This window comes from Ruegeria sp. YTSC230, assembly GCF_059609665.1.
Genome location: NZ_JBXWMC010000002.1, coordinates 341161 through 567611 on the forward strand (window position 1 = coordinate 341161; position 226451 = coordinate 567611).

Sequence of the window (226451 nt, forward strand, 5' to 3'; positions counted from 1 at the left end):
TCGAGGTCAGCAGCTCATTCGTCAGGTCATTCGCATCGCGCACGGCCGCGGCCGCCTCGGCGCTACGCTGGATGGTGACGGCCTGCGCCAGTTGCGTTTCCCACAACGGCACGGTGTTGACGAGGGTTGAGTTGATCTTGGTCACCAGCGACTTGTCATTTTCCTGCACCAATCGGATCGAGGGCAGCGATTGCATCGTCACCTGTCGCGTCAACTTCAGGTCGTGAACACGCCGTTCCAGATCATCCCGCGCTGCGCGCAGGTCACGCAGCTCTTGCGCTTTCATAACTTGTTTGTCTTCGGGCGCGGCCTGAACTTCGGCTTCTTTTTCGGGGATGTTCTGGCTGTCCAGCTCGGTCAGTTTTTCTTCACCTGCTGCGATATACAGCGCAAGCTCGTCATAAAAGCCCAGCGTCTTTTCATACAACAGGTCCAGCGACTTGATGTCTTTCAGCAGCGTATGTTCGTGGCCCAGCAAATCGTCGGTGATCCTGTCGATCTGCCCCTGAACGTCTTCAAACTTGGCGGTAAACTGGGCGAAAGGTGCAGCCTTGCCCAACAGCTTTTCCCACCAGCTGCGTTCGCGCCGGACGTCCAGTTCACTGACTGAAAATCCGCGGATCGTCGTGACGATATTGCGCAGGCTATCCCCGGCGGGTCCGACATCTTTGTTGCGGACATCCGCCAACATGGCCTGGCTGATTTCCTGCAATTCCGCCTGGGCAGACGATCCGAACGCGACGATGGAATTGGTGTTATCCATGTCGATCTCATCCATCCGCTTGCGGATTTCGGCGCTGACAGGTTCGTCGGCTTCCTCAAGCAAGACGATTTCGGCGGTCGGGTCGGGCAGGGTGACAGCGGTCACTTCCTGCACCAGCGTTTCAGCCTCGACCGCCTTGTTCTTGATGTCATCGGACATGGGGTAATCCTCTCTCAAATTGTGGCCGGTCAGTCCAACCGGACGCCTTCGCGTTGCAGCCTTTCGCGCAACACATCAATTTCAACCGTCAGATCACTGCGGTCGTCCAAAAGCAACTTGCGGGTACGCGCCGCGAAATTCTGTTCAAGATCATCCAGGAGGGACGAATAATCCTCCAACGCCTGCGCATCGCGGGTGCGGGCATAAACGTCAGCAAACTTGACCGTCGCGTCACGCGCGCCCTTTAAGTAAACGGTCAGGTATTTACGCGCACCGGCCAGATCGCGGGGGTCTTCCTCGACCGTGCGGAACAGGTCGCGGGCGGTATCCTGAAAGCGTTCAACCCGGGCCTCGATCCTGCGGTCGCCAGCGCGTTTGATGGCGTCGGTCATCTCGGACAGATGTGTTTCAGCATCTTCCACGACGCGGGCAACGCGGTCTTGCTGGAAAGTGTCGATGCCTTCCATGCCTTTGTCAGTCATCGGATCAATTCCGAAAGAGACAGAGTGCAGGACGCTGGCCATCAAACCGAACAGAATCGGGGCGATCAAGCTGGCTTCAGACGCTGCGGCTGCATCCAGATATTCGGTGCGATAAGCGGCCAATCCGACGCCAAGTCCGGTCAATAGGCTGGAGAATATCTTTCTGGGAAACGCCGGGCGACGGGCTGTGCGGCGAGCGTTGTAGGCGGATTCGGCCCGCAGCCCTTCGCGCAGCAGAAATGCTGCAGCTGTCAAAAGACCCGCTGCGATCAGGCCGATCGTCAATCCGACGGCCCCATCGTTCAGCGACAGAAAAACCAAGGGAACAGCCGGAAGAAACAACAGGTTAGCGCGCGCCCCGGCCGGTTCGACCCGAGCGACGTCAAACTGTCCGCGCGAAGGTTGTTTCGGAGACGAGGAGTCGTCCTGTGGGCTGAATTTCCCGCCATACCGTTTGGCCATGTGCTTACAAGCCTCCCAACACGCCGGTGCAGACGCCGAACATCAGCATCAACAACACGACATAGGCCAGTTTTTGCACTCCGGTCCCGGACATGGCGCCCCCCAAAAATGTCCCTTGGGGAAATCTAGGCCATGAGAGGCCGTGGCGCTAGGGGGAAGGTTGCCTAACCTGCGTCACTTGCGAGGTTTCTTGCCGATTGGGGGCCGATTTCGCTGTGGGCGAGCGGGTCGTTTGGCCGGTGCTTCGGGCTCGGCTTCCAACCCCAGTTGATCGCGCATGACCCGTCGGCGGATCTCTTCGACTTCGCCGGGTTTCAGGCTTCCCAGCTGGAAGGGGCCGTAGGACACTCGCAGCAGCCGGTTCACCGCAAAACCGATATCTTCTATCGCACGCCGAATTTCACGGTTCTTGCCTTCGCGCAGACCGATGGTCAGCCAGGCATTTGCGCCTTGTTGACGGTCCAGCGTGACGTCCATCGGCAAAAAGCGTTCCCCGTCGATCACAAGCCCCTTACGAAGCGGTGCAAAATCCTCGTCCTTGGGGCGGCCATTCACCCGCACGCGGTATTTGCGTAGCCATCCGGTCGAGGGCAGTTCCAACTTGCGCTTGATGCCGCCATCATTGGTCAACAGCAGCAACCCTTCCGAGTTCAGGTCCAACCGCCCGACACTCATGACCCGGGGCATATCCTCGGGCAGTTTGTCAAAAATTGTCGCGCGTCCTTTTTCGTCACGTGTCGTTGTCACCAGACCCGAAGGCTTGTGATACAGCCACAGGCGCGAAGGTTCCGGTTCCGACACCGGTTTGCCGTCGACAAAGATCTTGGCCTTGGCGGTGACGTTCAGTGCGGGGCTGTCGATGGTCTTGCCGTTTACACTCACACGACCTGCTTCGATCATGCGTTCAGCTTCACGGCGCGAGGCAACGCCAGCGCGGGCAAGGACTTTGGCGATCCGGTCGCCGGGAGGAGGGGTTTTGGTCATCCGCAGCCCATAGCGCATCCCGGCCGCTTGCGAAAGACAGGTTTCTGTTGCAGTCAGAGGCATGGTGTTCAGATCGCACATGGATAAGGCGCTGGTTGAAGCGCGCGCTGCGGCGGATCGTGGTGAAGTACCTGTGGGCGCTGTTATTGCCGGCCCCGATGGCGTGATCGTGGCCTCTGCGGGTAACCGAACACGAGAGCTGAACGATCCCACCGCCCATGCCGAGATACTGGCCCTGCGTGCTGCATGCGCCGCAGCCGGATCCGAACGTCTGCCCGATCACGATCTCTATGTGACGTTAGAGCCTTGCGCGATGTGTGCGGCGGCTCTGGCAGCGGCGCGTATCCGGCGCATCTATTACGGGGCCGCCGATCCCAAATCAGGCGGCGTTGCTCATGGCGCGCGGGTTTTCACCCATACACAAGCACACCACGTGCCAGAGGTTTACGATGGCATCCGAGGGCAGGAGGCCGCCGAGCTTTTGAAAGAGTTCTTCGCCGCGCGGCGTTAACCTCAAAGAGTAATGGCCTTCATCACCTCGGGTTCGATGACATCGACCCCCGGCAACCCGTCGACCAGCGCCTGAGCTGATTGTTCGAGGATTGGGAAGGTCTTGTAGTGGCAGGGAATCACGGTCTTGAAGTTGAAGTACCGCTTGGATGCATATGCGGCGCCCTTCATGTCCATCGTGAAATGACCGCCTGCCGACAGGATCCCGATATCGGGTTTGTAGTAATCCCCCATCCAATCCATATCGGCCATGATGTCGGTATCGCCCGAGACATACAGCATGTGCCCTTCCGAGGCGATCATGAACCCGACCTCGCTGCCGCCGGTACGCAGCCCGTCAGGTGTAGAAAAGGTCGAGCTGTGCGAGGCTGGCACCATCGACACTTTGACGCCGTTCAGGTTCACGGTGCCGCCCTTGTTGTAGCCAATAGTTTCCAGCCCCTCGGACTCACTCCAATACCCCATCAGGTCGTATTGTCCGACCACGGGGACGTTCAGGTGCTTGGCCAGCGATACGACATCGGCGACGTGATCGAAATGTGTATGCGTCAGAAGGATATGAGTCGCACCGTTTAGAGCGTCATCATGCTGTTCCTCGGACAAGACTGGGTTACCCGTCAGCCAGGGGTCGACCAGCAGAACCTGTCCGCCGGTTTCGATGCGGAAACTGCCGTGTCCCAGCCAAATGATGTTCATGAATTCATCCTCCCAAAACAAACTGTTGGCATTAACTTAGCATCGGCTATGTAAAAGTTCATGGACTGGTTTCAGGAAATTGATGGCTATTGCGAGCGCCTGTCGCCCGCCTATTGGGCTGAACCGATAAACGCGGTGACAAACGCGGCGTTTCTGATTGCAGCATTTGTCATGTGGCTGCGTGTGCGCGGGCAGGGGATGCCGTTGGCGATGGTGCTGGTCGTCATTCTCGCCGCTATCGGGGTCGGCAGTTACCTGTTCCATACCCACGCGCAGGCCTGGGCCGCGATGGCGGACGTTCTGCCGATCCTGCTGTACATTCTGGTCTACATCTTCGCGATCAACCGGGATGTCTGGCACATGCAGCCGCGTACGGCCGGGATCGCGACAGCCCTGTTCATTCCCTATGCCGCAGCGACGGTGCCCTTGTTCCAGCTTGTGCCGGGATTGGGTGGTTCAGCAGCCTATGCCCCGGTGCCGCTGCTGATCTTGATCTATGCGTTTCTTTTGCGCCACCGGGTGCCGGACACCGCCCGAGGTCTGGCCATCGGGGCGATGATCCTGATCGCCTCGATCACCTTTCGTGCGCTGGACGAACCCATATGTGGGCAGATCCCGTTTGGCACGCATTTCATGTGGCACATCCTGAATGCCCTCATGCTGGGCTGGATGATCGAGGTGTATCGTGCTACAGTCGAACGAAACCGGGCTGCGGGGTAAGTCTCTTAAACTGCGGTCATTTCATAAACAGCTAAGGCATTGAAAGGTCGTTAAAAGGTGACCAAAACAATGTAATGTGGGCCCTTGGCTCTGTAACCTTATGGCAAATTTTCACAAATACGGCTTCGGCCCTAACGACTTGCAAGGGCTGGCGAATGGTTGTTAGACGGCCATTAGCAACCAGAATGGACAGAACGTGAAACTTGCCGCCTCGTCACCCGTCAAGCTATGCCCACCACCGGGCAAGTCGCAACTGGTCGTCGCTGATGACGACACGCGGAACCTGTTTTTGATCGTCGGCAAAACCACGAAAACATGGCAGCTGCGGTTCCGGCTCTATGGCAAGCGCATTTCTATGAACCTCGGCAAGTATCCGGCCATGGGGCTGGGGGATGCGCGCAGGGCGGCAAACGCGGCTATGACGCTGTTCGATGGCGGCACCGATCCTCGGGGGCATGTGGAGACCGTGGCGCAAGCGTGGGATCGTTACTGGGTGCAGCGGCAGACCCAGTTGAAACACCCGGCCCAAGATCGCAGTCGATGGGACCGGTTAATTGCCCCGGTGATCGGGCATGTGCCGCTGGGCAAGCTGACCAAGGCCCATTTCGCCGACCTTCAGGACTTCTGGACGGCCAACGGGCAGAAGGGCGGGCAACACGGGCTGATCCGAATAACACGGCATTTTCAGGATTGGCTACTCGACCGGGACCTGCTGGACCGGACCTTCATTCCCCGCAAACCGATCCTGCCGAAAGGTCAGACGTGGTCGGTGCCGACGGTGGACGAGACACGGGCTTTACTGCTCTGGTGTGAGGCCCAGTGGGCGCTGTTGGTGGCCGGTGATCGGTCAGCCTACCGGGGCGGGTCGTTTCGGGCCGCACAGGGCCGCGTCATCGCCATTGCGCTGCTGATCCTGACCGGTGCCCGTCGCCAGATGATTATGGGCCTGCGTTGGGATGAGGTGGGCGAGGTGCTGTCGTGGAAAGGTGAGCGCATGAAAAACGGTAAGGCGTTCCGCCATCCGGTATCAACCCAGATGCAGGTCTGGCTCGACCGTATCCCGAAGAACAACACGCCATGGTGTTTTCCCAGCGCCGACCTGACCGGCCCGTTCCGCGTGGATATCGACCGTTGGACCAAAAAGGCCGGATTTCCCCATGTCCCTCACGCGCTGCGCAAAGCGCTTGCAACGTGGGCCGGTGGTGCAGGGTATGACGACGGACTGATCGGGCTGGCGCTGTCGCACACGCCCACGTCCGTCACGTCGATCTATGCCACCAATGACCGGCTCGACCAGCGGCGGGAAATGCTGGACGCGTGGGGCGAGGTTCTGACCAATTGATCTACCCGCGCTGCCATCACGTAGAAGTTTTACCCCAACTACTCCCGCGTCTGCCTCCCATCCCTCGGCGACGCGGTTTTTTTTGCCTGCGGTGTTGCACCACCGCGCTTGGGCCGCTTGTCGGGCTGTCTCATAAAGTCATCACTCACGGACGGCCCGCGTTGCATTTCCATTTTGGTTCCCTTGTCAGCAGCGCAGGCACTATTTGTTGTCACGCCATAAAATCACCCTTTTGGTTTGAATACGTCAGATTTTGACAAGGGATTTGAAGTGCCTGATCTTATGTCATCGTGGAGTGAAGTGTGTGATTGTAAGGGGATTTCAATGCAACGGTTTGCACCGACTGTATTAGCGACTGCTCTGGGTTTTGCTACACTTCCTGCAGCCGTCGGGGGGTGGACGTCCGAGCACATCGTCAATCCGGAAAACCTGCCAACGGTCAAGGTCAGAATATTCGATGGTGCGGAAGGCGGATGCTGGACCAACATTGGCGAGGCTCGAACTTACGCAAAGGATAAACTTGCCGGCCTTGGGTATGAAGTCCGGGAAACGGATGAACCTGCCCACTTCACCTTCGACATTTCAATCACGAGTTCTCGCGGTGGTGGCAACTGTTACGGAAGCGCCGAAGTTTCGATTTTTGCGCCTGCTGATTTGAGGTGGGCTGAAGGTGAGGCAGTGGCCTTACTGGGCGAACACGGCGGCGTTTTTCGCGGCCATGACAACGCAAACTACCTCATGCTAGATTACATAAAAGGGATGATCGACGAAATGCGGGAAGGTGCGGAAAGCAACGCGGAGAGCCTTGAAAAGCAGGTGAGCGACAAAGAAACCTGAAACCGCAAAAATAGATCGGACGACGACAACCAAGAAAGTGTGCCGAACGCATCCACCGGCAAATGCTGCTGATAGCGACGGAAAGGTAAAATGGAGAAACTCGTATTAATCGCCGCTGTATTTCTTTCGATTGCCATTGTGGCAGCGTGCACTAACGCTGATGGCACGGCTGTTGTAACAGGTCAGCCGCGTGCCGCGATAAGTGCGAGCGAGGTGCAGCTGTACTCAGCCCCACCAAAAATGCCTTTCGAAACCATCGCGATTGTGAAAGCAAACAGCGCGAGCGGTTGGTCAGACCAACAGTCGATGGACTACGCTGTTGCTGAAATAAAGGAACAGGCCGCGTCCGTTGGTGCTAATGGCGTCGTCATTGGCTCGTCAGGCTCTCAAACTGGCGGTTTTGTAATGATCGACAATGTGGCGTATCCGTATGACCAGCAAACCGTTTCCGGCACCGCGATCTACGTAAAGTAGATTTTTCTGTTTGGGGCTGCGTCCGTCATATTTGCACCCATCGTCTGGGGCAGGTGGCCGTGTATCCAATTTGGAGCAAGAAAAGAGCAACAGGCCGTTTTCGCTAAAGGTAACGGTTTAGCTGGACGGCGACGTTTAGATTATCAGTTCTGTAACGCCTGCTATTAAGCCCGCTTGCATACTGCGCTTAACCGCGTTTTTTCGCGCCTCCTCGCTCATGCTGTCGCCGTTCAAGAGTACGCTTACATTTCGTGCAAGTGAGACAAGCCCAGCGAAAGCAACGGTATCCAGTACTTCGCTTTCTGTTCCGTCAGCTAACTTTTCTGTCGTACTGTCAAAGTCGTCCGATAACTGCTGGTTGGAGATTTCCGAGGATTGCACGCCTTGTTGCGCCGCAACTTCGGACGTCGCCATAAGAGGAATTTCCTCTTACTTTTCAAAGTGATCTTCGAGATAAGCACCATAGGAGGTTGCCTTTAGTTGGAACTCTCGTATTTCACCGGTTTCCACGTTGATTAGCTGGATATCTGCGCCCAGATGATTGGTCGCTTCAAAAAGCTCTACCCGAAACTCGTCGCCATCGCTGTTTTCTTGGCGCGCAAATTTTAACTCGTGTGCGATACCTTTGACGTTGTTTTTGAAACCTTGCAATTGGGCCGGCGAAAGCGACTGAACGTGTTGAGCGATTTCTTCATTGCTCATTTCGGAAAGATCACCGGACGAGCGCCTAATTGCGTCCAGAATGTCTTGCTCTGCCGACGTGAACTCATGCTCACCATCTGACAACAGATTAAAAATGAGGGCCGACCCTACACCAACGATAACAGGTTCTGTTAGTGAAGAGGTACGTTTGGCGAACCCTCTGACAAGGTTCAATTCGGTGAAAGTATTTCGGAACCAACGGCGCTGCATAGCCGGCCAGTCCTGTGAAATCAAAAGTACTTCGGAGGCCTTTTCAACAAGCGGTGCCAGCGCGTCCTCATTCAGCGCCGTGGCTTCACGCGGAGAAAGACGCAACTCGCCTTTTTCAGCTTGGCGAAGCCCAATTGCCATTGCGCTACAGGCGTCAACCAATTGCCGCTCGGGTGTAGTTAAGTCCTCCAGTTTTCGTGTTTTGCCCAGAAGATACTTGTTTGCGAGGGGTTTTACTGCAAATGGGGCGGCTACAGCGCCAGCAACTGCTGCACCACCGACCACAAGCGTCCCCATGGCAACGGAACCGCCAATCCAAGCCAGCGCACTTGATGTGAATGCAGCGCCGCTCAAACTGCCAATCGCTGTTCCTGTGGAGGCAGTACCAGCAAGTGCCGCAACTGAAAAAAGAGACGCAGGAACCGCAGCGCCAGCAAGTTTGCTGGACGCCACTGAAACCGCTTTGTTTGTCCAGCCGCTTTCACCGATGACGCAATCTGAGAGTTGTTCACAGATGTCCGCCGTGCGCATGAACCAATTGCCTTCGTCCAAAGGCTTTTGAGCATCCATGTAATCCTCAAATCGAACTTTGGACCAATCAACCAGGGAATGAGAGTTTTCCTGAACTTTGGAAATGGCGTTAGTGGAAGCGTTGTAGGCTTTATCGGCTAACCATTGAAATCTACTGCCTGAAGACATCTTTTTTAGCTTCCATTTTGTTTCTGCTCAGAACTTGGGAGTTCCAAGCGTTTTCTACAAACACAAAGCCTATTTCAATTATTGGCCACACGACAGAATGGATTTTAGGTTCTGTTTGTTCGCGGCGTTAGTAGGCAGTAATACTCCGGGTAGTAAATCTTGCGCGCGCGATGGTCCTGTGGCACAGAACCCGACCCGTTCAGATAGGTCGTGAATTGTCCGCCAGCAATCGCTCTCACCTCAAACTCGTTTTCGAAAAGGAAACCCGCGCCGATAATCCTTTGCCCGGTTGTCAGCGTGTGCCGGTCTGGTGGGTGCCCGATGGCGGCGTACAGCACAACGGGACGACTGTGGGCGTCAAATGGCGCTGCGCCCGTTGTGGGGTCGAAGGGAAAGGCATCTTTGGGCCTGAGCGGGCACTGACCGGCACTAGCGTCGAGGCAGAACGTGTGTTCATGAATGACCCGGCGACACGAGCGCGCTGTGTTTACATGATTAACCCGGTCGGTAGTTAGCGACATACTAATTTCACCCCTGACTCCTGTAGTCCGCGTTGCTTTTGGCGTGTTCCTCTTGGTGTGTGTACCATGAGAACAGCGCGGGTTTCCCATCATCGGTGTGACAATGCACGAAGTCATAGCTCCAGCCATGATTGCTATGTCCCGGCCTGAGCCGAACAGATGTACCATCGTTTAGCCAAAGCCGTCCCTTCTTGGGCTGTTTTGCAAGCACCTTCAGCCCCTCTCGTCGCCAAAGCCGTTCAATGCGCCCATCACTGACAGACCATCCAGCCTCTCTCAGCAAAACCGCAACCCTGCGATACCCATAAGGTCGCTCTCTCAATACCGGCAAATGACCACTCCGTGGACGGAGCCGCCTAGTGCTTGCACAGCGAAAATTGCCTTGATTGCTCGGCGGTGTCGCCGGATTGCTCGCGGCAGCGCAGCAGGATTTACCGAAAGCGGACGTATAAGCCACGCAAATCGGCCGAGATCCAATCCGGATATTCGCTGCGCTACTGTTCTACGTCTCACATGCGGACGATGCTGCAGTTCACCGCATCGTTACCCAATGACCGCTTTGCGGACAAAGTTGCCTTTCGCGGCAGCGCAGCAAATGCACGCTAAGGGAGATCTACCTGCAATAAACCACTGCATTCTGAAAAGAGTTGGATCAGCAGGTGTCATTTCTGTCAAAGGCAATACAGACGTTTGGCCGCCAAAAAACAGCCCGTGTTTACAGCGATTTCTTGATTAGCGCCTCGTATCTCAGCATGATCCCGTTATGGCGATTGAAATCGACAAATGGCTGGACGATCTCGAACTGGGACAATACTCAGACGCTTTTGCACGGCATGATATCGACGCGCGTGTACTACCATTGCTGTCAAACGACGACCTTAAAGAGCTTGGGGTTAGTCTGGGCCACCGAAAAATCATCCTGGCAGCGGTTCAGGAATTGACTGGCCAAAAGCACTGGTCTCAACCGCCACAAGCCGTAGACGCGGATGCAGGCGAAGTCGGCCGGGTCCCCATTTCGGATGAATCGCAAGGCGTGACCTTATCCGCAAGGAAGCCTGCTTCATTAGCGCTCGCAGAGAGGCGTCACTTAACAGTTTTGTTTGCTGATCTCGTCGCCTCGACTGAGTTGACTAACCGGTTTGATCCCGAAGACATGCGCGAACTGCTGCAGAGCTACCAGGATGCGGTTGCAGGTGCAGTTAGCAGGTATGGCGGCTACGTCTCGAAGTATTTGGGCGACGGTCTCCTGGTGTTTTTTGGCTGGCCGACAGCATATGAAGATCATGCAGTTCGGGCTGTAAAGGCTGGTCTTGAGGCCGTTCGGCGGGTCAGAGAGCTTAAAACACCTGACGGTGAGCGTTTGTCAGCCAGGTTAGGTATCGCGAGTGGCGACGTGGTAGTTGGCGATACGATCGGTGAAAACACCTACGAAGAAGGGGCCATGACGGGGCCAATTGTCAATCTGGCAGCGCGGCTTCAGGAACACGCAGAACCGAACTCAGTTGTTTTATCTGCTGAGGAGACCGAAGAAACTTTGCATCGGCTATTTGAGTTTACGTCTCTTGGACAAACCGAGCTGAAAGGTTTCAAAGAACCACGGACCCTTTTGACTGTCGTATCAGAACACAGCGCGGAAAGCCGGTTTCGAGCGTCTTATAGGGACGAAAGTGGCAGCGTCATGATTGGTCGCGACTACGAAAAAGGTATCCTTTTACAATCATGGCTGCGTGCGCAGAACAGTCAGGGAGAGGTTGTTCTGCTTGCCGGTGAAGCTGGAATCGGTAAATCGCGATTGGCGGAAGAGTTTCTCGCTAATGCCGTAGCGGCTAGCGAAGCTGATATTATCAGGCTGAACTGCTCTCCTTACCTTTCCAGTAGCCCGTTCCACCCCGTCGCCCAGAGGATTTCTCAGGATGCTGGTGTGGGGACAGATTTTGATGACGATCAAATTCTCGATCTTGTCAAAAAAATGTTGGAAAGCCGGGAGGGCTTGGAATGGGAAAAGGTTCTGCCCGTCTTTGCCGCGCTGGTTGCGCCTCACAGTGCTCTTGCCCGAAGCGTTCTCGATATGTCACCGCAGGAGCAACGTGACCTCACGATTCAGACGTTAATCCACACGGTTCAGGTACGCGCAAGCACGCGTCCTGTTATTCTTTGTGTTGAGGACGCGCATTGGATTGATCCTTCCACCCAAGCTCTTTTGGATCGCTTCAAAGCAATTTGCGCAGATCTGCCTTTGATGATTTTGATCACCCACCGGCCCGGCTGGGAACTTGCCCATGATGACGGCGAAGCGCACGTACATACGCTCCAGCTGCGTCGGTTTGATACGACCCATGTCTCGAACCTAGTTCTCAATGTTACCGGAAAAGCACCGGACGATGCGCTAATCGCCACAATCATTGAAAAGACGGACGGCGTGCCATTGTTCGTCGAGGAGTTGGCCCGGGCGATTGTTGAGGCGGGTGAGCACGGGCAGGTCCACATACCTTCGTCTTTGAAAGGCACGCTGATGGCACGTCTTGACGCAGTCTCACCAGAGGCCAAACAAGTAGCGTTAACAGGAGCCGTCATTGGACGGGAGTTCGAGCCTAGCTTGCTGGCTTCCGCAATAGGTCTTGCCAGTGCGGAAATTCAATCTCGTATAGAAGAGCTGTCTCGAACGGGTTTGATCTTTGAAAGCGGGTACAATCGAGGGTATTTCGTTTTCCGTCATGCCCTTATTCGGGATACCGCCTATCAATCCATGTTGGGCTCAACCCGCAGGCAACAACACGCAAACGTGGCCCGTGCTTTGATGCAGTTGCGGTCAGCAGAGATTGAACGCCGGCCCGAGTTGGTTGCCCGCCATCTTTCAGAGGCCGAAGAATGGCGTGCTGCGTTCGACAAATGGCAGACGGCAACCGAAATGGCATTGGCGCGATCCGCCAGCCAAGAGGCGATGGTCAACGCTAGGGAAACACTCAAAGCGGCTGAAAATCTTGGATCTGACAACGGCGTCGAAACGATCAAAGCCAAAATCCTGATTGGTCGCAGCCATGACAGCCTGGGTCAGTTGCCAGAGGGGATAGCGGCTTTGAAAGAGGCCTCGGACGCCGCCCGTGGAATAAACGATGTGACGCTCGCCGCTGATGCTGCGAACCATTTTGCGGACTCGTGTATGATGTCGAGTAAGAGACACGGCGAGGCCATTGAGCTTTGTGTTAGAGCTCTGAACGACCTTCCCGACGATGACGAAGTTCGGCAGTGCAGATTGATGAGCCAACTTGCACGGGCACATATGTTTGTCGGCCAGTTTTCTGAAGGCGCACGCTTTGGTCAGCAATCAATGGAACTGGCCGCGAAACTGGGGGACTATAAATCCCAATTCTCAGTGATGATGATGCATTTTGGGGCACCATTCGTCGCACGCAAAGGAAGAGAGGTACGTCATTGGCGTGAAAATCTTGATGCGATGCATCGAGCGGCCGAAAACCTGGGGAGTATTGATCAGGGCCGGGACCGAACACTTAGTCTTTTTGTCGGGGCCGAAATGGCCGACCGCGACTTGATGGATCATTCACTCGAATTGCTGACGGAGATTTCGGAAAAGGACAACCATCTGCAACTCTACTGGGTACAGAAACACGCACGCGCCATGGTTGCAATTATGGATGGCAATTTTGAGCAGGCGGAGATGCATGCCAACGAAGCGGTGAAAATCGGTCGACAGACACATGGAGAACATGTTGAGGGCGTCTTCGGTGTTCAGATGTTTACCATCCGCCGCGAACAAAACCGGTTGCACGAAGTTGCACCGGTGATCAAGAAGCTGATGACGGATAGCCCGGAAGACATTTCCTGGAAACCAGGATTTGGCCTTATTGCCGCCGAGTTGGGATACAAGGAACCAGCTGAACGCATACTGAATGAAATGGCAGAGAATGGCTTCGATCTTCCCCTTGATGCTATGTTTTCAACTACTTTGTCTTATCTCGCTGACATTTGTGTCGCAGTCGAGCATCTGGGACATGCTGAGACCCTCTATGAAATGCTGACCCCATACGAAGAGCTAACGATCACCGCTGGGGCCACAACAGTTTGCGCCGGGGCGGCTGCAAGACGTCTGGGCAATCTGGCAGCGGTGCTGAAAAACTGGGACGCCGCTGAGAGGATGTTCCATAAGGCCATCGAAATAGACACGCGCATGAAGTGCCCACCGTGGATTGCGCACAGCAAGGCCGCGTATGCATCCGCGCTAAGGCAACGGGGTCGCACGAATGATTTGGAACTAGCGTTTCAACTAGAAGGGGAAGCGTTGGCAATTTCACAGCAATTGAGTATGGTTTTCCTTAGGTCAAAGCTCGAGGGAGTAGCTGTTTAAAGTCATTTAGATGCTTGGGGGAGCATTATGCCAAGGTACATAATTGAGAGAAATTTTGCCGAGCAGCTGAACGTCAGCGACGACGACAAAATTCACATCAAAGAGATCAATGACGAAGTCGGGGTCGAGTGGATTTTCTCGTTCCTCAGCGCAGACAAGCGCAAAACATACTGCCTGTATGAGGCCCCCGACGAGGAAAGTCTTAGAAAGGCGGCCGAGCGCCTTAACATCCCAGCCGATGTCATTACACCCGTGGATCAGATAGATCCCGGAATTTTCGCCTGAATATTCGCAGTTCAAAAACCTAATCCGAGGCGATTTATCTGCGGGACAACGCATCGGAAGTCACAACTACATGAGGCAGCCGCGCAAGAAGCCTGACCTGAAAACAGGGAGGCCTATGCATGTACGACATAAAAACACTCGACGGAATCACGGCAACTGTGAGTCAAGACGCTTTGGATGCGCTTAATTCCTCGCTTCGCGGCGGCGTCTACTTACAGGGCACTCCGGAATATGAAGGCGCAAGAACAACATGGAACAGCATGTTCGAACGTCACCCTGGGTTCGTGATCCGCGCGATGGGGGCGAGCGACGTACAGAAAGCTGTAAACTTTGTTAGAGACGCCAGCCTCATAATGTCAATCCGATCAGGTGGGCATCAAATTGCAGGTCACGCTGTTGCAGACGAGACGGTATTACTCGATCTGTCCCAGATGCAATCGGTACACGTAGACCCTGTCAACAAGACTGCTAGGGTTGCACCGGGTGCATTGCTTGGCGATGTAGATCGCGAAACTCAGGCTCATGGGCTTGCTGTCCCTGTCGGCATCAATTCGACAACTGGAATCGCTGGCCTGACTCTTGGTGGCGGCTTTGGGTGGACGACGCGGAAATTCGGAATGACGATCGACAATCTTCTGTCGGCAGAAGTTGTGACGGCAGATGGGACGATTGTCACCGCCTCGCCCACAAGCCATCCGGAGCTTTTCTGGGCCATCCGCGGTGGAGGCGGCAATTTCGGCGTCGTGACCTCATTCGAGTTCCAGTTGCATGATCTTGGGCCCGACGTTCTGTCCGGCCTGATCGTTCACCCGATCGAAAAGGCGCCAGAGCTGCTTGCAGAATTCGCAGCCATTGCAGATGATTCACCCGATGAGCTGACCGTCTGGAGCGTGATGCGAAAAGCTCCTCCTCTCCCGTTCCTACGAGAAGAGTGGCATGGTAGAGAGGTGCTAATCTTCGCGGCTTGCTACAGCGGCCCTATGAACGAGGGTGAAATAGCAATGTCGGCTTTGCGCGCGCTTGGAGAACCTATAGCCGACGTTATCTCACCTCACAAGTTTGTAGACTGGCAAGCAGCATTCGACCCTTTGCTTACACCGGGCGCTCGGAACTATTGGAAAAGCCATGATTTCGACGTGCTTTCCTCGGAAGCAATCACAGGACTTCTCGAGGCGGTTTCCAGCCTTCCCGACCCTGCTTGCGAAGTATTTATAGCGCATGTAGGTGGCGCAATGGCACGCATTGAACCAGACTCAACAGCTTATCCGCAACGATCAGCACACTTCATAATGAATGTTCACACACGATGGGAAGACCCAAACAAGGATGGTGAGTGTATTGCGTGGGCGCAAGGACTTTATGATCAGATGCGGCCTCATGCGACCGGTAGCGCGTATGTAAACTTTATGCCCGAAGACGAAGCGGAGCATATGGCTGGTGCATACGGCCTAAACAGCGGGAAGCTTTCGAAAATAAAGGGCAACTATGATCCAAAAAATCTGTTCAGGATCAATCACAACATAGTGCCTGAGTAGGGCCATCCGATTTAGAAAGACTGATCTGTATGGACGCATAGAGTTTATGCTTGAAATTTGACAACAAATATTTGGTTGTGCATTCAGACCACCCGATATTTTTCATGTCAAAAATGCCGATACTGTCATTGCTACTGTCAGGCGAATGCCGTGTTCCGCTGCGGCGGCAAGGGCTTTGCTGAACATTTGACCGCTTTGGGCTCCGTTCAGTCATTCGCAAAGTACTCGTGAGCGTCTGCTGTGCGGACATAGCTGCCATTCGCCCTTTCCAAAGTCCTCTTTGTGTCGCAGTCTTGCGCGTGACGTCCGCTTGACGACACGACCCCTATCAAACGATCATCTCCGAACTGTCATGTGGTACTTCGAGGGAAATCTCATGGAAGTATTCGGAAGTGAAGCACAACGACGCATGTCAACCATGGGCGAGCATCTTATGCAGCTGTTGGGTGATGACCCTCGGTTTTGTAGCCATGGGCGTGGTATACAGATTGCCAACGAATATAGCGGGGCGTTGGATGATGCCGTCGCAATGGCCCGAATTCTTGGCATCACGGCGATAGAAAGCATACCGCGTGAGGAGGTTGCGACGGCGCGCGAACGAATTGAAAGCGAAGGTTTAAAGACCGACACGATTGCTTGCTATCTTGGCGGTCTGAACTGTGTCGAAGCCGCTCGGCAAGTGGTCGCAACTCAGGCGTTGCCCGAAGATTTATCCATACGAGTGATTGATCGCAGCTCTCCGCCAGAATGGCTTGAAGCTTTCGCGGAAGTCGCGTTGAGCCACGGTGTTTTACCGCCAATAGGTCCGGTGATGCGCGGATTGTCTCGTCCCGGGTTTGCTATGGTCGTCGTTGATAAATCAGGTGCCCCAGTCGCAACTGCGGGCTCAGTTCTGTGTCATCCCTCCAGCAGTCGGCTGCATAGTCGCGCACAATGGGGGCAACTCTCGACCAAACCTGAACGCATGGGCGAGGGCATTGCAAAAGTCTTGGGGGCGATAGCTCTAATTCACTCGCATGAAAAGCTTGGGGCCACAGGGTTCAAGACAGGCATCGCTCCGGGCAACATTCCCTCTGCACGGCTTTGCGAAAGACTTGGCTTGGAGGACAGTGGAAGCGACATAGTCGCGATCATAGACCCTCTCGTATACTCAGAAGATCGGTTAACCAAGTGACCCATCCGGCTGTCTGTGGTCGCATTGTGTAATCAGTGCTACCAAGAGCCTGAGTTAGTTCCTTGAAAAAGGTAAAACGGGGTAAACTCTAGTCTCATTTGGGCTCAAAGTGGGCCTTCGCTGTATCTGCGATGAATGTCTGCCATGCGGACAGAGCCGCCATCCACTCAGCACAAGGCAATTACCGTTCTCAGCCCAAAGGCGACTTAGGTAATGGGCTTAGCATTTGTCGTTTTGGGTCGGGAAGTTGCCGTTCGCTGCGCATCGGATGAATGACCCAGGTGCGTAGTGGAGCCAACGTTCGGTGCCCCGCCGTTGGTCAGCCATCGCCCCCTCGGCTCTCGTCATCCGCTGATTATGAATACTGACCCTCGTAAGGTAAGATGGGTGCCTTTCGGTTCGCGAGATAAAAATTAATCCTTTCAGTAGGTTGGATCGATCTTGAATTGGATCTGCCAACATTTCTCGGGTACGTGGGCCGATCGCTCTACGCACTCGACCATGTCAATGGTGACTTTCGTTAGTGTATGGGTTTGACTATTCTGAAAGTGGTGAAATTGGGCGCTGAATAATTACGGTAGGTATTTAAGTGGCGAGAAGTATCACTGACGAGGAAATCGGCTTGATAAAGGCATTACTTGCTATAGGCGAGCGCAACGTAGACATACAATTCTATTTTAACCGGCCAGATAGGCCAGTCAACTCTGGGCGCATTAGTCAAATTAGTAACGGAACTTACGGGCCAAACGTCCCTGCTGCATCACAAGTTGAGCTCGCGAACTTCCTTGCGATATTTCAGGTTGCTGCGGTTGGCGTGGCCAAGGATGCGTGGCAGGTTGCGTATCGCTTCCACCCCGTGGGACAAGGCATGCTCCACTCTGGCGAATTGCGTCAGGGGAGCCGCCAGCCTTTCACTTGGGTATATGATTGCGGCAGCGTCACCGCGGCAGTACAGGTCAAGAGCGAGCTCAATGACTTATGCACCGCGCGCAACGCTATGCCAGGATCAAAACCCAGTCTCGATTTTGTCGCTCTGTCTCATTTCGACGCCGACCATATTTCCGGTCTCGTGTACCTACTTGGGCTTTTCGAGGTGAAGATGATCCTCCTGCCCTTCCTGCAGCTTTGGCAGCGGTTCTGGATAGCGGCATCATCTGATGATCTCGACGCAGACTTTCTGCGGTTTCTAGTCGATCCCGCCGGCTACCTTCGTGGCGTAGACGGAGGTGGGGAGGCGAGGATCGTTTTCGTGCCACCGAGCGCGGGCGACCCCCCGTCCGCGCCCGACGCCGGTCCGCCCGTCGGTCCGCGTGGGGAGGTCGACGACCGGCCGATGAAATTACGACTGGAAACTGAACGCGTCCTAGACGTGGTCGGCAGCGAGATCCCCGGCGTGACAGGGCAGCGCCTTTCGGGGGCGGAATTCCTGAAAATGGGATCGGTGCTCGACATCGACGGATTCTGGGAGTTCGTCCCGTATAACGATGCACACCAAGCCAAGCGTTGCCCGGCAGGTTTCCCGGCGACCGTCGAGCCGCTGATCAAGACCTTGCTAGACGCCAACCATCCGGCCGACCGGAAAAAGGCCCAGGATGCACTTAAAGCCCATTATGACACGACCTTCGGCAGCAGCGCCTATCGCCGCAATATCATATCACTGTTCCTGTACGGCGGTCCGGTGTCGACACCTGCCAAGGCCTATTTCAAGACCGGCGAGACACAACTTGGCAATATGGCCTGGCAGCACAAGCCAGATAGGTCGCGCCTATCCGCGACCCATTTCTCTATGCTGTTCACAGGAGATGGTTCGCTGAACTCAAAGCCGCGCCGAACTGGGTTCGAGAATTTCTTCACGCCCTATGGCCGCCTCGGCAAGGCCTCGGTTTTCCAAGTGATGCATCATGGCGCGTCCGGGAACTCGTCACCCGAGGTCGCAGCCCTTGTGGTGCCGCGCGCGAGCATCTTTTGTTCCGACCCCAGCAAGGGCCAAAAGCATCCCGATGCAGACGTGTTGCGGCAGTTCTGGCCCTATAACTGCATCCAAGTCGATGATGCGATCGGCTGGCAGATGCTTGGGGTGTTCGTGTTCTAGGTCGTTAAGGTCGTTCCCGACTGCTGTACGGGCGACAACGGTTCGAAACAGATGACCGGTCGTCCAACAGCGATGCCCGTATAGTCGCTCCTTGGCGCAAAGAAGTGCCATCGAGCCCCGATCGGGCCTTGGCGCATGACTCCGGCCTGTCAGTCCATGCCGCACGATGTCGTTGATGACCGGTTCAGGGAAGCTGCGCTGCAGCGAAGAGCTTTTCTGAGAACGGCCGCTCAGGGCCGGCTTATACCTCCCAACAAACTGACTTATCGGCAGCTTTGTCCGCAAAGCGCTCGTTGGCTGCAACTTGCTTGAATGTCTACTTTGCGGGACTTAGCAGACGTTCGCTTTCCGGCTTTATCGTTTTGAATCGTGATTCAGAACGTTCTGAATCATGTCTTCGGGCGAACCCCAGCCAAAACCGGTGTTGATGCGCCTCATGGTCGCAACTGCGGCTCATGCGAAACTCATCAAAGGACAAGACGATGTCGAACCCATTATCTCTTTACCAGCGCTTGGCAGTAGTTCTTATCGGCGCATCTATTGCCGGCACAGCGCAGGCCGACGGTGCGCGCGATACAGACGCCATCGCCACGCGAGAAGAAGTGTCTACCAGTGCCGGGCACAACATTCCTGCGGGAGCCTTCGGGTTTCTGTTGGTCGAAAGACCTCGCGAAGTTAGTCTTCTTGCTCTGCGCGGCTTCGCTGGAAGCGGGAAAGCAATCCTGCGCACCGATCAACCGGGGTTGTGTCTGAACATTCCCGTTAGGTTTGTTGCAGGGGATTTTGGTGGCGAGTCAATAAATGGACACGTCGCTGACCCGATCCACTTTCTGATCAGAAGCAGACAGGTCGCCAGATCGTTGGCGAAAGGCTGGGATGTCGTCAGCGACATGTACAGCGTCAGCGACCACATGGACCCAGATGCTGACATTGTGCTGCAATCCGGGCTAGACGAGCGGTCTGGTTTTGTCATCAACCCGGGTCGCAATATCCTTGAAGACATCTTTTGGGGAAAGGCAAAGCCCGTTTCCTGTCAGAGTGTCTAGCCAGGCCTATCGGGTCGCAGGCGGTCGTTATCCGTCTGCGCCCACGATCCTGAATTGCGATGGCGTCAACCCCGTCACGCGTCGGAACTCCGTGTTGAAACTGGATTTCGACAGGAAACCCGCCTCGAACATAACCTCTGTCACCGGCAGGTCGGTTTCCAGCAAGGCGCCCTGCGCATAGGCGATGCGATATCCATTGATGAAACGCGAAAAATTTTCGGCGGTAACGCGGTTGATCGCCCCAGACAGATCGCGGGCTGGAACCGACATGCGTTTCGCCGCCCGTGCCAGAGTGAGGTTGCTATCGCGAAAGAGTTCTTTGTCTTTCATGATCGCATTGAGGGTCTGCATTAATGCGTGGTCCGCGTCAGACGGCGCCACACGGTCGGGGGCTTCCCTTTGCGATACGTGCAGGATCAAGGGCACGCCTATCAACGCGACGACAAAGACGAACCCGGTGAACAGACCCGAGACCCCAGTCAAAAGTGTCACGAGATGTGGTTCACTCGCCACAAGACTGATTGCAAAGACCAAGCCATCAGCCGCAATCATCAGACCGATCAACGCAATTGTGGCGTATATCGCCGAACGCCACAGGCCGGTTGCATGCGGCGGAACGGACAGGAAATCATCGGGGCCATGGCGCAACAAACTTGCCAGACGCACGATATAGAGACAGTTGATGGCCAGGATGCACACATCGGCAGAAACCTGTTCTGGTGCGGCTAGCCACAGCGCCGCGACCCCGACAAGCCCCCCATTGCCAAGCAACATGCTGTTCCAACGCTCAGTGTTGTCCACTGTCAGGGCAGCGAATCCGAGATAGGCTGCAGGAGCCGCCAAAATGGCGACAAAGGGCTGCATGCGGGCGGGCCAAAGCCAGTCCAATGAGACCCGCATTCCTAGCAAGACGGTGACAAGCACCAGACAAATTAGAAAGGCACAGAGGAAAATCCTTGAGCGGCCAGGAACGCGCGTATTCCAGGCAAGCATATAGGCAGCGATCGTCATCAGAACGCTGACCAGCCAGGTTATAGGGAATGCACTCATCGGACGACATTAATGAGATCCGGTATCTTCTGACCAGAACTTTCGCTGTAAGTTTGATTTCTGGGATTGCAGGTTTGGGCTCAGAGCAGTCGTTCGCCGCGCAGTGCATCAGTGACCGCTGTGCGGACGGAGCAGTCATTCATCGCGCGACCGATCAAGTGCAAATAATCAGATTCTGCCTATAGTCTTGGCAATCGCAATTCAGAATCAGAAATTTGTTCCAGAAGGAGTTTCGTTATGGGCTGGGGGAAGAGTTTAGGTGCCATCAAGGCATTGGTTTTGGGGGTGATCGTCGCGACTGCGAGTCATGCCGAGGATTTTGACCCATCGAACGCTAACACTGCGGACCGCATGACCTATCATCGCGCAGTTGATGCTGCTGTCTGGGCCATGCCTTTGATGAACTTCAAATTCTACATCGATGCTCTCGCTCGGGCCGGTGTCGGGCCGAATGACATTGGTTACAATTCGAAGGTTCAAGATTGGCGCTTCCAAACCGCTACGCCCAACAATACGACGCCCTATATTCATGCATATTGGAACATCAAAGATGGGCCAGTTGTGTTCGAAATGCCTGCTTCAGTCGAAGGGATTGGCATCTTTGGCACCGTGATGGACGCTTGGCAACGCCCACTTGACGATGTGGGCTCAAAAGGGCGCGACAGAGGCCTTGGCGCAAAATACCTGTTGGTGCCGCCAAATTATGATGGTCCGCTGCTCAGGAATGCCCTGGTCTATGAGCAGGAAACCAATTTCGGCTTTGCTGTGCTCCGGCCGATTATCGCCGGAGGTCCGACCGAAGAAAACCTTGCGAGAGCCACTGCATTGACTAAACAAATCAAGGTGTATCCGCTGTCAGAGGCTGGAGAGGAGGCCGCAACAAATTATGTTGATGTCTACGGCGTGCCGCTGGAAATGACGCCTAAGATGGATGGTGGAATCTATGGTCACATCCACGAGATGATAGGCGAAGAAGTCGTGTTGGATCGCGATCTTGCCATGATGGGTGCACTTGCACGTATCGGAATCACGCGTAACGACCCTTTTGAACCCGATGCAAAATTGCAGGCTATTTATGATGTAGCTGGTCCTGAAGCACTCGAATACATGATTGACCAGTACCACCGTGTGCTCAATCCATTTGTGTTCGAAGGGAAGAAGTGGTCAGCGCTTGTTCCCGATGGATCGCGAGAAACAGAATGGAGCTATGAATACCCTTCATACTACGACTATGTGGCGCGCGGTGCACTTTACTACGCGATCATAACAAGTGTTAAGAATTACGGGACAGCAACCTACTACCTCGATCTGGCCGAGACTCCAGATGGAGAGTGGCTCGATGGCAACCGCAATTACAAAATCACCGTACCTGCCAATGTTCCGGTCCGCGATTTCTGGTCGATCACGACTTACGATCTGGAAACGGCCTCATACCTTCGAGACATTGAGCCAAGCACTATCGATTCTAACATGGCCAGCGTCGTTAAGAACGACGACGGGTCCGTTGATATTTTCTTCGGGCCAAAGGCACCAGAAGGAAAAGAAAGCAACTGGCTTCCAACCAATCCAGAACGTCGTTTTTTCCTTCTCGCGCGGTTTTATGGTCCGGAACCTAGTCTGCTGGACAGTAGGTTTGAGCTGAATGACATGGAACGAACGGATTGAAAAATTTTAGTGTTTGCTTTGGGCTCTGAGCCGACATTCGCTCAATCTTGGCGAATGTCCACTTTGCGGGAAAGAGCGGACATTGGCGGTAATAAGTCTAATTAGCGCTGTCGGCCTTATCCAGTCAATCACCGCCCTTGCCGCAAACGACCGGTTCAAGGTCAGGTGTGCTTCAAACAAACCGTTTCAGTTGATTGTCGTAAAGTAATAGGAGAACCACCGCCGGGCGGCAATTCTCCGGCATTGTCATTCGCCGTATCCCGGCTCACCCAATTCGTAGGGCAATTGGTCTAGATGCTCTATGAATTCCAACGGATCAAACGGCAAGCTATCAAAATCTGCTGGCGGGTTTGACAAGGCCAGCGTGGCGGGACGGGCATTGGACAGGTTTGCATACGCTGGTCCGCGGTTGTGTTTGCGGTCCGGATACTTCTGTTTCCACAATTCATGTCGGGCGCGCATTCGCTTGAACGGCTCCTTAAAGTGGAAGCCACCGACGACGATTGGATTGGCTTCACGGTGGTCGTTATATAGATCGTAAACAGCAGTCAGGCCGGACTTAGCCTGCCCCGGATCATCCGATGTCCAGTGGATTTTGAACTGGTTTTTGACTGTGGCCGCTAGGTCAGGCCCCTGGTAAATGAACACATGATCGCGCCGTCCGTGGGTATCGCCGTTGAGCAGCAGCGCCGTCTGATCGATGCCGTCGATGATGCGGTCGGTGGGAATATGCTGGGTGGCTCCTGCCAGCCTAGCAAATGTCGTGAACAAATCGGTTTCGTGGATCATGTCAGCCGCATAAGTACCTGGCTCGATCACGCCCGGCCAAAGTGCTGCTGCGGGAACCCGGACACCACCTTCAGTAAAGTCGCCCTTGCCACCACGAAACAGGCCTTCACCCAGACCGGCACCGGCAGGCGGATTGTGTGTCATCGGGCCATTGTCGGCCATGGCAACGATCAGTGTGTTTTCTGCAATTCCTAATTCTGCAAGAGTTTCCCGCAAAAGAGCGATGTCGGGTTCAATTACGCGATGATAGCTTTCCCCCACCATGCCGCGCTGCAAGGTCACTTTCTGAGGGTTAGGAATGAAGGACATCCAAAGCGGCCACCATGCGACGTAGAATGGCTTGTCAGCTTCTGCACTTTGACGAATGAAATTGATTGCACGCTTCCGGCTCTCGATGTCGAAATCATTGTAGTTCTGTACTTCTTGTGAGCCGTTGCGCCATTCGGCGGCTTGTTCGCCTTTCTTGCCTTCCATGTAAAAGACAAAACCTTCGTCCAGAACGAATCTATGGTCGCGCTGATAGGGGTTGTCCGCAAGCAACTCCTCTTTCATCCCGACAATCGCGTTGGCACCCTCGCCAGTTGCATTGTATAGGCTGGTGACTTGATTGTAGAGCGCCCAGAACGCGACATCAAAACCTTGGTTGATGGGATAGGATTCCTCAATATCTCCCAGATGCTGCTTTCCAAAAAAACCGGTTGCATAACCCTGAGCCGACAGAACTTCGGCCAAGGTCACATTTTCCGCCGCCAGTCCGGTATACTCAATCGGAAATCCGATTTCCCAGGTGCCTGTGCGGGTAGCATTCTGGCCTGTCAGAACCGCCGCACGGCTGGGCGTGCAGCCCGGCTCGGTATACATGCGTGAAAACTGCATTCCATCTTCGGCAAGCTGGTTCAGATTTGGTGTCGAGTAGCCGCGTATTTGTTGATAAATCGGATCGCCGAAAGCCATCGGTGGCTGGTCGTCCCACATGTAGTGGACGATATTCGGGGGAGCACCGTATTGCTCTCTCAGGGCCGCCAGTTTCTTGTCCAGTTCGTCGTCCTCAACGGCCCAGACCTTCCCGTTCTGCGTTTCCAGAATGTAGTATTCAGCGTCATGAACTATTGCGTTTTCCTGTGCGAGAGCGCTCGTTGCGAATGCCGTAAGGATCGCAATTACTCCCACAGATCGTTTTTGTTTCATGGTTTGGCATCCTTGTTTGAATTCTTTTGGTTTTTCAGGCCATCAGTGATCAGCTGATGGGTGTATGCAGACAGTGATTGAGAAGTAGCGGCAGCCTGCCGGGCCAGTTCCGAACGTTCATCCCACGTCAGAAGCGTGACGATGCGTTCTGAACGTCGTTCGCACTTTGGGAGCGGCGGGCGTCCCATTGTAGCCGGTTTGCGTTCTCTAACTACGACGCGGGTCAACTTGCTCAAACATTCATCCGGAGGTTAACATTGCCGGGAAACTAACTGAGGCAGGGAATGAACCACATCAAAAATTCGCCAAACCTGCCCAAGTCCGAACCACTGGTGGTGATGACGTTGCCGGAGCCAAACGACATAAACGGCTTCTCTCCTTGGGAAATTGATTTTCGACAAATCGAGGCCGGTGCAATGGAAACCAAGGTAACGCTTCGCGCCGGAAGCATTGTAACACTGTTGAACATTTCAATGTCACGCGCCGTGCACCAAACCGGCGTGTCACCCAAAGGGTTGCTTACCTTTGGCGTAATCCGGCGCAACGCTGTTCAGGTGTGGCAAGGTCAGGAGACATCGGAATCCGAATTGCTGTCTTTCGGCAGTTCCGATCCGTTTGACGGCGTAAGCGCCACACATTTTTGCGGCACAACAGTTTCTGTCAAAGAGCACGATGTAGAATTTCTGGCTGACGCCTTGGGCCTGAATATCCCGGAGAGCTTACGAACTTCTGCGAAACCGGCAATTTTTGGACAGCACAAACGTCTGGCAGCGATACGGCAACTCTCTGAAAGGCTTATGGGCAGTTACGCACCGCCGATGACCGACGCCATCGAAGAGGAGATTGTTGCTGACCTTCTGTTAGCGGCAAACTCATACGATCAACACGAAGACAAAAGCACGCCTTTGATCCGGTCTCGGGCCGTTTCGAAAACTACCGAGTTGATGCTAGCCCACCTTGGCGAAAATGTTCCGATCAGCCAAATATGCAGGGAGGTCGGTGTTTCATGGCGCACTTTGGATCGTGCCTTCCTCGAGAAGTTTGGTGTCGGGCCAAAGAAGTACTACCAACGAATTCGCCTAAATCGGGTTCGATCCGACCTGATCCGTAAAACCAATCACTACAGCATTTCCGACATCGCTAACCGTTGGGGTTTTTGGCACCTAGGGCAATTCGCTCAAGACTACCACAACATGTTCGGGGAGTTGCCATCACAAACCGGTGCAGGTCAGGAGTGAACACCCGTTTTATCTTTCAAGATTGCTGCGGAAACGTGTGTAGGGATGTTGACGGCCAATGAGGGAGCATTCGGTCAATCAATCAAATTGCAGCAAAGGTCCGCCGTTCGCGACAGATGCCGCGGTTTATTTCAACGGCAACCTTGGGCTCGATGCGGACGTTGGGCTAAACAATCCCGAATGACCACTATGCGGACTTTTCGGACATCCGCTTTTTCGCTCCGGAAGGCCGCTGCCAGACCAAATCAGACATGGCTGCAAGGTTGCTAGACGACGATGGCTGACTTTCATATTAGGGCACCCAACGAACAGAGAGGGCGCTAAGCCGTCGCTCGCCACTTCTACAGCCTAGGCATCAATCTGCGCATGCTTTTGCGCATAAAGTGGACTTTGCGACAAAGGATACTTCCTTGACTCTATGCCTGATAAGAACCACAAGAATGTATTGGAGAAATTTATTCGTCGTCGCAATGCTGCCGACTTCGATGATCCAATGGCCTTCCTAAAATCTGTAGCATGTGCCCCAGCTTAGGAACGGGTTCCGCTAGGGTGTTCGGAACGAACTCGTTACTCGCAAACCTTTGCAATTGTTTCCTGATCTTTGTCAGACGACGAACGACACATGAAAGCAGGCGGTACATGAACAATATATGGCTCATCAACTGCGTGTCTGATGCCCGATAGGTCCGGCCCCAGACACCACACTAACCAGACTTCAATCATATATATGCGCGATATTTCGTGTTTGATCTTGACATTAATTGTGTTGATTTCGGGAACGAAGCTCTCAGCTCAGGTAGCGCCTGAAAACACATATTTGACAGGCAGTTCCTATGGACGTGGCTGGGAATGCAATCACGGATTCCAACGTATTGGGGATATTTGTGAGGAAATAGCAATTCCTGAAAATGCCTTCCTCACGTCAACGGGAGATAGGTGGACCTGCAATCGATTGTTTCGACGTATTGGTGAAGAGTGTGAGGAAGTAATTGCACCGGAAAACGGGTTCGTTGATACCCGATTTGGTGTGCAAGAAATACATTGCAACTGGGGATTTCGCAAAGAGGGCCGGAACTGTATTGCTATCGAAGTCCCTCTGAACGGTCGCCTGACCGAAAAGAACAGCGTAGATGGTTGGGTATGCCTGAGAGGTTTCATTGCTTCAGAAAGTGGCTGCGAACCTGTGGCCATTCCTGATCACGCATACCTCACATCTGACACCTATACCGGATGGAAATGCGAGCGTGGTTTCCGCACAATCAAAGGCAAATGCATGGCAATCATCGTCCCATCAAACGCTCATATAAACCGACGAGGCGATAGTTGGGAATGCAATCAACCCTTCAATCGCCAGAACGACAAATGCGTTGAAAAATTGTCGCGACATTAGGCTGTTGTAAGCCGCCGCCCCCACGAAAGAGCCGGAAGGATCAAACTGTGACTCTAGATTCGATTGACGAAAAACTGGGCAAAAAGCTCAAAGCCGAAAGGGCTCGCCGCCTAACTTACGGAATCAAATTATTTATCGCGTCAGTGGTGCTCGTAGCGGCGGTTGTTGTGGTGGTGTTCCTCTGATGCGCAATAGAGCCCCTCAAGTCAGTCTTCAAAACGCAAAAGCGTCAGTTCTTGGTCGGGAACAGCGAGAATTTCAGGACCGAAGTGTTCGAAAATCGCGAAATGCTGACGTATCTGGAGTTATTGAAGAAGAGTTCGGAAGGTACTTAATAAAAGCGGGTATTTTGAGCGGCAACAGCGTTGCGCGGGCGTTCCCCAAGCCACCTGCCAAGACACAAGCCATGATTGCCGACGCTATTGGTGAGACTCCGGCAATGGCTATTGAGGCGTTGAAAGAAATTCTTGAAGAACGTGATAAGAAGCGCTGCGATCAACGTCGTTTGGAAGGAAATTCCGGCACGCTTGTTCCCAGCGAACGGGAATACACAGAAGCCTTGCGCCAAGTCAGGTTTACACCGGCTCAGATCACTATGCTCAGAGCACTCTCAATCGCTGGGAAGAAAGGCCTGACTGTTGGTCAACTATCTCAGGCTGCTGGTTACAAATCGCGCGAGACATCCATCAAGGCCTTCAAAAAAGCAGGGCTGTTGATCGCGGAGTATCTGGACCTCGATCTTCCCGAAACCGTATCGGAACAGAATGATAGTGCTGCACAAATCGTGGCCCTCTCTCATAACGAAAGTGACGATAAGCCAGCGACTTGGATCATGCATGAGGAACTGCACTACGCCGTTCGTTCGGTACTTTGATGTACGTACCAGCGCGCGCTTTCAAAGGGAAACCCGAACGGGACCAAATGCACGAAAGGTTGCACGGGTAGCTTATGCTGGTGAAAAGACCATACCCGCTCGAATTGATCTACGTACCTGTAAAGCGTGCAAAAACACTTGATCAAAACAAAGTTCTGACGCTTGCCAAGGATATATTGAGGAACGGCCAGAGTACTCCGATCCAATTGCGCGCCGACAACAAGAGGTTCGTGCTGATCGAAGGTCTCCACCGATTGGAGGCCATTCGCGCCCTCGGTGGTGACACAATTGAAGCCTACCTAGTACGTGCCAGGCTACACTGACAGTTCTTTGGAACCGGCAGCCTCCCGGCCCAAACCATCCGTGTGCGGTTGCAGCAATCCAATGTCTACTGAACGGCGGCTAAGGGCTCTTTGCAGACCTCGGAGGCAGCGCAGAAATCCTCTGATATGGTGCCTCGTCAACGTCGGGTTGTCGCTTTGGGAGGGCATGGCGGATCGGAGAATCAGTCATGGAAAAACCAAACTTACCGGCCATTCGCGCGCTTCGCTCAGCCTGGAACAAAGGACGTATCGTTGGCCAGAAAAGACCGCTGAAGCCAAAGCACGTCTGGGCGATCCGAGTTAGACTTGAACTGGCCGAAAACCATCGCGACCTCGCGCTGTTCAATATGGCAATCGACAGCAAACTTCGCGGCTGTGATCTTGTGAGGATGAAAGTCGTCAACGTGATGGCATCGGGACAGATCAAAGAGCGCGCCTCCGTCCTGCAAAGCAAAACTCAGAAACCAGTCCGCTTCGAGATTTCCGAGGGCACGCGTGCTTCAGTCGAAAAGTGGATGGTGGATGAACTCATGGTTGGCTCGGAGTATCTTTGGCCTGGCCGCTTCCATGAGCGCTTGCACATTTCAACACGCCAGTATGCGAGGATCGTCCGTGATTGGGTCACATCCATTGGCCTTGAGGCAAGCGCGTACGGAACGTATTCAATGCGGCGTACCAAGGTCACCCAAATTTACAAGAAGACGGGCAATCTGCGCGCTGCAACTCTTACTCGGGCATACAAAGATGGACAGTACCGTTCGGTATCTCGGTATCTCGGTGTTGAGCTTGAGGATGCACTTGCCATTGCAGAGACCATTGAAATCTGATTACTAAGGCCGCTTTCTTTGGCGGCCCTTAGCCGCCGTTGATCGGTGGGTTTCGTCGCTGCGGCGCGGCCCGTCAAAGGAGGTATTCGCTGCGCGAGCGAAGCTGGAAGACGGACGGAGGTCCTAAAAGCGGGACATGTTGCCGCTTCAACCCAAACAAATGCCGCAAGCCAGTTGCGCTCAACTTGCTCCAGGTTGTTTCTTTGCCATTGCTTTTCGTTTTAGTAGAGCCCTACGACCAAACACAAACATCAGCACCAAAGCTATAGGAACCAAGACTGCACCCATCAGTAAAACATGAAGCAGGACATCTGGTAGTAGCGAGACGCGATGTCCGAACTGGTATGCAATAGATGTCCAGAACACCACCCACAGCACAGAGCCCGCAACATTTGCCAAAAAGAACTTTACCCATGGCATATTAGCTGACCCGGCGACCAATCCGTTTAACTGCCGCAGCAATACAAAAAAGCGCGCGCAGGCAACTACATAAGCACCATACTTGTTTGTCGCGCGTTCCACGGTCTCGTACTTCGTCTCGGTAATGCCAAAACGCGATCCATACGCCAGGATGATAGCGCGGCCATACCTTCGCCCAAACAGATAAGCAACATTGTCGCCGGCTATGGCCGCAAGACTGGCAACTGCTGCAACCGCGAAAATGTTCAGAGTTCCTTTTGCTGCAAGCACCGATGTAGCCACTAAGGCGCTTTCTCCAGGAAGAGGCAGTCCAAAGGTCTCAAAGAAAATCGTAGGGAAAAGTACGAAAAGCCCGTAGTTCTCAATAAGACTTTCGAAGTTGTCTGCGATGTAATGCATCTGAAAACCCGGGCCTACCGAAACGATCCCAAAGCGGTTGGTTCGATGTACTTTTCTTAATGATTTAGAAGAGAAGAGAAAACTTTTAGGTACCAGCTAAAAGTCATGGATTCACTGCGGACCGCGGGAGGAACTAAAATGGCTTTTACAGACAAGGAAACTCGCATGAGCTTTCTGCGCGCCCTCTTCGTCTCGCCAGAAAAAAGGCTTGCGAGACGTAAAAGAAAGGAACACGCGCGTAAGAAGCAAAGGGAGGTCGATGCCCAAGTAGCAAAAGACCTTCGAGAAACCGGCCAATACGCTGACTTCCCGCAGGACCCTTTTTTCTATCGTCACTACTACTATTGACACATTGGTCTGGTTCGGACGCTCGCTACGCCATAACACGCCCTTAAGGTCCAGAGGGGCGCTTATTCCGTAGCAGTTGTTGCTTCCGTTTCTGCAGCTGGGGCGGTTTCTTCACTACCCACACCCTCCTCAACTGACGTCATCATTGTGAGGCCCAAAAAAGGCCATGCGTTAGCACGGGAAAGTAGTAGACATAATCGCGATTATGGGTTCACTCGGCTGGTAGTTGCTTCGTGTTGCCCTTGCTGTTCGTCTTGGCGGCTTTGGCCTCGGCGTCAATCTGCAGGTACGGGGCCAGCTTGGCGTCAAGTTCCTCGTTTGCGGCCCTGCGTTCTTCCTCGCGGTTCTCGTCGTCCAGCGGTGGCTCTTCGCCGTCCCGGTAACCATGAATTGCGTTGAGTTGCCAGCGCACGGCGTTGAATGCGGTTGACGGGTGGGCGTCCTGATAGCCTAGTTGGGCCATGCGACCCAGCAGGATGCCTTCGTGAAGTTCTTTGCCTTCGTCCAGTTCGACCCGGCACAACTTTCGCAGCGTCTTGGGGTCGATGCCGTGATGTCGGGCGATGAGTGCTTGGGTCATTCCGTTTGCCGCTTGCTGAACGATCAGCGCGCGGTCGCGGTCGTTCGGTTTCCACGCGTTTTGTTTGCCGCGTTTTTGTTTTGGTGGCATTGCTCAATCCTTCGGATTGGGGAAGCCCAAGGCGCGCGCGTCGGCTTCGGTAAACGGTTTTGGGCGTCATCCTGGCACCTGACTGCGTTTGAAGCACACACGGGGCTAAAATCGGGGTCACGTGGCGATTGCGGGTCATGTCTTTCCCTCTCGTTTTGTCAGGGCCGAGAAGCCCAGAAGGTGCCGTTGCAACCATGGGTGCACAGGGGTGCACAGGGGTGCAAATCGGTCGTTTTCACTTTTTTCTCGCTGCGCTGCGGCGATCATGTCTTTTCGATCCACACGTTCTGGATGCCATTAATGGGCCTTCTACTCTTTGCGCGTGTGCCGACCCTTTTCTTGCTTAGTTTCCACACGCCGTTTTCTGTCAGGGCTGGATGACCGAGTAGTGACTTAATTTTTTGGGCCAAATTCCTCGCTCCCATCCGGGTCAATGCCTGTTGATCGCTCTCGCCTTCTTCTGTCTCGACGTAAATCAGGGCGGCGAGTTCTGTTGGGCAATACTTGATCAGTTCGCTGTATGTCATGCCGTAGTTTGCGCCGACCAGTTTGACCTCTGAATTGCCCATTTGGGCCTGCGCCATGACGTCTTTCATACGCTCGCACAGGGCGATGACTTCGTCGTCCTTGTGACCTTCGCCCTCTGCGCTTTCGTGCCAGTTTTCGAACAGTGGTTCGTCATGCCCGATCTGGACAGCTGTGCCGACGTGTTTTGTCCATCCGGGAAACCGGCCTTTGACGGTGGGCACGTCCTGCTTTTGCCCCTCCTGCCAGATGCGATAGAGGGCACTGATCAAGTTTGATCGGTTGGCTTCGGCTTCGGCAAATATGTCGACATTGTATTCGCGGGTGGCTGGGCTGTCGGTCGTGGGTTCGATCCGGCATTCCACGACCCGGTTCGGCAGGTCGCCACCCGGCGAGATATTGTTTCCGGTCAGGACCGGCACGGTCGACGTGGGCGTGACCGAGACCTCATGTCGGCCCAGCGTGCGCGGCCTGTAGACACCGGCTGTGCTGTATCCCTCAAGCTGCGAGCGTTTGACCGTTTCCCCGCGTGGCACGTTGTCGAACAGAACGACGGGACACCCGGTCATGATGACCGCCGCCAGTGTTTTCTCAAATTCTTCCTCTTTCGTCGGCCAAGGTGTGATCGGAACGTCGCGGCCCGTGATCAATCTGTGAATGGCGCGGACAACCATCGTCTTTCCCGATGATGAGAGGGACGCGGTGAAAAAGAACACCGGCGACGGGTCGCCACCGAAAAGCATTTTGCGGGTCATGAGGGTGAGGGCAAAAGCGATGGCCCGTCTGAAATCGCTGTGACTGGCCCACTCTATTTCGCCTAGCCATGCGACCAGAACCACCCACGCGCTTTCGACGTGGTCAAACTCGGTCAGTTTTATACGGTCGTTGATGGCGTAGAAAATCCCGGTGGTCGGGTCGTATTCGTTTCGGCTTGTGATCAGGTCGCCGTTTTGGGCGATGACCGGGTGGTCGATCACTGTATTCAGGGCAGGAAGGGTGACGCCGCACGGTGCCGTGCCGCCAGTTGCCAGAATGTTTGCGGCGATTTCCCGTGTTGGGCGGGACGGGTGAACGTTGCCCTTTTTATCTTGTCGGACAAATTCAGCCACGCATTCTATGTCGCTTAAAATCTGGTGTGCGTCGGTGGGTCGGACGATATGGGTGGCGGTCAGGTTCCGGGTGCGCTGGACCAGTTCGCCCTCGTCGTTTCGCCGGAATTGCAAGATCGGGGGTAAGGCGCGAGTGACGACTTTGCCGATATGACCGGCGTAGGAATAGAGTTTGTTTTGCTCGGCCAGCCCACTGATGACCGTGTTTTGTATCAGACGCCACGGGTGGCTGAGGTAGACCTGCACCGTTGGGGCGTTTGGGATTTGTCGGAGTTCCCAGTTTTCCTTGCGCGCCTTTTCTTCCTCGGCGTCGGCAGCAATGTCAGCCCCGTTGGGCTTTGATCCTTTTGCCTTCATCTTTTGTTCGATGCGAGCGATTTCCTCGTCCGTCATTACACTTCCGAACACATCTTTTTTTTCATCGGCCACGTCTCGGCACTCGCGTATATTCGGGACCGCTTGAACGACTGCAGCTTATTGGGTAGACTGACGACGTTCTGAATGGCCATCTGACTACATACTTTTTTGGTGCAGGGGTTCGTGTCCAGCGGACCCCTGTTTCCTTTTTGGAGCGTCCGTTCGTGCCGTCTTGATTTTCCCCGGTCGCCTTCTGAAATCCTACCCAAAATCGAGTGATTTGGCGAGGATGAACCACCTTAACTTATTGAAATCTAACCAGACCTGACGTGGTGTCAGGGCTGGTCGTGTTTAAGCCGTTGTGATCAGTTGCTATCCTCACTCGCCCATGACCTTCGCGCGCACGGCGGCGTCCTTCGCCTCTAGCAGCTTGCGTATGACGATGGTCGTTTCCACTGTTTTGGGCAGGTCCCGGTGCAAGGCCATTGCGAGGTCGGTAAAAGCCCGACTTGTCGGTTTCAGGTCATCGTTCAGATGGGCGTAGGCAAAAAGCCGTTGCAGGTGTTCTCGGGTCATGCGTCAGCCGCGCCGGACTGCTTGGCGATGGTGTTGAGTTGGTAGGATGTATCAAGCTGCTGAGTGGCCCATGCGAGACCCAGTTCGCGCATCTTGGTTGCCATGTGGACGCCCGTCGCGTCGGACGCCCTTTTCATCAGTTCATGCTGGGCCGGGTTCAGTTTTACCCCGACTGTTCGGCCATTTATGTCACTCATGGTTGTTACCTGATTGTTAGACGGTTCCGGGTGACCCGGTTCCGTCTTTCAACCTGGGCATTTAGCCTGACGTGACGTCAGATGATCGAGGTGTATCGCAGGCACCTGACCCGCGCGACTCAGGTCTGAAACGCTGCGGCCAGTTCTGCGGGCAGGTCAAATTCAGACAGCACGCGTGCGCGGCCTTGATCCGACATCTTGCGCGCGGTTTTCTCGACGATGCTTTGGATTTTCTCGGCCGAGTGCTTTTCGGCGAACGGTGCGAAATACCATTTAAGGAAAACGAAACAGATCACATCCTCCAGCGCCTGCACCTCGTCGTCACGCTTGATGCCCTGTTTGCGCAGCATCCGACCGGCAGATTCCACATCATCGGAAGAGTAGCTGTTCTGCTCCATAAGCCCCATCACGACCTCGGCGTGGTGGACGCCCTGCGCCTTGCGCCAGGCCAGATATCCAGCGCGACCTTCGGGGAATTTACTGCGCGCCAGTTTCCACCGCTCCACATGCTGACCCCGCGCTGCAATCTGCAACGGGTCAGAGGCGTCCGGGAACAACCTGTCCAACTCGGCGCTCATGCGCTGACCATAAAGCAGTTCAGTGGGCTGGCCGTCTTCGAGGTTGGGGTCGTGTGAGTTGGCCGCATCAATTGCGTCCAGAACAGCTTGCTTGCGCGCGTCCATCTTCCGCTCCGTTGGCTTGCCGGGTCTGCAGGGCAGGCCGGCGGGTTACTTGTGGACCACCGTAGCGATACGCCGCGCGGAACGCAGCAGGCAATTGCCGGGCCGGGGCATTTGGACCCAACCCGGTTTTTGCGGGCTAAATTACTTGCCCGGTTTGTTCTGATCCTGAGTGACAGGTTCCGACACCTGATCGGGGAAAACCAGGCTGCGGGTCAGGGTGTCCATGCTTGGGCCAAAAGCGCCCGCCTGAGCTTGCGCAGCAAGAACCGTAGTGGCCAGTACAAAGGCAGTCATGAACGTTTTCATCGTTTTTCTCCATATAAGGCTGTGCCGTGCTATATGAAATGAACAGTTCAGTTCAGTATTTCAAGATGTGAAGTGAACTAATTGGTTCATTTTTTACTTAGGGGTATTCAGAAATGAATGATCGGACAGGATTTATGGACCTTTGCCATGCGCTCAAGGGTGGATCAGCGCCTTGGCGGTCTTGCGACCCGGCGACCAGACAGGTAAATGCCCCCTAACGCATATGAGGATATCCGATGTCGATTGACCAAAGCAACGCCGCCAAGGTGGCCAAACTGGCCCGGATCAAGGTCGAGGATGACGCGCTGCCTGCGCTGGCATCCGAATTCAACACCATCCTTGGCTTCATCGAACAACTCAACGAGGTTGATGTCGAAGGTGTCGAACCGATGGTTTCGGTCGAGCCGATGCGCCTGAAACGCCGCGAGGATGTGGTCACTGACGGCAACCAGCAAGACAAGGTTCTGGCCAATGCCCCTGATGCGCGCGAAGGGTTCTTCGCTGTTCCCAAAGTTGTGGAGTAAGACATGAGCGATCTGAACAAACTGGGCCTGGCCGAAGCGCGCGACGCACTGCGCGCTGGCGACGTAACCTCTGTCGAGCTGACCGAATCCTGCCTGAAGGCGATCGATGACGCCGACGCGCTGAACGCTTTTGTACATAAGACGCCCGAAATCGCGCTGGAACGCGCCAAGGCGGCGGATGAGCGGATCAAAGCAGGCGATGCGCCGTCGATGTGCGGCCTGCCAATTGGCATCAAGGATCTGTTTTGCACCAAAGGCGTACCCTCGCAGGCGGCTTCTAAAATCCTCGAAGGTTTCAAGCCCGAATACGAATCTACTGTGTCTCTGCAGCTGGCAGACGCAGGCGCGGTTATGCTGGGCAAGCTGAACATGGACGAATTCGCCATGGGCTCGTCTAACGAAACTTCCGTGTACGGCAACGCGGTCAGCCCGTGGCGCCGCGGCAATGACGATGCGCAACTGACACCCGGTGGATCGTCCGGTGGGTCGGCCTCGGCCGTCGCGGCCGATCTTTGTCTGGCCGCCACCGGCACCGATACCGGCGGCTCGATCCGCCAGCCTGCTGCATTTGTTGGCATTACTGGCATCAAGCCGACCTATGGTCGTTGCTCGCGCTGGGGCATCGTTGCGTTTGCTTCTTCATTGGATCAAGCCGGGCCGATGACCAAGAACGTGCGCGACGCTGCGATCATGCTCGAGACGATGTGTGGTCACGACCCCAAGGATTCGACCAGCACCGAACTGGCCGTGCCGAATTTTGAGACGATGCTGACCGGCGATATCAAAGGCAAGAAGATCGGTATCCCCAAAGAATACCGCATGGAAGGCATGCCTGCCGAGATCGAAAAGCTGTGGGCCGAAGGCGCCGAGATGCTGAAAGCAGCAGGCGCCGAGATCGTCGACATTTCGCTGCCGCACACCAAGTATGCGCTGCCCGCATACTACGTGATTGCACCGGCCGAGGCGTCCTCGAACCTCGCCCGCTACGACGGTGTCCGCTATGGCCGCCGCGCGCAGCTGGCACAGGGCGACGGCATCACCGAGATGTACGAAAAAACCCGCGCCGAAGGCTTTGGCCACGAAGTACAGCGCCGGGTCATGATCGGCACCTATGTTCTGTCGGCAGGGTTTTACGATGCATATTATAACCGCGCCCGTAAGGTGCGGACACTGATCAAGAAAGACTTCGAAGATGTCTTCGCCGCAGGGATCGACGCAATCCTGACGCCTGCTACCCCGTCGGCGTCCTTTGGTCTGGGCGAGATGACCGAGGCGGACCCGGTGCAGATGTACCTCAACGACGTCTTTACCGTGACAGTGAACCTTGCCGGTTTGCCCGGTATCTCAGTTCCCGCAGGTTTGGACCAACAGGGATTGCCGCTGGGTCTGCAGCTGATCGGCCGCCCGTGGGAAGAAGGCGATTTGCTGAACACAGCTTATGCGTTGGAAAGTGCCGCCGGATTTGTGGCCAAGCCGGGCAAATGGTGGTAATCCTCGGATCAGGCAAGACCAGCTAAAACGGAGCAGCTGAATGCGCTTTACGCTTCTGATCCCCGCAATCGGACTTGTGGCCGCCTGCAACACGGTGGCCCCGGTCCAGGGTACTGGATTTAACACGCCTCAATATCAGGCACAGCGCGAGGCCGCGCTGGCCGGGCCGGGCTACACCGGCAACCCATTGACCGGCCCTGCTGAAGTGTCAGAACAACAACTGGGCGCACCCGGCAGCACCCCAACCGGGGATAACGCTGATATCGCGTCGGCAACGGCGGCTGCATTGGCCAACACGTCGGGGCAAAGCACGTTGACGCAAGTCCCGCTGTCTGCCGCCAGTAACAATGCGATCTCCGACGAACAGGATTTCGCGGCTGTATCAGGACGTCGCACGATCGAAAACGACGCGGCCCTGATTCAACAGAACCGCCAGACCTACGAAGTCGTCACCCCAACTGCTGTTCCGCAGCGCGGATCGGACGGCCAGCCTAACATCGTGCAATACGCTTTAAGCACATCGAATCCAGTTGGTACACAGCTTTACAGCCGCGCTGGTTTCAATCTTGAGGCCAAGGCGCAGCGGAATTGCGCCAAGTTCCCGTCGCCTGACCAAGCTCAGATCGAGTTTCTGGCCAACGGCGGCCCGCAGCGTGATCGCAACGGTCTGGACCCGGATGGGGATGGGTACGCATGTGGCTGGGATCCAAGTGCATTCCGCAGTGCCGTCAACAACTGATCCACAAGCGCCAATCTGGCACGCTTCGCCTAACTACGGACCACGCAGGGACGGGCTGAAGCCGTCCCTGATCGTTTTGCACTATACGGCGATGAACAGCGCGCAAGAGGCGCTGGACAGGTTGTGTGACCCTGTCCACGAAGTTTCGGCGCATTACCTGATTGGGGGCGACGGGACGCTCTGGCACATGGTGCGAGAAGAGGACCGCGCGTGGCATGCCGGGGCCGGAGAATGGAGCGGTCAGAAGGATATCAACTCCCGTTCGATTGGCATCGAGCTGGACAACACTGGCAGGCACCCATTTTCAGACCTGCAAATGCGCAGGCTGGAACAGTTGTTGCCTCAGATCATGCATCGCTGGAGCATTCGACCATACGGTGTGATCGGTCATTCCGACATGGCACCCGGACGCAAATTTGATCCCGGACCGCGATTTGACTGGCTGCGGCTCGAGCGCAACAAACTGGCCGCGCCGCGCGGACAAAACGATGGCCCGCTAGATGCGCCGATGGATCAGTTTCGAATTCTGGCACAATCCGCCGGCTTCAGCGCTGACGTAGACGACGAAACTTTGCTATCCGCCGTTCGTCTGCGATATCGTCCTTGGGCTACAGGGCCGTTGCAGAGTGCTGATCTCGTACCGATGACCGCCCGATCCTGATCCGCGCTGCACTCTTGACGCAGCCTGTCACAAGGCATACCCACCGCTTGCGCGGAGGGCCGGATGGCCGCTGGGGCCGCAAGGCCCGAGAGGAAAGTCCGGACTCCACAAGACAACGGTGCCGGGTAACGCCCGGGCGGGGCAACCCGACGGAAAGCGCCACAGAAATCAGACCGCCCCGGACTTCGGTCCGAGGTAAGGGTGAAACGGTGGGGTAAGAGCCCACCGCGCCGCTGGCAACAGGGGCGGCACGGCAAGCCCCACCGGGAGCAATGCCAAATAGGGTCCCCGCGCGGGCAGGTCGGCGTAAGCCGATACCGCCGCTAGGCACGTCCTGGCCAAGAGGGACCGGGTTGGCAGCTTGAGCCGCGCAGCAATGCGCGGCCTAGAGGAATGGTCATCGAAGGGGGCAACCCCGGAACAAGATCCGGCTTACAGGCCCTCCGCGCATAACTCTGTTCACTTACCGGGCGGCGTGTAAGCCCCGGTCAGCTTGGCGGCCTTCTTTGTAATGGCGGCAAAGTCCTTCGCCTTCCAGGCGCGTACTGTTTCAACGTTTGATACTGCACCCGAGGCCGCAACGGCCATTCCAATTGCTACTGCGTCAGTGCCATCCGGAACTTCGCTTACGACCACCACGTCATTTTCGCCGGTCGTCATGTAAAAAGCCAAAAGCTTGCCGCCGACTTTTTTCAACAACGCCCGGACGGCCGCCGTGCGGTCTGCAGGCTTCTTCAGCATTCCTTTGACGCCATCCTGCGAGTAGGTCGCGTAAGTTATGAAAATAGGCATAAGTCTTCTCCTTGTTTCAATGGTTTGGAACGCTGAAATTGGCCTGTTCCGCGGCCTGAAAACGGGACTAAAAAATGCTCATAAGGGCGTCCAGGACGATCCAGAAACCCACTGCGATTAGCCCAAGACCGGTCAGGGTGGGCAACCATCGTGCACCCGGCAGAAGCTTTTCCAATGCGACGTAGACCGCGATTCCGGCAATCCAGTACAGGTTCATGATCCCGCCGACGAACAGCAGCGCCATCAAAGCCCAGCAACAGCCCAGACAGTACAGCCCATGCAAAGCACCAATTCGGAACGCACCATATGCGCCGGGTTTGTGATGATCGGCGATGAATCGGGCAGGGCTTTGACAATGCCGCAGACAGGCGGACTTGAGGTCCGACAACTGATACGCGCCTGCCGTAATCAGGACGCAGCCAGCAAATGTTTTGGACCGGATTGTCATCATTGGACCATCGGACAGCCCGATGCTTTCCAGCCCCCATTGCAACCCCGTCGCGGCAAGGCTGAATATAGCCCAGGCGATCAGGTAGCCTGCGAGAAAGCAAAAGCTGAACTGCGCGGCCTTGTCACGTTCGGGTCCCGCACGCTTTATCGCCGAATACAGCAAGACTGCAGGTGCAGCGCTGGGGGTCATCATCGCGATCATCATGACCCACCACATCAGAAAAATCAGGATTACGTATTGCACGCCCCAACTGGGCGCTTCGCCCATGTGCATGGGTTCTCCGATCGGACCCGCCATATTGGTCATTTCGCTGGCCGTCATGTTCATGCCGATCCCGGCGATGGTGTACCAGGCTGCAAACAGAACAATCAGCGACACACCGAACAGCACGATGACCCGCTCACGCCGCATAAGCCACTCTACCGCCCCAGTGCGGGGCGGTGTGGGATGGGATGTCATGATGACCCCCGGATCAGGCGCCCAGGACACCGTGGCCCGAAATGTTCAGGTGGGCCAGATGAGCGTGCGTCGCGTCAAAGGTCAGGCTAATTTCGCCGCCATGAGTCTTGGCAGAGCCCGAGGCAGCTTCGGCGTGCCGGTATTCGAACCCGTTTGGCAACTGAATTGACGCCCGGTGCGCCGCACCCGAAACGATATGCGGAATCGGGCTGACTTCGACATCGAAGATGCCGTTCACCTTTGCAAACCCGGTGCGCTCGTCGCGGTTCCAGTTCAGCTCGATCGGAACGAAAAGCGTTTCATGTTTGGTCGGAGCCATGGCGCTATAGACATACCAGAAGGTTGCCATTTCATCGGTATCTTCACCGGTCATGATGGCTTGCAGGGCCGCGCGCTGATCGGCGCTGGCGCTGGCATCTATGATCAGTTGCATCTGACCGTTGCCCTCATGGATCGGGCCAGGCCAATAGTACACCCCAGCCGCCCTTACGCCCGCCAGATCTGTGTCCCCGTAGTGACCGCTTTCGATGTCGAATACGACGACGGCCTCGCAATTGCCATGTGTCGGAAGTACGCTGAACTGGCAAGGACAACCGAAGTTGCAGTTACAGTTGGCCAGCTCTTCGCCCTTAATGGTCCATTCAGTCATGATGCCCCCTAAACAAAATCAATCGTGCAAACCCTGCTTGCACGGTTGCTTGCCTGTTCATGGAGCCTCGAAGATCGAGCCGAAAATTGGCTTCTTTGGATTGTTGATGGCGCGGTAAGTATCACATATTCGAATTTCTGACAAATTAGACATGCGCTTGTGCGGGAATACGCCTGTTACATGTTCACTTGATGAAACGAAGCCACCATTGGTCAGCTTTGCGCTAGCGTTAGGGCATCTGCTTAATCCGCGGATTTTGAGTCGCAGTTATCTGCTATATTGCAAAAACGCATTTTGAATATTGGGAGGATTGTTATGAGTTTCATGAAGGCACTGGCTTCGGTCGCAGTTGGATTTGCTGCAGCAAAAGGCATGGAAAAGTACAAGCAAATGGGCGGGATGGCCGGTCTGCAAGATATGATGCAGGGCGCCGGGGGCGGCTTGGGCATGGATCAACTGGGCAAGATGGCAGAACAGTTCGGGATGCCGGGGGGTGCCGGTGGGCTCCAAGAGATAATTGGAAAGCTTGGCATGGCCAATCCGGCCGGGGCCGCAGGTCTTGGTGGGCTGATGAATGCCATGCAGGGGGCAGCAAAATCAGGCAGCCAGCAGACCGCCGACATGATGGATACGGTATTCAAAGGCACACCCGGGGGCGCGGCGATGGAGGAGCAGGCCAAGCTGATGCTGCGCGCGATGATCCAGGCAGCCAAGGCGGACGGAGAGCTAGATGAGCAAGAGAAGGAAACCATTCTGGGCGAATTGGGTGATGACATCAGCGATGAAGAACGCGCCTTTGTCCAGGATCAGTTGAATGGCCCGATTGATGTTATCGGCCTGGCTGCTGATTCCGGTGCGCCATTAAAAGCGCAGGTCTATGCCACGTCTCTGGCGGCGATTCGTCTGGATAACCAGCGCGAGGCATCTTACCTTGTTCAACTGGCCACCGCGTTGGGTCTATCTGATGCCGAACGCGACCAGATTCACACGTATATGGGCGCGCCGACCCTTTCCACCTAGGCCTGATCCCTGATCAGCCGATCATGTGCCCAATTGCCCTTGACACGAGCCGTGCAAGGCGTAAAAGCGCACGCTCATAGGAATTCAACCGAAAGGCCCCTGCCTTTTCGGACGCAGGAGATAACCATGGCGAAGCCGACGACAATCAAGATCCGTCTGAACTCGACCGCGGGCACGGGCCACTTCTACGTGACCAAAAAGAACGCTCGCACCATGACCGAGAAAATGATCGTTCGTAAATACGATCCGGTTGCTCGGAAACATGTCGAGTACAAGGAAGGCAAGATCAAGTAATCTGCCGTCCAACTTGGACAGAATGAAAAAGGGTTTCGCTGATGCGGAACCCTTTTTCTTTGTGCATGCGGCTGGGTGAAATGCCCGGGATCAGAAACTAGCCGTTGCAGTGGCGCATCAGCGTAACGGCTATTCGGTTGGGCGGCGGGTTGCTTTTTGGAACCCCTTGGCCATACGCTTCAGCAAATCGTTCCAAAATGTTGGTCGCCATGAAAAAAATCTTGTTATCCACAATTGCCGTATTCACCCTTGCGGCTTGTGAAGACCCCTTTAATCGATCGGGCGTTGGCTTCACGGGCATCGATGGTGAGCCCCGGACCCTCTCGGATGTTCCCGGTGCGGTCTCGTTCCTTCCCGACGCCACTAATATTCCGGCGGAACTGGCTTTGTTGCCATCCATCCCGGTCGTAACGGATCAGACCGAGGCGGAAAAAATTGCCCGCGTCGCGATCGACAACGGTGGGCGCAGCGACACAAACTCAGTCGTTCTGACCGGTTCGGATATGAACCTGTTCTTAAGCACCGTCAGCGTGAACGGCACTTTGTTCGGAGTTCTTCGAACCGCAAACAACAGCACCCGCGTGGACAACGACATCGGCGCAGCCTTTGGCCAAAATGCCGAACAGTTTACCGGTTGCCTGCCTGCAGGTGACGTGTTCCGCAAGGGGTCGTCGTCGCGCAGCTCGGGTTTTGCGGTTGCTCTGAACTGCAGCTGATCGAACCACGCATTTACGAAATGAAAAGCCTCCACTGTCTCGGTGGAGGCTTTTTTTTCTTGGCGACATAAGTCTGCGCCGCCTGTTTGCCGTCCCAGGCAGGATGCCATGCAGCGAGGCAAACAAAAAAAGCGGGCCAAATCTGGCCCGCCTTTGAAGTCGAATTCCGGCTGTCTTATTCGCGGTTGCCGAACAGCTGCAGCAGGAACATGAACATGTTGATAAAGTCCAGGTACAGGCTCAGCGCGCCCATGATTGCGGCTTTACCCAACCATTCCTGGTCGCCCGAATGAGCCATCTGCAGGTAGGTGGTTTTGATCTTCTGCGTGTCATAGGCGGTCAGGCCAGCAAAGATCAGTACACCGATCACCGAGATCGCGTACATCATCGCGGGTGACTGCAGGAAGATGTTTACAACCATCGCCACGATCAGGCCGATAAGACCCATGATCAGGAAGGTACCCATTCCAGACAGGTCTTTCTTGGTCACGTAGCCATACAAGGACAGCCCAGCGAAGGCGATCGAAGTAATCAGGAACACCTGAATGATCGACATGCCTGTAAAGGCAATGAAAATCCAGCTGATCGACAGGCCCATCACCGCTGCGAATGCATAGAACACCAGCTGCGCAGCTGCGGCGGACAAGCGGTTGATGCCCGCGCTAAAGCCAAAGATGAACGCCAGCGGTGCAAACATGATCACCCAGCGCAGGGGCGACGTATAGATCGCGGCACCCAGCGAAGTCAGATAGGTGCCCGAGTTGATTTGCCCGACCGCAGCCGACGGGTCCGTTGTGGTTGCAAGGCCGGAAATGGCCCAGGCCGCCATGAATGTAATCAGCATGCCCACAGACATCGTGCCGTAGACTTTGTTCATATGGGCGCGCAGGCCCTCGTCAATCTGGGCAGCGCGCGCACCGGTCGCCGTCCGGATCGTGTCAAATTGTGCCATTAAGGGTCTCCCTTTGCATATTTCTTGTCGGGCCATGATGTTGACCCCATTCCCCGCAAATATCGGCAAGTGCGGGCTGTGTTTCAAGGGTTTAACGACCGAAACTGGCTAAAACACGCAACAAAAATGGCAGCCCGAGGGTTCGCGCTGCCATTCACTGAGAAAAGGTGCGGTGTCGAATCACTTTTGCCAGAACTCCGGCGCATCCCAAATGGATCGTGACGCCTCGGCTTCGGCCTGTTGGCGGGTGATACCGATGTCTTCCAGGGCGCGATCATCAAGTCTGGCAAGCGTTTTGCGCTGACGCAGAAGAGAGAGCGCATCCCGAAGCGAGGACAACAAAGAACGACGCTGCGGTGTGCAGTGCTGTTTGATTGCAATTTGGGTCATATTTATTGTCCTTTCTCTGTTTCATGATGGTTGATCGTGCTTCCATCAACTTCCTTGATTTATATGGCGCAACATGTCACATTTTGAAAATGAATATTTATGAAGAGATGCATAAGGATTTGTGAACATGCGAAATCTGGATATCACCACGCTCCGTTCCTTCGTTGCCGTTGCTGACCAAGGTGGCGTCACAAGGGCCGCCGGATTTCTGCATCTGACGCAATCCGCCGTGTCGATGCAGTTGAAGCGGTTGGAAGAGCTGCTGGGCCTCGAATTGTTGGACCGTAGTGGACGTACAATTGCGTTGACTGCATCCGGCGAGCAGCTGCTGGCCTATGCCCGGCGCATGATCGCGCTGAATGACGAAGTGATCTCAAAGCTCACAGATCAGGCCTACGAAGGCGAGGTCGTTCTGGGCGTTCCGCATGACATCGTCTACCCGGCCATTCCGCGGGTATTGCAGCGTTTCAACGCTGACTTCCCGCGGGTTCGGGTGCAGCTGATTTCGTCATATTCCCTTCAGCTGAAAGAAATGTTCAAACGCGGCGAGTGCGATTTGATCCTGACAACCGAAGCCTCAGCCAGTGACGGATCTGAGACCGTCGCGGAACTGCCCTTACGGTGGATTGGGGCGCCAGGCGGGTCAGCATGGCGTAAGAACCCGATTCCGCTGGCTGTTGGGCGGCGATGCGCGTTTCGGCCCCAGATGATCTCGGCCCTTGATGCGGAAGGTATCCCGTGGGAACTGTCAGTCGAAACAGAAAACGACCGCACGATCGAGGCGACTGTCAGCGCGGATCTGGCTGTTCACGCGATGCTGGACGGGACCGAACCCGCACATCTTGAACAGATTGATACCGGAGGGGCATTGCCGGAACTGCCCGCCCACATGATCAATTTGTATGGGGGCGAGACCGGGCGCGGCGCCGTCGTCGAAGCGCTGGCTGCGCTGGTGCGTCAGAATTTTCGTATGCTGGGCAGTGCACCGCTCAAGGCTGTCGTGGGTTAAGCGCCCGTCAGGGAGAAATAACCACTTTGCCGGTGGCCACGCGATCGCGCAGCAACTGCATGCCTTTGTCGGCCTCGGCCAACGGAAGTACGTGGCTGATATGCGGCTTGATCCGACCCTCGGCAAGCCAGCCGAACAGCGTGTCAAAGCTGTCCTGAACGATCTGCGGCCGGAACTTCAAATAGCCGCCGATGTAAAACCCAATCACTGTCAGGTTTTTCACCAACAGATGGTTGGCCGGAATTTGGGGGACGTCGCCGCCCGCAAACCCGATGGGTAACAGACGCCCTTCGGGGTTGGTTGCCCGGAACGCGGCTTTGAAGACATCCCCTCCGACAGCGTCATAGACGACATCCGCGCCGCCCAGTTCCTTGACGCGTGCGCGCAAGTCTTCCGAGGCGTCGATCAGGTGATCCGCACCAGCCGCGCGGGCCACATCCAGTTTTTCCTGCCCGCGCGCATGGGCAATTACCGTCGCGCCCATAAGCTTGCCGATTTCGACGGCGGTAAGTCCAACCCCACCTGCGGCCCCGGTCACCAAAAGGGTCTCGCCCGGCCGCAGATGCGCCCGGTGATCAAGGGCGATGTGGCTGGTGCCGTAAGCGATCTGAATGGCCGCTGCATTTTCAAAGCTAATTGCGTCGGGCAGGGGTATCGCACGGCTCGCATCAAAAACGCCATATTCCGCCAGCCCGCCCTGACCGGAATATACGGCCACGCGGTCCCCGACATTCAGGCGCGTAACACCGTTACCCAGCTTGTCGACAACGCCCGCAACTTCCATACCCAGCGTGAACGGAGCCTCGGGCGTGTCCTGATACGTACCCTTCTGCATTAGCAGGTCGGCAAAATTCAATCCGCAGGCCTTGATTGCGATGCGCACTTGCCCTGTGCCGGGTTCGGGAAGGTCAATATCAGCCAATTGGGCCGCGCTTCCCTGGGATTGAATCGTGAATGCCTGCATGATCGCGCTCCGTAATTTTGAGGCATAGATTCTTTTCAGCCAGGGTTTGTCAATCATTTCTCCGGGCGCATTGGTTGCATTCGGGTGTCCGACAGCGGGTGCAGTACGCATCGAAGCGTCAAAAACACACAACCTTAAATCTTTGTGACGGGAAACGGATTCAACCTTCTTGAAAAATTACCCAAATGCGGCAATATTGCGCTATGGTGCTGTTTTGGGGGTATGTTCCAAATTAGGGAGTGGTTAAGTGCGACTCGCTAGTGTTGCGATAAAAAGCAACGCGCGCCCCTAGTAGTTGTGTGTAAAAGAGGAGAATACCAATGACCCATCACGTCGATGTCCATGTGGGCAAGCGCGTCCGGCATCGCCGCTGGCTGATTGGCATGACCCAGCAGCAGTTGGCGCAGCAAGTTGGTATTAAGTTTCAACAAATTCAAAAGTATGAAACTGGGGCCAACCGGATCAGCGCGTCTCGCCTGTGGGACATTGCCGAGGCATTGGACGTTCCCGTCAGCTTTTTCTTTGAAGGTCTGGAAGAGGCCGAAAAAGAAACATCAGGCAAAAAGTCGGTTCCTGCCGATCTGATGGGGGACAAGGAAGCGCTGGACCTCGTGCGGTCCTATTACGCGATTCCCGAAAACCAACGTCGCCGCCTTTTTGAGCTGGCGCGGGTTCTTAGCGACGTCGCATAAATTAGCGGGTTGACTTCAAACCGTGCGCGCCTCACGGGTTACGCATGCAAGAGACCTCTCTAAGCGATCTGGAAGTTGCCGAAGAAATGGCCGACGCGGCGCGTGCGGCCATTCTTCCGTATTTCCGGCAAACTAATCTGGACACCACGAACAAATTGGATGATGGGTTTGACCCCGTCACGATAGCCGACCGAAACGCCGAAAAGGCGATGCGCGCGGTTCTGGCGCGCTATCGGCCCGAAGATGGCATTTTCGGCGAAGAGTTTGGTCGCGAAGAAGGCTCCAGCGGACGAACTTGGGTTCTGGACCCCATCGACGGTACCCGCGGTTTTATCAGCGGTACTCCGACTTGGGGGGTTCTGATTGCTCTCAGCACAACTGACGGCCCGATTGTGGGGGTGATCGACCAACCCTATATCGGCGAACGGTTTGTGGGTTCGGCGGATATCGCGCAGGTCACCGGCCCATCTGGAACGACACCGTTGAAGACACGCTCGACATCCGCTTTGGATCAGGCGGTTGTTTTTACGACTTTCCCAGAGGTTGGCACACCTGAGGACCGCGCAGGGTTCGAAGCGGTGGCCCGGCAAGCAAAGTTGACCCGTTATGGCATGGATTGTTATGCCTATGCGCTGGTGGCGGCGGGGCAGGTTGATCTGGTGATCGAATCCAGCCTGAACGCCTATGACATTCAGGCCCCCATTGCAGTGATCGAGGCTGCTGGTGGGGTTGTGACTGACTGGCGGGGCGGTCCGGCCCATAATGGCGGGCGGGCTCTGGCGGCGGCGAATCCCGAACTGCACGCGGTCGCACTGGAAATCCTGCGCAACTATTGAAACTGGTTGCCGCAATTTGGCCGGTCGGGTAGGTTCTACGCGGCTGGTTCTTATGCCCGTTTTCCGCCAGCCTTTGCACTTCTTGCATGAGACGGGCTGTTGCAGGAGGGCGAATTGACCGAAATCCTTATCAAAAATGCAGATACCATTCTGACGATGGATGACGCGCGGCATGAGTTGTCGGGCGCAGACATTCTGATCGTGGGGGGGCAGATCGCGCAGATCGCCCACAACTTGCAAACCGACGGTGAGATCCACGATGCTGCGGGTTGTGTTGTGACGCCCGGGCTGGTGAATACCCATCACCATCTGTACCAAACCCTGACGCGGGCTGTGCCGGGCGGGCAGGATGCATTGCTGTTCGGATGGTTGCAGACACTCTATCCGATCTGGTCCCGTTTCGGGCCTGAAGAGATGTTTGTGTCGGCTCAGATCGGTCTGGCTGAATTGGCTCTGTCGGGCTGTACGCTCAGCTCTGACCACCTGTACCTTTACCCCAACGGCGCGCGCCTAGAGGATACGATCGCTGCCGCCGCCGAAATTGGTTTGCGGTTTCATCCGACTCGTGGAGCGATGAGTATCGGGGAAGGCGACGGCGGGTTGCCGCCAGATGCATTGGTCGAGGTCGAATCCGATATCCTCGACGACATGATCCGCGTGGTTGACGCGTTTCATGATCCATCCGATGGCGCGATGTGCCGGGTAGGGTTGGCACCTTGCTCCCCGTTTTCCGTCAGCAGGGACCTGATGCGCGACACCGCAATCCTTGCGCGCGACAAAGGTGTGATGCTGCACACTCATCTGGCGGAAAATGATGAGGATATAGCGTATTCGCAGGCGCAGTTCGGGTGCCGCCCTGGTCAATATGCCGAAGATCTGGGTTGGACCGGATCAGACGTCTGGCACGCGCATTGCGTGAAACTGGACGGGGCCGAGATTGACCTGTTCGCCAGAACCCAAACGGGCGTGGCGCATTGCCCGTGCTCGAACTGCCGCTTAGGGTCCGGTATCGCACCGGTTCGAACCATGCGTGATCACGGGGTTCCGGTGGGTCTGGGCGCCGACGGTTCGGCCAGTAACGATAACGGCAGTCTGATCCTCGAGGCCCGACAGGCCATGCTGCTGCAGCGCGTTGCCAATGGCGCGGATGCGATGTCGTCACGCGAAGCGTTGGAAATCGCGACACGCGGCGGGGCAGACGTGCTGAACCGCCCTGATTGTGGTCGGCTAGAGCCCGGCAAGCGCGCTGATATCGCCATATGGGACACGCGCGGTATCGAAAGTGCAGGCAGCTGGGACCCGGCCGCATTGCTGTTGGCCGGACCGATGAAGGTGAAACACTTGTTTGTTGAAGGCCGCCAGATCGTGCGCGACGGGCATGTCACGACGTTGGACCTGCCGCGCGTGATCGAACGGCAGACCCAATTGGCCCGCGCTTTGCAGGCCTAGGAAGACACGCGGCGACCGGCGATCCAAACCTCAGCAATCGCCCGGTCGTCGCCCATCATGATCGTAGGAAAGATCGCCTCCCACAGATCATCGGCGCAAGCTTCACGCTGGGCAATTGCGGGGGTTGAAGCGAGGTCAAGAACGACCAGATCAGCCTCCATCCCCGGTGCGACATTGCCGATGCAATCATCCATCCGCAGCGTACGGGCCGAGCCAACCGTGCCCAGCCACAGCAGTTGTGCCGCGTGCAGCGGCGAGCCGCGCAGTTGCCCGATTTCATAGGCCGAGGCCATCGTGTGCAGCATTGAAAAGCTCGACCCGCCACCAGTATCTGTTGCCAGACCAACCCGGTGCCCTTCGCCCATCAGCCCGTCCATGTCGAACAAGCCGGATCCGATAAACGTGTTCGAGGTCGGGCAATGGATCAGCGAGGCGTCAACCTCGCGCAGCCGGTCACGTTCGCGCGATTCCAGATGGATGACATGGCCGTAAACGCCATGTGAGCCCAGCAGACCAAACCTTTCATAGGTATCCAAATAGTCTCGCGCATCAGGGAAAAGCTCACGAACCCATGAGATTTCGTCTGTCTGCTCGCTCAGGTGTGTTTGCATCAGGCAATGCGGGTGTTCGGCCCACAGCGCGCCCATCGCCTCAAGCTGCTCAGGCGTCGATGTGGGCGAGAACCGCGGTGTGATGGCGTAGGATATCCGGTCGACACCGTGCCATTTCTCAAGCAGCGCCTGCGATTGATCATAGGCCGTCTGCGGGGTATCCCGCAGCCCTTCCGGCGCGTTGCGATCCATGCAGGTTTTGCCTGCCACCACACGCTGCCGGCGTTGCTGGGCGGCTGTGAAGAATGCGTCGACGCTTTCGGGGTGGATGGTGCAGAAACTGCACATTGTCGTGGTACCGTGCGACGCCGTCAGATCCAAATAACGGTTGGCGATCTCGGCTGCATAGTCGGGATTCCCGAACTTCATTTCCTCGGGGAAAGTATATGTGTTCAGCCAGTCGATCAGGCGCTTGCCCCAACTGGCGATCATCGCGGTCTGTGGGTAATGGACATGCGCATCCACAAAGCCAGCCATGATCACGTGTTGACCGTGGTTTACAACTTCGGCATCGGGGTTCGCGGATATCAAACTGTAGGCATCGCCGACTGCAGATATGCGGCCGTCTTCGATCAGGACCGCTTCGCTGATTGTCACAGCCTCTGTCGGCTCACCTTCGAATGGTGATCCGTTGAAGCTCAGGACACGCCCTTTCAGCAGCGTTTTTTGCGCCATTTCCGTTCATCTCCGCCTGTATGGGACTGCGAAACAGCATAGTGGGGCGAAACTTGTCGGTAAATCGGCGCATTGTCATTGTTTTCCGGTAGCTGCTTCTTCTAATTAGGGGTCAATGCGCGAACCAACCGGGGGCAGACATGACGACAGGCTATGATGAACCCGTAATCGATTCCGCAAGCGACGATGACGCCTATGCGCTGGATCGCCGGATGGTTGCCGCGATCCTGTATGCGGTTGATGTGGAAGATCGCGACAAGCTGATCGAGCTGATGGAGCCGCTGCACCCTGCGGACATTGCCGACCTCCTTGAACAGATTAATCCCTATGACCGTGGGCGTTTGATCCGTCTTTACGACAAGGAATTTGACGGCGATATCTTATCCGAACTGGATGAGTCCGTCCGCGAAGAGGTTATCAGTGTCCTTCGCCCCGACGTTCTGGCCGACGCCGTGCGGGAAATGGAGAGCGATGACGTCGTCGACCTGCTGGAAGACCTTGAAGAGCCGCAGCAAGAAGCCATCCTGGACGCGTTGGAAGATTCCGAGCGGATCGCCGCGGAACAGGCGCTGTCCTATCCGGAAAACTCAGCCGGTCGCCTCATGCAGCGCGAGGTTGTCATGTCGCCCGAGCATTGGACCGTGGGGCAGACCATCGATTTCATGCGCGCCAATGATGACTTGCCGGAACAGTTCTATCACGTTGTTCTGGTTGATCCGCGGCTCAAACCGGTGGCACAGGTCACGTTGGGCAAGCTGATGGCAACCCGGCGCGAAGTGCCGTTGCACGACATCGCCGAAGAGGAATTTCATACCATCCCCGTCGATCAGGACGAAGAGGATGTGGCCTACGCTTTTAACCAGTACCACCTGATTTCCGCCCCGGTGGTCGATGCCGATGGGCGTTTGGTCGGCGTGATTACCATTGATGACGCCATGGTTGTTCTGGACGAAGAATACGAAGAGGACATGTTACGCCTTGCCGGCGTCAGCGACGAAAGCTCGTTGTCCGACAGTGTCGCCGCGACCAGTAGGCGGCGCCTGCCTTGGCTGGCCGTCAATCTGTGTACCGCAATATGCGCGTCACTGGTCATCTCGCAGTTCGAAGCGGCGATCAATCAGTTAGTGGCACTGGCAATCCTGATGCCAATCGTTGCCTCGATGGGGGGTAATGCCGGGACGCAGTCGCTGACGGTTGCGGTGCGGGCGCTTGCAACGCGTGACCTGACCGGATCGAACGTGGCGCGCGTTATCCGGCGAGAATTGCTTGTGGGGGTACTCAATGGTCTGTGCTTTGCGACCGTTTTGGGGACTGTCGGCATGATGTGGTTCGATTCACCCTTGTTGGGTGTCGTGATCGGCTCGGCCTTGGTCGTGAATATGGCGATCGCAGGCTTCGCAGGTACGGTAGTACCGGTTGTGCTGGATCGTCTGGGCATTGACCCGGCGCTGGCGTCAGGGACCTTCGTGACCACCACAACGGATGTCATGGGGTTCTTCATCTTTCTTGGGCTTGCCAGCGTGGTGCTTCTGTGACCGATCTGACTGAAATCAAGGCCGTCGCCCGTAAGGCGGCATTTGCGCGCCGGAAGGTTGCATTCGATGCGCGTTTGCCGGGTGCAGCCGGACGTTTGTCCGAAGTGCTTGCGGGGCATCGCGGCGTCCCGATGTCGGGGTACATGCCGATCCGCACCGAAATTGATCCTTTGCCTGCTATGGCCGAGGCCGCGGCTTATGGTCCGGTCGGTGTGCCAGTCATTCAGGCCGCCGGACAGGCGTTGCGGTTTTCGCGCTGGACGCCCGAGGGCGTGTTGAAAGACGGCCCGTTCGGCGCCAAGGTTCCCGAGATTGACGATTATTTTGACCCCGAGATTCTGGTTGTGCCGCTGGTTGCTTTTGACGCGCAAGGCGGAAGACTGGGATATGGCGGTGGCTTTTATGACCGCACGCTAGAGGGATTGCGCGCCAAGCGCCCCACACTGGCCATCGGCTTTGCCTTTGACGCACAAGAGGCCGAGGGGCTGCCGTTGGAACCCACGGATCAGACGTTGGATATGGTCATCACTGAAAGCCGAGTACTGACGTTCTCGGCCTGACCGCCTCAGGTCGGGCTGTTTTCGCGAAAGTACTCCCACGCGTCCACTTCGGTGCCGTCGGGCAGGATGCAGATGCCGATCTGGCCGCCTTCGCCATCTCGGATTTCGTAACGATTGCCGCTTTCAACGCAAAAGGTTGCTGCCGGGTTCGCCAGCTGGGTGGACGAGTCGTTTGAAGCAGGCTGGTCGCAAGCTGAAAGCGCGGTCAAACTGGCGGCGGTCAGAAGGGCAAGGCGCATGGGAAATCTCCTGCATTATGTTCTTTGGCGGTTTATTCTGCCAGCTTAACCACTTGTGCTTGAGAGATACCACACTTAGGACAGTTCGAATGAGGATACTTTTTCTGGGTGACGTGATGGGCCGCGCCGGACGCGCGGCCATTCAGCAACATTTGCCGCGTCTGCGCGACGAATGGCGGTTGGATTTTGTCGTGGTCAATGGCGAGAACGCATCAAACGGGATGGGTCTGACCGGGGATCACGCCAAGCTGCTGCTGGATGCCGGGGCCGATTGCCTGACACTGGGCGATCACGCGTTCGACCAGAAGGACATGTTGCAATTCATCGAAAGCGAACCCCGCATCGTGCGCCCGGTAAACTTTGCCAAAGGAGCGCCGGGCCGGGGGCACCGGTTGTACACTGCGCCCGGTGGGCGCAAGGTTCTGGTGGTTCAGGTGTTGGGGCAGGTCTTCATGAAACGCCCTTTCGACGATCCGTTTTCGGCGATTGAACCAATCCTGAAGTCGCACCCGCGTGGCGGGCAAGCGCAGGCGATCATCGTCGATATGCATTGTGAAGCCACATCCGAAAAGATGGCCATGGGCCACTATTGCGACAAACGCGCCAGCCTTGTTGTGGGCACGCATACGCATGTGCCGACTGCTGACGCGCAAATCCTGCCGGGTGGCACGGCCTATCTGACGGATGCGGGCATGTGTGGCGATTATGACTCGGTCATCGGCATGGACAAGCTGGAACCGATGCGCCGGTTTATCACCGGTATGCCCAAAGCCCGGTTCACTCCGGCTAATGGCGAGGCCACGCTAAGTGGCGTGTTCGTTGAAACCGACGACAGGGACGGTCAGGCGAAATCTGTTCAAATGGTGCGCGTTGGCGGGCGGCTACAGCAAGCTGGCCCACAGTAAGGGCACGTCAGGCTTGCTCTGTCGCGCGCAATGCGTGAAACTGCCTGACGGGCGCGTAAACCAGGCCAGGGTTCGGACAGAAAACCAAGAATGCAATTCCTTCAACTGACAGAAATGGGAAGCGCGATACTGGCGCTGTTGGTCGTTGCAGGCATGTTCATCATGTTCCTGCGCGAATCCTATCCGACTGAAGTGGTCGCAATTGGTGGCGTGGCCGTGATGCTGGTGACGGGCATTCTGCCCTATCAAAGCGCACTTGCCGTTCTGTCAAACCCGGCCCCTTGGACGATTGCCGCGATGTTCATCATCATGGGAGCATTGGTGCGTACCGGAGCACTGGACGCATTCACATCGACCGCACAAAAACAGGCACAGGTAAGTCCCAAAGTCGCAATCGCAACGTTGATGGCATTTGTTGTCTTTGCCTCAGCGGTGGTTTCAAACACGCCTGTTGTTGTCGTCATGATCCCCGTATTCGTTCAGATCGCGCGGACGCTGAACGTGTCGGCCTCGAAACTACTGATCCCGCTAAGTTATGCGGCCATTCTGGGTGGTACGCTGACCCTGATCGGGACCTCGACCAACCTGTTGGTTGATGGTGTTGCGCGGTCCCAGGGGATGGCCCCGTTTACGATCTTCGAAGTCACGCCACTGGGCATCGCGCTGGTCATTTACGGCATGTTCTACCTGCGGTTTGTCGCGCCGCGCCTACTGCCGGAACGGGACAGCATGGCGACAATGCTTAGCGATCGGTCGAAGATGAAGTTCTTTACCGAGGCTGTCATTCCCCCAGACAGCAACTTGATCGGGCGTGAGGTGACGGGCGTGCAGCTGTTCAAACGTCCTGGCGTGCGCCTGATCGACGTCGTGCGCGGCGACGAGTCGTTGCGGCGCAACCTCAAGGGCGTCGCTTTGAAAGTTGGCGACCGTGTCGTTCTTCGGACCGAGATGACGGAACTGCTGAGCCTGCAAACCAATAGAGAACTCAAGCGTGTCGATCAGGTCTCGGCGGTTGAGACGAAAACGGTCGAGGTGCTGATCACTCCAGGTTGCCGCATGGTGGGGCGGACGTTGGGCGCGATGCGTTTACGCCGCCGTTATGGCGTCTATGTGCTGGCGGTGCATCGGAGAAACCAGAATATCGGGCGGCAGTTGGATGATCTGGTTGTTCGGGTTGGTGACACGCTGCTGCTGGAGGGCTCACCAGCAGATATCCGGAAATTGGCGGCCGATATGGATATGGTCGATGTGACCCAACCATCGGCCCGCGCATTCCGCCGCAGCCACGCCCCGATTGCGATTGGTGCGTTGGTCATGATCGTTGTGCTGGCGGCGCTGGGTGTTGCACCGATCCTGCTACTGTCGATCCTTGCTGTTGCGATAGTTTTGATTACGCGCTGCATCGACGCGGATGAGGCATTTTCCTTTGTCGAAGGACGATTGCTGGCCCTCATCTTCTCAATGCTGGCCATAGGCGCGGCATTGGATAAATCCGGTGCAGTTTCCTTAATTGTCGAAGCCGTGGCGCCGGGTCTTGGTGCCCTGCCACCATTCCTGATCATCTGGGCGGTCTATTTGCTGACCTCTGTGCTTACAGAGCTGGTGTCGAATAACGCCGTGGCAGTTGTGGTGACGCCGATTGCCATTGGTTTGGCGCAGGCAGTGGGCGTTGATCCGCGCCCGCTGGTCGTGGCGGTCATGGTGGCGGCCTCGGCTTCATTTGCGACGCCGATCGGATATCAGACCAACATGATGGTTTACGGCCCCGGTGGGTACAGGTTCACAGATTTTCTGAAAGTTGGCGTGCCGCTGAATCTGACTGTGGGTTTGCTGGCTTCGCTGTTGATCCCTCTGATCTGGCCGCTTTGAGTTCGGCACGGAACCGCTGGTTTTCCGGCGAAGTCCTTGTAAAATCAAAACCTCATACAATGTTTTGAATAAGTGATTTTGCGAAAAGGAGCACGCCAATGCTCAAGACCGGATATACCGCGCTTACAGTTGCGGCCACGTCAGCCATGCTGAGCAGCGCGGCCATCGGCGGAACGATCGAAGGCACTGCAGCATATCGCGAACGCATCGCCGTACCACCGGATGCGACGCTTTACGTGCAATTGCAGGACGTCTCGCGCGCGGACGCACCGTCGGTGACCCTGTCGGCAAAGCGCTATGCGCTGACCGGAGTGCCAGCACAATTCGAGCTGAGCTATGACGACGCCCTTATTCAAGAGGGGATGCGCTACGTAGTGCGCGGTTCGATCTTTCAGGGCGACAAACTGTTGTTCACAACCGATACTGCCTACCCTGTTCTGACGAATGGGGCCGGGAACACGACCGATCTGATGCTGGTCAAAGTACAACCGCCCGGGGCAGCCGTGCTGGAGAACACCAACTGGACTGCAACCGGCCTGAATGGCGCAGCACTTGAGACCGAAAGGCGCCCCGCGCTTTCATTCGCCAATGATGGCGCGTTCTCAGGCAGCGGTGGATGTAACCGGTTTTCCGGCCAAGCCGAGATTGCGGGCAACAATATTGAATTCCCCGACAACATGGCCGCCACCCTGATGGCCTGCCCGCCGCCACTGGATGAAGTTGAGCGGCAGTTCTTCAAAGCCCTTCAGGGGGTGACAGCATATGCCTTCAAAGGCGATACGCTGGTATTGCTGGACAACGCCGGCCAATCCGTCGTGCAATTTGCCCGGGAACAGTAGGTTTTGAAGGGGCCGTCACGCGACGGCCCTTGACCGTCCTGCATTGCGGCCGGAGAAAATGCAGCCGCCCAGAAATGAACCTTCGAGCGCGTTGTAGCCGTGATAGCCACCGCCACCGAAACCCGCGACCTCTCCGGCTGCGAACAGGCCGGGAACGGCCTGACCGTCTGCGCCCACCATCTGACTGTCCAGATTGGTCTGAAGCCCACCCAGCGTTTTGCGCGTCAGCACGTGCAGTTTCACCGCGATCAGCGGGCCATTGGCCGGATCAAGGAACTTGTGCGGCTTGGCGGTTCGGATCAGTTTGTCACCACGGTAGTTGCGCGCGGCCAGAATGGCGGCCATCTGCGCATCCTTGGTGAACGGGTTGTCGATCTGGGAATCCCGCGCCTCGATCTGGGCACGTAGATGCGCCTCATCGATCAGCCCTCCGCCCAGATGGTTCATGCCGTTAACAAGCTCGGTCAAGGTATTGGCGACGATGAAGTCTTCGCCGTGCTCCTTGAACGCCTCGACCGGAGCGGTGGCCTTGGACCCGGTCAGAATGCGTTGGAACAGAACTTCTTTCCAACCACCGTCCGTCATGTCGGGGTTCTGTTCAGACCCGGACAGGGCGAACTCTTTTTTGATTACCTTCTGGGTCAGAACGAACCAGCTGTATTCATGGCCGGTTTTCAGGATTTCCTTTAGCGTCCGCAATGTATCAAAACCCGGCAGGCACGGCGGTTTCAACCGGTTGCCTTCAGCGTCGAACCACATTGAGCTCGGGCCGGGCAGAATGCGAATACCGTGCGATGGCCAGATCGGATTCCAGTTACGCACGCCTTCGGTGTAATGCCACATCCGGTCGCCGTTGATCACATGGCCGCCAGCCTTTTCGCTGATGCCGATCATGCGGCCATCAACGTGGAATGGCACGCCTGCGACCATGTCCTTCGGCGGCTCGCCCAGACGGTCGCGTGGCCAGCTCTTGCGGACCATTTCAAAGTTGCCTCCGATGCCACCTGACGTGACGATGACGGCTGGGGCGTAAAATTCGAACTCGCCGACCTCATCACGGTTGGTCTTGGCGCCCTGGGGTGCGGTGTCGTCTGCCAGAACTTCGCCCGAGACGCCTTTGGCCGCGCTGTTCTGCATGATGATGTGGCTGACTTGATGGCGGAATTTCAGCTCGACCAATCCGTTGCTGACATGTTCGCGTACGCGGCGTTTGAAATGTTCCAGAACACCTGGGCCGGTGCCCCAAGTGATATGAAAGCGGGGCACAGAATTGCCGTGACCATCCGCATATGATCCACCGCGTTCGGCCCAGCCGACTATCGGAAACCAGCGCAGACCCATGTCATGCAGCCAAGGGCGCATCTCTCCGGCGGCAAATTCGACATAGGCCTCGGCCCATTTCCGGGGCCATGCATCCTCGTCACGATCGAACTGCGCGCTGCCCATCCAGTCGCGTAAGGCAAGGTCGTAGCTGTCCTTGATGCCCATGCGCCGCTGTTCCGGCGTGTCGACCATGAATAGGCCGCCGAGACTCCAAAACGCCTGACCACCGAGGAAATGCGCGGGTTCCTGATCGACCACGATCACCTTTTTGCCCCGGTCGCCCAGTTCAGCTGCGGCGGCCAACCCGGCCAGCCCAGCCCCCACGACGATGGCATCGGCAGAGTTATTCGTCATGTCTTATCCTTTCAGCGGCTGCGGATCCAAAGGATGAAGGGCAAGGCCACAACATACATCGTTATTCCGTACACAGCCGAGGGCAGGGCCAGCGGGCTGAACCCGCTTTCCGTCGCCGTGATCAATGCAGCCAGTGTAATCCCAAGTGTCGAGTTTTGTATGCCGGTTTCGATGGAAACAGTCTTGCTTTCGTTCCATGACAGGTTTGCGGCACGCGCCAGCCCTAGCCCGATCAGCAAAAGTGCGATGTTCAACGTGATCAACCCAGCGCCCATGACGCCGAGGTTGTCGACAAACAGTTGCCAGTTTCCAGCCAGAGCAGCCATAACGATCAGCACGAACAATACGGTCGCAAGCTTGGACAGCGCGGGCTCGATCCGCTTTGCAAAATCTGTTGCAAAGCTGCGAAGTGTGACGCCAAGCGCCACGGGTAGCGTGGTGATCAGGAACATGGCGATTGCAAGCCCTGAGATGGACACCTCGGGTGCCGCATCGCCCATGAAATAGTTCACTGACCAGGCGGCAAGAAAGGGCACTGTGATCATCGAAAGCAGGCTGATGACGGCCGTCAAGCTGACCGAAAGGGCAACATCACCCTTTGCCAGTTTCGACAGGATGTTGCTGGTCACACCGCCGGGGCAAAAACTGAGGATCATGAAGCCGACAGCAATCTCGGGTGGCAACGCAAAAAGTGTGACTGTGACAAAAGCCGCGACCGGCAGCAGCACAACCTGACACAACGCACCGATGGCGAAAGGATAGCGCCGGCTGAGCACGCGGCGGAAATCAGCGACTTCGAGCCCAACGCCCAGAGACAGCATGATAATGGCCAGCGACAGCGGCAGGCCGACATTTATTAGAAGATCCAAGAACAACTCCTCCCAAAGCCGTTCGGGCCACCCTAAGCGAGCGGTCGTGGATCAGGCAATAACGCCGTTGGGTCACCCATAGCGTTCGGCAAATCTGCGGAGGATTTCGGCCGGTTGAGTGACGTCCGCTGCGTGACAAATGTCGATCAGGCGCTGGGCGTCTTCGGGCGGAAAATAGCCGTGGTTCTTGTAGATATTGATGCGCTGCTCAAAATCGCGCGCGTCCGCCTCGGGGTGGAATTGCGTGGCATAAACATTCTGCCCCCAGCGGATCATCTGAAACGGGCAGGGGTCCGAGGCCAGCAGGTGGATGCACCCGTTCGGCAGCGCCTGCACGGCCTCTTTGTGGCCGACGAAGGCGTCGAATGTTCCGGTCAGCCCTGCCGTTAGCGGGTCTTGCGCTCCGTCTGCAGTCAGGTGGCAAGTCGAAGGTCCGACAGGTTCACCGTACTTCTCTTTGCTGACGTCACCGCCAAGATGGGCGGCCAGAATGCCCAGCCCATAACAACAGCCCATGAAGGGATGATCCTGTGCGATGATCTGCGGCATTAATCCCATGATGGCGCCTTCAATGCGCGCGTCGGCTTCGGATTTGGTTGCGGGGTCGTCACTGACGCATCCCGGTCCACCACCAACAATCACCCCAGCATAGTCAGTGACATTCAAATCGTCGGGCAAAGCCTCACAATCCAATCGGATACGATGGGTCTGGTCGGGAGTCAGCCCCGTTTTGTCCAGGATCGAGGTATATTCGGCATCCGAGGCATCGGTTTCCGGACGTAGCTGCAGGATCAGAAAGCGTTTCATGAAAGGCCTTTATCCGTCACAGTGGCCAGAACACAAGGATGGCGGGAACAGAAACCGCAATGATCAGGATTTCCAGCGGCAGCCCCATGCGCCAATAGTCACCAAACTGATACCCTCCGGGACCCAGGACCAGCGTATTGTTCTTATGTCCAATCGGCGTCAGGAACGCGGCCGAGGCTGCGACGGCGACGGTCATCAGGAAAGGGTCGGGCGAAACCTCAAGCGTGCGGGCCATCTGGATACCGACCGGAGCCGCAACAATGGCGGTGGCTGTGTTGTTCAGCACGTCTGACAGGGTCATTGTGACCACCATCAACACGGTCAGAATGGCCCAGGCCGGCAGCCCGTCGGTCAATTGAATCAAAGCATTCGCAATCAGTTCTGTACCGCCGGAAGTCTCCAATGCGCTGCCTAGCGGGATCATTGAACCCAGCAGAACGACAACGGGCCACTCGATATGATTGTAGATATCGGCAATCGGCATGATCTTGGTCAGAACATAGGCGACAACGACCAACCCCAAAGCGATGGGCAGGTAGATCAGCCCGACACTGGCCGCCAGAACAGCTGCACCAAACAAGCCAATGGCAAGCCACGCTTTTTCGTTGGCGGTGACGTTCAGACCGCGTTCAGCAAGTGGCAAACACCCCAGCCATTCGGTCACATCGGCACTGCGGTCACGTGGGCATAGCAGCAACAGAATGTCGCCTGCCTCAATCTGAGTTTTACGAACCTGTTCGGTAATGCGACGCCCTTGACGTGAAATCCCCATCAAAACGGTGCTTTGACGCCAGGCCAATCCCAGGCCCTGCGCGGTGCGACCGGTGACGCGTGCGTTTAGCGGCACAACTACCTCAATCACTTCAAGACCGTCCCCTTCGGCGGTCAGCAACTCCTGACGGCGGGTATCCGAGAAATCGAGGTTCAGCGCGGTGCGAAATTCATCTAGCGCCTCGGGGCGGGCCTCCAGCACCAAAGCGTCGCCCGGTTTGATTGTAGCATGGGCCGACCGGCCATAGCGCCGTTTTCCATCTCGAATAAGGCCGATGATGGCCACGTCGGATTTCTCGGCGGCCTCATAAAGTTCGCTGACACGTTTTCCGATTTGCGGCGACTCTGGCGGGACCGTCAGTTCCGCGATGTATTCGGCAAGGGTTTCCGAGGCCTCTTCCTGTGTTCCGCGATTGGGAATCAACCGCCATCCGACCAGCGCGACAAATGCCAGCCCGGCAATCGCGGCCAATCCACCAACGGGGGCGAAATCGAACATTCGGAACGGTTCACCCAAGGTCTCAGCCCGGATCGATGCGATGATGATGTTAGGGGGCGTTCCAATCAACGTGGCCATGCCGCCCAGAATAGTGGCAAAACTCAGCGGCATCAGGGTCAGGCCGACCGGTCGCCCCGCCTTGCGCGCGGTTTGGATATCGACCGGCATCAGCAGCGCCAGCGCGGCCACGTTGTTCATAAAGGCTGACAGAACAGCGCCAATCCCGCCCATCAGTGCGATGTGCGCGCCAAGCCCGCGCGAGGCATCGACCAGTGTGCGGGTGATCAGGAAAACAGCGCCGGAGCGCACCAACCCGGCCGAGACAACCAATACCAAAGCGACGATGATCGTGGCGGGGTGTCCGAACCCGGCAAAGGCGTCATCGACCGGCACAACACCCAGCGTAACTCCGATCAATAGCGCGGTGAAGGCCACAAGGTCGTATCGAAACTTCCCCCAAAGCAGCATTCCAAACACAGTGGCGAAAAGGGAAAAAAGAATAATCTGGTCTGTCGTCATGCGGCCACCATACCCTTCGCGGCGACTGTCGCAAGCCGCTCTCTTGATCCTTGGCCCCGCAAACGTCTATATGAGCGCCGAATACGCAATCACGATGACGAGGACGCAACATGGCAGGCCATTCCAAATGGGCCAACATCCAGCACCGCAAGGGGCGTCAGGACGCCGCGCGGTCCAAACTGTTTTCCAAACTGTCGAAAGAGATCACCGTCGCTGCCAAGATGGGCGACCCCGATCCTGAAAAAAACCCACGGCTGCGTTTGGCCGTGAAAGAAGCCAAGTCACAGTCGGTTCCAAAAGATGTCATCGACCGCGCGATCAAGAAATCGACGGCGGGCGAAGGCGATGAATACGAAGAGATCCGGTATGAGGGCTATGGCCCGAACGGTGTGGCGGTGATCGTCGAGACGATGACCGACAACCGCAATCGCACAGCGTCGACCGTGCGTTCGACCTTTTCCAAGAACGGCGGCAACCTGGGCGAAACCGGTTCAGTTGGCTTCATGTTCGAACGCAAGGGCGAAGTGGTTTATCCGGGTTCCGTCGGCGACGCGGACACCGTGTTCGAAGCCGCAATCGAAGCCGGCGCTGAAGATGTCGAAAGCTCGGAAGAAGGGCATATCATCTGGTGTGCCGATACCGACCTGAACGAAGTGTCGAGCGCCCTTGAAGCTGCGCTGGGGGAAACCGATTCCACCAAGCTGATCTGGAAGCCTACGACGACAACCGAGCTGGGTCTGGAAGACATGCAAAAGCTGATGAAGCTGGTCGATGCGCTGGAGGACGACGATGACGTTCAACGCGTGACGACGAATTTCGAAGCCACGGACGAAGTCATGGCTCAGCTCTGATCCGCATTGCAAGAAAAGCACGAAAAACCCGGTCTTTGGCCGGGTTTTCATTTTTGACACAGGGGGTTCTTGGCCGGTTGCGTGGAACTGAGTACCATGGATTGATTAAACCCAAGTGGCGCGCCCTTTTGCGAGCCGAGGAACCCAAGCGCGCATATGACTGACAAGTCACTGGACACATCGAAAAGAAACGTTCCGGTCCTGGCTGGGCAAAGCATTCTGTCTCAGGTGGCGTGGACCCTAGGCAGCCCATCCGTGGTCTTGCCATTTCTGGCCGTGTCGCTTGAGCTTCCGATGTTCATAGCCGGCGCGCTGGTGTCGGTGCGGATGGTTGGCAGCATGATATCGGATGTTTTCCTCGCGTATCCCATCGCAGCGCGTGACCGCAAGAAACGTGCAATCGCGATGACTGAGGTCGCAATCGGTGCCTGCCTGATTTTGGCTTTGTTGGTGGCCTCAACAGGTGTCGTTCCGGTCATAGGTGTGGCTTTTGTCGCGGCATTTTTCATGATCGGTTTGATCGAAGAAATTCAGTCGCTGATGTATACCGATCTGCTGGGCGATCAGGTGCGCTCCAAATCGCGGATGATCATGCATTATCTGCAGCTGGGGGTGGGTGGATTGGGCGCAATCGGATTGGCGTTGCTGGTTCACGAGATCACCAAAGAAAACCCACCGTTTTCGCGCCATTCCGCAGTCATCGCCGTTTCGGTAACATTCTTTGTCCTGTCCGGCCTGTCGATTCTAATGATGTCCGAAACCGTCGGTCCCACCCAGGAACAGGGCGCGCAACGGGTCAAGAAGCGAAAGTTCCTGGATAACTTCACCGATATCGCCGCAATGTTCGATCAGCACTGGTTCCGCCGGTACATGATCATGCGCATGCCGCTTGTCGTCGTATCCCTGTCCGTACCGTTCTTTGCGCTGATCGCAGCCGAAGCGCACCACAATTCGGCCAGAGGGCTGACGGCGATGATCGTGTCGTCGGCGTCGGGGTATCTTGTATCTGCCCCACTGTGGCAATTGGTGAACATGAAATCGCATCGCGCCGTGATGGTCACCGGGAACCTGATGGTGGCGCTGACGGGCGGTGCGCTTTTGTCCGTGCACTTTCTGGGCATGGACCATGACGTTCACTTACACGCCATTGCCTTGTTCGTTGTCACTGTTGCGGTGACAGGGATCAGCAGTGCCCGCAAGCTGTACTTCCTGGACGTTGCCCCAAAAGATCAGAGGGTCAAAGGTGCCGCAGCGATCAAGAGCATTTGCCGGATCTCTGGCGTATTGCTCTCGGCCGCGTTGGCAGGCGTTGCGCATTTGCACGAGGTCGCCTGGGCAATCGCCTTCATCGTCGCCACAAGCGTTTTCGCGGCGGTCGCCTGTTACCGTGTTGTTATTCCCAGCGAGAAAAAAGCGGTTCAGTCCTAGTCTGCCGTGTCAGCAGGAAGCAGGGCACCATTGGCGGCGCGTTTGACTGCGCCAGTCAGCGGGGCCAACGCCGTGGATAGCACACGACCCACCTGCCAGGTCAGCCCTACGTCAAGACGCGCGCCCGGTACCAAAGGGCATAACCGGCCGTCTTCCAGCGCTGGGCGCGCAAGGTTTTCCGGGTTCATTCCCCAACCAATCCCCGCAATGGCCGCTTCTACAAATCCCTGAGAGGAGGGCAGGAAATGCGAGGGGGGTGATAGCCGTTGACCTGTCTGCCGGGTAATCCAGGCTTTTTGCAGCCCATCCTTGCGGTTGAATGTCAAACAGGTGGCGCGGGACAACGTCTCGACATTTACACCGTCCGCGAACCATTTGCGCATGAAATCGGGGCTGGCCGTGGGGATGTACCGCAGGGCGCCAAGGGCGACGGCGTCGCTGCCTGGGACTGTATCACCTCCGACCGTTATGGCGGCGCTGACCTCTCCGCGCCTCAGCCATTCAGCCGAATGATCCTGATCGTCAACGACCAGATCGAACAGCAGGCCGTCGACCTGAGACATGACATTGATGAACCACGTCGCCAGGACGTCGGCTGGCACGGCGACGCGCACGCGCGCGGGGTCGTTGGTTTGATCAAGCGTCAGTTCGCGGGCCAGATGCGTCTCAAGTAACCCGATGTCCTCGGCGTGTTGAGCGATACGCAAACCCATCGGAGTACCCGTGCAGGGCGTTCCCCGATTGATCAGGGTTGCGCCGACAAGGTCTTCCAGCGCCTTGATCCGCTGTGAAACCGCGGAAGGCGTAACCGCAAGTTCTGAGGCGGCCGCGTCAAAACTGCCATGACGCAGGATGGCAGACAGCGCAGTCAGGTGGTTTGGATCCAGTAGCATTAGACAGACTTAATTCAGGTCAGTATCTTTAATTTGATAGATGTTCGGTAAGCAAGTAGTCAACGCCTCAGACTATCGGAGGTTTCATGTCCACATCCTTGATCGCAGGCTTTGTGCTTGGTTTCAGCCTGATCCTCGCCATTGGCGCGCAAAACGCCTTTGTTCTGCGTCAGGGATTGCGGCGCGAGCACGTATTCCCACTGTGCCTGACTTGCGCGGTTTCTGATGCCATTCTCATAGCCGCCGGCGTTGCGGGTTTCGGAACATTGGCGCACGCGTTGCCCTGGTTCGAGACTGTCATGCGATATGGCGGGGCGATCTTCCTGATATGGTACGGTTTGCGCAGCCTGAGTTCGGCCTGGCGCGGCGGAGCGGTGATGGAGATCGGCGAGGGTAAGCGGGTCAGCCTGAAATCTGTTCTGCTGACCGTTCTTGCGTTCACATGGCTGAACCCGCATGTCTATCTGGATACAGTTGTGCTGATTGGTTCAATCTCGGCGCAGTATGAGGATCGGCTGGCCTTTGCGCTTGGGGCAATGACGTCCAGCTTTGTGTTCTTCTTTTCGCTGGGCTACGGGGCAGGGATGCTGTCCCCGATTTTCACAAGACCACGGGCGTGGCAGGTGCTGGATTTAATAATCGGCATGGTCATGCTGGCAATTGCTGCAAAGCTCGTATTGATGTGACGGGTTGCCTCTGCCAAGTATTCGGTGTTCAACCGTTAACATGTCAACTTTAACCGCCCAACACCGCCCCGTGGCTGGCATGCTCTGGATGTTTTCGGCAGGCTTGTCGTTTGTGGTCATGACCGCGTTGGTAAAGTCGCTGGGCTCCACGATGGACCCTACGCAGGCTGCGTTTCTGCGGTTTGCCTTCGGCTTGATCTTTCTGTTGCCGGCGTTGCGCCTGGTGTTGAAAACCCACCTTACACGCAGCCACATCGTGTTGCTGGGGACACGCGGTGTCGTCCACGCATTTGCAGTGATGCTGTGGTTCTTCTCGATGACCCAGATCCCGCTGGCCGAGGTTACGGCGATGAACTACATGACGCCGGTCTATGTCACGCTGGGGGCCGCGTTGTTTCTGGGCGAGAAGCTGGCCATCCGTCGGATCGCCGCGATTGGCGTGGCACTGGTTGGCGTTCTGATCATCCTAAGGCCGGGTTTTCGTGAGATTTCACTGGGTCATATCACCATGCTAGGCACGGCCCTGACCTTGGGCGGATCTTATCTGATCGCCAAAGTGCTTGTGCGTGATCTGCCGCCGTCGGTCGTTGTGGCGCATATGTCGATCTGGGTGACCATAGCCTTGATCCCCTTTGCGATTGCAGTTTGGACCACGCCCAGCTTGCGCGACCTTGGAGTGCTGTTTCTGGTGGCCAGTTTTGCCACGGCGGGCCACTATTTCATGACGATCGCACTTAAGGCGGCCCCGGTCGCGGTCACACAGCCGGTTACGTTCCTGCAGCTGATCTGGGCCACCCTGTTGGGCGCGCTGGTCTTCAACGAAAGCATCGACATTTGGGTTGTCGCGGGTGGTACGGTGATTCTGTTGGCGGTCAGTTTCATTGCCTGGCGCGAAGCGGTTTTGAACCGCAGCAGCTTGACGACCCCCAGTATCGCACCCAAACTCTGACCGTTGGCGGTCGCATGAAACGTTATTGATTGACGAGTCAATAAAAACCCCTTAGCGTTTTCTCAAATACGCAATGAGGGGATAGCGATGCCGAAACTCGGAATGGAGCCAATCCGCCGTGACGCGATCGTCAAGGCAACAATTGCCGAGCTCGGGTCGAAGAAATCCCTTGATGTAACGGTCAGCCAGATTGCCAAACGGGCAGGCATGTCCAGCGCGCTGGCGCATCATTATTTCGGTGGCAAAGATCAGATATTTCTGGCCGCCATGCGTCGTATCCTGTCGGACTTTGCCGACGAGGCTAGGCAAGAACTGAAGAATGCTGTCCCGCAGGAGCGCGCGCAGGCCATTATCCGGGCCTGTTTTGCACCATCATGTTTCACACCGGATGTCATTGCTGCGTGGATGACGTTCTACGTGCTGGCCCAAACCAATGATGATGCCTTGCGCCTTTGGCAAATCTATCAGGCGCGTATCCGGTCGAATCTGACCCACGCCCTGCGCCCGGTGCTGGTCGATCCGGCCGAGGCGGCCGAAAACATGATCGCCCTGATCGATGGGCTGTATATCCGCGCCGCGCTAAGCGCGCCGGAAGAACCGCAGCTGGCGGTCAATCACGCGATGCGTGTCCTCAACACTCTGCTCGAGGCTGAAAAATGACAAAACCGAACATTCTGATCCTGATGGTGGATCAGCTTAACGGGACCCTCTTTCCAGACGGTCCCGCTGACTGGCTTCACGCTCCAAACCTGAAGAAGCTGGCTGAGCGGTCGACCCGGTTTGCCAATGCTTATACGGCTTCGCCGCTTTGCGCGCCGGGGCGGGCCAGCTTCATGTCCGGTCAACTGCCTTCGCGCACGGGTGTCTACGACAACGCCGCAGAATTCCGCAGCGACATCCCGACCTATGCGCACCATCTGCGCCGTGCGGGCTACTACACCTGCCTGTCCGGCAAAATGCACTTTGTCGGCCCAGATCAGATGCACGGGTTTGAGGACCGCCTGACAACCGATATCTACCCGGCTGATTTTGGCTGGACGCCGGACTATCGCAAACCGGGTGAGCGTATTGACTGGTGGTACCACAATATGGGCTCGGTGACGGGCGCAGGCGTGGCCGAAATCTCCAACCAGATGGAGTATGACGACGAGGTCGCCTACAACGCCAAGGCCAAGCTCTATGATCTGGCGCGCGGCAAGGATGACCGCCCATGGTGCGTGACCGTCAGCTTTACCCACCCGCATGACCCTTACGTGGCGCGCCGCAAGTATTGGGATCTGTACGAAGACTGCGAGCACCTGCAGCCCGAGATTGCGGACATTGGCTATGACAATCAGGACCCGCACTCAAAGCGTATCTTTGATGCCAATGATTGGCGCAGCTTCGACATCACAGAAGAAGACATCCGCAAGTCGCGCCGCGCGTACTTTTCCAATATCTCGTATCTGGACGACAAGATCGGTGAAATCCTCGAGGTGCTGGAAACAACCCGGCAAGAGGCGATCATCATGTTTGTCTCGGATCACGGCGACATGCTGGGTGAACGGGGCCTGTGGTTCAAAATGAACTTCTACGAGGGATCGGCACGCGTGCCGTTGATGATTGCCGCGCCGGATATGCCGGCAGGCCGTATCGACACACCGGTTTCGACAATCGACGTCACGCCAACCCTTGGCGCACTGGCGGGTGTAGATATGGCCGAGATCGCGCCGTGGACCGATGGCGAAGACCTTGTACCACTGGCCAATGGCACCGAACGGACTGCTCCGGTGAAGATGGAATACGCGGCCGAAGGCTCGTATGCGCCGCTGGTTTCGCTGCGCTATGGCAAGTGGAAATACAATCGCTGCGCACTGGACCCTGATCAGTTGTACGACCTTGAGGCTGACCCGCATGAGTTGGAAAACCTCGCGGAAAATCCCGAACACGCAGGTACACTGGAAACTTTGCGCGCGAAATCTCAGGCGCGTTGGGACTTGGATCAATTCGACGCGGATGTCCGCGCCAGCCAGGCGCGCCGCTGGGTTGTTTACGAGGCGTTGCGGCAGGGCGGGTATTACCCATGGGATTACCAGCCACTGCAGAAGGCATCCGAGCGCTACATGCGCAATCACATGGATCTGAATGTCGTCGAGGAAAACGCCCGCTACCCGCGCGGCGAGTAACCTCTTCACCTTTTTGAAAATACTCCTGCCGAACGGTTCAAAACGCAGTTCGGCAGGATATGGAGACCTGAAAATGGAAGCAGATTTCGTCATCGTCGGCGCAGGATCCGCAGGTTGCGCGATGGCATATCGCCTGAGCGAGGCCGGGGCCTCGGTTCTGGTGATCGAGCATGGTGGCACCGATGCGGGCCCGTTCATCCAGATGCCAGCGGCGCTGAGCTATCCGATGAACATGCCGATGTATGACTGGGGTTACAAGTCCGAGCCCGAGCCGCACCTGAATAACCGCGAACTTGCCTGCCCGCGCGGCAAGGTGATCGGTGGATCATCCTCGATCAACGGTATGGTTTACGTTCGTGGCCACGCGCGTGATTTTGACACTTGGGCGGAGATGGGCGCCGATGGCTGGTCTTATGCGGATGTGCTGCCCTATTATAAGCGCATGGAAACTTGGCATGACGGTGGACATGGTGGTGATCCGACATGGCGCGGCACCGATGGTCCGCTGCATGTCTCGCGCGGACCGCGCGAGAACCCTCTGTTTCAGGCTTTCGTCGATGCGGGTCAGCAGGCGGGATACGAAGTTACCGGCGACTATAACGGTGAAAAGCAGGAAGGCTTTGGCCCGATGGAACAAACCGTCTGGAAAGGACGGCGTTGGTCGGCGGCAAATGCGTATCTGAAACCTGCGCTCAAGCGCGATAACTGCGATATCGTGCGCGGACTGGCCTCAAAAGTGGTCATTGAAAACGGCCGCGCAATTGGAGTGGAATTGATCCGAGGTGGCAAGACTGAGGTCATCCGCGCCCGGCGCGAGGTGGTTCTTGCCGCGTCCTCCATCAACTCTCCCAAGCTGCTGATGTTGTCAGGCATCGGTCCGGCAGCGCATCTGGCCGAGCATGGGATCGACATCGTGGCGGATCGCCCGGGTGTGGGTGCGAACCTTCAGGACCACCTGGAGCTTTATATCCAGCAGGCATCCCTACAGCCCATCACACTCTACAAACACTGGAACCTGATCAGTAAAGGCCTGATCGGAGCACAATGGTTGTTCACAAAGACCGGGTTGGGTGCATCAAACCAGTTCGAAAGTGCGGCATTCATCCGATCAAAGCCGGGCGTGGAATATCCTGACATTCAGTACCATTTTCTGCCGATCGCCGTACGCTACGACGGTCAGGCAGCAGCTGAAGGTCATGGTTTTCAGGCGCATGTCGGGCCGATGCGCTCGCCCTCGCGCGGGGCGGTCTCACTTCGGTCGGCCAATGCCGAGGACGCGCCTGTGATCCGTTTTAACTACATGAGCCACGAGCAGGATTGGGAAGATTTCCGCACCTGTATTCGCCTGACACGCGAGATTTTCGGGCAGGATGCGTTCAAACCGTATTCCGGTAAAGAAATTCAGCCGGGTGCGGACGTGCAGTCTGACGAAGCGCTCAATGCCTTTATCGCGGAACATGCCGAAAGCGCGTATCACCCTTGTGGAACCTGCCGGATGGGTCGGGCTGATGACAAAAACGCTGTGGTCGATCCCGAGGGGCGCGTTATTGGCGTGGACGGGCTGCGCGTTGCCGACAGCTCCATCTTCCCGCAGATCACCAATGGCAATCTGAACGCGCCATCTATCATGGTGGGTGAGAAGATGTCCGATCATCTGTTGGGTAAGAATGCCCTGCCAGCAGCCAATGACCAACCTTGGATTAATCCCCAATGGGCGGTTGCACAGCGATGATCGAAAGAATGATTTGATCCGCGTCAAAGATTGACGGGGACCGGACGAATAGACTTGAATCGCAACAACATGTTTTGAGGAGCGAACAGGAATGTCCCATACCCCGCACGAACTGGCTGAAGAGTTTCCGGACAAGGTTGAGCTGATGAGCCAACTCAAGCAGACGGACGCTCACTTTGCGCGGCTGGCGGATGAATACCATGAGATTAACCGCGAAGTGCATCGAGCCGAAACGAATGTTGAGCCGATGGATGATCTTGCTGAAACGGACCTGCGTAAGAAACGTGCGGGTTTGAAAGACGAGATCTGGGCTATCCTGTCGAAAGCCTGAGGCATGTCGGGGGCTCCGCCCCCGGTCGCGGCAGGCCGCGCCTCCCCCGGGATATTGTCAGGCCAGGTAAAGATCAGGTGACTTCATAGGGCAGGGTGCCGCGGGTATGGGCGTCTATCGTTAAGCGTCTTTCCAATGGCGGAACCGATCGCTGATGACAATTCTGCCGCTCGCAGATGCGGCAGGATATGCCAATTGGCTCGTAGGCGCTGGCGTTGTTGAAGTCCAGATTGTCGGCATAAACCAGCGCCTCGGCGTGACGCACTTCGCACCCAAGGGCAATGGCATAACGACGTACCGGTGCACCGTATGAGCCTCCGGATTTCGACACGTCCCGAGCCAGAGAAATATACTGAACGCCATCGGGTGTTTCTGCAAGCTGACGCAGAAAGTGGCCGGGTGTTTCGAAGGCGCGGTGCACGTTCCATAAGGGGCAGGCGCCGCCGAACCGGGCAAATTGCAGACGCGTGGCCGAGTGTCTTTTGGTGATCGTTCCGGCCTGATCAACGCGAACGAAAAAAAACGGAATGCCTTTTGCGCCAGGGCGTTGCAGGGTCGACAACCTGTGCGCCACCTGTTCGATCGATGCGCCAAACCGGTTACTAAGCAGTTCAAGGTCGTGACGATATTCCTGTGCTGTGGCCAGAAATTTGGCATAAGGCATCAGTGATGCGCCGGCGAAGTAATTTGCCAGCCCGATCTTGGCAATGGCACGGGCCTCATCGCTGTGAAATTTGGCAAAATCCAGCGTTGCTTCAAGAAGTTTGTCCTGACTGATCAGTGCAACCTGCAACAACAACTGAAACACCTGAGTTTGTGGTGCGGTTCTGGACGAAAGCTGCAGTGTTTTGTTTTCTGGGTCGTACTTTCGGGTTTCATCGATATCCGGGAATTGTACCCGGATGCCGCGCTCCGCGAGGCCGTCCAGGGCTGCGGCGCGTATGCCACCTGCATCCTCGGCGCGCCCGGCAAATCGTTCAGCCGCGCGGTCTACCGCGTCGATATAGTTGTCGCAATAGTGGAAGAAGTCCCGCACTTCCTCCCATGGGCTGGCCTGGATTTGCGCGTCTTCGCGCCCCAATGCTTCGTCAAGAGAGGCCAGGCGTTCATGCGTCTGACGATAGGTGCGGTGCAGAGCAATGAAGGCTCGTGCCAGAGCGGGTGCGTTTGAAGCCGTCAGGCGGAGATCGGCGAGTGGCGGAACGGCATCGTCAAAGACCGGATCGGCCAATGCCTCGCGCATGTCCGAGACCAGGCGTTCACTGTCGCCGGTGCTCAACTCGGTGACATCCATTCCGAATTCTTGCGCCAGCGCCAGAACGACCGTGGTCGAAATCGGACGGTTGTTGTTCTCCATCTGGTTCAGATAGGGCAGGGAAACACCCAGTTTGGCGGCAAATTCCTTTTGGGTCAGGGACAAGCGGGTACGCATTTCGCGTAGCTTTGCACCTGCATAGAGTTTCTGAGTCGCCATTTTGGGCCTTTGCAACTTTCCTAATTTGGCAAGCTAACTTTGCAAACCGTCATAGGCAAGCCATTCAAAGGCCCAGTTGCCGTTCGCGTCGAATGACGGACAATATTGCGCATACTGCCAGGACCGAGGTTGCCAGCATCAACCACAGCAGGGGCATTGCTCCAGTTTCATGGGTTAGCAAGGCTCCTGCAAGCGCGCTGAGGCCTGCACCGCCGCCCAACATAATGGCGCCACTTAGCCCAGATGCCGTCGCGGCCAGATGCGGTCGCACCGAAAGCGCGCCTGAGGTTGCGTTGGGAATCGTCATGCCGTTTCCAATGCCTACAAAGGTCATGAAGCCGAAAAAGCTGAGCGCCGTTCCGAAGCCGGCCAGAAACAGGATCGCGGACATTGCAACGCCTGCTGCGTTCAGCCAGCAGCCCCAAAGTACCATTCGATTGACGCCGAAGTGAACGGAATAGCGACCGCTGAAGAAATTGCCAAAAAAGTACCCTACGGCTGGGGCGCCAAAGTAGATGCCGACCTCGGCGGCGCTGAGGCCGAATAGTTCGGTGCCGATAAAGGGAGCGCCGCCCAGATAGGCAAAGAAGGCGCCAGACGACAGCGCGGATGATAGCGAATAGCCCCAAAATCGCGGGGAACCCAGCAGTTCGGGGTATTCCCGGAATTGTTGAACCAGTGTTTTGCCGCTCTTGGCTGAGGTTTCGCCAAAATCTAAGTAAGTTAGCACCAGCGTCATTACGCCAAGAACGAAGGGCAGCCAGAAGTTGGCTTTCCAGCCAAAGCTCTCCTCCAACAGGCCTCCGATCGCGGGTCCGATCATGGGGACAATGGCCATGCCCATCGTTACATAACCGATCATAGACGCCGCCTGGTCCTGATCATATAGGTCCCGAACCGCCGCACGGCTAAGAACCATGCCGACCACGATGATTGCCTGACACATTCTGAAAACAAGAAAAACCTGGACGTTGGGTGCATAGATGCAGCCCAACGTAGCCAATAAAAAAAGGACCAACCCCCAAAGTAGAACGGGACGGCGCCCCGCCTTGTCGGCAATTGGTCCGATCAGGATCTGAAGCACCGCATTGACCAGCAGGTACAGGGCAATCGACAGCTGCATGACCTTGTAGTCGGCCTGAAAGTGCAGTGCCATATTGGGCAGGCTCGGCAAAAACAGATTGAGGCTGAGCGCGGACAATCCGGACAGCAAAACCAGAGTGGTAATTTTAGGAGGCGAGCGATGCGCCGACGAAGAACTAAACTGCATAGTTCACGTGTATAGTCACCACGGATAAGAATGCCATCCATCACGCGTTTTGTGAGTGAAGATTAGCAAGTTTACAATATTCACCAAGATGATTGGAAAAGATTTGCAAATTTGCCGAAAGATACTTTGGTCTTGCGGCATCTACGTATAGTGTCCGGCCAGATTTTACAGGGGATCATCGTTATGAAAGACATCCTTTCCGAACTTGAAGACCGTCGCGACAACGCGCGGCTGGGTGGTGGACAAAAGCGCATCGACGCACAGCACTCGCGCGGCAAACTGACTGCGCGCGAACGGGTTGAACTGTTGCTGGATGAAGGCAGCTTTGAAGAATTTGACATGTTTGTCAGCCATCGGTGCACCGATTTCGGGATGGAGAAGCAAAGGCCAGCGGGTGACGGTGTCGTTACTGGCTGGGGTACGATCAATGGTCGCATGGTTTATGTGTTCAGCCAGGACTTTACAGTCTTTGGCGGCTCGCTTTCGGAAACCCATGCTCAGAAGATCTGCAAGATCATGGATATGGCCGTTCAGAACGGTGCACCGGTGATTGGCATTAACGACTCGGGCGGGGCGCGAATTCAGGAAGGCGTGGCGTCGCTGGCTGGTTATGCCGAGGTGTTCCAGCGCAACATCATGGCGTCAGGCGTGGTTCCGCAGATCAGCGTGATCATGGGGCCCTGTGCTGGTGGCGCAGTCTACAGCCCGGCGATGACAGACTTTATCTTCATGGTCAAAGACACCTCGTACATGTTTGTGACCGGCCCCGACGTGGTCAAGACGGTCACAAACGAAGTGGTTACCGCCGAGGAACTGGGTGGGGCGTCGACCCATACCAAGAAATCCTCGGTTGCTGACGGAGCGTTTGAGAACGACGTTGAAGCACTGGCCGAGGTGCGGCGTTTGGTTGATTTCCTGCCGCTCAACAACCGCGAAAAGCCGCCTGTGCGCCCGTTCTTTGACGAACCCGACCGTCTGGAAACCTCGCTGGATACATTGATCCCCGACAACCCTAATACGCCGTACGACATGAAGGAACTCATCACCAAAGTGGCGGATGAGGGTGATTTCTACGAAATTCAGGAGGATTTTGCCAAAAACATCATCACCGGGTTCATCCGGCTTGAAGGGCAGACAGTGGGCGTTGTAGCCAATCAGCCGATGATTTTGGCCGGTTGTCTGGACATCGACAGCTCGCGCAAGGCCGCGCGGTTTGTGCGGTTCTGTGATTGCTTCGAAATTCCGATCCTGACGCTGGTGGATGTGCCTGGCTTCCTGCCGGGGACGTCGCAGGAATATGGCGGAGTGATCAAGCACGGCGCCAAGTTGTTGTTTGCCTACGGTGAAGCCACGGTGCCAAAAGTTACCGTCATCACCCGTAAGGCTTATGGTGGTGCCTATGATGTTATGGCGTCCAAGCACCTGCGCGGTGACTTCAACTATGCCTGGCCTACAGCCGAAATCGCGGTGATGGGCGCAAAGGGCGCGACCGAGATCATTCACCGTGCCGATCTGGGCGATGCCGAGAAAATTGTGCAGCACACGCAGGATTATGAGGACAGGTTTGCGAACCCGTTTGTCGCGGCCGAGCGTGGCTTTATCGATGAGGTGATCATGCCTCAATCGACCCGCCGTCGCGTTTCGCGGGCCTTTGCCAGCTTGCGGAACAAGCACGTGAAAAACCCGTGGAAAAAGCACGACAACATCCCTCTTTGAGAGGATGTGCCAGGAAATCTGCCCGGCCAAAACGGTTTGGACAGCGTCTCGGACAAACGGTCAGGGCAGATTACTTGGGTGCAAAATTGACTTTGAGGCCACAACTGCTAATGAGTTGCCCAATTAGACATAGAACAGCGCGGGCCGAAAGCCAGGCGCGCGCGATCCCGGAGAGAGGAGCTCGCCTGTGGCGGGTCCGGGATCGCGCCTTAGCTGTTGTACTGTCGGTTTTTGCGGTCCCCGTTCTGGCTGATTCCGAAAACCTGTTGCCGGTCCCGTCCGGACAGCCAGTGCACCTGAGCGACGTTCTGCTGGACAATAACCCCGGTGAGCTTTGGGTGCGGTTTCGCTTTATTGCGCCCAAGATCGGTTCGGACATTGGCCGGATCGGGTACGATATCGCCTCGGTCGACATGGAACATCTGTGCCAGACGCTTGCGGTTACTTATGTGGCTAAATACGAACTGGACGCTGCCCGGGTGGTCATTTCCCTGTCTGACCGGCCCATCGAATTCGGCCGTACATCCCCTGATGCCACGCAGTTCTTTGAAGCCTACCGGCTGGAACAGTCCCGGTGTATCTGGGAGGGGCTTTGACCATGAATCGCGCTATTCATCCCGTCAGGGCATTTCTGAACAGCTACGCGGCTTTGGAGGTGCGCACCATGACATCATCCTGTGACGGATGTGAATATCTGATCCCCATGACCCCTTGTGCAACTGAGGTGGAACCATGCTGAAACATCGCGGATTTCCCGGGCGCCTGCCGGGAACTGACTTTCAGTTCATTATTCGTCGGGCCAATCCCAAAGGCGTGACGCCCCTGACCCGCCGCGAGCGGTTTCGAGATCGTAAACCCGCGGACAAGCGCGCGGATGCGGCTTTTATGGAAGCCCTATGGGCACATTTTGGCGACCAACCGTTTGAGAGGGGCAATTTGGATGCTGGCCGTCTTTGCTGGCTTTTCGAACGCGAAGTCATTCCGGCCGAAGATCCTTTTGATCCAGCTAGTTACGACGCGCTTTTGGTCATTGATCCGAATGTGGGCCGGATTTCCTTCCCCGAAATTTTTGACGGGGTGCGCTGATCGTGCCAACCGCTGTCGCACATAACGCGGTGAGGCCTTCCAGGCCAAAAACCCTGCCCGTGTCGGGGCAGGGTCGGTATGTGTGGTCAGAAGTTCAGTTGCGCCGCCAATTGAATTCGGTTGCTGTCAAAGGTGCGTCCGGTCGGTGCATCGTTCCGCTCACCATAGAAGTATTCGGCGCTAAGCGTCAGATTGTCTGTCGCTTTGTAAAAGGCGTTCACGTGGATCGTTTCAACTTCGGTAAAGGACAAGGTCCCGGACGAGGTCGGCAGGTCGTAATTCTCTTGCCCATAGGCGATGCCGACGTTCCATTTGGGGCTCAGTTCCTGGCGGAATTCCACGGTAAATCCATCCACGTCGTTGGCCTGTCCGTTGACGATGGCGTCACCGGCAGCGATCAGGTAGGGGCCCAAAGCCTCGCCGTCGACATAGTTGACCTGAAACAGACCGCCTTGCCAGGGCCGGATGCCAGCCGAGAGGGTATAGCCGGTCTGATCCACTTCGACCGCGCTGGATTGCGCCTTACCATACAAAGCCGAGGCGCGGGCCAGGTAGGTACCGTTGTTGTATTCGATAGAGCCGGTCAGGACGGGGTCATTCGAATCCGAGCCGCCAACGTTTTCCTCGATCGCCACCGCAAAGGTTGTGTTCGAGCCCAGCGTGTTCGTATAGCGCACCTGAGGGACGCGGGCGAAAGGAATGCCAACGGGGCCGTTGAATTCAACGGTCGTGGGATAGGTGTCCAACGGCTGGAAGTTGGTCCAGAATTGACCGATCAACCAGTTATCACCAATACGGATATTGGCGTGGCGCAGGCGCAGTTCAGCAGGCCCATCCGTCCCGCCGGAAAACAGATCCAGTTCCAGCTGGCCGGCAATATCGCCGATGGCAGACGGCGTATTGGTCCGAAGCCCGATGCGCGATTGGCGCACCGTGGCCCCAAAGGTGCCGCTGGTGGCGTTTGCTGGCTCGCCAATTCGGGTCGCATCGGCAAGGTCGCCCAGTTCAAAGTCGGTGTCGTAGAAGAAATCAGCCTTAACGTACCCATAAACATCAAGAGTGGTGTTTCCGATTCGAAGATCGCCAGTGCCAGCGCCGGGATTTGCGGCCTCGAGGGCTTCGACGCGGGCACGCAGGGCATCAAGTTCCGTTTGCGTCTGGGCGTCTTGGGCGAAAGCAGCCGCGCCGGACATGCCAAGCGCGGATACGGCAAGCAGCAACGCCGTTTTTCTCTTTGCAATCATGTGGATATTTCCTTGTGTGCGAGTGTGCACGGGCACCGTTCCACGCAAGAGAACTTGAGGGAAATCACGAGAACGGGATGGAAAGCGCCTAGTTTCTCAAGGAAACGTGCAAAACTTCCGAACCGTTTTCACCCTATGGTGAACAGATCGGTTAACCCTTTGCGTTTGAGAAGAGAATTTCTAACGACCTTTTCCGCAACCCGTGATGTTGCAGGTGCAGAAACGGATCAATTGCTGAGGAAAAGTAACAGCAACGTGACGGCATTGGCCTCGCGTTTCTCACCTAAAACTGCACCTGATCTCGGCACGAATCTGCGCGCAGGTTCGCCCAATGGGCGATTTCCAGCCGGAATCCTGACCGGAAACAATACGTTGTTTACGCATTTAATTGTGCCAAGCAACCTGACCAAGCCGTGCGGCTCTACTTTGCCTGCGTCGCACAAGCACCTACTATTCCGTACCCCTTCCTTCCGCGGGCAGGCTTGTGATGTTCACAAAGTCCTGCCCGCGTTTTTCTTTGCGCATGATCCAAGCGTAAAGCGGCACAAATTTGCGCAAATCTCCGTTCAGGACTGCCTGTTATTGAATAACAAGGTCGAAATCGGACATCTGCCCCGGAACGCATCAAGAATTCCAAAGGGGCAGATATCATGCGAATCTCGAAACTCGTTCTTGCAATGGCGACCTGCGCAGGCCTTGCCGCCTGTGGTGACACGACGGGCGAACAGGCGCTGCTTGGCGGCGGCGCAGGCGCCGTCGGGGCGGCTGTTGTCAGCGCCGACCCGCTGTTCGGCGCGGTTGTCGGCGCGGCGGGCAACGTCCTGTACTGCAAGACACAAAACAACTGTAGGTAATACCGGGTTTTTCGGGGCGCGCGTCGCCCCGACCGTAATCGCGCAAAACGCCGCCGTGGGGAACGTTCCCTGCGGCGGCGTTTTGCGTTCTCAGAACATCAAGACAAAGGACGTTCCATGTTTAACAAGATCCTGATCGCCAACCGGGGCGAGATCGCCTGCCGGGTCATCAAGACAGCCCGCAAGATGGGTATCGGCACCGTTGCCATCTATTCGGATGCAGACAAGAACGCCTTGCATGTGTCGATGGCGGATGAATCGGTGCATATCGGCCCGCCGCCTGCGAACCAGTCCTATATCGTGATCGACAAGGTCATGGATGCCATTCGCCAGAGTGGGGCCCAGGCGGTGCATCCTGGTTATGGCTTCCTGTCGGAAAACTCGAAATTCGCCGAGGCGCTTGAGGCTGAAGGCGTTGCATTTGTTGGTCCACCGGTTCGGGCAATCGAAAGCATGGGCGACAAGATCACCTCGAAGAAGATCGCGCAAGAAGCCGGTGTTTCCACTGTTCCCGGTTACATGGGGCTGATCGAAGACGCAGAAGAGGCCGTCAAGATTTCCAACGAAGTCGGCTATCCGGTCATGATCAAGGCCAGTGCCGGCGGCGGCGGAAAGGGCATGCGGATCGCGTGGAATGATGAAGAGGCACGCGAGGGCTTCCAGTCGTCCAAAAACGAGGCCGCGAATTCGTTCGGTGACGACCGGATCTTTATCGAAAAATTCGTGACCCAGCCGCGTCACATCGAGATTCAGGTTCTATGCGACAGCCACGGTAACGGCATCTATCTGGGCGAGCGTGAATGCTCGATCCAGCGTCGGAACCAGAAAGTGGTCGAAGAGGCACCGTCACCTTTCCTGGACGAAGCGACCCGTAAGGCGATGGGCGAACAGGCTGTGGCATTGGCCAAGGCCGTGGATTATGCCAGCGCTGGTACGGTTGAATTCATCGTCGATGGCGAGAAGAACTTCTATTTCCTGGAAATGAACACGCGTTTGCAGGTGGAACACCCAGTCACCGAACTGATCACCGGTGTCGATCTGGTTGAGCAGATGATCCGCGTCGCAGCGGGCGAAAAACTGTCGATCACACAGGACGACGTGACCCTGACCGGCTGGGCGATCGAAAACCGTCTGTATGCCGAAGATCCGTATCGTGGCTTCCTACCGTCGATTGGTCGTCTGACCCGCTATCGTCCGCCGCAAGAGATTGCCTCTGGTCCGTTGTTGGTGAACGATAAATGGCAAGGTGAAGCGCCCGAAGGTGAAGCTGCCGTGCGCAACGACACCGGCGTCTACGAAGGCGGCGAGATCAGCATGTACTATGACCCGATGATCGCCAAGCTGTGCACCTGGGCCCCGACCCGTGAGGCGGCGATCGAGGCGATGCGCGTTGCGCTCGACAGCTTTGAGGTCGAAGGCATTGGCCACAACCTGCCGTTCCTGTCGGCTGTGATGGACCATCCGAAATTCGTCAGCGGTGACATGACCACGGCCTTTATCGCTGAGGAATATCCCGACGGGTTCGAAGGCGTTGAACTGCCCGAGGCTGACTTGCGCCGCATAGCCGCGTCCTGTGCCGCGATGCACCGCGTGGCCGAGATTCGCCGCACCCGCGTTTCTGGTCGGATGGACAATCACGAACGCAAGGTCGGCTCTGATTGGGTCGTCACTCTGCAAGGGCAGGAATATGCAGTTGAGATTGATGCGGATCGCGATGGGTCAACCGTGACGTTCTCGGACGGTAATACCATGCGGGTCACTTCGGACTGGACGCCGGGCGATCACTTGGCGGTGCTGGACGTCGATGGCAGCCCGCTGGTTTTGAAGGTCGGAAAAATCTCGGGCGGGTTCCGTATTCGCAACCGGGGTGCAGACCTCAAAGTCCATGTCCGTACGACGCGTCAGGCCGAACTGGCCCGTATGATGCCCGAAAAGCTGCCGCCGGATACTTCGAAAATGCTGCTGTGCCCGATGCCCGGCCTGATCGTGAAGATCGATGTCGAAGTGGGGCAGGAAGTGCAGGAAGGTCAGGCACTGTGCACTGTTGAGGCGATGAAGATGGAAAACATCCTGCGCGCCGAGAAGAAGGGTGTCGTGTCCAAAGTCAACGCAGGCCCCGGCGACAACCTCGCCGTGGACGACGTGATCATAGAGTTCGAGTGATCATGATCGCGTTTTCACCATATCTCCATGGTTTCCCGGCGGTTCGCGCCGGGAGCTTTGGGCGTGGCGAAAGCGCTCAGCCGCCCTCGCGTCGTTCGCGGATTTCGCGTTCGCGCAGGGGCGTTTTGTCGATGGAACGGCCGATTTCACGTGTGCTCCACGGCGAGGGTTTGCGCAGTTTAACCACGCCGTCCTTGTCGACGAACACCATCTGGAAGCCGCGCGGGCGCAATTGTGACCGGATCGGAGAACGGGCAGACGGATCGGTATCGGTCAGCACGACCACATCCCGGTCGCGCATGGCTTCTTCGCCTTCCAGAAGCATGTCGATTTGCTGCCGGAAACGCGGGTCGGCTGGGGTATCGGCAAAGACGACGATGGGCCGGTTGACCCATAAGTATTCGCTCAGCTCGCTATCACCAGCGGGGCGGACAAAATCTTCATCGGCGGGCGCAGACCCATCTGCCGCCATCGCGACCAGCGGGAATAGTGCCGAGAAAACAAGGGCAAGCGTTCGTGTCATAGGGCCTCCTGTTCGTTTGAATATAGCCTCTGCGCCGGTGAATGCGACCGGCGAAATGCACGCAGGCTTCAAAATATCGCGTTTACACCTGCCGCGACGCGCGGCACCGAACGTTAAAACGCGCAGGCCAAGCCTGTTCGCGACCCGAATTGAGAAAAGGAATACACAATGACCGATACGAAAGACTGGCAGGCGCTGGCCGAGAAAGAGCTGCGCGGACGCCCGTTGGACGACCTGACCAAAGAGACTTTGGAAGGTATCGACGTCAAACCTCTTTACACGCAGGAAGACACCGCTGAGCTGCCGCATATGGGGTCGCTGCCTGGGTTCGGTCCTTTTACGCGCGGTGTGAAGGCGACCATGTATGCGGGCCGCCCTTGGACGATCCGCCAATATGCAGGCTTCTCGACCGCCGAAGAATCAAACGCGTTCTATCGCCGCAATCTGGCGGCCGGTCAGCAGGGTGTGTCGGTCGCTTTCGATCTGGCGACGCACCGCGGCTATGACAGTGACCATCCGCGCGTTGTCGGTGACGTGGGCAAGGCCGGTGTGGCAATCGACAGCGTCGAGGACATGAAGATCCTGTTCGACGGTATTCCGTTGGATAAGGTCTCGGTCTCGATGACCATGAACGGCGCGGTGATCCCGATCCTGGCAAGTTTCATTGTTGCAGGCGAAGAGCAGGGGCATGACAAATCCGTCCTGTCCGGCACCATTCAGAATGACATTCTGAAAGAGTTCATGGTCCGAAACACCTATATTTACCCGCCTGAGCCTTCGATGAAGATCATCTCGGACATCATTGAATTCACATCGAACGAGATGCCGAAATTCAACTCGATCTCGATCTCGGGCTATCACATGCAAGAGGCCGGGGCGAACCTGGTGCAGGAACTGGCCTATACGCTGGCCGACGGGCGTGAATACGTCCGAGCAGCGACACAGGCCGGGATGGACGTGGACAAGTTCGCAGGCCGTCTGTCGTTCTTCTTTGCCATCGGCATGAACTTCTTCATGGAGATCGCCAAACTGCGCGCCGCCCGTACGCTGTGGCACCGGGTGATGACCGATTTTGGCGCGAAATCCGAGCGGTCCAGGATGCTGCGCACCCACTGTCAGACGTCCGGCGTGTCTTTGCAGGAACAGGATCCCTATAACAACGTGATCCGTACCGCCTATGAAGCGATGAGCGCGGTTCTGGGCGGCACCCAGTCGTTGCACACCAACGCGTTGGACGAGGCGATTGCGCTGCCGACCGACTTCTCGGCCCGTATCGCGCGGAATACGCAGCTGGTTCTGCAAGAGGAAACCGGCGTGACCGATGTGGTCGATCCGCTGGCCGGTTCGTATTACATCGAAAGCCTGACCAACGAGTTGATCGAAAAAGCCTGGGCTCTGATGGAAGAGGTCGAGGAAATGGGCGGTATGACCAAGGCCGTTGCCAGCGGTATGCCCAAGCTGCGGATCGAGGAAAGCGCCGCCCGCCGTCAGGCCATGATTGACCGGGGTGACGAGGTGATCGTCGGCGTCAACAAGTACCGCAAGGAACAGGAAGACCCGATCGACATTCTGGACGTCGACAATGTGGCCGTGCGCGAAGCTCAGGTCGCGCGATTGGAACGTATCCGTGCAACCCGTGACGAAGCCGCCTGTCAAACGGCACTGGATGCTCTGACCAAGACCGCCCGCGAGGGTGGAAACCTGCTGGCTGCTGCCGTTGAGGCCGCCCGCGCCCGTGCATCCGTAGGAGAGATCAGCATGGCAATGGAAAAAGAATTCGGTCGCCACCGCGCCGAAGTGAAAACGCTGGCCGGTGTCTATGGCGCGGCATATGAAGGCGATGAAGGCTTTGCTGCGATCCAGAAATCCATCGAAGAGTTTGCCGAGGCCGAAGGCCGCCGTCCACGCCTGCTTGTGGTCAAGATGGGGCAAGACGGGCATGACCGCGGTGCAAAGGTGATCGCAACCGCCTTTGCGGATATCGGGTTTGACGTGGATGTAGGTCCGCTGTTCCAAACCCCGGCTGAGGCCGCGCAGGACGCCGTGGACAACGACGTGCACGTCATCGGTATTTCGTCGCAGGCAGCGGGGCACAAAACACTGGCACCACAGCTAGTAGAAGAGCTGAAGAAAGCCGGTGCCGAGGACATTCTTGTAATCTGCGGCGGGGTGATCCCGCAGCAGGATTATCAATTCCTCTATGATCACGGCGTCAAAGCGATCTTTGGCCCGGGCACCAACATCCCCGAAGCCGCTCAGGACATCCTGCGCCTGATCGGTGAAGCGAAAGGCTGAGGCTTTCAAAGATTTTCGTCGAAAAATCTTGTGATCCACCGCCTTTAAGGAAAACATGCGACCAGATCCGATAGGGTTTGGTCGTTTTTCATAGGAGGCGCTGCGTGTTACTGGATCATCTGGCGGTTGCGGGCGAAACGCTCGAAGAAGCGTCTGCCCATGTCGAACAGGCATTGGGAGTACCGCTGCAGGACGGCGGCAAGCATGAAAGGTTTGGCACATATAACCGCCTGTTAGGATTGCGAGACGGCTTGTATCTTGAGGCCATCGCGATTGACCCACAGGCACCGAACCCGCAAAGAACCAGATGGTTCGATCTGGACCGGTTCAAGGGCGTGCCGCGCCTTACCAACTGGATATGCCGGGTGCCGGACATTTCAGCCTCGTTGACCGTGTTTCCGGATGGGGTGGGCCACCCGATCGACCTGGCCCGCGGGGCGTTACGCTGGCAAATGGCGGTTCCGCCAAACGGGCGTCTGCCTTTCGACAATCTGTTCCCGGCGCTTATTCAGTGGCACGGAGATTTGCATCCGGCAAATATGCTGCAGGATAGCGGCTGCCGTTTGCGTCGATTGGTGGTTTTTCACCCGGACGCGCTGGAGCTAGCCAAGCTGCTAGGCGAAATGGACGCTGTGGTTTTCGACACAGGCCCGGTCGCATTGCGAGCAGAGTTCGAAACTCCGCATGGGAAACGCGTTTTGGAATGAAAATTAGACAAGCCAAAGCTGCGGATGCCAAAGAGATAGCTGCGATCACCAACGCAATCATCCGCGACACGCTGGTAACATTCACAACCGACGAACGCAGTGTAGACAGCATTGCGCGTGACATCGAAGCGCGCGGTCCGGCCTATCTTGTGGCTGAACAGGACGACCAGATTCTTGGGTTTGCCACCTATGGTCCGTTTCGATCCGGTCCGGGATACGCGCAGTGCCGAGAGCTAACGATCCAACTGGCCACTGATGCGCGTGAACAAGGTACGGGGCGCGCTTTGATGCGGTCGCTTGAGGCCGCCGCCCGGGCAGAGGGAGCTCATGCACTGGTGGCGGGGATTTCTTCGGCAAATCCGGGGGCAGTATCTTTTCACGCGGCCGTGGGCTTTGTCGAGGTCGGGCGCATGCCCGAGGTTGGGTTCAAGCGGGGGAAACGTCTGGACCTTGTGCTGATGCAGAAAATTCTTGCCGCAGACGGCTTGGTTGCACCTGACAGCCCCGATTTGGGACGCTAGGGTGCGCTCATGTCGATCTGGATCCGTATATCCGATGCGCTAAGCGCGCTTGCCCAGGGTGAAAGCCTTACCGCGGTCTTCGAAAAGCTGCGCTCGCCGCCCGAACGGTCGGTGGCTTTCACCATCGCTGTGATCGCCTTGGGTGCGAAAATGGCCAAGGCGGATGGGCAGGTGACGCGGGATGAGGTCACGGCGTTTCGTGACGTGTTCCAGATTGCCCGCGATGATGAGGAAGGCGCGGCGCGCGTATTCAACATGGCCCGTACAGATGTCGCGGGTTATCAGGACTACGCCCGCAAGATCGCGCGCATGTTTTCCGAAGACAGCACCACGTTGTGCGATTTGATGGAGGGGTTGTTCCACATCGCCATGGCGGACGGGTTCTATCACCCCAACGAAAACGAGTTTCTGGAAGAGGTCAGCCATATTTTCGGCCAGACCGATGCGCAGTTCATGGCCTTGCGTGCCCGTTTTGTGCCTGATGCGCCCAATGATCCTTACACGGTTCTTGGGGTGCCACGGGACATGCCGTTACCCGATATTCGCAAGGTTTGGCGGCAACTTGTGCGCGAAACACATCCCGATGCGATGTTGGCACGTGGAGTTCCCGAAGAGGCCGTACGTCTGGCTGAAAAGAAGATGATCGACATCAACCGCGCCTGGGACGAAATCAACGGCGCGCAGGCCTGAGGCATGCGCCTCGCGACTTATAACATCGAGTGGTTCGCCAATCTGTTTGATCGTCATGACGAACTGATCGCCGATGACAGTTGGTCAGGTCGCCATGATGTCACCAAGGCGCAGCAGATCGAGGCTATCGCCAAGGTTCTGACGGCGATCGATGCGGATGCTGTGCTGGTTGTCGAAGCACCAAACACAGGGAAATCTCAGAACACGGTCCGCGCACTACAAAACTTTGCCGAGGCTTTCGATCTGCGCACCAGCGAAGCCGTGATGGGGTTTGCCAACGATACACATCAAGAACTAGCCTTGTTGTATGACCCGCGCGTTCTGACGGTGCGACATGATCCAAAAGACGGAGGGCAACGGGCTCCGCGTTTCGATCACGTGTTTCACATCGACCTCGATATCGACGCAACTGAGGATCAGGTGCAGTTTTCCAAGCCGCCTATGGAATTGGCAGTTGAAACCAAGGCAGGCGAACGGTTCCGTCTTATTGGCGCGCATCTGAAGTCAAAGGCGCCTCATGGGGCGGAAACCCGCGATGCGGCGATCCGCATCTCGATCGCCAATCGTCGGAAACAGCTGGCTCAGGCGATCTGGCTGGGCAGGCGGATCAAGGCGCATCTGGCGGCTGATGAACAGGTGATCTTAGTGGGCGATCTGAACGATGGTCCGGGGCTGGACGAATTCGAAAACTTGTTTGGTCGCTCATCGGTTGAAATCCTGCTGCAATCGGGGGTGTTTGATCCCCACGCGGATACGGCCTTCAGGTCAGAACCGGGTGAACGCCCGTCGACCGCGCGTTTTTATCGGCCCCAAGATCGCGGGTATCTTGAGGCGTTGCTGGACTATATTATGATCAGCGATGGGTTAAAGGATCGTCGCCCGGACTGGCGCATATGGCATCCGTTTCGCGATCCGGCTTGCCGTGATGCGCAGGATCTACATGAAGCGTTGCTAACCGCGTCTGACCATTTCCCTGTCACTCTGGATATCGAGCTGTGACCTTCCAACCGACTTTTAGTTGCCCTATGTTTTGGATATGAGACGTTTCATTCCAATCTGCGCCCTGACCGTCGCTATTGCCCTTCCGGCCTCTGCCGAGGAAGAGGGGAACAAATCCCTGATGGAGCAGGGGGCAGAGCTGTTCTTTGAAGGCTTGCGCCAGGAAATGGAGCCTGCATTGGATGAACTGCTGGGACTCGCTGAACAGTTTGGCCCTGCAATGCAGTCATTTATTGCGGAAATGGGGCCCGCCTTGGCCGAGCTGGCAGATGAGATTGAGGATTGGAGCGCCTATGAAGCACCCGAGATCCTGCCTAACGGCGATATAATTATCCGCAAAAAGCCGCCGCAGGACCCAGAAATACAGCCAGAGATCCCTGAAGGCCCGCCCGAGGGCGAAACCGAGATTTGATATCTAGCCCCGGATGATGACGCGGGTTTCGGATTTCAAAGCGTTGCCGAGTGACTTTAGCCGTGCCTCGGCCACTTCGTTGAACAGAGGGCGTGCTGCAGTTGGCAAGAACAGGTCCAGTTGTTGCTTCTTGGGGTAAAATTTCAAAGTCGCCATCGGCGCATCGTTCTGCATCCACAGCATGGCACCAAACCGCATAGCCTTGCCCAAGATCTCGGCCTGTTTCTGGTCTTTCTCGTCTAGGAGTTCGTACAGTGCGGTGAACCGGTTGCCCTCGCGTTTGTTGCGATACCGGTGCTGCAGGGCCAGCCCAATATAGACTCGTTCTGAGTGCTTCAAGCCGCCCAGATTGGCACGTGTGACGTAGTCGAAACAGACCTCGGCGCGATAGTCAGGATGTGCGCGCCAGCTGACGTCGTGCAACAGACAGGCCGCCTTTATCAGGCGGATGCGCGCGGGTGGGGCCGATTTGAACAGCGGCATCACGAAATCTAGCAGATGTTTTCCGAAACCGGGCAGGCGGGCGTCCTTGGCTTCGGAAAAACGGCTCGCCTCGATCAACGGATCGCGGTCCCGCAGGTTTTGTGGCATCTGCTCGTAAAGCAGACCCTCGCGGATACCATAGCTGGAAATGGCGATATCCTTGGGTTTGAACGTGCGGATCAAGCGTGCCAGCACATCCATCGCATAGGGGATCAGCGCCATCCGTGATCCCGACACACCGGCTTTGCTGCGCAGCTTTTCCGGGTCACCTTTTTCGATGAATTTAATGGTCTCGCGCACCTGCTTGGTGGTCATGCGATATTCATGCAGCACGTTCAGGGGATAACCCCGGCGCAGCATGTCCAGACGCGCAAAGGCCCGCCAGCTTCCGCCCACTAGGAACAACCGGTCCCGTTGCGGCCCCATCTGGTCGCGCAGATCCTCCATCGTGGCTTTGATGTGCGCCTTGCGCGCACGCCGGCCACCTTTGATGTCCCGCAGTTTCAGCGGCCCCAGCACCGAGGTCAGGCGCCGGCCGACGCCGCCGTCTCCGATCTCGGCTAATTCCATTGAGGACCCGCCGATGTCGCAGATCAGGCCATATGCGCCGGGCCATCCAAGCAGGACACCCTGCGCGGACAGGCGAGCCTCTTCATCGCCGTTAATGACCGATACGGTCAGGCCGGTTTCGGCTTTGACCTCAGCACAAAACTCGGGGCCATCCTCGGCCTCGCGCACGGCGGCGGTGGCGACGACATGTAGGCCGGGCAGGCCAAGGTCATCGGAGAGTTGGGCAAACCGACCCAAAGCAGCCAGAGCGCGCTTGCGACCCGTAGGGTTGAGCCGCCCCGTGTCCGAAAGGCCCGCGCCGAGCTCGCACATCACTTTTTCGTTGTAGAAATATGCCGGTGAGCGCGCGGCGCCGTCAAAGATCACCATCCGGACTGAGTTTGATCCGACGTCAACCACGCCCACGCGTGACAGAGCTCGGGCTTGGGGGTCATCAAAGAGGGGCTTTCCGAACGGACCCCAGTCAGGGATTTCGGTAACGACAGTCTGATCCATGTCTCTTCCAGATATTCCGCGTGCAGAATGCGAGATGACCCGGCGTGGGTCAATTCCCAGATTGGATATCATCTAAATCTGCGCTCAAAACACGCACCGCCAAGGCGCGGGTAATGTCGCGCTTTTCCGATAGGGCAAGCTGGTCCAGTTGCGCCACAACACTGGCGGCAGTTTCAAAGCGCCGGTCCATATGTTTGACCAAATAGGCGATGACCTCAGGGCTGGGGTTCAATTGCCGGTCCACGAACAGCTTGGCCAGAACCGCGCCCAGCAATGCATCATCCGGAGGATCCAGTGCCACGTGATGCGCGCCCTCGATCCGGCTTTGGAGATCGGGCAGCGGAAGTTGCCAGAAATTAGGGGCCAGCCGTCCAGTCATGAGAAGGGCGTTGCCTTCGGCCAACACAAGATTGTGCAGGTGAAACAGTGTTTTCTGTTGTTCTAAGTCGTCCGCGATCATCGGGACGTCTTCAACCGCGACAGGCGCGCGTGCCAGATCCGGCACGTCTTCGTGACGCACATCCGCGGCCTGAATGATCCGACCACCGGTTTCCGCCGCCCAGACATGTGCCAGATGGGTTTTACCTGCGCCCGCAGGGCCGCTTAGAACCAGTTTGTTGCCCGGCCAGGAAGTGGCCGAGATCATTGCAACCGCCAGTGCATTCGCGGGAGAGACGAAAAAATCCTCACGCCCCAGCGCAGTTTTCGCCGGAAGATCAAAGCTTAGCTGAAGGGCCATATTACAGGTCTTCCTGATCCGCGCTTTCGAGGCCGGTATACAGGCGGCTGCCCAAATAGACCGATGTTGCATACCGCGCCAGCACTCCCAGCGCTGCGGCAACGGGCACCGCGATCAGCATCCCGACAAAGCCGAACAAGGCACCGAAAACTGACAGAGCCAGCAGCAACCATACTGGGTGCAAACCCACTGAGCTACCTACCAGTTTTGGCGTCAGGAAATTGCCTTCGGTTACCTGGCCCAGCGCAAAGATCCCGGCAACCAGACCGATATGCGCCCAATCCCCCCAGAACTGGAACAGCGCCAGACCGATGGCCAGCGTGCCGCCGATAAGCGCGCCGAGGTAGGGAATGAATGTGACCAGACCCGCGATGAAACCGACGATCAGTCCGAACTGCAGGCCGACCGCCATCAGTGCCACGGCGTAATAGGTGCCAAGGATCAGGCAGACCGTGCCCATGCCGCGCACGAATGAGGCCAGAACGGCGTCAATTTCACCGGCCAGTCGTTTGATCGTGGGGGCGTGATCGCGGGGCAGCAGATCCCCGATCCGGGCGATCATGCGGTCCCAGTCCAGCAGCATGTAGACGGCCACAACCGGCACGATAACCAACAGAACGACGACGTTGATCGCCGAACCCAATGAGGCAGCGACGGATTGCAATACATCGCCTGTTTTGGACTTCAGAGTTTCGCCCAAAGAGACAAGGAATTGATGCGAGTTGGATTCGCGGTCAAGAAGCGACGGGAACTGTTGTTCGATAAAGCTGCGCAGTTGTTGGAACAGGCTTGGCATAACTTCGACCAGTTCGATCAACTGGGTAATCAGCGCGGGAACAACCATCAGGATTGCCAAAGCAAAGCCCAGAATGCCGACAACTGTAATGATCGCCGTGGCCGCCATGCGCGACAGGCCCAGATTTTCCAAACGATCTGCGAGCGGATCAAGGAAATAGGCGATCGCACCGCCAATTACAAACGGTAGTAAAACGTCGCCAAGTGCCCATAGGCAAAGCACAAAAATGACAGCCGCGACGCCCCAGTATCTGAGTTGATCCTTTACCGGCAAGGCCATGCTCGTCCCCTTGTTCTTGGCTCTTACTGGTGTTCTTGGCGTAAGCGGCCACGTGATGCAAGCGGTTCATGTCATGGAAATTTCCAAGGATTATGAGCTGAGCGTCCCAAGCTCGGGTGTATCGACGGTGGCATTTTCATCGGGCCAGTTGGTGCGCCAGATTTCGGCGGACCAATGTCCGCAATGAACAGACGGTCGATCAAAGCCGGGCAGGGGCGGCAGTAGCGGTTCAACGACCACGTCATGACGCGGAACTGCGAAGTAAGGGAAGGAATAGCGTTCTTTGCCAGATTTATTGACCACCCGATGCGGAGTGGATTTAAGCTGGCCACCGGACCAAAGCTCAAGCATGTCGCCGATATTCACGATGAAACCGCCGGGAGGGCAATCCGGGGTGATCCATCCGCCTTCGCGGGTCTGCACCTCAAGCCCGCCGACGGGGTCGGGGGCAATGATGGTCAGGGCATCCGTGTCCTTGTGCGGATGAATGCCAAAGCCTTCCTCATCCGGGGCCTGCGGCGGGTAGTGCAACAGCGTCATGTTTGTCATTGGGGTGGCAAAGGCCGCTTTCAGGACGTTGGGCTTCAGAGCCAGACCGATTTCAAGCGCGCCAAGCAGCAGTTCGGCTACGTGGTCCAGTTGCGACCAATACTCCAATATCACATCCTGCGCGCCCGGTACCTCCGCTGGCCAAAGGTTCGGTCCATAAAGCGCACAATCATCGCGAACCGGGTGGTCCTCGGAAACTTCGAAATGAAGCTTGTAACCTTCGTATTTGTCCGCCCTGCCCGAGCCATCATTGGGCGTGAAGAAACCCATGGGGATATATCCGCGATAGTTGTCGCGGGTGATGGCCTGATCCCACTTGCTCTGTTCGTCGATGTCAAAGATCGCGCGCGTCTTGGCGCGGACCTGATTAACGGTTTCAGGCGAAACCCCAGTGCCTGTGATGGAGAGAAAGCCGATGTCGGTGCTGGCGCCCAATATCCGCTGAACGGTTGCGTCATGGTCCGGATGGGCCGTGTCCTTCAGAGGAGAGATGTCGATCGTCGGGATTGATTGCATCAGTGAATCCTCACACCTTGCCGATCCAGCTCGGTGTGAACAGGGGCGAGGTTCATCTCGTGCAGACCCTGATTGCTTTTTAGCGACAAGGCCGCGGCAATTCCTGCACCCTGACCCATGACCGCGCAACAAGCCATGTTGCGGGTTGCAGCGTGGGCAACTTTGTCCGAACCATGCGAGCGGCCCGCAACCAAGAGGCCTTTGACGCCTTTGGGCAGCATCGAACGATAGGGAACCTGCATATATCGCCCGGTAGTCGGAAGGATGAGGATGCCATAGCCATCAATGAATTCAGGGTAGATGCCGATCGTGTCCTCAAACCGGCCCTGATGGCGGGCGTCATCTTCAGTCATGTTATAGACCGCGTCGATCTTCCGCGTGTCGCGAATGCCGATGGTCATCCCAAAATTGCGCAGCCGCGCGTTCTCACACCCCGGCATAAAGCGACGAAGCGCCTCGATTGCCAGCATGGATTGGCGGCGGCCTTCAATCTCGCCCTTTGTCAGACTGTCGGGGTCGGTCCCGTCGATTTCTCCCAGATGGATGAGGTTCATATAGGTCAGCTCACCCGTGTCGTGCATTGCACCCCATGTGCCCGCGATGGTGTTCAGATGCGGCGGGATCAGGCCCTGATCGATGGCCTGCTGGAACGGCTTGTGCACGAAGGGGGAAAACATGTCGTCTTCTTTGCCCGAAGTTTCGATGTTCCACTCGCCGCCGCCGCCCCAATCCTTGTAGGTCTGCGGATCGGCTTTGACACCTTCCATGAACGCGCGCTTGTCGACACCGGCCAGATGGAACATGACCGAGGCTGCCATCATGTCTTCGCGGGCGGTTTTGTGGGTTGGCGCGCCTGCGCGGTGGGCTACATCGGCGTCGCCGGTGGCGTCGATCACCACCTTGGCCAGGATTGCTTCACGCCCAGCTTTGGATTCGGTGATGATGCCTGTGATCCGGTCTCCCTCCATGATCGGAGCGACGAATTGCCGGTGCAGCATCGGATGAACGCCTGCCTCTTCAACCAGCTTGTCGGCCACCAGCTTAAAACCTTCGCTGTCCAACTCATAGCTCAGCGACTGGCTCTCTGGTACGGCCGCACCCATGTCCTTGGCGCGGGTCTCGAACTCCATGCCGATTCCGCCAGCTTCGACCGTCTGTTCATGGCGATACCAGGCGAAGCCCTCAACGCCCACGGCGGTGATGTTGCCACCCATGCAGCCGAAGCGGTCGACCAGCGACACCTCGACCCCGGCCCGAGCGGCGGCCAGCGCGGCGGCCAGCCCTGCCGGTCCTGACCCGACCACAAGAACGTCTGTCTGATGAACAACCGGTATTTGACGCGCGGGTTCCTGAATGGTTTGCATGGGTGCCCCCTGGAATTGGTATTTCAGTCACAATTGAAAACCCTGACTGGCGGGTCAATCAAAAAACCGACCGGCCCGAGGTCGCAAAATAACCAATGCATGATTGCCCCCGGCGGGGCTTTGGCATAAGCAACTTTGAAGTCCAAATTCACCTTCAAAGGTTCACCAATGCGCCTCAGCCGTTACTTTCTGCCCGTTCTCAAGGAAAACCCCTCCGAGGCCCAGATCGTCAGCCACCGGCTGATGCTGCGCGCCGGGATGATCAAGCAAGCTGCTGCCGGAATTTATTCATGGTTGCCGCTGGGCTTCAAAGTGCTGCGCAAGCTGGAAAACATCATCCATGAAGAGCAGGCACGCGCTGGCCATATCGCGATCCAGATGCCCATCATCCAGTCGGCGGATCTGTGGCGCGAATCCGGGCGGTATGATGACTACGGTCAGGAAATGCTGCGCATGAAAGACCGGCATGACCGGGATATGCTATTCACACCGACTGCCGAAGAACTGGTCACCGACATCTTCCGCGGTCATGTGAGTAGCTACAAAGACTTGCCGCTGACGCTGTACCAAATCCAGTGGAAGTTCCGCGATGAAATCCGCCCCCGTTTCGGCGTAATGCGCGGACGTGAGTTCTATATGAAGGACGGTTACAATTTCGACCTGACCAAAGAAGACTCGCTGCACGCCTATAACCGCCATCTGGTCAGCTATCTGCGCACCTATGAGCGAATGGGCCTGCAAGCCATCCCGATGCGTGCCGATTCCGGCCCTATCGGTGGTGACAACACGCACGAGTTCCTCGTTCTGGCCGATACCGGTGAATCTGAGGTGTTCTATGACAGTGCAGTCACAGATCTGACCTTTGGTGATCGTCAGATCGACTATGACAGCCACGAGCAGTGTCAGGCCATTCTCGAAGAGTTCACCTCGAAATACGCGCGCACGGATGAAACCCATGACGAGGCGCTGTTCAACCAAGTCCCCGAAGAGCGTCGCCGTGTGGCGCGTGGGATCGAGGTTGGTCAGATCTTCTACTTTGGCACCAAGTATTCCGAAGCCATGGGCGCAACTGTTCAAGGCCCCGATGGAAAGCCGGTTCCTGTTCACATGGGCAGCCACGGTATCGGCGTCAGCCGCCTGATCGGCGCGATCATCGAGGCCAGCCATGACGACAAGGGCATCATCTGGCCCGAAGGCGTGACGCCGTTCCATTGCGGTATCGTCAACCTGAAACAGGGTGATGACGAGGCCGACGCCGCCTGTAACAAGATCTACGGCGCGCTGACTGCGCTGGGCCTCGACCCGTTGTATGATGACCGTAAGGAACGGGCAGGGGGCAAGTTTGCCACCATGGACCTGATTGGTCTGCCCTGGCGCATCACCGTTGGCCCGCGCGGTTTGAAAAACGGAGTAGTTGAACTGACCTGTCGCCGTACAGGCGAAAGCGAGGAGATGTCCCCCGAAGCCGCCGTTACCAAGATCGCCGAGATCTATGAGCGCATCGCCTGATACCTCAGACGCGCCGCTGATCTCGGTCATTACCGCGACCTATGACCTGCTGTCGCAAGGGCGGCAGGACAGTTTTCGCGAGGTGATCGAGTGCATGGCCCGTCAGAATTGCGACCGGGCTGAGCATATCATTCAGGATGGGGCGTCGAGTGATGGCTCGGTCGAGTTTCTACAGAACCTGACCGCGAACGCGGCTCGCACCCGGCTGATTAGCAAACCGGATACCGGTTTGTATGACGCGATGAACAAGGGGGCGCAGGCCGCGCGAGGGGAATATCTGTTGTTCCTGAACTCGGATGACTCGCTGGCATCCGACGACATTTTGAACATCGTCGCTGATCGGCTTGAAGCGACACAGCCGGATTTCCTGTTCGGCTCGACCCTGCGCCGGTTCGAGGATGGGTCGGAAAGCCGAGAGAAGCGGATGTCGCTGACAGCGATTCTGCAGCGGATGCCGTTCTGCCATAACTCTGTGTTGCTGAAGCGGGATGTGTTCTTGGCGCTGGGCGGACATGACACTCAATTTAGCGTCGCGGCCGATTACGATCTGATGTTACGCCTTTTGACCGAAGGGTATCAGGGCGAGCGCATTGACGACCCGATATCCATGTTCTGGGGCAGGGGCGCTACGAGCGACGATGCCGCAACAGCGGAAGACTACGCCCGTGTCTGGATGAATTACTACGGCGGGTACAGGTCGGCCGATGTCCTGACACAGTCCGATTTCGCTCGATATTACCAACGCGGTCACATGCCCGCGGCGCTGGTCCTTGAGCGCTTGTTAAAGCCCGGCACGTCGGATGCCATCAAAGCCGCCGCGCGCCATAGTCTGTGGAAGACGACGCGCCGATCCGTTCAGTTCTGGCGCAGCTTTTAGGCGCGTCAGGCTGTCGGTCGGGCGGTCAGAACATCTCCGTCTGCCTCATGGCCCCGTGCGACAACGACTGGACGGCCCAGCCGTCGCACCAAATCCCTGAACTCAAGGCCCAGGAAGCGCAGACCGCAAATCCGGTCTCCGGTAGTTTGATCGGTTAGGCACATCCGTCCATCCCGGAAGACCAGGCGATACCCCTTGTCGTTCAGGATGTCGGTCAGACCAGCCCAGCTTGCCGCGCTGGCAAAGATCGGAAGGATCGTTGCTCGCAGTAGAACTGCGGATTCACAATCCAGTTCTGTTGATGTTTGTCGGACCGAAAATGCGTCCGGTTGTTCAGTTTCAATTCGAATACTCATGAGCGACCCCCGCTCTAAAAAATGTATTCCCCCTCAAACAGGGTGACAAAGTTTCCAAAAATAAGCAAAACGCGAAATAAAGTTGCGTTTCAAATGTTGCATTTTGAGTTCAGTTTGCCTCGCCATGCTCACATTGACTTCATGCCTGAAACAATACCGGGCTGTCTGTGAAGAGCGTCACAACCGGGGGTATATTTTGGTGGCGGACGATCTCCTTAAATTCGTGTGACCGTTCGACCCGTGGCCCTACTGATTCGCATTTTCGAGGCTTTGAGAGTGAATTTGACCGCGCCGAAATTGCTGATAAACCGAGCAAAACGATGAAAGGGCCCGCGCTGTGCTGAGTTTCGCGACCGTCGTGTATTCCAAGGACTTTCCCCTGCTTGAACTTCAGGCGCTGTCTTTTGCCCGTTTTGTCGATCCGGACATGGTTTCGTCGATTCACGTGATCATGAATGACTGCGACGAAGATACGCTCAGGGCAAAAATCGAACCCCTTTTGGCTTCATACGGCCCACTGCGATCCAAGGTTCAGGTCCTGGGCGGCGATGACCTGTTGTTGCAGCCCGGTCAGTACGCGGGGCGATCCTTGTCGGATCGGATCATGATCGAAAATCGGTTTCGTATTCCCGGCATTCGCAGGCAGGGGTGGCGCGGGTCCAACGGGTATCGCAGTCAGCAAGTTCTGAAGCTGGGCGCCGCGCGCGTTGCGGCGTCCGAGAACATGGTTATCCTGGACACCAAGAACGTCTTTCTGCGCAGCTTTGATCCGACTGAGTTCTTTGCTGACAATGGTGCGGCGCGTATCGCTTTCATCGACGTCCAAAGCGATTACCACCGCAATTGGCTGGTCGAGAGCCTTGATGCACTGGGCGCGTCAGGTACCGACCTCAACGGGTTAAGGACCACGACATTTGCGACCCCTTTCGCGATGCGCCGATCCTTGGCCTTGGCGCTGTTGGACGAGATCAACGATCGGTATGGCTCGGTTCAGGCGCTGTTCGGATCGCGCAGGCGGCCGTCCGAGTTCATGTTGCTGAATGCGTTCTGCCTCAAATCGCCGGATGGCTATGCAAAGTGGTTCGAGGGCCACGCGCAATGCAATATCGGGCTCTGGCCGACCTATTCGCCCGAGGAAATGGCATCGCAGTTGGCGATGCTGGATGATCCCGCTGCATTGACGTTGGGTCTGCATAACCGTGCCTTGTCGCTGTTGCCCGGCGATCTGCGGGATCGTGTGTTTTCCGAGTTGGAAACCAGGGGTATTTGTACCCGACCGCGCGCCGAAGAGGTGCTAAACCGCGCGGCAACGCTGACCGGCTGACAACCGGCTTGACCATCCGGTGAAATGCCGAAAGGGTCGCGACAACAAAATAACCGGAGCAGGCATGGCCAGAACACCCCCGCCCTTTGCCCCATTTGAGTGGAAAATCGCGTGGCGTTACCTGCGCGCGCGCCGTGCCGAAGGTGGCGTGAGCGTCATGACGTGGATTTCTCTGATCGGGATCACGTTGGCCGTCTTTGCCCTGATTGCCACTCTGGCCGTCCGTTCTGGATTTCGGTCCGAATTCGTTGGCACGATTCTGGGCGCAAACGCCCATGTGACTGTGTACTCCGCCGGAGAGTTTGATGCGCAGGGGCGCGTTGACCGCACAATCGCGGAATATGAAGAGATGACCAGCCGGATCGCGCAGGTTCCGGGCGTGGAACGCGCGGCCCCGCTGGTCAAAGGGCAGGTCCTGATTACCAATCGCGATCGCAGCAGCGGGGTCGAGGTCTTTGGTATCCGCCCCGACGACTTGCGCGATCTGCCCGGCGTCGCGCAAAGCGAACAGGCCGTCGGTGATCTGACCCAGTTTCAAGACGGTGAGGATGTGATTGCCATTGGGTCCGGTGTGGCGCGCAGCATCGGAGCGACGGTTGGTGACACGGTCAAACTGACCTCACCCAATGGGGTGAAAACCGCCTTCGGGACGTCTCCACGCGTGAACGCTTATCAGGTGGTCTATGTGTTCTCGGCCGGGCGGTATGACATCGACCGCACCCGCGTTTATATGCCGTTCACGCAAGCTCAGAGCTTTTTCAACCGCGACGGTGTGGCCGACGAGATCGAAGTGATGGTCGAACGGCCCGAGGAAATGACCCCGGTTCTGATTCCCATCCTCGAGGCCGCAGGCGGGCGCAGCCAGATCTGGACTTGGCAGGATGCGTCGGGCGGATTTCTGCGTGCGCTTGAGGTTGAGGACAACGTGATGTTTATCATCCTGTCGATCCTCGTCCTGATCGCAGCAATGAACATCGTGTCGGGCCTGATCATGCTGGTGAAAAACAAGGGGCGCGATATCGGTATCCTGCGCACCATTGGCCTGAGCGAAGGGTCGATCCTGCGGGTCTTTTTCATCTGCGGTGCGTTCACAGGCATCATCGGCACCGTTATGGGAGTGATCCTCGGCTGCCTGTTTGCCATCTATATCGACCCGATATTCTCATTCGTGAACTACGTCATGGGTGGCGGGGTCTGGGATCCGTCCATTCGCGGCATCTACTCCTTACCCGCCGAGTTGCACCTTTCAGATGTTCTCAAGGCGATTGGGCTGTCGTTGGGGCTGTCATTCATCGTCACCTATTTCCCGGCCCGCCGCGCGGCGCGGCTGAACCCGGTTGAGGCGCTGCGCTATGAATGATCTGACGATGCGGCTGAACGGTTTGACCAAGACCTACCTCAAGGGCACTCCGGGTGAGGTGCAGGTGCTGCGCGGTGTCGATCTGGAACTGCGCGCAGGTGAGGCTGTGGCTTTGGTCGCGCCATCCGGGGCAGGCAAATCGACACTGTTGCACATTGCGGGACTACTGGACAAACCAGATGAAGGATCGGTCGAGATCGCTGGCCAGAATGTAGCGGGCAGGGGGGATCGAACCCGTACAGCGCTTAGACGACAGGACGTTGGGTTCGTGTACCAGTTCCATCATTTGTTGCCCGAGTTTACCGCGCTAGAAAACATCACCCTGCCGCAACTGGCTAACGGTGTATCCGAGAAGGCCGCACAGGACAGGGCGATGGCCTTGCTGGACCGCGTTGGAGTGGCGGCACGTGCCAAACACCGCCCCGCCGCTCTGTCAGGTGGCGAGCAGCAACGTGTTGCGTTTTGCCGGGCCCTGGCGAACAAGCCACGCGTTTTGCTGGCGGATGAACCGACCGGTAACCTGGATCCCGAAACCTCGGATCAGGTATTTGGTGCGTTGATGTCGCTGGTACGGGATGAAGGGCTTTCAGCGTTGATTGCGACGCATAACATGGATCTGGCCGCGCGGATGGACCGAAAACTGCGGCTGGAGGCGGGTGTTCTTAAGCCAGTTGAGTGATGGCGACACCGGCCGCCATCACGGCGATACCCCCGGCCCTTATCCATGTCAGCGGCGTGACCTGAGCACCAAACAGGCCAAAATGATCGATGGCCGCCGTGCTGATCAGCTGTCCCAGCAGAACAAAGAACACTGCGTTACCGACCCCGAAATGGGGGGCAACATGCGTGATCGACAAAACATAAAACGCAATCAAAACACCGGCCAACAACAGGTGTTTTGGGGCTTGGGCCACTTTGGATAGCGCTTCCATTCCTGGAAACAGCAGCATGACTAGGGCTGACGCCACGAACGCGATGGCAAACAGGACTACGCCGGCGGTTGTCGGGGACCCGATCAGCTTGCCCAGTGCGGCATTCAAAGCCGCCAGAATCGGAACGCCGATCCCGGCCGCCAGCATAATGGCTGCGTATTGTGTCATTGCCCGTATCCTCCCGCTTCGTTGATCTGGATCATTGCGCCAAGCCGCCCGGCGGGCAAGCCTGCAAATGTCAATCGTGACAGGAGGATGCGATGATCAGACCGATGTTCAGGGCCGTTTGTGCGAGTGTAGCCGCGTTGGCGTCTCCGGCCATGGCGCAGAACGTTGAAACCGGTGCCGAACTCTATCAGCATTATTGTGCGACTTGTCATGGGATCGATGCGACCGGGCATGGGCCAATGGCTGGTGTGTTGGTGATACAGCCGACTGATCTGACCCTGCTGGCATCCAGGGATGGAGTATTCCCAACAGCCCGTGTTGTGGCGCGTATCGACGGGCGTGATCCTCTGGTCAGTCATGGCAGCCCGATGCCGGTTTACGGTCCCTATTTCGACGGGCAGGATACCTCGATGAAAACACCCGATGGGCAGCCGATCCTGACCAGTCAGCCGATTGTGGATCTGGTGGCTTATCTGGAGACGCTGCAGTAAGGCTTAGCCTTCGCGGCATATCCCTTCGACCTTCGCTCCGCTCCACGGAATGACAACGGCACGCTCGCGCCGCGCGCCAGGCAGCGGTGACAAGTCGAAATGCGCGCCCAACATGTCATGCAAGCGCAGGGTCCGCGGTGCGGTAGGGTCCAATGCCCGGCAGCAGACGTATTCCTCGACGATCGCCCCCTGTTGTTCGAATCCATAGGATAGAAAATCAGGCGATGTCTGCAGGTCGAACAAGTACGGGTCCTTGCTTCCGCCATGTTCGGCGGCGGCTCGCAAGGGATGGTAACCAGTGGACTGGCGGTTCTGCCATTGCCAGACGTGGGTCAGTTCGTGTGCAAGCAACATCCCGGCAATCAGGTCCATCTGTTCTGGGAAATCGGACATATAGTCCTCAAGGTACCAGTCCTTGTTAAAATAGACCTTATTGAACAACGCAACAGCAGCGGGTTTCGCGGTTACGACCCCTTCTTCGGTTGGTGGCAGGATACGTTCCCGACAGGCCAGGCGCGGCCGGTCCTTGCGGTAAAACGTGATCGGCGTTACCGGCGCACCTTCGACAAGTCGCACGCGATCCAGATCCAGCGTGTCGCCTTGAACGGCACTTGCAAATGCGCGTTCCTGATCCGTCAAAGGGCGACCACAGGCAGCAAGCAAAATTAATAGCGTCATCAAAATACGAAAGGCCATAATCAAAGCCTAATGCGATGCGCCCGCGCTGCAACCCGTTTTCACAGGCTCATCGCCAAAACCCTGCTGATTTCGGTTAGCGACCGGCCTGATTGATCCATCCATGTATTAAAGGCCTCTTGCACCGCAGCCATTGCCTTTTTCGAAGTCGCGGGTTTATCAACCACCCCTTCGGCAACCAGCCGCGCGGTCACATCTTGCGAGAGGATAAAACTGTCACACCCTGCAAATCGCATGGCGTATTGGGCCGACGCGCCGCCCAGACGCGACCCGCGCTTGGCCAGCATCGCCAACAGACCGACGTAGTCTTCGGATGGCCATCCTCCAAGCACCTGACCCGCGCCGCCTTCATTACGCAGTTCCAGCAGAAATGCGGCATTGTCACGAACGGTCGCGATCTTGGTTCCGTTGCGCACAATGCGGGTGTCCTGCAGCAAGGCGTCGAATTTCTCATCATCCATGAAGGCGCAGCGTCCGACATCGAAACCGTCAAATGCGATTTCAAACCCGTCCCACTTGTTTTCGATGACCTTCCAGTTGAACCCCGCCTGAAAGATGGTCTTGGTGATAATCGACAGCCAGCGATCTTCCGGCATCTCAGCAAGCTCGGCCAGGCTTTTGGGTTTGCTCAATTTTTCATTCAACGCATCCGGGCCACCATGGCGATTGGCAGCCATTACAAAAATTTCATCGAAATGATGCATAAATCATGTCCTCCACCGATAAAGTTGCCTGTCGAACGCTTCGTTGCAAGGTCCCAACGAGAGTGAGTTTTTGGACATTTGGTGCGTCTGAAATCAAAATATGCAGAAAAATCGAACATCGGGAAAAGAAATACTCGACAAAACAGGGGATTCGGGTTTGTGATTGACTCGTCAATCAAAGACCTGCGCCAGATATTTGTGTTAAGCAAAAACGCGCGCGATCAGTACAACGCAGCGAGTGGGGACTTGCAGCTTAGTACAAGGCGAAAAATTCCGCCTTTGTTCAAAGTGTTCACTTCCCTTTTGCGGCCAATATTGTGCATGTTGCGACATGGTATTGTCGTCTGTCCAACCTTCCGGCGCGCACCTGTGCGCTGAGGTGGACGAAAAACAAAAAAGACAGGGAGAATGTCGATGAAAAAACTTAGTGTCAGCCTGTTGGCTATGATGGTAGCCGGTTCCGCTTACGCCGCCGATATGGGTGCCGTGGACGAGCCGATCAAACTGGCGATCAACGAATGGACCGGTCAGCACGTAACGACCCAAGTGGCGGGTGAGATGCTGAAAGCCGCGGGTTACAACGTCGAATATGTGACCGCTGGTATGATGAACCAGTTCCAAGCAATCGCGGATGGCGACATCACTGCGACGCTGGAAATCTGGTCGTCAAACGTCTCGGACGAATACGCCAAGAAAATCGACGAAGGCACCGTCGTCGAAATTGGCGATCTGGGTCTGGATGCCAAGGAAGGCATCGCTTATCCGGCGCACGTGGCCGATCTGTGCCCCGGTCTGCCGGCATGGGAAGCGCTGAAGGATTGCGCGCAGGTCTTCGCGACCGCTGAAACTCTGCCCGGTGGTCGTCTGGTCGACTATCCTGCCGATTGGGGTACGCCCGGCGCCGACCGTATGACCGGTCTTGAACTGCCGTTCAAAGCTGTGCCTGCCGGTTCCGAAGGCGCTCTGATCGCCGAATTGCGCGCCTCGACCGAGCGCAAGTCGCCGCTGCTGATCACTTTCTGGCAGCCGCATTGGGCGATGTCGGCCTATGACGTTCAGTTCGTTGAATTGCCTGCCGGTGAAGAAGCTTGCTTTAACGATCCGGCTTGGGGACCGAACCCGAACGCCGTGAACGACTGCGATTTCTCGCCCTCGCGCATCTTCAAAGCCAGCTGGAACGGGATGGAAGAAAAATGGCCCGCGGCTTATGAAATCCTGTCCAACTATCAATTGGCGGTCGAGGACCAACAGCCGATGATGGGCGCGATCGACGTTGACGGCGGTAAAGTCGAAGAAGTTGTCGCCGAATGGATGGCTGCGAACGAAGACAAATGGCGTCCGGTTGTTGACGCGGCAACGCAGTGAGTTCGCATAAGTGACTGATGCGAATACGCCAGCCATTACCTGCCAGAATCTCTGGCAGGTTTTTGGTCAAGGCGCAGACAAAGCCCTGACCGACGCGCTGTCTCGGTCAGGGAATGACGCAGACAAAGCCGCCACCGATCTGCGCGAACAAGGGTTCATCCCGGCTGTTCAGGACGCAAATTTCGAAGTCAAAGAGGGCGAGCTCTTCGTCATCATGGGGCTGTCGGGATCGGGCAAGTCCACACTGATCCGCTGTATCTCGCAATTGCTGCCGGGCACGGGCGGCGAAATCCGTGTCGACGGCGAAAACGTTATCGGCGCGTCGAAGAAAGCGCTGACCGAATTGCGGCGCAAAAAACTGGGCATGGTGTTCCAGCATTTTGGCCTGTTTCCACACATGACTGTTGCGGACAACGTGGCCTATCCACTGCGCGTATCGGGCGTCGGCAAAAAGGAACGAATGGCCCGTGCGCAAGAGGTCATCACTCTGGTCGGACTGGAGGGGCGCGAGGACAGCTACCCGCGTCAGCTTTCCGGTGGTCAGCGTCAGCGCGTGGGAATTGCACGGTCTTTGGCGGTGAACCCGGACATCTGGTTTCTGGACGAGCCGTTCTCGGCCCTCGACCCGCTGATCCGCCGACAGCTGCAGGACGAATTCCTGCGCATTCAGGCGACGCTGAAGAAATCCATCGTCTTCATTACTCATGATATCCAAGAGGCGCTGAAACTGGCCGACCGCATCGCCATCATGCGCGATGGCAAGATCGTCCAGATCGGAACGCCGACGGATATCGTATTGCGCCCCGTAGATGATTACGTGCGCGAATTCTCGAAAGACGTGGCCAAGGGTCAGCACGCCAAGGTTGCCTCGGTCATGCGGGACGAGTCTGAACGTGGCCCGGATGATCCTGGCCTGACAACCTCGATGACGCTAGACGCTGCGTTGGCGCATTGCATGGAGCTTTATGAGCCCGTTCCTGTGCGAGATGAAAACGGCAATATTGTTGGCACGGTTCATCCTTCTGATCTTGCCGCCGCGCTCCAGGTGGATGAGACATGACTGCCGTGTCAGACATCCCCAGCAACAGCGCGATCCAATTGACGGTTGGCGCGAAGGCGGCATTAATCACAGTCGTTGTCGGCGCGATTTGCCTTGCGTTGGAGGGTCTTGCGCCTTGGCTGGTCAAATGGCCTACCGCCTGGGAATTGCCCGCGACTGAATGGGTTGGCGCGTTTTTGGACTGGTTTCTGAACGGTATCAAACCAGCGATGCGGCTGTTTTCCGATCTGATGGCCTATCCCATGAACTGGGCCAATTTTCTGTTGGGCAGCACTCCTTGGCCTATCCTTATCGGCCTGGTGACAGCGCTAGGCTGGTTTCTGGGCGGATTGCCCATGGCGGCGTTGGGGTTTTTTGGCCTGTGTTTCGTGTTCGCCTCCGGCTATTGGGCCGAGAGCATGAACACGCTGGCGCTGGTCGCAGTTTCAGTACCGGTTGCGCTGATCGTGGGCGGTGCCATCGGCATCCTTGCCAACGAAGTGCCGCGTGTTAGGTCCTTTGTTCAGGCGGTTTTGGACGTGATGCAGACGGTCCCGACTTTTGCATATCTGACCCCGCTATTGCTGCTGTTTGGTTTTGGCCCGGTTGTGGGTTTGATCGCGTCGGCCATTTATGCGGCCCCGCCCATGGCGCGCAACGTGATGCTGGGTTTGGAGCGGGTCGAGCCCGAGATCAAAGAGGCCGCGATCATGTCCGGCGGCACGCGGTTTCAGCAGTTGTTTCAAGTCGAAATTCCTGCTGCGGCGACGCAGATCATGGTGGGTGTAAACCAGTGCCTGATGGCCGCCCTTTCGATGGTCATTATCGCCGCCGTTATCGGCGGGTTCAACGACATCGGCTGGGAAGTCCTTCTGACCATGCGCAAGGCTCAGTTTGGCGAGTCGCTGATGGCCGGTCTAGTCATCGTGGTTTTTGCTGTGGTGATCGACCGGATGAGCGGCACGCTGGCGACCGAGCGTAAGCGCTATGATCCACGCGTTGTCTGGGCGGTGTTGGGCTTTACGGCTCTGTTCACCGTCGCTTTCTGGGCATGGCTGCCGAACCCGTCCGAACTGACCCTGCTGGACCCGATGGCCGAGGCTGTCGATAGCGGCCTGACTGCGTTCACGCAAGCGAACGGTCCTTGGCTGGATGCGCTCAAGAACAACTCATTGTTCTATGTCCTGTTGCCACTGCGGATCGGTCTGGATCAGGCCGTTCTGCCGTTCACATGGGGTTTCCAGTGGACAGCTGGCATGAGCTTCGGCCTGTTCGCCGTCAGCGCGGTCATCGCCGCACTGATGGCATGGCGTGGTCACCTGACGGGCGGTTTGGTCGTGCTGATCCTGATCGGAATGTTGGAAACTGGTATTGCAAACCTGCCATGGCCTTTCGTTCTTACCGGCGCTGCCGCGCTCAGCTATGTCGCGGGCGGCTGGCGTCTGGCGGCGCTTTCGGTGGGGTTGCTGTGTACTATCCTTGTTTCCGGTCTTTGGGAGCGCGCCTTGCTGTCGCTTTACCTCAGCGGGGCTGCAGTGTTTTCCTGCGCCGTGGCAGGCGGCTTGATCGGACTGGCCAGCGCGGTATGGGCGCCGGTCTGGAAGGTTGTTCGTCCAATTTGCGACATGCTGCAGACGATCCCGCTATTCGTGTTCCTGATCCCCGTGCTGATGGTGTTCCAGATTGGCGAGTTCTCGGCCTTTCTGGCCATCTGTGCTTACGCCATCGTCCCGATGATCCGCTACACGCGTCACGGGCTGGTCAACACTCCAGAAGAGATGATGGAGGCCGCAATCTCGAGCGGTGCGACCGAGTGGCAGATCATGCGCGACGTGCGCGCGCCGTATGCTGCGCCGACGATCCTGCTGGGGTTGAACCAGACCATCCTTTATGCCTTTGCAATGCTGGTGATCGCGGCACTGATCGGGACCACCGGTCTGGGGCAGTCGATCTATCTTGCACTGGGGCAAGCGGATGTGGGTCTGGGCATCTCGGCCGGTGCTGCTATGGCGATTCTGGCGCTTGTTGCCGACCGTATCGTACAGGGCTTTGCCGAAGAACGGCGCAAAGCGCTGGGGCTGTAAATTGGGGCAGGGGCGGCGCGTCCGCCCCTTTTGCCCTGCACTTGATCTTAGACAAAGACCGGACAGGGTTCGGGACGTAGACCGCGCGTAACACGTTCGGAGAATACGATGACCGGTTGGGCCTTCTTCCTCGCAGCACTGATCACCTTTCTTCTCAGCCATGCCATTCCGGTAAGACCGGCCGTACGCGGTCGGCTTATCGAAACACTGGGGCGCAAGGGATATTTCGCGGCATATTCCGCATTGTCCCTGTTGGTTCTCGCATGGCTAATCGTCGCCGCAGCCCAAGCGCCATATGTTGAAGTCATACCACCGCTTGCCATCTTTCGCTGGGCGCCGCTATTGGTGATGCCAATTGTGTGCTGGCTGGCTGTCGCCGGCATATCGATCCAAAACCCATTCTCTTTTGGCGGGATGGGGCATCGCGTTTTTGACCCCAAAAAACCAGGCATCCTGCGGACCACGCGCCACCCTGTTCTTGCGGCTTTGATGCTGTGGGCGGGGGCGCATCTGCTGGCCAATGGCAGCCTGTCTCACGTGATCCTGTTCGGGCTTTTTGCAGGTTTTGCAGCTTTCGGAATGGTTCTGATCGACCGCCGCAAACAACGCGATATGGGTATGGAATGGACCCGGTTATCCCGCAATACAGCCCGCCTGTCGTTGCGCAGTCCACAGCCGTGGTCGCGCCCTTGGGTCTGGCTGGTTGCAATTGCGATCTTCATGGCGCTGCTTTATCCACACGCGCCTGTGATCGGATTATCGCCGCTGCCATGACCCAAGAGAGTGGTCGCGCAGGTCCTTGCGTGCTATCTGAAATGTCACAAATCTGTACTAAGGGGTCCTTGGATGCATCTGGCCTATGTTACTACCACCGACCGCGGCGCAACCGACCGCCTGTTAAGTGCGGTTGCCGAACACCTGCTCGCCAAAGGCGCGAGCCTTGCGGGGGTGGTGCAAACCAACACCGAATGCGCGGATAGCAGCAAGTGTGACATGGATGTTCGCGTTCTGCCCGAGGGAGAGACCATTCGAATCTCGCAATCCCTTGGTGAGCAGTCGCGCGGTTGCCGTTTGGATCCTGCTGCGTTGGAACAGGCCGTAGGATATGTGACGTCTTCGCTGGCCGATGCGCCCCAATTGCTGATCATCAACAAATTTGGCAAGCATGAGGCTGACGGGCGTGGATTCCGCCCCGTGATTGCCGAAGCTCTGGCGCTGGATGTTCCCGTCCTTGTTGGTGTGAACGGCCTGAACAAAGAAAAATTCGACGCGTTCACTGGTGGTGCTGCCGAACAGATCGCACCTGATCCAGAAAGCATCATTGCATGGTTCGACCGCGTCACTGCGCAACGTGAGGCCGCGGCCTGACAAAGCTCCCGTTGGGTAAGCTTCTGTTTTCCTGACTTGTTTCGTGTCGCATGTGCTGCAATCCTCTCTCTCGGAGGAGACAGTGCATGTGGACCAACTGGGCCGGAAACCAGCGCACGGATACGCCAATAGCGCGCCCGACGTCGATTGCTGAACTGCAAAATGAGATCGCGCGACCCCAAAGCCTGCGGGTCTTGGGTGCGGGGCATTCCTTTACGCCAATCGTGGCCGGTGGTGACCGGATCGTGGACTTGTCTGATTTGGATCTGCCAACGCTTGGTGATGCCCGGCAGGATCGGGTGTGGGTCAACGCCAATGCGCGGTTGCGGGATCTGTCACCGGCGCTGGCGGACAAAGGACTGGCATTTCGAAACCTTGGGGATATCAACACCCAATCGCTGGCGGGTGCGGCGTCGACTGCGACGCATGGGACCGGGCGGGACTTGCCGTGCCTTGCGGCAGAAATCACTGCAGCCCGGATGATCGGAGCAAGTGGAGATATTCTGACCACGGATGATATCCCGCTTGAGATGGTACAGGTCAGTTTGGGGATGCTAGGCGTTCTGACCGAAGCGCAGATTTCGGTCGTGCCAAAATACAACTTACGTCGTCAGGTTCAGCTTGCCTCGGTCGAGGAAAGTCTGGCCACGATGCACCAGAATTGGACGGAGAACCGGAATTTCGAATTCTTCTGCATCCCGTTTACCGGAAAAACTGTCGAGCTACGTCACGCCATCATCGATGCCGCCGAAAGCAAGGCACCGCGCGATTTGGATATGGTCGCTGTAAAAGTACTGAAACTTGCACGCAGCGCGGGGCGGATCAGCGAGGGTTTGCGCCGTGCGATGCTCAAGCTACTGACGCTTGCGCAGTCGGACGAGGATTATGTCGGCGAAAGCTGGCGGGTTTTGTGTAGCGACCGGCATATTCGTTTCAAGGAAATGGAATACCATCTGCCGCCAGATGTGGCTGGGGATGTTCTGCAAGAGGTTCTGACGCGCCTGCATCGCGACCATAAGGATATCTACTTTCCGATCGAGGTGCGCCAGACCGCTGGTGACACGGCCTGTCTGTCTCCGTTTCAGGGCGGGCCACGCATATCAGTCGCCATTCACACAGACGCGGCCGAAGACCATAAACGGTATTTCGAAGCTATTGAGCCGCTATTTGTCGAAGCAGGGGGCCGCCCTCATTGGGGCAAAATGCACAATCTGACTTACAAAGACCTATCCGTGATGTATCCGGATTTTGACCGGTTTTGTGCCATGCGTGAACAGCTTGATCCACAGGGTAAGTTTCTGACCCCCGCGCTTGCTCAGCTGTTTCGACCATGAACGCGGCAGCCCTGAAAGATCTGTCAGATACCTTGCGATCACACGGGGTCGACAAGCCTGTCGTCGTAGTGGACCTGGACTTGTTGGACGCCAATTGTGTTGTCGCGAACAGGGTTGCGGACGCTGGGTTGGCCCGCAGGCTGGTCGCCAAGTCTCTGCCCTGCCTTCCTTTGTTGGATTTCATTCGCGAGCGCATCTCGACCTCTGGCCTGATGACGTTTTCCGAACCGATGTTGCAGGCGCTTTTGACGGCCGAGCCCGATACGGATCATCTGATCGGGAAGCCCTTGCCTGTCAGTACGGCTGCAAGACTACTTAACACCAATCCCGATGCGGCAAGGCGGGTTCAATGGCTGATCGACACCCCAGCTCGGCTTGGCGAATATCTGGCGTTGGCTTCAGATCGCCAGACGTCACTGCGTTTGTCTTTGGAGCTGGATATCGGCCTGCACCGTGGCGGGTTAAATTCTCAGAATGTCGCAGAACTTGCCCAACAAATAATGGCGCACCCATACGGGCAGCTTGCCGGGGTCATGGGGTACGAGGCGCATTTGGCGAAACTGCCCGGCATTCCGCGCAACCGCGCGGTGCGGGCCAGTGCAGATGCGTTCAACACAGCCGTCGCCGCTTTGCCGCGTGACGAGGATGGGTTGTGTCTGAACACAGGCGGCAGCCTGACCTTTCAATCCTACCTTGCCGAGGGTTCTGCGAATGAGGTGGCATTCGGCTCGGTCCTGGTAAAGCCCGGCGATTTTGACCACGCCACGACGCAGGCGTTTGACCCAGCCGCGTTCATTGCGACACCAGTTCTAAAAGTAATGCCGGGAAACGCATTGCCGGGTCTGGAGTTCTTGCCGCGACAAAAAACGGATATTGCGATCTTTGGCGGCCACTTCCTTGCCCAGCCGGTTTTCCCAGCAGCGTTTGGCTACTCAGCGGTCTTTGGCCGTTCAAGCAATCAGGAAGTGTGGACAGGTCCACGTTCGGCAGAGGTATCGCCGGGCGACATCGCACTGCTGCGCCCTGATCAAAGCGAGGCTGTGCTGAATCAGTTCGGCACCATTCTGGCCGTCCGAGGCAGGCAGGTGGTTAGTGAATGGCCATGCCTGCCTAACTAGGCGTCGGTTAATCTGCAAACACGGCTTCGGCGGCGCGGCGCGCCTCGGGGTCGCGTTTGATTTCTTGGTTGTAAGGAAGCTCGGCCAGTTCGGGCACCGACTGACGCAAGATCGCCGCGTTCATCTCTCCGTTCCGGCGTAGGGCAGGAGTAGTGCCCATATTGCGCGAGATCAGATATCTGTCATTGAACGGATTGAGCGTAAAGTGACGCGGCATCCCGTTCAGCCAGGCACCCATTGTGTTTGGAAGGATGTTCTCAAGAAATGATAGGTCAAACGCGTTGCGGTGCGTTTCCGGTGGCAGTGTGTCAGCTAAGTCATCACCTCACGTTGCCAATGGACAGCGGGTGGAATGCCATCATGCGCCCTTAAGCGCAGGTGCCGCACCAGATCTGGAAATCGAAACGCATCCTGCCCTTTCCACTGATTTGCACGGTTCATGTCCTTGACACTTCCACGCACCGAAATCTCGGCATCACGCAGGAATTCGTGTGCCGCCAGTTCACGATACCCCATGGTCGACGTATGTCCGCCCGTTCGAAGTCCGAACAACTTTTCCTCGAGGCTCAGTTCATCCGACGGGCCGTGTTCTTCAGCCAGCTTCATGCTATCTATCCGTTCGGGCTCAAAAACCAAGCTTCTGTCCAATTTTCTGGGCAAGCAGACAATCCAGCGATGACAGATAGTTAATCCGGTGCGTATAAAACGCACTGACATGTTCAAGGTGCTCCTTGGCGACGCGACCAGTGCCCGGCTGTCATACCCACCGGTAATCGGAATGGCGGACCGGAAAGATCGCGCAAGTGCACCAGCTGTCGCCCTGAGACGTGTCACTATTTCTGATGCAACAGTGTCAATATCTGCATCTGCGGTAAACGGCGCGTCCGATTGGGGCCAATGGCGATATTGCTGATACCGGTCCAGGGTCAGCGAATGACTTGGTCGGGCCAGCCGAAGATCGCGGTCAGCAGTGAAGCTTAAAGAAAAGTTAGTTGCCCCCGACATGACGTCCTCGACCCGGATATAGCGACCTGGCTCAATGGGTCGGTCCAGCGCCAAGAAAAGGTGATGAGCCGATTAGGCCCGTCTTAGGGTAATAGAAAAAGGACAATTCCAGTGTAGGATCGAAGTATAGCCTTTGTTCCCGCCCGAGCCTGCTGAATATGACAAAAGCGCTCGGCCAGGTTTTTAAGCCAGTCTTCCAAATCGCGCCAAGTCGGACTGGCACCAAGATCGACCAGTGTATCGCCTGCTATGACCGTTCCGGTGTCGACCGCGATCCCCAGAATCAACAGCTGTAGGCCAGCGTCGGCGCAATCGCGTAGCGTTCTGCCAAGGTCAACAATTTGCAACAGAGCCTCGCAATCGAAGGCCAGTGCAAACGAAAATGCTTGGATCGAGGGATCTCTATGTGATTGGAAAGTGGTGGGCGACCCTGGAATCGAACCAGGCGTGCGTCTCCGCGAGGGAGTTACAGTCCCCTGCCACACCTTGCGGCCTGTCGCCCACTGTCAGGCGTTGCACCTGACGTGGAGGCGTGATTACTAGCGCCTTGAAGAAGCGTCAACAGGAAAATTTGGCTTTGACGCAGGAAACCGAATTCCCGGCCCGGAGGCCCAAGAAATGAAGAAACCCAAGTGGGTCGTTGAAAAGGAACAGGCGCGCAAAGCTGCGGCGTCTGAAACCGTTTGGCTGTTCGGTTTGCATGCCGTTCGGGATGCTTTGATGAACCTGAACCGGCAGAAACTGAAACTGATTGTGACGCGGAACGCACGGGATAAACTGGCAGAAGCGATTGAATTTGCAGGGATTGAGGCCGAAATGGTCGATCCGCGAAAATTCACCGCGCCCATTGATCCCGGTTCAGTCCATCAGGGGGCTGCACTTGAGGTCAAGCCGCTGGATTGGGGCGGGCTGGCTGAAAATTGCATTGGGCGTGAGCATCCCAGGGTCATTTTATTGGACCGTGTTACCGACCCGCACAATGTTGGGGCGATTCTTCGCTCGGCCGAAGTGCTTGGAGCCAGTGCCGTGATCGGTACGCGGCACCATTCGGCGCCGGAGACGGGCGCGCTGGCCAAAACCGCGAGTGGAGCACTGGAGCGTCAGCCCTATCTGCGCGTGCGCAATCTGGCGGATACTATTGTCGAGCTGCAGAACATGGGCTTTCAGGTATTGGGTCTGGACGGTGAGGCCGAACAAACCATCGAGACGGCGTTGGGCGGCAAACTGGACCAACCTGTCGCGTTGGTGCTGGGGGCCGAAGGACCCGGCCTGCGGCAAAAGACCAAGGAAACTGTCAATCAACTGGTGAAAATCGACGCAGCCGGTGGGTTTGGTTCTCTTAACGTCTCAAATGCTGCCGCAATTGCCTTATATGCTTCAAGGCATCGATAGACAGGAGAGAGCCATTACCAGCCCGACCAAAATCGCTACTTGCTGTTACTGCGGAACGCGCGCTGCGTTGGTTCTGAAAGGGAAGCAACGCCACGAACTCAGCTGCTCTAGCTGTGGGGCCCCTTTGCATGACCTCAAGATGGTTCCCAAGCGCAAGCTGAGCAATGACAAGCCAAAGCGCGACAGCTACAAAACCGCTACCGCGTACAAGTCCAAAAAGAAAAAGAAGAAAAAGGGGATTTTTGCGCGCGTCATTGATGAAGCATGGGATGTGGTCGAGGATATCTTTGACTGACGCGGGATAAAGCAACACGAGCGTTCACAACCGCGTTAATAGGGGTGTTTCGCGCGACAAAAGATTGCATTTTGATACCCTGAATTTGTAATCCTGAGCATGTGATGCCAATCAAACGTTTCATACTTGGCGCGATAGCCGCCGTTGCCCTTCTTTCTGCCGCCCAAGCACAGGACATGCCCGTCTTCTATGAGGCGGACGGTGCCGTCATGGCCGGCTACGACCCTGTCTCATATTTTCTTGAGGAAACGCCGGTCCGCGGATTGCCAGAATATTCTGTGATCTGGAAAGGGGCCGAGTGGCATTTCGCCTCGGCCGAGAATCGCGATCTGTTTGAAAGCAATCCTCGCGCCTTTTCCCCTCAGTTCGGGGGCTACTGCGCCTATGCCATGGCGCAAGGTATCTTAAAAAGCACCGATCCGATGCTTTGGGACATGGTGGAAGGCCGGCTGTACCTGACCCACTCGCCTGAGATTGAGCAGCTCTGGCGTGGAGATCGTGCAGAATACATTCACATGGCCGAGGAAAACTGGCCTGTGGTGCTGTATCAAGACTAGGCGAATTTCCGCCTTCTTTGGGCTGTCATCACAAAAATGCGACGCCCCTCTTTTTTTCTCTGAACTTATGCCTAAATGTCACAGTGACCGCGGAACGGAACTGCCGCGGGTCATTTCACTGTCCCTCGTTCCAACAACTGGCGCTCAGGTTTGACCTGAGCGCTTTTTTCTTTGCTGCGCCAAGTCTAGGGTGCCCGCATGCCGAATTACACAGACCCATTCCTGAAAGACATCCTGCGTCGCACCAAGGTGATTGCTGTCGTGGGCGTTTCGATGAACCCGGTGCGGCCCAGCTATTATGTCGCGCGGTATCTTTCACTTAAGGGATACACGGTGATCCCTGTGAACCCAGGTCATGCCGGGAAGTTACTTTTTGGCCAGACCGTTCGCGCGTCATTGTCTGAGATTACTCAGCCGGTCGAAATGGTTGACATCTTTCGCCGTTCCGAAGCTGTTCCGTCAATAGTCGACGAAGCACTGTCTTCTTTTCCCAACCTATGCACGATTTGGATGCAGATCGGCGTTGAACACCCCGAAGCCGCAGCCAAAGCACAGGCGCGCGGCGTGGATGTGGTGATGAATCGTTGCCCTAAAATCGAATATCAGCGCCTGTTCGGCGAGCTGCGCATGGGTGGATTCGCGACCGGAGTGATTTCTTCCAGACTGTGAAGGTTAGCCTCCGACATACGGCAGCAATTCCCCGTATTGTTCCTGGCGGCGCTTTTCCAGAACAACGCTTCGGGGCACCCACTCATACTTGGTGTCTTCCACCAAGGGCGACCAGAACAGAACACCGCCGTACCGCCATGGGTCCAGCACCACGCCTTCGTACATCGTCTCGCCCTTGCGGCTGATGATGGCTGTGCTGTGGTCGATTCTGAACTGGTTGTCCGCATTTGCTATCGCACGGTGCAAGTCCAGCGTCCGGAAGTTCTCTTGCTTCAGTCGACGTTCGATATCCTCGGCCCAATGCCAGCACAGCCCACGCGGGCGTAGACCCTTGTTGACCTTGGCATTGTGGATCAGCGGAGGGTCAGTAATTTCGTATTCCTGAACCAGCTGCGCAGTATAGGAATAGGCGATGCGGGCTGCGCGGTCAGCTTCTTCGGGGTCGATGTCGGGACCAAGGCTGCGGATTTCCGTTGCCAGTCGTTGAACTTCATCACCTGTCGAGCGCGGCGGTGCCGAACACGCGGTAATCATCACAAGCGAAAGCAAAGCCATTACACTGGCCAGAGCCCTGGTCATTCCCGCGTTCCTCGGTCGGTCCCACACTGATCCCTGACTATACAGGGCTGGGCGGCAGGACGGAACCCGCGCTTAGGTCTTTGGGCGTGATGCCTTTTCCGCGATTCCGCTTGTGCCCTGGCGTCGGGCCAACTCGGTCAAAACGTCATCCAGCGCCACGTCCCGCGCGGCCAGCATGACCAACAGGTGATAGAGGACATCCGCAGCCTCGGCGGTCAGCTTGTCCTTGTCGCCTTTGACGGCTTCGATGATGGCCTCAACAGCCTCTTCCCCGAACTTCTCGGCACATTTCTCTGGCCCATTGGCCAGCAGTTTTGCGGTCCAGCTAGAGTCGGGCTCGGCACCTTTGCGGGTCTCAATTGTCGCGGCCAGATCGTGCAGAATGTTCATGTCAGCCTCATGGGGATGCCAGCCGCAGCCATGTGTTCTTTGGCCTCGCGGATGGTGTATTCGCCGAAATGGAAGATCGAGGCCGCCAGCACGGCACTGGCCCCGCCTTCTGTCACACCTTCGACCAGATGATCCAGGTTGCCTACGCCGCCAGAAGCAATCACCGGCACGTCCACCGCGTCCGAGATCGCGCGGGTCAGCGGCAGATTGAAGCCTGCCTTGGTGCCGTCGCGGTCCATTGAGGTCAAAAGGATTTCGCCAGCCCCTTTGGCGACAACGGTTTTGGCGAACTCAACTGCGTCGATGCCGGTCGGTTTGCGACCCCCATGGGTGAAAATCTCCCATTTGCCCGGGCTGACGGTTTTGGCGTCGATGGCGCAGACAATACACTGGCTACCGAATTGATCCGCAGCTTCGGCGATGACATCGGGGTTGGCGACCGCGGCCGAGTTGAAGCTGACCTTGTCGGCACCAGCCAACAGCAGCGCCCGAACGTCGTCTTTGGTACGAACGCCTCCGCCAACCGTTAGCGGAACAAAGCATTGTTCTGCCGTGCGCTGAACCACATCGAACATGGTGCCACGATTTTCATGGGTGGCATGAATGTCCAAAAAACAGATCTCATCCGCGCCTGCTGCGTCATAGGCTTTGGCCGACTCTACAGGATCGCCCGCGTCACGCAGGCCAACGAAATTGACACCTTTGACAACACGGCCATCGGCGACATCCAGGCAGGGAATGATACGGGTTTTCAGCATACCGGCGTCCTTTGTTGGCGCACCTGTATCGGCAAAACCCCGCCTTTTCCAGTACCGTTAGGGCGCGTTGCGGAAAATGGCGGGGTCAATCATTGGCTAAGATCTTGCGCCGGTTCTATTGCTTGTTGTCCTTTAGCAATTTGAGCGCAGACAGAAGATTGGCCTTGTCGTCCGTCCACGGCTCACCTCCATCCGAAACCACGGCCTTCCATTTTCCGCTCTCGACAAAACTGTCGATCTTAGACTGGTCTTGGCTGGCAATCATCACATGGGATTCGTGCGCGCCAAGTTCATTGCTGTCCGGCTCGATCTGATGAAACTGACTGGCGGTATGAAGCCCAAGCTTGCCTGCAATGCGCGCTAGCGGGTCAACCAAGTCGTAGTAGCGATTGGTGATGTGGAAAACCAGAATCCCGTCATCAACCAGTCGATCCATGTACATCCGCACCGCTTCTTCAGTTGTCAGATGCAGGGGGATTGCGTCAGAGCTGTAGGCGTCCAGAACGAGTACATCGAAGGTATAGTCTGTCTGCGCCAGGACGATACGAGCGTCACCAAGATGCGTTGGCGAGTTTGGTGCACATTCCGAGATGTAGGTGAAAAGGGATGGGTCGCGCGCCACTTGATCCACCATGGCGTCGATTTCAAAGAAGGCCCATTCCTGCGATGGAAGTTTGTAGCAGGCCAGGGCCCCAACTCCGAGGCCGATAATGCCAATGCTGTCGGCGTCACGCCCGAAATCGGATGTTATGACCTGAGCGATCGGACCGTTGGGGTAGAAGTATGACTTCGGCGTTGGTTTTTCGCCAAATTCTGATTCCAATTGCAAACCGTGCAGAGTGGTCCCGTTTTGATAAATTCTCAGGCCCGCTTCCGAGTACACCCTATGGGTTCCAAAGAAGCTCCGATCCTGAAGTAGCGAACCCTTATGTGGCCAAAGGACCGGCAGCATCAGCGCCGCGATGATGGCGACGATACGTGCAGGTTGACTGCGAAACAGGATCAATGCACCCAGCAGCATTGCGGTTGCGACAAGTGCACTCAGAGGCCCGTCTGCAATAAGGTCAACTCCATCGATCATGCCGAACAGAAGAAGGATCGGGTAGCTGACTATCAGACCGATCGCCAGGTTTCTGGGCGTAACTGTTCCTTTTCCTATCAAGAGCAATCCGCTGGCCAAGAACAGTGTCAGCTGCGCCTCGACTTCTTGGGCAAATGCCAAAGGGGCAAGGATTGAATTGAACAATCCACCGAATGCGCCGCCTACCGACAGCGCGATGTAGAACACTGTAAGCTGTTCTGCTGGCGGCCTCATTTCGTAAAGCAACCTGTGCGCATACAGGGCGATTACGAACAGTACGGGGACGTACAACAAAAAGACGATTGGGCCCGAATGGTGGCCGATTTTGTTGGACAGCAAGACTACACCTGTCGCCAGTGCCAAAATCATTGGAACGTGTAGAGATTTCGCGCTTAGTCTTTTCAATTTCGCAAAGGCGAAAATGAAGGAAAGAAGGTAAGTTGCCAGAGGCACAACCCAGATAAGCGGGATTGACCCCAGATCTGTGCTGGCTTTCGTGGTAAATGACAGCATCAGAGATGAAGGTACAAAGGCGATCACAATCCAGGTTGCAATCTGCTTCATTCTTGGGGTGCTCTTCGCGATATCAGCTGCGATCGGCGCAATGACGCTGCTCGATCCGCGCAGCGCAATAAGGCCACTTATCGCCATTAACCCACCGAAGATGACAAACCCGATGGACCAAATGTTACTGGTCGCACTGGCACCCAGAAGGGGGTCTGCCAGCAAAGGAAAAGCCAAAAGAGCCAGCAGGGAACCGACGTTACTTGCGCTGTATAGGAAATAGGGGTCGTCTGCCGAAGGCCCACCGGACCGTGAATACCACGCCTGAAGCAATGGCGCATTGGCAGAAAGAACCGCAAATGGCAGGCCGACACCCAGGGCAAACAACTTAAGGGTTTGCAGCGCGGTCGAGCTGGATGCGTCATAACTCCAGCCGTCGCTTATTGTGAGGGGCAGGTATGTCAGTGCAGCCGCCCAAAGTGCCAGGTGAGTCACAAGCTGCCAGCGCAAGGGGATCCATTTCGTCAACACATGGGCGTAAATGTAGCCAACGATCAGAACCACCTGAAAGAACAGCATAGCGGTCGTCCAAACCGCAGGAGCGCCACCAATTTGCGGCAAGACCAGCTTGGCAAACAGGGGCTGAACAAAAAACAATAGAGAAGCGCTGACAAAAACTGTGGTGCAAAAGCTGAATATGATCGCAATTCTGAACCAAGAATTGTTCGAATATTCTGTGCTGGTAATACTCACGGTGGAATTCCCTGCTCGAGTTCTTTTGCGAACTGCTACAGGCGAATTAAGACGAAGTTTGGGCCAAGCTGGGTAAAATATCTGTCAGAATGGGTTATTGTTCTCGAATACGGGACGGTCTGCGCGGGTTTCAAAGTTGCGAGGGGTCGGGTGCGTGGCAAGGCTTCGCCGATGCCGGAGATGTGATTGCAAGTTCGCGAAAAGCTGAGACAATTTGGATGAAATTTACAGAAGGAAACCCGATATGCGAAATCTGATATTGGCAACAATTTTGACTTTTGGAGGGGCGATGTCTGCCATGGCTGACGACATCATCAAAGTAAACACGAACAAATCGGTGCAAGAGGCGTTGGACGCGCTAGAAGCTGCCGTTGGCAATGCGGGCGCGACCGTCTTTGCACGCGTCGATCATGCAGCTGGTGCGGAAAAGGTCGGTCTGACCATCCCCGCCAATCAGGTTCTGATCTTTGGCAACCCGGCACTGGGTACGCCCGCGATGCAGATTGATCCACGTGCCGGGCTTTTCCTGCCGCTCAAAGTGCAGGCATACGAAGACGAGACCGGGCAGGTCTGGCTGGCCTATGAGGACCCGAAAGAGACGATGGATGAGCTCGACGAAGTCGAGAAATCACCTGTCATCGAAAAGATGCGCGGTGCGCTTGCAAAACTGACTTCGGTTGCGGCCGAGTGATCAGCTTAAGGCGCGAATGGCCTCGGAAAGGTCAATCGCGCCATCATAAAGCGCCCGGCCCGAGATCGCGCCGTCCAATGCCACGCCACAATCACGCAGGGCGATCAGATCATCCAGCGAACTGACCCCACCCGAGGCGATGACCGGGATTGACACCGCACGGGCCAAATCTGCCGTTGCCTGGATGTTCGGCCCCTGCATCGCCCCGTCGCGATTAATGTCGGTATAGATGATGGCCGCAACGCCTGCGTCCTCGAAACTGCGGGCCAGATCGGTGACCTTCACGTTGGTCTCTTCGGCCCAGCCCTTGGTGGCCACCATGCCGTCGCGCGCATCGATGCCGACAGCAACTTTGCCCGGAAACTCCTTGGCAGCTTCACGCACCAGATCGGGGTTTTCGACCGCCACGGTGCCCAGAATCACGCGCGCCAGACCTTTGTCGATCCATGTCTCAATCGTGGACATGTCGCGAATGCCACCGCCCAACTGCGCGGGCACGTTGCATTCTCTCAGGATCGCTTCAACCGGGGCGGCGTTGACCGGCTCACCCGCGAAAGCGCCGTTCAGATCGACGAGGTGAAGCCATTCACAGCCTGCCTCGACAAAAGCACGGGCCTGTGCCGCCGGGTTTTCGTTGAACACCGTTGCCTTATCCATTTCACCACGCAGCAGGCGTACGGCCTGTCCGTCTTTGAGGTCGATGGCGGGGTAGAGGATCATGTCAGGCGGCCCTATATCTGATTTGTTCGCGCGGGATATCGCACATGCGGGGCAGGGGATGCAACGCGACGCCAAGTCAATCTTGCCGGAATTGCCCAGCCGGGCCAGACTGAGCAGAAATAAGGGAGGAAATCATGAAAACATTCACACTTGCAGCCGGGTTTGCGGTATTGGCCAGCGCTGCTTTTGCGGCCGATCCGGTTGACGGTCTTTGGAAGACTCAGCCCGGGGATACCGGTGGGTATCTACACGTTTCGATTTCGGAATGCGGCAGCGCGATTTGTGGCACCATCGACACCGCCTTTGACAAAGACGGTAATGAGCAGCTGGCGTATGAAAACCTCGGCAAGCAGATCATCTGGGATATGGTGCCCGATGGCGGCGGCAGCTATAGCGGCGGCAAGATCTGGGCCCCGGACCGGGACAAGACCTACAGCTCGAAAATGACGCTGGACAGCCAGAACAAGCTGACCGTCAAAGGCTGTGCTGTGGGCGGTCTCGTGTGTCGCGGGCAGGACTGGACGCGGGTTCAGTAAACGCTCAGGGCGTCCAGGTCAGGAAGTTCCCGATCATCCGCAGGCCCACATCCTGACTTTTCTCAGGGTGAAACTGCATCCCAACCATTGTGTCGCGGCCGATCACGGCCGTGACCTCCTGCCCATAATCCACAAAGGCCAGACGCTGCGCCGGATCGGTGACACGGAAATGGTAGGAGTGCACGAAATAGGCGTGATCGCCTGATTGCACCCCGGCAAAGACCGGGTGCTCGCTTTCCAGAACCAGATCGTTCCAGCCCATATGCGGTACTTTCAGCGCACTATCTGACGGCTCGATCCTCACCACATCACCTGCAATCCAGCCAAGACCGTCGGTCTCGCGATATTCGTGACCCTTGGAGGCCATCAATTGCATGCCGACGCAGATGCCCAGAAAGGGGCGGCCTTTCTGTTCGACGGCCTCGACCATCGCGTCGTAGATGCCTTTGTGCCCGCGCAGCTCATTCGCGCAGGCGGGAAAAGCTCCGTCACCGGGTAGAACCAGCCGGTCCGCGCGGGCAACCACCTCCGCGTCCGAGGTTACGACAACTTCACCCGCGTCCATCTCGCACGCCATGCGCTGAAACGCCTTTTCGGCTGAGTGCAGATTGCCACTTTCGTAGTCGATAATGGCCGTCAGCATCTACAACGCGCCCTTCGTGGACGGAATTGCGTCCGCCTTGCGCGGATCGGTTTCGACCGCCAAACGCAACGCACGCGCGACGGACTTAAACGCGGCCTCGGCGATGTGGTGGCTGTTGAAGCCGTGCAATTGGTCAATATGCAACGTGATGCCGCCATGGGTGCTGAGCGCCTGAAAGAACTCGCGCACCAATTCGGTGTCAAAGTTGCCGATCTTGGGTGTCGGCAGGTCCACGTTCCAGATCAGAAATGGACGCGCGGACAAGTCCAGAGCGCAGCGTACTTGCGCGTCATCCATGGGCAGGTGGCACTCGCCATAGCGTCGGATACCCTTCTTGTCGCCCAAGGCCTGTGTCAGCGCCTGACCCAGTGCAATACCGGTATCTTCGACAGTGTGGTGGTCGTCGATGTGGTAATCACCCTTGGCGCGGATCGTCATGTCGATCAGCGAATGGCGCGCAAGTTGGTCCAGCATGTGATCGAAGAACCCAACACCGGTTTGGTTGTCATAGGTGCCGGTTCCGTCAAGATTGACCTCGACCGAAATCTCGGTCTCGGCGGTTTGACGGCTGATCTTTGCGCTGCGCATGGGCGAATTCCTTTTGCTACAGGCGCGCTTATAGACGGGGATTGGTCGGCTTATCCAGACCAAGCGTTGCTTTCACTACAATCTGTTGCAGGGGATTGCGCCTGGTGACGTGCCATGCCAGCCTGCCGGAAACTCAATCAACAGGTCCAAAACATGTCCACCTGCGTTTTCATTCAGATCCGCTGCACACCCGGCACCACCTATAAGGTCGCCGAAGAGATCGCGCTGCGCGAGATTCACTCCGAGCTTTACTCGACCAGCGGCGAATATGACCTGCTACTCAAGCTCTACATCCCTGAAACCGACGATGTCGGTCATTTCATCAATGAAAACCTGCTTGTGATCCCGAATATCGAGCGTTCGCTGACCACTATGACCTTCAAGGCGTTCTGAGTCAGGCCGAAGCGTCGGACACGGAACCTTGTGGCGCGGCACATGCCAAAATCGCGCCATTGCGCGCCTGCTGATCAGTTGTTCCTGCCCGGAGCAACTGATGCACACCGAACAATACCATCAGCGGAATGCCAAGCGAGACCAGATAGTTTTCTCCGGCCAATTGCGACCAAACCACACCGAAAGCGCAGACAATCAGCAAAACGGCAGAGTGCGTGTTTCTCTGTTTTGTCCCATTGGTCTGATAGTTCAGGAATCCGTTCGTTCTGAACAAGGTCAAAACGACACCCGTCAAGAAAACGCTCATAATAACGAGGGTCGCGATGTTCCGGGTCAAAATCGTCGCCGTGTCGCGATAGCCAAGCAAGATCAGGCATTCGATCAGTGGCGTGATCGCCACCATGAAGAGATTGATACCAAGTAAAATGGGCTGTGGACGCAGCGTTTTCCTGACATAGGTAACGCAAACCGAGGCGGCCAGAACCGTGCCGATCCACCCGGCCAATCGCATATCATCCGTGGCCCGAAACAAAAGCATGAAAACCACGCCCGGCAGATTCTCAAACATCTCAAGCAGCAATCGCTTTTGGGTATCGCTGGGCATTCTATAGATTTCCTTTTTGTAAATGCGCTTTTGGAATGTCGAGTGTGGGGTAAATTTACCCCAGTTCGAATGTTGTGATGCCGTAAATCCGGTCCAGATCAATATTTGGTGCGTGGCTGGAATACATGCGACCTGTTTCGAAGACTTTGGTCAAACCCAACTGTTGCGCCATTGCCATAGCATGCGCGTTGGGGTTGGGCATGTCGATGAAGACCTCCGCATCCATCTGATCGGCGGGAAGTGTAGCCAGCAGTGACATTAAAAGGGCTTGTGCGATCTCGGGATTGTTCGCAAATAGGGGGCCGACCTTGTACCCGCTCAAACATCGCCGCAGGGTTGCATAGCCCTTGATCTGACCATCTTCTTCGAACACGCGAGAGACGTGGCTGGGCGCACCGAGCCAGGCGTGAAGGAATGTGTCGCGCGGGGCAGGGAACAGGCCCCGATCATACGACCTCAGATCATCTGACAGGGCGCTGAGGGGTGTGATCTGATCGTGAAGGGACCGGCCCAGTTGATCTAGGATTTTACCCACCGTGCCCGAGAAGCGGTAATTGTCATAGGCCAGCTCGAACCCGAATTTTCGATAATTGTCCTGCTGTTCGACGACACCGTCCATGCCCATGTTCCGGTGCTGGCAATGCACCTTGACCGCCTCGGCAACCTGCAGCCCATATCCCGATCCGCGATACTCGGGTTGCACGATATAAAACCCTAAAAACGAGTAGTTATTGTCATAATTCACAGCAGAGGCCGATGCGATCATCTGCCCATCCAGGAAACCGCCCTTAAACCCTTCGGGGTCGGAACCGCGAAAGCAGACCGCGTCGTGTAACCCCGGGTTCCAGCCTTCCCGGCCAGCCCAATCGACGGCCGTTTGTACTTCGTCTTCAGTCAAAGCGCGAATAACGTATTCTGGCATCAGCGCACCTCTGTTGTGATTGCGTGCCATTCGAGAATGCCGCAACACCAGACAAAGAACCAGCATGTTCAGAGAGGTTTGTATCTGGAGCGGGCGAGGCGATTCGAACGCCCGACCCTAACCTTGGCAAGGTTATGCTCTACCCCTGAGCTACGCCCGCATCAGATACATATTTTCGACCATTCGGTCTCTCAATGGAGCGGGCGAGGCGATTCGAACGCCCGACCCTAACCTTGGCAAGGTTATGCTCTACCCCTGAGCTACGCCCGCGCCGTTGAGTGAGGAGGGGTGTATTAATTCCCAAGCAGGGCTTCAAGCGGAAAAAACAAAAAAGAGGAAAATTCTTTGCGACGGAAACGCGCCTCTTAACCGTTCAAGAACCAGAGCATCCAAGAATAAGAACGGTGGAGGTGACGAAAATGACGTATACTAAGGATCTGAAGATGGCGGCCCTGGCGGCGATGATTTTGCTGGCTACGGCGGTGTCTGGCAAAGGCGAGAATCGAATGGGCGATGTCGTATCAATTTTTACGGAATCCCCTCGAATCGAAACGCAGATTTTGGCGGGGTAATCCCCGCCATCCGGTTCACAGCGCCATCAAAAGGCTGGCTATGGCTGCTACCACAATCACGGCGAAGGTCAGCAACATGCCGATCTGGCGCAGAATCACGATCTGCGGTTTGCGGCCGAACCCATAGGCATGCAGCACGCGCCCGGCCAGAATGCCAAGGCCCAACAGATTGACCAGCCAGCCACCGGCGCCCTGCAACTCGACCATGGCGATCAGCAACAGGGCAAACGGTGCATATTCGGCAAAGTTGGAATGCGTGCGCATCACTTTGAGCATGTCGGTGTTGCCACCATCGCCGTAAGAAATCTTGTCGCCGCGGCGCTGCATGATGACCCGCACACTGAGCGCGACATAGAGAAGTGCCAGCAATGCGGCATAGACTGGGGTGATGGACAGCATGGTCTGCTCCTTTCAGGATCAAAAAAGGGCCGCCCGGTTCCCCGAACGGCCCTTGTTCCCGAAAAGGTTAGGTCGTTTATTCCAGTTCGACCAGTAGGTCCTTTGCGTCAATCTGGCTGCCCGGCTGAACGTGCACGGCCTTGACCGTCGCATCACGCTCGGCGTGGATGCCGGTTTCCATCTTCATCGCTTCGATGGTCAGCAGCATGTCGCCTTCCTTGACCTCCTGACCCGCAGTCACGGCGACGGTGGCCACCACACCTGGCATCGGCGCGCCGATGTGGTTGGGGTTGCCTGCCTCGGCTTTAGGACGGGACTGCGTGGTTGAGGTCACCAGTCGGTTTGGAACCCGGATCACGCGCGGTTGGCCGTTGAGTTCAAAGAACACTTTGACCTCGCCCTTTTCATCGGTCTCACCGATGGCCTGACAGCGGATTTCCAGCGTTTTGCCGGGATCGATCTCGGCCGTGATCTCTTCGCCGGGTTCCATGCCATAGAAGAAAGTACGCGTGGGAAGTGTGCGTACAGGTCCGTAAGCCCGGTGACGCCCCATGTAGTCCAGGAACACCTTTGGATACATCAGATAGCCGTTCAGATCCTCGTCATCGACCTCTTTGCCTTCCAAAAGTTGGGACAGCTCGGCGCGTGTGCCTTCAAGGTCAACCGGTGGGACATCCTTGCCCGGGCGATCTGTGTTGGGTGTTTCATCCTTGAGGACCTTCGTTACGATAGTGTCGGGGAACCCGCCCGGAGGTTGACCCAAATTGCCGCGCATCATGTCGACCACCGAGTCGGGGAAGGCCACATCGGTATTCGGGTCTTCGACCTGTTCACGGGTCATGTTCTGGCTGACCATCATCAGCGCCATGTCACCGACCACTTTCGACGAAGGTGTAACTTTCACGATGTCGCCGAACATTTGGTTTACGTCCGCGTACATCTGAGCCACTTCGTGCCAACGCTCCTCAAGTCCCAGAGACCGCGCCTGCGCCTTGAGGTTGGTGAACTGACCGCCGGGCATCTCGTGTAAGTAAACTTCAGAAGCCGGGGCCTGCAGGCTGGATTCAAAGGCCGCATATTGCTCCCGAACCGCCTCGAAATAATCGCTGATCTCACGGATGGCCTTGATGTCCAACCCGGTGTCGCGCTCGGTATGGCGCAGTGCTTCGACCACGGTGCCCAGCGTCGCCTGCGAAGTGTTGCCCGAGAAGCTGTCCATCGCGCAATCCACCGCGTCCACGCCCGCCTCGGATGCAGCGAGAATGGTGGCGCTGGCGATACCGGCAGTATCGTGTGTGTGGAAGTGGATTGGCAGGCCGACCTCTTCCTTCAGCGCACGGATCAGGATTTTGGCCGAGGCCGGTTTCAAAAGACCCGCCATATCCTTCAGACCCAGAACGTGTGCACCTGCATCGCGCAGTTCTTTCGCCATGCCGACATAGTATTTCAGGTCATACTTGGCGCGGTCCGGGTCCAGAATATCACCGGTGTAACAGACGGTGCCCTCACAGATTTTGCCGTTCTCAACCACGGCGTCCATGGCCACGCGCATATTCTCGACCCAGTTTAACGAGTCGAACACACGGAACACGTCGATGTTCTGCGATGCTTGACGCACGAACTCCTGCACAACGTTGTCAGGGTAATTGGTGTAGCCGACCCCGTTCGCGCCGCGCAGCAGCATCTGGGTCATCAAGTTCGGCATCGCCTCGCGCAGGTCGCGCAGGCGCTGCCACGGGCATTCCTGCAAGAAACGATAGGCCACGTCAAAGGTCGCGCCCCCCCAGCACTCGATCGAGAATAGCTGGGGCAAGTTGGCTGCATAGGTTGGTGCCACTTTGATCATGTCGATCGAACGCATCCGGGTCGCCAGCAGAGACTGATGCCCGTCACGCATGGTTGTATCGGTGATCAGAAGCTGGCGCTGCGCCTTCATCCAATCAGCAACGGCTTGCGGGCCTTTTTGTTCCAGCAGGTTGCGGGCGCCCATCTGCGGCTCGGAGTTCGGTGCCGGGGGCTTTGCGTCTTTCAGATCAGCGCGAGGTTCGGGGCGGTCCTTGGTCTCGGGATGCCCGTTCACCGTGATGTCGGCGATGTAGGTCAGAACCTTGGTGCCCCGGTCGCGGCGGCGTTTAAAGGAGAACAGATCCGGCGTCGTGTCGATGAATTTGGTCGTATATTCATTCGACAAGAAAGTCGGGTGTTTGAGCAGGTTGATGACAAAGTCGATATTGGTGCTGACGCCGCGAATTCGGAATTCACGCAAAGCGCGGTCCATCCGGGCAATCGCAGCCTCGGGTGTCGGCGCCTTGGCAGTCACTTTGGTCAACAGCGAGTCGTAATAGCGCGTGATCACACCCCCCGCATAAGCGGTGCCGCCATCCAGACGAATGCCCATGCCAGTGGCCGAGCGATAGGCAGTGATACGACCGTAGTCGGGAATGAAGTTGTTTTGCGGGTCCTCGGTGGTGATCCGGGTTTGCAGCGCGTGGCCGGTCAGGTGCACATCCGACTGGCTGTTTGCGCCGGTGGCCTCGGCCAGAGTTTTGCCTTCGGCGATCAGGATTTGCGCCTGAACGATGTCGATACCGGTGACTTCTTCGGTGACGGTGTGTTCCACCTGAACACGTGGGTTCACTTCGATGAAGTAGAACTTGCCGGTTTCCATATCCATAAGGAATTCAACAGTGCCGGCGCATTCATAATTCACATGGGCGCAGATTTTGCGGCCCAGTTCGCAGATCTCGGCACGCTGCTCTTCGGACAGATACGGGGCAGGGGCGCGCTCGACCACCTTCTGGTTCCGTCTCTGGACCGAGCAGTCGCGTTCATACAGGTGATAGATCTCACCATGCTTGTCGCCCAGAATCTGCACCTCGACATGGCGGGCGCGGATGATCATCTTTTCCAGATAACCCTCGCCATTGCCGAACGCGGCCTCGGCCTCGCGACGGCCTTCCAGAACCATCTCTTCCAGTTCATCCTCGGATAGGATCGGGCGCATACCGCGCCCGCCACCGCCCCACGACGCCTTGAGCATCAGGGGATAACCGATTTCTTTTGCCTCGGCCCGGATCGCATCCATGTCATCGCCCAGAACCTCAGTCGCCGGAATCACAGGCACACCCGCCGCGACGGCCACGCGGCGCGCACTGGCCTTGTCACCCAAGGCGCGCATGGTTTCCGCCTTCGGGCCAATAAAGGTGATGCCGTTCTGCACGCAGGCATCGACAAAGTCCGGGTTCTCAGACAGCAGGCCATAGCCGGGATGGATCGCATCTGCCCCACATTCTTTAGCGACGCGGATGATCTCATCGATGCTCAGGTAGGCCGCAACAGGCCCCATCCCTTCGCCAATGCGATAGGCTTCGTCCGCTTTGAACCGATGCAAGCCCAGCTTGTCCTCTTCGGCAAAGACGGCAACGGTGCGTTTGCCCATCTCATTGGCGGCGCGCATAACGCGAATAGCAATCTCGCCTCGGTTGGCGATCAGGATCTTGGTGAATTCAGTCATGTCGAGTCCCGGTCCTACTTGTTTGGCCGTGTTGATAGGCGGACAATACGCGCACGTATATCAGTCGTTCTGGGTAGAACCGGCATGTTAACGCTCGCAAACGCCCCCTATTAGCGCTATTTATCTAATAACGCTGCACCGCAGCATCGGCAAGCGGCACGACTGGGGGCAGGTGATTCAGCGACACAGCCCCCATTTGACCCATATTCGCGTGCATATCCTGCCGCAAAATGTCGATGACATGGGCAGGGCCTTTGGCGCCGAGGGCGGCCAGCCCATACATGAAGCCACGGCCCAGCATCACAAAATCGGCCCCAAGGGCCTTGGCACGCAAGATGTCCAGACCACCTTCGATACCACTGTCGAAGATCAGGGGCAGGTCTGTGGCCGCGCGGATTGCAGGCAAGGCGTCGATTCCTGCGGGGGCACCATCGAATTGTCGTCCGCCGTGATTCGATATCCAGATGGCGTCGACGCCAGCCCGCTGCAATGGCTCGGCATCTTCAGGGCGCTGCACGCCTTTCACGATCAGCGGGCCATCCCAGGCATCGCGCAGCCAGTGAACATAGTCCATGTCCGGAGACGTGCGGAGCAGATACCCAACATGGGCCGTCGGGGGCAAGTTGCTGGAGTTGTCCGTATACTTGTCCAGTGTCCGCATCCGCGGCGGCCCGCTGCGCGCTATTCCAAGCGCCCATTCCGGCCGCATCGCGATTTGGGCTAGCAGGCGCGGCGTCAATCTTGGTGGATTGGTCAGGCCCGAGCGTGTCTGCCGTTCGCGTCGGGATGCAACCGGAACGTCTGCGGTCATCACAAGCGTCGTAAAGCCAGCATCCCGGACCCGATTCAGAAGATCCTTACGAATGTCCGGGTCCTTTGGCGGATAAAGCTGAAACCACGCGTTGTCACCCAGATGCGGCGCGACGTCCTCGGGGCTTTGGCAGGCAACGTTGGATAGGGTAAAAGGCAGACCGGCGCTTGCGGCAGCGCGGGCAAGATGAGCTTCGGCATCAGGCCAAATCAGGCCGGCCATACCGATCGGGGCAACGCCGAACGGTAATGGGTAGGTCTGACCCAGGAACTCGGTCGAAGTGTCAAATTCCAATGGTCCGTGCAGGATAGACGGCAGGAAACCGACGCGGTCCAATCCCTCGCGATTGCGGCGCAGCGTGGCTTCAACCCCGGTTCCGCTGTCCAGATACTCCCAGACAAAGTGAGGAATCCTGCGCTGGGCGCGGTGTTTCAGATCGGCGATGCCGGGAAAGCGACTATGAAGGTCCATGGGGATTGATCGGACCAAAGGCGCGATTCGGCAAGGATTTTAAGCCGTTGATTTCCCACCAATGGCTTTTACCGGCTTTTTGAGCTGGGAAATCTGCTGTGAGTCACTTCCGCTGCCGGCGACCTGCACTTGATTGCGACCTTTGTCCTTTGCCGCATACAACGCATCATCGGCAGCGCGCATCAGATCCTGCGGCATGGTGCCATGTGCCGGATAATGCGAAACCCCAACCGAGATCGTGATACGGGGCAGGGATTTCTCACCGTAGCGCACCGAGACGGCCTCGACCGCTTGCCGCAATTGTTCGGCGCGGGTGACTGCGTCGTCTGATGTATTGTCGGGCAGGATCAGCATAAATTCTTCACCACCAATGCGGCAGGCAACTTCATCCCGGTCGCAGCCCTGTTCCAAAGCGGCACCAACTGCACGCAACACCATGTCACCGGCATCATGCCCATGGGTGTCGTTGAATTTCTTGAAATGATCGACATCCACGGCAATCAGGCTGAGCGGCGCTCCGGTTTGCTGACTGCGATTGATGGATTTGCGCAGGGTTTCAAGCATATGCCGCCGGTTGAACAGCCCGGTCAACGGGTCCCGGACGGACTGGTCATGCAACTGATCGCGCATCCGTACATTGGCAATCGCCATGCTGATCTGTTCGGCGCTGAGCTGTGCCAGCTTTTTACTCGTGTGAAACGCCTCATCTGTACCCTCAAGGGCGCGGAGGTGCAGAAGGCCGACCGTTTCCCCATGCGCCAGTATCGGAAAGCAGAAATAAGGTCGCCCGTCATGTGGTTCGGCGTGTTCACAGACAAAGTCGATCTCGGACGCGCCGTATTCATAGGTTCGGCCACGCCGAAGCCCCCAACACCCTTCGGGATGGATGTGCGCCTTATGGGTCCCGCCATTCCAACTGGCACAGCCATCCAGGACGTCGCGCGAGTTGGAATACACGTAAACGCTGCCCTCAGCCCCGGGTAGGATATGGGTCATGAAGCGCGAGACCATATCGAACAGCTCGTCCAAGGACCGGCTGGATTGCAACCACTCGTTCAATTCGCCTAACAATCGTACTTCGCGGGCCAGGCGCAGCTGATCTTCCATCAGATCACGCTCTTTGGCGGATTGTTTTTGCAGGGCCCGCAATTGCAAGCGGTTCGCCCGGTAGCTGGCAAAGGACACGGCAACAAGCGCAAGCAGGGCGATGCCACTTAGAACGGTCAAAGAAATCCTAAGCCGCGTGATGAACGTGGTGCGCAAGTCGGAGATATCAGTAAAGAATTCAATGGCGCCTATAAAACGCCCATTCTTGGTCACGGGCATAAAAACTTCGGCAACATGGTGCTGCGTTGTGTTCAGGATATTGTCCGTATGCAGATCAAGCCCGTCGATCTCGGACAGTGGAACTACTTCCTGAATGTAGTGAATCATTCCTCTGGCAACGTCGCTGCGAAAGAAATCACGGTTTTCAACACTGCCTACCTCTGTCGGACGAGTCGACCAGGTGACACGCCCATTCGAGTCAAGCAATTTGAAGCGGTAAACATCAGAAGCTTCGGGCATCGCGGCCAGAAATTCGGCGTCATGCGCATCAATCACGCCGGTCTTAAGCGCGCTCTCGGGGTCCTCCAGATGCAAGACGACGCGGCGCTTCCACAGTTCGGCTTGCTTGAGAATGTCGACCTTTAGCATCCTGTCGACCAGCGGCGCAGACAATTTGTAAATTCCCCAGCCGCATCCAATTGTCAGAGAAATCAGCAACATGCTGATACCGATCCATTTCAGCCGGTGATTTACGCCCCCCCGATTGTCCTGAGTCATACCTTCGCGCTCCCACAGCAATTTACTGATCATCGCGGCGGGTGTTTTACAGATGGTTAATGAAACCGTTCTCAGTCCAAGTCGCTTGATTAGAATTGATCGTAACAGAGCATCAAAAACTGTGCGAACAAGGCGTGAACAAACCCTTTCCCTCGGCCAACATCCAGCGTAGTTTGGCAAGATGAGCAGTTTCGACGAAATGGACGCCTTTGAGGGCGCATCCCTGTCCGCGCGCGCCATGGCCGCGCGCCCTATGCCTTATCTGGACGAGCTGAACCCGGCGCAACGTGACGCGGTCGAGCGACTGGATGGGCCTGTCCTGATGCTGGCAGGCGCAGGTACGGGCAAAACCAAGGCACTGACCGCGCGTATCGCGCATCTGCTTAGTATTGGGCGTGCGCGCCCGAACGAGATCTTGTCGGTGACATTCACCAACAAGGCCGCGCGCGAGATGAAGAACCGCGTGGGCCGTTTGTTGGGGCAACCAGCCGAGGGGATGCCTTGGCTGGGCACGTTCCACTCGATCTGCGTCAAGCTGCTGCGGCGGCACGCGGAACTGGTCGATCTGAAATCAAATTTCACCATTCTGGATACGGATGATCAGTTGCGGCTGCTCAAACAGCTGATTCAAGCGGCTAATATTGATGACAAACGCTGGCCTGCGCGCATGTTGGCCGGCATCATTGATGACTGGAAGAACCGCGCCCTGACGCCCGACAAAGTGCCGGCAGCCGATGCGGGGGCTTATAACCACAAAGGTCTCGAGATCTACGCGCAGTACCAAACTCGTCTGCGAGAGCTGAACGCGGTGGATTTTGGCGACCTACTGTTGCACATGGTCACGATCTTCCAGACTCATCAGGATGTATTGGAGCAATACCAACGCTGGTTCCGCTACATTCTCGTGGACGAATACCAGGATACCAACGTCGCCCAATATCTGTGGTTGCGGCTGCTGGCTGGGGCGCACAAGAACATTTGTTGCGTAGGGGACGACGATCAGTCAATTTATGGCTGGCGCGGGGCCGAAGTGGGCAACATCCTGCGGTTTGAAAAGGACTTCCCTGGCGCTTATGTCGTGCGGTTAGAGCAAAACTATCGCTCGACCCCCCATATCTTGGCAGCAGCGTCCAATGTCATCCGTGGCAATGAAAGTCGGCTGGGCAAGGAATTGTGGACCGATGCGCAGGACGGCGAAAAGGTTCGCCTGATCGGTCATTGGGATGGCGAGGAAGAGGCGCGCTGGATCGGTGAAGAGATCGACGCGATGCAGGGGGGAACGCGTGGTGCGCGGCCCTTCAATCTGGACGAAATTGCGATCCTCGTGCGGGCCAGCCATCAGATGCGCGCGTTTGAGGACCGTTTTCTGACCATCGGTCTGCCCTACAAGGTCATAGGCGGCCCGCGATTCTATGAGCGGATGGAGATCCGTGACGCGATGGCCTATTTCCGGCTGGTGGTCAGCCCCGGCGACGATCTGGCCTTCGAGCGGATCGTGAATACCCCGAAACGCGGGCTTGGTGACAAGGCGCAGCAGACGATTCAGATGACGGCGCGGGAAAATGGCGTGTCGCTGGTCGATGGGGCGCGGATTGCTGTCGACAATGGGCTGATCAAAGGCAAAGGCGGCAAAGCACTGCGCGAGCTTATCGACGGGTTGGCGCGTTGGAACGCGATGACGCGCGGGCCCAAGATCGAAGTCGACGATGATTCTGTGATTGATGACGGCACAGCTCCGATGCGGTTTGGTGAGCCAGAGGTGTCACATATTGAGTTGGCGCAGATCATCCTGGACGAATCCGGCTATACGGCCCACTGGCAGAACGAGAAAACGCCTGAGGCTCCGGGGCGGTTGGAAAACCTCAAGGAATTGGTCAACCAACTGGATAATTTCGAGAATCTGCAAGGGTTTTTGGAACATGTCAGCCTGGTGATGGACAACGAGAAGGAATCGGACGGGGCAAAAGTCTCGATCATGACCCTGCACGCGGCAAAGGGGCTGGAGTTCCCGGCCGTGTTCCTGCCGGGGTGGGAGGACGGGTTGTTCCCGTCGCAAAGGTCGATGGACGAATCCGGGATCAAGGGACTCGAGGAAGAACGGCGATTGGCCTATGTCGGCATCACACGCGCGGAAGAGATCTGTACGATTTCTTTTGCGGCCAATCGTCGGGTGTTTGGTCAATGGCAAAACGCGATGCCGTCGCGGTTCATTGACGAGTTGCCTGAAGATCATGTCGAAGTTCTGACGCCGCCGGGGCTGTATGGGGGTGGTCAGCCGACTGCCGGTATCGAAACCCGTGCGGCCGAGGCCAATGTCTATAACTCCCCCGGTTGGCGGCGATTGCAGGCCCGGCAGGGGCAGTATGGAATGTCCCAACCCCGCGAAAGCCGCAATACGGTGATTGACGCGACTGCGGTCGCCAGTTTCACCCTTGGCGAGCGCGTGTTTCATCAGAAATTCGGTTATGGCGCGGTGATCGGCATCGAAGGCGACAAGGTCGAGGTCGATTTCGAAAAAGCTGGATTGAAAAAAGTGGTTTCCCGCTTTCTGTCCGCCAAGGATGATGTGCCGTTTTAAGCAAACGGAATTTGCCTGACGGCACATGCTCGATCTTTTTGAAAAGCGCCCGGTTTCGACCGCGGCGCTTTTTTCTTGTCTGCAGAAACAAAAACGGCGGTTCCCAGGGAGGAGGAGAGGGAACCGCCGTTCTTTTCAACATCAGGGCAGGGAGGAGGAGAGCCCCGATGTATCCGAACCCGGGTTTGATCCCGGTATGAGGAAGACGCGGCGACGTCAGGGAGGAGGAGAGACGTCGCCGCGCGCTTTCAACACCGGGAAAGGGAGGAGGAGTACCCGGTGTGTCACGTTCCGGCGTTCAAGGCCGGTATTAAGGGCGGCGACATCAGGGAGGAGGAGAGATGTCGCCGCTGAAATACAGGTCCAAAAGGGAGGAGGAAGGACCTGATCTCGATGTTTCTGTGTCGCTTAACGCGCGACGTGCTCTTCGGCCGCTTGCTGAGCCAGGCGGCGGATCATTGAGCGGTGAAGCCCCAGATCAGCCAGTTCGCGGTTCGACAGATCAGACAGTTCGTGAACTGTCTGGCGATAGACGCGATATCGGGTGAACCGGGTCTTTGCCGCCTCGAACAGCGAAGCCAGGCTAACTGCCGGTGCGCCTTTGAGCGCGGTGTTCTGTGTTGCTACAGCCATTTGCTTTACTCGATGTATTCGTTGTTGCCGGTGTTGTCCGGCGCTTGCTTGAGATTGAAAATAATCAAATGCTGCGATTGCACAATACCCGACAACGTCAATGCTGCTATGCAGCAAATGCATAGATATCAACCGGTTGCCAGTGTGGGTTTGGCCGAGCCAATAAAATAAGGCCTTCAGTGAGTGTTTCCCCTAGGGAAGGTCTCAACAAGGTTTTCTGAATTTTCGTGTCTGCGCGTCTTTTGAGCGTAGTTTGTCAATTCTTGTGCGCTTTGTGTATTGGACGGGCCAGGCGCGCGGCGGCTGACATGATGATTTCTGATCGTGGGAATTCATGGGCGTCAGCTGGGGCGGCGCAGAATCCACATGTGGCTGAGGTTAAAAATTGGGATGATTCGTTAACCCAGTGGCCCATTTTCGCTATGCTCATCATAAAATATCACCTCTGGGAGGATTTTCTGGGAAATTATGGGAATATTTGGGGTGGCTCCGAAATTGGCCTATTTAGTATACTGATAACATAAATTACCTACAATTGGTGTCTGCAGGGTGATTTTCTTTCCCGGTTGCGTTGGCTAAACTGTGATTCTGAACATAGGGTCGGCAAATTTTCTGTTGATTTCCATGAATTCCCATGTCATCCCTAGTTCATCCGATGAGGACGAGGCACATGGGGCGCCAAACGACCCCGAACCAATAAAAACAGGTTTCATACAGGCATCTCGCTTTCATCAATCAAGAGATCCGGCGCGCGGGCGAGCAGACATCCCCCCAGGTGGCGCGCGCAGCTGGACATCCCGCACAGCGGGTCAATGCGGCGGGTTGATCAGTGGCAGCAGATCAACCCGCCGTTTTTCATCTGGGGGAGTGAATTTTAAGTGGGGCGCAAGCGGAAGGGACAGTCGTCTTGGCGCGCAGGTTTAGAGGTGAAAGCCACCACAAGGTGGATACGAAGGGCAGGGTGTCGATCCCGGCCTCGTTTCGCCGTGTGCTTGAATCCTCTGACCCGAACTGGCAGCCCGGCGACACTCCTGAGCTTGTAATTGTCTACGGCGACCACCGACGCAAATTCTTGGAATGCTATACTATGCAGGCGATCGAAGAGGTCGATGCCAAGATCGATGCGCTGCCGCGCGGGTCGATGCAGCGGAAGATGTTGCAGCGCATGTTCCACGGTCAATCTTTCCCGACCACAGTGGATGAAACCGGCCGTCTGGTGCTGCCGGCCAAGCTGCGCAACAAGATCAATCTTGAAGGTGAGGCATTCTTTATCGCCGCGGGTGACACGTTCCAGATTTGGAAGCCTGAAACTTACGATTCCGAAGAATTGGCTGCGGCCGAAGAGTGGTTGGACGAACAGCCCGAGGACTTTGATCCTTTGGAGTTCCTTGACGGCACCGGGGATGCGTAACGGCATGGCCGGCGCTAACACCCCTTCTGATAAACCTCATATTCCCGTTCTGCTGCGTCCATTGCTGGCTGCTGTTGCGCCCGTGTCGGGCGTCTGGCTGGATGGAACGTTTGGCGCAGGCGGATATACAAGGGGCCTGCTGGACGCTGGCGCAGATAAGGTCATCGGCGTGGACCGTGATCCATTGGCCTTTGAAATGGCGGCGGATTGGGTCGGAGATTATGGCGACCGGCTTGTGATGCAGCCGGGTGTATTCTCGCGCATGGACGAATACGCACAGGATCTGGATGGTGTCGTTCTGGATCTGGGTGTGTCGTCGATGCAGCTCGACCTGGCGGAACGCGGATTTTCTTTCATGAAGGACGGCCCGCTCGACATGCGTATGAGTCAGGAGGGCGAAAGCGCGGCAGATTTGGTCAATACTGCGACCGAGGAACAACTGGCTGATATCCTGTATCATTATGGCGAAGAGCGTGCCAGCCGCCGCATTGCCAAAGCCATCGCCAAAGCGCGTGCGGAAGAGCCGATAACAACAACTCTGCGCCTGGTTCAGATCATCGAATCCTGTTTGCCGCGTCCCAAGCCGGGGCAGTCCCACCCTGCAACGCGCAGTTTTCAGGGCCTGCGGATCGCAGTGAATGCTGAATATGAAGAGCTGTATCAGGGCCTTATGGCTGCTGAGCGCGCTTTGAAGCCGGGCGGGCAACTGGCAGTCGTGACGTTCCATTCCATCGAAGACCGGATGGTCAAACGGTTCTTTCAGTCCCGTGCGGGCAAAACGGGCCGGGCCAATCGCTATGCGCCCGAGATTGAGCAGGAGCTGCCGCAGTTCACGGTTAAGACTCGTAAGGCCGTGGGGCCGGATGATCAGGAGCTGCAGGAAAATCCGCGTTCACGCTCGGCAAAGCTGCGTGTTGCAATTCGAACGGATGCGCCGTCCGGGGAAATTGATGCCCGCGCCGTTGGCATGCCGCAACTAGGGGGAAGAGCAAAATGAAGAGTGTTTTGTATGTGTTGACTGCTCTGTCCGTGTTTGGACTGGCGCTGTGGGCGTATCAGGAAAACTATCGCACGCAGCAGGTGGTGAAGGAAACGCAGAAGCTGCAGCGCGAAATTGGTATGGCGCAGGTGAAGCTGGCGGTTTTAAACGCCGAATGGGCTTATCTGAACCGCCCCGATAGGTTGCGTGAGCTTGCAGATCTAAACTTTGAACGGCTGGGCCTTTTGCCCCTGCGGGCTGAGCAATTCGGTCGCGCCGATCAGATTGCCTATGCGGAAGATCCTGACCTGCCGATCGTCGACCCGATCGAGCTGCAGGCCATCACGAATATTCAGGCGCTGGGTGAGGTGCAGATTCCATGACCCGCACGCCGCTGCGCCCTCTCGCCCGAATCCTTGACGCGCGCTCGCGGGGCGAGAATCCCAAAGCCATTGAGCGCGAAAACATCCGCAAGCGTCACGAAGACATGAAAGACCGCAGCCGCACCCGTGCTGAGGGCCGCTTGCTGGTGCTGGGTCTGTTCTTTTTCTGTGCCTTTTCAGTCGTGGGCGTCCGGATGGGCATGTTGGCCACATCCGAAGCGCAGGAGCCTGTGGCTTCGGCCCCTGGTGCAGCCATTGCGATGCAGCGGGCCAACATCGTAGACCGGGAAGGGCGCATTCTTGCGACCAATCTGGACACTTATTCGGTATATGCGCAGCCGCCGCTGATGATCGACCCGATTGCCGCAGCTGATCAGCTTGTGGCGATTTTCCCAGATCTGGAAAAAGAACGCCTGGTCAAGGACTTCACCGGCAATCGCAAATTCCTGTGGATCAAAAAGCGTATCTCGCCCGAGCAGAAACAAGCCGTGCACGATATCGGTGATCCTGGCATCCTGTTCGGCCCGCGTGAGATGCGGTTGTACCCGAATGGCCGTCTGGCGGCGCATATCCTTGGCGGGTCAAGCTTTGGGCGCGAAGGCGTCAGCGCTGCTGAAGTGATCGGTGTGGCCGGTGTTGAAAAGCAATTCGACGACTACCTGCGTGACCCCGCGAATGGGACTAAGCCGCTGCAACTTTCATTGGACCTGACGGTTCAAGCCGCCGTTGAGCAGGTGCTATATGGCGGCATGAAGATCATGAACGCCAAGGGTGCGTCGGCGGTTCTGATGAACGCGCATACGGGCGAGGTGATCTCGGCGGCCTCGTTGCCGTCATTTGACCCCAATGACCGTCCGCGCCCGCCGACCTCGGGGTTCGATCCATCAGATAGCCCGCTGTTCAATCGCTATGTTCAGGGCGTTTACGAACTGGGGTCCGTGTTTAAGATATTCACCGCTGCGCAAGCGGTTCAGCTGGGTTTGGTGAATTCAAATACGATCATCGATACCTCAGGGCCAATGAAGATCGGCCGTTTCCCGATTGGTGAATTCAACGGCAAGAACTATGGCAAGATCAGCGTAGCCGATGTGATCGTCCACAGTTCAAACCGGGGCACCGGGCGACTGGCGCTACAGATCGGCGCGCAGCGCCAGCAGAATTTTCTGGAATCGCTTGGTATGTTCGATCCCACCCCGTTCGAAATCGTCGAGGCTAAGGGCGGTGAGCCGCTGAAGCCCAAAAAGTGGGGTGAACTGAGTACAGTGACCATCTCATATGGTCATGGTCTGTCGACCAGCCCCATGCACCTGGCGGCGGGTTACGCGGCGATTGCCAATGGCGGGCACTATGTAAGCCCGACGATCCTGCGCAAAAATGGGCCACAATACGGTCCTCGGGTGATGTCTGATAACGCGGCAAACCAGGCGCAGAACATGTTGCGCCGGGTGGTAACAGATGGCACCGCCAGTTTTGGCGATGTGGCAGGCTATGATGTGGCCGGTAAGACCGGCACCGCGGATAAGCCCAAGCCGCGTGGTGGTTATTACGACGACAAGGTGATTGCGACCTTTGCGACGTTCTTTCCCGCCTACGACCCAAAATACGTCCTGATCGTAACGTTGGACGAACCATCCATCCTTGCTTATGGCGAAAAGCGCCGTACGGCAGGCTGGACAGCGGTTCCTGTGGCCGCAGAATTGATCGGGCGCATCGCACCGTTGCTGGGCCTGCGTCCTCGGGTTGAGCCTGAGGCCGGCGCTGCTATAACGCTGACCTCAAATTAGGCTGTCCAAACGAGGTGGGTCATGGGCGCAAGGACAAAGAAACTCAGCCAACTGGCCCTGACCGCCCGAGGTGGCATCAATCCTGATATCACAGGGCTGGCGGTCGACAGCCGCGAAGTCAAAGACGGTTTCCTCTTTGCGGCACTTCCCGGTACACGTGTTCATGGCGGTGAGTTCATTCAATACGCTTTGCGTATGGGGGCCGCAGCCATCCTGACGGATGCTGAAGGGGCAGAGATCGCAGCCGAGGAACTGGCGGCATCAGATGCGGCGCTGATCGTGCTCGAGGACCCGCGTCAGGCGCTGGCCGGGTGCGCTGCACTGTGGTTCGGAGCGCAGCCTAAGACCATCGTTGCGGTTACTGGCACCAATGGCAAAACCTCGGTCGCGACATTTGTTCGCCAGATATGGACCGAACTTGGTCACGCCGCGGTCAACCTCGGGACCACAGGGGTCGAGGGGGCGTGGACCGCACCACTAGCCCATACAACGCCCGAACCAATCACTTTGCATCGTTGCCTGTATCAGGCTGCAGAGAACGGAGTGACTCATGCTGCGATGGAGGCATCCTCGCACGGGTTGGAACAGCGCCGCTTGGACGGGGTACAGCTGGCTGCGGCGGGGTTTTCGAACTTTACTCAGGACCATCTGGACTACCACGAAACGTTCGAGGCGTATTTCCAAGCCAAAGCAGGTCTGTTTGATCGGGTTCTGCCGCAAGACGGCACTGTTGTCGTCAACATGAGCGATCCCAAGGGGGCTCAGATCCTCCGAATTGCCAAAGACCGGGGGCAGAAGATTCTGACCGTTGGGCTTGGGGAAGCAGACCTGTGCCTGATGAATCAGCGGTTTGACGCAACAGGTCAGGACCTGCGGTTTTCTTGGCAGGGCAAGATTTTCCAAACCCGTTTGAATCTTATCGGCGGTTTTCAGGCCGAAAATATCTTGTTGGCCTGCGGTCTGGTTATTGCTGCAGGGGAAGAGCCTGAACACGTGTTCGAAACCCTGCCGCATCTCACGACGGTTCGTGGACGAATGCAGCTGGCCGCGACGCGCGAGAATGGGGCAGCGGTGTTTGTGGATTACGCTCATACACCTGACGCAGTGGCGACCGCACTCAAGGCATTGCGCCCGCATGTGATGGGCCGCCTGATCGCTATTGTCGGCGCGGGCGGTGATCGCGACGCGACCAAGCGCCCGCTGATGGGGCAAGCCGCCGCCAACCACGCAGATGTTGTTTTCGTCACCGACGACAACCCGCGCAGCGAAGATCCGGCCACCATACGCGCCGCCGTGATGGACGGGGCTCCAGAGGCCACCGAGGTCGGCGATCGGGCCGAGGCCATCTTGCGCGGGATAGACGCGCTGCAACCCGGCGATGCGCTTTTGATTGCGGGCAAGGGGCATGAAACCGGCCAGATCGTTGGCGATCAGGTTCTGCCATTTGATGATGTCGAACAGGCCAGCATCAGTGTGGCCGCACTGGACGGGAGGGTGGCATGACATTGTGGGCTGCAGCCGAGGCCGCCGAGGCAACCGGTGGACGCGTCACTTCGGATTGGGCGGTCAATGGTGTGTCGATCGACACGCGCACCATCCAGCCCGGCGATCTTTTCGTCGCACTCACAGCTGCGCGGGATGGGCATGAATTCGTAGCGCAGGCTTTGGAAAAAGGCGCTGGGGCGGCCTTGGTGTCGCGTATTCCTGAGGGCGTAACCGAAGATGCGCCCTTGCTGATCGTCGAAGACGTGCAGTTGGGGCTTGAGGCGCTGGGGTGCACGGGTCGTAACCGCTGCAATGCGCGGGTGCTCGGGGTGACCGGGAGTGTCGGCAAGACATCGACCAAGGAAATGCTGGCCACGATTATGGAAACGCAGGGAAAAACTCATGCCAGCGTTGCCAGCTACAACAATCATTGGGGCGTGCCGCTTACCTTGGCGCGGATGCCGCGTGACACAGAATTCGCGGTGATCGAAATCGGTATGAACCACCCCGGAGAGATTTCTCCGCTGGCGCAGCAAGCCCGCCCGCATGTGGCGCTGGTCACGACCGTGGCGGCAGTGCACCTAGAAGCTTTTGAGTCGGTGGCCGGTATTGCGCATGAAAAGGCGGCAATTTTTGACGGCCTGATCGAGGGCGGCGCGGCCATCCTGAACGCGGATATCGAGCACGCGGACATCCTGCGCGACTGTGCGCGGGACTTGGGCGCGAAAACGGTGGATTTCGGCCGCAATGGCACCGACTACACATTGACCGATGTAACCCAAGAGACTGACTCGGTTCATGCAAAGGCAACAGTCGCAGGGCGCCCGATTGCGTTTGACGTGCAGTCAGCGGGCACGCATTTCGCCATGAACGCGCTGGGGGCATTGGCTGCCTGTGTCGAATTGGGCGTCGATCTGGATCAGGCGATTGCAGGTCTCGGCGGATGGTCGCCGGTCAAGGGTCGCGGGGTGCGCGAACAGATCGCGTTGACCGACGGTGGCCGGATCGAACTGCTGGATGACAGCTATAACGCTAACCCGACGTCGATGGAGGCCGCACTGGATGTTTTGGCCGCGGCGCAAGGGCATCGTCGTATCGCTTTTCTTGGGGATATGAAGGAGTTGGGGCCGGAAGAAACTGCTATGCATGCGGCGATGGCGGATGTTTCGGCTATGCAGCGCGTGGACAAAGTACATTGCGTCGGCCCGCTGATGAAGGCGCTGTACGATGCACTTCCGGCGGATAAACGCGGGCTTTGGTTCGAGACCAGCTCCGAGATGGCGGTTCAACTGCCCGAGCTTGTTCAGGCCGGTGATACTGTGTTGGCCAAGGGATCGCTGAGCATGGCATTGGCGCAGATTGTTGACGGTTTGCGTAAAATGGGGCAAGGGGGCGCGCTTGATTGATGATCGCGCCCGCCACCTCAGTGTGAGAAAGGTTTTGAAATGCTCTATTGGTTGACCGCCCTGTCGGACGGAGGGGATTTTTTCAACCTCTTCCGCTATATCACGTTCCGCGCAGGCGGCGCCTTTTTGACCGCGCTGATTTTCGGTTTTCTCTTCGGCAAACCGCTGATCAACGTGCTGCGCAAAAAGCAGGGCAAGGGCCAGCCGATCCGGGATGATGGGCCCGAAGGGCATTTTTCGAAGGCGGGCACACCGACGATGGGCGGGCTGCTGATCGTGGGCGCGCTGATGACATCGACATTGATCTGGGCACGGTGGGACAATCCCTATGTCTGGATGGTTCTGTTTGTAACGCTGGCCTATGCGGCGATCGGGTTTGCTGATGACTATGCGAAGGTGTCGAAACAGAACACCAAGGGCGTTTCGGGTAAAATGCGTATGGCACTGGGGGTTATCATCGCAGTTCTGGCCTCGGCCTGGGCTACGCTGCACCATCCCGAGGCCCTTCAGAACCAGCTGGCGCTGCCCATTTTCAAGGATACACTGATCAATCTGGGCATGTTCTACATACCCTTCTCGATCGTAGTGATCGTAGGTGCAGCCAACGCTGTGAACCTGACCGATGGTCTGGATGGTCTGGCCATCATGCCGGCGATGATTGCGGCTTCGACGCTGGGAGTGATTGCCTATGCCGTTGGACGGGTCGACTTTACCGAATACCTGGATGTCCATTACGTGCCCGGAACAGGTGAGATTTTCGTCTTTACCTCGGCCCTGTTCGGTGCCGGTCTTGGCTTCCTTTGGTACAACGCGCCACCAGCTGCGGTGTTCATGGGCGACACCGGATCGCTGGCTCTGGGCGGTGCATTGGGTGCCATCGCGGTAGCCACCAAGCACGAACTGGTTTTGGCGATTGTAGGTGGTTTGTTCGTGGTCGAAGCGCTGAGCGTGATCATCCAAGTGCTGTATTTCAAACGTACTGGACGTCGGGTGTTCCTGATGGCGCCGATCCATCACCATTACGAGAAAAAGGGCTGGGCAGAGCCGACGATCGTGATCCGGTTCTGGATCATCTCGCTAATCCTGGCAATGATCGGTCTGGCAACGCTGAAAGTCCGGTAACGCTCCCGTCAGGTTCGGCGGACCTGCGGTCCACCTGTCACCTGTTGGGCCCGGCTCGCGCTGAAGCGCGAGCCTTTTGCCACCCTTGCCATCGGTGATTTCTTCGGTGCAGTGTGGCGGCCAAATTTAAGTCAATAAAAGGTAGGCAGTATGATCCCGGTCAAAGGGTTTTCAGGGCAGAAGGTTGCGGTTCTGGGGCTTGGCCGGTCGGGGCTGGCCACGGCGCGTGCCCTGCAGGCAGGTAAAGCTGAGCCTGTGTGTTGGGATGACAACCCTGCCGCCCGGGAAGTGGCTGAGGCTGAAGGGTTCGTCTGTGCCGATCTGCGCCGTCATGGAGCGTTTGACGATATCGCCACGCTGATCGTTTCGCCCGGTATTCCTCATCTCTATCCTGACCCCAATCCAATTGTGGCTGCGGCGCTTGAGGCCGGTGTCCCGGTCGATAACGACATCGGGCTGTTTTTCCGATCCTTTGCAGGGCCTGAGTGGAACAATTATGACTCTCCGCCGCGTGTGATCGCGGTGACCGGGTCGAACGGGAAATCGACCACCGCGGCTTTGATCCACCATATCCTGACCGAAGCCGGGCGCGAGGCACAGCTGGCGGGTAATATCGGTCGTGGCGTGCTGGATATTGATCCGGGTGGTGACGGTTCGGTCGTTGTGCTGGAGCTGTCCAGCTATCAAACAGAACTGGCCCGGGCCCTGACCCCGGACGTGGCCGTTTTCACCAACCTGTCGCCCGACCATCTTGACCGCCACGGCGGGATGGGGGGCTATTTTGCCGCCAAGCGTCGGTTGTTCGCCGAAGGAGGCCCGGACCGCGCCGTGATTGGCATTGACGAGAAAGAGGGCGCGTTTTTGGCCGGTCAACTGGCAGAGGGCCGCGCAGACGATCGGGTTATCCGGGTGTCGGTTGCGCGCAAACTGACGGGACCCGGATGGCAGGTGTTTGCGCGTAAAGGGTTCTTGTCGGAATACCGTAAGGGACGGCAAGCAGGTTCGATTGACCTGCGCGGAATCACGGGCCTTCCCGGCGCGCATAACCACCAAAACGCCTGTTCAGCTTATGCCGCCTGTCGCGCGCTTGGGCTGGCACCGCGCGTAATCGAAGACGCGCTGCACAGCTATCCGGGCCTGCCGCATCGCAGTCAGATCATCGCCGAGGTAGGCGGTATTACTTATGTGAATGACTCAAAAGCCACCAATGTGGACAGCGCTCTCAAGGCGTTGAGCGCATTCAGGAAGGTCCGCTGGGTCTGTGGGGGGCTTGAGAAGGAAGGCGGTGTCGCCGCTCTGAACGCAGCCGCAGACCAGGTGGTCAAAGCTTATGTCATTGGTCGCGAGGCCGCGAGTTTCGCCATGCAACTTAAGGCTGATGCGCTGGTTTGCACCACCATGTCCGAGGCTGTTGAGCAAGCCATGAAGGATGCCCAACCCGGCGAGACAGTCCTGCTTGCGCCAGCCGCGGCCAGTTTCGACCAATACGACAATTTCGAGCAGCGCGGAGAGGACTTTGTAGCGGAAGTCAGGCAACGGCTTCCGGAATAGCCATTTGCAATAGACCGCCGGTTGGGCCAAGCTGCGATGCTATCAGCTTGACGCGCCATCATTATTGGTTTTGCTTGCCTGCAAATTCAACACGAGGTTATGACTATGCCATTTCGTAAGTTTTCTCTGATCCTGCCTGCCATTCTCGTTGCCGGTGCCTGCACCAACACAGGTGCCAATTATCAACCAATCGTCGACGGTCCGATCGGCCCGAACTACAACGTAGACCTTCAGCAGTGCCAACAACTGGCGGCATCACAAGCCAGCGTTGATGGCTCCACCGCAGGAAACGCAGCGATAGGCGCGGCAGGTGCGGCGGCTGTAACCGGGATTGTTCAGGACAGCAGCGACAATCTGGGCCGTGCGGCAGTTGCCGGTGCGCTTGTTGGCGCCGGCGCAGACGTGATTAACAAAAACCAGAACAAAGAAGTTATCGTGCGCAACTGCATGCGCGGACGTGGCTACAACGTCGTCGGCTAACTCTGCCCGGCGATTGCAATTCCTGCGGCGTGGCCCGAGGACCACGCCCATTGGAAGTTGTAGCCGCCCAGCCAACCGGTGACATCCACCGCTTCGCCAATCGCATAGAGGCCGGGGACATCCCTGGCCTCCATCGTTTTTGACGACAGGCTATCAGTGTCGATCCCGCCCAGCGTCACCTCGGCTGTACGATACCCTTCGGTGCCCGAGGGGGTAAGCTGCCAGTCGGACAGTGCTGCGATCAGTTCGGACAGCGCGGCGTCCGACTGATCGGCCAGATTGCCTGGCATGGGGATATGATGGCTCAGGTACTCGACCAGACGCCCGGGCAGGTGGCGCGCCAGTTCCGTGGTCAGCGCCTTGCGCCCTCCGCTTTGCCGCTGATCCCGTAGCAAATCAAACAGCGGCAGATCCGGGATCAGGTTTACGCGGATCGCCTCGCCTTCGCGCCAATAGGAAGACAACTGCAGAACCGATGGTCCACTAAGCCCGCGATGGGTGAACAGCAGAGCCTCGTCAAAGCTGGTCCGGTCATTCGACAGCCGCGCGGGTAGGGATACGCCAGACAGGTCCTTGAATTTGCCATCCGAAAACGTAAACGGCACGAGCGCGGCCCGGGTTTCGGTTAACGTCAGTCCGAACTGGCGCGCAATGTCATAGGCCAGCCCGGTCGCCCCCATCTTTGGGATCGACTTGCCGCCAGTAGCCAGCACGAGGTTGGTGCAATTAAGGCTATGCCGCTGCCCTTCACATTCGAGGTCAACAGAAAATCCGCCATCGGTCTTACGCAGGTTCTTCAGTTCAGTCCGAACCCACAATTCCGCCCCGGCACGCTCGATCTCATCCAGCAACATTTGGATGATCTGTTTTGATGATCCATCGCAGAACAATTGCCCGAGTGTTTTTTCATGCCACGCGATGCCATGCCGGCCGACAAGATCAATGAAGTCCCATTGCGTGTACCGCGCCAGCGCGGATTTGCAGAAATGTGGGTTCTGCGACAGGAAATTTCCGGGTCCTGCGTACGTATTGGTAAAGTTGCAGCGCCCACCGCCCGAGATACGAATTTTCTCTCCGGCAGCCTTGGCGTGGTCGATCACCAAAACGCGCCCGCCGCAATGGGCGGCGCACATCATACCGGCTGCACCGGCACCAAGGATGATTGTGTCATAGGTCATGTGCTGCGCATGGCTTGGATCGCAAAGGAAGGCAAGGGGTCAAAGCCTCAGGTGAACGATCCAGAATTTTGTCTTGAGCTCAACCTAGCTTGAGGAATTACAAGCAAGTTTATGACGCCAAACAGTGCAATGCTTTTGAGGGTGCTTAAATGGATTTGGAAAACTACTTGGACCGAATAGCGTATTCGGGCGACCTAAAGCCAGATCGGGCGACGCTCGACAATCTCTTCGCGGCCCAACTAAGGATGGTTGCTTTCGAAAATATCGATCAACAATTGGGGGTTCCGGTTTCGTTTGATGAGAACGACGTGTTTGAAAAAGTCGTTACGCGGAAACGCGGCGGATGGTGTTTTGAGCTAAACTCTCTTTTCAGTTGGGTAATGCAGGAAATCGGGTTTGAGGTGTCATATCTGGCTGGATACGTCGGCCCGGACAAACCTTCTTCAGATCAGGCACCAGATCATATGCTTTTGAAGGTCAAGTGCGATGAGCATTTGCTTGTTGATGTTGGATTTGGTGGCGCGATGTCTACTCCAATCCCGCTGGAACCATTCACGGGATTGCAGCAGCCTTACAATATTTCGCTAGCCGCCCAGCGTGATGGCTTTGTTCAATATTCAGAAAGCGCAGGCGGAGGGGAAACAGGCTATTGGTTTACTCAGGAAAGTGTCGAACCAAGCGTGTTTCAGTCTGCCAGTCGACATTTGCAGACCGATCCCAACTCGCCATTTCTACGCACCCTGACCGCGCAAAGGCGTTATACCAACAGGCATATTATACTACGCGGTCTGGTGATGAGGACGATTGATACTATGGGAATACGTGAGGAAACCGTTTCGACACCAAAGGAGTTGGTTGACTGCCTGAAGTATGACTTTGGCCTGAATGTCCCGGCGGTTGCTGAAGTCTGGCCCAAGATCAAGAAACGTCATGACGAGCTCTTTCATGATAAAGTCCGGTAGGTGTTCCGCCGCTCAGCCGCAACGATGAGCAGATTTCTCCATCCTTATTCATTCCGCTAGCCCAAACGCAAAAATCCCTGTAGACTCTCAATCAGATCCTGAAAAACGGGACGTTAACGAGGCAGATAGTGGCGGTATCTCATGACTGAGATGGTGTATGGCGCGGTCCAGGACCAGCGCGGAGAACCGATTCTTCCGAAATGGTGGCGGACGATTGATCGCTGGACGATGTCCTGCGTTCTGATCCTGTTTGTCATCGGATTGTTGCTGGGGCTGGCCTCATCACCACCGCTGGCAGGGCGCAACGGGTTTGATCCGTTCCACTATGTTGAACGGCAGGCGCTGTTCGGTGGGCTGGCGCTGATTGCGATGCTGCTGACGTCGATGATGTCGCCGACTTTGGTGCGCCGTTTGGCAGTACTTGGGTTCCTTGCCTCGTTTGTGGCGCTGGCCTTTCTGCCCGTCTTCGGAACGGATTTCGGAAAAGGGGCGGTGCGCTGGTACTCGCTGGGCTTTGCATCTTTGCAGCCGTCGGAATTTCTGAAACCCGGATTTGTCGTCGTGGCCGCGTGGCTGCTGGCTGCGTCGCAACAGATCAACGGCCCTCCGGGTCGGTTGTGGTCATTTGCGTTGTGCATTGCAATTGTGGCGATGCTGGTTTTGCAACCTGACTTCGGTCAGGCCTGCCTGATCCTGTTTGGATGGGGTGTGATGTACTTTGTGGCCGGTGCGCCGATGCTGCTGCTGGTTGGCATGGCGGGCGTCGTAGTCCTGGGGGGTATGTTCGCCTATTCGAATTCGGAACACTTTGCCCGCCGTATTGATGGCTTCCTGAACCAGGAGGTCGACCCTACCACCCAGCTTGGCTATGCCACGAACGCCATCCGTGAAGGCGGTCTTTTCGGTGTCGGCGTGGGTGAGGGACAGGTGAAGTGGTCTTTGCCCGATGCCCACACGGATTTCATCATCGCTGTCGCGGCCGAGGAATACGGTCTGATCCTGGTACTGATCATCATCGCGCTGTATTCACTGATCGTGGTGCGGTCACTTCTGCGGCTGATGCGGGAACGTGACATGTTCATCCGATTGGCCGGGACTGGTCTGGCCTGCATGTTCGGCGTTCAGGCCATGATTAACATGGGTGTGGCTGTGCGCCTGCTGCCAGCCAAAGGTATGACGCTGCCCTTTGTCAGCTATGGTGGTTCGTCGCTGATTGCGGGTGGTATCGCGGTCGGCATGTTGCTGGCGTTCACCCGAAGCCGCCCACAGGGCGAACTTGGCGATATTCTGCGCGGAAGAGGATAATGGGGACACCTTACCTGTTGATAGCGGCGGGCGGCACCGGGGGCCACATGTTCCCGGCGCAAGCGCTGGCTGAAGCGATGCTGAAGAAAGGCTGGCGTGTGCGCCTGTCTACGGATGAGCGTGGCGCGCGTTACACTGGTGGCTTTCCGCAAACGGTCGAGATTGTGGAAGTTGCCTCGGCTACTTTTGCGCGCGGCGGTTTTGCGGCCAAGGCAATGGCTGGGCCCAAAATCGTGGGCGGCGTTGCCAGTATGGCCTTTCAGATGACACGGGACAAACCGGATGTGGTGGTCGGCTTTGGCGGATATCCGTCAATCCCGGCGCTGGGGGCGGCCACTATGCTGAAACTTCCCCGCATGATCCACGAACAGAACGGGGTCCTGGGTCGCGTTAATCAAGTTTTTGCCACACGCGTTGCCAATGTGGCCTGCGGTGCTTGGCCGACAGATCTGCCCGAAGGCGCGCACGGAATCCACACCGGCAACCCGGTTCGCGCGGCAGTTCTGGAACGTGCGGCAGCAGGATACATTCCGCCTGGCGACTATCCGATGTCGATCCTTGTAATGGGTGGCTCTCAAGGCGCTCGCATCCTCAGCGATGTTGTCCCCGGAGCAATCGCGGCCTTGCCTGACGATTTGCGCAGCCATATACGCGTTGCACATCAGGCCCGCGACGAAGATGGGGAACGTGTTACGGCATTCTATGCCGAGCATGGCATTCGGGCGGAGGTCAAACCTTTCTTTGACGACGTTCCGCGTCGCATGTCGGATGCACAACTTGTCATCAGCCGGTCCGGCGCATCCAGTGTGGCGGATATCTCGGTCATCGGACGTCCATCGATCCTGATCCCGTTTGCCGCAGCCGCCGGCGACCATCAGACCGCCAATGCGCGAGGGTTGGTTCAGGCAGGCGGCGCGATCATGATCCCCGAAAACGCACTTGACGTTCCCGCGCTGACAGAGCAAGTCACCGCCGTTCTGACCAACCCCGAAGCCGCGCAAAAGATGGCCCATGCCGCCCTCTCGACCGGTGCCCCCGACGCGACTGAGCGTCTGACGGCCCTTGTCGAACAACTGGCGCAGAAGGAGACCACATGAATCCTGCAACCAAACTGCCGCAAGACGTAGGGTCGATACACTTTGTGGGGATCGGCGGGATCGGGATGTCGGGCATTGCCGAGGTTCTGCTGAATCTGGGCTACCGCGTGCAGGGGTCCGACCTGAAGGCGTCCAAGATCACCGATCGTCTTGCGAGCCTTGGGGCTGAGATATTTGTCGGCCAGCGTACCGAAAACCTTGAAAACGCGGCCGTTGTCGTGGTGTCGACCGCGATCAAGCCTGGCAACCCCGAGCTGGACGGCGCCCGAGCGCAAGGCCTGCCGGTTGTTCGTCGCGCCGACATGCTGGCCGAGCTGATGCGCCTGAAATCCAACATCGCCATTGCCGGAACCCACGGCAAGACCACCACGACCACCATGATGGCCGAGCTAATGGTGGCCGGCGATTTCGATCCGACCGTCATCAATGGCGGCATCATCCACGCCTACGGTTCGAACGCACGGATGGGGCAGGGAGAATGGATGGTGGTCGAGGCCGACGAATCCGACGGTTCGTTTAACCGACTGCCCGCGACCATTGCCATTGTTACGAATATCGACCCCGAGCATATGGAGCATTGGGGTGACTTCGACCAACTGCGCGACGGGTTCTACGAGTTCGTATCAAACCTGCCATTCTACGGTCTGGCTGTGTGCTGCACGGACCACGCCGAAGTGCAGACGTTGGTTGGACGTATCACCGACCGCCGTGTCCGGACCTATGGGTTCAACGCGCAGGCCGATGTGCGCGCCTTGAACCTGACCTACAAGGGCGGCATTGCGCATTTCGACATCCACCTTCAGTACGAAGACAAGGTGATCGAAGGTTGCACATTGCCGATGCCCGGCGACCACAATGTCTCGAACGCGCTGTCTGCAGTGGCCGTTGCCCGCCATCTGGGCATGAAGGCCACTGAAATCCGCGATGCGCTGGCCAATTTCGGTGGCGTCAACCGCCGCTTCACCAAAGTCGGAGAGGTCGATGGAGTTACCATCATCGACGATTACGGCCACCACCCGGTAGAAATCGCAGCCGTTCTAAAAGCCGCGCGTCAGGCAACCGACGGGCGCGTTATCGCCGTGCACCAACCGCACCGGTACTCGCGCCTGTCCAATCTGTTTGACGATTTCTGCACCTGCTTCAATGACGCGGACGTTGTCGCCATCGCCGATGTTTTCTCTGCCGGAGAGGACCCGATCGAAGGAGCCAGTAGAGATGATCTGGTGCAGGGCCTGATCCGTCACGGCCACCGCCACGCGCGTGCATTGCTGAACGAAAACGATCTGGAGCGCCTTGTGCGCGAACAGGCCCGCCCCGGCGACATGGTCGTCTGTCTCGGCGCTGGTACGATCAGCACTTGGGCCAACGGGCTGCCAGAAAGGCTGCGACAAAAGCAAGCCGTTTGATGGAATGGACTCTCTAGTATTGCAACTTTAAAGTGTGATGTTGCAGTTGCAGCAATGATCGTCCTCGGAGGGGCAGTTGGTATATTCAGTGCTTTTTGCTAGCTTGTGGGTTTTGGCCTCAACGGTCGTGGCCATGCTGCCGATGCGCCTTCAATTTCCGCCGGGCGTTGTGCTGTTCATTTCTGCACCTGCGCTGATCGTCTGGTTAGGCCATGACTTTGGCTGGTTTTTTTCGGTGCTGGCCTTTGCCGCCTTTGCATCCATGTTCCGCAATCCCATTCGCTATTACTGGCGCCGCTGGACCGGGCAGGAGGTCGAGGAATGAATTTGTCGATCGCCCTCGCTGCGCTTTGGGGAATTTCGGCGAATGTGCTGGCGATGATCCCCAGCAAGGACAACCACTGGACGCGCGCCTATGTTTTGATAGCTGTGGGGATTCCGATATTGGGTTACGTCACCTTGCAAAACGGCCCATGGATTGGACTGATCGTTTTGGCCGCAGGAATGTCGGTGCTGCGTTGGCCGGTGATCTATTTGGGGCGGTGGGTACGGCGGATGGGGCGCAGTTTTGAATGACAGCTGCATTAATCGCCTTATGTTTCCAGGGTGTTGTTTCTTTTCTTGCCACTACAACCGTCGCCCATTTGTTGTTTAGGGGCGGATTTGCGTGGATCGTGATTGTGGCAATCGTGGTAACAGCTATGAGCATCGCATATCTCTTCCCCTCTGGTAACGACGGCCCGCCAGAAGACGCTGATTTTTTGGCGGTCATTTTGACGTGGTCATTGGTACTTCCCGCTCTGGCGGGAGCCATCTTAGGCGGGTTGATTGGTGCCCTTAAGAAGATGCGGGATAATCATTGATCATTGTTTGTTCGAAGGATGACATCCACGAAAGCCAGTTATAGAAGAGGCCGATGACACTTACTTCATTCCCGGTTCGCGGTAGACTTACCGAGCAGAGATCCCTCAATGATCTGACATGGCTGCGCGTTGGCGGTCCGGCGGATTATCTGTTCCAGCCAGCTGACATAGAAGACTTACAGAGTTTCCTGAGTGGGTTACCCGCAGATATTTCGGTTTTCCCGATGGGGGTCGGGTCAAACCTGATTGTGCGTGATGGCGGTCTGCGCGCGGTTGTGATCCGATTGGGGCGCGGGTTCAATGCTATCTCAGTAAAGGGAAACATCGTTACCGCCGGAGCAGCTGCGTTGGATGCGCATGTGGCGCGCAAGGCGGCGGATGAGGGCGTGGACTTGACCTTTTTGCGTACCATCCCGGGCTCAATTGGCGGTGCGGTGCGGATGAACGCAGGGTGTTATGGCAGCTACACGGCGGACGTGCTGCGCAAGGCGACCATTGTTACCCGGCAGGGAGAGCTTGTGGAACTGACTCCGGAAGACCTGAATTTTCGTTATCGCCAGTCCGATCTGCCCGAAGGCGCGGTGCTGATCTCGAGCACTTTCGAAGGTCCATCCGGCGATCCGGAAGAGCTGCACGCCCGGATGTCCGCGCAGTTGCAAAAACGCGACGAAACACAGCCGACCAAAGACCGCAGCGCCGGGTCAACCTTCCGCAACCCGGCAGGGTTTTCTTCGACCGGGCGGGCGGATGATGTGCACGACCTCAAGGCATGGAAGGTCATTGACGATGCGGGCATGCGCGGCGCGACGCGCGGCGGCGCACAGATGAGCGAAAAGCACTCGAATTTCCTGATCAATACCGGTGATGCCTCTGCCGCGGACCTCGAAGGTCTGGGCGAAGAGGTGCGAAAAAAGGTTTACGAAACAAGCGGCATCACGCTAGAGTGGGAAATCATGCGGGTCGGTGATCCGTTGACAAAATAAAGCCCTGACCGTCAGACCATAACAGGCAAATTAAGGCGACGGATCAAGGAGATAAACGCAGTACGGACCACCACATAAGGTCCGGGGACATTGAGGCGCACGTTGGGTATGTCGAGCAGGACAAACCCCAAAGTGGCGGTATTGATGGGTGGACCCTCGAAGGAACGCGAGGTGTCTCTCAGCTCTGGGCGCGAATGCGCGGCCGCCCTTGTGGGAGAAGGCTTTGAAGTAGTTGAGCTGGACGCAGGTCCTGACCTCTATGCGCGCCTTTTGGAAATCAAACCAGACGTTGTGTTCAACGCCCTGCATGGCCGCTGGGGTGAGGATGGCTGCGTTCAGGGTCTGCTGGAATGGATGCGCATTCCGTACACGCACTCTGGTGTTCTGGCCTCGGCGCTGGCGATGGACAAGCAGCGCAGCAAAGAAGTGTTTGAGGCCGAAGGCCTACCCGTTGTTGCCAGCGTGATCGTACCAAAGGTTGAGGTAGTTAAGGTTCATGTGATGGAGCCTCCTTACGTGGCCAAGCCCAACAACGAAGGCTCCAGCGTTGGGATCTACATCGTGCATGAAGGGTCTAATGGCCCTCCGCAGCTGTCGCATGAAATGCCCGATCAGGTTATGGTCGAGAAATACATTGCCGGACGCGAGTTGACTGTAACGGTGATGAACGACAAGGCCGTAACGGTTACCGAGATCATGACCGATGGCGGTTGGTACGATTATGACGCCAAGTACAAGCCCGGCGGATCGTGGCATGTTTTGCCCGCTGACGTACCGACCGAGATTTTTGCCCTGTGCATGGACTACGCATTGCGCGCTCATTCTGCGCTGGGATGCAAGGGCGTAAGCCGTACGGATTTCCGCTGGGATGACAGTATGGGTGCCGATGGGCTTTTCCTTCTCGAGACCAACACTCAGCCCGGCATGACGCCGACGTCCCTGGTGCCTGAACAGGCCGCACATCTGGGGATGAGTTTCGGGCAGCTTTGCGCCTGGATGGTGGAGGACGCATCATGCGACCGTTAAGAGCCACCCGAGCGCCTGTGGTTCACCGGCCCAAACAACTGACCGGTCCCGATGCTGATTTCGAATCCGGCGCACATACCGGAGCCGAACCCAAATTGCGGCTGCGTGGTATGTTTGGTGGCAAGGGCGATCGCCTCGACCCGGCCCCGTCTCGTCTCAGCTACCGCCTGCAGCGCTGGATGCTGACGCGGGGCGTTCGGCGCAGCCTAAAGATTGGCCTGCCGGTGTTTGCCGTTTGCGCCGCAGTTGGCATCTATTTCGGCTCGCAAGAGCGTCGCGATGCGGTAATGGCCTATGTCATCGACATCAAGACTTCGATCCAGCAACGGCCAGAGTTCATGGTCAATCTGATGGCAATTGACGGGGCAGGGACCAACCTGTCCGAGGATATTCGTGAGGTCGTACCGCTGGATTTCCCTGTCAGCTCATGGGATCTGGATGTTGAGCAAATCCGCGACACGATTACCGGGCTGAATCCGGTCAAATCCGCCACGGTACGGGTGCGCCCGGGCGGCATTCTGCAGGTGGATGTTGTCGAGCGTCAGCCCGTCATCGTCTGGCGTACGCGCCGTGGGATCGAATTGCTGGATGAGACCGGCGCGCATGTGGAACGCATCGCGTCGCGCAAGGATCACTCTAATTTACCTCTGATCGCGGGCAAAGGTGCAGACGGTCACTTAGGTGAGGCGCTTGAATTGCTGACAACCGCCCGCAGCCTCGGCGGTCGTGTGCGCGGATTGGTCCGGATTGGTGAACGTCGCTGGGACCTGGTTATGGACCGCGGCCAGCGCATCATGTTGCCAACCGAACGCCCCGTACGCGCGTTGGAACGCGTTCTGGCCGTGAATGAGGTGCAGGACCTTTTGGAACGCGACGTCGCGGTGGTCGACATGCGCCTTGGGCAACGTCCGACAATAAGAATGACCAAAGCTGCCAGCGAAGACTGGTGGAATACAAAAGTGACAGTGGGTAGCGAGCAGTAACGACCATGATGACCGATCTTTATCAGTCCCAGCGCGCCATGCGGCAGATGCGCAGACAAGCCATGCAACGCGGTGTTGTCGCCATTCTAGATGTTGGCAGTTCCAAGATTGCCTGTCTTGTATTGCGCTTTGACGGGACCGGCCGCCTGACCGAGGACAACACCATCGGGTCGATGGCCGGGCAGACCGGGTTCCGGGTGATTGGTGCTGCGACCACACGGTCGCGGGGCGTTCAATTTGGCGAAGTCACCGCCATGCAAGAAACCGAACGGGCGATCCGAACCGCCCTGCAGGCGGCGCAAAAGATGGCCGATATCCGGGTCGATCATGTGATTGCCAGCTTCTCGGGTGCGAACCCGCGCTCTTACGGGTTGGACGCGCAGGTCGATCTTGAGGGTCAGGTCGTGACAGAGGCCGAGGTTGGCCGAGTACTGAACGCCTGTGACGTGCCGGATTACGGGGCGGGGCGCGAGGTTTTGCATGCCCAACCGGTAAACTTCGCTTTGGACAACCGCTCAGGTCTGATCGACCCGCGCGGCCAAATGGGGCAGAGCCTTGCCGTCGACATGCACATGCTGACGGTCGACGCAACTGCGATCCAAAACATCGTGCGCTGCATCAAACGCTGCGATCTGGAATTGGCCGGAATTGCAAACTCGGCCTATGTGTCTGGTGTTTCCGCCTTGGTCGAGGATGAGCAGGAACTCGGCGCGGCCTGTATCGACATGGGTGGCGGCACGACCAGCGTGTCGATCTTTATGAAAAAGCACATGATCTATGCCGATTGCGTGCGCATGGGTGGCGATCACGTAACTTCGGACATTTCGATGGGGTTGGGTATCCCGGCCTCGGTGGCTGAGCGGATTAAAACCTTTAACGGCGGGGTTCACGCAACTGGCGCGGATGATCGGGACCTGATCGACATCGGTGGGGATACTGGCGACTGGGAACATGATCGCCGCACCGTCAGCCGTGCTGAACTGATCGGGATTATGCGTCCCCGTGTGGAAGAGATCCTTGAAGAGGTGCGTGTTCGTCTGGATGCCGCCGGGTTCGAGCACATGCCGAGCCAGCAGATCGTCCTGACCGGCGGCGGCAGCCAGATCATGGGACTGGACGGACTGGCCACCCGCATCCTTGGGCAGCGCGTTCGCCTTGGCCGGCCGCTGCGTGTGCATGGTCTACCGCAATCGGCGACCGGGCCGGGGTTCTCCTCCGCAGTGGGGCTTAGCCTGTTTGCAGCGCACCCACAGGACGAATGGTGGGACTTTGAAATCCCTGTCGACACCTATGCCGCGCGCCCGTTCAAGCGGGCCGTGCGTTGGTTCCGTGACAATTGGTAAGCTAGGGGTCGCAGCGCTGCTGGCCCTGACACCGCTGACCGCTCAGGCGCAAACCCGGATCACCCCTGAGGCATTTCTGGATGCGGTTCTTGGCAAAACCGTCGACTTTCATGACTTTCGCAGCGGCGACCTTGTTGGCACCGAAGAATTTCTCAGCTCCACCGTTTCGGTTTGGCGCCGTGAGGGAAGAGGGTGCGTATACGGACAAATCACCACGCCGAACGGGCAAATCTGTTTTCTCTATGATGATGCAGTCGAAGGGCCAGCGGTGTGTTGGTGGCCTTTCGAATATAAGGGCAAGTTGATGGTGCGACTGGCCACTTTTGCGGACAGCGAAATCCAGGAGGTGCGCAGCATCACCGAGGACGGTTTGAATTGTCCAAGTGCCCCGATCAGCTAAAGAAATGGGTTGCAGCTGACTCGTTTATCCCGCAAGATATCCACAAGGCCCGACAGAGGCCCGCGGCAGGACCTGAGCAGTTTTCCGCAGTTTGACAGTTTATGAGTCCCTTTGGTGATGCGTCGGTTGAGTGCCGCGCGCAAATCGCCTGTTTTGTGCTACATTGAGTTCTTTGCGCAACATCTGGCGGTATTTGCGAAATACTGCCGGTTAGCGCCTTATTTCCTCCATATTTTGTGGAATTGCGCGATTTTTGGCGTGACGTTTGCCGTTTCAAACGGTAGGATTGTTAGTGGATAGGTAAGAAAAACACCGCTTTGGCGGGAACAAAAAAACAGGCGGACAGAGCATGACATTGAATCTTTCGATGCCCGGGCACGACGAACTGAAGCCTCGGATCACAGTATTTGGCGTTGGTGGTGCAGGCGGCAACGCTGTCAACAATATGATTGAGAAACAGCTGGACGGCGTCGATTTTGTGGTCGCCAACACCGATGCACAGGCACTGCAACAAAGCCAGTCCTCGGCACGGGTTCAACTGGGCGTGAAAGTCACCGAAGGTCTGGGGGCAGGGGCCCGTCCGACTGTGGGTGCGGCAGCAGCCGAAGAAAGCATTGAACAGATTGTTGATCATCTGGCTGGGGCGCATATGTGCTTTATCACCGCCGGAATGGGCGGTGGCACCGGTACAGGCGCGGCCCCGATCATCGCGCAAGCTGCACGGGAATTGGGTGTTCTGACTGTTGGTGTTGTGACCAAGCCCTTCCAGTTTGAGGGTGCCAAGCGGATGCGTCAGGCCGAAGACGGCGTTGAGATGCTGCAAAAGGTCGTCGACACTCTGATCATCATCCCGAACCAGAACCTGTTCCGTCTGGCCAACGAAAAGACCACCTTTACCGAGGCGTTCTCGATGGCGGACGATGTTCTCTATCAGGGCGTCAAAGGCGTGACCGATCTGATGGTCCGTCCGGGCCTGATCAACCTCGACTTTGCAGATGTTCGCGCCGTGATGGATGAGATGGGCAAAGCGATGATGGGAACCGGCGAGGCCACCGGCGAAGATCGCGCGGTTCAGGCCGCCGAGAAGGCGATCGCCAACCCGCTGCTGGACGAAATCAGCCTCAAGGGTGCCAAGGGCGTTCTGATCAACATCACCGGCTCGCACGACCTGACCCTGTTCGAACTGGACGAAGCCGCCAACCGCATCCGCGAAGAAGTGGATCCCGAGGCGAACATCATCGTTGGTTCGACACTGGATACCGTGATGGAAGGCGGCATGCGCGTATCGGTTGTCGCGACCGGTATCGATGCCAGTGAAAAGCAGGAAGATGTCCCTGTCGCGCGCCGCTCTATGTCGGCACCGCTGACCCGCACCGTTTCGGCAGAAGAGTCGGTGCAGGAAGAGGTCCCGGTTGCTGCGGAAGTCGCTGAGAAAGCGCCGCAGCAAGATATGATCCGCGAACCCTCGCTGTTTGAAGCGCCGGAAGAGCCTGCCCAGCCGCAGTTCCAGTCGCGTGCCCGGCAGGATGATGATGGTTTGCCTCCGCCGGCCTATCAGCCGCGCGTTGCCGAATTCGAGCCGACCCCCGAACCGGTTGAGCCTGCGTCCGAAAACTATGTCGCGCCGCAGCCTCAACCGGCAGCGGGAACACCGTCGCCCGAGGCGCTGCAGCGCTTGCAGGCCGCAGTCCAGAACGTTCCGCCGTCCGAGCGGAGCCCTTCGATGGCTCGCCCTGCGACCCCACAGCCGACCCCTGCGCCGCAGGAAGAAGCGCATGATCGTCCCCGGTTTGGCTTTAACCGATTGATCGATCGGATGACCGGTCACGCGGCAGATACTCCGGCGCAACCACCGCGCCAGCAGCCCGTTATGCGCCAATCTGACGCTACGGCACCTGCAAGGGATGAGATCGATCCCGAACAGGACCGGATCGAAATTCCCGCCTTTTTGCGGCGCCAGGCCAACTGATCGCGGTAACAAAATGAATGCAGAGGGTCGCCAAATGGCGGCCCTTTTCTTTTGTTTTACAGATGCTTAATGGGGTGTAAGCAGGGATTTGCCGATCTGTCACATACATGTTTCATTCGGTTGCAAAGAGTGAGTTGAGCCTTGACGCCGCCTTCCTTAACTGAGTGTCCAACACGGCCAACCGAGGCCGGACACCACTCTTCGAGGTTCACCTTGCAACATACGCTCAAATCTCCGGTCACGTTTACAGGCGTCGGACTACATAGCGGTAAGCCTGCGACGATGGTCCTGAAACCGGCGGCCGCCGGTCACGGCATCTGGTTCAAACGGACGGATATTGAGCTGGGCAATGCCCTTGTCCCTGCGATCTATGACGTGGTCGAGCGCACCCCGCTGTGCACCCGCCTGATCAACGACGCAGGTGTGTCTGTGTCTACGGTTGAGCACATCATGGCCGCGCTGGCCGGTTGCGGAATACATAACGCACTGATCGAGATTGATGGTCCCGAAGTTCCGATCATGGATGGGTCTTCGATTGATTTCGTTCGCGGTATCATGGCGAAGGGCGTGCGTCGCCAAGCCAGCCCGGTTCTGGCCTATGAGGTTCTTAAGCCGGTGACCGCTGTGCGCGAAGGTGCCAGCGCATCGATTGCGCCTGCAAATGGTCTGATCATCGATTTCCATATCGACTTCGAAGACGGTGCCATCGGCAGCCAGACCAAGACACTGGATATGCGCAACGGCTCGTTCGCACGTGAGCTGTGTGACTGCCGGACGTTCTGTCGCCGTACTGATGTTGAGGCGATGCGCGAAAACGGGCTGGCTTTGGGCGGTACGCTGGAAAATGCCGTCGTTGTCCAGGGTGATGAAGTCCTTACCCCGGGTGGTTTCCGCCACGCGGATGAGGCAGTGCGTCACAAGATGCTGGACGCCCTTGGTGACCTGTATTTGGCAGGCGGTCCGATCTTTGGTCACTTTACCGGTGACAAATCCGGCCATGCAATGACCAATACTCTGCTGCGCAAGCTGTTCGAAACACCGGGTGCCGTCCGTCCGATCCTGTGTACGCCCGAACAGGCAGCCCGCCTTCCGGGGCAGGGCCTGGTCCGGGACGAAATCCCCGAAGTCGCCTGATTGGATCAACTCTGTCGACAATTCCGCGAAGGGGCGCATAAGACGTTTTGCACCGGAATTTTATGTGCTAGACCTTGGCCTAAATCGGGGCTTAACCCCGTCAAGTAATACGACAAGGATAGGCGGAATGGTTGGCAGCAAAGCGGCAGTCAGGTTCGCAGGCGCGATTCTTCTGACAGCAGTTTTGACGGCGTGCGCTGGAAAAGGCGCAGACCGCAATCAGAACCTGGAAGGGTTCACTCCTGAACAGATTTTCACGCGCGGCGAATATGAGCTGTCGCAGAATCGTTCGGACGATGCGGCGTGGTATTTTTCAGAAGTTGAACGTCTGTATCCGTATTCCGATTGGGCCAAGCGCGCGCTGATCATGCAGGCGTTCTCATACCACTCGGACAAAAACTACGAAGAGAGCCGAGGCGCCGCACAACGGTACATCGACTTTTACCCGACGGACGAAGATGCGGCTTATGCCCAATATCTTCTGGCGCTCAGCTATTATGACCAGATTGACGAGGTCGGGCGCGATCAGGGCCTGACTTTTCAGGCGTTGCAATCGCTGCGCACAGTGATCGAGGTCTATCCGGATAGCGAATACGCGACCTCTGCGGTGTTGAAATTCGATCTGGCATTTGACCATCTGGCTGGCAAAGAGATGGAAATTGGACGCTATTATCTGCGCCAGGACCATTATACCGCAGCCATCAACCGGTTCCGTGTGGTGGTTGAAGATTTCCAGACCACATCTCATACCGCCGAAGCTCTGTACCGCTTGATTGAAGCCTATCTGGCACTGGGTCTTGCGGATGAGGCACAGTCGGCAGGGGCCATTCTTGGGTACAACTATCAATCGTCCGAATGGTACGATGCGGGCTATTCGTTGCTGACGTCACGCGGGTTGGATCTCAAGAGCCGTGGCAACAACTGGCTCAGCACGATCTACCGTCAGACCGTCAAAGGTGAGTGGTTGTAATCGCCATGGCCAATGGGGTGGGACGCTAAGACCCGATGCTGCGCGCCCTCGATATCCGTGACATGCTGATCATCGACCGGCTGGAACTGACGTTTCAGCCGGGCCTGAATGCGTTGACTGGTGAAACCGGTGCGGGCAAGTCGATTCTTCTGGATTCGCTGGGGTTTGTTCTGGGCTGGCGTGGCCGGGCTGAACTGGTCCGTCAGGGTGCCGCCCAGGGTGAAGTCGTGGCCGAGTTCGAATTAAACGAAGACCATCCTGCACATACAATTCTGGCCGAGGCGGGCCTGCCGGGCGGAGAGGAACTGATCCTGCGGCGGGTGAATACTGCCGAGGGGCGCAAGACCGCGTGGGTCAATGATCGCCGTTGTTCGGGCGAGGTGCTGCGCGCATTGTCCGAGACCCTGATCGAACTGCATGGTCAACACGATGATCGCGGCCTGTTGAACCCGCGCGGTCACCGGGCAATGCTGGATGATTACGCCGGAGTCGATGGCCACCTTGCAACGGTGCGGTCCTCTTGGTCCGAGATGTCACGTGCGCGCAAAGCTCTTGCTCAAACGGAATCCACCCTTGCGGCGATGCGCGCGGAAGAGGAATTTCTTAGGCATTCGGTATCCGAGCTTGATCAGCTGGACCCGCAACCCGGCGAGGACGCCGAGCTCGATGCCCGCCGTCGCATGATGCAAGGAGCTGAGCGTATCCGGGATGATGTCGCTCGGGCTTTCTCTCTGCTAGGCGGGGACGGGGCTGAAAGCGCAATGGCGGACGCTGTGCGTTGGCTCGAAGGCGTCTCGAACAATGCCGGCGGCCAATTGGAGGCACCAATCGCGGCCCTGGGGCGCGCCCTGATCGAATTGGGTGAGGCGCAGGACGGTGTCGAGGCTTGTCTGCAGAAATTGGATTTCAATCCGGCGGAATTGGAACAGGCCGAAGAACGCCTGTTCGCCATCCGCGCACTGGCTCGTAAACATGATGTTGTACCTGATGAACTGGGTACCTTTGCCGAAATTTTGCGTGACCGTTTGAACCGGCTTGACGCTGGCGACGCGGATCTGGCCGATCAGCGGGCAGCGGTGGACGCCGCTCAGACCGCATATAACGGCGCAGCGGCCAAGCTAAGTGCTGTGCGACAGAAGGCAGCCGGTCAGCTGGATGCCGCCGTGATGACCGAACTCGCCCCGTTGAAGATGGAGCGCGCTGTGTTCCAAACCGAAATTACAGCCGCGGATCCCGGTCCCGATGGAATTGACGCAGTAGCTTTCACAGTTGCCACTAACCCCGGCGCACCTTCTGGTCCGCTGAACAAAATCGCCTCGGGCGGCGAACTCAGTCGGTTTCTTCTGGCGCTCAAGGTCTGCCTGACCGGGAATGACAGCGCGCGCACGATGATTTTTGATGAGATAGACCGGGGCGTTGGTGGTGCAACTGCCGATGCGGTCGGGCGGCGTCTGGCGGCGCTGGCGCAGGGCGGGCAGGTGCTGGTTGTGACGCACTCACCGCAGGTGGCGGCCCGCGCGGCGCATCACTGGCGGGTGCAAAAACACGTCACCGACGGGCAGACCCTTTCTACCGTTGTTCCGCTGGCCGAACCCGACCGCGTGGATGAAATTGCCCGTATGGTCGCAGGCGACACGATCACGGACGAGGCGCGCGCTGCCGCCCGAGCCCTTTTGCAGGCCTGAGGCAATTCTGCCGCTTTCGCGTGTTCAATCCGTCGCGATCCCACTTTTATAAGGGCGCTCCGTGGCTTACTAAGGGGAAAGACGTGATCCCCGAGGGCCAATGACCCAATCAACCCGCACTGTTCTGCGCAACCAGCTCAATCAGGCTTTGGCCGCGATCAAGGACGCTTGGCGGGTGATGCGGCGGCGTGGGCCCAGCCAAATTCAGTTCTGGTTCATTGCGCTGGCGATCGGGATTGCGGCAGGTTTCATGGCATTGGGGTTCCGCAAGGCCATCCGGTCGCTGCAGGCTTATGTCTATGATACGGATGACATTTTGCTGCTGCACAGCCATGCGGAAAAGCTGCCTTGGTTTCTGATCCTGATCATTCCCATCATCGGCGGGCTAATCGTGGGCGTGATCCTGAACAAGTTCACCGACGACGGACGCGTGCGATCCGTCGCTGACGTCATCGAAGGGGCTGCGGTGACCGATGGTCGCGTGGAAAGCAAGGCGGGTATCGCGTCGTTCTTTGCCTCGCTCGTCACGCTCAGTACAGGCGGGTCCACGGGCCGAGAGGGGCCGGTCGTGCACATGGCTGGCGTGATCTCAACCTGGGTCAGCAACCGCATCCATGCCGATGGCATCACCGGGCGCGATCTGTTGGGGTGCGCCGTTGCCGCAGCCGTTTCGGCCAGCTTTAACTCACCGATCGCAGGTGCACTTTTCGCGCTTGAGGTCGTACTGCGCCACTTTGCAGTGCATGCGTTTGCGCCCATCGTGATCGCTTCGGTTGCTGGGACAGTAATCAACCGGCTGGAATATGGCGACGTGACCGAGTTTGTTCTGGATACACCCGGTTCCCTGCAATTCTACGTGGAATTGCCCGCCTTCCTGCTACTTGGCCTAATCTGCGGGCTGGTTTCGCTTCTGCTCATGCGGTCGATCTTTTTTGCCGAAGATATCGGCAACCATATCCAGAACCGGCTTGCCTTGCCTGGCTGGCTGCGCCCAGCTGTTTCAGGCGCGATGTTGGGGCTGCTGGCGATCTGGTTCCCGCACATCATCGGCGTCGGGTATGAAACCACGATCCGCGCTTTGGCAGGTGACCTGACCCTGAGTTTTGCCATCCTGTTTGCGGTAATCAAGACGGTTGCCGTAGCGATCACCATGGGCGGACGTATGGGCGGCGGGGTGTTTTCCCCATCGCTGATGATTGGGGCGTTGACCGGACTGGCCTTCGGCCTGATCGCAACCGGGCTGCTGCCTGATGTTTCTGGCACCCATACGCTCTATGCCTTTGCCGGAATGGGGGCCGTTGCTGCCGCGGTTCTGGGCGCACCGATTTCGACCACGATGATTGTCTTTGAACTGACCGGAGACTGGCAGATCGGCCTGGCTGTGATGGTTTCGGTGTCGATGTCGACAGCGCTGGCCTCGCGTCTTGTGGATCGGTCCTTCTTCTTGACCCAGCTGGAACGTCGTAACGTGCATCTGGCCGCAGGGCCGCAAGCCTATCTGCTGGCGATGCTGCGAACCGGGGCGGTCATGCGCCCCTTGGGCGATTCGCGCTCGATCACGAAAGAACAGGCGGTCGAATTGATCGAACAAGGGCTATGTGTTCAAGCTAGCGCCACGCTAGAGGCCGCGATGCCTTATTTCGACAGGGATGACATCCCCTGTATTCCGGTGGTGATTGTCGAAGAGGACGGCAGTGAAAACCCGGTCGGAGCGCTTTACCACGTCGATGCACTGAAAGCGTATAATCGCGCCTTGGCTGCCACTGCGGCTGAAGAGCACTCTTAGCGTTTATACACTGTAGCGGTATCGCCAAGGTAGTTGTCCCAAGCAAACCAGTACGAAATATGGCCTGCGACCCGGGGCAATTCCGCGCCTCCTGCTCCAACCAGCGCCTCTTCGGTCATGGTCCACTTCTGACCCGTTTCATCCACCAAATCGCTGCCAGACGCAGCGAACTTGTGGGATGCGCGTTCATAAGCCCGCACTGCGCGCTTTTCGTCGTTTCCGATAAGCACCAGCGGCCGGTTGGCGATGGCGTCATTGATTACCCGGCTTCTGCCGAACGCATCCAGGGGCCATGCTCGCGCCGCACCAAATTGACGGATGGCGAAAACATAGTCTTTCTGCCTGTGGCTGGACTGATCGACCAGCGCCGGGAACATCAATTCGGATGAAGCGAAATACTCCCGATACACGACACCCGACCCATAATTCCGCCGGTGACCGGTGTTCATTGAAAGGACCTTCGTCTTGGGGTGAGATGTTTTCCAGCTTTGCCAAGTGGTGATGACCACCGGGCGTTGTTTCAATTCGATACCGTTGCCAACAAGCGCGCCAACAACAGGCTTGCCGGTGTATTGGTTCCACAGGGAATGCGTTTGACGATCGAACATCAGTTTATTGGATCTGTACAGAAACCCGGATGAGCCGAAGATAAGCGGTTTGCTGCGATCCGGCACTTGCGTTTCAAACAGAATGCCTGAACCACACAGTGTGCAGTAGGCCAAGGCAACCGGAACCCCGCCAATCACCTCATTGAACATTTCATGCCAGCCCATGATCCGCAGCGGGTAGGCTCGTTCGTCCCCGTTGATCGAAACGCCAAAGACCAGGTCATCGTCCTTAAGGTAATCTGCGCGCGCGGCAGGGATCAGCGCCGGATTGTCCAGCGATGGGATACCGTCCTTGTTCACACCACCCCAAGCGATCTCTTCAAGCCGGATCTTCATCTTGTCGCGCTGCAAGTACTTTGGCTTCAGGAAGACATCAAAATTCGTATCTACCCCCAGGAGAACCTCGCGTTTGAACGGGATGAGCGAGGGGTGCGGCACGATTTGCGGATTCTTTTCCTGCCACAACATCCAGTCAAACCAGTCTTGACCAATACTCTCACCAGTCAGGGTCTGCATGACCTTCACGATGTCGCTGCTGCGACGTCTGGCGTATCGCATACCGGTCAGCAAAGCAGGCACCACATCCGGGTTGCCGCGTTGCACGAGAAAGGCCATGCCTTGCTCAAACTCCGCGTTGCTTCCGAACAAGGTGGAACGCACGGCATCCAGCACGGGGTCTTGTTGCGCGGACAATGCGCCAGGCAACAAGAGCACGGTCCCCAATGATCCTGCGAAACTGCGACGAGTAAGTGACATGGCATCCTCTGGGCGGTGTTTGGTGGCATTGTGCACTCTTGATGCCTCACATGCATGCAACAGCCCCGTGATTAGATCGTGAACCCGATGTTTTTGGGGGTGTGGCCCGGGTTGAACTGCTGGCGAAACCCTTCTGGCTGCATGTCTTGGCGGGTTTTTGCTGGTAAGCTGCATCCCAAATACATCTAAAATTTTCACTTTTTTTCCGAATTTCTTGATCAAAAGGCCAAAAAATCGTTAATATTTGTGACGATTGCAGCGATATCCCTACGCGACCAAAGGAAATTTACTCCCAAAGCGAGTGTCGGGAGCCAAGAAATTTCAAGATCTTGAACGACATAACTGCATTGACTTATTTTTGAACTGAAACTCGCGCGAACGGGAGTACTTTGAAAATGCTATTTCTGCATCTTGATTTGCACTCCCGGATTTATGCAGCCTACACGCATCACGTGTCTCAACGGCTATGTTTCAAAACCCCTCCTTCAGGTATCCGGCTCGGAGACCTGGTGTGAGGGTCTCGCACGGAAATAACCGGATGGGCGGGTTGTTGTCCGAACAAGGAGGTTCTTACCTCGCCAAATTGGGAGGCAGGTGGTTTGCTGATCGGGACGGGTCAGGCAAACAAGTATCTCAGGACGTCCAATTTTTTACCAGTTTTTCTGCAATGCCCCCACGAGGCTGTTTCAGCCACGGTTTGGCGACCATCAGGTCAATACAACGGTGGGCGCCGGGCAAAGGTCCACACTATGCGAGTATTTGATGTTGCGTTGATAGGCGCGGGCCCCGCTGGCTACGCCGCTTTGACTGCAATGCGAGCGGTTTCAGGTTCGGTGGTGGTGATTACAGGCGCGGGATCTGAACCATGTGAGGACGGCCCGGCCAAGATTGTGTCTGTCGCGTACGAACGTCAGCAGCCGGCCTTTATGACCGAACGGACCGATGTATCCGGGGATGCCCCGCCGCTGTTCGTCGCCGCCGAAGTGGGTGGGCTTGCCAATTTTTGGGGCAAACAATTGCAGGTCTACGATAACGATGATCCCTGGGGTCAGGGGCGATATCTTGAAAGCTGGGCAGATTACACCGCCGCCTGCGAGACCGTGCAAAGTGACCTGCAGGTCATAGGCGGCATCCGGCGCGAGCAACTGGGCGATGGGTTGGAAAAAAGTGTGCCACGCCTTTTGACAGGAACAAAAGACGCCCCGGATATCGGCTTGGGTGCAATGGCGCGGGCCGTAGGAAACCGTCTAAGCGAAATGCCAAATGTCGAAGTCCGTGCGGGCCGTGTGCAACGGATCGAAAATGACCAGAATTGTGTAAGCTTGGAACTGGCGGATGGGACACGCATTCAGGCCCGCCAGGTGTTCCTGGCTGCAGGCGTCCTAGGCACGGCCACATTGCTTGCGCGAAGCCTGCCGCAAATCACTCAGATCGGCTTTTTGGACCACGCGCCTTATACGATCAACTGTCTGAGGCTGGCGCGCGCGTTGGGATCCCCGAGGAACTACACGAATCGTGGAAATTTCAATGCGCTGACACTCAAGCGGAAACAGGATGGTCGATGCAGCCTTTTTGCGTCTGTCTATGCCGTGTCGCAAGCCCCGGTAAGCCTTGTTACGACAACCCTGGGCCTGGGTCCGCGTCTGCGCGGCTGGCGCATGGGACGTTTCATTGATTTCGTGCAACCCGTTCGGATCTGGACGCCCAAGACATATGTACAGTTTCGTCTGCAACCTGAGCTTGGTCAGATCAAGGCGACGCATGTACCGGACCCGGGGCAGGACGAGGGGCTACAGTTTCTATTGCACTGGCTGGGCTCGCATCGCGTGCGACACAATCTGGGCGTTACTGCGCCAGGGCAGGGGTTCCACTATCACAACCTGACCTTTGGACCGGGCGATGAACCTGTAGATCAGGTAGTTGAACAGGCCTTTCAGCGGCGCGTGCGTGTGATCGATGCCTCTTGCCTCGCAGAAATTGGCTGCCCGCCGCATACTCTGACATCCATGGCACAGGCCTATGGGCGTGTGCGTCACGACATGGCCGCGACCGAGCGGGTCAGAGAGGCCATCTGAGGGATTTAAATCTGTTCGATCTTAACGGAATCGACGCGGTAAAACGCGACATAACCCTTGATCTCGGCCATTGCGGCGACCGGGTCCTCATAGCTCCACGCTGCGTTTTCGGTCACGGATGATTTATTGACGATTGAGAAATGCGTCGCATCGCCTTTGTGCGGGCAATGCGTAACCTTTTCTGTACGGTCCAGAAATGCCATTCCGATATCGGCGCGAGGGAAATAGATTACCGGATCCAGATCACCTTCCAGCAGCTCCAGCGCATTCATGCTCTCTCCGAGAACGGCGCCCCCGGAACGAACGCTCCATTTACCAGCTGCTTTGCGGATCGTTATGTCTGTCATCTCTGCTTCTTCCCTCGTCTTCAGTACGGATCACTCCTCTGCCCGGTTTATGTGACAGTCCGGTGTCAGATCGGCGCAGTTGCGGCATCCAACCACAGTTGAGCGTCGTCGCCCAGCCTTGGGCGGACTTTTTCCGCAACGTCGCGGTGATATGAATTCAGCCACGCGCGCTCATCTACCGTTAGCATATCAACTACTATCAGCCGCCGGTCAATCGGTACGTATGTAAGTGTCCGCCAGTTCAGCATCGCACGCTCGGTGTCAGCGGTGGGCAGCGTCGGGGCATCCTGAACCACAACAAGGTTCTCGATCCGAATGCCGAACGCGCCTTCGCGATAATATCCGGGCTCGTTGGACAGGATCATACCTGGCTCGAGCGGTACGTGGCTGACCTTTGACAAGCGCTGCGGCCCTTCATGGACGCTCAGATACGCACCGACGCCATGGCCGACCCCATGATTGAAATCCTGGCCCGCTGCCCACAAGGGGGCGCGTGCGATGCATTCGATATCTCGTCCGGCCAGCCCGGCGGGCCAGCGCAGCATGGACATATCGATCATCCCTTTCAGCACGCGGGTAAAGCAGGCTTTTTCCTGATTGCCTACTTCCCCTATCGCAATGGTGCGGGTGATGTCGGTTGTGCCATCCAGATACTGCCCACCGCTATCCAAAACCAACAGTTGCCCATTTTCCAGTCGGCTGTCGGTTTCTTCGGTCACCCGGTAATGCATGATCGCGCCATTGGGCCCGGTGCCCGCAATCGTGTCGAACGAGATATCCTGTAGCGCGTTATCCCGGCGGCGGTTTTGCTCAAGCTGCGTGACTACCTGAGTTTCCGTCATTGTGCCCGGGGTCTTTGCGTCCAGCCAGCATAACGTCTCAATAACGGCCACCGCGTCGCGAAGATGCGCTTCGGCACTTCCAGCGATTTCCGCCGGATTCTTGCGAGCTTTGGGCAAGGCACAGGGATCCCCTGCATCCATCATCTTGTCGCTGAGAACGTCAGCAACTGCTTGCGGCAAAGTCCCCAAGTCGACTTGAACCTTGCCGACCAAACCCGCAACGGCTTCCAGAAACACCTGTGGGTCGTGAACCTGAACATGGTCGCCAAGATGATCGTCCAACCCCGCCAGTTTTTGTGCCGCCATGAACAGATCAACCCGACCATCGGTTTTCAGAATGGCAAACCCATGTGCCACCGGGTTGTACCCGATATCTGATCCGCGAATGTTAAGCAGCCACATGATCGAATCCGGCAAGGAAATGATCGCCGCCTCACACCCGTTCTGCTTTAAATCATCCGCCAGCCGCGCGATTTTGCTTGTAGCGGTTTCCCCGGCAAACTCAATCGGGTGTGCCTTGACCGGATTCGACGGGGCCTCAGGCTGATCCGGCCACACCCGATCCACCAGATTGTCACACCGAACCAGCTCGATGCCGCTCGCGTTCAACTCTTTCTTCAGGCTGGAAATCTGCCCAGCTGCATGCAGCCAGGGATCAAAACCAACCTTTCCGCCGCTCGGCAGTTGTTCCTTGAGCCAGGCGCTAAGGCTGGTTTCGGGCCAGGGTACGGGCGTGAATTCTTCCGCCACTTGCGCCTTGACCTGGGTGCGGTATCGGCCGTCGATGAATACACCCGCAATATCGGACAATGCCGCGCAGAAGCCGGCCGAACCGGTAAAGCCCGTCAGCCATGCCAGCCGTTCATCGCGTGGGGCCACATACTCGCCCTGATGCGCATCTGCGCGTGGGATCAGAAAACCGTCCAACCCATCCTGCGCCATCTGGGATCGCAAAGCGGCCAGTCTGGGCGGTCCCTGTTCCGGACGTGCAGTGACTGCAAAGGACTGAAACATGTGACACCTCTCGCAAACGGGGGGCTGCCCCTTCATCTTTTGAAAATACTCCTGCCGGAGGCAGGGCCAGCGTCAGCTGGCCCTTTTCATCCCCATCACGCGTGCACGTGCCCGAGGATCGCTGTCGAACAATGCCGCCAGCTGTTCAGTCATCGCACCTGCCAGCTGTTCGACATCCGTGATAGTTACCGCGCGGTCGTAGTATCGGGTTACATCGTGGCCGATACCAATGGCCAAAAGCTCGACCATCTTGCGTTTTTCGACCATCCCGATCACGTCGCGCAGGTGTTTTTCCAGATAATTCGCGGGGTTAACGCTGAGTGTTGAATCATCAACCGGCGCACCGTCCGAGATCACCATCAGGATCTTGCGCTGCTCACGTCGCGCAAGCATCCGGCGGTGCGCCCATTCCAGTGCTTCGCCATCGATGTTCTCTTTCAGCAGGCCTTCTTTCATCATCAAACCCAGGTTGGGTCGCGCTCGACGCCACGGGGCATCCGCACCTTTATAGATGATGTGGCGCAGATCGTTCAGACGCCCCGGCTGTTGCGGGCGACCGTCATTCAGCCATGCCTCACGTGCCTGGCCGCCTTTCCAAGCGCGCGTAGTAAAGCCAAGGATTTCGACCTTTACGTTGCAACGTTCCAGCGTACGGGCCAGAACATCGGCACAGATCGCCGCGATCGAGATCGGGCGACCGCGCATCGAGCCCGAGTTATCCAGCAGCAGCGTCACCACTGTATCGCGGAACTCGGTGTCTTTCTCGACCTTGAAGCTCAGCGGCGTGGTCGGGTTGGCCACAACACGCGCCAGACGACCGGCATCCAGGATGCCTTCCTCGCGGTCAAACTCCCAAGAACGGTTCTGTTGCGCCTGCAATCGGCGCTGCAGTTTGTTCGCCAGACGGCTGACGGCACCCTTAAGCGGCTCAAGCTGCTGATCCAGATAGGCGCGCAGCCGTTCTAATTCAGCAGGCTCGGCCAAATCCTCGGCTGCGATCTCTTCGTCATATGTGCCAAGGTAGACCTTGTAATCCGGATCGGCCTCGGATGCAGGCGGCAGGGTAGGCGGCTCCATCGGGGCCTCGCCCTCGGGCATCTCGGCCTCGTCGCCCATCTCATCCTCGGCCATCTCGTCCATCGAGACCTGGGCCTGAGATTGGTCCTGCTGCTCTTCCTGCGATTGCTCGGGTGTCGCGTCGGCGTCCTGCTCGTCCTGATCATCCTGACCGGTGCTGTCGGGATCGGGCTGTTCTTCGGCGTCGTCCTCGGCCTGATCTTCCTGATCTTCGTCCAGTTCGTCCGGGTCTTCGCCCAACTGGTCGCCGTAACCCAGATCCTTGATCATCTGACGGGCAAATTTGGCAAACTCGGCCTGATCCGAAAGAATGTCCTGCAGGTTTTCCAGCGTGCCGCCAGCCTGCTCTTCGATGAAGCCGCGCCACAGGTTCATGATGTTCTCAGCCGCAGGCGGCAGGTCCCGCCCGGTCGCCAGATGGCGGATCAGATATCCTGCAGCAACCGATAGCGGTGCATCAGCAGGCTGCTTGCACTGGTCGTACCCACGGCGCAGTGCTTCGTGCCCGATCTTGACATCGATGTTTGATGCGGTGCCGGGCATATCCCGCGCGCCCATCGCCTCACACCGGGCAACTTCCATGGCCTCATAAAGATCCCGCGCCATATCACCCGGGGGGGCATAGCGATTATGGGTCGCATCGTCATGATATCGGCGCTGCAACGCCAAAGCATCCGCCGTACCGCGCGCCAGCAAAACCTCTTCGCGAGTCATGCGCCGAGAAACCTGCGGCAAACGCATCGACTCGCCCGACAGACCCGAGGGGTCGACAGTATAGCTCACCGATAATTCGGGATCATCGGCCATCACCTTGGTGGCTTCGGCCAAGGCCTTCTTGAACGGATCGGCGGGGTTGTCGTTTGGTTTAGACAATGAACTTACTCCAGATCATTGCTGCCGAGAAAAGCACTAAGCATTCCCAGCGCAGCCGTGTCAGGTGGACATGCTGCGGCGCCGTCATTTCTGAAGGCGCCGTCTTTTTCCAATCTACTTTGTCAAAAAGCCAAGCTGAATCAAGAACAACCCAGATAGATGCTATGACAAAGAAGATTATCACCCCAAGCTCACACTCGCCGCGCTTTCCGGCAGTTCCTCGTCGAAGCAACGCTGATAGAACTCGGCCACGGTCTGGCGTTCCAGCTCATCACACTTGTTCAAGAAGGACAGGCGGAAGGCGTAGCCGACGTCGCGGAAGATCTCGGCATTTTGCGCCCAGTTGATTACAGTCCGGGGCGACATGACAGTCGACAGGTCACCGTTCATGAAGGCGGTCCGGGTCAGGTCGGCGACGGTGACCATCTGGCTGACGGTCTTGCGGCCCTTTTCGGTGTTGTAATGCGGCGCCTTGGACAGAACGATCATCGTTTCGGCATCGTGGCTGAGGTAGTTCAGCGTCGAGACCAACGACCAGCGGTCCATCTGCGCCTGGTTGATCTGCTGCGTTCCGTGATACAGGCCAGTTGTGTCGCCCAAACCGACGGTGTTCGCGGTGGCAAACAGGCGGAAGTTCGGGTTCGGCGTGATAATCTCGTTCTGGTCCAGCAAGGTCAGCTTACCGTCATGTTCGAGAACACGCTGGATCACGAACATCACGTCGGCACGGCCCGCGTCGTATTCGTCGAAAACGATGGCAACGGGGTTACGGAGAGCCCAGGGCAGGATGCCTTCGTGGAACTCGGTCACCTGTTTGCCATCACGCAGTTTGATCGCGTCCTTACCGATCAAGTCGATCCGGCTGATGTGGCTGTCGAGGTTCACACGGACGGCGGGCCAGTTCAGGCGGGCCGCGACCTGTTCGATATGGGTCGATTTGCCCGTACCGTGATAGCCTTGGATCATCACACGACGATTGTGCGAGAAGCCTGCCAAAATGGCCAGCGTGGTTTCCGGGTCAAACTTGTAGGTAGGGTCGATCGCGGGTACGCGGTCACTGCGGTCAGCAAAGCCCTTGATCGCCATGTCGGTTTCAATACCGAACACGTCACGGACCGAAATTTCTTCGGTGGGTTTTGCGTTTACGTCGATCGATCCGTCAGCCATTCGCCTTGTCCTTATCCTTTGCCCCGCGTTGCCGGGTTTGAACTCGTGTGTGGTGCAACATATTGCGGGCAAGGGCAAGGGAAAGCCGTGCTGGTAGGTACTTAGGCGGATGTTTCTTTGAAACTGGCCTTATCGACGTTGCGTCCAATGTCTCGAGCTAATCTTTCAAATCTTGGACAGCTCGAATTTTGGGTCCAGAACGCCGCCACGCAGTCCCGTGAAGCATTAATATTGCAATAGTAAGATGTGATGAGTTAAATATGCATATATGATTATGCAAAAGCGGTTCCCGATTTTGTTTTTTTATGAGTGTAGGTACAAATGTCGTTAGTAATCTCAGGTCCGACTTCTATCTCGATCCCCAGTGGGTCGACCTCGGTTATGGAGCAGTATACCACGACCAAAGCTGTGACTTGGAGCGTGACCGTAACTGGCGATGGTGGATTGGATCCATCAGACTACACTGTTTCGATTTCACCTAGTGGAGTTTTGACCGTTGAGCTTACTGAGGGGGCGGACATCCCTCCGAATACGCAACTCACGGTTCGAATCGGGGCGACGAACGGGCAGCCAGGGGCCGGTAACAATGCCATCCTGAATGTGACAGTCGACCTTCCTGCGGGAACAGTGCCGTGTTTTGTAAAGGGCACCTTGATAGAAACCGAAAAAGGCCCTCGCCCTGTCGAAGAACTGTCGGTTGGGGACAAAGTTCGTGTTTCCAGCGGTGAATTGCTATCCATTCTGTGGATTGGCAAGAAGACCCTTAGCGCGGAAGCGTTGCAGCAAAACCCGCGATTGCGTCCCGTTTGTATCAAAAAAGGAGCGATCGGAGATGCTTTGCCTGACCGCGATTTGTACTTGTCACCGCAACACAGAATTGTTTTAGAAGGGTGGCGCGCCGAATTGTTGTTCGGTGAGCCGAGGGTTTTTGCAGCAGCAATACATCTTGTGAACGACAACACTATTCGACAGGTGTGGTCCAATGAGGCGGTGACATACTTCCATATTGCCTGCAACCGCCACGCAGTTTTGATGTCGCACGGTTTGCCGACGGAAAGCTTGTTTCTGGGTGATATGGCGCTGTTGTCTTTCGGTCGCGGAGATGTAGAAGAACTTCGTGTGCTCTTTCCAGAACGGTTCAGCCGTGGATCCGCCTGGAAACAAACGCGTGTGCGTTGCTTGAAGCGCCCCGAAGCCGAGCTTTTACGGGAAATGATCAAACAATAGATCGACTATCTGAAATTCCGGCTGTCCTTGATCTGATCCCACGCCCAGACAACCTCTTGCAGCTGTTCTTCCTGGGAACGGTCGCCGCCGTTCATGTCGGGGTGCAGAACCTTGATCAGCTTTTTGTACGCTTTGCGCACCTCGGCCTTGGTCCAGCTGTCATTGGCTTCCAGAATTTCGATCGCGCGGCGTTCCGTGGGGGGCAGGCGACGACCGCCACCACCCGACGTGCGTCCTTTGTTTTGGGTGCTGTTTGCGCCAAGTACCTGATGCGGGTCTTCGATGCCCAGACGCGCCCATGCGCGCGCTTCGGGATCGCCCATTGGCTTGGTCTCGCGCTCCCACACTTTGTCCTTGGACCGCTGTGCGTTTAGCTCGGCCTCGGTGGTGCCGTCAAAGAAGTTCCACTTGTTGTTGTATTCGCGAACGTGCTGCTGGCAGAACCAGAAAAAGTCGTCCAGCACGTCAGGGGCCTTGGGCGCACGGAACTTGCCCGGTTCTTCGCAACCTTCGTGATCGCAGATACGCGTCGAGGTTTCAGACGCGCCCGACATTCCGCGACGCCCCCGCGGGTTCTTTTTCTTGGAAGTGGATACGGACATATCAAATCCGAAGGGGTCTGACTTCACCATGTGCTCATCCTTAAGAACGCATCTTTTCGACTCGGAGGCAGCAGTTTAGTCTAAGCAGCCGAAAGTAGAAGAGGGGGGGCGGTAAAATTTTCGCCCGTGAGCAAAAAAATGACTGTTACCGACGAGATCCGAACCTGCCTGATGGCAGCCTTTGAACCGCGTGAGCTGGAAGTCGTGGATGACAGCGAAAGCCACCGAGGACACGCCGGGTTTCAAGAGGGCGGCGAAAGCCATTTCAACGTCCGTATTCGTGCCAGCGCTTTTCAGGGTCAATCCCGCGTCGCCCGCCACCGGGCCGTACATAAGGCGCTGGGTGACATCGTGCCCCGCATTCATGCGCTGGCGCTGGATATTGATACCTGAACAGGCCCTTTGGTCGGTGCCTAGGCGACCAGAGAAATGGCCCTGTTAACCGCGATTCCCTGATTCACCGCGCGATAGGTGGGAAAAGGCAGCCGGTGCGTTGCATCAATGTCTCGCCGTATCCACGCTTGCTCTTCCAGGCGATGAAGCGACGTCGAAAGTGCGCGGTCGGAAATGGTGATCAGCCCAGATTTGAGAGCCGAGAACCGTTGGGGCCTGTCGGTTAACGCCAGAATAGGCGCTGTCCAACTGCGTCTGAGTAACGCGAAATCAGCGTCATCCGGCACGGCATTCACGATCCTGCTGGCGATTTCGGCCGCAGATACACCCGCTTGGGTCAATCGAAATTCGGGGCGCAGTGGATGACCGTGGCCGGGATTTCGTTCCAGAAAACCCAATTGAATCAGGTGGTCAAGGCTCTGGGCAAATGCCGTTCTGCCGGCGCTTGTCGCAGCCAGTAGCGGTGCCTGTCGTCCCGGCATGCCTTTATGCATTAACGCCAGAATGTTCAGGGACCAGGCGCGGGACGTAAGCTTGACAAGAATCGTTATGTCCATAAAGTATAGTTACTTTAATTTTCGCCAAAAGGATAGTTCAATGCCACTCGTTTCACTGGAAAACACGATCACGCTCGCCATGTCCGTGCAAGACAGGCATGTCAGTGCCGAATGGTATCAGGCCAAGCTGGGGTTCGAGCTGATCCACCATATTGACGAAGCCGGTTGGAGCGAGATGAAGACCAAAACCGACGGTGTGACCTTGGGCCTGGGTGAGCAGGCCGAGCCTGCGCCAGGCAATACAGTGCCGGTGTTCGGGGTGTCCGATATTGCGACGGCGCGTCAGGCGCTCGAATCCTCGGGCGTCAGGTTTGATGGGGCGACTGAAACGATCGAGGGCATGGTCAGCACCGCAACGTTCTACGACCCGGACGGCAATGCGCTGATGCTGGCGCAGGATCTTAGCCAAGCGGCAAGCGCTGCCGAGTAATTCAGCTGCATGCTGTGAAAACGCGGAGCAGACCGCTTAGGTCTGCTCTTTGTCCTTTTCGGACAGATCCGTGGGCTTCAGGGTCAATGGCGGGTCTTTGACCTCTTCTGAAATCGGTGCAGGGGCCTGCACTTCTTCTGGTCCGGGTACCGGCTGAGCCACGGGTGCATCATCGCTGCCCTCAACCGGCTCACGCGCTGAAGAAAACTCAGCTGCAACCTCTCGCCGAAACACCAGAACATTGCGCCAGTTCACGGTGGAACTGGTCAGGCCCGCGCGTTCCTCGCTGGGCAAAAGTTCCGCACGTTGGTAATCCCAGCCATCCTGCCCCATCTGATTCAGTATCTGTTCGATCGACACTGCAAACCGCCCTTCGGCAGTTTTGACGCCCTTGGCCTTGGTGCCTTTTTGTGGGGCGGGGACAACTTTGTATTCGTAGCGCTGCATCAGATTTTCCTGGTTGCCGATCCCCAGCAATCTAACATGTTGTCGGGTTTCGAACAGTCATCATCGCCCGTTGGGCAAATTCTGTTTTGTCTGTTGCGCCCCGCGCGCGGGACCGGCAAGGTCCGCGCCAGACGCACGGACCTTGCCGTTGCAGTTTCTTGAACCGAAAGGCTTACGAGCTCAGCTTTTTGCTGACCAACTCATTGACGGCCTTGGGGTTCGCCTTGCCGCCGGTTGCTTTCATGACCTGACCAACAAACCAGCCTGCCAGTTTCGGGTTCCCCTTGGCTTTTTCGACCTGCGATGGGTTGGCCGCGATGATTTCGTCCAGCGCAGTTTCGATGGCACCGGTGTCGGTAACTTGTTTCATGCCGCGTTCTTCAACGATCTGCGCCGGGTCGCCGCCTTCGGTGTAGACAATCTCGAACAGATCCTTGGCGATCTTGCCAGAAATGGCGTCTGAGGCGATCAGGTCGATGATCCCACCCAGCTGCGCAGGCGAAACCGGCGAGGCGGTGATGTCGTGGTCTTCTTTCTTCAGGCGACCGAAAAGCTCGTTGATGACCCAGTTTGCGGCCAGTTTGCCGTTGCGGCCTTTGGCGACCTCTTCGAAATAGGCAGCCGACTCTACTTCGGCCGTCAGAACCGACGCATCGTAATCCGTCAGACCGAAGGTGCCAATAAAACGCGCCTTTTTGGCATCCGGTAGTTCCGGAAGCCTGGCTGCGATGTCATCAACCCACGCCTGTTCAATTTCCAGGGGCAGCAGGTCAGGGTCGGGGAAATAGCGGTAATCATGCGCTTCTTCCTTTGACCGCATCGAGCGTGTCTCACCCTTGTCCGGATCATACAGGCGGGTTTCCTGATCGACAGTACCGCCACCTTCGACGATGGCAATCTGACGCCGGGCCTCGACCTCGATCGCTTGCTGGATAAAGCGCATCGAGTTCATGTTCTTGATCTCGCAACGCGTACCCAGATGCGAGAAGTCCTGCGTTTCCTGATACTTTTCATAGGCACCGGGCAAGCAGATCGAAACATTGACGTCCGCCCGCAAGTTGCCGTTTTGCATGTTGCCATCGCAGGTACCCAGATAACGAAGAATCTGGCGCATCTTGGCGATGTAGGCTGCTGCTTCTTCGGGGCCGCGAATATCGGGGCGGCTGACGATCTCCATCAGGCAAACACCGGTCCGGTTCAGGTCGACAAAGGACATATGCGGGTCCATGTCATGGATCGATTTGCCTGCGTCCTGTTCCATGTGGATGCGTTCAATTCGCACCATGCGCGCGGTGCCGTCGCCCATTTCCACCAGCACTTCACCTTCGCCCACGATTGGCTGGTACAGCTGAGAAATCTGGTAACCCTGCGGCAGGTCCGGATAAAAATAATTCTTGCGGTCAAAGGCCGATACCAGGTTGATATCCGCCTTCAGGCCCAGACCGGTTCGTACCGCCTGTTCAACGCAGTATTCGTTGATCACCGGCAGCATTCCCGGCATCGCCGCGTCCACGAATGCCACGTTCGAATTTGGCTCGGCCCCGAATTGAGTCGATGCTCCCGAGAACAGCTTGGCATTGGACGAGACCTGCGCATGCACCTCCATCCCGATGACCAGTTCCCAATCGTGCTTGGCCCCGGCAATGGTTTTGGGTTTGGGCATTTCGTATGTCAGGTCGAGCATGGCGCGCCTCATTTCCGCAGAAGTCTAAGCCTGCGTATTAGGCCCGGCACGGCCTAGGGGCAAGGGGGAATCAGTGCCCGGACAGGCGCAAACCCGTCGGAGTAAACGTCACATCCAATCCGCTGCGCAGCTCATCGCGGAACAGATCGCCAATTGCACGCAGGGCATCGCGCTGCCCGCGGGCCGCGAACCGTTCGGGTGAATTGATCCGAACACTGTTGTTGAACCCATTTGCTGCATGGGCCCAAATCAACGGGTGCAGTTCTGTCAGGTGGTCGCGGATCAGCCAGTTTGCAGCCTGGTGTATCTGGCTGCGCACCAGATCAGCCTTGTCGCACTGGCCAGCACCGTTCTGGATCGTGATGGCGCAGTAGGCAGACAACATGTTGACGGTTTGCTGGTCAGGGCGCCGACGGAGAATATCGTGCATGCCTTCCAGGAAGAAATCGACATCTAGACGCGCGCAGGCCTCTTCGTCCAGGGCAATGGCGTCGAACTGAACCCAAGTATAGCCTCCGGCCCCCCAGATGTCCCGGGTCTGAGCCGCCATACGCAGCGCCTGGACCTCGAGCTCGCCATAGCTTCCGAACCAGCGCGGCAGCAGGTGGGTCCCCATCGCGCGCATGTGCCGATGATTCAACGGGTCGAGCTTAATCAACCGCTCGTATTCATCCGCCACCCGTGTGTTGGCTCTACGCTGACCTGCCAAAATTGCGCAGCCAGCCGAGGCGACAATGGGGCTGTCCGCTGCGGCCTCGCGACACTTGGGAAGGATTGCAGCTGCCCGATCGAAATGGGCGGCGCAGCGGGATTGGTGCAGCGAGGGCAGGGTTGCTTCGTTCGTCGTACCGCGCCATGCCCATGCCATATCAATGTGGGCCAAAGCGACAACCAAGGCGATCATCGGGTCACCCGAATGCGCGCGCATCTCGTCTTCCAATTCGGAAATGCCGTTCATGACATCAAATTCTGATAGCGCTTTGGCGTCAGACAGCGCGTGCTCTGCGGCCAGAACCACATCGGCTCGCGCCCCAAACGCCAGCAATTCGGCGACGGGCATGCCGTCGGGTGCAGTTTCCCGTGCGTCGTCTGCTTTGTTCATCAGGTCGGATAATTCCGCCCAGCGATCCTGCCTGGCGAGGAAACGGCCTTTTTCTATCGAGCTGCGCCCAATCTCATCCTGGGCCTGAACATCAGCCAATGGGATGTTCAATTGCCCTTGGTCCGGCAATACAGGCGAAACAGCCGGGTCAGCGAAATACGCGCCGGATGCAGCGGGATGAGAAATAGAAGATCGGGAACGGGACGAACGGTCCCTAAAAAACCAGAACATGGCGGCACTCGAAACAAACAAACCAGAAACTTGAGGGTAAGAGCTTTGCCGTAATCGGTGTCAAATTCAAGGTCTTTGAAGGGGACTGGTTAGCATTTGCCTCTAATCCTTGAAAAATGAACCTATTGTTTCAAAATGTGACGAAGTGATGACGTTCAATTCGAAAACCAGCCTGTTGCAGGACCTGTTCGAAGTCCCTGTGGTGCGGAGACGACTCATCAGGCAGCCGAATCCGCTTGCCGGATCTCAAAATCAGAGAAACGCGCACCGAGAAATCCCAACGCGTGTCAAAGCGAACATAATCAATGTCCGAACGATCAATTTCGGCCTCACGGGTGCCGGTAAACCAGCGCAGTTTGTTTTGATCAAGAACCAGCCCTGCGCTGGTGTTCTGAGCAATATCCCAAATGGCCGGTAACGTAGGCAACGCCAACAGCGCCATCAGCCACCATGCCGCGTCGAACAGGATCACAAGTGCCAGCAAGGCCGCATAAACGCAGATCAGGACACCGACAGTGCGCGGTGCCCGGTTCTGACGTGTAAACTTGAATTCCGTCATGCGTTGAGAATGCGCGAAACCATTTCGGTCGTGTCGCGCGACAGGTCGGGCGTTTCTGCGATGCGGGTCAGCTGTGCGCGGATCAGGTCCTGACGGTCCGCGTCATAGCGTTTCCAGGTCTGGAAGGCCGAACACATCCGCGCCGTGGTCTGCGGGTTGACCGGGTCCAGTTTGATCAGCCAGTCGGCCAGCAATGCATAACCATCACCATCTGCGCGGTGGAAACCGGCGTGGTTCATCGCCAGCGCACCCATCACCGCCCGGAACCGGTTGGGATTCTTCCAGTTGAATTCCGAATGCTCGGTCAGGGTGCGGGCGACGTCTGCCGTGGTCGCTGGAGAGGCCATCCCGACCTGAAGGGCAAACCATTTGTCCATAACTAGACGGTCGTGCTGCCATTGTTCGTAGAACGCAGAAAGCTCGGCCTCACCCTTGCTTGCGCGCAGCAGGCAGGACAGGGCGCTCAGTTGCTGTGTCATGTTGCCAGCCGCCGCGTATTGCTCGGCTGCCATTGCCGCACCATCAAGCCGTGACGTCAGGGCCAGTGCGGCATTGCCAAGCGAACGTTTGCCGGCTTGGTCTGCATCGGGACTGTATGGTGCCTCGATCACGGTTTCGCTGTGCAAGCGCGGTAGCAAGTCCTGAACGTGCTGCGCGGTTGCCTGCCGCAGCGTCTCGACCGCTGTCCAGATCGCCATAGGGTCAGGTGTTTCACCCCGGTCGGACAACGCGGCCGCCAGTTCGGATTGCGAAGGCAGACCCAGCATCAGGGCGCGATACGCCGGGTCCAATTCGCCGTCGCGCAGAACGGCCAGCACCCCGTCCAAGTAATCCGCACCCGGCGTTGCGTCTTCGAGGATCATGCGCAACAGCGTGTCCTGCGCCAATGACCGTCCCGCCTGCCACCGATTGAAAGGATCAGTGTCGTGGGCCAGAAGGAAGGCGCGATCGGCATCGGTGTGATCGTGCTCAAGGATCACAGGGGCCGAGAAATCTCGCAGGATCGAGGCCACAGGTTTTGCCGCCAGCCCAGTGAATTGGAAGCTTTGTTCCGCCTCAGTCAGTTCCAGAACTTCGGTCGCGCGTACTTCGTCACCATTTTGTCCAAGCAAACCCACCGCGACAGGGATCACTTGCGGCAGCTTTTCGGACTGCCCAGGTGTTTCTTCGGTGTGCTGCGCCAATGTCAGCGTATATGTGCCGTCATTCCAATCTTCGCTCACTGTCACGCGCGGCGTGCCAGATTGGCTGTACCAGCGCTTGAACTGGCTCAGATCGCGGTCGGTGGTGTCCTCAAACACCTTGATCCAGTCTTCAATGGTGCAGGCCTGTCCGTCATGGCGGAGGAAATACAGATCCAAGGCCTTTGAGTAGGCCTCATCACCAACCAGACGTTTCAGCATACCGATGATCTCGGCACCTTTTTCGTAGACGGTCGCGGTGTAGAAGTTGTTGATTTCCTGAAAACTCTCAGGCCGGACTGGATGCGACAAGGGCCCGTTATCTTCGGGGAATTGCCGCGCGCGCAGGTCGATGGCGTCTTCAATCCGCTTTACCGGGGCCGAGCGAATGTCCGAGGTAAACTGCGCATCCCGGAAAACGGTCAGCCCTTCTTTCAGGCACAGTTGGAACCAGTCGCGGCAGGTGATCCGGTTGCCGGTCCAATTGTGGAAATACTCATGCGCGATGATCGCTTCGATCCGTTCAAAATTGGCATCGGTCGAGGTTTCGGGGCTGGCCAGAACAGCGGATGAGTTGAAGATATTCAACCCCTTGTTCTCCATCGCGCCCATGTTGAAATCGTCCACGGCAACGATGTTGAAAACGTCCAGATCGTATTCCCGACCATAGACGTCTTCGTCCCATTTCATGGACTTCCTCAGGGCTTCCATACCGAAATCGCATTTACCTTCATCGCCGGGACGGACCCAGAGGTTCAGCTCCACATCGCGACCCGACATGGTGGTGAACTGGCCGGGATGGGCGATCAACTCGCCCGCGACCAGCGCGAACAGGTAAGCGGGTTTGGGCCACGGGTCGGTCCATTCTGCCCAACCTTCGCCTTTGCCCGAAGGGTTGCCGTTGGACAGCAAAACAGGCAGATCACCATTGATGCGCACAGTGAAGGTGGACATCACATCAGGGCGGTCAGGGTAGAAGGTGATCTTGCGGAAACCTTCGGCCTCGCACTGAGTGCAGTACATGCCGTTCGACATATATAGGCCTTCGAGCGCCGTGTTATTGCCGGGATCGATCTCAACCTCGGCCTCCCAGATAAACGGCGCGTCGGGGGTAACAACGGTCATGCCCTTGTCGGTAATCTCGGGGGTGATATCCGCGCCGTCGATGGATGCGCGGATCAGCTTGAGGTCTTCGCCGTGCAGAAAGAACGTCTTGTCGCTGGCCTCCGGGTTCGGGCGAAATGCAATGCGAGAGGTGACGCGGGTTGCGTGGGCGGCGAGGTCGAACGTCAGGTGCACGCTGTCCACCAGATAACCAAAGGGTGTGTAGTCTTTCAGATAGATCGTCGTTGGGGCAGCGTCGCGCATCAGGGGCCTCGCGTGATTTTGTGTTTGCGCGAACGTATGGGCTGTGGCGGTTGGCTGCAAGCGGTGCGATCCGCGCGTCGGAATGTCCCGAAAATTGATTTTGGTAAGTCTTTTTGACCGCGACGCTGCGGCGCACGTTGCCTATCGGAAACTTTCGTCCTAAATGCTGACGGCATACAGTCGTGCACATTCCCGGGAGAAACAAAATGAGCAGCAGACAGGCGCGCAGCGGATTGCAGGTGGATACGGTTCTGGCCGAGTTCATCGAAGGCCAAGCCCTGCCGGGAACCGGTGTCACAGCAGATGCCTTCTGGGATGGTCTGGCGCGCATGGTCGCCGAGCTTGGCCCCAAGAACCGCGCCTTTCTGGCCAAGCGGCAGGACATTCAGGGCAAGGTCGATGCATGGCATCTTGAGCGCCAAGGGCAGGACCACGACGCCGAAGCCTATCAGGCTTTCCTGCACGAGATCGGCTATCTGGTTGAGGAAGGTGCGGATTTCCAGATTGAAACCGCCAATGTCGACCCCGAGATCGCCTCGATCCCCGGACCGCAGCTTGTTGTTCCGATTACCAATGCGCGATTTGCACTGAACGCAGCCAATGCACGTTGGGGCAGCCTTTACGATGCGCTTTACGGAACGGATGCGATGGGTGATCTGCCCGCGGCTGGCGGCTACGACGCAGCGCGGGGCGCGCGGGTGATTGCATGGGCCAAAGGGTTCTTGGATGACGCAGTGCCGCTGGCTTTCGGGTCATGGGCTGATGTCTCAGATCTGAGCGTACAGGACGGCGCGCTGATGCCAACTCTGGCCAATCCTAAACAATTTGTAGGTTACGACGGAGATCCGGGCAAACCGGATGCGGTACTGCTCTGCAACAACGGGCTGCACATTCAGATCAGGATCGACGGACACAGCGCTATCGGGGCCACTGATCCGGCGCGTATTGCCGATATGCGTCTGGAATCGGCCTTGTCGACCATCATGGATTGCGAGGATTCGGTCGCTTGCGTCGATGCCGCTGACAAGGTGGTGGCATATGGCAACTGGCTTGGGTTGATGAAGGGTGACCTGACCGAAGAGGTGAACAAGGGCAACACGACTTTCACCCGCAAACTTGCCAAGGACCTAAGCTTTACAACGGCATCCGGTGAGACAGGCAGCTTGAAGGGTCGTTCGCTGATGCTGATCCGCAACGTCGGGCATTTGATGACAAACCCTGCTGTGTTGGATGAACAGGGCAATGAGATCGGCGAAGGGTTGATGGATGCACTCTGCACGACGCTGATTGCCATGCATGATCTTAAGCGAGACGGCGGAAATTCTGTCCAAGGCTCGGTCTATGTGGTGAAACCCAAAATGCACGGCCCGAAAGAAGTCGCGTTCTCGGTCGAGATTTTTGACATGGTCGAAGACATCCTTGGCCTGCCGCGCAATACCGTGAAGCTGGGCATCATGGATGAAGAACGCCGCACGTCGGTCAACCTCAAGGAATGCATCCGTGCTGCGAAATCGCGGGTGGCTTTCATCAACACCGGTTTTCTTGACCGGACCGGGGATGAGATTCACACCTCGATCGAAGCCGGGCCAATGCTGCCCAAGGGCGACATCAAGAACACGCCCTGGATTGCGTCTTATGAAGATCGCAACGTAGATATTGGGTTGGCCTGCGGCCTGAAGGGCAAGGCGCAGATTGGTAAAGGCATGTGGGCTATGCCCGACCGGATGGGCGACATGCTGGAGCAGAAGATCGGCCACCCGAAATCCGGCGCGACCTGTGCCTGGGTGCCGTCGCCGACGGCCGCGACACTGCACGCGACGCACTATCACAAGATCGACGTACTGGCCCGCCAAGATGAACTGGCTGCCGGTGGCGCACGGGGGACGCTGGGGGATTTGCTGACCATTCCGCTGCTGGGCGGTCGAAACCTCAGCGAAGACGAGATCGCCCGCGAGATCGAGAACAACGCGCAGGGCATTCTTGGATACGTGGTGCGTTGGGTTGATCAGGGTGTTGGCTGTTCGAAGGTGCCGGATATCAACGATGTCGGTCTGATGGAGGATCGCGCGACCTGCCGGATTTCATCTCAGGCGCTGGCCAACTGGTTGCACCATGATATTGTCTCGGAAGGGCAGGTCATGGCTGCGATGCAAAAAATGGCCGCTGTGGTGGATCGCCAGAACGAAAATGACGCAGACTATCGCCCGTTGGCACCCGGTTTCGACGGAATTGCTTTCCAAGCGGCCTGTGATCTGGTCTTCAAGGGGCGTGTGCAACCCTCGGGCTATACCGAGCCGGTCCTGCATGCCCGCCGTCTGGAACTAAAAGCCAGCCTTTAAACCATCAGGAACGATAGGACACGACATGGGAGTTTCCCTCCGCAAAGCCCGCACCATCATCCGAAAGACCCTTGAGAAGGGGCACGAAAGGGAGCTGAAACCCCTTTCCGTCGTCGTTCTTGATGCAGGCGGTCATGTTATCGCGTTCGAACGCGAAGACGGCGCGGCCCCTGGTCGGTTCGCGATTGCGCATGGCAAGGCTTATGGCTCGGTGATGCTTGGTCTGGCCGGCACAGCGCAGATGCAGCGGGCCGAGGCGCAGGCCTATTTCATGGCAGCTGTGAATGGCGTCTATGGTGGGCAGGTTGTGCCGGTTCCGGGTGGTGTGTTGCTGCGCGACAAAAAGGGCGCAGTGATCGGTGCGGTCGGCGTGACCGGCGATACGTCTGACAATGATGCCGCAGCGGCATTGGCCGGGATCGAAACTGCCGGCCTGATTGGCGAGATCTGAACCTGATGACTGGCGGAGAGCCTTTTGGGCTCTCCGCCCCAATGCGATGTTCGTGCAAAGCCACAAAAACGGGCAATGGCTAAAGTACCAGACAAAGCGCGATCATTTTCCAACATGTGCACAGTTGAACAAGAGCTTGCGCTGACACGCAGGGCCTGTGCTATTGCGCGCTGTTCTTGCGGTCGATAGTTTTTGGAAAGCAAACAGAAAACGCAGGAACGCAGCATGTCTCGACCCGTCGTCGGTATCATCGGCAACTCGTACTTGATGAATGATCAATATCCGACCCATGCCGGTGGCACGATGAACTCGGACGCGGTTGCCAATGTTTCGGACTGTCTGCCGCTGCTGATCCCAGCCGATCCGCGCTATGTCTCGGTCGATGAGCTGCTTGAGGTCTGCGACGGATTTCTGCTGACCGGCGGGCGCCCGAATGTCCACCCCGAGGAATACGGCGAGTCCGCGACCGAGGCCCATGGCGAGTTCGACCGGGCGCGCGATGCTATTACCCTGCCGCTGGTGCGATCCTGTGTAGAGCGTGGGCAGCCCTTCTTTGGCATCTGTCGAGGGTTCCAAGAGGTCAACGTGGCGATGGGCGGGACACTGTACCCGGAAATACGCGATCTGCCGGGTCGGATGAACCACCGCATGCCGCCCGATGGGACCCTGGAAGAGAAATTTGCCCTGCGTCATGTCGTTGCGCTGAACGAGGGTGGTGTATTCCACCGCCTGATGGGTGCGACCGAAGTGATGACGAACACCTTGCACGGGCAAGGGATCAAATCGGTTGGGCGTCGGGTTGTGATTGATGGTCAAGCACCCGATGGAACGCCCGAGGCGATTTATATTCAGGACGCACCCGGGTTTACATTGTCAGTGCAATGGCACCCGGAATGGGACGCCGAAAATGATCCCGTGTCCCGCCCTTTATTCAAGGCGTTCGGTGCTGCTGTACATGCATGGGCAACCGGTTCGGATAGGGCGCTGGTCCAACAATCCGCGTAATTCCTGCGCCGATCCGAGAGAGAGGGTTCGGACCGGCGCAGCGCGATCAAACCAGCAGATTGAACTGATTGATCAAAGGCAGAGTGCGGGCGCGCTCACCCGTCAGGTCGAACAGGGCATTGCCGAGCGCGGGCATGGACGGGGGTGTCCCCGGTTCGCCAACGCCACCCATGTGGTGGTTCGTTTCCAGAATTTTCACCTGTGTCACCGGAGCATTGTGCATCCGCAGAGCGTCGTAGTCGGGGAAGTTGTACTGTTCGACCTCACCGTCCGAGAATGTGATCTCACCCATCACGGCCGCCGACAGGCCATAAATCATGCCGCCGAACATCTGTGCCTCGACTGTGCCGGGGTCCAAGGCCAGACCGACGTCACAGGCGATCCATACCTTGGCGATACGGATAGTGCCGTCCTCATCGACGACCTCGATCACCTGTGCGACCGGCGTGCCAAAACTATAGGCCATCGCCACACCGCGCCCGACACCGTCCGGGGTTTCTCCGGTCCAGCCGGACATCTCTTTCACGGCCTGTAGGCAGCCTGCCGATGGCGCGTGCTCGGCTTTGGCCAGTTCCAAGCGGAACTCCAGCGGATCTCGTCCTGCGGCATTGGCCATCTCGTCCATGAATGTATCGTGGAAGAAGCCATTGTGGCTGTTCCCGACCGAGCGCCAGAAGCCGACCGGAATATCCAGATCTGCGATGTGCCCGCTCATGCGATAGTTTGGCACCGCGTAGGGTTGGTTAAAAAACCCTTCGACCAGCACTTTGTCAGGTCCGCCAGCCGGCAAGCCGGTATAGCGCTGAACCGCTTGTTGCGTGCAGGATTGCGCCGCGACCTTGCCGTCAATCAGAACGGCTTGGCCGTCTTTGACTGCCCCCCGCATCCGAGCCATCGCGCCGGGGCGATAGTAGTCATGGCGCATGTCCTCTTCACGGCTCCAGGTGGTCTGGACAGGGACGCCGGGCATGGCCATTGCGACCTTTGTCGCGATCTCGCCGAAGTCCAGCTCGCCCCGGCGGCCAAACCCTCCGCCCAGATAGGTGGTGTGGATCTGAACGGCCTCTTTGTCCAGGTTGGCCGTGTTGGCCGCGCGTATTTGGACAAGCGTCGGGGCCTGATTGCCGCACCACAGTTCCAGCGCCGAGCCTGTGAACAGCGCTGTGGCGTTCATCGGCTCCATCGTGGAATGGGCCAGATAGGGCACCGTATATTCGGCCGTGATTTCGGTGGCGCCGTCGGGCAGAGTGTCAACGTCGCCGTCATCGCGCATGGTCGAATTGGGGGACGCGTCGAATGCACTGGCAATTTCGGTGAAAATGGCGTCAGTTTCAGGTGGGTAGGGGGCGTCGCCCCAATCCACGTCAATTGCCTCGACGGCCTGAATGGCCAGCCACGTGTTGCTGGCAATCACAGCCACGCCATTGCCCAGATCAACCACCTTTTCCACGCCCGGCATCTGCTCGGCTGCGCTGGCATCAAAACCCTTCATCTCGCCGCCCAGCTTGGGATTGATCCGGACCGAGGCGAATTTCAGACCCTCGGGGCGCACATCGATCCCGAACTCAGCCGTTCCGGTGGATTTGCCGACCACATCCACACGCGGCAAGTTCCGCCCCAGCAAGCGCCAGTTGGACGGATCGCGCAATTCGACTTCCGGCGGTTCAATCTGACCGGCGGCCTCGGCAAGCTCAGTATACGGAATGCGCGTCCCGTTCGGCGCGATTACAGCACCGTTCTCGGTCTTCAGTTGCGCACGATCCACGCCCAGACGGTCAGCGGCGGCCTGTTTCAGCGTTTCGCGCGCGGTCGCACCCGCTTCGCGCATACGCTCGAAGCCATCTTTCATCGAGGTCGAACCACCGGTCACCTGCAAGCTCAGCGTCCTGCCAAGAACGCCCAGAGCCTCCCCCAAATTGTGCTGGAAGTCCGAGATGTCATAACCCTTGTTCGGCAATCCCTCACCAACCAGGGCCGAGTTGTAATAGGCCGCTGCTGCGGGGCCGTGCAGAACGCGGATCTGGTCCAGTTCCACATCCAGTTCTTCTGCGATCAGCGCCGCCCACGTGGTCATTACACCTTGTCCCATCTCAGCACGCGGGGCGAACAGGGTGACGCCTTGCTGATCAATCAGAACAAAGGGGCTGAGCGCGGTTTCGCCCCTAGCAGGTTTGAGCGGATTGGCGGCCGGACGGCTGACGTAATAGGCGCCAAAGGCCACGCCCCCGACAATCGCTGCTGAGCCAATCAAGAAAGTACGACGGAGGATTTTTCCAACGGATGCCATCGTTTATGCCTCTTTCAGCTTGGATGCCGCGTCGTGGATTGCAGCGCGGATGCGGGGGTAGGTGCCACAGCGGCACAAATTGCCCTGCATGGCATCGTCGATATCGGTATCCGAAGGCGCAGGGTTTTCGGCCAGCAGCGCTGCGGCCTGCATGATCTGGCCCGACTGACAGTAGCCGCATTGCGCCACCTGATGATCGACCCAGGCCTGCTGAATCGCGGCCATCGCGTCCGGGGTGCCAATGCCTTCAATCGTGGTCACATCGCCCCAGACATCGGACAGGGCCACTTGGCACGAACGCACAGCCTCGCCGTCAATGTGCACGGTGCAGGCCCCGCAAGCGGCCACGCCGCAGCCGAATTTGGTGCCAGTCAAACCGACCTCATCCCGTAGAACCCAAAGCAGGGGGACGTCATCGGGCAAGTCAACCTGATGTTGCGTTCCGTTGATCTTAAGGGCGGTCGCCATGGCGCACCTCTCGTAGCTGTGGCTGGTTTCTGACATAATTGTTGAAAAGTGTCAGTATGTCAATTGACAAAATGAACAAAAAGTGTCACGAGTTCGGGGATGGCAGATGTAACTGAAGGTTCACGGCAACAGGCGATCCTGGACTCGGCGTTTCGGGCCTTTGCGACTTATGGATTCCGCAAGACCTCGATGGATGACATAGCGCAGGGCGCAGGGATGTCCCGTCCGGCAGTGTATCTGCATTTCAAAAATAAAGAGGCGATCGTCACGAAGCTGACCGAACTCTACTATGCAGCGAAAAGCGTTGCAGTGGCTGCGGCGCTGACCAAACCGGGCTCAGTTTCGGACATTTTCAAGGGCGCGGTTCACGCTCAAACCGAAGGGATGGCCACCATCCTAGCGTCCCCACATGGGCTTGAAATGTTAGATACGACCAAATCCATGTCGTCAGAAATCATATCGCAAGGCGAGGCTAAGCTTGCGCGCCTATATGCCGAGTGGCTGAAGCGCGAAAATCAGGCCGGGCGAGTCAGGTTGCAGATGGAGGCAGACGAGGCGGCCAAAACGATAACGGCCACTCTGAAGGGGCTGAAGGCAAGCGCTATTGGCGCGGAAGAATATGAAACCCGTGTTGCCCAGTTTGCCGCTCTGATAGGAGCTGGGCTAGAAGTCAGGTAACGCGCTGACGCACCTTGAATTCTGGTGCGTCCCACAGGCGGTTCTGCATGATGTCCGCCAAGATTTCGACTGCATTTTCAACATCCTGCTCATCAATGTACAGCGGCGTGAAGCCAAACCGCATGATGTCAGGCGCGCGGAAGTCTCCGATCACACCGTGGGCAATCAGGGCCTGCATGGCGGCATAGCCGTCGGCAAATCGGAAAGACACCTGACTACCGCGCTGGGCAGGATCACGCGGGCTTGCCAGTTGCAAATCGGGGCAGGCGGATTCGACACGTTTGATGAACAACTCGGTCAATTCAATGGATTTGGTCCGTACGTCCTGCATGTCAGCCATATCCCATATGTCCATCGCCGCGGATAGGGCGACCATCTGAAGGATCGGAGGCGTACCGACACGCATTCTTTCGATCCCGTTGCCGGCGCGATAGTCCAGATCAAAGGCAAAAGGCGACTCGTGGCCCAACCACCCGGACAATGCGGGGCGCACCTGTTCCGTCAGGCGCGGGGCGACATAGATGAATGCGGGCGCACCCGGCCCGCCGTTCAGGTATTTGTAGGTGCAACCAACCGCGAAATCTGCATTGCATGCCGCCAAATTGACGGGAATCGCGCCAGCTGAATGGGCTAGGTCCCAGACTGTCACTGTACCGTTTGCATGGGCAAGTTCTGTCAAAGCTTTCATGTCGTGGATACGGCCCGAGCGGTAATCCACCTCGGTCAGCATCAAAACGGCTACATCCTCGGTTACATTGTCAGCTACGTCTTCCGGTGCGACGACGCGCAGTTCATATTCCGGCCCGAGTGAGCGAAGCAGGCCATCCACCATGTAGAGGTCGGAAGGAAAGTTACCGTTGTCCGAAAGCACGACCTTGCGGTCCGGGCACAATTCCAGCGCTGAAGCAACGGCCTGGTAAACCTTGATCGACAGGGTGTCACCGGTGACGATACTACCGGGTTCTGCGCCAATCAGCCGTCCGATGCGATCACCCAAACCGGTCGGCAACGCCATCCAGCCTGCCTTGTTCCAGCCGGTGATCAGCATTTGCCCCCATTCCTGAACCATCATGTCACTGACCCGATCTCCGGCGGCGCGGGGCAGCGGTCCAAGCGAGTTTCCGTCCAGATAAACGACGCCTTGGGGAAGGTTGAACAGGGCTTTTGTCGCGGCAAAGTCGGTCATCGTTTTCTCATCATTGTGTGGGCAATTGTTGATGCAAAATGGCTATCTGATCCAAAAGCGGCTGTCCATCATCGAAGACCCTCTCTGCAACCATGTCCGGACGCGCGCCGATCGCACGGCTGCGACCAACTGTGATTTTGCTATTTCCGGCAAAAAGCGGTAGGTCATCGGGCAAAAGCGACACTTTGTTCCGCCCGGATAAGAAAGACTGCCAGACATGCGAAAAATCGACGTCCCTCCGGTGTGGTTGCTGGGCTTTGCGGTGCTGGCATGGCTGCAGGCGCGGCATTTCCCAATGGGTTTGTCGCTCGACAATGGGTTTGTTGATTTGCTCAGCGGTGTTCTGATCGGGGGCGGAGTTATCCTGATCGTCCTGGCTGCGGCCGAGTTTCGCCGTCATCGCACCACGATTATCCCGCATGAAACGCCTACATCGCTGGTGCAATCGGGGATCTTCAAGCGTAGCCGAAACCCCATATACGTTGGCGATGTGCTGATCTTAGCTGGCCTGATCCTGCGGTTTGATGCCATAGCGTCATTGGTTCTGATTCCAATATTTGTATGGCTTCTGGAACGTCGTTTCATCGTGCCAGAAGAGGACAGAATGCGCAGAACTTTTCGCGCCGACTTTGCCCGATATGAACGCCAAACCCGCCGATGGATATGAGGTGATGTGGTAATGACACAACGTAATAATGCTGCGCTTGCGAAATAATGTTGCGCAGGATACACCTTTGCTTAACAAACAATACCGACCACCCGCTCGGTCAGAGTGAAAATTAGGGGGACTGCCAGTGAAGATAGGCACACCGAGAGAGACTTATGACGGTGAAAACCGTGTTGCGATGACGCCAGAGTCAGCGTTGCAGCTTCAGAAGTTGGGCTATGAATGTCTGATTGAGAAGGGTGCTGGTGCTGCGGCTGGATTTTCGGATGCGTCGTATGAGGCAGCTGGGGTTGAGGTCGTCAAGACGGCTGCGTCGCTGTGGAAGCAGGCCGACATTGTTGCCAAGGTGCGTCAACCGAACGAGGCTGAGCTGAAGCGTCTGACCAAGGGTAAGACGTTGATTTCCTTCTTCAACCCTGCGGGCAACGAAGAGGGGATGGAAGCGGCCAAGGCCAAGGGTGCCAATGTCATCGCCATGGAAATGGTGCCGCGGATCAGCCGCGCGCAGAAGATGGACGCGCTGTCGTCGATGGCAAATATCGCCGGTTACCGTGCGGTGATCGAGGCGGGCAACAACTTTGGCCGTTTTTTCACCGGTCAGGTGACGGCTGCCGGTAAGGTTCCGCCTGCGAAGGTGCTGATCGTTGGGGCCGGTGTGGCTGGTCTGGCGGCCATCGGCACCTCGACCTCGTTGGGCGCGATCACTTACGCCTTCGACGTGCGCCCCGAAGTGGCCGAACAGGTCGAATCGATGGGGGCCGAGTTCGTCTATCTGGATTTCAGTGAGGATCAGCAGGACGGTGCCGCCACCGGCGGTTATGCCAGCGTTCAATCCGAGGAATTCCGCGAGGCGCAGCTGGCCAAGTTCCGCGAGCTGGCACCCGAGATAGACATCGTGATCACCACCGCGCTGATCCCGAACCGCGAAGCGCCCGAGCTTTGGACCAAGGATATGGTCGAGGCGATGAAGCCGGGCTCGGTCATTGTTGACCTTGCGGCGGAAAAGGGCGGCAACTGCAAGCTGACCGTGGCGGATGAGAAGATCGTGACCGACAATGGCGTGACCATCATCGGCTATACCGACTTCCCCAGCCGGATGGCGGCGCAGTCCTCGTCTTTGTACGCGACCAATATCCGTCACATGATGACCGACCTGACGCCTGAAAAGGACGGTCAGATCAATCACGACATGGAAGATGACGTGATCCGGGGTGCGACTGTGACATTTGAAGGCGACATCACCTTCCCGCCGCCGCCACCCAAGGTGCAGGCGATCGCGGCGCAGAAGAAACCGGAAGTCAAGGAACTGACCCCGGAAGAGAAAAAGGCGCAGGAGGTTGCGGCCTTCAAGGCGCAGACCAAACAGCAGTTCACCCTGCTGGGGGTTGGTGGCGCGCTGATGCTGTTGGTGGGGCTGATCGCTCCGGCCAGCTTCATGCAGCACTTCATCGTCTTTGTGCTGGCCATTTTTGTGGGCTTCCAGGTGATCTGGGGCGTCGCGCACAGCCTGCACACACCGCTGATGGCGATCACCAACGCGATCTCGTCGATCATTATCGTCGGGGCTGTGATGCAGATCGGATCGGGGTCGATCCTGGTCATTCTGCTGGCGGCGCTGTCCATCTTCATGGCCGGGATCAACATCTTCGGCGGCTTCCTCGTAACCCGGCGCATGCTCGCCATGTTCCAGAAATCTTAAGGAGGCCGGGCACATGGAATTTGGCTTCACTACTGCCGCCTACGTTGTTGCGGCTGTTCTGTTCATCCTTTCGCTCGGCGGCCTGTCGAACCAGGAAAGCGCCAAGCGCGCGGTCTGGTATGGCATCGTCGGTATGGCGCTGGCGGTCTTCGCCACGCTGGTTGGCCCCGGTTCGGGTCTGTGGCTGCTGTCGCTGCTGCTGATCGCGGGCGGTGGTCTGATCGGTCAGTACGTCGCACAGCGCGTGCAGATGACCGAGATGCCGCAGCTGGTGGCTGCGATGCACTCGCTGGTCGGTCTGGCAGCTGTGTTCGTCGGATACAACGCGCATTTTGAAGTTCTGAATGTCGCCGAGGTGATGGCGGTCTCGGATGCCTCGAAAGAAGTTCTGTACACGGGCCTCGGAGGGTTTGCCAAACTGATCGCCAAGAAAACCCCGGCGGAATTGTCGATCCTGCATGTCGAACTGTTCCTGGGCGTCTTCATCGGTGCGATCACCTTTACCGGGTCGGTCGTGGCTTATGGCAAGCTGGCGGGCAAGGTGACGTCTGCGGCAACCAAGCTGCCGGGCGGTCATGCGCTGAACGCGGCTGCGGCAGGTCTCTCGTTGATCTGTCTGATCTGGTACACCTCGACCGGCGGCTTCTTCCCGCTGTTCCTGATGACTCTGGCGGCGCTGTTCATCGGCTACCACCTGATCATGGGCATCGGCGGTGCCGACATGCCGGTGGTTGTGTCGATGCTGAACAGCTACTCGGGTTGGGCGGCTGCGGCGATCGGCTTCTCGCTGGGCAACGACCTGCTGATCGTGGTTGGTGCGCTGGTGGGCTCGTCGGGTGCAATCCTGTCCTACATCATGTGTAAGGCGATGAACCGTCATTTTGTCAGCGTGATCCTGGGCGGCTTTGGTGGCCCACAGGGTGAACAGATGGCGGTTGAGGGCGAGCAGATCGCCATCGAAGCCGACGGTGTGGCCGCAGCGCTGAACGACGCTGACAGCGTTGTCATCATCCCCGGCTACGGCATGGCAGTGGCGCAGGCACAGCAGTCGGTGTCCGAACTGGTCCGCAAGCTGCGGGCGCAGGGCAAGAATGTGCGCTTTGCGATCCACCCTGTTGCGGGTCGTTTGCCGGGCCACATGAACGTGCTGCTGGCCGAGGCGAAGGTGCCATACGACATCGTGCTGGAAATGGACGAGATCAACGACGACTTCCCCGAAACGGATGTTGCCATCGTCATCGGCTCGAACGACATTGTGAACCCTGCGGCGCAGGAAGACCCCAACAGCCCCATCGCCGGCATGCCGGTTCTGGAATGCTGGAAGGCCAAGCAGGTCTTCGTGTCCAAACGCGGCCAAGGCACCGGGTACTCGGGCATCGAAAACCCGCTGTTCTTCAAAGAAAACACCCGCATGTTCTATGGCGATGCAAAGGCAAGCCTCGACAAACTACTGCCTATGATCGAATAAACCGGGTCAGGATAACTATCGGAAAGGCGCCCCAGTGGGCGCCTTTTCTATTTTTGGTGTACCCTGAATTGAAAAGGAGGTGCCCGATGGAAAAAGTGAACGGCATAGGCGGCGTGTTCTTTCGCGCTCGTGATCCCGAGGCCTTGAGCGCGTGGTATGAAAAGCATCTGGGCGTAAATCACTATATCCCGGAGCCATGGAAACAGCGCGAGGGTTACACAGTCTTCGCCCCCTTTGCGCAGGACACCGCGTACTTCGGAAGATCCGAGCAGCAGTGGATGATCAATTTTCGTGTCGATGATCTGGCCACCATGATTGCACAGCTTGAAGCCGCAGGGATCAAGGTTGAAACTAACGCAGAGTGGGACAGTGAGGTTGGCAAGTTCGCGCGCATCCATGACCCAGAGGGCAACCCGATCGAGCTGTGGCAGCCAAATCAATGAGATAGCGGGTTTGTATACCGTAGTATCCCTGTAAGTATATGAAATAAAAAGAGAATTGATGAATTTTAAAGGTGTCGTATAGTGCCTCGGACGAAACGGAGCCCAAGATGACGCCGATAGATGACCATCCGCTGCGCTATGCGCTGGCTAATGAATTGCACGCCCGTCCGTTTCCGGTGGCGGCAATGCCCTGTACAGTGGTCTTTCTTGCGATCAAGAAATCTGTTGCCGCCGTCGCACGTGATCGCCGCGAAGATCTGGATCACCTGATCGATCTTCTCGACCGCCACGGTGCTCAGCACCCGCAGCCTGACGCGACGCACTATGCCGGACAAATCGGCCGCCATTGGTTGAAGTGGGAACAACATACCGAGTTCGTGACCTATACGGCCATCGCCCAGAACGTCAGCGAGCGTGCGTTCAACCCGGCTGATTTTGAGGTTTTTCCCCCCGACTGGTTGATGGCCAGCCCCGGTCAGAGGGTCACGTCGGCCATGGTGCGTGTTGTCGAACGCGAAGGCGACGAGGTGATCAAATCCAAGCTGCTGGAATGGTTCGAACCAGAAAGCCTGGCTGTTGCTCGGGTGCTGGATGACGCAGCTGTTTGTGCAAGTGATTTTCGTATCGATCCGGCAGGGCACATGCGGTTTGCGCTGTTTGTCGCGAATGGAACCGGTCGGCGCAGGACGGGACGGATCGTCCAGCGTTTGTGTGAGATCGAGACCTACAAGGCAATGTCTATGCTGGGTTTTGCGCGGGTCAAACAACTGATGCCTCGTATCGGAAAGCTGGATGAAAAGCTGACGCGCCTGATGGGGCAAATGACCGACAATTCTGCCCAGCCCGACGAGTTGCTTCAGGACTTGCTGTCGACCTCGATTGAACTGGAAACTTTGGCGGCGCAGTGTTCGTTCCGGTTCGGAGCCACGGGTGCCTATGAGGCCATCGTAAATCAGCGGATTGAGGTCCTGCGCGAAGAGCGTTTTGAAGGCGGTCAGAACTTTGCGGACTTTATGATGCGCCGATACGACCCGGCGATCCGCACGGTGAAATCCACGGAACGTCGCCTGCAAGCCCTGTCTGATCGGGCCATCCGTGCAGGGGAATTGCTGCGAACCCGCGTCGATGTTGAGCGCAGCGCGCAGAACCAGGCCCTGTTGGAAAGCATGGATCGCCGCGCCGATCTGGCGCTTCGTCTGCAGCACACGGTCGAGGGGCTTTCCGTGGTCGCGATCAGCTATTACGCCGTATCGCTGGTGAGCTATTTGCTCTACCCCCTGACGGGTGCCGGGATCAGTAAAGGGATGTTAAGCGCAGCGGTGACGATTCCGGTTGTCCTGGCGGTATGGTTTGCCGTCCGCAGGATTCGAAAGCGGTTGGAGTAGATCCGTATTTGCCTTTGGACCCGCGCGCTGTACAACAAACGCGTTTGACACCTGGGTCGGGGAATTCTCTGTGATTGGAATCGTGTCGGCGTGGCGGGCAGTGGCCGCCATGTTCATATTGAATGGCGCATTGTTCGGCATCTGGGCATCGCGAATTCCAGCGGTTCGGGACAAACTGGACCTGACACATGAGACACTGGGATATGGCCTGTTGTTCATGGCGGCGGGCGCGGTGTGTTCCTTTCCGATCACGGGCCGGCTGACCGACAGGTTCGGCGCGGTGGTTCTGACGCGGTACATTGCCGTTCTCTATACGGTTTCGTTGATCCTTCTGGCCCTCGCGGGTAGCTTCTGGTCGCTTGCGGCTTTTTTGTTTGTATTCGGGGCTTTCCACGGCTCGATGGATGTGGCGATGAACGCCTGGGCGGCGGAGGTTGAGCAGGCGTACAAGAAACCCGTGATGTCATCATTCCACGCGATGTGGAGCCTTGGGGCAGGGTTGGGCGCCCTCAGCGGATTTGCAGCAGTGCAGATAGGGCTGACAGTGATCCAACACTTTTTGCTGGCGGGCGGGATCGTCGTTGGGCTGGCATTGGCATTGTCATGGGTACGCTGGACATCGCGCCGCGCGGCCGTGTCCGGAGGCAAGGTTTTTGCTTTGCCTTCAGGCGCTTTGATCCTTGTGGGTTTCACCGCTCTGTGCGGAGCTTTGGGGGAAGGTGCAGTGGCGGATTGGAGTGCGATTTTTCTACGGGATGTGACCGACGCCGCCGAAAGCATTGCGGCATTGGGCTATGCGGTATTCTCGGTTGCCATGGTTGCTTTCCGCTTGGCAGGCGGGTTTGTCATTGCGCGGTTTGGACCGGTGGCAACAGCGCGATTTGGCGGGGCTTGCGCCGCTTTGGGTGTTTTCTGTGTTGTGTCCGCTGCCGAGGCAGGACTGGCATTGGCAGGTTTTGCGATGATGGGGATCGGGTACGCGGTGATCATGCCGTTGGCGTTCAGCCGGGCGGCAAGTGATCCCAACGTGCCGCCGGGGCAGGCGATCGCCAGCGTCGCCACGCTGGGGTACGGAGGCCTGTTGATTGGCCCGCCGCTTATTGGGTTTCTCGCAGAGATGCTTACATTGCGCATAGCATTCACGGCGCTGTTGCCGCTGGCCGTATTCATTGTCCTGTTGGCGGGTTCGTTGCGACCTGCCGAAACAGATTGAAGTCATGGCGGAGCAGCAGGCCGGAAAACCAACAGTTAGGAGACCAACATGCCGATCAAAAACCGGTTCGCCGAGTTGCAGGGTGAAATCACCGAGTGGCGACGCGATATTCATGAAAACCCGGAAATCCTGTTCGAAACCCACCGCACCAGTGCTTTGGTCGCCGACAGGTTGCGGGACTTTGGCTGTGATGAAGTGGTGACAGGTATCGGCCGTACCGGAGTTGTCGGCGTGATCAAGGGCAAGACGGACACAAGCGGCAAGGTGATCGGGCTGCGGGCGGATATGGATGCGCTGCCGATCCACGAGGCGACGGGGGTGGACTATGCCTCAAAAACCGATGGCGCGATGCACGCCTGCGGCCATGACGGGCATACGGCGATGTTGTTGGGGGCCGCGAAATACCTGTCCGAGACGCGCAATTTTGACGGCACTGTGGTCGTGATCTTCCAGCCAGCCGAAGAAGGCGGCGGCGGAGGGCGTGAGATGTGCGAAGACGGCATGATGGACCGCTGGGGCATTCAAGAGGTTTACGGCATGCACAATTGGCCAGGTCGTCCGGTGGGCAGCTTCGCCATTCGGCCCGGGGCCTTTTTTGCGGCAACAGATCAGTTCGATATCACTTTCGAAGGGAAAGGCGGGCACGCCGCCAAGCCGCATGAAACGGTCGACACCACCGTGATGGCGGCTCAGGCTGTCTTGGCGCTGCAGACCATTGCATCGCGCAATGCTGACCCGATTGATCGTCTTGTGGTTTCGGTCACGTCGTTTGAGACGTCGTCAAACGCGTTCAATGTGATCCCCCAATCGGTGAAGATCAAAGGGACCGTGCGCACGATGAGCAAGGAAATGCGCGACTTGGCTGAAAAGCGCGTTCAGGAAATCTGCGCAGGTATCGCCACCACTTTTGGTGGTCAGGCCGATGTGACCTATTACCGGGGTTATCCGGTGATGGTAAACAGCGACGAGCAGACCGATTTTGCAGCGGATGTCGCGCGCTCGGTGTCTGGAAACTGTGACGAAGCGCCCTTGATCATGGGCGGTGAAGACTTTGCCTTTATGTTGGAAGAACGGCCCGGAGCGTACATCCTGGTTGGCAATGGCGACACAGCGGCTGTGCATCATCCCGAATATAATTTTAACGACGAGGCGATTCCGGCTGGATGCAGCTGGTGGGCCGGGATCGTGGAACAACGGATGCCCGCGGCCTGATGACGGCGTAGGGAAGCGAGGGGGTAGCCCCTCGCGCTCCACGGGATATTTATGGCCAGATGAAGGTGGACCCTTGCTGCGTCAGGTGAGGTTGAGCGTATCGCTCAGGGTGTTGATCACATCGTCCAACGCGGATTTCTGGTTGTTTACGCAGGATTTCGCGCCAGCCCGCGCTTTGTCCAGCGCAGTGTCGTCTGACACCCAATTCGCAACTGCATCCGCGAGTTGCGGGGCGGAATTGACCTCGGTCGCGCCGCCGCTTTCGATCAGTGGCGCGAAGGTTTCCGCAAAATTGAAGTACCCAGGACCAGTGATCACAGCGGCACCGACCTGTGCGGGCTCAAACGGGTTGTGACCGCCGATTTCCTTGAGCGAGCCGCCCAGGAACACGATTGGGCACAATGCGTACCATGTGCCAGTTTCGCCCAGTGTGTCAGCGACGTAAACTTGAGTCTGCGGCGCGATCTTGTCGCCCTTGGTGCGGAAGGCGGCGGACTGCCCGGCGGACTCGAGCAGATCTGCAACCTCTGACCGTCGTTCGGGGTGCCGGGGGATCAGCAGAAGCAGCAGATCGGGCCAGCGTTGCAACAGCTTGGCATGCGCGGCCAGAACCGTTTCTTCCTCACCTGCATGGGTCGAACTGGCGATCCAGATCGGGCGGTCGGCGATTTGAGCGCGGATATCGCTCAGCGTGGTCCGATCGACCGGCAGGGGGTCCGACATGGCTTTGAGGTTGGTGCCGGGCTGTACCCGATCGGGGAGTGCACCCATGTCGATAAGATTTCCCGCCGTCTTGTCATTCTGGGTTAGGAACAGTGTGAAATGGTCCAGAATAAATCGCGCGGTTTTGGGTCGCTTCTTCCATCCCTCGACCGAGCGATCCGATAGACGCGCGTTGAGCAGCGCCAGCGGAACCTCGCGCCGAGATGCTTCGACAATCAGGCGTGGCCAGATTTCACTTTCGACGAAGACGCCGGCGTCAGGGCGCCAGTGATCCAAAAAACGCTTCACCGGTCCGGCTGTGTCTAGTGGTGGGAATTGATGGCGTGCGCGCGGTGGCATTCGTTTTTCGATCAGCGCGGCCGAAGTTGGGGTTCCGGAGGTAATCAGAAACTCAGCCTGGGGCAGGCCTTCGCCCAGACGTTTGATGAGGCTGATGACGGACAGAGTTTCGCCAACGCTGGCGGCGTGGAACCAGATCAGCTGCCCATCCGGGCGGGTTTGCGTGGCGTGGCCAAGGCGTTCCTGCTGGCGCGTTTCGGGAACGCCCGCCGTCTGCAGCTTTTTGCGAACCGTGCGCCATGCCAGCGGGGCCGCAACGGAAGTCAGGCCGCAATACAGCTTGTACAGCAGCGTTGGCTGGTCGGGGTTGTTTGGCACTTTAGCCGCCCGTGTGGCTCATGTGGCGGCTCATCTGGCCGTCGACGGCCTGACGGGAATAGTCGAAATCATGCCCTTTGGGCTTGAGGGTGATCGCGGACCTGATTGCCTCTTCCAATGATTTATCACTGTCGGGATGATCGCGCAGCGGGGCGCGCAGGTCGGCCATATCCTCTTGCCCAAGGCACATGTACAGCTCACCGGTGCAGGTCAGGCGCACGCGGTTGCAACTTTCGCAGAAGTTATGCGACAGCGGAGTGATAAAGCCGATTTTCTGGCCCGTATCCTCAAGCCGTACATAACGCGCAGGGCCACCAGTCCGTTCGGCCAGATCCGTGACGGAATAGTGTTTTTCATATTCCTTGCGCACATCTTCAAGAGACCAGTACTGGTCCAGGCGGTCTTCGTTTCCGATATCGCCCATGGGCATGACCTCAATCCAGGTCAGATCCATGTCACGCTCGGCACACCATTCAGTGATCTTTGGCAACTCGGGTTCATTGAACCCTTTCAAGGCGACCGCATTGATCTTGACCCGGAGACCGGCTTTCTGCGCGGCGTCGATCCCGTTCAGAACCTGTTTGAGCCGTCCCCAGCGGGTGACCTTGGCAAATTTATCCTCGTCCAGCGTATCCAGCGATACGTTCACGCGACGCACACCTGCGGCGTACAGATCATCGGCAAATCGGTGCAGTTGCGAACCATTGGTGGTTAGCGTCAGCTCTTTCAGTGCGCCGCTGTCCAGATGTCGGGTCATCGAATTGAAAAATGTCATGATATTGCGGCGCACCAGAGGCTCACCGCCGGTGATGCGCAACTTTTCAACACCCATGTTCACAAAGGTCGAGCACATGCGGTCAAGCTCTTCCAGCGTCAGCAGGTCTTTCTTGGGCAGAAAGGTCATGTCCTCGGACATGCAATAGACACAGCGGAAATCGCAGCGATCCGTAACGGATACGCGGAGATAGGTGATGGCACGTGCGAACGGGTCGATAAGCGGAGCTGTCATGCGACATAGGTAAAGCTGCAACCGCCCTGCGACAAGGGCGAACTGCGCTTTGCGCTGGAACAGATGCGCGCAGGGCGATAGGTTTGCGTCATGAGATATGCGCTTTTGGCTTTTTGTGTTCTGGTGGCGGGATGTGACACCGTGCGGTCGACCACCGATCGTGTCTTTGGTGGTGACAAGCCCCCCGAAGAAGCAGAACCAGCCGTTGTAGAAGAGGTGGTCGAGCCGCAACCCGTTGCCGTTGCCGCCACTGGTTGGCTCGGTCCAAAAACCACGATTGCCGGTCTGGGAGATCCCACAACACCTGGTCGATGGCTGGAAACGTCTTTGGTGGAGACTGAATTCACCGGGCGCGTGGTTGTGCCGCGGACAGGCGCGCAGGCCTATATCACGCTGATTCCGGCATCCGGGCCAGCCGGGGGCGGCAGCCGCCTTTCGCTGGATGCGATGCGGGCACTGCTGTTGCCATTCGATGAATTGGTTGAATTGGAAGTTTATTCCAACTGACCTTTCAGATATTTGCCAGCCTCTTTTCGTGCGAACGGTTTCATCGCATCTCCATGTGCCTTCAGAAAGGCAATGACGCGGTCCGCGTCGTGCTTGGACAGCTCCCGCAGCCACCACGCAACAGACTTTTGAATGAACCAGTCGCGATCGGGCACATAGCCTGCAGCCCAACCCAGAATGCGGTCTCGGCGTTGCAGGTCTACCGGTTTGGGGTGGTTCTGCTTGGTCCAGGGCAGGGTCGCCACCAGCGCCGCGCGCCTGGTCCACATGTGGTCCGATTCTGTCCAGCTTTCCACCTGATCCAGCCGCGAAGGGTCGGCTGACAGGCGCTTTTGCATCGCCATGCAGGCGTGATCCGCCACAGCCCAGGCATCAAAATCCGGCAACCAGCTTTGCAGCAGGTCCCAAACGGCATCATCCGGTCGGATGCGCGCCTGTGTCAGCAGTTTTGCGGCGGCAATACGTCCTTCGTGAATATTGGTTTGCCACAGCGCATCTGCCAGTTCGACGCGCGCTGCTACATCCATCTCCTGTCGCCAGGTTTTGGTCAGATCATTCAGGATCGGGTTTGCCACGCCCAGATGGGGGCGGTCGGCCTTGTGGTAGGCCGCCATTTGTTCGGCGCGCTCGGGATCGGAATGGGCTTTGATCTGGTCCAGATAGGCTTCAAGCATCAATAAACTCAGGGTCGGGTGCGCGTTGGTTTGCCATCAATGGTCTGATGGTTCTTTTCAACCCAGTAGGATTGGATCTGCTCGTCGGACTTGCCATCGACCCATTTCTGCATCGTGTCGCGTTCGGACTGATATCCCATGAACGGCACGGCATAGCCGCACGAAGTCTGGACCACATCGATATCCAGATCATAGATCTGACGCGCGCTGCGGTGATCAGGGAAAAGGCCAGCCAATTCATCCCAGCCATCGTCCCCCACATGCAGCGTGCGCGCGGTGCCATAGGTTCTCAGGATCATGGGGCGGGTCGTGAACGAACACCACATCAGCGTCATGCGGTTCGCTTCAAGCAGATGACCGGCGGTTTCGTTGCCGCTGCCGGTCAGGTTCATCCAGGCAATCCGGTTCGGGCCAAGAACGCGTAGCGAATCCATGCCCTTGGGCGAGATGTTGACCCGTCCGTCGGGTGCCGCAGTGCCGACGAAGAACATGTGCTGTTCTTCGATGAATTTACGCTGCCCGTCGTCCAGTTCCGGAAATTGCTTGGCCATGTCTCACTCCACTGTAACCGATTTTGCCAGGTTGCGCGGCTGGTCCACATCTGTGCCTTTGGCCACCGCCGTGTGATACGCCAGCAGTTGCGCCGGCACCGAGTAGAGGATCGGCGCCAGGCTGGGGTGGACATGCGGCATCCGGATGATGCTCCACACGCCATCTTCAGCCTCGGCAATCCCGTCATCGTCCGAGACCAGAATGACCTTACCCTTGCGCGCCATCACCTCTTGCATGTTCGACACCGTTTTGTCGAACACGGCGTCGCGCGGGGCCATGACCACCACAGGCATGTTCTTGTCGATCAGGGCGATTGGTCCGTGCTTCAGCTCACCCGAAGCATAACCTTCGGCGTGGATATAACTGATTTCCTTGAGCTTCAGCGCCCCCTCCATCGCCAGCGGATACATCAGGCCGCGACCCAGGAACAGAACGTCGCGGGCTTCGGACAGGCGCTGTGCGGACGTCTTGATGGCCGGATTCTGATCCAGCGCTGCATTCATCACCGTTGGCAGGCCGCGTAGCGCGGCATAGTGGTCGGCCAGCTCGTTGTCGGTCAGCGTACCACGATCCGCAGCCGCCTTGAGCGCCATCATCAGCAGAACGCTCAGTTGACACGTGAACGCCTTGGTCGAAGCCACGCCGATCTCAACGCCCGCATGGATGGGCAGGGCGATATCGCTTTCGCGGGCGATCGAACTTTCGGGGACGTTGACGACCGAGACGATCTTGTCCGCCTTGCCTTCGCAATAGCGCAGTGCCGCCAGAGTGTCGGCAGTTTCACCCGACTGACTGACGAACAGCGCCATCGTGCGCTCCGTGATCGGAGGTTCGCGATAGCGGAACTCGCTGGCGATATCGACCTCGACGGGCATTTGGGCCAATTGCTCGAACCAGTATTTCGCCGTCAGGCAGGCGTAAAATGCGGTGCCACAAGCCACCATGGTCAAACGATCCAGTTTGGTGAAATCCAGATCGGCGCCAGGCAGAACCACCTGATCACCACCACTTGGCAGGTATGACCGGATCGCGTCGGCAATCACGATGGGTTGTTCGGCAATTTCCTTGGCCATGAAGTGTTTATGGCCGTTCTTTTCGGTCTGTGTGTGGTCCAGTTTGATCTGGCGAGTCTCGCGATTAGCCAATTCACCGGCTTCGTTGCGGATTTCCAGAGAGGTTCGGGTCAGAACAGCCCGGTCGCCTTCCTCAAGATAGGTGATGCGATCCGTAAGCGGGGCCAGCGCAATGGCGTCTGAGCCCACGTACATCTCACCATCTCCGTGACCGATCGCCAAAGGTGATCCCTTGCGCGCGGCGACGATCAGATCGTCCTGACCGTCGAACAGAAAGGCCAGCGCAAACGCACCAACAAGCTGATCGATGGTCTTGAAGGCGGCCTCAACCGGCGACAGGCCTGTCTTAAGGTAATACTCCGTCATCAGGGCGACGGTTTCGGTGTCCGTCTCGGTCGCGAAACCGATGCCATGTTCGGCCAGTTCTGCCCGCAACTCACGATAGTTTTCGACGATACCATTATGAACAACCGCCACAGGGCCGGCCTGATGCGGGTGCGCGTTGGTCACCGACGGTACGCCATGGGTAGCCCAACGGGTATGACCAATACCGGATTTGCCGGGCAGCGGGTCGTGCACCAGCAGATCGCTCAGGTTGACCAACTTGCCGACCGCCCGACGACGTCCAAGCGTGCCACCATTGACCGTGGCAATCCCGGCGCTGTCATAGCCACGATATTCAAGACGTTTTAGCGCCTCGACCAAAGTTGGCGCGGCCTCATGCTCACCCAGTACACCTACAATTCCACACATAACTCAGGCTCCCTTGTTGCGGCGAGCCTTCTTCGCCTTCAACATCTCAAACAATTTGCGCGCATAGCCGGGCTTGTTGTCCTGCTTGGCACGTGCCACGGCCAGCGCGTCGGGTTCTACATCCCGCGTGACGACTGTACCTGTTGCGGTCATCGCGCCGTCACCGACAGAAACCGGGGCAACTAGCATAGTGTTGGAGCCGATAAAGACGTTCTCTCCGATGGTCGTCTGGTGCTTCATCACGCCGTCATAGTTACAAGTGATCGTACCCGCGCCGATATTGGTCGACGCTCCAACCGAGGCGTCGCCGATATAGCTGAGATGGTTGACCTTAGCGCCTTCAGCGATCTGGGCATTCTTTGTCTCAACGAAATTGCCGATACGGGTGTTTTCGGCCAGTTCTGTACCTGGGCGCAGGCGCGCGTAGGGGCCGACGATGGCACCGCGGCTGACATGACACCCTTCCAGATGCGAAAACGCACGGATCGTCGCGCCGCTTTCGACGGTAACGCCGGGGCCGAAGACGACGTTGGGTTCGATCACCGTGTCTCGGCCTACGATCGTGTCAGCGGACAGATAAACCGTTTCGGGGGCCATCAGCGTCACGCCCAAAGCCAACAACTCATTGCGCGCACGGGTCTGAAACTCGGCATCGGCCGCAGCCAGATCAGCACGAGAGTCCACGCCCAGCGTTTCAGCCTCATCGCATTTGATGGCAGTTGCCGACAGACCGCGCGCATTTGCCAGTGCCACGATTTCGGTCAGGTAGTATTCACCCGAGGCGTTATCGTTGCCGACCGCGTCAATCAATTCGAACAGTACTTTTGCGTTGCAGGCCAGTAATCCACTGTTGGTAAAGCGAATGGCGCGCTGTTCTTCGGTTGCGTCTTTGTATTCAACGATTTCGACCAGTTTTTCGCCATCCATGATCAATCGGCCATAGCGGGGTTGAACTTCGGCAATATCAAAGCCCAGCATGACCAGATCAAAGGATGCGCGCGCCTCAATCATACGCTCCAGTGTTCTGGGGTCGATAAAGGGCGTGTCGCCGTAAAGGATGATCACATCGCCATCGAAATCGGCCAGTGCATCCCGCGCCTGCGCAACTGCATGCGCTGTTCCAAGCTGTTCTTCCTGAACGACAATCTGCGCGGCTTCATCCTCGGAAGTGGCGGTCCTAGCAACCTCCTCAGAGCCGTGACCAGTGACAATAACGGTTCGTTCGGGTGACAGCACCGCACCGGCGCGCATCGCGTGCACCAACATCGGCGTTTGGGCAATCGGGTGCAAAACTTTCGGGGTATCCGAATTCATCCTGGTGCCTTTTCCGGCGGCAAGGATAACAAGGGCGATGGTCATAAAAACGATTTCTCTTTGTGTTTTGTTGCGGCCCGTTTTATCCGCTGAGTTCAAAGTCGCAAGCGGTTCGGGCATCAAACAAGATTGCCGTTTGCAACACTTATGGCGAAGTCTCGCCGAATTAGGGGGCAAAATGCGTACGGTTATCTTCGATCTGGACGGGACCTTGGCCGATACATCGGGCGATTTGCTGGCCGCCGCCAACCACTGTTTTCGGCATATGGGGCATGGGGATGTGTTGGTTCACGGCGAAGATGCGGGCGTTGCGCTGCGCGGTGGCCGAATGATGCTGACCCATGGGTTGAAACGGGTGGGCGCTTATGACGATGCAACGGTTCAAGACTACTACCCGATGCTGCTTGAAGCGTATTCCGACGATATCGACACGCATACCCATTTCTACCCTGGCGCGCTGGACGCAGTGGAAATGTTGAAGTCCGCAGGTTACGGGGTTGGCATCTGTACCAATAAGCCTGAAGCCTTGGCCCATCAGTTGCTCACGCAGATGGGAGTGCGTGACCTGTTTGCCTCTTTAGTTGGTGCAGACACGCTGTCGGTGCGCAAGCCTGATCCGGAACCGCTGCGTGAAGCTGCACGCCGGGCGGGTGGTCATCCTGATTTATGTGTTCTGATTGGCGATTCCGACACTGACCGAAACACGGCCCGCGCCGCGGGTGTGCCGTCGGTATTGGTTACCTTCGGCCCGTCCGGCGATGATATGGCCGCGCTGGAACCCGAAGCTCTGCTGCACCATTTCCATGATTTACCAGAATTGGTTGCAGAGTTGATTGGCGCGGCCGCGTAATCCCTTGACCCGAACGTTTTGCAGGACCAGAACACTCTTATGACCGAGATATTCACTGGCAGCTTCACACAGCAGGAACCCATTCCAGAAGAGGCGGTTGAGGCCGCGCTGGCGGTACTGCGCCACGGGCGTCTGCATCGTTATAACGTCGTACCTGGCGAATTGGGCGAAACCGCCCTGCTGGAACAGGAATTTGCCGCCCAGACAGGTGCCAAATACTGTCTGGCCGTGTCCTCGGGCGGCTATGCGATGGCAACGGCACTGAGGGCCGTGGGGGTCAACCCGGGGGACCCGGTGCTGACGAACACGTTCACTCTGGCACCTGTGCCCGGATCTATTGCTTCGGTCAGTGCGCGCCCCGTTTTTGTGGGTGTGACCGAAGACCTTACGATTGATCTGGACGATCTCGAAACCAAGCTGGATCAGGCCCGCGTTTTGATGCTGAGCCATATGCGTGGTCATCTGTGTGACATGGATCGGCTGATGCAGATGTGCGATGCCGCAGGTGTCACGGTGATCGAGGATTGCGCCCACACAATGGGCGCTGCGTGGCATGGGCAGGTTTCGGGCCGACAAGGCGCGATTGGCTGCTATTCCTGCCAGACCTACAAACACGTCAATTCGGGCGAGGGCGGCTTGCTTATCACCGATGATGAGGAACTGGCGGCAAAGGCAACGATGCTGTCGGGGTCCTACATGCTGTACGAACGCCACCTTGCGGCACCGGGGCCAGAGGTGTTTGAGCGGATCAAGTATCATACCCCCAATGTCTCGGGGCGAATGGATAATCTGCGGGCCGCAATCCTGCGCCCGCAATTGCGCGATCTGGATCGGCAGATCGAACGCTGGAACGAACGCTATTTCGAAATCGAAAAAGGCCTGCGCGAGACGCCAGGTCTGAGCGTTGTCGACCGGCCAGAGGCCGAGACATTTGTCGGTTCCTCGATCCAGTTCCTGTTGCTCGATTGGTCGGCGGAGCGGGTAAACGAGGTTATCCAGCGCTGCGCGGCCCGGGGGGTCGAGCTTAAGTGGTTCGGCGGGGCCGAGCCGAACGGCTTTACATCGCGCTATGACAGCTGGCGATATGCCGACAGCGCGCCGATGCCAAAAAGTGATCGAATCCTCGCCGGGATCGTCGACATGCGCGTTCCCTTAACCTTTTCGCTTGATGATTGCGCGCTGATCGCACGGATCATTCGGGCAGAGGTGAGCGCAGTGTATCAGTCGTAATCCAATCGAGTGCGCGTGACGCGCACGCTTTATTTGTATGAAACCGCCGCCCCGATCAGGGCGGCGGTTTGTTTTTGGGATGCCGTCGTTGACCCAATTCAGATTCGCTGCTATTTATTGAACAACTGTTCATTAATGCGAAAGAGGAGATCGCTTATGTTCACGGCGGCCATGCAATTTGATCTGGGCGAGGACGTGAATGCCCTGCGTGAAATGGTACACCGGTGGGCGCAGGAGCGGGTCAAGCCGATGGCGGGTGACATCGATGCCTCGAACGCATTTCCAAACGAGCTTTGGAAAGAGATGGGCGATCTGGGTTTGCTCGGCATCACTGTGTCCGAGGAATACGGTGGGGCAGGGATGTCCTATCTGGCCCACACCGTTGCGGTGGAAGAGGTTGCGCGTGCATCGGCCTCGGTCTCTCTGTCTTATGGGGCGCATTCGAACCTGTGCGTCAATCAGATCAAGCTGAACGGTAATGACGAGCAAAAGGCGAAATACCTGCCGCGCCTGATCTCGGGCGAACATGTTGGTGCGTTGGCCATGTCCGAGGCTTCCGCCGGATCCGACGTTGTGTCGATGAAGTTGCGTGCGGAAAAACGCAATGATCACTACCGGCTGAACGGCAACAAATACTGGATCACCAACGGGCCGGACGCGGATACGCTGGTCGTATATGCCAAGACCAACCCGGAGGCCGGATCGAAGGGCATCACCGCGTTTCTGATTGAGAAGGAGATGAAGGGCTTCTCGACCTCGCCCCATTTCGACAAGTTGGGGATGCGCGGTTCGAACACGGCCGAGCTGATCTTTGAAGATGTCGAGGTGCCGTTCGAAAACGTTTTGGGCGAAGAGGGCAAGGGCGTCGCTGTTTTGATGTCCGGGCTGGACTACGAACGTGTGGTTCTGGCCGGAATTGGAACCGGCATCATGGCGGCCTGTCTGGATGAGATCATGCCCTATCTGGCTGAGCGTAAGCAGTTCGGCAAACCGATCGGCAGCTTTCAACTGATGCAGGGCAAGATCGCCGATATGTACACCGCGATGAATTCCGCACGGGCCTATGTCTATGAGGTCGCCAAGGCTTGTGACCGGGGCGACGTGACCCGTCAGGATGCGGCTGCGTGCTGTCTTTATGCTTCAGAGCAGGGCATGTCGCAGGCGCATCAGGCTGTTCAGGCGATGGGTGGGGCAGGGTTCCTGTCTGACTCGGCGGTCAGCCGGATTTTCCGCGATGCCAAGCTGATGGAGATTGGCGCGGGCACCAGCGAAATCCGCCGGATGCTGATCGGGCGGGAACTGATGAACGAGATGCGCTGAGAGAAGAAAACGCTTCGCAGATGAGGGAACTGCGAAGCGCTTTCCTTGTAAGGATCAGAACTTATGAACGTAGGATACGCCGACAAGGAAGGGATCGATATCGGCTTTGCCGATCTTGGTTCCGTTCAGCTTGACGTCCGTGTCAATGTCGAACCAGCGTACGTTCAGACGGACAGCGCCATTGTCCGAGACCATGTAGTCCAGACCGGCCTGCAGCGAGACACCGAAAGAGTCATCGACCTTCAGATCACCCAGTGCGGACTGCTCGTCGAAGAAGATGGTGTAGTTCAGACCGGCACCGACATAGGGCTTCCATGCGCTGTTGGTCGGGAAGTGATAGTTCAGCGACAGGGTGGGCGGCAGGTGCTTGACGGTGCCAGCCTCGGTGCTTCCGCCCAGGGTTACGGTGTGCTTGAACGGTGTCGCGGCCAGCAGTTCGATGCCAAGATTGTCACGGATGAAATACTCGGCAGTGAAGATCGGGCGGGTGTCCGAGTCGATCTCGGCCTTTTGTCCGGCCAGCGTGCCATTGTCGGACTTGGGGTTGAGGTAACCGACACCGACACCGACGGTCCAATCACCCTGCGATTGGGCAAAGGCGGGGGCAGCAAGCGCCACCAGCGCGGTGGAAAGTGTCAAAGCGGCGAGTTTGTTGGTCATGGTCTTGCCTTTGGTTCAGTTGATGAGATTGAATTGACAGCCGCGTGGTCCGCGCACTCTGATCTGCATCAAATTTGTGTGAGAGGGTCATCGGAGGCTTCTCCGGTAAGGCCCTTGAAAATAAGGGAATTGCAGCGTGCCAGAAGCTAATCGCATACCGGGTTTGCGTTCAGCGGGGGGCTGGGACGTGCCATCTCGTCTGAATATGGCGCGCCAGTGTCTTGATCACGCACCGGATCAGGTCGCCGTGATCGACTTGACCGGAAGCGACGAGCGGCGCGTCACCTACGGGCAGCTTGCTGAAATGACAGACGGAATCGCGCGCGCGCTGTCGAAGAAAGTGCAGCCGGGGGATCGCGTGGGCGTGCTGCTCAGCCAGTCACCGTGGTGTGCGGCGGTGCATCTGGCGATCTGGAAGATCGGTGCCATCTCGGTGCCGTTGTTCAAACTGTTCAAGCAGGATGCTTTGCGATCCCGAGTGGGTGATGCCGGGGCGCAGGTTGTGCTGACCGACCCGGACGGCGCGACGCTGTTAGGCGACTTGGCAGAACCGCTCATGGCGGACCAAATTGGTGAAGACGGGGGCGTAGTTCCTTTTGCCGACACCGGGCCAGAGGATCCGGCGGTGTTGATCTATACCTCTGGCACCACGGGCAGCCCGAAAGGCGCGTTGCATGGCCACCGGGTACTGACTGGCCACCTGCCGGGGGTTTCGATCAGCCATAACAACCTGCGAAAGGGCGACTGCCTGTGGACACCGGCCGACTGGGCCTGGATCGGCGGGTTGTTCGATGTGTTAATGCCCGGTCTTGCGCTGGGCGTTCCGGTTGTGGCGGCCCGGCTGGACAAGTTCACCCCCGAAGCCTGCGCGGATGTAATCGCGCGCGTTGGTGTGCGGAACGTGTTCTTTCCCCCAACGGCCCTGCGGATGCTCAAGGCCTCTCATCAGGCGATTTCCGGGCTACGCTCAGTCGCGTCTGGGGGTGAGCCGCTGGGGGCCGAGATGTTAGCATGGGGGCAGAAGGCCTTCGGTCTAACGATCAACGAATTCTACGGCCAGACCGAATGCAACATGGTTGTCTCTTCCTGCTCAGATGACTTCCCGGTGCGGCCCGGCTGCATAGGCAAACCGGTCCCGGGGCACGAAATTGCGGTGATCGACGAGGACGGCAACCCGACGGCTGATGAGGGTGACGTGGCCATCCGGCGAGGCTCGGCCTCAATGCTGTTGGAATATTGGAACCGCCCCGAGGCAACGGCTGAGAAATTTCGCGGCGATTGGCTGATTACCGGCGACCGCGGTGTGTGGGAGGGTGAGTACCTACGTTTCGTAGGGCGCGACGATGATGTCATCACCTCGTCCGGTTATCGTATCGGCCCGGCAGAGATCGAGGATTGCCTGCTGACCCACCCGGCGGTGGCAACGGTGGGCGTGGTCGGCAAGCCTGACAAGCTGCGGACAGAAATCGTCAAGGCATATGTGGTTTTGAAACCGGCGGCCGACGCCTCGGAATCCGAGTTGCAGGAGTGGGTTAAAACTCGCCTTGCGCATTATTCTTACCCCCGTGAAGTAGCTTTTGTGCAAGAGTTGCCTTTGACCGTGACCGGAAAAGTAATCCGAAAGGAATTGAAGCGTCGCGCGTCTGAGGAGGGAAATCATGGCGGATAAGTCCAGTATCAGAACGGGGATTGAATTCAGCGCGACGGCAATTGCGGTCATTGGCGCTGCTTGGGCCGGTAAGGCTTACTTCGAGACGTGGATGCGGGACACAATCGATAAAGCCGTCGAAGACAAAATTGCAGTCATAGAGCAACTGCAACTGGCAGACCTTCTAGTTTATTATGATTATCCCGACGAGGCTATCTCTGAATTGCGCAAAGTAGCCGGTCGAGTGGCGAGCCTTGATGACGAAGACAAACGAAAAATTGCATTTTACGACAACTATTTAGATGCGATCTCTGCCTCTTACAGCACCTTGAAATATGAACCCGAAATTCGCATGCTGAGAAGTGTCTTCAGCACCGAGATGCAAACCGACGGATGGCATGATGAAAATCTGGCCTATGTCTCGATGTTCCTGCCGGAAGCGCAAGCGGATGAGAATTTTTACAATCGCGAAGTCGTCGGGCGTTTCAAACTTACCGTGAGCCAGTACGAGGCGGACGGCGACTATGACGCAATGGGAGGCGCCTATCACAACCTATCCCTGGCCTATTTGTGCCGCGGGGATAACGAAGAGGCCATCGAGGCGATGGAGATGGCGGCCGAGATGCTGCCATTTGACTACTATTTTATGGTCCCGATGTCGGATCTGGAAGATTTTCTGGAAGAGCCAGAGATCAAAAAACTTGACGCAGTTTGTTCCAGCAACGTGGCGCAAGGTTACGCGCGTCTGATGCAGAGCTTTGCAGTCAGCGAAAACCCCGTTCGAGATTTTCTAAGAGAGTACACAAGATGAAGCTTCGATCCTCTGCTTTGCCCTCGTCCAAAGGCTTCCGGGAAAACCGCGCGGCTCATCTGGACGCGTTGGAGCAAATTGCCGACGCCGCCGAGGCCGCCCGCATGGGCGGCGGCGAAAAATCCCGCGCACGGCATGAATCGCGGGGCAAGATGCTGCCGCGTCGTAGGGTGGCGAACCTGTTGGACCCGGGGTCGCCGTTCCTTGAGATCGGCGCGACGGCGGCGCATGCGATGTATGGCGACGCCGCTCCCTGTGCCGGGGTAATTGCAGGGATTGGCCGGGTGCAGGGGCAAGAGGTCATGGTGGTGTGCAACGATGCCACCGTGAAGGGTGGCACCTATTATCCGATGTCAGTCAAAAAGCACCTGCGCGCGCAAGAGATTGCCGAGGAAAACCAACTGCCCTGCATCTATCTGGTCGACAGCGGGGGCGCAAACCTGCCCAATCAGGATGAGGTGTTTCCCGATCGCGATCACTTTGGCCGCATCTTCTATAATCAGGCGCGGATGAGCGCGAAGGGCATCCCGCAAATCGCTGTGGTGATGGGGTCGTGTACGGCTGGCGGGGCCTACGTGCCTGCGATGTCGGATGTAACGATTATCGTCAGGGAACAGGGCACCATCTTTCTCGCCGGACCACCTTTGGTCAAGGCCGCGACGGGTGAGGTGGTCAGCGCCGAAGACTTGGGTGGCGGAGATGTCCATACGCGCCTGTCCGGGGTGGCGGATTATTTGGCCGAGGATGACGCCCACGCGCTAGCTTTGGCGCGGCGGGCCGTCGGATCGCTGAACCGGCGCAAGCCACAGACGGTGGATTGGGCCAACCCCGAGGATCCGGCCTATGACCCCGAAGAGATTCTGGGCGTCGTCCCAGCCGATCTGCGCACGCCCTATGACATTCGCGAGGTGATTGCGCGGTTGGTCGATGGCTCGCGCTTTGACGAATTCAAGCCGCGCTTTGGTGAGACGCTGGTGACAGGGTTCGCTCATGTCAAAGGCTGCCCGGTTGGGATCATCGCCAATAACGGCGTGCTGTTTTCCGAGGCGGCACAGAAGGGCGCGCATTTCGTCGAGCTGTGTTCGCAGCGCAAAATCCCCTTGGTATTCCTACAGAACATCACTGGCTTCATGGTTGGTCGCAAATACGAAAACGAAGGCATCGCGCGGCATGGGGCCAAGATGGTGACGGCGGTGGCCACCACCAATGTGCCCAAAATCACCATGCTGGTGGGTGGCTCGTTCGGAGCGGGTAATTACGGCATGTCGGGCCGGGCTTACCAACCGCGGTTCCTATGGACATGGCCGAACTCGCGCATTTCCGTGATGGGTGGAGAGCAGGCGGCGGGTGTTCTGGCTACCGTCAAGCGGGACGGGATTGAACGACAAGGCGGAACTTGGTCGGCGGAAGAAGAGGCCGACTTCAAGCGCCCCACGCTGGAGATGTTCGAAGAACAATCCCATCCGCTCTATGCCTCGGCTCGACTGTGGGACGACGGAATTATCGACCCGCGCAAAAGCCGGGACGTGCTGTCCTTGTCGTTAAACGCGGCACTGAATGCGCCGATTGAGGAGACACGCTTTGGCGTGTTCAGGATGTAAGATGAGCACCGACCTGGAAAAAATAAAAGCGCGTTATCCCGATGCACAGACTTTCAAATTCGGCGACAGTGCAATCATGAGTGCCGAGCTTTTAGCGCTGGTTCGGGCAGGGCAAAAAACGGCAACCTGCGGCGCTCTGCGCGATTATCCCGAAGGCAGCCTTGATACCCCGGTTGTTGGGCGGCGCGATATTGCCCTTGAATGGGATGATCGTCCCGCATTGGTGATTGAGACGGTCGAAGTTTCGATCTGCCGCTATTGTGACATGACCGAAGACTTCGCCTTGGCCGAAGGTGAAAACGAAACGTTAGACGGGTGGCGTGAGGATCACCGGCGTTACTTTGAGCGTAACGGCGGGTTTGATCCCGAGATGGAATTGCTTTGCGAACGGTTCCGCCTGATCGAAGACCTGGTGGATAAGGGCTAAACTATGTTCAATAAAATCCTGATTGCCAACCGGGGCGAGATTGCTTGCCGGGTGATGGAAACCGCTCAGAAAATGGGCGTAACTTGCGTGGCTGTGTTTTCTGATGCTGATGCGTCGGCCAGGCATGTGCAGATGGCGGACGAAGCTGTTCATATTGGTGGTGCGGCGCCGGCTGAGAGCTATCTCAAGGGCGACGTGATCATTCAAGCCGCGCTCGATACTGGGGCGCAGGCGATCCATCCGGGTTATGGATTTCTCTCGGAAAACCCTGATTTCGTGGATGCGGTCGCGGCGGCTGGCCTGACCTTCATTGGCCCTTCAGCGGATGCGATCCGCAAGATGGGTCTCAAAGACGCGGCCAAGGTATTGATGGAGCAGGCGGGCGTGCCGGTTGTTCCGGGATATCACGGCGACAATCAGGATCCCGAGCATCTGGCGGGTGCGGCCGACACGATTGGCTATCCGGTCCTGATCAAGGCCGTCGCGGGTGGCGGTGGCAAAGGCATGCGGCTGGTCGAGCGGCCCGCAGATTTTACCGAGGCATTGGACAGCGCCCGGGGTGAGGCCCGCACCGCCTTTGGCAATGATGCTGTTCTGGTCGAAAAATTTGTCTCCAAGCCCCGCCATATCGAGGTTCAGGTATTCGGTGATGGCACTCATGCCGTGCATCTGTTTGAACGCGACTGTTCCCTGCAACGGCGACATCAGAAGGTAATCGAAGAAGCTCCGGCTCCGGGCATGACCGTTGAGATGCGCGAGGCGATGGGGCAGGCGGGCGTGCGTGCCGCCGAGGCCATTGGTTACAAAGGCGCGGGGACGGTTGAATTTATCGTGGATACCTCGGACGGGCTGCGTCCGGACCGGTTCTGGTTCATGGAGATGAACACACGTTTGCAGGTCGAACACCCGGTGACCGAGGCGATCACCGGCGTGGACCTTGTCGAATGGCAGTTGCGTGTCGCGGCGGGCGAGAGCCTGCCGAAGCAGCAGAGTGACCTGTCGATCTCAGGCCATTCCTTCGAAGCGCGGCTTTATGCCGAGGACGTGCCAAAGGGCTTTCTGCCGGCGACCGGTACACTGACCCATCTGCGCTTTCCGGCGGCATGCCGCGCAGATAGCGGCGTGCGTGCGGGTGATACGATCAGCCCCTGGTATGATCCGATGATCGCGAAGGTGATCGTGCACGGCCCCACACGCGCTGTCGCATTGGAACAATTGCATCGCGCCCTGAAAGGCACTGAGGTTGCGGGGACAGTCACGAACCTTGGCTTTCTGGGCGCACTGACGCGGCATCCGGGCTTTGCCGTCGGTGATGTTGATACTGGCCTGATTGGTCGCGATCTGGATGTGCTGGCCCGTGCAGAGCCGATCCCGGCGTCTTCGATCGTCGCGGCCGCGATGACGGCTTTGGATCTGGTGGATACAGATGAGGAAACAGGGTTTTCGCTATGGGCCCCGCTGCATCGCGCGGTCCAGTTGCGGGCAGGTGATGATATTGATCTGGACGTTCAGGTAGAAGATCAGAACCGTCAGGTCTGGCAGGTCGGAGAACACACGATCCTTGCCCAGCGCGGTCCGGGCGGTTGGATGATCGACGGAGCCCCTATGCCGCGCGTGTCTGTCTCGGGTTCGCAGATCACAGTCTTTGAAAACTATGGTCAAGTCCTGGAAATTGTTGATCCATTGGACCGCGATGCCGGTGCCGCTGGCGACACCAATGTGATTGAGGCCCCGATGCCGGGTCTGGTCAAAGCTGTCTTTGCGCAGGTGGGTCAAGCCGTGCAAGAAGGCGACCGGCTGGCAATCCTTGAAGCCATGAAAATGGAACATTCCCTGCAGGCTGCCCGTGACGGCATCGTTGCCGAAGTGCTGGCTGATGCCGGGGCGCAGGTCGAGGCTGGGGCCGCGTTGGTCCGGCTGGAGGAGGAATGAACTGTCCCCTTCTCGAACAACGTGGCACAGTCGGATCGAATGCGGCAATCAGAGAAGGACACTGCAATGGGTGAACGGGTCGAAATCTTCGAAGTAGGTCCGCGCGACGGTCTGCAAAACGAAAAGCGTGAAATTGCCGTGGCGGAAAAAGTGGCGCTGGTCGATTGCCTGAGCAAGGCCGGTTTTAACCGCATCGAAGTGGCCAGTTTTGTCTCGCCCAAATGGGTGCCGCAAATGGCGGGCAGCGCGGACGTGTTGGCCGGGATCAAACGGGCCGACGGCATCCGGTACGGAGCGCTGACACCGAACATCAAGGGATACGAAGACGCTTTGGCCGCAAAGGCGGATGAGATCGCGGTATTCGCTTCGGCTTCGGAAGGGTTTTCAAAAGCCAATATCAACGCGACTATTGAAGAATCCATCGACCGCTTTGCCCCGATTCTTGAAGCTGCGCGCCACATCGACCTGCCAGTACGTGGGTATGTGTCCTGCGTGACTGATTGCCCCTATGACGGACCAACACCGCCCGAGAAAGTGGCTGAAGTTGCGGACCGGCTGTTCTCGTTGGGATGTTACGAAGTATCGCTGGGGGATACGATCGGGCAGGGCACGCCCGACACTATCGCACATATGTTGCTGGCCGTGCGCGAACGCGTTCCGATGACGCGGCTGGCGGGGCATTTCCACGACACCAACGAGCGGGCCATCGACAATATCGACGCTGCGCTGGCGCTGGGCGTTCGGGTTTTCGACAGCGCCGTTGGCGGTTTGGGCGGGTGTCCTTACGCGCCGGGCGCTGCCGGAAACGTCGCCACCGAAGCTGTTGTGGCTCATTTGGAGCGGCTTGGATATCAGACCGGCCTCGACCTTGCGGTCATTGAAGAGGCCGCGCAGATGGCACGCGCCATGCGATCCGAGTAAGGAGCGGACATGTTTGAAACGATTGCGGTGACCACGGACGCGCGTGGTGTGGCCACTCTGACTCTGAACCGTGCCGACAAGCACAACGCCATGTCGGCGCAGATGATCACCGATCTTACGCAAGCCGCGCACCAGCTTGGAACCGACGACGCCGTGCGTGTTGTTGTACTGACCGGAGCGGGCAAAAGCTTTTGTGCTGGCGGTGATCTTGGGTGGATGCAATCTCAGATGGCGGCAGAATCCGAGACCCGGTTTGTCGAGGCGCGTAAGCTGGCCGAAATGTTGCAGGCGCTGAACACGTTGCCCAAACCGCTAATCGGCACGATCCACGGCAATGCCTTTGGCGGCGGTGTGGGATTGGCGTCGGTTTGTGACGTAGCGATCGGAGTGGAAACGGTCAAAATGGGGCTGACAGAGACCAAGCTGGGGCTGATCCCGGCCACGATTGGCCCCTATGTCATCGCCCGCATGGGCGAAGCCCGCGCGCGGCGCGTGTTCATGTCGGCCCGGGTCTTCGAAGCCGCAGAAGCGGTAGAGCTGGGCCTGCTGGCCAGAATTGTGCCCGCTGCCGACCTGAATGATGCGGTTGAGTCCGAAGTCCTGCCCTATCTTGCCTGTGCACCCGGCGCGGTGGCATCGGCCAAGCAATTGGTTCGCCAGCTGGGGCCGCGTATTGACGATGCCGTGATCGACCACACGATCCGCGAGCTGGTTGACAGGTGGGAAACCGAAGAGGCCAAGGAGGGAATCGGCGCATTCTTTGAAAAAAGAAAACCTGCATGGATTAGTAAGGTTTAGGCGCCACTTGTGATGTGGCCGCGATTGTATGGGTGACCTTCTGTGACAGAGCTTCGATAAGTCGAATATTAACCCCCTGTGCGTTTGTGTTCGGTTGACCCTCTGACCCCGCAGGGATAGAGAATGTCCAGTCAACACGCCAATTGACGGCGCTCCCTTTCAGGGTATGCGCAGGAAAGGAGCTGTACGTGGAAGACCTATTGCGGGAGTATCTCCCGATTCTGGTGTTTCTGGCCGTAGCTGTGGGCCTTGGAATCGTTTTGATTCTGGCGGCAGTCATTCTGGCGGTCCGCAATCCCGACCCCGAGAAAGTCAGCGCATATGAATGTGGTTTCAACGCGTTCGATGATGCGCGGATGAAGTTTGATGTCCGGTTCTATCTGGTCGCGATTCTCTTCATCATATTCGACCTGGAAATCGCGTTTCTGTTCCCCTGGGCTGTCGGCTTCAAGGACATCAGCGATGTTGGCTTCTGGTCCATGATCGTGTTCCTGGGCGTTCTGACCATCGGCTTTGCCTATGAATGGAAGAAGGGGGCCCTGGAATGGGAGTGATGACGGGTGCAAACACCGCCGGCGTCGACAAAGAAGTCGCCACCCAGGCCCTGAATGCCGAGCTGCAGGACAAAGGGTTTCTGCTGACCTCGACCGAAGACATCATCAACTGGGCTCGCACCGGCTCGCTGCACTGGATGACTTTCGGTCTGGCCTGCTGCGCGGTTGAGATGATGCACACCTCGATGCCGCGTTACGATGCGGAACGGTTTGGCATCGCACCCCGTGCTTCCCCCCGTCAGTCGGACGTGATGATCGTGGCTGGCACCCTGACCAACAAGATGGCCCCCGCTCTGCGCAAGGTTTATGACCAGATGCCCGAGCCGCGCTATGTGATCTCAATGGGCTCCTGCGCCAATGGTGGCGGCTACTACCACTACTCATATTCCGTTGTGCGTGGCTGCGACCGTATTGTTCCAGTGGACATCTACGTCCCCGGCTGCCCCCCGACCGCTGAGGCGCTGCTGTACGGTCTGATGCAGTTGCAACGCAAAATCCGCCGTACCGGCACCATCGTGCGCTGAGGAGAGAGTTGATGAGCGAAGCACTCAAAGAACTCGGCACCCAGCTGGAGTTGAAGCGAACTGATTGTGTTCTGTCCTGGGACGTAACCCATGGTGAGTTGAACGTAGATGTGGCGCTGTCGAACGTTGTGGAATTCATTGAATTCCTGAAGTCCGACCGCGGCTGCCAGTTCTCCACGCTCGTCGATATCACCGGCGTCGACTACCCGGAACGGGCCAAGCGTTTTGACGTGGTTTATCACTTCCTGTCGATGTATCAGAACCAGCGCATTCGCCTGCGGGTCTCGATCCGCGAAGAGGACATGGTGCCTTCGATCGTGGATGTGCATCCCTCGGCCAATTGGTTTGAGCGCGAAGTGTTCGACATGTTTGGCATCCTGTTCTCGGGCCACCCGGATCTGCGGCGCATCCTGACCGACTATGGATTCCGTGGTTATCCGCTGCGCAAGGATTTCCCAACCACAGGATACACCGAAGTTCGATATGACGAGGCCCAAAAGCGCGTTGTGTATGAGCCGGTGTCGCTAGTCCAGGAATACCGTCAGTTCGATTTCATGTCCCCGTGGGAAGGCGCGAATTACATACTGCCGGGTGATGAAAAGCAGGAGGCCGAATAATGGGTGGCATTTGGTGGCTGATCCTGTCTGCGCTGACCATCATCCCGATGGTGAAGATATTGCCGTTTTTCGGGATCAATAAATTCTGGTGCCTTCTTTGTCTGGTTCCCTTCGGCACGATCGCGTTGCTTTGGTGGGTCGGGCTGAAACTGCAAGAGTTGGAGCGCCGATAAGATGCTGATGCTGCTGGGGGAACTGATCGCTTTGGGTGCGCTGGGGGTCTTGCTGGCAGGGGCTGCGGCCAAGGCTGCCGAGGCGGAAAAGGTCCGGGTTCGGGCTGATGTGAAAAAGAAACGGGGGCGTTGATGGACGGCTCAAGATACGATGACGGCAGCACTGACGCGCTGAGCGGAGAACAGAAGATCCGCAATTTCAACATCAACTTCGGCCCGCAACACCCAGCGGCGCACGGGGTTTTGCGTCTTGTGCTTGAGCTGGACGGCGAGATCGTTGAACGCTGTGACCCGCATATCGGCCTGCTGCACCGTGGCACCGAAAAGCTGATGGAAAGCCGAACGTATCTGCAGAACCTGCCGTATTTCGACCGTCTGGATTATGTGGCGCCAATGAACCAGGAGCACGCCTGGTGTCTGGCCATCGAAAAGCTGACCGGCGTCGAGGTTCCGCGCCGTGGCTCACTGATCCGGGTTTTGTATTCCGAGATCGGGCGTATTCTGAACCACCTTCTGAACGTGACCACGCAAGCGATGGATGTGGGCGCGTTGACCCCGCCTCTGTGGGGCTTTGAAGAACGCGAAAAGCTGATGGTGTTCTATGAGCGTGCCTGCGGTGCCCGCCTGCACGCGGCTTATTTCCGGCCCGGTGGTGTGCATCAGGACCTGCCGCCCGAACTGCTGGACGATATCGAGGCGTGGAGCCACGAATTTCCCTCCGTTTTGGACGACATAGATGGCCTATTGACCGAAAACCGCATCTTCAAGCAGCGCAATGCCGATATCGGTGTCGTGACCGAGGAAGATATCCAGAAATACGGCTTCTCGGGCGTGATGGTGCGTGGATCGGGTCTGGCATGGGACCTGCGACGCGCGCAGCCCTATGAATGCTATGACGAGTTCGAGTTTCAGATCCCCGTCGGCAAAAACGGTGACTGCTATGACCGTTACCTGGTCCGAATGGAAGAGATGCGTCAATCGCTGTCGATCATCCAGCAGGCCATTGTCAAAATCCGTGACTGCCCCGGTGACGTCCTGGCACGCGGCAAGATCACTCCGCCGAAACGTTCGGACATGAAAACCTCGATGGAAAGCCTGATCCATCACTTCAAGCTGTACACCGAAGGCTTCCATGTGCCCGCAGGCGAGGTCTATGCCGCCGTCGAGGCCCCCAAGGGTGAGTTCGGCGTCTACCTCGTCGCTGATGGCACCAACAAACCTTACCGCGCCAAGCTACGCGCGCCGGGTTTCCTGCACCTACAAGCCATGGACCATATCGCCGGGGGCCACCAACTGGCTGACGTGGCCGCGATCATCGGGACGATGGATGTTGTGTTCGGAGAGATTGACCGGTGAGACGCCTTGTTTTGATCCTGGCGCTAGCAGCCGCCACACCGTTGCAGGCCGCCTCGACCCATCCGACGGCAAAAGTGCTTGAGGTGATGCGCGAAAACGGCTGCCGGCTGGATGTATCGCGCGCCGAGGAAGCCTTTTCTGCCCATGACCTGCGACCCGAAGATGTCAGCGCTGTGATTAATTCCTGGGCTGAACAGGGGGTGGCCGGGCTGGACGGTGCGACATTCGAAATTGCTCCGGCGATCTGCGGTGCGCATGGGCTTGCGCCAGAGGACACGGCGGGCCGTGCCGATGCACTTTATGATTTTGTGCGTCTGAACGGGTGCCGCATGGTCGACGAAGAAGCTCAGATCAAATTGCGCCCCGCCGGTTTTACTCAGGCCGAAACGCCTGATCTGATTGCCCGCCTTGTCAATCAAGGCCGCGCGCATCAGGAAGACCCCTATATTATCGTGATCGGAGATGCCTGCTAATGCTGCGCCGTCTGCACCCCGAACAACCTGAAAGCTTTGCCTTCACTGCTGCCAACCAGCAGTGGGCCACAGCACAGATCACCAAATATCCTGACGGCCGTCAGGCCAGCGCGGTTATCCCGCTGCTTTGGCGCGCGCAGGAACAAGAAGGCTGGCTGAGCCGTCCCGCGATTGAATCTGTCGCCGACATGCTGGGCATGGCCTATATCCGGGTGCTCGAGGTTGCGTCGTTCTACTTCATGTTCCAACTGCAACCGGTTGGATCTGTCGCGCATATTCAGGTCTGCGGAACGACCTCCTGCATGATCTGCGGGGCCGAAGACCTGATCGCGGTTTGCAAGGAGAAGATCGCTGCCAAACCGCATGAGCTTTCAGTTGATGGTAAATTGAGTTGGGAAGAGGTGGAATGCCTTGGGTCCTGCACCAATGCGCCGATGGCGCAGATCGGCAAGGACTATTACGAAGATCTGACCGCTGACAGTTTTGGCAAGATCATTGACGATCTGGCCGCAGGCAAGGTGCCGACACCGGGTCCGCAGAATGGCAGATACGCGGCAGAACCGCTGAGCGGTCTGACCAGCCTCACGGACTACGATGCCGGAAAACCGCAGTACAATGCCAGTGTCGAACTGGCCGAAGTACTTGGTGATACGGTCAAACGCATCGACGGGACCGAGGTTCCGATCCTGACGCCATGGCTGGGCAAAGACGGCAAGGCTGCGGCGACCAAGGCCGCGCCAAAGCCACCAAAGGCGCCGGCACCCGCCAAACCCGCCGTGAAGCAGGCGGAAGAGGCAAAGAAGGCCCAGATCAAAGAGGATCAGCCCGAAACTCTGACCGCCGCGCGGGATGGCAAAGCGGACGACCTCAAGATGCTAAAAGGGGTCGGGCCCAAGCTTGAACAGACGCTGAACGAACTTGGCTTTTTCCACTTTGACCAGATCGCAGCATGGACGCCGGAACAGGTGGCCTGGGTAGATGCGCGGCTGAAGTTCAAGGGTCGGATCGAGCGGGACGGTTGGATCGAACAAGCAGCCCAACTGGCGACAGGCGAAGAAACCGAATTTGCAAAACGTGCCAAAGAAGACGGCACCTACAAAGACTGAATAGGACGGTGCCCGTTCGGGGCATCAAGGTGAGATGGACAAAGAAAAAGAACAGGCCGTGGCCCGCAAGGGCCGACATATCGGGGTGGTCATCGCGGTGACCATGCTGTTGTGGCTTGCCATTTCGTTGTTCATCGGCCCGGCACTGGGATTGCCCGGGCGCTATGCGCTGCTGTTTGATTTCGCCGCTTTGGCGGGTTTCATCTATGCGGGCGTGAACATTTTTCAACTCTGGCGCATGCGTCAGGACAGCTGAAGGTAAGACATGATGCTGAAGGATCAGGACAGGATCTTTACCAATATCTACGGGATGCATGAGCGTACGCTGAAAGGCGCGCAGACCCGCGGGCATTGGGACGGCACAGCTGGCCTGATTGGGAACGGGCGTGACTGGATCATCCAGACGATGAAGGACTCGGGCCTGCGCGGTCGCGGCGGTGCTGGTTTTCCCACCGGGTTGAAATGGTCGTTCATGCCCAAAGAAAGCGACGGTCGTCCGGCCTATCTGGTGGTGAACGCGGACGAATCCGAGCCCGGCACCTGCAAAGACCGTGAGATTATGCGCCACGATCCACATACGCTGATCGAAGGCTGCCTGATCGCGTCTTTCGCGATGAATGCGCATACCTGCTATATCTACCTGCGTGGTGAGTACATCCGCGAGCGCGAGGCGCTGCAAGCCGCGATTGATGAGGCCTATGATGCCGGATTGCTGGGCAAAAACGCCGCCGGTTCGGGTTGGGATTTCGACCTGTTTCTGCATCACGGGGCCGGGGCGTATATCTGCGGTGAGGAAACAGCCCTGATCGAAAGCCTTGAGGGCAAGAAGGGCATGCCGCGCATGAAACCTCCGTTCCCGGCGGGGGCGGGGCTTTACGGCTGCCCGACCACGGTGAACAACGTGGAATCCATCGCCGTTGTGCCGACCATTCTGCGCCGTGGTGCGGATTGGTTTGCTGGATTTGGCCGCCAGAACAATGCGGGCACCAAGCTGTTTGCGATCTCGGGCCACGTAAATAACCCCTGCGTGGTTGAAGAGGCGATGTCGATCCCGTTTGAGCAACTGATCGAAACCCATTGCGGCGGCATTCGTGGCGGTTGGGACAACCTGCTGGCCGTGATCCCCGGCGGTTCATCAGTTCCTTGTGTCCGCGGTGAAGACATGCGCGACGCCATCATGGATTTCGATCATTTGCGCAATGATCTGGGGTCCGGTCTGGGGACGGCGGCTGTAATCGTGATGGACAAGTCTACGGACATCATCAAAGCGATCTGGCGTTTGTCGAAGTTCTACAAACATGAAAGCTGTGGTCAGTGTACTCCTTGCCGCGAAGGCACCGGCTGGATGATGCGCGTGATGGACCGTCTGGTGCGGGGTGAGGCCGAACTGGAAGAGATCGACATGTTGTTTGACGTGACCAAGCAGGTCGAAGGCCACACGATCTGTGCTTTGGGCGATGCTGCCGCCTGGCCGATCCAGGGCCTGATCCGCAACTTCCGCGAAGAGATTGAAGACCGTATCAAGGCCCAGAAATCGGGCCGTATGGGCGCGATGGCGGCGGAGTGATCAAGTTGCGGGATATCCGATCAAACCCAAACCAAGTTGAGATCAGGGAGTGGAACTAATGGAATCTTTTGCTGAGTATTCACATGCAATCGCATCCCTCGTGGTCTTTACGTTGATCATTCTGGCGCTTGCGCCGTTTTCCGCGCTGGCCAAACAGGGCAAGGGCTTGGCCCCCGGGGCAACGCCGGAACAGGACTATTCCGACAAGGCGTATCGCCTGAACCGGGCTTATCTGAACGGGACCGAGACGCTGCCGGCCTATATCGCTGTCACGGTCGCGGCCATGTTGCTTGGGGTCAGCCCGTTCTGGGTGAACCTATTGGCATCGGTCGCTCTGATTGCGCGCATCGTCATGTTGGTTATTCACATGCGTGGTATTGGACAACCGCACAGCGGCGTTCGATCGGTATCCTACGTTATCGGATGGGCCTGCATGGTTGTGATGGGCTTCATGGCATTGGTGGCGGCGTTCTAATGGAAAAGAAAGGTACTTATCCGTTGACTGGATCAAAATTCAGGATGGGACGTGTGGTACTGACCGCCGCCTTGGGTGCTGCAGTTTTTGTCTCGGCCTGCGGCACGTCGTCCAGTGACCGAATCCTCTTTGATGGCAAAGCCTTCCGGGCCAAAGCGAAGGCCGTCGACAAAAGGAACGCTCCGACGGATTTTACGGTTGTGGTGAACGGCGTGTCCGCGTCTTTGGATGGCGCGCGCGAAGCGGGACGGCACGAAGGAACCAAATTCTGTATCGACGCCTTTGGAACTTCCAAAATCAACTGGATAGTCGGACCCGACACCGAACCGCAGAATTTGCGCATCACCGACAATAAATTGACCTTTGCAGGAACCTGCCAGCGACCATGAACCGGTTTTTCGCATATCAGAGCGTGACGCAGGGTGTGTTATTGAATAGCGCGCCAGTCCTGGATCGTTTTGGCCTGTCCAAGACGAAAGGATTTGTCATGTCTGGTGTGAAACTGCTTACTGTGCTGTCTGTTCTGGCTATCCCGGCCACGGCCGACGCCAAACCGCCCTTGCGCGAAGTCAAAGAGATTGACGACGAACTCTATTACATCGCTATCGCAAACGAGATTTCGGATTACTGCCCGTCGATCAGCGGGCGCAGGCTGAAGGCGATTGGCGTGATGTGGGGGCTCAAGTCCAAAGCGAACAGTCTGGGGTATTCGGACGGCGAAATCCGCGCCTACGTGGAATCGGATGCCGAAAAGGACCGGATGCGTGCCAATGGCGAGGCGTACCTGGCCGCGAACGGTGTGTCTTATGACAATCCCAAATCTTTCTGCACGTTGGGGCAGGCAGAGATCGAAAGAAACAGCGCCATCGGCGTTTATTTGAGGGCGAACTAGACCATGTCTGACCTCCGCAAAGTCAATATCGACGGGCAGGAAATCGAAGTCGATGGTGCGATGACCCTAATCCAGGCCTGTGAGCAGGCCGGAGTCGAGGTGCCGCGCTTTTGCTATCACGAGCGTCTGTCGATTGCCGGGAATTGCCGGATGTGTCTGGTCGAAGTTGTTGGCGGCCCGCCGAAACCTGCGGCGTCGTGTGCAATGCAGGTGCGCGATCTGCGCCCGGGACCGGAAGGTCAGCCGCCAGAGGTCAAGACGAACTCGCCCATGGTCAAGAAAGCGCGCGAAGGGGTGATGGAGTTCCTGCTTATCAACCACCCGCTGGACTGCCCGATCTGCGATCAGGGTGGGGAGTGTGACCTGCAGGATCAGGCGATGGCGTATGGTGTGTCGGGCTCGCGCTTTAAGGAAGCCAAGCGCGCCGTGGACGATCTGGATCTGGGGCCGCTGGTCGGTACCGCGATGACCCGCTGCATCAGCTGCACCCGCTGCGTGCGGTTCACGACCGAGGTCGCCGGGATCACGCAGATGGGCCAGACCGGGCGTGGCGAAGATGCCGAGATCACGTCCTATCTGAACGAGACGCTGAATTCGAACTTGCAGGGCAATATCATCGACCTTTGCCCGGTTGGGGCGCTGACTTCCAAGCCTTACGCCTTTACCGCCCGCCCGTGGGAGTTGACCAAGACTGAATCCATAGACGTCATGGATGCGCTGGGGTCCAATATCCGTGTGGACACCAAGGGGCGTGAGGTTATGCGCTTTCTGCCGCGCAACCATGACGGTGTGAACGAAGAATGGATCAGCGATAAGACCCGGTTCATCTGGGATGGCCTGCGTCGTCAGCGTCTGGACAAACCTTACGTGCGCGAAAACGGCAAGCTACGCCCGGCCTCGTGGCCCGAGGCGCTGACCAAAGTTGCCGAGGCGCTGAAAGGGGCGGAAAAGCCGGCGGGTATCGTTGGTGATCTCGCTCCGGTCGAGGCCGCGTTCGCGCTGAAGCAATTGATCGAAGGGCAGGGCGGTGTTGTTGAATGCCGAACCGATGGGGCCAAGCTGCCTGCGGGAAATCGCGGTGCCTATGCCGGGACGGCCGCGATTGAGGATATCGACACAGCCGAGCGCATTCTGCTGATCGGAACGAACCCGCGCGACGAAGCTCCGGTTTTGAACGCGCGTATCCGCAAGGCCTGGGCACATGGGACCGAGGTGGCCTTGGTTGGGCCAGCGGCCGATCTGACCTACGCGTATCACCATATGGGCGACGACCGCGCGGCGTTGCAAAAGGTTGTCGATATGGGCGGCGATGTTGAGATCAAGGGCAAAGCCTCGCTGGTCATCGTCGGGCAGGGTGCGCTGCTTGAAGCTGACGGCGCAGCTGTGCTGGCCGCCGCGCAAACGATTGCAGCCAATACCGAAAGTGGATTGCTGATCCTGCACAGCGCTGCGTCTCGCGTGGGGGCGATGGATGTGGATGCCACCAACGAAGGCGGAATGGATGCGGTTAGTGCGGCTGACGTGATCTACAACCTCGGCGCAGATGAGGTTGAAATCGGCGAAGGGGCCTTTGTGATCTATCAGGGCAGCCATGGTGATCGTGGCGCGCACCGTGCCGATGTGATCCTTCCTGGTGCCGCGTATACCGAGGAAAACGGGTTGTTCGTGAACACAGAAGGCCG

Annotated in this window: 222 protein-coding genes, 3 tRNA genes, 1 other RNA gene and 2 pseudogenes (2 of these 228 only partly in view); 143 read left to right on the plus strand and 85 right to left on the minus strand. The window is 57.3% G+C overall.

The genetic code is table 11. From position 1 onward, the window contains the following. From AC2FD9_RS05700 to AC2FD9_RS05710, 3 genes are all read right to left on the minus strand, one after another. Positions 1-922 carry the 5' portion of a toxic anion resistance protein gene (locus AC2FD9_RS05700; protein ID WP_496704710.1) on the minus strand. 269 nt of this gene lie to the left of the window's left edge, so 922 of the gene's 1191 nt are visible here — the first part of the coding sequence; the start codon lies at positions 920-922; its stop codon lies beyond the left edge, outside the window. Between the two features lie 29 nt (positions 923-951). Further along, entirely contained in the window at positions 952-1866 is a 915-nt protein-coding gene (locus tag AC2FD9_RS05705; RefSeq protein WP_496835816.1) for a 5-bromo-4-chloroindolyl phosphate hydrolysis family protein, read from the minus strand. Between the two features lie 174 nt (positions 1867-2040). Continuing rightward, entirely contained in the window at positions 2041-2931 is an 891-nt protein-coding gene (locus AC2FD9_RS05710; RefSeq protein ID WP_496835818.1) for a pseudouridine synthase, read from the minus strand. On the opposite strand from AC2FD9_RS05710, the gene AC2FD9_RS05715 reads away from it, so the two are divergent. Then, positions 2912-3361: a nucleoside deaminase gene (locus AC2FD9_RS05715; RefSeq protein WP_058276802.1), complete on the plus strand. Its 450-nt coding sequence runs from the start codon at positions 2912-2914 to the stop codon at positions 3359-3361. The genes AC2FD9_RS05710 and AC2FD9_RS05715 overlap by 20 nt on opposite strands. Positions 3362-3363: 2 nt before the next feature. On the opposite strand, the gene AC2FD9_RS05720 is transcribed toward AC2FD9_RS05715, so the two are convergent. Beyond that, complete coding sequence (locus AC2FD9_RS05720; protein WP_496835820.1) at positions 3364-4056, minus strand: metal-dependent hydrolase; 693 nt, start codon at positions 4054-4056, stop codon at positions 3364-3366. A gap of 60 nt (positions 4057-4116) precedes the next feature. On the opposite strand from AC2FD9_RS05720, the gene AC2FD9_RS05725 reads away from it, so the two are divergent. The 4 genes from AC2FD9_RS05725 (at position 4117) to AC2FD9_RS05740 (ending at position 7429) form a co-directional block, all read left to right on the plus strand. Next, positions 4117-4776, plus strand: a complete 660-nt coding sequence (locus AC2FD9_RS05725) for a ceramidase domain-containing protein (protein WP_496835821.1) — start codon at positions 4117-4119, stop codon at positions 4774-4776. Positions 4777-4972: 196 nt separating this feature from the next. Beyond that, positions 4973-6118 (plus strand): tyrosine-type recombinase/integrase, encoded by a 1146-nt coding sequence (locus tag AC2FD9_RS05730; protein WP_496835822.1) that lies wholly within the window; start codon positions 4973-4975, stop codon positions 6116-6118. Positions 6119-6355: 237 nt separating this feature from the next. Then, on the plus strand, positions 6356-6955 hold the full coding sequence (locus tag AC2FD9_RS05735) for a hypothetical protein (RefSeq protein ID WP_496835825.1): 600 nt from the start codon (positions 6356-6358) through the stop codon (positions 6953-6955). Between the two features lie 90 nt (positions 6956-7045). Then, positions 7046-7429 (plus strand): hypothetical protein, encoded by a 384-nt coding sequence (locus tag AC2FD9_RS05740; protein WP_496835826.1) that lies wholly within the window; start codon positions 7046-7048, stop codon positions 7427-7429. 135 nt (positions 7430-7564) lie between these two features. Here AC2FD9_RS05740 and AC2FD9_RS05745 read toward each other — a convergent pair whose 3' ends face one another. Together AC2FD9_RS05745 and AC2FD9_RS05750 are read right to left on the minus strand one after the other, a co-directional pair. Then, positions 7565-7843: a hypothetical protein gene (locus AC2FD9_RS05745; protein WP_496835828.1), complete on the minus strand. Its 279-nt coding sequence runs from the start codon at positions 7841-7843 to the stop codon at positions 7565-7567. Positions 7844-7858: 15 nt separating this feature from the next. Continuing rightward, positions 7859-9040, minus strand: coding sequence for a hypothetical protein (locus AC2FD9_RS05750; RefSeq protein ID WP_496835830.1), 1182 nt, complete (start codon positions 9038-9040; stop codon positions 7859-7861). A gap of 170 nt (positions 9041-9210) precedes the next feature. Between AC2FD9_RS05750 and AC2FD9_RS05755 the strand changes: the two genes are divergently transcribed. Then, on the plus strand, positions 9211-9555 hold the full coding sequence (locus AC2FD9_RS05755; RefSeq protein WP_496835831.1) for a hypothetical protein: 345 nt from the start codon (positions 9211-9213) through the stop codon (positions 9553-9555). A gap of 88 nt (positions 9556-9643) precedes the next feature. Here AC2FD9_RS05755 and AC2FD9_RS05760 read toward each other — a convergent pair. Further along, positions 9644-9868 (minus strand): annotated as a pseudogene (locus AC2FD9_RS05760) (IS3 family transposase); the annotation flags it as partial. Between the two features lie 456 nt (positions 9869-10324). Between AC2FD9_RS05760 and AC2FD9_RS05765 the strand changes: the two are divergent. The 6 genes from AC2FD9_RS05765 (at position 10325) to AC2FD9_RS05790 (ending at position 20056) form a co-directional block, all read left to right on the plus strand. Then, positions 10325-13924, plus strand: a complete 3600-nt coding sequence (locus AC2FD9_RS05765; RefSeq protein WP_496835833.1) for an adenylate/guanylate cyclase domain-containing protein — start codon at positions 10325-10327, stop codon at positions 13922-13924. 27 nt (positions 13925-13951) lie between these two features. Beyond that, positions 13952-14209: a DUF4242 domain-containing protein gene (locus AC2FD9_RS05770; protein WP_058274660.1), complete on the plus strand. Its 258-nt coding sequence runs from the start codon at positions 13952-13954 to the stop codon at positions 14207-14209. Positions 14210-14328: 119 nt separating this feature from the next. Beyond that, positions 14329-15744 carry an FAD-binding oxidoreductase gene (locus tag AC2FD9_RS05775; RefSeq protein ID WP_496835835.1) on the plus strand — a complete coding sequence of 472 codons (1416 nt, stop codon included), beginning with the start codon at positions 14329-14331 and terminating at the stop codon, positions 15742-15744. A 376-nt stretch (positions 15745-16120) separates the two neighbouring features. Next, a complete protein-coding gene (locus AC2FD9_RS05780) occupies positions 16121-16918 on the plus strand; it encodes a GNAT family N-acetyltransferase (RefSeq protein ID WP_496835837.1) in 798 nt (265 codons plus the stop codon). A gap of 622 nt (positions 16919-17540) precedes the next feature. Then, the gene (locus AC2FD9_RS05785) at positions 17541-19010 is read left to right on the plus strand and encodes an MBL fold metallo-hydrolase (protein ID WP_496835839.1); all 1470 of its coding nucleotides are present in this window, start codon (positions 17541-17543) and stop codon (positions 19008-19010) included. A 482-nt stretch (positions 19011-19492) separates the two neighbouring features. Continuing rightward, a complete protein-coding gene (locus AC2FD9_RS05790) occupies positions 19493-20056 on the plus strand; it encodes a hypothetical protein (RefSeq protein WP_282168895.1) in 564 nt (187 codons plus the stop codon). A 27-nt stretch (positions 20057-20083) separates the two neighbouring features. On the opposite strand, the gene AC2FD9_RS05795 is transcribed toward AC2FD9_RS05790, so the two are convergent. Beyond that, positions 20084-21106 carry a helix-turn-helix domain-containing protein gene (locus tag AC2FD9_RS05795; RefSeq protein ID WP_496835841.1) on the minus strand — a complete coding sequence of 341 codons (1023 nt, stop codon included), beginning with the start codon at positions 21104-21106 and terminating at the stop codon, positions 20084-20086. A gap of 237 nt (positions 21107-21343) precedes the next feature. Between AC2FD9_RS05795 and AC2FD9_RS05800 the strand changes: the two genes are divergently transcribed. Then, positions 21344-22771: a DUF1214 domain-containing protein gene (locus tag AC2FD9_RS05800; protein WP_496835843.1), complete on the plus strand. Its 1428-nt coding sequence runs from the start codon at positions 21344-21346 to the stop codon at positions 22769-22771. A 246-nt stretch (positions 22772-23017) separates the two neighbouring features. Here the strand turns inward: AC2FD9_RS05800 and AC2FD9_RS05805 are convergent, their stop codons facing one another. Then, positions 23018-24748, minus strand: coding sequence for a sulfatase-like hydrolase/transferase (locus AC2FD9_RS05805; protein ID WP_496835845.1), 1731 nt, complete (start codon positions 24746-24748; stop codon positions 23018-23020). Between the two features lie 284 nt (positions 24749-25032). On the opposite strand from AC2FD9_RS05805, the gene AC2FD9_RS05810 reads away from it, so the two are divergent. From AC2FD9_RS05810 to AC2FD9_RS05830, 5 genes and pseudogenes are all read left to right on the plus strand, one after another. Beyond that, positions 25033-25986 (plus strand): helix-turn-helix domain-containing protein, encoded by a 954-nt coding sequence (locus AC2FD9_RS05810; protein WP_496835846.1) that lies wholly within the window; start codon positions 25033-25035, stop codon positions 25984-25986. A gap of 727 nt (positions 25987-26713) precedes the next feature. Beyond that, complete coding sequence (locus AC2FD9_RS05815) at positions 26714-27376, plus strand: hypothetical protein (protein ID WP_496696254.1); 663 nt, start codon at positions 26714-26716, stop codon at positions 27374-27376. 184 nt (positions 27377-27560) lie between these two features. Next, positions 27561-28250, plus strand: a complete 690-nt coding sequence (locus AC2FD9_RS05820) for a hypothetical protein (protein ID WP_496835847.1) — start codon at positions 27561-27563, stop codon at positions 28248-28250. Between the two features lie 74 nt (positions 28251-28324). After that, the gene (locus tag AC2FD9_RS05825) at positions 28325-28573 is read left to right on the plus strand and encodes a ParB N-terminal domain-containing protein (RefSeq protein WP_109310371.1); all 249 of its coding nucleotides are present in this window, start codon (positions 28325-28327) and stop codon (positions 28571-28573) included. Between the two features lie 188 nt (positions 28574-28761). Further along, positions 28762-29400 (plus strand): annotated as a pseudogene (locus AC2FD9_RS05830) (tyrosine-type recombinase/integrase). A gap of 180 nt (positions 29401-29580) precedes the next feature. Here AC2FD9_RS05830 and AC2FD9_RS05835 read toward each other — a convergent pair. Further along, on the minus strand, positions 29581-30219 hold the full coding sequence (locus AC2FD9_RS05835; RefSeq protein ID WP_496835849.1) for a DedA family protein: 639 nt from the start codon (positions 30217-30219) through the stop codon (positions 29581-29583). A 138-nt stretch (positions 30220-30357) separates the two neighbouring features. Here AC2FD9_RS05835 and AC2FD9_RS05840 point away from each other — a divergent pair, with 138 nt between their 5' ends. Then, positions 30358-30567, plus strand: coding sequence for a hypothetical protein (locus tag AC2FD9_RS05840; protein WP_496835851.1), 210 nt, complete (start codon positions 30358-30360; stop codon positions 30565-30567). Positions 30568-30778: 211 nt separating this feature from the next. Here AC2FD9_RS05840 and AC2FD9_RS05845 read toward each other — a convergent pair whose 3' ends face one another. The 6 genes from AC2FD9_RS05845 to AC2FD9_RS05870 all read right to left on the minus strand — a co-directional run bounded on the left by AC2FD9_RS05845 (position 30779) and on the right by AC2FD9_RS05870 (position 34990). Continuing rightward, entirely contained in the window at positions 30779-31237 is a 459-nt protein-coding gene (locus AC2FD9_RS05845) for a helix-turn-helix domain-containing protein (RefSeq protein ID WP_496835853.1), read from the minus strand. Positions 31238-31500: 263 nt separating this feature from the next. After that, on the minus strand, positions 31501-33264 hold the full coding sequence (locus AC2FD9_RS05850; protein ID WP_496835855.1) for a hypothetical protein: 1764 nt from the start codon (positions 33262-33264) through the stop codon (positions 31501-31503). A 342-nt stretch (positions 33265-33606) separates the two neighbouring features. Next, positions 33607-33804 carry a hypothetical protein gene (locus tag AC2FD9_RS05855; RefSeq protein WP_496835857.1) on the minus strand — a complete coding sequence of 66 codons (198 nt, stop codon included), beginning with the start codon at positions 33802-33804 and terminating at the stop codon, positions 33607-33609. Beyond that, the gene (locus AC2FD9_RS05860; protein WP_496835858.1) at positions 33801-34001 is read right to left on the minus strand and encodes a hypothetical protein; all 201 of its coding nucleotides are present in this window, start codon (positions 33999-34001) and stop codon (positions 33801-33803) included. Before AC2FD9_RS05860 ends, AC2FD9_RS05855 begins: the two co-directional genes overlap by 4 nt. Before the next feature lie 119 nt (positions 34002-34120). Further along, positions 34121-34684: a DUF4202 domain-containing protein gene (locus tag AC2FD9_RS05865; RefSeq protein ID WP_496835860.1), complete on the minus strand. Its 564-nt coding sequence runs from the start codon at positions 34682-34684 to the stop codon at positions 34121-34123. Between the two features lie 141 nt (positions 34685-34825). Beyond that, positions 34826-34990: a hypothetical protein gene (locus AC2FD9_RS05870; RefSeq protein ID WP_496835862.1), complete on the minus strand. Its 165-nt coding sequence runs from the start codon at positions 34988-34990 to the stop codon at positions 34826-34828. A gap of 236 nt (positions 34991-35226) precedes the next feature. Between AC2FD9_RS05870 and gatC the strand changes: the two genes are divergently transcribed. From gatC to rnpB, 5 genes are all read left to right on the plus strand, one after another. Next, positions 35227-35514 carry an Asp-tRNA(Asn)/Glu-tRNA(Gln) amidotransferase subunit GatC gene (gene gatC, locus AC2FD9_RS05875; RefSeq protein WP_058275619.1) on the plus strand — a complete coding sequence of 96 codons (288 nt, stop codon included), beginning with the start codon at positions 35227-35229 and terminating at the stop codon, positions 35512-35514. 3 nt (positions 35515-35517) lie between these two features. Beyond that, a complete protein-coding gene (gene gatA, locus AC2FD9_RS05880) occupies positions 35518-37005 on the plus strand; it encodes an Asp-tRNA(Asn)/Glu-tRNA(Gln) amidotransferase subunit GatA (RefSeq protein ID WP_496835864.1) in 1488 nt (495 codons plus the stop codon). A 40-nt stretch (positions 37006-37045) separates the two neighbouring features. Further along, a complete protein-coding gene (locus AC2FD9_RS05885; RefSeq protein WP_108859365.1) occupies positions 37046-37744 on the plus strand; it encodes a hypothetical protein in 699 nt (232 codons plus the stop codon). Then, a complete protein-coding gene (locus AC2FD9_RS05890) occupies positions 37728-38405 on the plus strand; it encodes an N-acetylmuramoyl-L-alanine amidase (protein WP_496755117.1) in 678 nt (225 codons plus the stop codon). Before AC2FD9_RS05885 ends, AC2FD9_RS05890 begins: the two co-directional genes overlap by 17 nt. A gap of 51 nt (positions 38406-38456) precedes the next feature. Continuing rightward, an RNA gene (gene rnpB / locus AC2FD9_RS05895) (RNase P RNA component class A) lies at positions 38457-38856 on the plus strand. Between the two features lie 8 nt (positions 38857-38864). On the opposite strand, the gene AC2FD9_RS05900 is transcribed toward rnpB, so the two are convergent. The 3 genes from AC2FD9_RS05900 to AC2FD9_RS05910 all read right to left on the minus strand — a co-directional run bounded on the left by AC2FD9_RS05900 (position 38865) and on the right by AC2FD9_RS05910 (position 40756). Further along, positions 38865-39197, minus strand: coding sequence for a GYD domain-containing protein (locus tag AC2FD9_RS05900; RefSeq protein WP_058275623.1), 333 nt, complete (start codon positions 39195-39197; stop codon positions 38865-38867). Positions 39198-39264: 67 nt separating this feature from the next. Next, entirely contained in the window at positions 39265-40107 is an 843-nt protein-coding gene (locus AC2FD9_RS05905; protein ID WP_496835866.1) for a DUF2182 domain-containing protein, read from the minus strand. Positions 40108-40120: 13 nt separating this feature from the next. Beyond that, the gene (locus AC2FD9_RS05910; protein ID WP_496835868.1) at positions 40121-40756 is read right to left on the minus strand and encodes a DUF1326 domain-containing protein; all 636 of its coding nucleotides are present in this window, start codon (positions 40754-40756) and stop codon (positions 40121-40123) included. 315 nt (positions 40757-41071) lie between these two features. Between AC2FD9_RS05910 and AC2FD9_RS05915 the strand changes: the two genes are divergently transcribed. The 3 genes from AC2FD9_RS05915 to AC2FD9_RS05925 all read left to right on the plus strand — a co-directional run bounded on the left by AC2FD9_RS05915 (position 41072) and on the right by AC2FD9_RS05925 (position 42786). Next, positions 41072-41776 (plus strand): DUF533 domain-containing protein, encoded by a 705-nt coding sequence (locus AC2FD9_RS05915; RefSeq protein ID WP_496835870.1) that lies wholly within the window; start codon positions 41072-41074, stop codon positions 41774-41776. Positions 41777-41902: 126 nt separating this feature from the next. Further along, a complete protein-coding gene (gene rpmG, locus AC2FD9_RS05920) occupies positions 41903-42070 on the plus strand; it encodes a 50S ribosomal protein L33 (RefSeq protein ID WP_058275626.1) in 168 nt (55 codons plus the stop codon). A gap of 209 nt (positions 42071-42279) precedes the next feature. After that, a complete protein-coding gene (locus AC2FD9_RS05925) occupies positions 42280-42786 on the plus strand; it encodes a hypothetical protein (RefSeq protein WP_282119060.1) in 507 nt (168 codons plus the stop codon). A 175-nt stretch (positions 42787-42961) separates the two neighbouring features. Here the strand turns inward: AC2FD9_RS05925 and AC2FD9_RS05930 are convergent, their stop codons facing one another. After that, entirely contained in the window at positions 42962-43738 is a 777-nt protein-coding gene (locus tag AC2FD9_RS05930) for a Bax inhibitor-1/YccA family protein (RefSeq protein ID WP_282119061.1), read from the minus strand. Positions 43739-43918: 180 nt separating this feature from the next. Then, positions 43919-44128 carry a DUF1127 domain-containing protein gene (locus AC2FD9_RS05935; RefSeq protein WP_282119062.1) on the minus strand — a complete coding sequence of 70 codons (210 nt, stop codon included), beginning with the start codon at positions 44126-44128 and terminating at the stop codon, positions 43919-43921. 127 nt (positions 44129-44255) lie between these two features. On the opposite strand from AC2FD9_RS05935, the gene AC2FD9_RS05940 reads away from it, so the two are divergent. After that, entirely contained in the window at positions 44256-45137 is an 882-nt protein-coding gene (locus AC2FD9_RS05940; protein WP_108859372.1) for a LysR family transcriptional regulator, read from the plus strand. A gap of 7 nt (positions 45138-45144) precedes the next feature. Here the strand turns inward: AC2FD9_RS05940 and AC2FD9_RS05945 are convergent, their stop codons facing one another. Continuing rightward, positions 45145-46101: an NADPH:quinone oxidoreductase family protein gene (locus tag AC2FD9_RS05945; RefSeq protein WP_472723203.1), complete on the minus strand. Its 957-nt coding sequence runs from the start codon at positions 46099-46101 to the stop codon at positions 45145-45147. A 320-nt stretch (positions 46102-46421) separates the two neighbouring features. On the opposite strand from AC2FD9_RS05945, the gene AC2FD9_RS05950 reads away from it, so the two are divergent. The 3 genes from AC2FD9_RS05950 to AC2FD9_RS05960 all read left to right on the plus strand — a co-directional run bounded on the left by AC2FD9_RS05950 (position 46422) and on the right by AC2FD9_RS05960 (position 49078). Further along, the gene (locus AC2FD9_RS05950; protein WP_058275630.1) at positions 46422-46793 is read left to right on the plus strand and encodes a helix-turn-helix domain-containing protein; all 372 of its coding nucleotides are present in this window, start codon (positions 46422-46424) and stop codon (positions 46791-46793) included. Between the two features lie 44 nt (positions 46794-46837). Then, positions 46838-47629, plus strand: coding sequence for a histidinol-phosphatase (gene hisN / locus AC2FD9_RS05955; protein WP_496835873.1), 792 nt, complete (start codon positions 46838-46840; stop codon positions 47627-47629). Between the two features lie 114 nt (positions 47630-47743). Then, a complete protein-coding gene (locus AC2FD9_RS05960; protein WP_496835875.1) occupies positions 47744-49078 on the plus strand; it encodes an 8-oxoguanine deaminase in 1335 nt (444 codons plus the stop codon). Here AC2FD9_RS05960 and guaD read toward each other — a convergent pair. Beyond that, complete coding sequence (gene guaD, locus AC2FD9_RS05965; protein ID WP_496835876.1) at positions 49075-50364, minus strand: guanine deaminase; 1290 nt, start codon at positions 50362-50364, stop codon at positions 49075-49077. The genes AC2FD9_RS05960 and guaD overlap by 4 nt on opposite strands. Positions 50365-50504: 140 nt before the next feature. Here guaD and mgtE point away from each other — a divergent pair, with 140 nt between their 5' ends. Continuing rightward, entirely contained in the window at positions 50505-51899 is a 1395-nt protein-coding gene (mgtE, locus tag AC2FD9_RS05970; protein WP_282151683.1) for a magnesium transporter, read from the plus strand. Then, positions 51896-52459, plus strand: coding sequence for a 5-formyltetrahydrofolate cyclo-ligase (locus tag AC2FD9_RS05975; RefSeq protein WP_472723206.1), 564 nt, complete (start codon positions 51896-51898; stop codon positions 52457-52459). Before mgtE ends, AC2FD9_RS05975 begins: the two co-directional genes overlap by 4 nt. 5 nt (positions 52460-52464) lie before the next feature. Here the strand turns inward: AC2FD9_RS05975 and AC2FD9_RS05980 are convergent, their stop codons facing one another. Continuing rightward, the gene (locus AC2FD9_RS05980; RefSeq protein ID WP_058275635.1) at positions 52465-52698 is read right to left on the minus strand and encodes a putative hemolysin; all 234 of its coding nucleotides are present in this window, start codon (positions 52696-52698) and stop codon (positions 52465-52467) included. 89 nt (positions 52699-52787) lie between these two features. Between AC2FD9_RS05980 and AC2FD9_RS05985 the strand changes: the two genes are divergently transcribed. From AC2FD9_RS05985 to AC2FD9_RS05995, 3 genes are all read left to right on the plus strand, one after another. Beyond that, positions 52788-53603: a TIGR00282 family metallophosphoesterase gene (locus tag AC2FD9_RS05985; protein ID WP_496696024.1), complete on the plus strand. Its 816-nt coding sequence runs from the start codon at positions 52788-52790 to the stop codon at positions 53601-53603. 90 nt (positions 53604-53693) lie between these two features. After that, positions 53694-55472 carry an SLC13 family permease gene (locus AC2FD9_RS05990; protein WP_496835878.1) on the plus strand — a complete coding sequence of 593 codons (1779 nt, stop codon included), beginning with the start codon at positions 53694-53696 and terminating at the stop codon, positions 55470-55472. Between the two features lie 98 nt (positions 55473-55570). Beyond that, complete coding sequence (locus AC2FD9_RS05995) at positions 55571-56311, plus strand: YbaY family lipoprotein (protein WP_058275638.1); 741 nt, start codon at positions 55571-55573, stop codon at positions 56309-56311. 15 nt (positions 56312-56326) lie between these two features. Here the strand turns inward: AC2FD9_RS05995 and AC2FD9_RS06000 are convergent, their stop codons facing one another. From AC2FD9_RS06000 to AC2FD9_RS06015, 4 genes are all read right to left on the minus strand, one after another. Beyond that, on the minus strand, positions 56327-57988 hold the full coding sequence (locus AC2FD9_RS06000) for an FAD-binding dehydrogenase (protein WP_496835880.1): 1662 nt from the start codon (positions 57986-57988) through the stop codon (positions 56327-56329). Positions 57989-57999: 11 nt separating this feature from the next. Next, positions 58000-58857, minus strand: coding sequence for a bile acid:sodium symporter family protein (locus AC2FD9_RS06005; protein WP_496835881.1), 858 nt, complete (start codon positions 58855-58857; stop codon positions 58000-58002). Positions 58858-58929: 72 nt separating this feature from the next. Next, a complete protein-coding gene (locus AC2FD9_RS06010; RefSeq protein WP_282168877.1) occupies positions 58930-59664 on the minus strand; it encodes a glutamine amidotransferase in 735 nt (244 codons plus the stop codon). 16 nt (positions 59665-59680) lie between these two features. Beyond that, positions 59681-61453, minus strand: coding sequence for an SLC13 family permease (locus AC2FD9_RS06015; RefSeq protein ID WP_108859384.1), 1773 nt, complete (start codon positions 61451-61453; stop codon positions 59681-59683). 110 nt (positions 61454-61563) lie between these two features. On the opposite strand from AC2FD9_RS06015, the gene AC2FD9_RS06020 reads away from it, so the two are divergent. Both AC2FD9_RS06020 and AC2FD9_RS06025 read left to right on the plus strand, forming a co-directional pair. Further along, positions 61564-62304, plus strand: a complete 741-nt coding sequence (locus tag AC2FD9_RS06020) for a YebC/PmpR family DNA-binding transcriptional regulator (RefSeq protein WP_058275643.1) — start codon at positions 61564-61566, stop codon at positions 62302-62304. A 156-nt stretch (positions 62305-62460) separates the two neighbouring features. Further along, the gene (locus AC2FD9_RS06025) at positions 62461-63732 is read left to right on the plus strand and encodes an MFS transporter (RefSeq protein ID WP_496835884.1); all 1272 of its coding nucleotides are present in this window, start codon (positions 62461-62463) and stop codon (positions 63730-63732) included. Here the strand turns inward: AC2FD9_RS06025 and AC2FD9_RS06030 are convergent. Continuing rightward, complete coding sequence (locus AC2FD9_RS06030) at positions 63729-64625, minus strand: LysR family transcriptional regulator ArgP (RefSeq protein ID WP_496835885.1); 897 nt, start codon at positions 64623-64625, stop codon at positions 63729-63731. The genes AC2FD9_RS06025 and AC2FD9_RS06030 overlap by 4 nt on opposite strands. An 86-nt stretch (positions 64626-64711) precedes the next feature. Here AC2FD9_RS06030 and AC2FD9_RS06035 point away from each other — a divergent pair, with 86 nt between their 5' ends. From AC2FD9_RS06035 to AC2FD9_RS06060, 6 genes are all read left to right on the plus strand, one after another. Next, on the plus strand, positions 64712-65311 hold the full coding sequence (locus tag AC2FD9_RS06035; protein WP_282119077.1) for a LysE/ArgO family amino acid transporter: 600 nt from the start codon (positions 64712-64714) through the stop codon (positions 65309-65311). Positions 65312-65351: 40 nt separating this feature from the next. Continuing rightward, the gene (locus AC2FD9_RS06040) at positions 65352-66260 is read left to right on the plus strand and encodes a DMT family transporter (RefSeq protein ID WP_282151670.1); all 909 of its coding nucleotides are present in this window, start codon (positions 65352-65354) and stop codon (positions 66258-66260) included. Positions 66261-66347: 87 nt separating this feature from the next. Next, positions 66348-66920, plus strand: coding sequence for a choline-binding transcriptional repressor BetI (gene betI / locus AC2FD9_RS06045; protein ID WP_496835888.1), 573 nt, complete (start codon positions 66348-66350; stop codon positions 66918-66920). Next, a complete protein-coding gene (betC, locus tag AC2FD9_RS06050) occupies positions 66917-68425 on the plus strand; it encodes a choline-sulfatase (protein WP_282168871.1) in 1509 nt (502 codons plus the stop codon). Before betI ends, betC begins: the two co-directional genes overlap by 4 nt. A 73-nt stretch (positions 68426-68498) precedes the next feature. Beyond that, positions 68499-70157: a choline dehydrogenase gene (betA, locus tag AC2FD9_RS06055; protein ID WP_496835890.1), complete on the plus strand. Its 1659-nt coding sequence runs from the start codon at positions 68499-68501 to the stop codon at positions 70155-70157. A gap of 91 nt (positions 70158-70248) precedes the next feature. Then, positions 70249-70488: an HP1242/YdcH family protein gene (locus AC2FD9_RS06060; protein WP_170558723.1), complete on the plus strand. Its 240-nt coding sequence runs from the start codon at positions 70249-70251 to the stop codon at positions 70486-70488. Between the two features lie 73 nt (positions 70489-70561). Here the strand turns inward: AC2FD9_RS06060 and AC2FD9_RS06065 are convergent, their stop codons facing one another. Continuing rightward, positions 70562-71962 carry a helix-turn-helix domain-containing protein gene (locus tag AC2FD9_RS06065; RefSeq protein ID WP_496755071.1) on the minus strand — a complete coding sequence of 467 codons (1401 nt, stop codon included), beginning with the start codon at positions 71960-71962 and terminating at the stop codon, positions 70562-70564. 64 nt (positions 71963-72026) lie between these two features. Then, positions 72027-73232, minus strand: a complete 1206-nt coding sequence (locus tag AC2FD9_RS06070; protein WP_496835892.1) for a multidrug effflux MFS transporter — start codon at positions 73230-73232, stop codon at positions 72027-72029. A 183-nt stretch (positions 73233-73415) separates the two neighbouring features. On the opposite strand from AC2FD9_RS06070, the gene AC2FD9_RS06075 reads away from it, so the two are divergent. The 3 genes from AC2FD9_RS06075 to AC2FD9_RS06085 all read left to right on the plus strand — a co-directional run bounded on the left by AC2FD9_RS06075 (position 73416) and on the right by AC2FD9_RS06085 (position 76034). Next, on the plus strand, positions 73416-74948 hold the full coding sequence (locus AC2FD9_RS06075) for an acyl-CoA carboxylase subunit beta (RefSeq protein ID WP_109313344.1): 1533 nt from the start codon (positions 73416-73418) through the stop codon (positions 74946-74948). A 110-nt stretch (positions 74949-75058) separates the two neighbouring features. Then, on the plus strand, positions 75059-75544 hold the full coding sequence (locus AC2FD9_RS06080; RefSeq protein WP_282168867.1) for a DUF6497 family protein: 486 nt from the start codon (positions 75059-75061) through the stop codon (positions 75542-75544). Between the two features lie 136 nt (positions 75545-75680). Then, a complete protein-coding gene (locus AC2FD9_RS06085; protein ID WP_058276835.1) occupies positions 75681-76034 on the plus strand; it encodes a hypothetical protein in 354 nt (117 codons plus the stop codon). 86 nt (positions 76035-76120) lie between these two features. On the opposite strand, the gene AC2FD9_RS06090 is transcribed toward AC2FD9_RS06085, so the two are convergent. Beyond that, the gene (locus AC2FD9_RS06090) at positions 76121-77278 is read right to left on the minus strand and encodes a DcaP family trimeric outer membrane transporter (RefSeq protein WP_282168866.1); all 1158 of its coding nucleotides are present in this window, start codon (positions 77276-77278) and stop codon (positions 76121-76123) included. Between the two features lie 650 nt (positions 77279-77928). Here AC2FD9_RS06090 and AC2FD9_RS06095 point away from each other — a divergent pair. Next, on the plus strand, positions 77929-78132 hold the full coding sequence (locus tag AC2FD9_RS06095) for a hypothetical protein (RefSeq protein WP_058275656.1): 204 nt from the start codon (positions 77929-77931) through the stop codon (positions 78130-78132). A gap of 117 nt (positions 78133-78249) precedes the next feature. Further along, complete coding sequence (locus AC2FD9_RS06100) at positions 78250-80295, plus strand: acetyl-CoA carboxylase biotin carboxylase subunit (protein WP_282168865.1); 2046 nt, start codon at positions 78250-78252, stop codon at positions 80293-80295. Positions 80296-80371: 76 nt separating this feature from the next. Here AC2FD9_RS06100 and AC2FD9_RS06105 read toward each other — a convergent pair whose 3' ends face one another. Then, the gene (locus tag AC2FD9_RS06105) at positions 80372-80818 is read right to left on the minus strand and encodes a DUF4174 domain-containing protein (RefSeq protein ID WP_058275658.1); all 447 of its coding nucleotides are present in this window, start codon (positions 80816-80818) and stop codon (positions 80372-80374) included. Positions 80819-80986: 168 nt separating this feature from the next. Between AC2FD9_RS06105 and scpA the strand changes: the two genes are divergently transcribed. From scpA to AC2FD9_RS06135, 6 genes are all read left to right on the plus strand, one after another. Further along, positions 80987-83113 carry a methylmalonyl-CoA mutase gene (gene scpA, locus AC2FD9_RS06110; protein WP_282168864.1) on the plus strand — a complete coding sequence of 709 codons (2127 nt, stop codon included), beginning with the start codon at positions 80987-80989 and terminating at the stop codon, positions 83111-83113. A 104-nt stretch (positions 83114-83217) separates the two neighbouring features. Beyond that, positions 83218-83820, plus strand: a complete 603-nt coding sequence (locus AC2FD9_RS06115; protein ID WP_496695989.1) for a VOC family protein — start codon at positions 83218-83220, stop codon at positions 83818-83820. Beyond that, on the plus strand, positions 83817-84341 hold the full coding sequence (locus tag AC2FD9_RS06120; protein WP_496835897.1) for a GNAT family N-acetyltransferase: 525 nt from the start codon (positions 83817-83819) through the stop codon (positions 84339-84341). The genes AC2FD9_RS06115 and AC2FD9_RS06120 overlap by 4 nt, the downstream gene beginning before the upstream one ends. A 9-nt stretch (positions 84342-84350) precedes the next feature. Further along, positions 84351-85031 carry a molecular chaperone DjiA gene (locus AC2FD9_RS06125; protein WP_058275662.1) on the plus strand — a complete coding sequence of 227 codons (681 nt, stop codon included), beginning with the start codon at positions 84351-84353 and terminating at the stop codon, positions 85029-85031. Positions 85032-85034: 3 nt separating this feature from the next. After that, positions 85035-86030, plus strand: a complete 996-nt coding sequence (locus AC2FD9_RS06130) for an endonuclease/exonuclease/phosphatase family protein (protein WP_496835898.1) — start codon at positions 85035-85037, stop codon at positions 86028-86030. Positions 86031-86067: 37 nt separating this feature from the next. Next, entirely contained in the window at positions 86068-86442 is a 375-nt protein-coding gene (locus AC2FD9_RS06135; protein ID WP_496835899.1) for a hypothetical protein, read from the plus strand. Positions 86443-86445: 3 nt separating this feature from the next. On the opposite strand, the gene AC2FD9_RS06140 is transcribed toward AC2FD9_RS06135, so the two are convergent. From AC2FD9_RS06140 to AC2FD9_RS06160, 5 genes are all read right to left on the minus strand, one after another. Next, on the minus strand, positions 86446-87990 hold the full coding sequence (locus AC2FD9_RS06140) for a Ppx/GppA family phosphatase (protein ID WP_496835900.1): 1545 nt from the start codon (positions 87988-87990) through the stop codon (positions 86446-86448). A gap of 49 nt (positions 87991-88039) precedes the next feature. Beyond that, entirely contained in the window at positions 88040-88729 is a 690-nt protein-coding gene (locus tag AC2FD9_RS06145) for an HdaA/DnaA family protein (protein WP_472723227.1), read from the minus strand. A gap of 1 nt (position 88730) precedes the next feature. Next, positions 88731-89804 (minus strand): AI-2E family transporter, encoded by a 1074-nt coding sequence (locus tag AC2FD9_RS06150; protein ID WP_282168859.1) that lies wholly within the window; start codon positions 89802-89804, stop codon positions 88731-88733. A 90-nt stretch (positions 89805-89894) separates the two neighbouring features. Further along, positions 89895-90869, minus strand: coding sequence for an isopenicillin N synthase family dioxygenase (locus AC2FD9_RS06155; protein WP_496835903.1), 975 nt, complete (start codon positions 90867-90869; stop codon positions 89895-89897). Continuing rightward, positions 90869-92233, minus strand: a complete 1365-nt coding sequence (locus tag AC2FD9_RS06160) for an FAD-dependent oxidoreductase (RefSeq protein ID WP_496835905.1) — start codon at positions 92231-92233, stop codon at positions 90869-90871. The genes AC2FD9_RS06155 and AC2FD9_RS06160 overlap by 1 nt, the downstream gene beginning before the upstream one ends. 168 nt (positions 92234-92401) lie before the next feature. On the opposite strand from AC2FD9_RS06160, the gene proS reads away from it, so the two are divergent. Together proS and AC2FD9_RS06170 are read left to right on the plus strand one after the other, a co-directional pair. Beyond that, the gene (proS, locus tag AC2FD9_RS06165) at positions 92402-93742 is read left to right on the plus strand and encodes a proline--tRNA ligase (RefSeq protein WP_496755051.1); all 1341 of its coding nucleotides are present in this window, start codon (positions 92402-92404) and stop codon (positions 93740-93742) included. Beyond that, positions 93726-94619 (plus strand): glycosyltransferase family 2 protein, encoded by an 894-nt coding sequence (locus tag AC2FD9_RS06170; RefSeq protein WP_496835906.1) that lies wholly within the window; start codon positions 93726-93728, stop codon positions 94617-94619. Before proS ends, AC2FD9_RS06170 begins: the two co-directional genes overlap by 17 nt. Positions 94620-94624: 5 nt before the next feature. On the opposite strand, the gene AC2FD9_RS06175 is transcribed toward AC2FD9_RS06170, so the two are convergent. Then, complete coding sequence (locus AC2FD9_RS06175; protein ID WP_058275672.1) at positions 94625-94975, minus strand: hypothetical protein; 351 nt, start codon at positions 94973-94975, stop codon at positions 94625-94627. 337 nt (positions 94976-95312) lie between these two features. Here AC2FD9_RS06175 and AC2FD9_RS06180 point away from each other — a divergent pair, with 337 nt between their 5' ends. The 3 genes from AC2FD9_RS06180 to AC2FD9_RS06190 all read left to right on the plus strand — a co-directional run bounded on the left by AC2FD9_RS06180 (position 95313) and on the right by AC2FD9_RS06190 (position 98338). Further along, positions 95313-96299 carry a DUF6492 family protein gene (locus AC2FD9_RS06180; RefSeq protein WP_496835908.1) on the plus strand — a complete coding sequence of 329 codons (987 nt, stop codon included), beginning with the start codon at positions 95313-95315 and terminating at the stop codon, positions 96297-96299. 64 nt (positions 96300-96363) lie between these two features. Then, positions 96364-97659: a lipoprotein-releasing ABC transporter permease subunit gene (locus AC2FD9_RS06185; RefSeq protein ID WP_058276881.1), complete on the plus strand. Its 1296-nt coding sequence runs from the start codon at positions 96364-96366 to the stop codon at positions 97657-97659. After that, the gene (locus AC2FD9_RS06190; protein WP_496835910.1) at positions 97652-98338 is read left to right on the plus strand and encodes an ABC transporter ATP-binding protein; all 687 of its coding nucleotides are present in this window, start codon (positions 97652-97654) and stop codon (positions 98336-98338) included. Before AC2FD9_RS06185 ends, AC2FD9_RS06190 begins: the two co-directional genes overlap by 8 nt. On the opposite strand, the gene AC2FD9_RS06195 is transcribed toward AC2FD9_RS06190, so the two are convergent. Beyond that, complete coding sequence (locus tag AC2FD9_RS06195) at positions 98322-98759, minus strand: DMT family transporter (protein ID WP_058275676.1); 438 nt, start codon at positions 98757-98759, stop codon at positions 98322-98324. The two genes, AC2FD9_RS06190 and AC2FD9_RS06195, sit on opposite strands and share 17 nt — an antisense overlap. A 92-nt stretch (positions 98760-98851) precedes the next feature. Between AC2FD9_RS06195 and AC2FD9_RS06200 the strand changes: the two genes are divergently transcribed. Next, complete coding sequence (locus tag AC2FD9_RS06200; protein ID WP_496835912.1) at positions 98852-99250, plus strand: c-type cytochrome; 399 nt, start codon at positions 98852-98854, stop codon at positions 99248-99250. Positions 99251-99253: 3 nt separating this feature from the next. Here AC2FD9_RS06200 and AC2FD9_RS06205 read toward each other — a convergent pair whose 3' ends face one another. Further along, entirely contained in the window at positions 99254-99928 is a 675-nt protein-coding gene (locus tag AC2FD9_RS06205) for a hypothetical protein (RefSeq protein WP_496835913.1), read from the minus strand. 59 nt (positions 99929-99987) lie between these two features. Next, entirely contained in the window at positions 99988-100650 is a 663-nt protein-coding gene (locus tag AC2FD9_RS06210; RefSeq protein WP_109313135.1) for a DNA-3-methyladenine glycosylase I, read from the minus strand. 414 nt (positions 100651-101064) lie between these two features. On the opposite strand from AC2FD9_RS06210, the gene AC2FD9_RS06215 reads away from it, so the two are divergent. From AC2FD9_RS06215 to AC2FD9_RS06245, 7 genes are all read left to right on the plus strand, one after another. Then, positions 101065-102015, plus strand: coding sequence for an ABC transporter substrate-binding protein (locus tag AC2FD9_RS06215; protein WP_058275748.1), 951 nt, complete (start codon positions 101065-101067; stop codon positions 102013-102015). Positions 102016-102025: 10 nt separating this feature from the next. Further along, positions 102026-103075 (plus strand): quaternary amine ABC transporter ATP-binding protein, encoded by a 1050-nt coding sequence (locus tag AC2FD9_RS06220; RefSeq protein WP_058275679.1) that lies wholly within the window; start codon positions 102026-102028, stop codon positions 103073-103075. Further along, positions 103072-105138, plus strand: a complete 2067-nt coding sequence (locus tag AC2FD9_RS06225; RefSeq protein ID WP_496835915.1) for an ABC transporter permease — start codon at positions 103072-103074, stop codon at positions 105136-105138. The genes AC2FD9_RS06220 and AC2FD9_RS06225 overlap by 4 nt, the downstream gene beginning before the upstream one ends. A gap of 108 nt (positions 105139-105246) precedes the next feature. Beyond that, positions 105247-105912, plus strand: coding sequence for an NnrU family protein (locus tag AC2FD9_RS06230; protein ID WP_496835916.1), 666 nt, complete (start codon positions 105247-105249; stop codon positions 105910-105912). A 72-nt stretch (positions 105913-105984) separates the two neighbouring features. Next, entirely contained in the window at positions 105985-106506 is a 522-nt protein-coding gene (locus tag AC2FD9_RS06235) for a DUF2478 domain-containing protein (RefSeq protein ID WP_108859421.1), read from the plus strand. Between the two features lie 86 nt (positions 106507-106592). Then, positions 106593-107840 (plus strand): D-arabinono-1,4-lactone oxidase, encoded by a 1248-nt coding sequence (locus tag AC2FD9_RS06240; RefSeq protein ID WP_496835918.1) that lies wholly within the window; start codon positions 106593-106595, stop codon positions 107838-107840. Beyond that, complete coding sequence (locus AC2FD9_RS06245) at positions 107837-108958, plus strand: alanine racemase (RefSeq protein WP_496835920.1); 1122 nt, start codon at positions 107837-107839, stop codon at positions 108956-108958. The genes AC2FD9_RS06240 and AC2FD9_RS06245 overlap by 4 nt, the downstream gene beginning before the upstream one ends. A 7-nt stretch (positions 108959-108965) precedes the next feature. Here AC2FD9_RS06245 and AC2FD9_RS06250 read toward each other — a convergent pair whose 3' ends face one another. The 4 genes from AC2FD9_RS06250 to AC2FD9_RS06265 all read right to left on the minus strand — a co-directional run bounded on the left by AC2FD9_RS06250 (position 108966) and on the right by AC2FD9_RS06265 (position 110465). Next, complete coding sequence (locus AC2FD9_RS06250) at positions 108966-109196, minus strand: hypothetical protein (protein WP_496835922.1); 231 nt, start codon at positions 109194-109196, stop codon at positions 108966-108968. 74 nt (positions 109197-109270) lie between these two features. Next, positions 109271-109564 (minus strand): hypothetical protein, encoded by a 294-nt coding sequence (locus AC2FD9_RS06255; protein ID WP_496835924.1) that lies wholly within the window; start codon positions 109562-109564, stop codon positions 109271-109273. Between the two features lie 482 nt (positions 109565-110046). After that, complete coding sequence (locus tag AC2FD9_RS06260; RefSeq protein ID WP_496835926.1) at positions 110047-110310, minus strand: hypothetical protein; 264 nt, start codon at positions 110308-110310, stop codon at positions 110047-110049. A 71-nt stretch (positions 110311-110381) separates the two neighbouring features. Continuing rightward, positions 110382-110465, minus strand: a tRNA-Tyr gene (locus AC2FD9_RS06265). A 116-nt stretch (positions 110466-110581) separates the two neighbouring features. Between AC2FD9_RS06265 and rlmB the strand changes: the two genes are divergently transcribed. The 4 genes from rlmB to AC2FD9_RS06285 all read left to right on the plus strand — a co-directional run bounded on the left by rlmB (position 110582) and on the right by AC2FD9_RS06285 (position 112876). Further along, positions 110582-111355 carry a 23S rRNA (guanosine(2251)-2'-O)-methyltransferase RlmB gene (rlmB, locus tag AC2FD9_RS06270; RefSeq protein ID WP_496835927.1) on the plus strand — a complete coding sequence of 258 codons (774 nt, stop codon included), beginning with the start codon at positions 110582-110584 and terminating at the stop codon, positions 111353-111355. Then, the gene (locus tag AC2FD9_RS06275) at positions 111336-111650 is read left to right on the plus strand and encodes a hypothetical protein (RefSeq protein WP_200833257.1); all 315 of its coding nucleotides are present in this window, start codon (positions 111336-111338) and stop codon (positions 111648-111650) included. The genes rlmB and AC2FD9_RS06275 overlap by 20 nt, the downstream gene beginning before the upstream one ends. Before the next feature lie 104 nt (positions 111651-111754). After that, positions 111755-112207: a YHS domain-containing (seleno)protein gene (locus tag AC2FD9_RS06280; RefSeq protein ID WP_282151636.1), complete on the plus strand. Its 453-nt coding sequence runs from the start codon at positions 111755-111757 to the stop codon at positions 112205-112207. Between the two features lie 198 nt (positions 112208-112405). Next, positions 112406-112876: a CoA-binding protein gene (locus AC2FD9_RS06285; protein ID WP_496835929.1), complete on the plus strand. Its 471-nt coding sequence runs from the start codon at positions 112406-112408 to the stop codon at positions 112874-112876. Positions 112877-112879: 3 nt separating this feature from the next. Here the strand turns inward: AC2FD9_RS06285 and AC2FD9_RS06290 are convergent, their stop codons facing one another. The 4 genes from AC2FD9_RS06290 to AC2FD9_RS06305 form a co-directional block, all read right to left on the minus strand. Then, entirely contained in the window at positions 112880-113455 is a 576-nt protein-coding gene (locus AC2FD9_RS06290; protein WP_496835931.1) for a hypothetical protein, read from the minus strand. 72 nt (positions 113456-113527) lie between these two features. Then, positions 113528-113845, minus strand: coding sequence for a phosphoribosyl-ATP diphosphatase (locus tag AC2FD9_RS06295; protein WP_496835932.1), 318 nt, complete (start codon positions 113843-113845; stop codon positions 113528-113530). Then, positions 113842-114603: an imidazole glycerol phosphate synthase subunit HisF gene (gene hisF, locus AC2FD9_RS06300; protein ID WP_170383233.1), complete on the minus strand. Its 762-nt coding sequence runs from the start codon at positions 114601-114603 to the stop codon at positions 113842-113844. The genes AC2FD9_RS06295 and hisF overlap by 4 nt, the downstream gene beginning before the upstream one ends. Before the next feature lie 115 nt (positions 114604-114718). After that, on the minus strand, positions 114719-116941 hold the full coding sequence (locus tag AC2FD9_RS06305; protein WP_496835935.1) for a fused MFS/spermidine synthase: 2223 nt from the start codon (positions 116939-116941) through the stop codon (positions 114719-114721). Between the two features lie 244 nt (positions 116942-117185). Between AC2FD9_RS06305 and AC2FD9_RS06310 the strand changes: the two genes are divergently transcribed. Further along, positions 117186-117632, plus strand: coding sequence for a DUF302 domain-containing protein (locus AC2FD9_RS06310; protein ID WP_282119114.1), 447 nt, complete (start codon positions 117186-117188; stop codon positions 117630-117632). Here the strand turns inward: AC2FD9_RS06310 and hisA are convergent, their stop codons facing one another. Further along, entirely contained in the window at positions 117633-118352 is a 720-nt protein-coding gene (gene hisA / locus AC2FD9_RS06315) for a 1-(5-phosphoribosyl)-5-[(5-phosphoribosylamino)methylideneamino]imidazole-4-carboxamide isomerase (protein ID WP_282168841.1), read from the minus strand. Between the two features lie 134 nt (positions 118353-118486). On the opposite strand from hisA, the gene AC2FD9_RS06320 reads away from it, so the two are divergent. Further along, complete coding sequence (locus tag AC2FD9_RS06320) at positions 118487-118888, plus strand: DUF2147 domain-containing protein (RefSeq protein WP_058274317.1); 402 nt, start codon at positions 118487-118489, stop codon at positions 118886-118888. Positions 118889-118892: 4 nt separating this feature from the next. On the opposite strand, the gene hisH is transcribed toward AC2FD9_RS06320, so the two are convergent. After that, on the minus strand, positions 118893-119531 hold the full coding sequence (hisH, locus tag AC2FD9_RS06325) for an imidazole glycerol phosphate synthase subunit HisH (RefSeq protein WP_496835938.1): 639 nt from the start codon (positions 119529-119531) through the stop codon (positions 118893-118895). Beyond that, positions 119532-120119: an imidazoleglycerol-phosphate dehydratase HisB gene (gene hisB / locus AC2FD9_RS06330; protein ID WP_496835940.1), complete on the minus strand. Its 588-nt coding sequence runs from the start codon at positions 120117-120119 to the stop codon at positions 119532-119534. It lies immediately after the preceding gene. 153 nt (positions 120120-120272) lie between these two features. On the opposite strand from hisB, the gene AC2FD9_RS06335 reads away from it, so the two are divergent. After that, positions 120273-120512 (plus strand): Lrp/AsnC family transcriptional regulator, encoded by a 240-nt coding sequence (locus AC2FD9_RS06335; RefSeq protein WP_058274459.1) that lies wholly within the window; start codon positions 120273-120275, stop codon positions 120510-120512. Between the two features lies 1 nt (position 120513). Here AC2FD9_RS06335 and AC2FD9_RS06340 read toward each other — a convergent pair whose 3' ends face one another. The 4 genes from AC2FD9_RS06340 to AC2FD9_RS06355 form a co-directional block, all read right to left on the minus strand. Next, positions 120514-121116: a hypothetical protein gene (locus tag AC2FD9_RS06340; RefSeq protein WP_282168839.1), complete on the minus strand. Its 603-nt coding sequence runs from the start codon at positions 121114-121116 to the stop codon at positions 120514-120516. A gap of 55 nt (positions 121117-121171) precedes the next feature. Continuing rightward, entirely contained in the window at positions 121172-122038 is an 867-nt protein-coding gene (locus tag AC2FD9_RS06345) for a GNAT family N-acetyltransferase (RefSeq protein ID WP_496835942.1), read from the minus strand. An 85-nt stretch (positions 122039-122123) separates the two neighbouring features. Beyond that, a tRNA-Gly gene (locus tag AC2FD9_RS06350) sits at positions 122124-122198 on the minus strand. A gap of 35 nt (positions 122199-122233) precedes the next feature. After that, a tRNA-Gly gene (locus tag AC2FD9_RS06355) sits at positions 122234-122308 on the minus strand. A gap of 149 nt (positions 122309-122457) precedes the next feature. Between AC2FD9_RS06355 and AC2FD9_RS06360 the strand changes: the two genes are divergently transcribed. Next, on the plus strand, positions 122458-122610 hold the full coding sequence (locus tag AC2FD9_RS06360) for a hypothetical protein (RefSeq protein ID WP_496835944.1): 153 nt from the start codon (positions 122458-122460) through the stop codon (positions 122608-122610). A 15-nt stretch (positions 122611-122625) separates the two neighbouring features. Here AC2FD9_RS06360 and AC2FD9_RS06365 read toward each other — a convergent pair whose 3' ends face one another. The 4 genes from AC2FD9_RS06365 to AC2FD9_RS06380 all read right to left on the minus strand — a co-directional run bounded on the left by AC2FD9_RS06365 (position 122626) and on the right by AC2FD9_RS06380 (position 129629). Next, positions 122626-123009, minus strand: coding sequence for an MAPEG family protein (locus tag AC2FD9_RS06365; RefSeq protein ID WP_082637226.1), 384 nt, complete (start codon positions 123007-123009; stop codon positions 122626-122628). A gap of 76 nt (positions 123010-123085) precedes the next feature. Next, complete coding sequence (locus AC2FD9_RS06370; protein WP_282168836.1) at positions 123086-126523, minus strand: pyruvate carboxylase; 3438 nt, start codon at positions 126521-126523, stop codon at positions 123086-123088. 124 nt (positions 126524-126647) lie between these two features. Beyond that, a complete protein-coding gene (locus AC2FD9_RS06375) occupies positions 126648-127805 on the minus strand; it encodes an alpha-hydroxy acid oxidase (protein WP_496695925.1) in 1158 nt (385 codons plus the stop codon). A 39-nt stretch (positions 127806-127844) separates the two neighbouring features. Next, complete coding sequence (locus AC2FD9_RS06380) at positions 127845-129629, minus strand: sensor domain-containing diguanylate cyclase (RefSeq protein WP_496836073.1); 1785 nt, start codon at positions 129627-129629, stop codon at positions 127845-127847. 181 nt (positions 129630-129810) lie between these two features. Between AC2FD9_RS06380 and AC2FD9_RS06385 the strand changes: the two genes are divergently transcribed. Continuing rightward, complete coding sequence (locus AC2FD9_RS06385; protein ID WP_496755001.1) at positions 129811-132207, plus strand: ATP-dependent helicase; 2397 nt, start codon at positions 129811-129813, stop codon at positions 132205-132207. A 408-nt stretch (positions 132208-132615) separates the two neighbouring features. Here AC2FD9_RS06385 and AC2FD9_RS06390 read toward each other — a convergent pair whose 3' ends face one another. Beyond that, positions 132616-132840: a DUF1127 domain-containing protein gene (locus tag AC2FD9_RS06390; protein WP_058279568.1), complete on the minus strand. Its 225-nt coding sequence runs from the start codon at positions 132838-132840 to the stop codon at positions 132616-132618. 907 nt (positions 132841-133747) lie between these two features. Between AC2FD9_RS06390 and mraZ the strand changes: the two genes are divergently transcribed. The 9 genes from mraZ to AC2FD9_RS06435 all read left to right on the plus strand — a co-directional run bounded on the left by mraZ (position 133748) and on the right by AC2FD9_RS06435 (position 143441). After that, positions 133748-134251, plus strand: coding sequence for a division/cell wall cluster transcriptional repressor MraZ (mraZ, locus tag AC2FD9_RS06395; protein WP_082637227.1), 504 nt, complete (start codon positions 133748-133750; stop codon positions 134249-134251). A gap of 4 nt (positions 134252-134255) precedes the next feature. Beyond that, on the plus strand, positions 134256-135248 hold the full coding sequence (gene rsmH / locus AC2FD9_RS06400) for a 16S rRNA (cytosine(1402)-N(4))-methyltransferase RsmH (RefSeq protein ID WP_496835947.1): 993 nt from the start codon (positions 134256-134258) through the stop codon (positions 135246-135248). Further along, positions 135245-135613 carry a cell division protein FtsL gene (ftsL, locus tag AC2FD9_RS06405; RefSeq protein ID WP_058274326.1) on the plus strand — a complete coding sequence of 123 codons (369 nt, stop codon included), beginning with the start codon at positions 135245-135247 and terminating at the stop codon, positions 135611-135613. The genes rsmH and ftsL overlap by 4 nt, the downstream gene beginning before the upstream one ends. Further along, positions 135610-137397 (plus strand): peptidoglycan D,D-transpeptidase FtsI family protein, encoded by a 1788-nt coding sequence (locus AC2FD9_RS06410; protein ID WP_496835949.1) that lies wholly within the window; start codon positions 135610-135612, stop codon positions 137395-137397. Before ftsL ends, AC2FD9_RS06410 begins: the two co-directional genes overlap by 4 nt. A gap of 21 nt (positions 137398-137418) precedes the next feature. Continuing rightward, the gene (locus AC2FD9_RS06415) at positions 137419-138900 is read left to right on the plus strand and encodes a UDP-N-acetylmuramoyl-L-alanyl-D-glutamate--2,6-diaminopimelate ligase (RefSeq protein WP_496835951.1); all 1482 of its coding nucleotides are present in this window, start codon (positions 137419-137421) and stop codon (positions 138898-138900) included. Then, entirely contained in the window at positions 138897-140288 is a 1392-nt protein-coding gene (locus tag AC2FD9_RS06420) for a UDP-N-acetylmuramoyl-tripeptide--D-alanyl-D-alanine ligase (RefSeq protein WP_496760807.1), read from the plus strand. Before AC2FD9_RS06415 ends, AC2FD9_RS06420 begins: the two co-directional genes overlap by 4 nt. Before the next feature lie 39 nt (positions 140289-140327). Then, positions 140328-141410, plus strand: coding sequence for a phospho-N-acetylmuramoyl-pentapeptide-transferase (gene mraY / locus AC2FD9_RS06425; protein WP_058274330.1), 1083 nt, complete (start codon positions 140328-140330; stop codon positions 141408-141410). Between the two features lie 150 nt (positions 141411-141560). Further along, the gene (gene murD / locus AC2FD9_RS06430) at positions 141561-142961 is read left to right on the plus strand and encodes a UDP-N-acetylmuramoyl-L-alanine--D-glutamate ligase (RefSeq protein ID WP_496835954.1); all 1401 of its coding nucleotides are present in this window, start codon (positions 141561-141563) and stop codon (positions 142959-142961) included. A gap of 105 nt (positions 142962-143066) precedes the next feature. Beyond that, a complete protein-coding gene (locus tag AC2FD9_RS06435; RefSeq protein ID WP_233493524.1) occupies positions 143067-143441 on the plus strand; it encodes a glycine zipper family protein in 375 nt (124 codons plus the stop codon). Here AC2FD9_RS06435 and AC2FD9_RS06440 read toward each other — a convergent pair. Next, a complete protein-coding gene (locus AC2FD9_RS06440) occupies positions 143438-144619 on the minus strand; it encodes a BaiN/RdsA family NAD(P)/FAD-dependent oxidoreductase (RefSeq protein ID WP_496835955.1) in 1182 nt (393 codons plus the stop codon). The genes AC2FD9_RS06435 and AC2FD9_RS06440 overlap by 4 nt on opposite strands. Before the next feature lie 149 nt (positions 144620-144768). Between AC2FD9_RS06440 and AC2FD9_RS06445 the strand changes: the two genes are divergently transcribed. The 17 genes from AC2FD9_RS06445 to AC2FD9_RS06525 all read left to right on the plus strand — a co-directional run bounded on the left by AC2FD9_RS06445 (position 144769) and on the right by AC2FD9_RS06525 (position 162531). Continuing rightward, on the plus strand, positions 144769-145581 hold the full coding sequence (locus tag AC2FD9_RS06445) for an arylamine N-acetyltransferase family protein (protein ID WP_496835956.1): 813 nt from the start codon (positions 144769-144771) through the stop codon (positions 145579-145581). 141 nt (positions 145582-145722) lie between these two features. After that, a complete protein-coding gene (gene ftsW, locus AC2FD9_RS06450; protein WP_058279575.1) occupies positions 145723-146886 on the plus strand; it encodes a putative lipid II flippase FtsW in 1164 nt (387 codons plus the stop codon). After that, on the plus strand, positions 146886-147983 hold the full coding sequence (locus AC2FD9_RS06455; RefSeq protein WP_496835958.1) for a UDP-N-acetylglucosamine--N-acetylmuramyl-(pentapeptide) pyrophosphoryl-undecaprenol N-acetylglucosamine transferase: 1098 nt from the start codon (positions 146886-146888) through the stop codon (positions 147981-147983). The genes ftsW and AC2FD9_RS06455 overlap by 1 nt, the downstream gene beginning before the upstream one ends. Then, complete coding sequence (murC, locus tag AC2FD9_RS06460; RefSeq protein ID WP_496835959.1) at positions 147980-149389, plus strand: UDP-N-acetylmuramate--L-alanine ligase; 1410 nt, start codon at positions 147980-147982, stop codon at positions 149387-149389. Before AC2FD9_RS06455 ends, murC begins: the two co-directional genes overlap by 4 nt. Before the next feature lie 88 nt (positions 149390-149477). After that, complete coding sequence (locus AC2FD9_RS06465; protein WP_496836075.1) at positions 149478-149714, plus strand: DUF2484 family protein; 237 nt, start codon at positions 149478-149480, stop codon at positions 149712-149714. Then, a complete protein-coding gene (locus tag AC2FD9_RS06470; protein WP_496695904.1) occupies positions 149711-149965 on the plus strand; it encodes a DUF2484 family protein in 255 nt (84 codons plus the stop codon). Before AC2FD9_RS06465 ends, AC2FD9_RS06470 begins: the two co-directional genes overlap by 4 nt. Further along, complete coding sequence (locus AC2FD9_RS06475; RefSeq protein WP_496835960.1) at positions 149962-150252, plus strand: hypothetical protein; 291 nt, start codon at positions 149962-149964, stop codon at positions 150250-150252. The genes AC2FD9_RS06470 and AC2FD9_RS06475 overlap by 4 nt, the downstream gene beginning before the upstream one ends. A gap of 53 nt (positions 150253-150305) precedes the next feature. Next, entirely contained in the window at positions 150306-151235 is a 930-nt protein-coding gene (murB, locus tag AC2FD9_RS06480) for a UDP-N-acetylmuramate dehydrogenase (protein WP_496695902.1), read from the plus strand. A gap of 102 nt (positions 151236-151337) precedes the next feature. Continuing rightward, positions 151338-152261 (plus strand): D-alanine--D-alanine ligase, encoded by a 924-nt coding sequence (locus AC2FD9_RS06485; RefSeq protein WP_496835962.1) that lies wholly within the window; start codon positions 151338-151340, stop codon positions 152259-152261. Then, positions 152249-153244: a cell division protein FtsQ/DivIB gene (locus AC2FD9_RS06490; protein WP_496835963.1), complete on the plus strand. Its 996-nt coding sequence runs from the start codon at positions 152249-152251 to the stop codon at positions 153242-153244. The genes AC2FD9_RS06485 and AC2FD9_RS06490 overlap by 13 nt, the downstream gene beginning before the upstream one ends. An 8-nt stretch (positions 153245-153252) precedes the next feature. Further along, the gene (ftsA, locus tag AC2FD9_RS06495; RefSeq protein WP_282151894.1) at positions 153253-154587 is read left to right on the plus strand and encodes a cell division protein FtsA; all 1335 of its coding nucleotides are present in this window, start codon (positions 153253-153255) and stop codon (positions 154585-154587) included. Beyond that, a complete protein-coding gene (locus tag AC2FD9_RS06500; protein ID WP_058274341.1) occupies positions 154574-154987 on the plus strand; it encodes a hypothetical protein in 414 nt (137 codons plus the stop codon). The genes ftsA and AC2FD9_RS06500 overlap by 14 nt, the downstream gene beginning before the upstream one ends. Before the next feature lie 349 nt (positions 154988-155336). Next, entirely contained in the window at positions 155337-156956 is a 1620-nt protein-coding gene (gene ftsZ / locus AC2FD9_RS06505; protein ID WP_472723269.1) for a cell division protein FtsZ, read from the plus strand. 213 nt (positions 156957-157169) lie between these two features. Beyond that, positions 157170-158090, plus strand: coding sequence for a UDP-3-O-acyl-N-acetylglucosamine deacetylase (gene lpxC, locus AC2FD9_RS06510; RefSeq protein WP_113789279.1), 921 nt, complete (start codon positions 157170-157172; stop codon positions 158088-158090). Positions 158091-158217: 127 nt separating this feature from the next. Then, positions 158218-159060 (plus strand): outer membrane protein assembly factor BamD, encoded by an 843-nt coding sequence (locus AC2FD9_RS06515; RefSeq protein WP_058279586.1) that lies wholly within the window; start codon positions 158218-158220, stop codon positions 159058-159060. Positions 159061-159095: 35 nt separating this feature from the next. Continuing rightward, positions 159096-160745 (plus strand): DNA repair protein RecN, encoded by a 1650-nt coding sequence (recN, locus tag AC2FD9_RS06520; RefSeq protein WP_496835966.1) that lies wholly within the window; start codon positions 159096-159098, stop codon positions 160743-160745. Between the two features lie 100 nt (positions 160746-160845). Further along, positions 160846-162531, plus strand: a complete 1686-nt coding sequence (locus tag AC2FD9_RS06525) for a chloride channel protein (protein WP_282119140.1) — start codon at positions 160846-160848, stop codon at positions 162529-162531. Here the strand turns inward: AC2FD9_RS06525 and AC2FD9_RS06530 are convergent. Continuing rightward, the gene (locus tag AC2FD9_RS06530; protein WP_496760804.1) at positions 162528-163895 is read right to left on the minus strand and encodes a DUF3179 domain-containing protein; all 1368 of its coding nucleotides are present in this window, start codon (positions 163893-163895) and stop codon (positions 162528-162530) included. The genes AC2FD9_RS06525 and AC2FD9_RS06530 overlap by 4 nt on opposite strands. 749 nt (positions 163896-164644) lie before the next feature. On the opposite strand from AC2FD9_RS06530, the gene AC2FD9_RS06535 reads away from it, so the two are divergent. Beyond that, positions 164645-165970 (plus strand): hypothetical protein, encoded by a 1326-nt coding sequence (locus tag AC2FD9_RS06535; RefSeq protein WP_496835968.1) that lies wholly within the window; start codon positions 164645-164647, stop codon positions 165968-165970. Between the two features lie 5 nt (positions 165971-165975). On the opposite strand, the gene AC2FD9_RS06540 is transcribed toward AC2FD9_RS06535, so the two are convergent. From AC2FD9_RS06540 to cobS, 4 genes are all read right to left on the minus strand, one after another. Then, positions 165976-166317: a DUF427 domain-containing protein gene (locus tag AC2FD9_RS06540; RefSeq protein ID WP_496835970.1), complete on the minus strand. Its 342-nt coding sequence runs from the start codon at positions 166315-166317 to the stop codon at positions 165976-165978. A gap of 65 nt (positions 166318-166382) precedes the next feature. Continuing rightward, the gene (locus tag AC2FD9_RS06545; RefSeq protein ID WP_496835972.1) at positions 166383-168173 is read right to left on the minus strand and encodes an aminopeptidase P family protein; all 1791 of its coding nucleotides are present in this window, start codon (positions 168171-168173) and stop codon (positions 166383-166385) included. A 72-nt stretch (positions 168174-168245) separates the two neighbouring features. Continuing rightward, on the minus strand, positions 168246-170123 hold the full coding sequence (gene cobT / locus AC2FD9_RS06550) for a cobaltochelatase subunit CobT (protein WP_496835973.1): 1878 nt from the start codon (positions 170121-170123) through the stop codon (positions 168246-168248). Positions 170124-170303: 180 nt separating this feature from the next. Beyond that, on the minus strand, positions 170304-171290 hold the full coding sequence (gene cobS / locus AC2FD9_RS06555) for a cobaltochelatase subunit CobS (protein WP_058274350.1): 987 nt from the start codon (positions 171288-171290) through the stop codon (positions 170304-170306). A 321-nt stretch (positions 171291-171611) separates the two neighbouring features. On the opposite strand from cobS, the gene AC2FD9_RS06560 reads away from it, so the two are divergent. After that, entirely contained in the window at positions 171612-172517 is a 906-nt protein-coding gene (locus AC2FD9_RS06560) for a Hint domain-containing protein (protein ID WP_082649324.1), read from the plus strand. 5 nt (positions 172518-172522) lie between these two features. On the opposite strand, the gene AC2FD9_RS06565 is transcribed toward AC2FD9_RS06560, so the two are convergent. Continuing rightward, the gene (locus AC2FD9_RS06565; protein ID WP_058274352.1) at positions 172523-173149 is read right to left on the minus strand and encodes a J domain-containing protein; all 627 of its coding nucleotides are present in this window, start codon (positions 173147-173149) and stop codon (positions 172523-172525) included. A gap of 108 nt (positions 173150-173257) precedes the next feature. Between AC2FD9_RS06565 and AC2FD9_RS06570 the strand changes: the two genes are divergently transcribed. Beyond that, positions 173258-173512, plus strand: a complete 255-nt coding sequence (locus tag AC2FD9_RS06570; protein ID WP_058279592.1) for a BolA family protein — start codon at positions 173258-173260, stop codon at positions 173510-173512. Between the two features lie 20 nt (positions 173513-173532). On the opposite strand, the gene AC2FD9_RS06575 is transcribed toward AC2FD9_RS06570, so the two are convergent. Then, on the minus strand, positions 173533-174069 hold the full coding sequence (locus tag AC2FD9_RS06575; RefSeq protein WP_496835975.1) for a winged helix-turn-helix transcriptional regulator: 537 nt from the start codon (positions 174067-174069) through the stop codon (positions 173533-173535). Between the two features lie 40 nt (positions 174070-174109). On the opposite strand from AC2FD9_RS06575, the gene AC2FD9_RS06580 reads away from it, so the two are divergent. After that, on the plus strand, positions 174110-174499 hold the full coding sequence (locus tag AC2FD9_RS06580; RefSeq protein ID WP_058274355.1) for a VOC family protein: 390 nt from the start codon (positions 174110-174112) through the stop codon (positions 174497-174499). Between the two features lie 36 nt (positions 174500-174535). Here the strand turns inward: AC2FD9_RS06580 and AC2FD9_RS06585 are convergent, their stop codons facing one another. From AC2FD9_RS06585 to pepN, 5 genes are all read right to left on the minus strand, one after another. Continuing rightward, positions 174536-174946 carry a DUF4177 domain-containing protein gene (locus AC2FD9_RS06585; protein ID WP_496835977.1) on the minus strand — a complete coding sequence of 137 codons (411 nt, stop codon included), beginning with the start codon at positions 174944-174946 and terminating at the stop codon, positions 174536-174538. A 172-nt stretch (positions 174947-175118) separates the two neighbouring features. Beyond that, positions 175119-176630 carry an Asp-tRNA(Asn)/Glu-tRNA(Gln) amidotransferase subunit GatB gene (gene gatB / locus AC2FD9_RS06590; protein ID WP_496835978.1) on the minus strand — a complete coding sequence of 504 codons (1512 nt, stop codon included), beginning with the start codon at positions 176628-176630 and terminating at the stop codon, positions 175119-175121. Between the two features lie 70 nt (positions 176631-176700). After that, positions 176701-177831 (minus strand): hypothetical protein, encoded by a 1131-nt coding sequence (locus tag AC2FD9_RS06595; protein WP_496835980.1) that lies wholly within the window; start codon positions 177829-177831, stop codon positions 176701-176703. Between the two features lie 262 nt (positions 177832-178093). Then, on the minus strand, positions 178094-178522 hold the full coding sequence (locus tag AC2FD9_RS06600) for a hypothetical protein (protein WP_058274358.1): 429 nt from the start codon (positions 178520-178522) through the stop codon (positions 178094-178096). Beyond that, positions 178519-181071, minus strand: coding sequence for an aminopeptidase N (gene pepN, locus AC2FD9_RS06605; protein WP_496835982.1), 2553 nt, complete (start codon positions 181069-181071; stop codon positions 178519-178521). Before pepN ends, AC2FD9_RS06600 begins: the two co-directional genes overlap by 4 nt. Positions 181072-181277: 206 nt before the next feature. Here pepN and AC2FD9_RS06610 point away from each other — a divergent pair, with 206 nt between their 5' ends. The 3 genes from AC2FD9_RS06610 (at position 181278) to AC2FD9_RS06620 (ending at position 184866) form a co-directional block, all read left to right on the plus strand. Further along, positions 181278-183410 carry a malate synthase G gene (locus tag AC2FD9_RS06610; RefSeq protein ID WP_496835983.1) on the plus strand — a complete coding sequence of 711 codons (2133 nt, stop codon included), beginning with the start codon at positions 181278-181280 and terminating at the stop codon, positions 183408-183410. A gap of 25 nt (positions 183411-183435) precedes the next feature. Then, on the plus strand, positions 183436-183861 hold the full coding sequence (locus AC2FD9_RS06615; protein WP_496695869.1) for a GlcG/HbpS family heme-binding protein: 426 nt from the start codon (positions 183436-183438) through the stop codon (positions 183859-183861). A gap of 225 nt (positions 183862-184086) precedes the next feature. Next, positions 184087-184866: a gamma-glutamyl-gamma-aminobutyrate hydrolase family protein gene (locus AC2FD9_RS06620; protein ID WP_058274470.1), complete on the plus strand. Its 780-nt coding sequence runs from the start codon at positions 184087-184089 to the stop codon at positions 184864-184866. A 46-nt stretch (positions 184867-184912) separates the two neighbouring features. Here AC2FD9_RS06620 and AC2FD9_RS06625 read toward each other — a convergent pair whose 3' ends face one another. Further along, positions 184913-187153: a xanthine dehydrogenase family protein molybdopterin-binding subunit gene (locus AC2FD9_RS06625; protein WP_496835986.1), complete on the minus strand. Its 2241-nt coding sequence runs from the start codon at positions 187151-187153 to the stop codon at positions 184913-184915. 3 nt (positions 187154-187156) lie between these two features. Next, complete coding sequence (locus AC2FD9_RS06630; protein WP_282168808.1) at positions 187157-187621, minus strand: (2Fe-2S)-binding protein; 465 nt, start codon at positions 187619-187621, stop codon at positions 187157-187159. Between the two features lie 99 nt (positions 187622-187720). Here AC2FD9_RS06630 and AC2FD9_RS06635 point away from each other — a divergent pair, with 99 nt between their 5' ends. Further along, positions 187721-188299, plus strand: a complete 579-nt coding sequence (locus AC2FD9_RS06635; RefSeq protein WP_496835988.1) for a TetR/AcrR family transcriptional regulator — start codon at positions 187721-187723, stop codon at positions 188297-188299. Here the strand turns inward: AC2FD9_RS06635 and kynU are convergent. After that, on the minus strand, positions 188292-189485 hold the full coding sequence (gene kynU / locus AC2FD9_RS06640) for a kynureninase (RefSeq protein WP_472723284.1): 1194 nt from the start codon (positions 189483-189485) through the stop codon (positions 188292-188294). The genes AC2FD9_RS06635 and kynU overlap by 8 nt on opposite strands. 217 nt (positions 189486-189702) lie before the next feature. On the opposite strand from kynU, the gene AC2FD9_RS06645 reads away from it, so the two are divergent. From AC2FD9_RS06645 to AC2FD9_RS06675, 7 genes are all read left to right on the plus strand, one after another. Beyond that, on the plus strand, positions 189703-190152 hold the full coding sequence (locus AC2FD9_RS06645) for a methyltransferase family protein (protein WP_496720481.1): 450 nt from the start codon (positions 189703-189705) through the stop codon (positions 190150-190152). A 127-nt stretch (positions 190153-190279) separates the two neighbouring features. Continuing rightward, positions 190280-191851: a Re/Si-specific NAD(P)(+) transhydrogenase subunit alpha gene (locus AC2FD9_RS06650; RefSeq protein WP_058274367.1), complete on the plus strand. Its 1572-nt coding sequence runs from the start codon at positions 190280-190282 to the stop codon at positions 191849-191851. Positions 191852-191864: 13 nt separating this feature from the next. Next, on the plus strand, positions 191865-193319 hold the full coding sequence (locus AC2FD9_RS06655) for an NAD(P)(+) transhydrogenase (Re/Si-specific) subunit beta (protein WP_282168804.1): 1455 nt from the start codon (positions 191865-191867) through the stop codon (positions 193317-193319). Positions 193320-193405: 86 nt separating this feature from the next. Next, a complete protein-coding gene (locus tag AC2FD9_RS06660; RefSeq protein ID WP_282119160.1) occupies positions 193406-193762 on the plus strand; it encodes a VOC family protein in 357 nt (118 codons plus the stop codon). Between the two features lie 107 nt (positions 193763-193869). Continuing rightward, positions 193870-195147, plus strand: a complete 1278-nt coding sequence (locus tag AC2FD9_RS06665; RefSeq protein ID WP_282168803.1) for a DUF3422 family protein — start codon at positions 193870-193872, stop codon at positions 195145-195147. A 109-nt stretch (positions 195148-195256) separates the two neighbouring features. Further along, a complete protein-coding gene (locus AC2FD9_RS06670; RefSeq protein ID WP_496835992.1) occupies positions 195257-196360 on the plus strand; it encodes an MFS transporter in 1104 nt (367 codons plus the stop codon). A gap of 48 nt (positions 196361-196408) precedes the next feature. Then, complete coding sequence (locus AC2FD9_RS06675) at positions 196409-197572, plus strand: M20 aminoacylase family protein (RefSeq protein WP_496835994.1); 1164 nt, start codon at positions 196409-196411, stop codon at positions 197570-197572. Between the two features lie 81 nt (positions 197573-197653). On the opposite strand, the gene AC2FD9_RS06680 is transcribed toward AC2FD9_RS06675, so the two are convergent. Together AC2FD9_RS06680 and moaA are read right to left on the minus strand one after the other, a co-directional pair. Further along, positions 197654-198952: a 3-deoxy-D-manno-octulosonic acid transferase gene (locus tag AC2FD9_RS06680; protein WP_496835996.1), complete on the minus strand. Its 1299-nt coding sequence runs from the start codon at positions 198950-198952 to the stop codon at positions 197654-197656. A gap of 1 nt (position 198953) precedes the next feature. Continuing rightward, positions 198954-199961, minus strand: a complete 1008-nt coding sequence (gene moaA / locus AC2FD9_RS06685) for a GTP 3',8-cyclase MoaA (protein WP_058274374.1) — start codon at positions 199959-199961, stop codon at positions 198954-198956. Between the two features lie 90 nt (positions 199962-200051). On the opposite strand from moaA, the gene AC2FD9_RS06690 reads away from it, so the two are divergent. After that, complete coding sequence (locus AC2FD9_RS06690) at positions 200052-200468, plus strand: hypothetical protein (RefSeq protein WP_058274375.1); 417 nt, start codon at positions 200052-200054, stop codon at positions 200466-200468. Here the strand turns inward: AC2FD9_RS06690 and AC2FD9_RS06695 are convergent. Genes AC2FD9_RS06695 through glmU form a run of 4 tightly spaced genes read right to left on the minus strand, consistent with a single transcriptional unit; the run spans position 200456 to position 204879 of the window. Further along, positions 200456-201142 carry a DNA alkylation repair protein gene (locus AC2FD9_RS06695; protein ID WP_496835998.1) on the minus strand — a complete coding sequence of 229 codons (687 nt, stop codon included), beginning with the start codon at positions 201140-201142 and terminating at the stop codon, positions 200456-200458. The genes AC2FD9_RS06690 and AC2FD9_RS06695 overlap by 13 nt on opposite strands. An 8-nt stretch (positions 201143-201150) precedes the next feature. Beyond that, the gene (locus tag AC2FD9_RS06700) at positions 201151-201693 is read right to left on the minus strand and encodes a pyridoxamine 5'-phosphate oxidase family protein (protein WP_496835999.1); all 543 of its coding nucleotides are present in this window, start codon (positions 201691-201693) and stop codon (positions 201151-201153) included. A 3-nt stretch (positions 201694-201696) separates the two neighbouring features. Further along, positions 201697-203520 carry a glutamine--fructose-6-phosphate transaminase (isomerizing) gene (gene glmS / locus AC2FD9_RS06705; protein ID WP_496836001.1) on the minus strand — a complete coding sequence of 608 codons (1824 nt, stop codon included), beginning with the start codon at positions 203518-203520 and terminating at the stop codon, positions 201697-201699. A gap of 3 nt (positions 203521-203523) precedes the next feature. Next, positions 203524-204879, minus strand: coding sequence for a bifunctional UDP-N-acetylglucosamine diphosphorylase/glucosamine-1-phosphate N-acetyltransferase GlmU (gene glmU, locus AC2FD9_RS06710; protein ID WP_496836003.1), 1356 nt, complete (start codon positions 204877-204879; stop codon positions 203524-203526). A 133-nt stretch (positions 204880-205012) separates the two neighbouring features. Here glmU and AC2FD9_RS06715 point away from each other — a divergent pair, with 133 nt between their 5' ends. The 3 genes from AC2FD9_RS06715 (at position 205013) to AC2FD9_RS06725 (ending at position 208234) form a co-directional block, all read left to right on the plus strand. Continuing rightward, a complete protein-coding gene (locus AC2FD9_RS06715; protein WP_496695843.1) occupies positions 205013-205684 on the plus strand; it encodes an HAD-IA family hydrolase in 672 nt (223 codons plus the stop codon). Positions 205685-205723: 39 nt separating this feature from the next. After that, the gene (locus AC2FD9_RS06720) at positions 205724-206914 is read left to right on the plus strand and encodes a DegT/DnrJ/EryC1/StrS family aminotransferase (protein ID WP_496695841.1); all 1191 of its coding nucleotides are present in this window, start codon (positions 205724-205726) and stop codon (positions 206912-206914) included. A 156-nt stretch (positions 206915-207070) separates the two neighbouring features. Continuing rightward, positions 207071-208234 carry an isovaleryl-CoA dehydrogenase gene (locus AC2FD9_RS06725; RefSeq protein WP_496736396.1) on the plus strand — a complete coding sequence of 388 codons (1164 nt, stop codon included), beginning with the start codon at positions 207071-207073 and terminating at the stop codon, positions 208232-208234. Between the two features lie 54 nt (positions 208235-208288). Here the strand turns inward: AC2FD9_RS06725 and AC2FD9_RS06730 are convergent, their stop codons facing one another. Next, positions 208289-208894 (minus strand): OmpW/AlkL family protein, encoded by a 606-nt coding sequence (locus AC2FD9_RS06730; RefSeq protein ID WP_109310444.1) that lies wholly within the window; start codon positions 208892-208894, stop codon positions 208289-208291. A 205-nt stretch (positions 208895-209099) separates the two neighbouring features. Between AC2FD9_RS06730 and AC2FD9_RS06735 the strand changes: the two genes are divergently transcribed. From AC2FD9_RS06735 to nuoG, 21 genes are all read left to right on the plus strand, one after another. Next, positions 209100-210563, plus strand: coding sequence for an AMP-binding protein (locus AC2FD9_RS06735; protein WP_496836077.1), 1464 nt, complete (start codon positions 209100-209102; stop codon positions 210561-210563). Further along, positions 210553-211353: a hypothetical protein gene (locus tag AC2FD9_RS06740; RefSeq protein ID WP_496836005.1), complete on the plus strand. Its 801-nt coding sequence runs from the start codon at positions 210553-210555 to the stop codon at positions 211351-211353. The genes AC2FD9_RS06735 and AC2FD9_RS06740 overlap by 11 nt, the downstream gene beginning before the upstream one ends. After that, positions 211350-212954 carry a carboxyl transferase domain-containing protein gene (locus AC2FD9_RS06745; RefSeq protein WP_496836007.1) on the plus strand — a complete coding sequence of 535 codons (1605 nt, stop codon included), beginning with the start codon at positions 211350-211352 and terminating at the stop codon, positions 212952-212954. Before AC2FD9_RS06740 ends, AC2FD9_RS06745 begins: the two co-directional genes overlap by 4 nt. A gap of 1 nt (position 212955) precedes the next feature. Further along, positions 212956-213381: an ASCH domain-containing protein gene (locus AC2FD9_RS06750; RefSeq protein WP_108861587.1), complete on the plus strand. Its 426-nt coding sequence runs from the start codon at positions 212956-212958 to the stop codon at positions 213379-213381. Positions 213382-213384: 3 nt separating this feature from the next. Further along, entirely contained in the window at positions 213385-215313 is a 1929-nt protein-coding gene (locus AC2FD9_RS06755; protein WP_496836009.1) for an acetyl/propionyl/methylcrotonyl-CoA carboxylase subunit alpha, read from the plus strand. Positions 215314-215379: 66 nt separating this feature from the next. After that, on the plus strand, positions 215380-216234 hold the full coding sequence (locus tag AC2FD9_RS06760; RefSeq protein ID WP_496836079.1) for a hydroxymethylglutaryl-CoA lyase: 855 nt from the start codon (positions 215380-215382) through the stop codon (positions 216232-216234). A gap of 9 nt (positions 216235-216243) precedes the next feature. Further along, a complete protein-coding gene (locus AC2FD9_RS06765; protein ID WP_496836011.1) occupies positions 216244-217032 on the plus strand; it encodes a crotonase/enoyl-CoA hydratase family protein in 789 nt (262 codons plus the stop codon). Positions 217033-217220: 188 nt separating this feature from the next. Then, positions 217221-217586 carry an NADH-quinone oxidoreductase subunit A gene (locus AC2FD9_RS06770; protein ID WP_037307878.1) on the plus strand — a complete coding sequence of 122 codons (366 nt, stop codon included), beginning with the start codon at positions 217221-217223 and terminating at the stop codon, positions 217584-217586. Then, the gene (locus AC2FD9_RS06775) at positions 217577-218110 is read left to right on the plus strand and encodes a NuoB/complex I 20 kDa subunit family protein (RefSeq protein ID WP_037307875.1); all 534 of its coding nucleotides are present in this window, start codon (positions 217577-217579) and stop codon (positions 218108-218110) included. The genes AC2FD9_RS06770 and AC2FD9_RS06775 overlap by 10 nt, the downstream gene beginning before the upstream one ends. 11 nt (positions 218111-218121) lie before the next feature. After that, complete coding sequence (locus AC2FD9_RS06780; RefSeq protein ID WP_058274390.1) at positions 218122-218727, plus strand: NADH-quinone oxidoreductase subunit C; 606 nt, start codon at positions 218122-218124, stop codon at positions 218725-218727. Further along, positions 218727-218900 (plus strand): hypothetical protein, encoded by a 174-nt coding sequence (locus AC2FD9_RS06785; protein WP_058274391.1) that lies wholly within the window; start codon positions 218727-218729, stop codon positions 218898-218900. Before AC2FD9_RS06780 ends, AC2FD9_RS06785 begins: the two co-directional genes overlap by 1 nt. Position 218901: 1 nt before the next feature. Next, positions 218902-219033, plus strand: a complete 132-nt coding sequence (locus AC2FD9_RS06790) for a hypothetical protein (protein ID WP_496836014.1) — start codon at positions 218902-218904, stop codon at positions 219031-219033. Beyond that, positions 219033-220256 carry an NADH-quinone oxidoreductase subunit D gene (locus AC2FD9_RS06795; protein WP_496836016.1) on the plus strand — a complete coding sequence of 408 codons (1224 nt, stop codon included), beginning with the start codon at positions 219033-219035 and terminating at the stop codon, positions 220254-220256. Before AC2FD9_RS06790 ends, AC2FD9_RS06795 begins: the two co-directional genes overlap by 1 nt. Continuing rightward, positions 220253-220729, plus strand: a complete 477-nt coding sequence (locus AC2FD9_RS06800; RefSeq protein WP_282119181.1) for a hypothetical protein — start codon at positions 220253-220255, stop codon at positions 220727-220729. Before AC2FD9_RS06795 ends, AC2FD9_RS06800 begins: the two co-directional genes overlap by 4 nt. Next, positions 220729-221835: an NADH-quinone oxidoreductase subunit NuoE gene (gene nuoE / locus AC2FD9_RS06805; protein WP_496836018.1), complete on the plus strand. Its 1107-nt coding sequence runs from the start codon at positions 220729-220731 to the stop codon at positions 221833-221835. Before AC2FD9_RS06800 ends, nuoE begins: the two co-directional genes overlap by 1 nt. Before the next feature lie 34 nt (positions 221836-221869). Beyond that, a complete protein-coding gene (locus AC2FD9_RS06810) occupies positions 221870-222091 on the plus strand; it encodes a DUF5337 domain-containing protein (protein WP_496836019.1) in 222 nt (73 codons plus the stop codon). Positions 222092-222103: 12 nt separating this feature from the next. After that, on the plus strand, positions 222104-223402 hold the full coding sequence (gene nuoF / locus AC2FD9_RS06815) for an NADH-quinone oxidoreductase subunit NuoF (protein WP_058274474.1): 1299 nt from the start codon (positions 222104-222106) through the stop codon (positions 223400-223402). 58 nt (positions 223403-223460) lie between these two features. Next, on the plus strand, positions 223461-223877 hold the full coding sequence (locus tag AC2FD9_RS06820) for an MAPEG family protein (RefSeq protein WP_496695823.1): 417 nt from the start codon (positions 223461-223463) through the stop codon (positions 223875-223877). After that, the gene (locus tag AC2FD9_RS06825; RefSeq protein WP_496836020.1) at positions 223877-224266 is read left to right on the plus strand and encodes a hypothetical protein; all 390 of its coding nucleotides are present in this window, start codon (positions 223877-223879) and stop codon (positions 224264-224266) included. The genes AC2FD9_RS06820 and AC2FD9_RS06825 overlap by 1 nt, the downstream gene beginning before the upstream one ends. Next, on the plus strand, positions 224263-224769 hold the full coding sequence (locus AC2FD9_RS06830) for a DUF5333 domain-containing protein (RefSeq protein WP_496836022.1): 507 nt from the start codon (positions 224263-224265) through the stop codon (positions 224767-224769). Before AC2FD9_RS06825 ends, AC2FD9_RS06830 begins: the two co-directional genes overlap by 4 nt. Positions 224770-224772: 3 nt before the next feature. After that, positions 224773-226451, plus strand: the 5' portion of a protein-coding gene (gene nuoG / locus AC2FD9_RS06835; RefSeq protein ID WP_496836024.1) for an NADH-quinone oxidoreductase subunit NuoG. The gene runs 343 nt beyond the window's last position; the window shows 1679 of its 2022 coding nt (coding positions 1-1679); it begins with the start codon at positions 224773-224775; the stop codon falls past the right edge of the window.

What these genes read in the sequence shown, in the direction of transcription:
- AC2FD9_RS05930 (WP_282119061.1), bottom strand. Translation starts at nt 43,738, where the DNA reads ATGGCACAATTTGACACGATCCGGACGGCGACCGGTGCGCGCGCTGCC.
- AC2FD9_RS06695 (WP_496835998.1), bottom strand. Translation starts at nt 201,142, where the DNA reads ATGCTTGAAGCCTATCTGGACCAGATCAAAGCCCATTCCGATCCCGAG.
- AC2FD9_RS05800 (WP_496835843.1), top strand. Translation starts at nt 21,344, where the DNA reads ATGGGCTGGGGGAAGAGTTTAGGTGCCATCAAGGCATTGGTTTTGGGG.
- AC2FD9_RS06170 (WP_496835906.1), top strand. Translation starts at nt 93,726, where the DNA reads ATGAGCGCATCGCCTGATACCTCAGACGCGCCGCTGATCTCGGTCATT.
- AC2FD9_RS06440 (WP_496835955.1), bottom strand. Translation starts at nt 144,619, where the DNA reads ATGACCTATGACACAATCATCCTTGGTGCCGGTGCAGCCGGTATGATG.
- AC2FD9_RS05990 (WP_496835878.1), top strand. Translation starts at nt 53,694, where the DNA reads ATGCAATTCCTTCAACTGACAGAAATGGGAAGCGCGATACTGGCGCTG.
- AC2FD9_RS06090 (WP_282168866.1), bottom strand. Translation starts at nt 77,278, where the DNA reads ATGATTGCAAAGAGAAAAACGGCGTTGCTGCTTGCCGTATCCGCGCTT.
- AC2FD9_RS05820 (WP_496835847.1), top strand. Translation starts at nt 27,561, where the DNA reads ATGCGCAATAGAGCCCCTCAAGTCAGTCTTCAAAACGCAAAAGCGTCA.
- AC2FD9_RS06040 (WP_282151670.1), top strand. Translation starts at nt 65,352, where the DNA reads ATGTCAACTTTAACCGCCCAACACCGCCCCGTGGCTGGCATGCTCTGG.
- AC2FD9_RS06575 (WP_496835975.1), bottom strand. Translation starts at nt 174,069, where the DNA reads ATGGACATAACGATTCTTGTCAAGCTTACGTCCCGCGCCTGGTCCCTG.
- AC2FD9_RS06100 (WP_282168865.1), top strand. Translation starts at nt 78,250, where the DNA reads ATGTTTAACAAGATCCTGATCGCCAACCGGGGCGAGATCGCCTGCCGG.
- AC2FD9_RS06360 (WP_496835944.1), top strand. Translation starts at nt 122,458, where the DNA reads ATGACGTATACTAAGGATCTGAAGATGGCGGCCCTGGCGGCGATGATT.
- AC2FD9_RS06340 (WP_282168839.1), bottom strand. Translation starts at nt 121,116, where the DNA reads ATGCCCAGCGATACCCAAAAGCGATTGCTGCTTGAGATGTTTGAGAAT.
- AC2FD9_RS05915 (WP_496835870.1), top strand. Translation starts at nt 41,072, where the DNA reads ATGAGTTTCATGAAGGCACTGGCTTCGGTCGCAGTTGGATTTGCTGCA.
- AC2FD9_RS06470 (WP_496695904.1), top strand. Translation starts at nt 149,711, where the DNA reads ATGAATTTGTCGATCGCCCTCGCTGCGCTTTGGGGAATTTCGGCGAAT.
- hisN (WP_496835873.1), top strand. Translation starts at nt 46,838, where the DNA reads ATGCAAGAGACCTCTCTAAGCGATCTGGAAGTTGCCGAAGAAATGGCC.
- AC2FD9_RS06285 (WP_496835929.1), top strand. Translation starts at nt 112,406, where the DNA reads ATGCCGAATTACACAGACCCATTCCTGAAAGACATCCTGCGTCGCACC.
- AC2FD9_RS06105 (WP_058275658.1), bottom strand. Translation starts at nt 80,818, where the DNA reads ATGACACGAACGCTTGCCCTTGTTTTCTCGGCACTATTCCCGCTGGTC.
- kynU (WP_472723284.1), bottom strand. Translation starts at nt 189,485, where the DNA reads ATGACCGACTTTGCCGCGACAAAAGCCCTGTTCAACCTTCCCCAAGGC.
- hisB (WP_496835940.1), bottom strand. Translation starts at nt 120,119, where the DNA reads ATGCGCAGCGCAAAGATCAGCCGTCAAACCGCCGAGACCGAGATTTCG.
- AC2FD9_RS06210 (WP_109313135.1), bottom strand. Translation starts at nt 100,650, where the DNA reads ATGCATCATTTCGATGAAATTTTTGTAATGGCTGCCAATCGCCATGGT.
- AC2FD9_RS05815 (WP_496696254.1), top strand. Translation starts at nt 26,714, where the DNA reads ATGCGCGATATTTCGTGTTTGATCTTGACATTAATTGTGTTGATTTCG.
- AC2FD9_RS06780 (WP_058274390.1), top strand. Translation starts at nt 218,122, where the DNA reads ATGAGCGAAGCACTCAAAGAACTCGGCACCCAGCTGGAGTTGAAGCGA.
- betC (WP_282168871.1), top strand. Translation starts at nt 66,917, where the DNA reads ATGACAAAACCGAACATTCTGATCCTGATGGTGGATCAGCTTAACGGG.
- AC2FD9_RS06370 (WP_282168836.1), bottom strand. Translation starts at nt 126,523, where the DNA reads ATGACTGAATTCACCAAGATCCTGATCGCCAACCGAGGCGAGATTGCT.
- AC2FD9_RS05950 (WP_058275630.1), top strand. Translation starts at nt 46,422, where the DNA reads ATGACCCATCACGTCGATGTCCATGTGGGCAAGCGCGTCCGGCATCGC.
- AC2FD9_RS06185 (WP_058276881.1), top strand. Translation starts at nt 96,364, where the DNA reads ATGGCCAGAACACCCCCGCCCTTTGCCCCATTTGAGTGGAAAATCGCG.
- AC2FD9_RS06380 (WP_496836073.1), bottom strand. Translation starts at nt 129,629, where the DNA reads ATGACTCAGGACAATCGGGGGGGCGTAAATCACCGGCTGAAATGGATC.
- AC2FD9_RS06775 (WP_037307875.1), top strand. Translation starts at nt 217,577, where the DNA reads ATGGGAGTGATGACGGGTGCAAACACCGCCGGCGTCGACAAAGAAGTC.
- AC2FD9_RS05810 (WP_496835846.1), top strand. Translation starts at nt 25,033, where the DNA reads ATGAACCACATCAAAAATTCGCCAAACCTGCCCAAGTCCGAACCACTG.
- AC2FD9_RS06195 (WP_058275676.1), bottom strand. Translation starts at nt 98,759, where the DNA reads ATGACACAATACGCAGCCATTATGCTGGCGGCCGGGATCGGCGTTCCG.
- nuoF (WP_058274474.1), top strand. Translation starts at nt 222,104, where the DNA reads ATGCTGAAGGATCAGGACAGGATCTTTACCAATATCTACGGGATGCAT.
- AC2FD9_RS06765 (WP_496836011.1), top strand. Translation starts at nt 216,244, where the DNA reads ATGTTTGAAACGATTGCGGTGACCACGGACGCGCGTGGTGTGGCCACT.
- AC2FD9_RS06025 (WP_496835884.1), top strand. Translation starts at nt 62,461, where the DNA reads ATGACTGACAAGTCACTGGACACATCGAAAAGAAACGTTCCGGTCCTG.
- AC2FD9_RS06675 (WP_496835994.1), top strand. Translation starts at nt 196,409, where the DNA reads ATGCCGATCAAAAACCGGTTCGCCGAGTTGCAGGGTGAAATCACCGAG.
- AC2FD9_RS05825 (WP_109310371.1), top strand. Translation starts at nt 28,325, where the DNA reads ATGCTGGTGAAAAGACCATACCCGCTCGAATTGATCTACGTACCTGTA.
- AC2FD9_RS06715 (WP_496695843.1), top strand. Translation starts at nt 205,013, where the DNA reads ATGCGTACGGTTATCTTCGATCTGGACGGGACCTTGGCCGATACATCG.
- AC2FD9_RS06790 (WP_496836014.1), top strand. Translation starts at nt 218,902, where the DNA reads ATGCTGATGCTGCTGGGGGAACTGATCGCTTTGGGTGCGCTGGGGGTC.
- recN (WP_496835966.1), top strand. Translation starts at nt 159,096, where the DNA reads ATGCTGCGCGCCCTCGATATCCGTGACATGCTGATCATCGACCGGCTG.
- AC2FD9_RS06020 (WP_058275643.1), top strand. Translation starts at nt 61,564, where the DNA reads ATGGCAGGCCATTCCAAATGGGCCAACATCCAGCACCGCAAGGGGCGT.
- AC2FD9_RS06410 (WP_496835949.1), top strand. Translation starts at nt 135,610, where the DNA reads ATGACCCGCACGCCGCTGCGCCCTCTCGCCCGAATCCTTGACGCGCGC.
- AC2FD9_RS05850 (WP_496835855.1), bottom strand. Translation starts at nt 33,264, where the DNA reads ATGACGGACGAGGAAATCGCTCGCATCGAACAAAAGATGAAGGCAAAA.
- AC2FD9_RS06580 (WP_058274355.1), top strand. Translation starts at nt 174,110, where the DNA reads ATGCCACTCGTTTCACTGGAAAACACGATCACGCTCGCCATGTCCGTG.
- AC2FD9_RS06295 (WP_496835932.1), bottom strand. Translation starts at nt 113,845, where the DNA reads ATGAACATTCTGCACGATCTGGCCGCGACAATTGAGACCCGCAAAGGT.
- AC2FD9_RS05755 (WP_496835831.1), top strand. Translation starts at nt 9,211, where the DNA reads ATGGTCCTGTGGCACAGAACCCGACCCGTTCAGATAGGTCGTGAATTG.
- AC2FD9_RS06205 (WP_496835913.1), bottom strand. Translation starts at nt 99,928, where the DNA reads ATGACGCTATTAATTTTGCTTGCTGCCTGTGGTCGCCCTTTGACGGAT.
- AC2FD9_RS05790 (WP_282168895.1), top strand. Translation starts at nt 19,493, where the DNA reads ATGTCGAACCCATTATCTCTTTACCAGCGCTTGGCAGTAGTTCTTATC.
- AC2FD9_RS06365 (WP_082637226.1), bottom strand. Translation starts at nt 123,009, where the DNA reads ATGCTGTCCATCACCCCAGTCTATGCCGCATTGCTGGCACTTCTCTAT.
- AC2FD9_RS05905 (WP_496835866.1), bottom strand. Translation starts at nt 40,107, where the DNA reads ATGACATCCCATCCCACACCGCCCCGCACTGGGGCGGTAGAGTGGCTT.
- AC2FD9_RS06190 (WP_496835910.1), top strand. Translation starts at nt 97,652, where the DNA reads ATGAATGATCTGACGATGCGGCTGAACGGTTTGACCAAGACCTACCTC.
- gatB (WP_496835978.1), bottom strand. Translation starts at nt 176,630, where the DNA reads ATGCTCGACCTGACATACGAAATGCCCAAACCCAAAACCATTGCCGGG.
- murD (WP_496835954.1), top strand. Translation starts at nt 141,561, where the DNA reads ATGATCCCGGTCAAAGGGTTTTCAGGGCAGAAGGTTGCGGTTCTGGGG.
- guaD (WP_496835876.1), bottom strand. Translation starts at nt 50,364, where the DNA reads ATGGCGCAAAAAACGCTGCTGAAAGGGCGTGTCCTGAGCTTCAACGGA.
- AC2FD9_RS06690 (WP_058274375.1), top strand. Translation starts at nt 200,052, where the DNA reads ATGAGATATGCGCTTTTGGCTTTTTGTGTTCTGGTGGCGGGATGTGAC.
- AC2FD9_RS06660 (WP_282119160.1), top strand. Translation starts at nt 193,406, where the DNA reads ATGGAAAAAGTGAACGGCATAGGCGGCGTGTTCTTTCGCGCTCGTGAT.
- AC2FD9_RS06420 (WP_496760807.1), top strand. Translation starts at nt 138,897, where the DNA reads ATGACATTGTGGGCTGCAGCCGAGGCCGCCGAGGCAACCGGTGGACGC.
- rlmB (WP_496835927.1), top strand. Translation starts at nt 110,582, where the DNA reads ATGAAGAAACCCAAGTGGGTCGTTGAAAAGGAACAGGCGCGCAAAGCT.
- AC2FD9_RS06000 (WP_496835880.1), bottom strand. Translation starts at nt 57,988, where the DNA reads ATGACGAATAACTCTGCCGATGCCATCGTCGTGGGGGCTGGGCTGGCC.
- AC2FD9_RS06200 (WP_496835912.1), top strand. Translation starts at nt 98,852, where the DNA reads ATGATCAGACCGATGTTCAGGGCCGTTTGTGCGAGTGTAGCCGCGTTG.
- AC2FD9_RS05720 (WP_496835820.1), bottom strand. Translation starts at nt 4,056, where the DNA reads ATGAACATCATTTGGCTGGGACACGGCAGTTTCCGCATCGAAACCGGC.
- AC2FD9_RS05900 (WP_058275623.1), bottom strand. Translation starts at nt 39,197, where the DNA reads ATGCCTATTTTCATAACTTACGCGACCTACTCGCAGGATGGCGTCAAA.
- AC2FD9_RS06620 (WP_058274470.1), top strand. Translation starts at nt 184,087, where the DNA reads ATGTCTCGACCCGTCGTCGGTATCATCGGCAACTCGTACTTGATGAAT.
- AC2FD9_RS06535 (WP_496835968.1), top strand. Translation starts at nt 164,645, where the DNA reads ATGCGAGTATTTGATGTTGCGTTGATAGGCGCGGGCCCCGCTGGCTAC.
- AC2FD9_RS06720 (WP_496695841.1), top strand. Translation starts at nt 205,724, where the DNA reads ATGACCGAGATATTCACTGGCAGCTTCACACAGCAGGAACCCATTCCA.
- gatC (WP_058275619.1), top strand. Translation starts at nt 35,227, where the DNA reads ATGTCGATTGACCAAAGCAACGCCGCCAAGGTGGCCAAACTGGCCCGG.
- AC2FD9_RS06755 (WP_496836009.1), top strand. Translation starts at nt 213,385, where the DNA reads ATGTTCAATAAAATCCTGATTGCCAACCGGGGCGAGATTGCTTGCCGG.
- AC2FD9_RS06785 (WP_058274391.1), top strand. Translation starts at nt 218,727, where the DNA reads ATGGGTGGCATTTGGTGGCTGATCCTGTCTGCGCTGACCATCATCCCG.
- AC2FD9_RS05745 (WP_496835828.1), bottom strand. Translation starts at nt 7,843, where the DNA reads ATGGCGACGTCCGAAGTTGCGGCGCAACAAGGCGTGCAATCCTCGGAA.
- AC2FD9_RS06645 (WP_496720481.1), top strand. Translation starts at nt 189,703, where the DNA reads ATGCGAAAAATCGACGTCCCTCCGGTGTGGTTGCTGGGCTTTGCGGTG.
- AC2FD9_RS05725 (WP_496835821.1), top strand. Translation starts at nt 4,117, where the DNA reads ATGGACTGGTTTCAGGAAATTGATGGCTATTGCGAGCGCCTGTCGCCC.
- AC2FD9_RS06475 (WP_496835960.1), top strand. Translation starts at nt 149,962, where the DNA reads ATGACAGCTGCATTAATCGCCTTATGTTTCCAGGGTGTTGTTTCTTTT.
- pepN (WP_496835982.1), bottom strand. Translation starts at nt 181,071, where the DNA reads ATGCGCGACGCTGCCCCAACGACGATCTATCTGAAAGACTACACACCC.
- AC2FD9_RS05780 (WP_496835837.1), top strand. Translation starts at nt 16,121, where the DNA reads ATGGAAGTATTCGGAAGTGAAGCACAACGACGCATGTCAACCATGGGC.
- betA (WP_496835890.1), top strand. Translation starts at nt 68,499, where the DNA reads ATGGAAGCAGATTTCGTCATCGTCGGCGCAGGATCCGCAGGTTGCGCG.
- AC2FD9_RS06255 (WP_496835924.1), bottom strand. Translation starts at nt 109,564, where the DNA reads ATGAAGCTGGCTGAAGAACACGGCCCGTCGGATGAACTGAGCCTCGAG.
- AC2FD9_RS06290 (WP_496835931.1), bottom strand. Translation starts at nt 113,455, where the DNA reads ATGACCAGGGCTCTGGCCAGTGTAATGGCTTTGCTTTCGCTTGTGATG.
- hisA (WP_282168841.1), bottom strand. Translation starts at nt 118,352, where the DNA reads ATGATCCTCTACCCCGCCATCGACCTCAAAGACGGACAGGCCGTACGC.
- AC2FD9_RS06740 (WP_496836005.1), top strand. Translation starts at nt 210,553, where the DNA reads ATGGCGGATAAGTCCAGTATCAGAACGGGGATTGAATTCAGCGCGACG.
- scpA (WP_282168864.1), top strand. Translation starts at nt 80,987, where the DNA reads ATGACCGATACGAAAGACTGGCAGGCGCTGGCCGAGAAAGAGCTGCGC.
- murB (WP_496695902.1), top strand. Translation starts at nt 150,306, where the DNA reads ATGACACTTACTTCATTCCCGGTTCGCGGTAGACTTACCGAGCAGAGA.
- AC2FD9_RS05765 (WP_496835833.1), top strand. Translation starts at nt 10,325, where the DNA reads ATGGCGATTGAAATCGACAAATGGCTGGACGATCTCGAACTGGGACAA.
- AC2FD9_RS06625 (WP_496835986.1), bottom strand. Translation starts at nt 187,153, where the DNA reads ATGGCATCCGTTGGAAAAATCCTCCGTCGTACTTTCTTGATTGGCTCA.
- AC2FD9_RS06565 (WP_058274352.1), bottom strand. Translation starts at nt 173,149, where the DNA reads ATGGTGAAGTCAGACCCCTTCGGATTTGATATGTCCGTATCCACTTCC.
- AC2FD9_RS06230 (WP_496835916.1), top strand. Translation starts at nt 105,247, where the DNA reads ATGACCGGTTGGGCCTTCTTCCTCGCAGCACTGATCACCTTTCTTCTC.
- AC2FD9_RS06730 (WP_109310444.1), bottom strand. Translation starts at nt 208,894, where the DNA reads ATGACCAACAAACTCGCCGCTTTGACACTTTCCACCGCGCTGGTGGCG.
- betI (WP_496835888.1), top strand. Translation starts at nt 66,348, where the DNA reads ATGCCGAAACTCGGAATGGAGCCAATCCGCCGTGACGCGATCGTCAAG.
- AC2FD9_RS06760 (WP_496836079.1), top strand. Translation starts at nt 215,380, where the DNA reads ATGGGTGAACGGGTCGAAATCTTCGAAGTAGGTCCGCGCGACGGTCTG.
- AC2FD9_RS06830 (WP_496836022.1), top strand. Translation starts at nt 224,263, where the DNA reads ATGAACCGGTTTTTCGCATATCAGAGCGTGACGCAGGGTGTGTTATTG.
- AC2FD9_RS06735 (WP_496836077.1), top strand. Translation starts at nt 209,100, where the DNA reads ATGGCGCGCCAGTGTCTTGATCACGCACCGGATCAGGTCGCCGTGATC.
- AC2FD9_RS05980 (WP_058275635.1), bottom strand. Translation starts at nt 52,698, where the DNA reads ATGCGCCTTGCCCTTCTGACCGCCGCCAGTTTGACCGCGCTTTCAGCT.
- AC2FD9_RS06160 (WP_496835905.1), bottom strand. Translation starts at nt 92,233, where the DNA reads ATGCAAACCATTCAGGAACCCGCGCGTCAAATACCGGTTGTTCATCAG.
- AC2FD9_RS06545 (WP_496835972.1), bottom strand. Translation starts at nt 168,173, where the DNA reads ATGTTTCAGTCCTTTGCAGTCACTGCACGTCCGGAACAGGGACCGCCC.
- AC2FD9_RS06745 (WP_496836007.1), top strand. Translation starts at nt 211,350, where the DNA reads ATGAAGCTTCGATCCTCTGCTTTGCCCTCGTCCAAAGGCTTCCGGGAA.
- ftsW (WP_058279575.1), top strand. Translation starts at nt 145,723, where the DNA reads ATGACTGAGATGGTGTATGGCGCGGTCCAGGACCAGCGCGGAGAACCG.
- AC2FD9_RS06065 (WP_496755071.1), bottom strand. Translation starts at nt 71,962, where the DNA reads ATGGCGACTCAGAAACTCTATGCAGGTGCAAAGCTACGCGAAATGCGT.
- AC2FD9_RS06250 (WP_496835922.1), bottom strand. Translation starts at nt 109,196, where the DNA reads ATGGGTGCCTGGCTGAACGGGATGCCGCGTCACTTTACGCTCAATCCG.
- AC2FD9_RS06070 (WP_496835892.1), bottom strand. Translation starts at nt 73,232, where the DNA reads ATGCAGTTTAGTTCTTCGTCGGCGCATCGCTCGCCTCCTAAAATTACC.
- AC2FD9_RS05885 (WP_108859365.1), top strand. Translation starts at nt 37,046, where the DNA reads ATGCGCTTTACGCTTCTGATCCCCGCAATCGGACTTGTGGCCGCCTGC.
- AC2FD9_RS05845 (WP_496835853.1), bottom strand. Translation starts at nt 31,237, where the DNA reads ATGCCACCAAAACAAAAACGCGGCAAACAAAACGCGTGGAAACCGAAC.
- mgtE (WP_282151683.1), top strand. Translation starts at nt 50,505, where the DNA reads ATGACGACAGGCTATGATGAACCCGTAATCGATTCCGCAAGCGACGAT.
- AC2FD9_RS05835 (WP_496835849.1), bottom strand. Translation starts at nt 30,219, where the DNA reads ATGCATTACATCGCAGACAACTTCGAAAGTCTTATTGAGAACTACGGG.
- AC2FD9_RS06585 (WP_496835977.1), bottom strand. Translation starts at nt 174,946, where the DNA reads ATGCAGCGCTACGAATACAAAGTTGTCCCCGCCCCACAAAAAGGCACC.
- AC2FD9_RS06060 (WP_170558723.1), top strand. Translation starts at nt 70,249, where the DNA reads ATGTCCCATACCCCGCACGAACTGGCTGAAGAGTTTCCGGACAAGGTT.
- AC2FD9_RS05860 (WP_496835858.1), bottom strand. Translation starts at nt 34,001, where the DNA reads ATGAGTGACATAAATGGCCGAACAGTCGGGGTAAAACTGAACCCGGCC.
- AC2FD9_RS06540 (WP_496835970.1), bottom strand. Translation starts at nt 166,317, where the DNA reads ATGACAGACATAACGATCCGCAAAGCAGCTGGTAAATGGAGCGTTCGT.
- AC2FD9_RS05715 (WP_058276802.1), top strand. Translation starts at nt 2,912, where the DNA reads ATGGTGTTCAGATCGCACATGGATAAGGCGCTGGTTGAAGCGCGCGCT.
- AC2FD9_RS06655 (WP_282168804.1), top strand. Translation starts at nt 191,865, where the DNA reads ATGGAATTTGGCTTCACTACTGCCGCCTACGTTGTTGCGGCTGTTCTG.
- AC2FD9_RS05770 (WP_058274660.1), top strand. Translation starts at nt 13,952, where the DNA reads ATGCCAAGGTACATAATTGAGAGAAATTTTGCCGAGCAGCTGAACGTC.
- gatA (WP_496835864.1), top strand. Translation starts at nt 35,518, where the DNA reads ATGAGCGATCTGAACAAACTGGGCCTGGCCGAAGCGCGCGACGCACTG.
- AC2FD9_RS06795 (WP_496836016.1), top strand. Translation starts at nt 219,033, where the DNA reads ATGGACGGCTCAAGATACGATGACGGCAGCACTGACGCGCTGAGCGGA.
- AC2FD9_RS06530 (WP_496760804.1), bottom strand. Translation starts at nt 163,895, where the DNA reads ATGTCACTTACTCGTCGCAGTTTCGCAGGATCATTGGGGACCGTGCTC.
- AC2FD9_RS06615 (WP_496695869.1), top strand. Translation starts at nt 183,436, where the DNA reads ATGGGAGTTTCCCTCCGCAAAGCCCGCACCATCATCCGAAAGACCCTT.
- AC2FD9_RS06345 (WP_496835942.1), bottom strand. Translation starts at nt 122,038, where the DNA reads ATGCCAGAATACGTTATTCGCGCTTTGACTGAAGACGAAGTACAAACG.
- AC2FD9_RS06225 (WP_496835915.1), top strand. Translation starts at nt 103,072, where the DNA reads ATGACTGCCGTGTCAGACATCCCCAGCAACAGCGCGATCCAATTGACG.
- AC2FD9_RS06075 (WP_109313344.1), top strand. Translation starts at nt 73,416, where the DNA reads ATGAAAGACATCCTTTCCGAACTTGAAGACCGTCGCGACAACGCGCGG.
- AC2FD9_RS05985 (WP_496696024.1), top strand. Translation starts at nt 52,788, where the DNA reads ATGAGGATACTTTTTCTGGGTGACGTGATGGGCCGCGCCGGACGCGCG.
- AC2FD9_RS06245 (WP_496835920.1), top strand. Translation starts at nt 107,837, where the DNA reads ATGAACGCGGCAGCCCTGAAAGATCTGTCAGATACCTTGCGATCACAC.
- AC2FD9_RS06725 (WP_496736396.1), top strand. Translation starts at nt 207,071, where the DNA reads ATGTTCACGGCGGCCATGCAATTTGATCTGGGCGAGGACGTGAATGCC.
- AC2FD9_RS06130 (WP_496835898.1), top strand. Translation starts at nt 85,035, where the DNA reads ATGCGCCTCGCGACTTATAACATCGAGTGGTTCGCCAATCTGTTTGAT.
- AC2FD9_RS06810 (WP_496836019.1), top strand. Translation starts at nt 221,870, where the DNA reads ATGGACAAAGAAAAAGAACAGGCCGTGGCCCGCAAGGGCCGACATATC.
- ftsL (WP_058274326.1), top strand. Translation starts at nt 135,245, where the DNA reads ATGAAGAGTGTTTTGTATGTGTTGACTGCTCTGTCCGTGTTTGGACTG.
- AC2FD9_RS06415 (WP_496835951.1), top strand. Translation starts at nt 137,419, where the DNA reads ATGGGCGCAAGGACAAAGAAACTCAGCCAACTGGCCCTGACCGCCCGA.
- AC2FD9_RS06275 (WP_200833257.1), top strand. Translation starts at nt 111,336, where the DNA reads ATGCTTCAAGGCATCGATAGACAGGAGAGAGCCATTACCAGCCCGACC.
- AC2FD9_RS06455 (WP_496835958.1), top strand. Translation starts at nt 146,886, where the DNA reads ATGGGGACACCTTACCTGTTGATAGCGGCGGGCGGCACCGGGGGCCAC.
- AC2FD9_RS06235 (WP_108859421.1), top strand. Translation starts at nt 105,985, where the DNA reads ATGCATCTGGCCTATGTTACTACCACCGACCGCGGCGCAACCGACCGC.
- AC2FD9_RS05925 (WP_282119060.1), top strand. Translation starts at nt 42,280, where the DNA reads ATGAAAAAAATCTTGTTATCCACAATTGCCGTATTCACCCTTGCGGCT.
- AC2FD9_RS06145 (WP_472723227.1), bottom strand. Translation starts at nt 88,729, where the DNA reads ATGGCCCTTCAGCTAAGCTTTGATCTTCCGGCGAAAACTGCGCTGGGG.
- mraY (WP_058274330.1), top strand. Translation starts at nt 140,328, where the DNA reads ATGCTCTATTGGTTGACCGCCCTGTCGGACGGAGGGGATTTTTTCAAC.
- rsmH (WP_496835947.1), top strand. Translation starts at nt 134,256, where the DNA reads ATGGCCGGCGCTAACACCCCTTCTGATAAACCTCATATTCCCGTTCTG.
- AC2FD9_RS06335 (WP_058274459.1), top strand. Translation starts at nt 120,273, where the DNA reads ATGTCCACCTGCGTTTTCATTCAGATCCGCTGCACACCCGGCACCACC.
- AC2FD9_RS06080 (WP_282168867.1), top strand. Translation starts at nt 75,059, where the DNA reads ATGAGTTGCCCAATTAGACATAGAACAGCGCGGGCCGAAAGCCAGGCG.
- hisF (WP_170383233.1), bottom strand. Translation starts at nt 114,603, where the DNA reads ATGCTGAAAACCCGTATCATTCCCTGCCTGGATGTCGCCGATGGCCGT.
- ftsA (WP_282151894.1), top strand. Translation starts at nt 153,253, where the DNA reads ATGACCGATCTTTATCAGTCCCAGCGCGCCATGCGGCAGATGCGCAGA.
- hisH (WP_496835938.1), bottom strand. Translation starts at nt 119,531, where the DNA reads ATGCTGACGGCCATTATCGACTACGAAAGTGGCAATCTGCACTCAGCC.
- AC2FD9_RS06630 (WP_282168808.1), bottom strand. Translation starts at nt 187,621, where the DNA reads ATGGCGACCGCCCTTAAGATCAACGGAACGCAACATCAGGTTGACTTG.
- moaA (WP_058274374.1), bottom strand. Translation starts at nt 199,961, where the DNA reads ATGACAGCTCCGCTTATCGACCCGTTCGCACGTGCCATCACCTATCTC.
- rpmG (WP_058275626.1), top strand. Translation starts at nt 41,903, where the DNA reads ATGGCGAAGCCGACGACAATCAAGATCCGTCTGAACTCGACCGCGGGC.
- AC2FD9_RS06750 (WP_108861587.1), top strand. Translation starts at nt 212,956, where the DNA reads ATGAGCACCGACCTGGAAAAAATAAAAGCGCGTTATCCCGATGCACAG.
- AC2FD9_RS06375 (WP_496695925.1), bottom strand. Translation starts at nt 127,805, where the DNA reads ATGGACCTTCATAGTCGCTTTCCCGGCATCGCCGATCTGAAACACCGC.
- AC2FD9_RS05855 (WP_496835857.1), bottom strand. Translation starts at nt 33,804, where the DNA reads ATGACCCGAGAACACCTGCAACGGCTTTTTGCCTACGCCCATCTGAAC.
- AC2FD9_RS06600 (WP_058274358.1), bottom strand. Translation starts at nt 178,522, where the DNA reads ATGACGGAATTCAAGTTTACACGTCAGAACCGGGCACCGCGCACTGTC.
- AC2FD9_RS06125 (WP_058275662.1), top strand. Translation starts at nt 84,351, where the DNA reads ATGTCGATCTGGATCCGTATATCCGATGCGCTAAGCGCGCTTGCCCAG.
- AC2FD9_RS06150 (WP_282168859.1), bottom strand. Translation starts at nt 89,804, where the DNA reads ATGGCCTTGCCGGTAAAGGATCAACTCAGATACTGGGGCGTCGCGGCT.
- AC2FD9_RS06135 (WP_496835899.1), top strand. Translation starts at nt 86,068, where the DNA reads ATGAGACGTTTCATTCCAATCTGCGCCCTGACCGTCGCTATTGCCCTT.
- AC2FD9_RS06015 (WP_108859384.1), bottom strand. Translation starts at nt 61,453, where the DNA reads ATGACGACAGACCAGATTATTCTTTTTTCCCTTTTCGCCACTGTGTTT.
- AC2FD9_RS05840 (WP_496835851.1), top strand. Translation starts at nt 30,358, where the DNA reads ATGGCTTTTACAGACAAGGAAACTCGCATGAGCTTTCTGCGCGCCCTC.
- proS (WP_496755051.1), top strand. Translation starts at nt 92,402, where the DNA reads ATGCGCCTCAGCCGTTACTTTCTGCCCGTTCTCAAGGAAAACCCCTCC.
- AC2FD9_RS06095 (WP_058275656.1), top strand. Translation starts at nt 77,929, where the DNA reads ATGCGAATCTCGAAACTCGTTCTTGCAATGGCGACCTGCGCAGGCCTT.
- AC2FD9_RS06010 (WP_282168877.1), bottom strand. Translation starts at nt 59,664, where the DNA reads ATGAAACGCTTTCTGATCCTGCAGCTACGTCCGGAAACCGATGCCTCG.
- AC2FD9_RS05910 (WP_496835868.1), bottom strand. Translation starts at nt 40,756, where the DNA reads ATGACTGAATGGACCATTAAGGGCGAAGAGCTGGCCAACTGTAACTGC.
- AC2FD9_RS06085 (WP_058276835.1), top strand. Translation starts at nt 75,681, where the DNA reads ATGCTGAAACATCGCGGATTTCCCGGGCGCCTGCCGGGAACTGACTTT.
- AC2FD9_RS05775 (WP_496835835.1), top strand. Translation starts at nt 14,329, where the DNA reads ATGTACGACATAAAAACACTCGACGGAATCACGGCAACTGTGAGTCAA.
- AC2FD9_RS05940 (WP_108859372.1), top strand. Translation starts at nt 44,256, where the DNA reads ATGCGAAATCTGGATATCACCACGCTCCGTTCCTTCGTTGCCGTTGCT.
- murC (WP_496835959.1), top strand. Translation starts at nt 147,980, where the DNA reads ATGAATCCTGCAACCAAACTGCCGCAAGACGTAGGGTCGATACACTTT.
- glmS (WP_496836001.1), bottom strand. Translation starts at nt 203,520, where the DNA reads ATGTGTGGAATTGTAGGTGTACTGGGTGAGCATGAGGCCGCGCCAACT.
- AC2FD9_RS05795 (WP_496835841.1), bottom strand. Translation starts at nt 21,106, where the DNA reads ATGAGTGCATTCCCTATAACCTGGCTGGTCAGCGTTCTGATGACGATC.
- AC2FD9_RS06610 (WP_496835983.1), top strand. Translation starts at nt 181,278, where the DNA reads ATGAGCAGCAGACAGGCGCGCAGCGGATTGCAGGTGGATACGGTTCTG.
- nuoE (WP_496836018.1), top strand. Translation starts at nt 220,729, where the DNA reads ATGCTGCGCCGTCTGCACCCCGAACAACCTGAAAGCTTTGCCTTCACT.
- AC2FD9_RS06215 (WP_058275748.1), top strand. Translation starts at nt 101,065, where the DNA reads ATGAAAAAACTTAGTGTCAGCCTGTTGGCTATGATGGTAGCCGGTTCC.
- glmU (WP_496836003.1), bottom strand. Translation starts at nt 204,879, where the DNA reads ATGACCATCGCCCTTGTTATCCTTGCCGCCGGAAAAGGCACCAGGATG.
- AC2FD9_RS06435 (WP_233493524.1), top strand. Translation starts at nt 143,067, where the DNA reads ATGCCATTTCGTAAGTTTTCTCTGATCCTGCCTGCCATTCTCGTTGCC.
- AC2FD9_RS05750 (WP_496835830.1), bottom strand. Translation starts at nt 9,040, where the DNA reads ATGTCTTCAGGCAGTAGATTTCAATGGTTAGCCGATAAAGCCTACAAC.
- AC2FD9_RS06525 (WP_282119140.1), top strand. Translation starts at nt 160,846, where the DNA reads ATGACCCAATCAACCCGCACTGTTCTGCGCAACCAGCTCAATCAGGCT.
- ftsZ (WP_472723269.1), top strand. Translation starts at nt 155,337, where the DNA reads ATGACATTGAATCTTTCGATGCCCGGGCACGACGAACTGAAGCCTCGG.
- AC2FD9_RS05865 (WP_496835860.1), bottom strand. Translation starts at nt 34,684, where the DNA reads ATGGACGCGCGCAAGCAAGCTGTTCTGGACGCAATTGATGCGGCCAAC.
- AC2FD9_RS06120 (WP_496835897.1), top strand. Translation starts at nt 83,817, where the DNA reads ATGAAAATTAGACAAGCCAAAGCTGCGGATGCCAAAGAGATAGCTGCG.
- AC2FD9_RS06320 (WP_058274317.1), top strand. Translation starts at nt 118,487, where the DNA reads ATGAAAACATTCACACTTGCAGCCGGGTTTGCGGTATTGGCCAGCGCT.
- AC2FD9_RS06635 (WP_496835988.1), top strand. Translation starts at nt 187,721, where the DNA reads ATGGCAGATGTAACTGAAGGTTCACGGCAACAGGCGATCCTGGACTCG.
- AC2FD9_RS06665 (WP_282168803.1), top strand. Translation starts at nt 193,870, where the DNA reads ATGACGCCGATAGATGACCATCCGCTGCGCTATGCGCTGGCTAATGAA.
- AC2FD9_RS06385 (WP_496755001.1), top strand. Translation starts at nt 129,811, where the DNA reads ATGAGCAGTTTCGACGAAATGGACGCCTTTGAGGGCGCATCCCTGTCC.
- AC2FD9_RS06560 (WP_082649324.1), top strand. Translation starts at nt 171,612, where the DNA reads ATGTCGTTAGTAATCTCAGGTCCGACTTCTATCTCGATCCCCAGTGGG.
- AC2FD9_RS06515 (WP_058279586.1), top strand. Translation starts at nt 158,218, where the DNA reads ATGGTTGGCAGCAAAGCGGCAGTCAGGTTCGCAGGCGCGATTCTTCTG.
- AC2FD9_RS06820 (WP_496695823.1), top strand. Translation starts at nt 223,461, where the DNA reads ATGGAATCTTTTGCTGAGTATTCACATGCAATCGCATCCCTCGTGGTC.
- AC2FD9_RS06175 (WP_058275672.1), bottom strand. Translation starts at nt 94,975, where the DNA reads ATGAGTATTCGAATTGAAACTGAACAACCGGACGCATTTTCGGTCCGA.
- AC2FD9_RS05870 (WP_496835862.1), bottom strand. Translation starts at nt 34,990, where the DNA reads ATGAAAACGTTCATGACTGCCTTTGTACTGGCCACTACGGTTCTTGCT.
- AC2FD9_RS05705 (WP_496835816.1), bottom strand. Translation starts at nt 1,866, where the DNA reads ATGGCCAAACGGTATGGCGGGAAATTCAGCCCACAGGACGACTCCTCG.
- AC2FD9_RS05995 (WP_058275638.1), top strand. Translation starts at nt 55,571, where the DNA reads ATGCTCAAGACCGGATATACCGCGCTTACAGTTGCGGCCACGTCAGCC.
- AC2FD9_RS05710 (WP_496835818.1), bottom strand. Translation starts at nt 2,931, where the DNA reads ATGTGCGATCTGAACACCATGCCTCTGACTGCAACAGAAACCTGTCTT.
- AC2FD9_RS05935 (WP_282119062.1), bottom strand. Translation starts at nt 44,128, where the DNA reads ATGACCCAAATTGCAATCAAACAGCACTGCACACCGCAGCGTCGTTCT.
- AC2FD9_RS05805 (WP_496835845.1), bottom strand. Translation starts at nt 24,748, where the DNA reads ATGAAACAAAAACGATCTGTGGGAGTAATTGCGATCCTTACGGCATTC.
- AC2FD9_RS06280 (WP_282151636.1), top strand. Translation starts at nt 111,755, where the DNA reads ATGCCAATCAAACGTTTCATACTTGGCGCGATAGCCGCCGTTGCCCTT.
- AC2FD9_RS05740 (WP_496835826.1), top strand. Translation starts at nt 7,046, where the DNA reads ATGGAGAAACTCGTATTAATCGCCGCTGTATTTCTTTCGATTGCCATT.
- cobS (WP_058274350.1), bottom strand. Translation starts at nt 171,290, where the DNA reads ATGGCTGACGGATCGATCGACGTAAACGCAAAACCCACCGAAGAAATT.
- AC2FD9_RS06140 (WP_496835900.1), bottom strand. Translation starts at nt 87,990, where the DNA reads ATGGATCAGACTGTCGTTACCGAAATCCCTGACTGGGGTCCGTTCGGA.
- AC2FD9_RS06035 (WP_282119077.1), top strand. Translation starts at nt 64,712, where the DNA reads ATGTCCACATCCTTGATCGCAGGCTTTGTGCTTGGTTTCAGCCTGATC.
- AC2FD9_RS06030 (WP_496835885.1), bottom strand. Translation starts at nt 64,625, where the DNA reads ATGCTACTGGATCCAAACCACCTGACTGCGCTGTCTGCCATCCTGCGT.
- AC2FD9_RS06490 (WP_496835963.1), top strand. Translation starts at nt 152,249, where the DNA reads ATGCGACCGTTAAGAGCCACCCGAGCGCCTGTGGTTCACCGGCCCAAA.
- AC2FD9_RS06700 (WP_496835999.1), bottom strand. Translation starts at nt 201,693, where the DNA reads ATGGCCAAGCAATTTCCGGAACTGGACGACGGGCAGCGTAAATTCATC.
- AC2FD9_RS06670 (WP_496835992.1), top strand. Translation starts at nt 195,257, where the DNA reads ATGTTCATATTGAATGGCGCATTGTTCGGCATCTGGGCATCGCGAATT.
- AC2FD9_RS06155 (WP_496835903.1), bottom strand. Translation starts at nt 90,869, where the DNA reads ATGCAATCAATCCCGACGATCGACATCTCTCCTCTGAAGGACACGGCC.
- AC2FD9_RS05945 (WP_472723203.1), bottom strand. Translation starts at nt 46,101, where the DNA reads ATGCAGGCATTCACGATTCAATCCCAGGGAAGCGCGGCCCAATTGGCT.
- AC2FD9_RS06240 (WP_496835918.1), top strand. Translation starts at nt 106,593, where the DNA reads ATGTGGACCAACTGGGCCGGAAACCAGCGCACGGATACGCCAATAGCG.
- AC2FD9_RS06310 (WP_282119114.1), top strand. Translation starts at nt 117,186, where the DNA reads ATGCGAAATCTGATATTGGCAACAATTTTGACTTTTGGAGGGGCGATG.
- AC2FD9_RS06445 (WP_496835956.1), top strand. Translation starts at nt 144,769, where the DNA reads ATGGATTTGGAAAACTACTTGGACCGAATAGCGTATTCGGGCGACCTA.
- AC2FD9_RS06570 (WP_058279592.1), top strand. Translation starts at nt 173,258, where the DNA reads ATGACTGTTACCGACGAGATCCGAACCTGCCTGATGGCAGCCTTTGAA.
- AC2FD9_RS06390 (WP_058279568.1), bottom strand. Translation starts at nt 132,840, where the DNA reads ATGGCTGTAGCAACACAGAACACCGCGCTCAAAGGCGCACCGGCAGTT.
- AC2FD9_RS06825 (WP_496836020.1), top strand. Translation starts at nt 223,877, where the DNA reads ATGGAAAAGAAAGGTACTTATCCGTTGACTGGATCAAAATTCAGGATG.